The organism is Proteus genomosp. 6 (genome assembly GCF_040139785.1).
Taxonomy (GTDB): domain Bacteria; phylum Pseudomonadota; class Gammaproteobacteria; order Enterobacterales; family Enterobacteriaceae; genus Proteus.
In genome coordinates this window covers 173,015-403,700 of record NZ_JBEEVJ010000001.1, presented here as the reverse complement: position 1 = coordinate 403,700, position 230,686 = coordinate 173,015, and the positions used below count along the sequence as shown (strand labels likewise).

Here is a 230,686-nt window from a genome sequence, read left to right as displayed (position 1 = left end):
CCGTTCTCTCTCTATTTTCCTTGAGCGAGATATTTTTGCATTTCATCTGCTGGAACCATACCACCACCAGTAGCCCATACTAAATGCGTTGCATTTTGCATTTTTTGACTGTCTAGTGATAATCCTTGCAGATAATCTTTAGCTTGAGTGACATGTACAGCACCTGTCATTCCAGCTAAAGCCGAAGGTTCTAACTTAATCCCTTCTTCTTTATTTAATAAACTGAGTAAGTCATAAAGCTCTTGGTCATCAATAGTGTAATAACCATCAATTAAGCGCTCCATTGCTCGACCAACAAAGCCTGATGCACGACCGACAGCAAGACCATCAGCCGCAGTTACGTTATCGATACCAATCTCTTGTACAGAGATGCCTTCATGTAATTGGGTATAAACACCCAATAACATACAAGGTGAGTGCGTTGGTTCTGCAAATAAACAGTGTACTGCGTCACCAAATGCCAGTTTTAGCCCAAATGCAACACCACCAGGGCCACCACCGACACCACAAGGCAGATAAACAAACAGAGGATGCTCACTATCAACACGAACACCTTGCTCTTCAAATTGGCGTTTTAAACGTAATCCCGCTACCGCATAACCCAAAAATAATGTTTTTGAGTTTTCATCATCGATAAAGAAACAGTTAGGATCTTTCTCTGCTTCTTTGCGGCCTTCTTCTACCGCAATGCTGTAATCTTGTTCATATTCAACAACATTAACACCATGAGAACGTAATTTATCTTTCTTCCACTGACGTGCATCAGCAGACATATGAACACTCACACTAAAGCCTAATTTCGCACTCATGATCCCAATAGACATACCTAAGTTGCCTGTTGAGCCAACAGCAATGCTGTATTGGCTAAAGAATTCACGAAATTTATCAGAAAATAATTTTTCATAATTATCGTCTGTGCTCAACAATCCCGCGTTTATCGCTAATTTCTCAGCATGAGTCAGTACTTCATAAATCCCACCACGCGCTTTAATTGAGCCAGAAATAGGTAAATGACTGTCCTTTTTCAAACGCAATTGACCGCTAATGGACGTGTTATAACGCTTTTCAAGTGCGACTTTCATTTTAGGAATATCAACCACTTCTGATTCGATAATTCCTTGAGTGACAGCCGTTTCTGGAAATGCTTTTGCTAAATAAGGTGCAAAACGTTGTAATCTCGCTTGTGCGTCAATTACGTCATCTTGCGTTAAACCAACATATGGAAGTCCCTGGTCAGTGGTGGTCACTTTTGGGTTAAACCAAACCACTTCTTTTAAGTCCACTAAGTCACGAACTAGTGGAAAATTGCTTGTTAATTTATTTATATCTATATGGTTCATAGTCGTTCTCTTTTATATGACAAAAGAAAGCATAAATGTACCGCCTAATGCGACAAAGGAGGCAATAAAGGTCGCGACACTGTAAAAACGAAAAGTTTCACTTAAAGTTGCATTACAATACTGTTTCACTAACCAAAACAGTGAGTCTGTGACGATGGTACAACCAATAGCACCTGAACCAATTGCTAATGTAATAATTTCAGGGCTAATGTCTGGGTATAAAGGCATTAGTGGTGCAACAATTGCAGTCGCGCCCATCATTGCAACAGTTGCAGAACCAACAGCAGCATGAAGGATAATGGCGACTAACCAAGCCAATAAAATAGGATGCATATCTAAGTTAGAAAGAATTAACGCTAAAGATTCACTTAAACCACTACCTTTTAAAATGCCATTAAAAGCACCACCCGCACCAATAATTAATAAGATGTTGGCAATAGAGCTAAAGCTATCTTCTGTTTTCTTCAATAACGTATTCATGCCCATATTACGGCGAATACCTAGAATATAATAAGCAACAAAGGCAGCAATAAACATCGCAGTAATTGGGTTACCAATAAACTGTAATGCAGTATAAAGCGATGTTCCCTTTGTCATATTTAATTCTGCTGCTGTTTTTATCAACATCAGAACAATAGGCAGTAATACAGTAAAGAGAGTGGCACCTAATGAAGGTAAATCTTTTTCTTCACGAATTTCCATATCAGAAAATTCTTCAGGTACTGTTTTAAATGGTAAGCGTTCACCTAATATTTTTAAGAATAAAGGACCACCCACTAAAGATGCGACTAAACCAACTGCAAGACCCGCAACAATAACGGTTCCCATATCTGCCCCTAATTCATTAGTCACGAATAATGCAGCAGGATGAGGAGGAACAATACAGTGAACAGCCATTAACGCTGTACATAATGGAATAGCTAATTTTAATAATGAAGTATTTGTTTTTTTCGCAATAGAGAAAGCAAGAGGGATCAGTAATACCACACCCACTTCAACAAAGAGTGTAATACCACAAATAAGACCAACCAATACCATAATAACGTCTGGAGATAACCAACGGCATTTTTGTAATGTAATACCGATGCGTTCTGCGGCACCTGATATTTCCATCATCTTACCAAGAATAGTTCCTAAACCGATAATTGCTGCTAAAAATCCTAACGTACCACCAATACCGTTTTCAATCGCATTTACCATTTCTAAAGGATTCATCTTCATTGCAGTACCCACAAAGAAGCTTGCCAATAGTAAGGCTAAAAACGGATGAAACTTAAGTTTTATTATAGTAAAAACAATGAGCAAGATACTAATTATAAGAGTACCCAGCACCCATAACGTTGAATCCATATATCCATCCCAAATATTTTATTTATTGTTAATCATATTGAATATTAATCATTCGGTACTTACAAATGATGAAAATTTACACTAAGATGAACTCAATTAACTCAAATAAGTGACACAATGCACAAATAATCACATTATGATAAGTAGCAGCATGGTATTTCATCTTAACATTAGCTTGATTGTTAACCTACGTTACTATTAACAACAAAACGAGAATAAAAGAATGTTTGAATCTTCTAGCGTGATTTTAAGAAATAAACGATTATCTAGTTATCAATTAGCAAGACTTCACACTTTTGAAGCAACAGGTCGCCACCTTTCATTCGCTTTAGCAGCAGAAGAACTGTCCTTAACGCCAAGTGCTATTAGTCATCGTATTAATACGTTAGAAGAAGAATTAGGTATCAAGCTATTTGACCGCTTTCATCGCCGAATAGAGTTAACAGAAGAAGGTGAACGAATTTATTGGGCGCTTAAAAAAACGCTAGAAGATATTAACCAAGAAATTTTAGATATTCATAACCAAGAAGTCTCAGGCATTCTCACCGTTTATTCACGACCTTCTATTGCCCAATGTTGGCTAGTTCCTCTTATTTCAGATTTTACTGAACGTTATCCCTCTATTGAATTAAATCTACTCACAGGAAATGATGATATTAACTTTCGAGGTTATGGCATTGATCTGGCGATTTATTTTGATGATAAACAACTACAAAATCTTTATTGCGAAGATTTAATTTCAGAATCTATTATTCCCGTATGTAGCCCTGAATATGCTAAAAAACATGAGCTTATTGGTAATATTCATCATCTATCCAATTGCACCTTACTGCATGATAGGCAAGCTTGGAGTAATAACTCTGATTTCGACGAATGGCGAGCTTGGAGTGAATATATGGGGCTTTCACTTTTTCCTAATCGTAGCAATATCTGTTTTGACCGCTCTGATCTTGCTGTTATTGCTGCGGTTAACCACTCAGGAGTGGCGATGGGAAGAAAACGTTTAGTGCAAAAACAACTGGCTAATAAAGAATTAATTATTCCTTTTGATAATAGTGAGCTTTTTTGTGCTCAGCGTTATTACCTCGTCACTAGAAATGAAAAAAATAATGCTAAAGTACAGCTTTTCATTCAGTGGCTGAAAAAACAAATCAAGGAAAGAATGTAATTTTCTAAGGAAAATCCGATGAAAGAGATGACCTTTTCAACACAACAGATCGTCGCTATTGCAAAATATGCAGGTTTAATCGTCGCAAATAGAAAACATATCACTGAGAATATTATTTATTAAAATAAACCCGCCAATTAGGCGGGTCTATCGTTTATTAATTCTAAACGTCTATGATCTTATTTAGCTAGAAAGTGTTTATCTTCAATCACAATTAAAGGTTCAATATCACTCTCTTTTTTAATAACTAGAGTTGGGTCTGAACGTAAACAACAACCGCCATAATGCCCGCCCACTGTAAAGGTGCAAACTTGGATATAACGATTTGCCACTTTTGGTAAACACCATAATTCTTGGTAAATATTTTCTTGATGATCAAACTGACCACTGGTTTCATCTAACACATTATCTTTATGATCGACTAAACCAATGTTACTACCACAACGACCCGCAATCGGTTTAACCGCATAACCACTTTGTGCAAGACGAGGTGTCACTGTGAAATCAGTATCTAACAAATAAGGATTATCTGGGAACAATTGCCATAAAATAGGTAGAATCGCTTTATTACTAGGAATAAGTGTCCAAAGAGGTTCAAAAACGGTAATTTCAGGACGTAAAAGCACATCGACCAAGCGGACTTCGCCTTCAGGATGCCCTGTACGAATAGGGATCAGTGCTTGTTGTTCACTCTCTTCTCTTAGTTGGTCTAATGCTGTTTCCCAAGCCCATGTTTTCCAAACACATTCAACAACCCGCTTGTCTGCATCAATCAATTGACCACGACTATTCCAATGAAGTTCATCTAATCCACGTAGAATTTTACTGTTATAACCTGCTTGATTCAGTGATTGTTGCATAAAGAGAGCGTGATAATCTTCTTCACTATCATCATCTTGAAGAATATGCACAAAAGGTTTTGCATCACAGTGTTTCCAAGCATCCGCTAATGCATCAAGTAAGCGTTCACCAGGGTTAAAACCCTCTTTAATTCCACCTTTCTGTGCCCATTTCTCGATGATTAAGCCAGCTTCGGTATGGCAAGAGGCAGAGTCAGCATTATATTCATAAACTTTGACACCACGTTCATCCATACAAAAATCTAATCGTCCCGTGATCATTTGATGGCGTCTGTTTTGCCATGACAAACGAATACGAGGCCACAACACTTCAGGAATATCGAATAAACGCAGTAGATTATCGTCTTTCAACACTTTTTCAGTTGCATGCAAATACATCAAATGCATTTCATTACTTGCACGAATAAGTTCCTGCTCTGCACTTTCTGAAATGGTGAAATATTCATAGCTATCTTGATTGATGATATGACCGTGTTGTGCGACGACATACGCTTTTTCTAGCGGTGAACTTTCATCTAACCATTTGCCATCCAACTGGCCTTTATTCTCAAGTTTTTCCGCATGAATGGCTAACAGTTCAGGCGCAATTTTAGGTTGAGGAAGGCTATAAGCATTAGGCTCTGTTTGGATCATCCAACCTAATAGAGTTGTATTATCAAAAGTATCTTGAATAAAGTAACCGTTATCCGTCACTTTAAGCGGTAATTCTCGAGTCCACTGTTGCCCAGCAGGTAATCGAGTGTGGATAACATTTTGTTCCGCAATACGAATTTTATCTTCAAGCACTTCAGTAATAACCGCAACATGCCCTGTTACTTTAAACTCACCACCTTCTTGCCAAATCAGCAAAGCACCCACTGCTGGCGACTGTTTACTACCATTGGCAAAGGCTTGTAATGGCAATATATCGTCATTTATGGTTTTGCGTAAAAAACGCAGCGAGAATATCTCATAAGCCATTCCCACATCAGTAAATACAGTTCCATAATGTAAATAGAGAAAACGGCGAGCAAACTCAACACACTGCCACTTATGCCCCATATATTCATTACCAATATAACTACGGAATGAATCATTAGCGGCATAGTCTTCTTTATCAATACTGCTGTAATCTGAAGAGTAAATCGCGACACCACCAGGCGCATAGCCTAGCAATGTTCCAAATGGTTCATGACGAATGATATCTTTTACATTCATAATCTCGACCTTGACGATAAATAGATAATTACCCTGCAATACTTATAATTTGCCTAAGTATTATAGATAACAATCTTAACGCCGTAGACTATTAGATGTGAATGTAATTTTATAAATAACAATAAAATGAAAATTATTGTTTGGGTTTGACGCTATTTTAAGAAGGGAAATCGCAGCGAGATAAAAAAAAACTCAAAAATAACCCATTATAAAAAGCCTATAAAAGGTATTTTCGAGTATAAATACAGTCAAAGAGGGCTTTATCTTTTTTATTGTGATTGCATTATTTACTCTTTATTAATCATAAATGCGAGCATAAATAACAGAATAAATGGTGTTTAGGCAATATATAGCACTGCTTATCAAAAAATCCTCGATTATCCTGCTAGAAAAAAGAAAGATCTCAAAATAGTTTAATGAAAATTAATATCATCTTATAACGTAACGGGTATAAATAATTCATCCAATTAACCGATAACACAGTAGTATGGATTTGACTCATTCAAGCTGGAGTGCTTGTTTATTTTGAAGATCCATCACGGAAACTTAATATTCAATTTATTGGATATTATTGGTGGTTGATAGGAAGAATGAGGTCACTAATGTCAAAGATTTATCCCATTTCTCAAATTATTGGGCATAAAATTCGTAAACAACGCCAGCAACTTCGCTTGTCAGCAAAAGTTGTCGCGGAACGAGTCGGTATTAGCCAGCAACAATTTTCACGTTATGAGAATGGGCTATGTAAGATTGATGTTGATATGCTCTTTCATATTGCACAAGAGCTAAAAGTCACTCCTGCATTTTTCCTCCCACCAAATGAAGAGCAAGTTTCAGCTGTAGCGCTGACACAGTCCAAACAGTTTTGGAGTGCTCAAAGTCAAATTTAATATTCTTAATATGGAAGTCTTCTATTTTATCTTCTTATTATGATAAATAAGATTTCCATATATTATTCTTAATTAGATGATTTCATTGAGTATTATTACCTGGAATTATTAATCCCATTCATATATTTCTTTCAGAACAACAAATTTTTTTCTTTTATAAAAGAAAATGTTATCACTATTTTCACTGACTTCCCTGCCAACTTAAGCGATATTTTTCGTATAGATTATCTCCTATTTCTAATACAAATTATGTTAACCTTATTAAGAATAATAACAATTATCATTCAATAATAGGGGTTAAACATGAAATATCGCTATGCACTCTCTCTCACTGCACTCTCATTTCTTTCTGCGTCCGCTTTTGCTGTCGAGTATCCAGTTGGTCATCCTATTCTTAAAAATGGTATGGAAATTCAAGGGGTTTATCTCCAACCTATCACAATGGATACCGAAGAAGGTCATCATGCGATGAATCACTTGGCTGCTGATAAGGCAGATATCCATTTAGAAGCAGATATTCATGCTACGGAAGATAATCCGAATGGATTTGCTGAGGGTGATTGGATCCCTTACCTCACCATCGAATACACCGTAACAAAATCCGACGCGCCTGCGAAAAAACAACAAGGTACATTTATGGCGATGGTTGCCAACGATGGCCCTCACTATGGTGAAAACCTGAAACTAGACGGGAATGGTCAATATAACGTGACCTATAAAATTTACCCGCCTTCATACAACAAAGATATCGCTTTTGGTCGCCATATCGATAAAGAAACGGGTGTTTCACCTTGGTTTGAACCCTTTGAAGTGTCATGGGATTTCACCTATAGCGGTACGGGTCGTAAAGGCAGTTACTAATTAGCTTGATAACGGATAAATCCAACCCTTTGGATTTATCCTTTTTCTCTTTTTTTAAGTGAAACGCTGATGATCAAAACTCTCTCTAAATATACATTATTACTACTGTTAATGGTGACATCCTCTGTTTTTGCAGCAGAGAAATACACCGTTGAATTAGAAATGAAAGATGGCGAACTTATTCCCCAAGTACTTGAAGTCCCCGCTAAAACACCTATTAGAATAAAAATTCGTAATACAGGCACTAGCCCTGTTGAATTTGAAAGTACACAGCTACGTAAAGAAAAAGTATTAGCACCGGGCGCCAATTCTGTCGTTGTAATCGCACCACTAAAACCAGGCCGTTACACCTTCTTTGATGATTTTCACCTTTCTCATCCTCAAGGTGAAATTGTTGCAACTGAAAAGGCAGAGTAATTATGGGACAAGTTCTGTTTGTTGTTTGGCGAGAAAGTTTTGAAGCGCTATTAGTGGTAGGCATTATTTATGCGTGGATAAAACGTTCACCAACACCACAACAAGGTATGAAATATTTATGGGGTGGCGTGGTATTTGGGTTATTTCTTGCCATTATTCTAGCGCTAAGTATTTATGGCGTATTTAGCTCACTCGAAGATATGTGGCAATCTCTATTTATGATCGCAATGGAGATCCTCGCTTGTGTACTTATTGTGCAGATGGTTTATTGGATGAATGGGCAAGGAAAATCATTAAAAGCAAATATAGAAAATGAACTCACCCAAAAAACACAGCAACAAAGTGCATGGGGTATTTTATTGATTATTGCCATTGCGATTGCCAGAGAAGGCAGCGAAGTCGTGGTATTCCTCTCTAGCCATATTATGGCCCTAAATGCACAAACAGCACTACCTTTCTTTATTGAGGTCTTTATTGGCTTACTTGTCGCTGCATTCACACTATGGCTATTTTTGCTGACTTCAAAAGTTATTTCATGGCGCTATTTCTTTACCGTAACAGGATTTTTATTACTATTCCTTGCCGTTTCTCTGTTATTAAAAGCCGTAGAAGAAATTGCAAATCTATTGATTGAAATAGATTTTGAATTACCTGATTTCTTTATTTATCCGCTTTGGGATATTAGCCATATTCTTGATGATTCCAGTGTCTTTGGTAATTTTTTAGTCTCGTTTTTTGCTTATCGCTCTCAACCCATTGGTTTAAGCGTGGTGACATTTATTGTGTATTGGGTGGTTGTAGCACTGTTATTTAAGCGAGGCGCTCGCCATGCTAAATAATGTAAAGTTGCTAAGTAAAAAGATCACCATTTTTCTATTTATCTTGTTGTTTTCTTTTCCTATTTATGCCGAAAAAATTATTCAGGGTATTATTCAAGATAGCGACAATGTCGTTATTGCCAAAGGGGATATCCCCACTCCTAAAAAGTTTGAAACCGATATTTTAAATTATCGAGAAAAGGCTGTTGAAAAATTAACGCTAGTTGAAAAATCGCTCGATAAATTAATCGAAAATAGTGAAAAAAATCAGCTTATTAATGCACAAAATGCTTATCAACAAGCGCATTATCATTATGAAGTGATCCGCCCTATTATTGCCCTTTTTGGTACAAGCGAACGTTTATTGAATAATCGAGCCGATTTCTTTCTTGAAAGAGAAAATTCACCTCGTTTTTCAGGATTTCATTTAGTTGAATATCAACTGTTTAAATTAAAAGATCTTCAAAAAGCCACCGAATCAGCAAAAGCCCTTTTAAGAGGCATTAGTGACTTAAAAAAACGTGTCGCGATTGAAGATATTCCTATTCCTAAATTGGTTCAATCTGCGGGTGATAGCTTAGAGTTTATTTTAACTGACAAACTCGCTGGTATTGAAAATCAATATTCAAACAGCGATCTGGGTGATAGTTATGCCAATTTATCTGGATCGCGCTTAATCGTAGAGATCTTATCTAATCATATTCCAACGACAGAATATCAACTGCTTATCAAACAGTATGACGATATAGGTGCTCTGCTTTTAAAATATCAGCGCGATGAAGGTCTATTCCAGCCTTTAACCGCGCTTCCTGAAACAGAAAAAAGTTGGCTTTTTTCTCAAGTGACACAATTAGCAGAGCAAGTGGCAAACTTGCGTAGCACGCTCAATATTGATGTTTACTATCACTATAAAGAAGCAAGTGATGAAAAATAAAACTCTCTTTAAATCGCTATCAAAAAATCCTGTTAACCTAAATAAACGTACAACGTTAAAATGGTTAGGAGGGAGTCTATTACTCGCCAGTATAGGAGCGAAAGCAGTAGAAAAACAAAGCGCTTCTTCAATACCTCGTTATCAGCGCGCTATTGCCTATTTAGGTAAACATCAAGCGGGTGTTATTACGCCAGAACAAAAACATGCCTCATTGATTGCACTTAATCTGACAGTAACAAACGCCGATGATATAAAAAGAGTATTTACAACACTGACACAACGAATTGCATTTTTAACTCAACCCAGAGAACTTCAACAAAGGGCTAACCCGCATCTTCCCCCTGCTGAATCTGGTATTTTAGGAACACAATTACACCCTGATGAATTAACCGTCACCGTTGCTTTAGGTGATAGTTTTTTTGATAGCCGTTTTGGTTTTCAAGCTAAAAAACCTAAGCGCTTAGAGCCCATGAAACCCTTTCCTAATGACCGACTCGATCCTAAATGGTGTGGTGGCGATGTATTACTGCAACTTTGTGCGAATAGCCCAGAAAGTGTAATTTATGCGTTAAGAGATATTTTAAAACATCTGTCAGGGAAGGTTTATGCTGTATGGAAAATCGATGGCTTTCTTCCTTCTCGTGATATCGATAATCGACAAACACCTATTAATCTTTTTGGCTTTAAAGATGGCTCGGGCAACGCCCCTTCTTCAGATAATAGTTTGATGGATGATCTTGTTTGGATCACTGAGAAACAAAAAGAGCCACAGTGGTGTTTAGGTGGAAGTTATCAAGCTGTTCGCCTTATTCGTTTTGCTTTGGAATTTTGGGATAGAACACCGCTTGAAGATCAAGAAAATAACTTTGGGCGCCATCGCTCAACGGGTGCACCAATAGGTATGAAGCAAGAGATGGACGATCCTCAATTTGAAAAAGATCCCCACGGTGACAGAGTGCTATTTGATTCTCATATGCGACGAGCTGAACCAAGAAATCCAGAACGTTACAGTGCAAAATTACGCCGACGTAGTTATAGCTACTCATTAGGATTAACGCCTTCAGGTCAACTAGATATGGGGCTGATCTTTATCTCATTTCAAAATAACCTTAAAAAAGGGTTTATTGATACCCAAAAACGTTTAGATGGTGAACCCTTAGAGCGTTATATCAAACCTTTTGGCGGTGGATATTACTTTGTGTTACCCGGTGTTTCACAAGAAGGCGACATTCTGGCAAAAGGACTATTCGATTAATCAACACACGATTTTAGGCACTTTGCTTTTAATGCAAAAGTGCCTAAATACGTTCTTTAGCAAATTAATGGGAGAAATGCGCCATTTTTGCTTTTAATGCATTGCCTAGCTCCACTTGCCTTTCAGGTTCAATAAATCCCATCGTCAATACTGCCGCCACCATTTCCCCTTTTTTATTAAATACAGGACATGAAATAGATTGTGCGCCAGGAATACCATCAGCAGGCTCCTGACGAATAGCAAAACCTTGTTGGCGAATAGTATTTTGCTGCTTTTGTGATAAATCTGCTTCAATCATCAAATCACTAAAGGTGGCAAAAACAGCACCCGCGGCACTAATTTTATGAGGAACAGGAGTATCAGGCAAAAAATCGATATCAACATGTTTAAAGCTACGGTTGTAACGTGTTAAAAACAGTTGATTACCTTGAGATATCACCAATCCCGTAGACATATTATGTTCGTCTCTGAACTCACATAATAGCTGATTAATCTCATCCACAAAGGATTGTGGTTTTGGCGTTGCCTGCGCTAAAAAAAGAATTTTACTGCCCAAACAATACTGGCTTCCTTCACTTTCTTGATACAGCATTTCTGAGCGACAAAGTGAAACTAAATACTTATGTAAGCGACTTTTTGAAAGCGAACAGGCTTTTGCAATATCTGACGATCGGGCAATACCCCCATTCGACGCAATAAATTCGAGAATGGTAATAGCGATATCAACCGAGTTAACTCCTTGAGAATTCTGCATTTATTTTCTTCACACCTATTCGTTATTTACTTTGCTTTATGACGATATCCCATTATTCTTTTTTTGTCATTTTTACTAGTTTATTTCACTAAAACCTTATTTTAAATAGGGCTTTTTAATCATTTTCTATCGATTATTTTCTTTGTCTATTTTTAGATGATCTAACTCAAGGTTAACTATATATGAATTGAGTTTATATATAGTTAACTTTTCTTGTGCGTGAGAATGTCTATGTCTAAAAATCAAAAATGGGAATTAAATAGAAGAACGTTGTTAAAAGGAATGGGCGCTATTGGCGTGGCCGCTCTTTCTCCTAACGCGTTCAGTCTAGTTAATGAAAATAAACCCATATATAACCAAAAAGTACGGATCAAATTATCCGAATATAAAACCTTTCGTTCAACCTGTGCGATGGAATGTTTGCACTGTAACCTAACAGCTTTTACACATAATGGGCAACTTATCAAAGTTGAAGCCACTGAAGGCTTTAATGTGAAATGCTGTTTGCGTGGTATGAGCCGAACTAAGTGGGTATACCATAAAGATCGTTTAACCACACCTTTATTACGTGTTGGCGAAAAAGGGAAAGCCGGCTTTAAACCGATCAGTTGGAATGAAGCGCTTGATCTTATTGAAAAGAATATCAGAGAAACCATTGATAAGTTTGGCAATGAGGGGCTATTTATCTCCACTCATGCAGGCAATATGGACTCGATTAAAAACGATATGGGTAAAGCGTTTTTCGATTACTTAGGAGGCTCCACAAAACAAGCTGGCTCTTTATGCTGTTCTGCTGTAACCGCAGCGATGATCCCAATGGTGGGTCTACGCTATGCAGATACTCGAGATACGGTAAAAGATAGTCGCTATATTCTTTGTTGGGGTAATAACCCAGCAGTCACTATGCAAGCCTATTTTAAAAACTACAACCAAGCTCGCCGAAATGGCGCCAGAATGGTGGTTATTGATCCTCGCTTTAATGAAACTGCGGCTAAAGCCGATGAATGGATCCCTATTGTACCTGGTACAGATACCGCACTCGCTTTAGGAATGATCAAAATTATCATTGAAGAAAATCTCACTGATAAACCTTTTTTACGGGCGCATACCGGTGCCGTTTACCTTGTTGACTCACAACAAAAACTATTACGCCAATCTGATGATGATAAAGATAGCTATCTGGTTTTTGATACATTAAGTCAGCAACTTGTTCACCATGAAACAGCGAATATTGTTCCTGCGTTAACTCATGATGAACTGCCTGCTAATGCTGACTATGTGACAGTTTTTGAGCAAATTTATCAACAAGCACAACCTTGGACTATCGAAAAAACCAGCCAAGAAACGGATATTCCAAAAGAAACGATCATTCGTTTAGCTCGCGATTATGCCACCACCAAACCAGCGATGATTGTGCAAAATATGTCAGGCGCTCAACGAACAGAGTTTGGTGCTTATGTCGCAGCAAGCCAGTTTTATCTCGCCTTATTAACCGGCAATATCGGTAAAAAAGGTGCAGGAGTTTGTGATGCGGGCGGTGCTCGTCAAATGGCGAAATTTAGCCCGATTATTCCACCAGCACCTAATGCAAAACCCATTAAACCAATCCCTGTTGCAAAAGTCGGTGATTGGATTGTCAATGAAAGACCACACCCAATTAACTTTTGGTGGATCATGACAATGGGGGTGATGACGCAACTTCCTAACACAAATATGGTGCGTAATGCACTGAAAAAAGTACCTTTTGTTGTTGTCGCAGATAACTTGATGTCATCCACGGCACTTTATGCCGACCTTGTGCTTCCTGTTACCACTATTTTTGAAGATACCAGTTTAATGGCGGGTGTTCGTAGTCAGTATGTGCAATTAATGGAAAAAGCCGTTGAGCCACCAGGAGAAGCAAAACCTGATTATTGGATCTTTGCTCGCCTTGCTGAGCGTTTTGGCTTTGGTGAAGTCTTTAATCAGCCTATCGAACATTACATTGATGCTTGCCTAAAAGGCTCTGGTATTACTCGAGAAATGCTTGAAAAAGGCCCAGTACGCCCAGTTGAAGGCGATTGGATCCCATTTAAAGATGGTATTTTCCGTACTTCAACGAAAAAAGCGCACTTCTTTATTGAAGAGTGGCAGGGAAAAAATTACTCCCCTATTGTCACCTATTATCCAGTAAAAGAATCGATAAAAGGCTCACCTGAACTTGCCCAAAAGTATCCTCTTATGGCGGTACAACGCAAACTCGCCCGTAGTGTTCACTCCAGTCATGGTATGAATGAATGGATCTTAGAAGTACAGCGTAATCAGCCGAATATTCTTATCCATCCTAATGATGCCTTAGCTCGCGGTATTAAAAATGGTGAATGGGCTATCGCGTTTAATGATCGAGGTGAACACCGCGCGATTGCCGTTGTGACCACTCACATTAAGCAAGGTGTTATCTCATTAGACAATGGATGGTGGGAGCAACAAGGCGGAAGTAGTAGCCATGTCACCAATGATCACGTAGAGCCTTTAGGTAATGGTCATTGCTGTAATAGCACCTTAGTTAACGTAAGACGGGAGGCATGATCATGGCGAAGAAACAGTATGGTTTTCTGATAAATACCAAAGATTGCTACGGTTGCCGCACCTGCTCTATGGCATGTAAATCTGAAAACGTAACACCACCCGGTGTGCTATGGCGTCGTGTTCGTGAATTCAACGAAGATCAACCTAATGCACAAGCCTTTATTACTATGTCTTGTAACCATTGTGATGATCCACAATGCCTAAAAGTCTGTCCAGCTGACACTTATACCAAACGTGAGGATGGTATTGTCGTGCAAGATCATGACAAATGCATTGGTTGCCAGATGTGTATTATGGCCTGTCCTTATAATGCACCCGTTTATGATCCCGTTGAAGGCAAAACCAGTAAATGCAACATGTGCGCAGATAGACTGGATGAAGGCTTGAAACCACGTTGCGTCGAGTCTTGCCCTACGAGTGCCATCGAATTTGGTGACATTGAAGATTTACGTAAAAAACATACAACAAATTGGACTTTATTGGAAAAACGCTATGGCGTTCCTGATCACACCATCAGTAATCCTAATATTGTCATTATTGGTATGGAGGATTAATCATGCATGATTATCAACTGCCGTTAGTCCTGTTTACGGTGATGAGTCAGTGGGGCATTGGTGCCGTATTAGCACTTTCACTGTATCAATGGCAAAACCAGACACAAAACTCAGCGATATTAAATACCAAAGCGTTACGAACAACGATTGCACTAATTTGGCTAATTGAAGTTGTTGGCTCCTCAATGTCGATGGGGCATTTGGGTGATCCACTTAGCGCTTATCGTTCTGTATTAGGTATCGCTCACTCTTGGTTAAGTCGCGAAGCTATTGCCTTCGTGATGCTAAATGGATTGATTTCATTATGGGCATTAGCCAGTTGGGTACAACCTCATGCCATCCGCCGTAATAGCCTACTTGGCTTATTTTGTGGCGTTATTGGTTTGCCTGTTATTTTGGTTACGGCACAAATCTATTACCAAATGCAGGCACACCCGTTATGGCATACACCAGCAACACAAATTAGCTTTATTGGTACAGCCTTGTTGCTTGGCTTTGGCTCGATGATCCCTTGGTTACGTTTACAAGGTAAAACCATTAGCAATTCATTAAAAATAGGGACGTTAATCGGCGCATTATTAGTACTTGTGGGATTAGTTATGAGAGCACAAGTACTCGGTGCAGATGTAGCAAGCCTATTATTATGGTGGCAAGTCATTGCTAGTCTGATTATGGGTATTTGTATTATTACGTTGTCTCATAGTGCTTCATTTAGCAAAACATCGCTCTCTATTATCGCTATTTTGATGCTTTTTAGTGGCGAAATTACAGGAAGAATGTTGTTTTATGGCAATGTAATGGCGCAAGCACCTTGGTTTTAAGTATGTTATTTCTCTAGGTTAATAGCTGGGTTAAATAGCTTAGTTAGCTTGCTTATTTAACCTAGTTTTATCCCCGATGATTCACTTGATATTTTTTTATTTACCCTAGCATTATTTTTCATTTTACCCCGAATTTATTCGGGGTATTTTTTTATCTCGCCCATATTATTGATTTTACCTTATCAGTACTCTTTTTATCTTTGTTGAAATAATCATCTGGCTATCTTTATCAATAATAGGCAAAATTAACATTAATAATTTAGCACAATTCCCTGTTTACTATTAGAAAAGAGAGCGCTTCACATGACTGGATTAATTATTACCATCGCGTTATTAGGTCTTATTTTTTATTATTACAACCGTATTATCTCTATGCGTGAAGCGGTTATCTCAAGTGAGACTGAAATTTCAGTGCAATTAGATCGTCGTGGCAAAGTGTTTGATAGCTTATTAGCCACCGTTAAAAAATACCTTAGTCATGAGTCTGAAGTATTTACTAAAATAACTGAATTAAGAACACAATCTCAAAGCGCAAATACCAAAGAAGCCAAAGCGGCTGAAGATGAGTTATCAAAAATTGTCTCAAGTGGTGCCATTAATGTCGCGGTTGAAAATTACCCTGAATTAAAATCCGACACTATCATGGCGAATTTACAAGAAGAGATTGTTTCAACAGAAAATAAACTCTCTTTTGCAAAGCGCGGTTACAACCGTACTTTAGAGCAATACCGTGCTTTCATCGCCTCTATTCCTGCGGTATTTATCGTCAAAATTTTCCCAAGCCTTGTTATTGATAAAGAGTACTGGCGCCTTGATGAAGAAACCATTAAAGCAGAAGAAGCACGCCGCATTAATTTCGATTAATTTGATAGTGATAAAAGATACTTATTACTTCTAGATTGATAAAAACAGCACTTAACGGTGCTGTTTGGAGTCACTAATGGATTTCAGAAATGTTCTACGAAAAAATGCTATTCGAACTCGTTTTGTTATAGCAACATATTTACTCTTAATGCTTATGATCGGTTTGCTGGTGGATACTGCTATTGGAGCCAATCCTTATTTAGATCTTACTGATAATATGTTGGCATTTCTGACTTTCAAAACGCTCCCTATTGCAACATTAATTATTCTCGCCATCTCGATTTTATTGCTTATCTTTATTCATTTTAAAGGGCATAAAATTATGCTCACGGGAATGAATGCGCGATTAATTAGCCCTGATGACACTTTAAATGCACAAGAGCGCCAACTCCTTAATATTGTTGAAGAGCTTAGCTTAAGTGCAACTCTTGGCTACATTCCTAAACTCTATCTTCTTGATACACCAGAAGCGAATGCCTTCGCAGCGGGTTGGTCTGAGAAAAACGCCTTTATTGGTGTAACAACAGGCTTATTAAATCGCCTTAATCGCCAAGAAGTACAAGCAGTATTAGCGCATGAAACAGGGCATATTATTCATGGTGATTCACGACTAACGTTATATGTTGGTATATTAGCTAACGTTATTCTGACGGTAACAAATATCTTTGGTAGCCGCTTATATATTGCCTCTGGTAACCGTGGTGGTAAAAGTAATGATGCAGCAAGTAAAGCACGGCTCATTTTAATTATTCTAAACTTGGTGTTGCCGATCATTACACAGGTGCTCTATTTCTATTTGTCCCGTACTCGTGAATATATGGCAGATGCCGCTGCGGTTGATTTAACCCAAGATAATCAAGCGATGATTAATGCATTAAAGAAAATTTCAGCACAACATGACACTGAAAATTTTGAAGATGGTTCGACGGGACGTGCTTATCGTAAAGCAGCCTTTATTTTTAATAAAGGAGATTCGTTTTTCTCAACGCATCCCTCCATTGAAAATAGGATCGCAGTGCTAGAAGGTCGAAAGACGTTTTAATTCATGTTGATACAATGTAGTAAAAAGAAAAAAACGTTTTCACCATATTGATAAACAGGTGAAAACGCTTTTTAATTCTTATTTCTTAGCAACAATCCGACTAACGATGTTTTTCACCGTGATGGAAAATAGCCGTACGTAAACGCTCTTGTTGCTCATAACGCTGTGGAAACTCAATCGTTTTATCTTTACCTAATTCCACTAAAAGTTCATTCATGGTTTGAATACTGGTTGTGGCAATAGCATCATCAACCTGTTTAACCACTTCATCATAATGAGACATCGTTATTTCCTTTTTCTCATAAAAATCTTAACTGCTATCATATTACAAGAAAGAGAAATTCTATATTTTTAGTCGCACAAAGCATGACTAAATTGAGTTAAGTGGCTTATTTTTTGTCTCTTGCCCCAATAACATCACCGCTAATATTCCAATTACAATCGAAAAACTGAATATCAGAAATATTGAGCTTATTTCAAATTGATATTGAACCAAATATCCCACCATTAAAGGTCCTAATATTCCACCAATACGCCCTATTGCAGTTGCTGTTCCAGCACCCGTTGTTCGAATTCCATCGGGATATTGTTCTGGTGTATAAGCATATAAAGCCCCCCATGCCCCCAAATTAAAGAACGATAACAACATCCCGAAAATAAGCAATGTTGCAGTAGAGTCAGCCACACTGAAATAATAAGCACTAATGGCTGTTCCAGCTAAATAAGTCACTAAAACAAACTTTCGCCCATAGCGCTCAATTAACCAAGCTGCCGTAAAATAACCGGGTAACTGCGCTAATGTCATAATAAGCACATATTGAAAGCTCTTAATTAAACTAAAGCCTTTTAACATAGCGACACTAGGCAACCACAAGAAAATACCGTAATAAGAGAAGACCACACAAAACCATAATATCCACAACATTAATGTTGAACGACGATATTGAGGTGACCAAATCAATGCCATTGATTGGCGAATAGATAAGCGTGTTTTTTTCTGTGAAGTGTGAGGAGATACAGGCTCAGGTAATTTTGAACGTAGATAAAGGGCATATACCGCAGGTAATGCGCTTAATAGCATTGCCATACGCCAGCCATAATCAGGAATAATAAAATACGCAATCAGAGCCGCAATTAGCCAACCTACCGCCCAAAAACTTTCGAGTAAAACAACAATACGACCTCGTTCGTGGGTTTCAACACTTTCACTGACCAGTGTTGAAGCAACAGGTAATTCCCCACCTAATCCCATACCAATAAAAAAGCGTAAAACAAGCACGACCATTAAAGAGCTTGCTAATGCCGTTAATCCACAACCTAAGCTAAACAATAGCAATGTGAAGATGAAAACAGGCTTTCGCCCTTTTCTATCCGCCATAATGCCAAATACAAAAGCGCCTACGGCCATACCAATTGAGTTTACACTACCAATCCAACCCAATTGCGATGCGGTTAATCCCCAATCTTCTTTTAATGCTGTGAGTAAAAAAGCCAATAGTCCCACATCCATTGCATCAAAAGTCCATCCCATACCTGCAATACATAAAAGTTTATTACGAGAGATTGCCTCAGGCGCTTTGCCTGTTTGGCTTGCCGTTGTCATTACATTTTCTTTCCATCCCCATCAAAGTGTTTAGTATACTAAACAAGAAAAACCATTTTGTTAATAGCGAAGTCATTATTTAAATAAAAATTAACATTTATGCTGAAAAAATAGCTAAAAAAAATCGGTATCTCTAATTAAGATACCGATTTCAAACTTTATAACTATCGATCGTGTTTTTTTGATTAGCTTCTTAAACCACGACCTTTTTCAATTAAATACCATGCAATAACATAAAACACAGCAATGAAAAGACACAGTACGCTAATCGTCACTGTTAAAGAGACATCAGTAATGCCCAGAAAACCATAACGGAAACCACTGATCATGTAAACAATCGGGTTTAATTTAGATACACCTTGCCAGAATTCAGGCAAGAGTGACAGTGAGTAAAACACACCGCCTAAATAGGTTAATGGTGTTAAAACAAAAGTTGGAATAATACTAATATCATCAAAGGTTTTCGCAAAAATCGCATTTAATAACCCCGCGAGTGAAAACACAATTGAGGTCATCAGTAATGTCACGACGACCATTGTCCAAGAGTGTATTTCCAATGGTACAAAAAAGAGTGAAACTACCGTCACTAATACTCCAACACAAATACCACGAGCAACACCCCCACCGACAAAGCCCGCAATAACAACATGCGTTGGAACAGGTGAAACTAATAATTCTTCAATGCTACGTTGGAATTTAGCACCAAAAAAGGAAGAGGAAACATTGGCATAAGAGTTTGTTATTACTGCCATCATAATCAGGCCAGGAACAATAAACTGCATATAATCTACGCCCCCCATATCGCCAATTCGTTTACCAATTAGGTTCCCGAAAATAACAAAATAGAGAGACATTGTTATCACTGGTGGAATTAATGTTTGCACCCAAATACGACCAAAACGGGTGACTTCTTTAATCCAAATTGTTTTGAGGGCTACCCAATACAGCTGAATCATTCCCTCTCTCCTTCTACTGTATGATCTTCATTCACTAAATGAACAAATAATTCTTCAAGACGATTGGCTTTATTTCTCATACTTAACACTTGAATACCTTGTGCATTAAGTTGAGCAAAAACACTGTTTAATCCTTGTTCTCTTTTAACATCGACTTCTAAAGTAGATGTATCAACCAAGCGATATTGATAATTTTGTAATTCAGGTAATGGGCTTTTAGGTGCTAAGTCTAAAATAAATGTTTCAGACTCTAATTTACTTAATAAACCTTTCATACTGGTATTTTCAACCAGCTCACCACGTTGAATAATACCAATATTCCGACACAGCATTTCTGCTTCTTCTAAATAGTGAGTCGTTAAAATAATGGTGGTACCTTCAGCATTTAATTGTTTTAAAAACGTCCACATTGAGCGGCGTAATTCAATATCAACACCCGCGGTAGGTTCATCAAGAATAAGCAATTTCGGTTGATGCATTAATGCACGCGCAATCATTAAACGGCGCTTCATCCCCCCCGATAAAAAACGTGCTCTATCATCACGTTTTTCCCATAAATCTAGCTGAGTTAAGTAAATTTCGGCACGTTCTAATGCTAATTTACGAGGCACGCCATAATAACCCGCTTGGTTGAGAACAATTTGTAATACGGTTTCAAACGGGTTGAAATTGAATTCTTGTGGCACTAATCCTAACTGGCGTTTTGCATTTACCATATCGGTATCGGTGTCATAACCAAACACTTTTACTTTGCCGCTACTCTTATTGACTAAAGAGCTAATAATACCAATCGTGGTCGATTTACCCGCACCATTAGGACCTAATAAAGCATAGAAATCGCCAGCCTCAACGGTGAGATTAATACCTTTTAGCGCTTTTACGCCATTGTGATAAGTTTTCGTTAACTCCGTTAACTCCAATGCATACGTCATAAGTGGGAATTACCTTTTATCAACTGCATTATTCAGCATTGACTGAGCTGAAATCAGAAAATAGCTATTCAACTAAACCTTGCTAATGCTAAGCATTGCTCACACGCTTCAATTCAGAAAATAGGCTTAGTTCAATAAGATCAAAATGGAATAAGGATATTCTAGAGAAAATAAGGTCGTAAATAAACCGTTTTAGGGTTTATGACACAAACGAATAAATAAATATTTTTTAACTATTTTAATAACAAAGAATAAGACCTGAAGAGAATGTAAATTAGCAATCAAGGCTCAAGGTTCTTTTATTTCTTACTGATATTCTGATGTTTTAATAAATTTATCCCTTAGTGCAATCATTTAGCCTAATTGATACCAATAAAATTATTGCCTTTGTTTCTCAAGTTTACTGATGAATATTATCTCGCCATTCATTATCTCAATCAATGATGTTCTTTATTTTTTATCATTTATGCTTTCAGTATAAAAATAAAACCAATAATCATAATCATTAAATTTATTTATATAATATTTATAAGTGTCTATTTTTGAATAATACAACAGTAGGCTTAACAAACAGTTATCTTTTTATACATTTGATTTACATCAAAGAATGTATTGATAAATTCATTAAACAAATGCTATAAAAAGATCTATCTTATTTGAACGCGAAAAAATACAAGCAATTATCTGTCACTTGGCTTTAAAAAGCCCTCTGATTAATTCAAAAGTAATGGTATAAAAATACCCTTTCTTAACGGATCTCTCGCATCCAACAATAACACAAGAGCTATTTCGTGTTGGCGTACTGTCAGCGCAAATGGTGGGAAACCGAATTTACAGGCAGTCACGTCATGATGAGAAAAATTGAAGAGCTGTTAGCCAATAACAAGCAATGGTCAGAATCTGTTACTGAAGAAAACCCTCAGTTTTTTAAAGATCTCTGTAAAGGTCAAAAACCTCACTTTTTATGGATCGGTTGCTCTGACAGCCGCGTTCCAGCAGAAAAATTAATTAACGCAGCACCTGGTGACCTCTTTGTTCATCGTAATGTCGCAAACTTAGTGATCCACACTGATTTAAACTGTCTTTCTGTGATCCAATATGCAGTTGATGTATTGCAAGTTGAACACATTATTGTCTGTGGTCACTATGGTTGTGGTGGTATTGAAGCAGCGATTGAAGGCACTGAATTAGGTCTTATCAATAACTGGTTACTGCATATCCGCGATATTTGGTACAAGCACAGTTCCATGTTAGGTGAACTGGCACCACATGATAGATTAAACCTACTTTGTGAGCTAAACGTTATCGAACAAGTGTACAACCTTGGTCACTCGACGATCATGCAAGCAGCGTGGAAACGCGGACAAAAAGTAATGATCCACGGTTGGGTTTACGGTTTAAATAACGGTGAGCTACACGACCTTGATGTCACTTCTGATAGTCGTGAAAAACTTGAACTTTCGTATCGCCAAGCGATGGCAAAATTAAGCCATCCGCGTTAATTTACTCACCATAAAAAGTCATTAGAAGCCTTGATATTTAAAATAATATTAGGGCTTTTTCATATATTAAAAACATGAAGTTGCCTATTTGGCAACAACGAAAAAGAGTGCTATGCTGTTGTCAAATAGGAAACAAGGGACAGGGAATGCACGTAATATCACGAGAGCCTTTTGATTTAGCATCTACACGTTTCCCCAATTGTACTCAATCACTTACTGATACTTACAGAACGCTAAAGCAGAATACTTATCAAACACCTGAAGCATTAAAAAAAATCTTCCCAAGTTTAGATAGAATGAAATATAGAGAAAAATGGTGGGTTATCAATATTGGTGGAAATACGCTAAGGATCCTATTCTTTGCAGATTTTGAACGCGACAAAATATTTGTAAAACATATTTCTACTCATGCTGAATACGATAAACTCATTGATTACTATCGGAGAACAAAAGAATGATGATTATTGATGCAATTAAGGCTGCTAATAGCCTAGTCAATATAGTTCCTATTCTTGGTCGTAGCCAATCTCGTAAAGACTATGAAGAAGGTGTCAAATTAGTTGAATACTTAGTAGAACACGACCCAGATAATCCTTTAATTGATATGCTTTGTCATAAAATTGATGAATATGAGAATAGTGCTCCTGAATTTAGAGCATTCAATGCAAGACTAAATCAATGTGATGATGCCATTGCTGTTTTGCGTACATTAATGGAGCAATATCAATTAAACACCACTGATTTTAAAGAAGAATTAGGTTCGCGCTCTTATGTAAGCCGCATTTTAAATGGTGAACGTAATCTCACGCTAGAACATATTAAAAAACTAGCAGCTCGATTTAATTTACCTGTATCTATTTTTATTAAATAAGACCAACAAAAAACCCGCCTACAGCGGGTTTTTCACTTCTATTTTAAGTAAATTCATTACTCATCTAATAACGTTACATGCCCAATATAAGGCAGGTGGCGATAACGTTGTGCGTAATCGATGCCGTAACCGATAACAAATTTATCTTCAATGGAGTAGCCAATCCATTCAACAGGTACATCAACTTCACGGCGTGATGGTTTATCCAATAAAGTACAGATAGAAATAGAAGCTGGCTCACGTAAGCTTAAAATCTCTTTAACGCGATTTAAGGTATTACCTGAGTCAATAATATCTTCAACAATCAGAACATCTTTACCACGAATATCTTCATCGAGATCTTTAATGATTTTAACGTCACGCGTTGACGTCATACCATTACCGTAACTTGATACAGTCATAAAATCGACTTCGTGGTTCACATTAATTTCACGACATAAATCTGCCATAAAAATAAAAGAACCTTTTAACAAGCCGATTAAGACAAGATCGTGTTGTTCTTGACGTGGGCGGTAATGTTCTGTGATTTCACGACCTAGCTCAGCAATACGCTGTTTGATCTCTTCTTCAGAGATCATGACATCAACAATATGTTTCATGATTTATTTCGATTGGGTTAACGGGGAAAGCAAACGATTGTACCAGAACTTCCTTCATCATGCGATGATCTGATTTAATGAAAATAAAGACACAAAATATTAATCTTGTGCCTTCCATTAGTTTATCTTACTGATATTAATGGTTTTTACAGTGTTTGATTATTTACTAACGGTAAAACCCGCCATCATACCGGTATCTTCATGCTCTAATAAATGGCAGTGCGCCATAAATGGATGCGCTTTTGTGGCTAAATGATCGAATTTCACCAAAATTTCGCTAAATTGACCTTCAACTTTCACGATATCTTTCCAGCCTTGGCGATGTTTTTCTGGTGCTCGACCATTTTCAGATAAAATACGGAATTGCGTACCATGCACATGGAATGGATGTAACATCATGTCACCACGACCAGAAACAACCCAACGTTCATAAATACCCTGTTTCACATCGAATGCAGGCTCTGTCATTGAGAATGGAATACCATTGATACTATTAGCAGTATAAATATCTAGATCTCCATTACCATGACCACAATTCATTCCACCGCCCATCATGCCATTGCCATTACCTTGGCGCATATGACTCATTCCATGATGAATGCCCGCTAATGCTTTATCACCATAACGCTCTGTTAATGCCATCATACCTTGCATATCTAAACGCATATCCATACGTAAATGTAATGTACGAGTTGCAATGTTACTGAGGGTTGGTAATGCTGGAATTAATGCTAATTGATCGGGTAAAGTACCTTGTGCTTTTTCTGCTGACGGTAATAAACGTAATACAGGTAATACATTATCAAACGGTGCTAACACCATGCCCATTTGACGTACAGGTAAAGTGACAATATCAAAATCACGACCATCTGAGGTATCCACTAAAACCTCAAAACGCTCTCCCATTAAAATAGGGAGTTCTGTCACTTTTACAGGTTCTGCTAATAATCCACCATCACTGGCGATCACATACATGGGTCTGCCATCACTAGTGGCCAGATTTAAGCTACGTGCATTACATCCATTTAAGAATCGTAATCTTACCCAGCCTTTTGGCACAATATGCTGTGGTTGGATCGCCCCATTGGTCAACATCATATCGCCAAACCAGCCAATCGCCGCACTCATCACATCAAGCTGATAATCAATTTGTCCTTCACTATCTAAACGTTTGTCTTGCAAAATAACGGGTAAATCATCAATACCCCAGCGATTAGGTAATTTTCGGCTTGCAGTTTCATCATCTTCAATAATCACTAATCCGCCTAACCCCATAGCCACTTGTTGACCTGTTACACCATGCGTATGAGGATGGAACCAACACGTTGATTCAACTTGGTTTGGTGTAAAGGTCACTGTGCGAGATTTCCCAGGTGCAATCGTTGCTTGAGGGCCGCCATCTTCTTCGCCACTAATTTCAAGCCCATGCCAGTGAACGGTTGTCGTTTCGGGGAGCTGGTTATTGATATTGATAGTGACAGGTTGACCACGTTTCAATTTCAATGCAGGTCCTAATAAACTGCCGTTATAACCCCAAGTTGTTGTACTTGCCGTCGGAATAAATTGAGAAACACCTTGTTGAATATTAAGAACAATCTTTTGTTGAGCATCTGGGGTAATTTGAGGTGGAATAGCCAATGAAGGCGTGTTACTTTGGGCAAACGCAAAACGACTCCAGCTCGGTAATAATGTTACAGCACTTAATGTGGCGCCTAATTTTAAAAATTCGCGACGTTGCATAATATATTCCTTTGAATAAAAACAAGTTATTATGTATTTATCGAAATAAGATGAATAAAAAAGCTTTGTAAACTATTACTGATGCTAAAGTTTCCCCTTACTGGAAGGTCAATTTAAAACCCAACAAAATAGAAGGTCTTTGCAAAACTTTTAACTACATTAAGCCAAATAACAAAACTTGCTAAATCATCACACAAAGGAATAGCACGCCTAATGAAAAAAATGTTCGCCTTGTTCTGCACACTAACGCTTTCTTTTACTATGCTCTTTTCTTCGAGTACAAAAGCGTTAACTTACACGCAAGCAGAAGACTTGGCAGATTTAACCGCTATCTATCTTTTTCTAAATAAAGATTGTGGTTATGAGCAAATATCAAAACCTAAAATTGAAAGAGCATTAATGGTTTTTTCACGATCACAACAATGGGATGTCAGTAATTACTCAACGTTGCCAATGAGCCAATTAAATGAAGATAGCTATAAAGATTTAAAAGGTATTGAAGTAACACACAGTAAGAAATGTCAGCTATTAGCGAATAAATCGCTAAGTTTATTAAATTATTAATACTTGTGTTAATTCACTATTGGATAAATAAAGCGAGATAACCTCTTTAAATACAGTTGTGATATAAAATGACTCATAGAGGTTATCAAAAGATTTTTCTACCTTTCTTTATGCTAATTATTTTTCTTCTGTCTATATTCGTTCCAATACAAAGCCACAGATGGAATACTTTGAATAATCAGCATTCGAAAAATATGATTCGACATAACAAAGGCGGCATCGACATTCATGGTTATCGCAGCAAAAGTCATTGCTTCCATACTTCCCGGCGCCCAAGCTAATACTAACGTTGCCCAAGGCACACCTGTTAGATAAGCCGCCCCATACGCCACAATCACGGTTAAAATCACATTAATAATCACAACTTGCACAGAAGAAAATGCATTTTTAATCAGTGATGAAAGCGGGAAAACAACAAAATGTGCGCCAATATTCATACCAATTAATACCATGCTCAATTCATTAAGAAGCATTGGAAACGTAATAGGCTCACTCACAAAAGATTGAACCAATATCGCGCTGCCTAATGAGGTCAGCATAAAAGGCGCGGGAAATCGGATTTTCTGTAATAAAAGCCCAGAGCCCAACCCTAACGCAATAATCAACAATAACCACAACAGAGAAATTATCGTCATTTCGGGTATTGCAAATTCAGGCATATTGGCTTTATCGGCTCCCACAATAAAACCCGCCATAATAATCAGCACCATTAAACGAATGGTATGAGAAATAACGATTTTTTGTGGTGGTGTTTTAGTATGATCAGTAAGAGCCAAAATAGCCGCCATCGCACCGGGTACGGCACCTAACATCGACTCTTCTTTTGTCCAACCGATATGACGATGAAACCAAAAGAAACTCACAAAAAACTGAATGGCTAAACAAACAACTAATGTCAGTAATAGAATAATTAAGTTATCAGCACTGCCTAAATGAACTTGATTAAACATTAAGCCAACCGACGAACCTAAAGTCAGTTGAATAAATGTCAATGTATGCTTAGGCACTGACAATTCCCATTTAAAGCGATAAGCAATGATGACAACAATAATCGGCCCAAACATCAGTGCCATAGGTAAACCAGAAAGGGTTAGCACACCACCAATTAATGCACAAAACAAAATACCCGGTAGAGTTTTCAAAAACGACATGTTGTGTTATCCAGCTTTTTTAATTATTGTTTCCATCCTAGCATTTGTATAAATATTTAATAACCAAATAGTGATAATGTAATTATTATTTTTTTTAATGCATAGAGCCGATTATGTCGCTGAAAATAACCACAAATCCCACATCAAATGAGATCAATGAAATTTATGAAGGTTTATTAACACATAACCTCAACTATATTCATATGGATCAATACACACCACTTGCGGTCTTTAAGGAAGAAAATGGTAAAAAGATGGGTGGGATAACAGGTGATATTTTAGGAAATTGGTTACGTATTCGTTATTTGTGGGTAGATAAAGCCTATCGAGGAAAAAATATAGCAACAGAATTACTGCAAGCTATGGAATTTGCTGCAAAAGAAAAAGGTGCCAAATATGCTGAAGTGGATACCTTTAGTTTTCAAGCCCTGCCTTTTTATAAAAAGCAGGGATTTGAAATATTTGGCATGTTAGAGAACTATCCGATTAGTGATAAGAAGTATTATTTAAGGAAAAATTTATAGTTTTTTGTTAGTTTTGTCTTCTTCACTTATTTCACTCGTATTTTCTTCCGTATTAACATTCAATTGATAATTATCTGGTGAAAATTTTAATTTATCACTTAAATCTAAAGGAGTCTCTTCTTCTGTAAAACTATCATCTATATCGAGTATAATCGAGTCTAATTTATTATTTATTTCATTGAAATTCTTATCTGACTTTAGCTCTGAATTTAAATTCTTTATTTTTTTCATTAAAGCATCCAATTCTGATTTTTTATAATGAACATGATTTATATTAAAACCTTCATAATCCCATTGATGACCAAAATCATCATCTTCATTCATTTCTTTTAAATTATCTAATTCACCATCATCAATATCTTGAGTGTCATCCTCATCAATTTCACTTATATTATCTATTTTTATTTTTAATAACTCGTTATTTCCTTTAACATCAAAATCATCAATATTGATATATTTTCTACTCAAGTCTTCTTTAGGTCTATGTCTTGGTAATTCTATTTTTGTTTCTTTCTCTACATCATTAATTATAATTATATTTGCTTGTATATCCGTGTCTACAGTCGTATTTGTATCTATTTGTGTAGCTGTATCTACTGTTATATTTGTATCTACTTGTGTACCAGTATCTACAGTTATATTTGTATCTACTTGTGTACCAGTATCTACAGTTATATTTGTATCTACTTGCGTACCAGTATCTACTATCGTATTTCTTTTTATCGAATTATGGTTATCACTAATATATTTCCCTATCCATTCTTGCATTAAGTCATTAAAGGAATATTCACTGCCCATATTTTTATTAAGTGCTATCATCATAATAGTAGATAATTTATTTTCTATTTTATTTTTTATAGTATCATCAAACTTATTAAGCACTTGGGCTTCTTCAATACCAATAAGTAAAATGTTCATTGATTTTATAAAATTATCTCTTTCTTTACCTGTTGAAAAGTTACTCATAAAATCATATCTTTTATTTAAATGAATATTTTCAAAATTAAAAATTGAATTTATTAACTTGAAAATATTTTTCATACTTTTATCATTTATTGAAGTTATTCTATTTACAATAATTTCATTTAAATATTCTACAATTAATTTACTGTCAGAGCCTTCATTCTCTATATCATCTAGTCCTGAGAAAAAATCTTTAGCTCTTTTTACTTCAGTTATATAATCACAGAAACTGTAAAAATCAAATTTATCATTTGCATGAGAAATTATGTTATTTATAGAATTTAAATTTTTATTTTTTATTTCAATATTTTTTTCATCTATTTTATTAAAAATATTACTATGTTTGTTTATATTAACAGTATCAAATAGCTTATTATTTTTTATATCTTTTATAAGAAAACCAATCTCTAGTTTATGAAATAAAGAAGTCAACACATGAATAATTCTCTTACCAAAAGAAGGTGAAACTGGTGTATTTCTTATTTCAGTTATTTTTTTTGTAAAAATATAATCTTCCTTTTTTGGAAGATAATGCTTTTTATTTAAAAATAACACGTTGGATTTAAATAGATTTGTTTTGCTAATCATAAATCACCCACCTATAAATCAATAAATATAATTAACTCATTAAAAATACAAATAAAAATAATTTAATGAAATTATTAAACATGCTCAAAATAATTAGCAAAATACTTTCTTAGCACTTCATCTTTAGATTTATCTAAATCATCAATACTTAACCCTAGCCGGCTAAAAATACCTTTTAAGTTATTTTCCACTACTGTTTTTTGTGTACTACTAGTACCATTACCGCCATCTGTCACTTTACCGCGACTAACGTAATCAATTGTTACATTCTTTTTATTTTCAAAATAGCTATAATTAATTAATAAAACAACAGCATCTTGCGCCCATTTATAATTAATATTATTACTTGAGTTTTTAAATAGCCGAGTAAGAAAATCATGTCCATTATCATTTTTCTTTATATTTTCATAAAAACTATCATTAATTAATTTTATTTTTTTATCCGTTTGTTCTCCCATATTCTTATAAATATCTTTGCTCACCATCCTTATTAAGTTGTCTACTTTAGCAATAGAGTCTTTCTCGCCAATAAATTTTTCATCTTTTGATAACTGGTTAAATAATTCTTTTGTTAAACTTAAAGATGTTTCTTGTTTGATTTCTTCGAAATTACCATCAACAGTTTTTTCAATTTCTAATATATTCTCTTTATTAAAAATAGAACCAATAATTTTATCAATAAAATTCTCAATCTTTACATCCTTATCCTGACTATTGATTTTTTCTTTTATTAAATTTTTTAACTTATCGGTTGTCTTAGATGAGGATAATTCATCTATATTTGGATTTGAAATAGCGTTTAATTCATTCATTATTTTACCAGGTAGATCAGAATAATTATTCTGGAATTTATTTTTAGCTAAATCAGCTTTAAGTTCATCATTTATCAGTTTAATATCATTAACAAGCTTACACTCCAAAGCTTTTTCTAATGTATGATATTTGATCATAATATCTATTTTGTTATTACTATTTACTTTTTTAGATATTACCTTATTAACATTATCAGTAAATGTTTTATTAAGTTGTTCTAACTTAATTGAGAAATTGTTAAACGCATCATTATCATTTGATATATTATCAAATTTAAATGTATTTAACGATTTATTTATATTTTTATTCTCAAAGTTTATTTTTATAGGTAATAATGTTCTATTTATAAATTTAAATGGTGAAATTAAACTTACAATTAGATTTTTAAAGCTCCTTTTTTTCTCACTTCTAAAATAAAGTTTTTGTTCTGTATTTAATTCCTTCTTTCCTGAATTAGTAATAAATTCTGAAAGTTTATTTCTAGCTTCTTTTTTCAAATCACGCCCAGAATCTATTATATCCTCAGCACCACTGACTAAGTTAGTAATTGAATCCGCACTTTCTATTATTTTATTAAAATAATATTCTATTTTAAGTTCATCCGTATTTTTATTAAGTATATTTTTTTTATCAACTACATTTTCTGCTCTAAGATTTCCAGAATGGGGTTTATAAATATCAGGATTTGTTTTATTTAATATATTCTGACATTCTTTAATATACTTTGAATAATTTTCTTGTAATATTTCTTCTCTTTTTCCTTTATCAAAAGGAACAGTAGTATTACCGATGGAATTTATATTTTTTGTTAAACCAAATTTTTTATTTATTTTATTATCAATCGTATCTATAGATGAAGATAAATTTGGTTGTATTTCTGAAATTTTCATTTTAATACCTATCAATTAAAAATTATTATAGACAGTCTATTCCTTTTGTTTTTTTATGTTTATAAAAATCACACACAAGTAATTAGTTAACTAGTTTCAATAAAAAAACACTATATTATTAAAATTTAAAAATAGAAATAAAAAAAGATATCAACAAGTGATATCTTTTTTTATTTTACTGATTTATCTTCCGCTGGAATTTAAAAATAATTTATTTCTTAATCATTCTTTTAAATCGTTATATACCGTTGCTCTTGAAACACCAAGGTATTGGGCAGTAATTTCCATCGCCTTACGCAGCGAAAGATAACCTTCATCTTGTAAACAGAGTAACAACTCGCGCCGTTGATGCGGTTTTAATGCTCTTGGTGTGACTGAATAAGTCGCAGAAAACTCATCAATACGTTTTTTTAGCGAATCTTCCGTCACTGAACTAAAGGTTTCAATAATGTCATTACCTTCTTCAAGGGTTGCAAATTGGTTAAGTACCATTTGTAATCCTTTGATCATCGAAATATCAATATTTAAACATAACGCTGCAACATAATTGCCCTGTTTGTCTTTAATACCGATAGACGTACTTTTTGCCGTTCTTCCATCCGGAAATTGATTGGGGTAATTCGCCACAATCTGAGGGAAATCTGACGATTCAATACGTGCCATTCCTAGCTCAGTTGCTCTATCCCCTACTTTTCTACCTGATAGATTATTTTCAATGACCATAATGGTATTTTCACTATCGGTTAGATCATGAAGTACAACTTCACAAAAAGGCGATAATGTTTTACCAATGCCTTGTGCAATAAATTGTAGTTGTTCTACCAGCCACTCTTGGTCTTCTGTTTTATGTGACATAACGATCCCTGCAATAGCTAAAACGTAAATGATTTATACAATTTTAACTGATTTATTCAAATAATTAATCGTTATCTGCAGGATAATCAGATTTTGCCTGATTTAGAATAGCTTTTGCCATCCATTGAGTCATATCAATGACCTGCTGATCATCCATTTTCCAGATATCTTTCATTACCAAAAAGACTTCAGACCCATAAATTAAAGAGAAAGATTTAATCACCTTATCCCACATTTCTTCAGGATAGTGTGCTTTTAACGGTTCAATAACTTTGAGTAAAATCTCTTTACGATGACCGCGAATAAATCGTTTTTCTGCATATTCACTTGATTGCCTCTCTTTTGCCCACTGCTGTAATGAGACTTGTAATGCACCACGCAGTGCACCTTCATGTTTAAACATTTGAGGATAGGCAAGATTGAGCAATTCAGTAATGCGCTGTTGCGTATTATCTTCAGGAGTGGGGTTCCATGCAATGATCGGTGCTAAACTTGCATCAACAGTGGCACTAATTAAATCACTTTGTGTTGGAAAATAACGATATGCGGTTGCTCTCGAAACACCTGCATGTGCCGCTAATTCCGACACTGTCGGTAACATTCCTTGCTCAAAAAGTCCCAATGCTGTTGTCACCAATAATTGATGGGTTCTTTTTCGTGTACCGGACATAGCATCCGTTTCGTCATTGTCACTCATAGAAAATCCTTCGTTATTTCCACACTTTATGTGTCTAATTTATTTTAAGTCAAATACTCACAACACTTAACGTTTACTTTAGGTGATTAATCACACCTTATCGACCTCTAGAGTATAAAAATAAAAATAATGAGACAAGAGTCTCAAAACGATGTTATGATAAATGAAACTCGAGTCTCATTATGGTTATAATCTATTCGTCGATAATCATAAAAGGTAAGGGAAGGCTTATGAAACAGTATTCTGGCTCTATTTATATTGCCACAACGCTTGATACTAAAAGTGCTGAGATTTTTTATGTCAGTGATTTAATTAAAAAAGCAGGCCTTCCTGTTAAAACCGTCGATTTGACAACTAAACCCACGACACTCGCCAAAGAAGCTGATGTCACCGCAGCAGAAATCGCAAGTTTTCACCCTAATGGTAAAGACGCGGTTTTCTGTGGCGATAGAGGTAAAGCCATAGAAGCGATGTCTATCGCATTTGAACACTATTTAACTCACCAAGATGATGTCTTAGCCATTCTTGGACTAGGCGGATCGGGGGGAACGGCACTGATTACACCAGCAATGCAATCTTTGCCAATTGGTGTACCTAAATTGATGGTATCAACGATGGCGTCTGGCGATATTTCAGGCTATATCGGTGCAAGTGATATCTCAATGATGTACTCCGTCACAGATGTATCCGGCTTAAATCGCATTTCTCGCAAAGTCCTAAGAAATGCGGCGAACCAAATAGCTGGCGCTGTTTATTTTTACCAAGAAGAACATGTTGTTGATAAACCGGCTGTCGCATTAACGATGTTTGGTGTAACTACGCCTTGTGTACAACAACTTACACAAAAACTTGAAAATAATTATGACTGCCTTGTTTTTCACGCAACAGGAAGTGGCGGTAAAGCCATGGAAAAACTGGCAGACAGTCACCTACTTCATAGCGTGCTCGATCTTACAACAACAGAAGTGTGTGATTACTTGTTTGACGGTGTACTTGCTTGTGATGAAGACCGTTTTGGTGCAATCGCCCGAACCAAAACCCCTTATATAGGTTCTTGTGGCGCATTAGATATGGTGAACTTTGGTCGCCCATCGAGTGTTCCTGAGAAATATAAAGGGCGTCAATTTTATCATCACAATGCGCAAGTCACCTTGATGCGTACAACACCAGAGGAAAACCGTCAATTAGGTATCTGGATCGCTGAGAAACTCAATCAGTGTGAAGGTCCATTGCGGTTTGTATTACCACAGGGCGGTTTTTCAGCTCTGGATATTGAAGGAGCCCCTTTCTGGGATCCTCAAGCAAACCAAGCTTTTTTTGATGCATTTATAACAACATTTAAAGAGACAGAGGCTCGTCAGTTAGTCATCAGTCCTTATCACATAAACTCTGCTGAGTTTACTCAGCAAATTTATGATTTACACCAGGAACTTATTTGTTAACCACGGAGAAAGAAGAATGACTCATTCACGTGAAACGTTACTAAAAAAATTCAATGAAATGATTGCACGCCATGAGCCAATTATTGGCGGTGGTGCGGGTACAGGGCTTTCAGCTAAGTGTGAAGAAGCAGGTGGTATTGACCTTATCGTTATTTATAACTCTGGTCGTTATCGTATGGCTGGCCGTGGCTCTTTAGCGGGTTTATTAGCTTATGGTAACGCCAATGAAATCGTTATGGATATGGCAAAAGAAGTATTACCTGTTGTTAAACATACACCTGTACTTGCTGGCGTTAATGGTACAGATCCTTTCTGTAACTTTGATAAATTCTTAGATGAAGTTAAAGCAACAGGCTTTGCTGGCGTACAGAATTTCCCAACGGTAGGTCTGATTGATGGTAATTTCCGCGCTAATTTAGAAGAAACAGGTATGGGTTATGGTCTTGAAGTGGATATGATCCGCAAGGCTCATGAAAAAGGTTTATTAACCACACCTTATGTCTTTAGTCGTGAAGATGCGATTGCAATGGCTGAAGCTGGCGCAGATATTATTGTACCTCATATGGGATTAACAACTGGCGGTAATATTGGGGCTGAAACAGCATTAACCTTAGCGGATTGTGTTCCTTTAATTAATGACTGGGCAAAAGCGGCAAAAGCAGTGCGTGCTGATGTGATTGTGCTTTGTCATGGTGGTCCAATTGCAACACCAGAAGATGCACAATATATCCTCGATAACTGCCCTGATTGCCACGGCTTCTATGGTGCAAGTTCAATGGAACGCTTACCAACAGAAGTGGCATTAACCGCAACAACCAAAGAATTTAAAAGTATTAAACGCTAATTCAAAATCATCAAGTTTGCCTAAGCGTTAATCTATATTGCCCACGTTATGTGGGCAATATTTTATGCAGATACTCTTAATCGATTAGACGAGTTTTGCAATTAATGTATTTAAATCCCCAGCTAAGAAATCAACAGGTGGAATTTCAATAACCGTATAAGCACCTGCACGTTGTTTCATACTTGCTCTTGCAGCAGACACCATAAATTGAGACGTCAATGCAGGGTTGTTAATACGCATTGAATATTCAAATAATTGATTATGTGTTTTACCCGAAACCCCTTTATGAGACATTTGCACACCATGTCCCACATCTTTTAAGCTATCAACACAATCGACTTGCTTAATATGAGTTTCATCAGAAGAGAAATAGCTATCTGCTTTAATGGCTTGCTCTACTTGATTAAAATCTACTCCAGCTTCTAATTCCACGTAAACCATACGACGATGAACGCCAGTTCCTAATGGAATAGTCATTGAAAGTGCATCTTTTACACCATCAATTGCTTTAGCCGCTACGCTATGCCCCATGCTCATACCAGGCCCAAAATTAGTATAAGTGATCCCTTTTGGTGCCATAGCTAACATTAGCGTACGAATAATAGAATCAGAACCCGGATCCCAACCTGCTGAAATAACAGCGACACGGTCATGTTTTTTTGCAACTTCATCTAACTCTGTTTTTAATGCCACAATTTCACTGTGAACATCAAAACTATCTACTGTATTAATGCCTAAGCTTAAAATAGATTTAGCTAATTCTTTAATTGCACGAGTCGGTGAACATAAGAGAGCAACATCAACATTACCTAATGTTTTAATATCGTTAGTCACGGTAATATTTTGCAGTTCTTCTGGAACATTATTGATATCACGACGAACAACACCCATTAATTCAAAATCTTGAGCAGCTTGAACCGCTTCTAATGCAAATCGACCAATATTGCCATAACCGACAATCGCCACTTTTATTTTAGTATTCATTCATTCCCCTGACTTTAACGTTAATCATCTCTTAATGATAATAGTGATTAGTTATCAATGAATAAACCATATAAACATCTTTTTTGCCAGATAAACATTATTTGCACTATTACCTTATAAATAAACCTTGTAGAATCTCTTATCTTCCTACGCGTTATATTAATAATATCGATTTCACTCTGTTTTTAAGAAGGTTTTCAATGCATCAGTCTGATGTAGCGGATCGCTCGCTTTTTTCCCTTAGTTGGCCAATATTTATAGATATTTTCCTACATCTAGCCACACTATTAATTAATACTTACATGGTAAGCCACGTTTCTACGGCTTACTTAGCTGCTATGGGCGTCGGTAACCAAGTCTTTGATCTTTTTATCACTATTTTTAGCTTTATTAGTGTGGGATGTAGCGTTGTTATTGCCCAATACTTAGGCGCGGGTAAAAAAGAAAAAGCCAGCCAAGCAATTCATATTTCTATCGCGTTTAACTCTTTGTTAGGTATTAGTAGTGCTTTGATCATTCTTTTCTTTGGCTACAATATTCTTAACATAATGAATACGCCTGAGCACTTGGTGCAACATGGCTACAACTACCTGCATATTATTGGTATTTGCCTTATTCCTGAGGCCATTTCGATTATTCTTGCAGCTTGTCTGAGAGTTTATGGTAAATCTAAAGCAGCAATGTATGTCACACTGATCGCCAATATTGTTACTGTCATTGGTAATATGATTGTGCTTTATGGCTTTTTTGGTTTACCACAATACGGATTAGTGGGTGTTGCGTGGTCAACGGTTGTTGGTCGTATTATTGCAGTTATTTTATTATGTGGATTACTGTTCTACGGTTTGCGTATTAAATTCGAAGCCAAACAACTCGTCGTATGGTCTAAAAATATGTTAGGGAAAATCCTACATATCGGTTTACCTGCTGCGGGTGAAAACTTGGTTTGGATTTTACATTACATGACTGCATCGGCTTTTATTGGATTAATGGGCGAAGTTCCTCTTGCAGCACAAACTCTCTATTTCCAACTGTCACTGTTTTTAATGCTTTTTGGCATAGCGATTAGTATTGGTAATGAAATATTAGTGGGTCACTTAGTGGGTGCAAAACGCTTTGATGATGCTTTTAATCGTGGGTGGAAAAGTTTAAAAACGGGTGTGATATTTACCATCGGGGTGGTTATTGTTTATTGGTTTATGCGTGATCCTATTTTGTATTCGATCACAGAAGACCAACGCATCATAGACCAATTGATCCCGCTGTTTATTTTGTCCGTCTTTTTAGAACCAGGTCGTACTTTTAATATCGTGATGGTGAATGCCTTGCGTGCTGCTGGTGATGCTAAATTTCCGCTGATGACAGCTATCTGCTTTATGTGGGGTGTTGCTATTCCGGTGGGCTATTTCCTTGGTATAAAAATGGAAATGGGCCTAATTGGTATCTGGATTGGTTTTCTTTGTGATGAATGGCTACGTGGCTTAACTAACGCATGGCGTTGGCGCTCTCGTAAATGGCAAACTAAGCGCTTGGATATTTAAATTAATATTAATATTAATAATTAATTTTCTGATAAAAAAGCTCCCTCATATTTCAATATTTTTTGAGGGAGCAACTTAATGTAATATCTATTTATTCTTAAAATAAAGAAGTGTTAACTCTATATCAATCATATAATAAAACTGGATATCATTAGGTATTTTATTTATATTATAATCTTTGAGTTCTTCAATAAAAGAATTAATTACACCATTGGTAAATTTTCTATTTTCTTTACTTAAAAGCAATTCCACTGGTATATACTCTATTTTTTTTAAAAAATCACTCGTTATTTTCTTTTTTACTTCACTTTTATCAATAATTGAACTTGATAAATCATCCATTGATAAATCATCCATTGACAAAAATGATTTATTTACACTTGTTTTTATCATTTTTATTATCAGCATTTCTTTACTTTCTTCTGATAGTTTTATTTTATTTAATAAACCAGTTTTATTTAATTTTTCTACACTGGATTCAATTATTTTCTTTAACTGCTTAAAAGTATCTTCCTTATTTACAATAAACTTACCCTTATATTTAATTAATTCATTTAAGTAATCTAATTTTTCTTTTATCTTTTTTTTTCTATTATTCAAAATACGTACTAACGATTCAATTAACGTTTTTTTATCAATAATACAGTCTACTATTTTCTCTACAATATTTGCATATAAATTTATCTCTTGGAGTTCATGTAATTTATTAATCTTAGAAAAGTCTTCTGTAAAAAAACCAGTAACATCTTGTTTCACATTTTTATTAAAGATATAAGAATACACAAATAAATAGTTTTTAATGTCATTAATTAATTCTTCATCATTTTTAACTATCTTATAATCCAAGGGTAAACCACTATCAATATAGTAATATATCAAATCTTCAATATTTACATCATCTATATTTTTTAGTGAAAATATTTTCAAGGAAACTTCATTATTAAATCCTTCAATTAATTTATGTTTAGATATTTTAATTTTTTTATTAGTAAAAGCATTTTCTATATATCCTGCTAGTTCTGATTTTATCTTTGATGTAAGAATTTCTTTTTCTTCAGAGGTCAAATTTCTTTGGGGGAGTTTTGGTCTTGAATTTCTAATTTCTTGTAGTTCACACTCATTAAAATCGTTATTACCACGCTCTGCTTCAACATTCTGTTTATCTATACTATCACTCGTTTCAAGAACAACATGATGTGATGCTTCAGCATTCTGTTCATCTGTACTATCATTCTGTTCAAGAACAACATGATGTAATGCTCTAGTCATATCCATATAGATACTCTCAGTAGCTTCTGAGGACTGATCGCTATTGCTAACAATATCCGTTGAAACATTGCTATCATCTAACGGCATATATTTTACATAAATATCCTCTTCGACGTAGTTTGAATAGCATTCTTTATTTTCTTTTAAATCATGAGAGGTTAATTTTACGCTTGATTTATTAGCCATGTTTTTATTTTCGACTGATAAAATTTCCTCACTAACATAATTTATAGGTTTTTCTTTATTATCACTTACAAAATGGGATTCTAAATATATGTTAGGAGTAAAAACAATACATCCATTATCTAATGATGAAAATTTTTCAGCCATGATATTATCTGATTTTTTTTCGAAACTATTATTAAAAAAATGATTTAGAACTATATTAGATGAAGTAATATTAGAAGGCATAATTATATCCTTATTAATCTATTTGTCATTATTATAATATCCTTTACAACTTATCTAACTATCAATTAATAACCTAAAAAAAATATTTTATTTTAAAAAACTTTTTAATGGTTTTTCACAAGAAATATGGCTTAACATAAATTTAAAAATATTAACAATAAAAAATAACCATTAATCAATATTAAATATTTATTATAAAAAATAATTATTTTTCTATAATTCTAATCGTTTTTTATGGTACAAGTAAGTGTTGTTTTTTTCTTATCAAGAAGATGACTTAGATTAAATAAAGAGAAAATACAAAAATAAAATACAATGCAATCTTATAATAAATCTCGTTGATGGTTTATTTCTTATCCGAAAGTTAATACCACCACAAATAGGGAAAATGACTCTGCGGGAATTATGCCGTTATCAAAAGACCCGCGTGTGCTTGTATTATAATGAGTTAAAGAATTAAAGGCGTTGGATGTTAAGAATATTAAAATCCACGACACTATAATTGTAACAGCAATACTACCTTCAGATCTTAATTACGATATTCCTACCATTGCCTTCTTTGGCCATTTAGGTACCAGTGCAGAACAAGTTAATAAGAAAAAAGCGCAAGTTATTCCTTATAAAGGTGGTTATCTTTATTTAAACAAGTAACTTGATATCTATTACGTCATTTAGCATGGTAACAAAACCATTTTGTGTGTTTTTATTTTTAAACATTATCAATTTCATCATTGAAATTTAAAATACAGCCACAATAAAAACCATGGGCACCACCATCATAATTTTAGTTTTTTTTAACTTTCTCCAATAATTCTTTTAATGTAAGATGCTTATTTTCATTCGATATTTTAAGCTGTTCGTCTATTTCATCTAAAAAACCACCAATTAATTTATTATTATTTATTAAATTAAATCTAGCTTTATGTACTTTCTCTATCAATGCTAGATTTCTTTCATTTATCTTATCCTTTCCTGCTAGAATTTCTTTTTGTTCCTCTGTTTCTTTTAATTTCTCCTCTTCACTAGGCTGCTTAATAATTTCTTCTACAACACCATTTTCATGCTTGCTTTGCTCATTTTTTAAATATTGTAAGTAAATAATATCATTAACTTTTTTATTTAATTTGAAAAAAGAATCTGATTCAACCAATTTATTTAAATAATTTTCCTTATTAAAACCGTTTGATTTTTCTTTATTTTCAATTCCATTATCATCTTCTAAAAAATTAGAGACTTTAGCAAGAAAAGTATAGCCATAACTATTATCGCCATCTGATAATCTATCTAATAATGATATGTCTTTTGTTGTTTCAATCAAGAAAGATTTAAATTTGTCCTTTTCAATATCTAATTTGTTTTCATTAGAATGAAATTCAACTTTACTATCATTAGATTCTATCGGTGTATCATCGTTATTTAAATTAGATAGCGTTGATAATTCTTTTTCATCATGTTCACTTATTTCATAAGAATGAAAATTTACAGATTCATATCTTGCATCATCAAATTTACTTTCTTTTAAATAATTAGAATTGGATTTCTCTAGTAATTCAACATTATTATTCATTCGAGGTTTAAATTTCATATCTGTAATATAATCAATTAATAACATCTTACTCTTCAACAAACTATCTTGTTTACATGAATGAAGAGCGTTAATAGCTTCATCAATTGGAATCAATTCTCCATTCGGAAGCTCAATATCTTTCAGAATATTCAGTCTTTCTTTTAAAGTATTTTTTTCATTATCTATGTGAGTAGACTCTATCATCTCATTATCTATATTGTTTTGTTCTTCATTACTGATAATTAAAATTTTAGGTTTTAAAAATGTACTCTTTGTATTATATATAATTTTATTTTCATAACGATTAGGGTGAATAAATTCATTTATTGTATTCACCACCTTGATGGATAGATTAGAAATAGAGAGTTTTATTCTCCCGCCTATGGAGATTATTTTATTCGCAATAGAGGGTGACTTTCTACCAATTTCATTGATACCATTCATTATCATAATACTCATGTTATTTATATATAAATAATATTTTACTCTCAGTATTTCTCTCATCTATCACTTCTCTTTTCTATTTTTTTAAATAAATAGCATTTATTTTAAGAAAAAAACTTAATAACTTTCAAAAAAATATATTAATTATGATAAAGAAATAATAATGAATTAAATGAAGTTTAATGATTAACTTCACAAAAATAGAAGTCATAAAGTAAATAAAAATAACCTCACCTATACAAAACACGATTTTTTTTAATAAAGAAAAAACCAAAAATTAAACATTGATTAACATTAAAAAATTACTGTAAAAAAAATTATTTTCCTCTAATTCCCTGCTGGTTTTTTTATGATACAACAAGTAGGTGTTGCTCTTTCCAATAAATGAGACAACTAAGCTTTAATAGAGAGAATACAAAAAATCAAACACAATGGAGTCTTGTCATGAATCTCGTTGAACGTTTTATTTCTTATACAAAAGTTAACACCACCACTAATAGGGAAAATGGCGCTGCTGGCATTATGCCTTCATCAGAAGGTCAGCGAGTGCTTGCACTGCAATTAGTTGAAGAGTTAAAAGCGTTAGGTGTTGAGGATATCAAAATTCGTGATACTGCAATTGTTACCGCAACACTCCCTTCTAACCTTGATTATGAAGTGCCAACGGTTGCTTTCTTTGGCCATCTAGACACCAGCGCTGAACAAACGAACGATACCAAAGCTCAAATTTTACCTTATAAAGGTGGTGACCTTTGCTTAAATAAAGAGCTCGATATTTATCTACGTCAAAGCGAATTTCCTGAATTAGAAAACTATATTGGTGACGATATTATCGTGACCGATGGCACAAGCCTATTAGGTGCTGACGATAAAGCCGCTATCGCCTCTATTATGGATATGTTGCAGTACTTTAAACAGCATCCTGAAGTTAAACACGGTACAGTTAAAATTGGTTTTGTGCCAGATGAAGAACAAGGTTTACGTGGTGCAAAAGTTTTTGATACTAAAGAATTCGGTGCTGATTTTGCCTACACCTTAGATTGCTGTGGTATTGGTGAATTAGTGTACGAAAACTGGAATGCAGGCGATGTTGAAATCACCTTTACAGGCGCATCAGCGCACCCAATGTCCGCCAAAGGTAAATTAAAAAACTCACTGTTAATGGCACATAAATTTGTTGCTATGTTACCGGGCGGTGAAGCACCTGAATATACAGAAGGCCGTGAAGGTTATTATTGGGTAAAACAATTAGCAGGTAATAGCGCGCGTACTGTATTAAAAATGGATGTGCGTGATTTCACCGAAAAAGGTTATGCGCACCGCATGGCATTTTTAAAACAACTCTCAGATTATTGTGAAGGTTTATGGGGTGAAGGCTCTGTCACTTGTAAACTCGCAGATCGTTATGCCAACGTGTTTAATAGCCTGCAAGGCGATAAGCGCTATCCTATCGATATTGCAGTGGCTGCTTATGAAGCGAATGGTATTACACCTCGCCCAATCCCAATGCGCGGTGGTTATGATGGTGCAGCACTCTCTCAAAATGGCCTGCCTTGTCCTAATATTTTTACTGGTGCTCATAACTTCCACTCTATTTATGAATATCTGCCAGTTAAATCGCTTTATGCGGCAAGTGATGTCTTAAAATCTGTCGTTAAGATCACCGCTGAACGTTTTGCACCTGGAGCTAAAGCATGATCCAAATTCTTGCGGTCTTAGTTGTCGTTGTTATTGTCGCTAGAATGATCTTGAAAGGATATAAAGCAGAACCTGTTTTGTTAGTGGCGGGTTTAGCCTTAATGGCGCTAACGATGATGTTTGGTTGGGGAGATATTCTTCCTAAAAATGTCAAAACAACAGGTATTGGCTGGCTAGATCCTTTTGAAGTAATGCGTGATCTCTTTAGTAGCCGTGCGGCTGATCTTGGTTTAATGATCATGGCGCTGATGGGATTTGCACATTATATGGATCATATTGGTGCCAATGAGGCCGTTGTCCGTGTTGCAACTCGCCCATTGAAAAATATGCGCTCACCTTATGTGTTGCTATTTTTCTCTTTTTTACTCGCAAGTATTTTGCAACTTGCTATTCCTTCAGCAACAGGATTGGCCGTTCTATTAATGGGTACGATGTTCCCGATTATGATAGGACTTGGCTTATCCCCCGCTTCCGCGGCAGGCGTAATTGCAACATCATTGGGCGTTGCTTATACCCCAACAGCAATTGATGCCATTCGTGGTGCAAAAGCGGTTGATTTAGGCGTTGTTGAATATGTGCTTTATTACCAAGGACCTGCGGCGATTGCTACCGTATTAGCCGTTGGTATTACACATATCTTCTGGCAACGCCATTGTGATCGCAAAGCTGGGTTTGTGCCTCAATTAGGCAAAATGTCTGAAGAAGCAAAGAGTGATAAAAATGTACCCGGCTTTTATGCCTTACTGCCAATGTTACCTATCATTATGGCAGTAAGTTCATCAAGCCTATTTGTTGAAGGTATTCACCTTGATGTAGTCACTATTGTATTGATTTCAATGGCAATTTGCATGCTGATTGAAACATTACGCTTACGTGATTTTAAATCAGTGTGTGCGGGCTTCCAGCATTTCTTAAAGGGTATGGGTTCTGCATTTAGTAATGTTGTGGGATTATTAGTCGCAGCGGGTGTTTTTGCTCATGGTATTAAAGTCAGTGGTGCAATAGACAGTCTGATCGTTATGGCGGAATCTGTTGGCCTACCACCATTTGCAATGGCATTGGTCTTCGCTGTCGTAACATTAGCTGCCGCGATTATTATGGGGTCAGGTAATGCACCTTTCCTTGCCTTCGTTGAACTTATTCCACAAATTGCCCATAGCATGGGCGTAAACCCAATTGCGATGATTTTACCAATGCAACAAGCGTCACATATGGGACGAGGTATGTCTCCAGTGGCGGGTGTGATCATTGCCGTATCGAGTGGCGCAAAATTACAGCCGTTTGATGTTGTAAAGAGAACAGCAGTACCGCTTATGGTCGGTTTTGTATTCCATAGTGCTATTATTGCTATCTTCTATTATTAATAAATATACCTGAAGCAATAATTGTTGCTTCAGGTTATTTTCAAATAATAAACTTCTTAAAAATAAGTGAAGATAATTTATTGTTATTTTCATAAATAAAAAATTAGTTATATTTTATTTAAAATATATTTACTCAATCATTTTAAAACAAAGATAAAATCACTAAATTAATGAAAATATTAACAAAACAATAAGATGTTATTCTTATACAGCAGAAAATAAAACGCCTATTATTTATTTTGTTAAAATGATGACATGGTATTAAACGCACTCACTCATTGCCATTTATTTTAACTATTCTGAGTTAGCCCACATTAAGTATGATAATTATACTAGCAATAGAATGGTGTATTCGTTCTATTGCATTTTTATTTAATCTTATTATTAGATATTAAAACCATCTCATTCTTTTTTATTTCTCATCACTTCTTTTTAAGAAAAAAACACAAAATGCCTCTCTTTTTATCAATAAATACTGCAAGAGAGCCAAAACGGTTGCTTTATCTTTGATATAGAAAAAATTACCAGTTTTAAAGTTAATAAGGGTGATATTTTCTCAAAATTTGTGCAATCTTAGTAAATTCAGAAAAAACTTTCTCCCATAAATTCAGTATGATGTTTGTATTAAAAATAGAATAACCTATTGAATTTTCATACTGTTTATTGGATGCATGCAATGAAAGAACAATTATCTTCTCGTTGGAAAATATTGATAGCGGCAGTTAAGCAACAAGTAAAACCCGCTTTAGGTTGTACAGAGCCTATTTCGCTTGCATTAGCGGCTGCAACAGCAGCAAGTTACTTACAACACGCGATTACCCGCATTAGTGCTGAAGTCTCTCCTAATTTAATGAAAAACGGTATGGGCGTAACCGTACCAGGTACGGGCATGGTGGGATTATCCATTGCCGCAAGCTTAGGTGCCGTTGGTGGTGATTGTAAAGCAGGTCTTGAAGTATTAAAGAATGCAACACCAGAGCATGTTGAACAAAGCAAAGCACTATTAGCCGCGGGCATCGTGAATGTTTCAATTAAAAAAGAGTGCCAAGAAGTTCTATATAGCGAAGTGACTGTTGAAGATAGTGAAAACAGCGCAACTGTCATTATTGCAGGTAACCACACTAATATTGTTAAAATTATTCATAACGGTCATGTTGTTCTTGATAACACTTGTGCTGGCGCAGAACAATCTGCATCACCTTGCGAAATAAAAGAAACGTTAACCCAAACCAATACTCAAGAAATTTACCAGTTTGTTACCCAAACGCCAGTAGAAGAAATTTCTTTTATCCTTGAATCAGCACACTTAAATGATGCGCTATCAAAAGAAGGTTTGAACAATACTTATGGTTTACATATTGGGCAAACTTTACAGCGCCAACAACAGCGTGGCTTATTAGCAAAAGATTTATTATCAGAAATCATGATCCGTACTTCTGCGGCGTCTGATGCACGTATGGGGGGTGCCGTTTTACCCGCAATGAGTAATTCTGGCTCAGGCAACCAAGGTATTGCCGCAACGATGCCTGTTGTCGTGGTTGCTGAATATTTACAAGTTGGCGAAGAGAAAATGGCAAGAGCATTAATGCTTTCCCATTTACTGGCTATTTATATTCACCATAAATTCCCTGCACTATCTGCGTTATGTGCAGCAACAACCGCATCAATGGGCGCAGCTGGTGCAATTGCATGGCTAATGGATGAACGTTACGAATCTATGGCTATGGCAATTAGTAGCATGATTGGTGATATCAGCGGTGTGATTTGTGATGGTGCTTCAAATAGCTGTGCGATGAAAGTCTCAACTGGCGCGAGTGCAGCTTATAAAGCTGTGTTAATGGCTCTAGATAACACTTATGTGACAGGTAATGACGGTATTGTCGCTCATGATGTTGATTCTACAATTGAAAATCTATGTGCACTAGCAAGCCGTGCAATGCAACATACCGATGTTCAAATTATTGAGATCATGGAATATAAAGCCGTTGCTAATGGCTAATTTGAGCGTTTAAAAAAAGCACCCCATAATATTGGTTATTATGGGGTGAAACATAAGATCCTAGGAACAGGATCCTCCTCAAGTCAGGAGCTTATCAATATTCGTTACTGCTATTTACGGATACTACGGTTCAACGACTACGGTTACTTTACTGCTCTACTTCTTACTGCTTTTTAACACTCACTACAGGGTATTAGGTTAATAAGCCTTCTCTTCTGTGCTAGGCATCAATGCATCAAAATTGGCTCTTATCTCTTCTTCTGGTAATTGAATACCAATAAAGACCAATGTACTTTGACGAGTTTCATCTTCATTCCACGGTCTATCCCAATCAGCACTATAAAGGCGTTGTACACCTTGGAATAACAAGCGATTAGGTTGGTCTTTAATATTTAATATCCCTTTATAACGCAAAAGATTATCAGCAAAGCTTAATAATAATTTTTCCATTACGTCTGAAACTTCTTGTAACTCAACAGGGTAATCAAACTTTAGTACAATCGAATTAATGTCATCTTGCTTATCAGCCTGATAACGAAACAGAGGCTGTTTTACATCGAGGTTATCGTTCAACATAAAACCTTTTACGTTAAACAGTAATCCTAAATCAATTTGTCCATGAATAACGGTATGCACAGGCGCTCTAGCATTAATACGTCTTAGTCGTGCCATTAATTCAGGAGAGGCTGGAGTGACGTCTGTTTTCGTTAACAGAATGCGGTCGGCATAACCAATTTGTGATTGTGCAATCGTAAATTGATCCAGTTGTTGCTGAGCGTGAACATTATCAACAAGCGTGATAATGCCATCTAATAAGTAGCGCTGGCAGATGATCTCATGAGAAAAGAATGTTTGGCTAATAGGACCTGGATCAGCCATTCCTGTGCATTCAATAACTAATCTATCAAATTCGATTTCACCACGATCTAGGCTGTCACATAAGTCTAATAGCGTATCTTCTAATTCATTCGATTTACTGCAACAAATACAACCATTGGTCAGTGTTTTAATTTGAGTGGCTCTATCACCAATGATTTCATCATCAATAGGGACTTCACCAAATTCATTTTCAATAACGGCAATTTTATAGCCATGCTCTTCATTAAGCATATGACGTAAAAGTGTTGTTTTTCCCGATCCTAAAAAACCGGTCAGTATTGTCACTGCAATAGGTTCCATCATTTATCTCCTTTACGGATCATTAGCAACAGCGAAAACCGCCTTTACCATCACCACCGCCATAACGGGCTTCCTGACGCTCACGGAAAAACTCGTTATAGGTCATAACAGGCTTATCTGGATGGTTATCTTTCATGTGTTGCACATAATTATCGTAATCAGGAATACCTATTAGCATACGTGCTGCTTGTCCTAGATATTTTCCAGCTTGTCCTAAATTACCAAACATAAGTTTCTCCTAAGCCCCGTACTGGCAAGCCAGCACGGAGGTTTAACCTATCTACCTAAATTAGTGACCTGAGGACACTTTTACATCTTTTGGCATAGGAACATACGGTGTTTCTTGTGATGTATCTTCTGGGTTTTTACGCGCTTTCATTGCGGTACGGAAACCGTAGAAAATGATGCTGTAAACAACCACTAAGAACAGAATACTTAAGCCAGCATTGGTATAGTTGTTAATTACAATATGATTCATATTGGTAATTTCAGCCGCAGTTAAGTCAGCACCACCTGCTAAGATCTTCGCTTTGTATTCATTTGCTAAGTAGAAGAAACCTTCCATTTGTGGATCATCGCTGAGAAGTTTCAGACCTAATGCCCATGTTGTACAAATTAATAACCATACTGCTGGAACAACTGTCACCCAGATATATTTAGTACGTTTCATCTTAACTAAGATAACAGTACCTAATACCAGAGCAACTGCCGCTAACATTTGGTTTGAAATACCAAACAGTGGCCACAAGCTCTTAACACCACCTAATGGGTCAACAACACCTTGGTATAACAGATATCCCCATAATCCTACGCAACCCGCAGTACCAATCACACCCGGAATGAACGAGTTTGTTTTCTTCAGGTAAGGGATAAAGTTACCTAACAAGTCTTGGAACATAAAGCGACCAGAACGTGTACCCGCATCTAACGCCGTTAAAATAAAGAGCGCTTCGAACAAGATCCCAAAGTGATACCAGAAGCCCATATCCGCAGCAGGAATGATTTTATGGAATACCATCGCGATACCAACAGCTAAGGTAGGCGCACCACCAGCACGGTTTAATACAGAAGGCTCACCAATATCTTTCGCCGTTTGTAGAATTTCTTCTGGCGAAATAACAAAGCCCCATGAACTCACCGTTGCAGCAGTATGCACAGTAACTTCTCTTAACTGCTCCATAATAACTGCTGTATTTTCACCACCTAATTCATGAAGGTTCGGCATAGTAATACCTAAACCTGCTGGTGGTGTATTCATTGCAAAATACAGACCGGGTTCAATGATAGATGCAGCGACTAATGCCATGATCGCAACGAATGATTCCATTAACATTGCACCATAACCGATAAAACGCGCATCCATTTCATTGGCAATAAGTTTAGGTGTTGTACCTGAAGCAATTAGTGCGTGGAAACCAGAAACGGCACCACAAGCGATAGTGATAAATAAGAATGGGAATAAAGCCCCTTTCCATAATGGTCCTGTACCATCGACATATTGAGTAACCGCTGGCATTTTCAGTTCAGGGTTTAGGATAACAATACCAACGGCTAAACCAACGATAACCCCAATTTTCAGGAACGTCGCTAAGTAATCACGAGGAGCAAGGATCAACCAAACTGGCAGTAATGCAGAAACAAAAGCATAACCAATAAGACCAAAGGTGATTGTTGTATCTTTAAAGGTGAGTGCAGGTCCCCAGTATGGATCATGAGCAATAACGCCACCAAACCAAATCGCAGCAATCAGTAATACAATACCGATAACAGAGACTTCACCGACACGACCCGGACGGATATAGCGCATGTAGATACCCATAAACAGGGCAATTGGTACTGTTGAACAAACAGTGAACACACCCCATGGGCTTTCTGCTAATGCTTTAACAACGATAAGCGCAAGCACTGCAAGAATGATGATCATGATAAGGAAACAGCCGAATAAAGCGATAGTACCCGGAATAGGACCCATCTCTTTCTTTATCATCTCACCAAGTGAGTTACCATTACGGCGTGTTGAAATAAACAACACCATAAAGTCTTGTACTGCACCAGCAAGCACAACCCCAGCTAATAACCAAAGCGTACCCGGTAAATACCCCATTTGAGCAGCAAGAACAGGCCCTACTAAAGGACCAGCACCCGCGATAGCCGCAAAGTGGTGACCAAATAAAACATAACGGTTAGTTGGAACGTAGTTCAAACCGTCATTATTAACAACAGAAGGTGTTGCTCTAGTTGGATCAAGCTTCATCACTTTTTGAGCGATATAAAGACTGTAATAACGATAAGCAACTAAATAAACGGCAACAGAAGCAACAACTATCCATAGTGCACTGACGTGTTCACCACGGCGAAGCGCAACCACTGAAAGACAAAAAGCACCGATAATCCCTAGGATCACCCAAGGTACGTGCTTTAAAAATGCATTTTTGTTCATGAGACACCTTTTTTTCAGGCAAGACCGAACAGCCAAAGAGTAATGCGGGACAGCTGAGAATGATTTGAGCGAATATGAGAGACAACTGCCCGCTACTACATAATAAGAAGAATGAGATATAAACAGTGCGACAAAATCGCTTAGCGGTTGTATAACGAATTAAGCGGTCTGTTTTTTGAGTTGAGTGGTTCTGTCTTTTTGAAATGGCTATTTTTTTGTGATCTAGATAACAATTTTATTTCTTTCAATAAGTTAGAAAATCATTAAATAGAAAAAAACCTCCTTTTCACTAACAAAAAAGGAGGTTTTTTATAACATTATTTAATCAAGTAGTAATTATTGGCTAAATTGAACGGATATCAAAAGCACGTTACCTTTTCGAGCAGATGAACCATTAAAACGCCATTGATATGCAGCATCAATAACGGCATTATCTATGCTCATATCACCACTGCCAGATTTCAATAGCACCACAGTAGGAACACCTTGAGGGTCAACATCAAGTTGTAAGATCATATCCCCTGTTTTAGGTGCTGTATCAGGTGCATTCACTTTCGGTAATGCCTGATCACTGCCTTTGATATTCGCTGATGAGAAATCAATACTAAATGTCCGATTTGATTGCTCAACAACCTTGTTGTTTAGCGACTTACGTATCACTTTACTATTAGGATCTGATGCAGGTATTACACGTTGAGCTAATTGAATCTGAGTTAAGTCATCACTGAGATAATCATCTGAAGGTTTAACTTCAATACCTTCAGGTAAATAACGCATATCCATTCGCGCTCGTAAGGTTTGATAGCGTTCTAAGCGAGCGCCCTCAAGTGTATGTATCACCATTCTCATTTCTAACATTTGCATCAGCGAACCAACACTTTCTTTTGATTTTTGCTGTGACGCTTTAGCAAATGCCCCTGCTGCAATTTCAGGATCTTCATCGAGCCATGTTATACCCCATCCTAACCAGACATCTTCACGATCGGGTTCTAATGCGATGGCCTGTTCAAAATGAGTACGCGCATTGAGTAATAAAGTTTGCCAATATTTTTTCTCTTGAGGATAAATTTTAGGAGAACTGGTTAAATTGTTGGTTCCTACGTTGTAATATTGCAATTCAAAACGTGCCACTGTTCTCACGATATCGGCATTATCCTGATGAAGAGCGAGTTTTTCATTTAAAAAGCGAATACTGTTATCCCAACTTTCATGGTTATTTTTACCATTAGGCAATGTCTGCAACTCTTTTAAGATGGCTTGTAACGCAGCACGTTTTTCTTGCTGTTGTTGAGATAATCTAGGGTAATAAGATGAATAAGGATCATAGCTGGAGCGAGTTGCTTCTCTTCCATCATTTAATTCTGGCGCTTGCTTTTTCAGTTCTGTATAAGCATTTTCAGTCAGTGTTATCCCTTTTGCATCTTGTCTCGCATAAGCTTTAACCAGTTTTATCAATGTTGATTGTTGCTTAACCGCATACTCTTTCCAACCAAGACGGGTACTTTCAAAACGAACTGTCACACGTTGGCGATATCCGTCTTTGTTTGGCATAAAACGCCAATGACGAGCCGCTTTCACTGCTTGATCATCGAAAGCATCAACACCACTACTGTTTTGCACCCAAAGCCCTGAAATACGCCCTTGAGGATCGACATCAACGGATAAAATAACATCTGCACGAGGGATATATTTTCTGATTGTTGGATAACGGATCTCAGTTAAGTTTTTCACTTCATTAGGTGATTCAACAATCACTTCTCCGGGATACTCTTTTCCCATCATTGATTGCATTTCAAGATAAGTGGTTAAATCATTATTGATTGCATTACTCACTGGTAATCGCTGATTAGCAAGCTTAGTGACTTCTTCTGGTGGTGTACTGTTTTGTCGATAAAAACGATCTTCAATAACACGCGCTTGTAATATCTGATAAACCTGACGCTGATTTTCAGTAAGCTCTGAAATTGCTTTTTTCAACAATTGTTGCGCTGAAATATCATTATGACCTTGCTTAGCCTGTTTGAGCGTATCTGCCACCATTAAAGCTAACATCGCTTTTTCAATTTGTGCATCCAAAGAACGATGGGCGATATAAGTAAGTGATAAAACTTGCCATGCCTCAGGTGATAATGGCGCAACAGCAATAACATTAATACCTGATTGCGTTAATTGAGCATCATTACTATTTGAAAGGGAAGCTAATGCCTGAGCGACCATAATCTCAGGTTGATTTAATAGCCAGTCGCCATAAAAATTGAGTGTTTTTACAGCTTCCGCACGTTCTGATGTTCCCTTGGTATGAACTAAATAAGCTTCTTTCGCTTTTGTCGCCACAATCACATCATCACTAAAATAATCCAATCCTGGTAAAGCAATTCGCGCTTTCTCAATAGCACTAATAGATGCCAGCGCTTTCGGTTGATTAGACCGAATAATGTTACGGATCTCATTTTCACTATTAACAACAAAATAATGATAATTTTGCCATTCAGATTGTTCTATATTTTGTAAAACAAAGCGACGACGATCTTCTAATTCACTCTTTGGTATCACCGAGAATGACACCCCCAGCGCCATTAAAAGGACTAATCCACCACCACATAAATAGTAAATGTTTTTAGCTCGCCACGATTGCAATAACATAACAATCGTCATAATAAGAGAGCCTAACCATAATCCCAGTAAGAAATTACGTTCATCAAAGCGAACAGATGAGGGGAGAATTTTACTATTAAAACTATCAATCAAGCTAAAGGTTGAAACTAAGAAGGCTGGCAACCAGAAAGGGAACAGTAACGTTATAACGCCAATAATAATCAGGATCAGCTTTATTCTTTTTTTCATGTTATTTTCCCTAAATTATGGCTTTCTTTTCAAAATATGCATTGAAGGGAAAACAAAAAGAACTAACAAGATAATGGCTAAAACCATTAAAAACATCACACTCAACATCGTTATTAGTATTTGCTCAATATAATCCGCTTTGATTAAATCTGCGATCCAACTAGAACCTAAACCACCGCTGGCTCCTTGTGGAATAAAATTCATCAGTAATAACCCCAAAAATACAGGGACTATCATGGCAATAGCGGTATGTAATATGACTTTGGGTACTTGGTTTATTGCATTTTTAACCGCAATAAATATCGCTGGCGGTTGAATAGGTTTCGCTGGCGTAGTTTGAGTTGGCGCTTGTCGGATATTCGCATTTTGTACTCTTTTTTGACGAACTGGCTCACGTTGCGTTTGGTTTTGTTTCTGAGTAATTGCAACTTGCTGTAACTTCGCCTCTCTTGCACAAGCTGCGCAAGCTTTACCTGCAAAATGCTGGTGGTTTTTATCTTTTTGACAAATGACTAACTGTTGCTTTTCGGGTTGTGCATATTCATAAAGTGCTGTCGTCCATGTTTTTGCACTTGGTCTTTGCGAAGGTGTGCCTGAAAATGCTTTATCAAAGAGCGTTCTTAGCTTATCAGGTAATTGTTTATGTCCACTGGCGACATTTGGGGTGATCAAATTATGCGCCTTTATGCCATAACCATAAAAATGCCCCGCAATACGTCTTGGTATATCCGTAGGTACAGTGTCATTTTTAGGTCGGCCACTAAAAGGGTGGATACCAAAATTAAGCAACTGAAAAATAATAACGGCTAAGGCAAATCGGTCTTGCCACTCTTCTTGAGATTCTGGAACGGTTTGTTTTGCTTGAAATTCAGGGGCAAGATATTCAACAGTAAATTGCCCAGCAGGAAAACGCGTATTCTCACCTTGGATACTAAATCCATCACAATCGAGAAGAGACATATACAGACTTGATTTATAAAACCGCAAATTCAGCGGTTTCATATCAATAATACGGTGCCCTTGCTGATGTAAAGCATCAATCAATGAGCAAAGGTTATATGCGAGACTCACTTTCGCCCCCATTCCCGTGGGTAAGCCATGCGCTTTGGCTTGGCGTTCTTGAAGAATGTATTCCAACTCAATCGTATTTTTCACATCAAGTTCAGGCATCACAAAGCCAACAAATTGCTTTTGGCTATTGTATAAACGTGCTTGAGGCCATGCGAGTTGGATAATGGGCGTATCGTTAACAGAAACGGGCTTTAATGCAGGTTCTAACTTCTGCATTGCCGTGATCTTTTTCAGATAATAGGCTTTATCAATTTTGTCATGATAAACTTTTGAGACTTGGAAAGGTGCATTATTAATATGGCTAACGCTACCCGCACCACCACTTTTTATCAAATCACCTATTTGATAAATCTTACCGTTTTCATCTTGTAATTGCCTAGATACTGGTTGAACTATCCCTTTCTTTCTCGCTTTTACCACAACTCTTCATCCCTGATGCAAATAACTAAGGTTTTATCATCGCCTGTGATTGAGTGTGTTCGAGGATCAGCTAAAGTCCCTGCTAATGCCTCACTTCCACTATCTTCTGATACAGTTTTTAAATAACGGATCACAGGGGTGATAAACGGTTCATAAAGGGCATCACCCGCTTTATTCATGGCAAAAGGCTGTACACCATCAGACATCAAAATAACTTGTTTTACTGGTTTATTTAGGGGAATAACGCGTAAATGCGCTTCCCAATTTTCTGACGTTACAAACCAAGTTTGATTCGCATATTCTCCATTTTCAGGTTGTGATACATAACTTGTACCATCACAGTATTCCACCACAGCAATACCGTCACCCAAATGGAATAAATAGCCACTATCATCACCGACCCAACATGCAACCAGTGTTGATGCATATTCATTAAGCGCACACTGCTTTATTTCTGCATATTCAGCAAGTTGGAGGTGAATATCTTCAATAAGTTGTTTAGCTCCTTGTGTTATCTGTTTTTCGGTTAACAAATCAATGTTTGGCCACTCTGTAATACGTAGCGTAAATAACCGAGCAACAAGCTGAGCACCTTGTTCACTATAACGAGAAGAACCAGCACCATCACAAACAGCAGCGATAAGATATTCACCTTTACGACGAATAAAATAAGCATCCTGACAGGGAATTTGACGTTCTTGATGGGCAATGCCTGTCACAGATGCCCCATAAGCTAACCAATCATTCATCAAACAGGTACACTCGCCCAAGAATCAGTTGAAGGTAATTGTGCCGTACCGCCTGGTGTAGATTGTGAAACAACCTGCATACTGGCGCTTAGCCACAAGAACAGTTCTTTAAATTGCAACCCTTTAAGCATTTTCACGCCGTTAACGCCATTACGACTAAAACTCCCCATGACTTCTGCTGATGCGCCATCAACCATAATCGGAAACACCGCTGTTTTTTGGCTTTCTTCTGCTTGGCGACAAAGCTGTGCAGCCTGTTCCCATTGGTCTGTCGGAACACCATCAGACATTAAAAATAGCCAAGGACGTGTATAAGCAACACCCGCTTGTTTAAAGCGCTGTTTTTCTGCTTCAATTTCTTCAAGCGCTAAAGTAATGGCTTGTCCCATTGGGGTTGTGCCATTAGCTTCTAAAACAGGGGCTGTGAAATCCATAGCATCTTTCCAATCACCATGAACCGTACATTGGTCATATCCGCCGTATTCAATCACTAAAATACGTACACGTTTAGCCGCAATCACATCATTTTTGAGTTCTTGTTCGAGTAATTTAAGCCCTTCATTTAATTGTTGAATAGGTTGACCATACATACTGCCAGAGCTATCTAGCACTAAGATCAGAGGGGTACGTTGTTCACTGTTATCAACCAAGGCTACGTCAGGGATCATGGGATGCTCCATCATTCAGTTATTATTTTTCATGATAATGATTAATGTAACATAAAGACGCAAAATTCATCAGAAAGAAAAAAGCGATAAAAGGAAGATAAAGATATTTCTGAAAAAAAACAGGTTTTGAGGTTTTAAATAGAGTGTTTTAAATTAAATTTAAGAACATTTACGCGATTTTAGATGAAAAAAAGCACCTCATTACATTAAGTAAAAGGTGCTTTTTAAATAAAATATTTATGATGTTAATAGTGGATCTTTTGGCGTCCAGCAATAGAGTGTGAAAGCGTTGTACCGTCAACCATTTCAAGTTCGCCGCCCACTGGAACGCCGTGAGCTATCCGGCTTGCCGTAATATCATACTGAGCACAGATTTCAGCAATATAATTGGCTGTAGCTTCACCTTCAACAGTCGGATTGGTTGCCAAGATCACTTCAGAAATCGTCTCTTGGCTTAAGCGCTCTTCAAGTCTATCTAAACCAATGTCCATAGGACCGATACCATCTAAAGGGGATAAATGCCCCATTAAGACAAAGTATCGCCCTGCAAACTGCCCTGTCTGCTCGATAGCATGAATATCCGCAGGACTTTCGACAACACAAATTTGCCCATTTTGCTGACGACGAACATTCGCACAGATGGTGCAACGCTCTTCTTCAGTAAAAGTTCGGCAATCACAGCAATGACCGATTTCAGACATTGCACGCGTAAGTGCTTGTGCAAGTCGCATACCACCGCTTCTATCGCGTTGAAGTAGTTGGAAAGCCATTCGTTGCGCTGACTTAGGCCCGACACCGGGTAAACAACGCAACGCTTCCATTAATGATTCAAGAAGTGGGCTGGTTTGCATTAGAATGGCATCTTAAAGCCTGGTGGCAATTGCATACCGTTAGAAACAGAGGCCATTCTTTCTTTTTGTGTTTCATCAATACGACGCGCAGCATCATTAAAGGCAGCAGCAATCAGATCTTCCAGCATCTCTTTGTCATCTTCTAGCAGGCTAGGATCGATTTCAACACGACGGCAATTATGAGCACCATTGATAGTGATCTTAACTAAGCCAGCGCCAGATTCACCTGTCACTTCTAAGTTTGCGATCTCTTCTTGCATTTGTTGCATTTTTTCTTGCATTTGTTGGGCTTGCTTCATCAGATTACCCAAACCACCTTTTCCGAACATAATTGTCTCTCTTTGTAAAAGCCACACAGTATGAAGTCATACAACATGTTGCGATTAAACAGGTCGGATACTCTCTTCATCCAATTCAGCATCAAAATATTGCTGTAATGTTTGAATCGTTTTATCCGTAATAATCGATTGACGCGATAACGCCAATTTTTCATCATAAATGGCTTGTCGCCACTCCAACGGTGTTTTTACCGTTGGATCATCATCTTCTATAATTGTGAGTGAAATTGCTTTTCCATGCAATTCACTTAACGCATTAGTAAGCGTGCGTAACGCATTTGCAGAATTTAAATGTTTCTGTTTAGTTCGTAAATGCAAAATAACGTTTTCTTCGTTTACTGTCTCTTTATACGCATTTAATGCCAGTTGTTGCACCAATTTAGGGAGTGGCATTTTGTCAATTTCAGCCGCCCAAGCATCTCTTTCTTGCGACTCTTTAGCAATTTTTGCTGCTAATTCAGGTGTTTTTTCATATTCGAGAACTTCTTTGATCTCTTTTGGTGAAGAAACAACCTCTTGCGTTGACATTAACTCAGGGTTTTGCGGACGCCACTGATACTCTTCTTTTTTCTTTTTTTCAGGCGCATTAGTCTGACGCTTCGCTGCTTGCTGGCGTTTTTCACTCACGGCTGCTAGCCGCTCTAATGCACTAGCAGCCGGCTTGGCCCGATTAGGCGTCGCCGGTTCAGACTTTTTTGGCGGGGTTTGTTGTTCCGTCCCCTTTATTGCCTGCCTTGCCCTTAGAAGTTGTGCTGCGGGGCTATTGCCTAATGAAGCACTATTTTCTATTGGTGAAGAAGATGGGTGATCCACTTGAGGCGAATGAGTCTGCACAGTTTGCGGAGCATAATGTTCAGACATTCTATTTGTAGGCAATGATGCTGAAGGTAAAGTTTGTGCTAATGGCGCAGAAGGTATTTCATCAATCACTGTTTTAGGATGAAAAGCAAGCGCACGTAACAGAGTCATTTCAACCCCCATGCGTCTATCTGGCGCATAAGCCAGTTCTTTTCGCCCTACTAATAAGGTTTGATAATAGAGTTGTAAATCTTGTGGAGAAACAGATTTTGCCAATAAACGTAGGCGTTCTTGAGTAAATTGCTCTTGAGGATTTTCTTCACTAGGCAATAACTGCAACATCGCAATTTGATGCAGTAATGAGAGTGTTTCAACCAAGAAATTTTCCCAGTCAGTACCTCTTGAAGCGACTTCATTAACCAGCGACATGACCTGTTGACCATCCGCTTTTACTAGCGCTTCAATCAATGCTAATGGTTGAGCGTCATCAATCGTGCCAAGCATTTGGCTAACCACTTCTGCACTGACAACACCTTCGCCACTTGCGATAGCTTGATCTGTTAAGCTTAATGCATCTCGCATACTGCCATCGGCAGCGCGTGCAATAAGTTGACGCGCTCTTACATCATTTTCAATATGCTCTGCTGATAGCACTTTTTCGAGTTGTGTCGCAATTTGGTCAATATCTAATGCTCGCAGATGAAATTGCAAGCAACGTGATAAAATCGTGACAGGTAATTTTTGTGGATCAGTCGTCGCTAATAAGAATTTAACGTGCTCTGGCGGTTCTTCTAATGTTTTTAGTAGCGCATTAAAACTGTGACGAGAAAGCATGTGAACTTCATCAATCAAGTAGACTTTAAAGCGTCCTCGCGCTGGCGCGTACTGCACATTGTCCAGCAGTTCACGGGTATCTTCTACCTTAGTACGAGATGCAGCATCGATTTCAATTAAATCGACAAAACGCCCTTGTTCTATTTCAAGGCAATTTGCACATTGACCACAAGGTTCACTCGTAATACCTGTTTCACAATTGAGCCCTTTGGCAAATAATCGGGCAATAGTGGTTTTTCCGACACCTCGTGTGCCAGAAAAAAGATAGGCGTGATGAAGTCGCTGATGATCAAGACCATTAGCTAAAGCAGTCAACACATGACGTTGACCAACAACATCGTTAAAAGTTTGTGGGCGCCACTTACGGGCAAGTACCTGATAGCTCATTGATTCCGCTAAATTTGAACAAGATTTATCTCTATGCTAACACAGGGACGACCTATTGAGCGAGATCTGTAAGAAACAAATGAGATATTGGAGAAAGAACCAGCAGAAATTTAAGGTAAAGATAAGAGGTAACAATTGTGCGGGCAATATACATTTATAAAAATAGAAAAATTATAAATGATATATAAACACCCGCACTCTTACTTGTGTTTACGATAAGAACTTAATTAGTTCTTCTCTAAACAGTGAAGATATTAATGTCCTGGAAAATCAACCAGTGTAAAGCTATGAACACCTTGTTTTTCTAAGCGTTCGATACCGCCTAAATCAGGTAAGCAGATAATGAATGCAGCTTCTGTCACAGTACCACCTAAACGGCGGATCAGACGAGCAGTTGCTTCAATGGTGCCACCTGTTGCTAGTAAATCATCAACCATTAATACTTTGTCTTGATCCGTAATGCTATCTTTGTGGATCTCTAAAGTATCTGTGCCGTATTCCAGATCATAAGTTTCACTGAGCGTTTCGCGAGGCAATTTACCTTTTTTACGAACAGGAACAAAACCAACACCTAGGCGTAAAGCGACTGGAGCACCAAATAGGAAGCCACGCGCTTCGGTACCCACAACTTTAGTGATACCCTGACCTTGATAGTGTTCTACCAATAAATCAATGGTTGCCTGATATGCAGCAGGATTATCCAATAATGTAGTGATATCACGGAATAATATCCCTTCTTTTGGATAATCAGGAATGGTTTCAATACTGTCTTTAATAAATTGCAGTTGTTGCGCGTTAGCAGTCATAATCAGTGCCATAATAAAAAACGAAACGATAGAATCTATGCAATATGCCGTTAAAATGCAACAGAAAGCCAATTAACAACTCTTTTTTGTTGCTTTAAGTCAATTCATGTTTTTATCAAAACAGGGGCAAGAACCAGATGAATAAACCTGATCCTTTAAGCTTATTTAAAAAACAGATAGACAATCTAGCCGAAACAGTGGCGCCTATTGCAAACAAAAAAATTGCAGCACCTTGCTTCGACACGACACTATTCCACCGCCGAAGTGATTCCCTTGGTGGCTACATGCAACAGATCCGCGATAATTTTACCCAGTTAATCGCTTGTGTTGAGGCACAACGAAGCCAGCAAGTTAAATTTCTGGCCACACAAATCCTACAACAAATTGAAGCATTAACTCGTGAATTATCGACACAAACACTAAGAAAGCAAGAGAACCAGCTTACTCAACGAAAAAAAAGTGTCGATTTATACCAAAAGCTTGCCCAACATCAGGATTATGAGCGCCGATTACAAGCCATGATCCAAGATAGAGAGCTTTCATTAACGCAGGCACAGAGCTTTATGAAGCAACAAGAGTTACAAAAGGAGATTGCCGCTCTTGAAAATCGCCTTGCGCGCTGCAAAAATGCCCTGTTCTCTATCGAAAAGAGCATTGAGAAACAAGAAGATAAATTTTAAAGGGAGTGATAATGAGTTTAAAAGACGCACCAGAGTCTGTTCAATTGGCAGTCGATCTTATCTATTTACTTGAAAGCCACCATATTGATCCTAAAACAGCACTAGAAGCCCTCGAGATTGTGCGCCAAGATTATGAAAAAAAATTAGTGGCACAATCTACTCATTCATCCCTTTAATTAAGCAAAAGGCGTATTGGCTTCAGGTGTTGAGCCATCAAGAGGACGTTTTATCTCTTGTACTTCATCACCTTGTTTATTATGCAAATAGACATCAAGTTGGTTAAACGCAATATTGATATTATTTTCATTACACAGCTTATCAATAGCGCGGTTAACTTCATCTATTGCAATATTTCTGTCACCTAATGTTCTGACATAAAAACGCAAATCATGATTCAGGGTGCTTGCCCCAAATTCAGTAAATAGCACCACAGGTTCTGGTTCAGTCATCACTCTGGCATTCTCTTTAGCGGCCTTCATTAAGATCTCTTTGACCTTATCGAGGTCAGATCCATAAGCAACACCCACTTGAATAATAATACGTGTCACCGTATCAGATAATGTCCAGTTAATAAGCCGTTCAGTTACAAACGCTTTATTTGGAATAATCACTTCTTTGCGATCAAAGTCAGTCACTGTCGTTGCTCTAATACGAATTCGGCTAACCGTACCAGAATAAGTACCAATAGTAACCGTATCACCAATTCTGACGGGTCTTTCGAACAAAATAATTAAGCCAGACACAAAGTTTGCAAATATTTCTTGTAAACCGAACCCTAAACCAACCGTTAAAGCTGCGGCTAACCATTGCAGTTTTTCCCATGCTACACCTAATATTCCCAGTGATACGATGGTTCCGATAGCAATAATAATGTAGGTCAAAATGGTTGTGATCGCGTAAGAAGCGCCTTGTTGCAGTTTTATACGAGATAAAATTAATACCTCTAATAAACCCGGTAAATTTCGGGTCATAAACCAAGAAATTGCCATAATAGAAACAGACAATAATAGGTCGGCAACAGTAACCGCTTTAACGACATTACCAAGCTCTGTCGGCAAAGTGTAACTCCAGAGCGTTATTCCATCTAAATAGGTAAAGACCGTAATAAAATCAGACCAAATACCATAGAAACTAGACGCAAAGATGATAAATAAGATCATCGTTGTCAGTCTTAATGATTGTTGATTGATTTGATCCATATCCATTGGTGGTTCTTGAATAGGTTCAAGAGTGTTATCTTCGCCTTCTTTTTTCTCTTTAAGCATTGCTTGTCGACGCTCAAGTGCACGACGATAGGCAAGGCGTCGAGCCGCAACAGTTAAGCCGCGCAAACTGGCGTGATAAGCAATAAACCACAGCATGAGTAGATATAAGCTATCAATCCAACGATTTGCTAAACGCAATGCGGTGTAGTAATAACCAAAAATAACCAATCCCATTAAAATAAGGGGTGAAAACGTTAATAAGGTAATGACGACCGTTCTAACAACATGATTGCCCTTTTCTTGCCACATTTCACGGCAAAATGGCAACGCACATAAACTAATACCAAATAATGAAATAATCGCAACCAATTGCCCAATAACATCCCCCACCAACAGCAATGGATTATTAATGCCATAAGCTGAAAGCAGAATAATTGGCAACATTGGCAGTGATAATCGTAATAAACGTTTACGATTTTGCTGAACGCGTTCGAGAGGAATTTTAAAATGTTTTACTGCAACACCATTGTCAGACATTAAGCGATAAGACCATTCAAACATCAGCCAAAATACCGCAAATTGCCATGCAAAAGACCAAATAAATTCTTGCTGAACATTAAAGCTATTAATTAGCCAATACCCTATTGCTAATACAATACAAGAAAGGGGTAATGTTTTTATAAATACAATCCCTAATGCTAATGGCGTATGCAGTTGTGAGTCTTTATTAAGCTTATTAATATCCGCATTCAGTTTTTCAAATTGCATATCTAGCTTTTTACGTTGCCAAATAATCAACAAACTGAACGAAATAAGTGCAATAAGTACAGGAAGTGATTTCTTAGCCCCGATCAACAGATTTTCATTTGACCAGTTAAGTTTAAAACCTTGAAATTCGGCAACCGCTTGAGTCGGAAATACTGCAAACCAATTAAGGTTAATCGGCTTATTACTGCTTACCCAGAAAATTTGCTGAGCCAATGTGTTTTCGAGTGAACTTACCACACTGCGTAATTGTTGCTGATCCATTTGGAGATTAATCGAACCCGAAATTTGATTACCTAATTGGTTATTCAGTTTATCGAGCAGTTCTCTACGAGCATCAACTAATAGTTCCAAAGCATTGCGTAACTCTTTTTGCGCATTAGCATCAGCGGTTTCAGGATGTGTTGATTGATACTCTTTCATCAACTGATCAATATAAATATTAGGTTGAATGATTTGATCACGTTGCTTGTTTATTTCAAATTGTTCTAATCGCAGATCGGCAATTTTATCAGGCAGATTATTAATAAATATACCATCGGGTAAATCAACTTGCTCTTCAAACAGAATACGTGACAGTAATAAACTGCCTTTAAGCACATCAATTTGTTCTTTTAAATTACGTTCAGATTGAATAGCTCTATCTAAGCGATTCTTGACTAGTAAGCTATGGCGATTTAAATCATTATTATTTTGCGTGGTAACAATCAACTTATCGCTAAGCTGTTTATTGATTTCTGTTTGTGCCAAATAAAATGGATCATTATTAATGATCTGATTCTCAAGCCCTGTACTTTGAGCTTCTTTGGCAGTTTCCTCTGAGCTATCTAAGCGTTTATCATTGATAGCATCCTGAAGTAATTGAGCATGCTCTTGTGAAAGGTCGATATAAGCAGAACTATAATCTCGCTGTAGTTGCAATAAGCTTTGCAGTTGCACATTTGATTGGAGAGTTCGCTTTTGAAAATTATTTTGTTGTTGAAGATAATATTGTTCTAATTGCAACAGTTGCACTGCCGAAGTACGCATTTGTGCTTTATCAGCACTGCTTTTATTCAACAAGGTTCTTATTTGTTGCAGTCTTTCTGAATTGCTAAATAAAACAGATTGCGCCCTTTCAGGTTGTGTTTGTAATACAATAAGCTCATTACTGTAGTTGGCTAAATCATCTTGAGATTTTTGTAATGACTGTAATACCGTTTCAAGTTGAGATTCTAATGTTGCAAGCGGTAAAGCCTCTAATGATTTTTTATAATCGTCAGCTTCTTTATTAGCGACTTTTTGTTTTAATTGATCGAGTTGATATTGAGTACTACGCAATTTTTCTGGTAATTGATCGACTGTTTTATTGTAGCTTGTCGATTTTTTTTCTAATTGTTGAATATCATCAAGTAATAAAAGCGATTGCTCGAGATCAGCAATAGTTAATTTATCTTCTGCACTTAACTCACTGCGCTTATTTAATAAATTAAGCTGGTTTTGAATGCTTTCTTGAGTCGGTAAATTACTCGATACCGCGGCTAAAACAGCGGTAATGGAAAGGCTCCAAAGAATAAAGACAATAATCGAAGCTGTAATAACCGTCTTTATTTGACTATTAAATTGAGAAAAAAGAGTTTTTGTACACATGGTTAAGCAACTTGTTCAACTAATATTGAAAAACTGTCTCTTAGTATAATCCAATTGCTTTAAATTGGCAGTGTAAACAGAACAAGTTGCTTGGGATGTTTCTCGCCTGAGAAAACGAAATAGTGATCAGAAAGTCAGGATTTTATCGGCATCTAGTGTCCACTGCGCTAAATCAACTAAAGTTCCTAATTCTGCACCATCAACAAGTGGTAAATCACTGATACCACGGGTGTCTGTACAGGTTTTACATAACTTAACAGGCACATTTTGCGCTGTTAAAATTTCCAGCATTTGCTGTAAGTTGTAGCCTTCTTTAGGTTGTTGACGAGCTAAAGCCCCAGTCACAGCATCAGACATTAAAAAAATATTTAATTGAGTTTCTGGATGCTGTTCTTTTAATGTAATCGATAAACGCAGTGCGTTAAATAATGATTCATTGCCATAAGCTGCACCATTAGCAATAACTAACACCTTACTCATGAATGTCTTCCTTTTGTTTAAAAATAAATTAAGAGGTCGCAGATATTCTCATATTTGCACTGTGCTTTATCATATCAATAAAGCTATCAACCAAATATTGACTTTCATCTTTGATAGAAAAACTTTCTGGTGAAAATAACCAATTTTCGGCAAGATCTGTCATCATGGCTCTTAACATAATGGCGGCTCTTCTTAAATTAAGGTCCGTAGGAAGCTGTTTTTTTTCAATACAACGAGATAAAGACTGTTCTATTCTAGAGTGATCCGCTGCACACAATTCTCTGCGAATTTCAACAATTGGTGTCATTTCACCGACAAATTCGCATTTATGGAAATATATTTCTAAAAGTGCATTATGTTTGGGATCTTCGACAATTGATGTCAATATGTAAATAAGCAATTCTCTTAATACAAATAGTGGATCATCTGGGTATTTTGATTGATACTCTATTTCTAAAGATTCTATTTTTAAGTCGGTGAGTTCGCACGCTTCAGTAAATAAATCCACTTTATTTTTAAAGTGCCAATATATTGCGCCACGGGTAACACCTGCCGCGGCTGCAATATCTGAAAGTGATGTGGCAGAAACGCCTTGCACAGTAAACAGCCTAAGTGCAGCATCAATAATCTGCTGTTTTGTTTCTTGTGCCTGCCGTTTAGTTTTTCGTGCCATTAATCCTCGATTTTGACTGAAGTTAATTTACATACATTCATGTATGTTTGTACTATACATCGCAATCAATCATCAACTTAATTATTTTTATCCCGGGAAACAACGTTTGAATAGAGGTTTTCTTATGCGAAAAAACAGAGGGGTTTTGCCTCTGGCTCTGTTAGTGCTATCAGGCAGCTTGGTTCTTGCTGGATGTGACGACAAAGCTAAACAGTCTGCTGGAGGTCCACCTCCTGCACCCGCTGTAGGTGTTGTGACGTTAGGAGCGCAAGCTCTGACAATCACTACTGATTTACCAGGTCGTACATCAGCCTTCCGTATTGCTGAGGTTCGCCCTCAAGTTAGCGGCATTATTTTAAAGCGTAACTATACAGAAGGTAGCTATGTAGAAGCAGGTACATCACTGTATCAAATCGACCCAGCTCTTTTTGAAGCAACGTTAAATAGTGCGCAAGCTGAATTATCAAAAGCGAAAGCAAATGCTGAAATTGCTCGCCTCACTGTAGAGCGTTATAAACCGCTACTAGGTACAAATTACGTCAGTAAACAAGATTTTGATGCCGCAACATCACAATATGCACAAGCGGCTGCCGCAGTTAAAGCAGCAGAAGCAGCAGTGACAAGCGCAAAAATCAATCTTGAATACACCAAAGTAACATCACCAATTTCAGGTCGTTCAGGCAAATCAACCGTAACTGAAGGCGCTTTAGTCGCCCAAGGTCAACAAGTTGCACTGACAACAATTCAGCAAATCGATCCGATTTATGTCGATGTGACACAATCGAGCGAAGATTATCTGAAATTAAAAAATGAAATTGAAAGCGGCATTATTCGTCAAGAACAAGGTAAACCTGTTGTTCATTTAACACTGACGAATGGGCAAGCTTACGCACAGAAAGGGCATTTAGAATTTTCTGATGTGACTGTTGATGAAACAACAGGCTCAATTACAATGCGCGCTATCGTACCTAACCCGAATGGGGAATTACTACCAGGTATGTTTGTTCGTACTAAGTTAGAGAATGGTATTCGTCAAAATGCAGTTTTGATCCCACAACAAGCCGTTATTCGTACAGCGCGTGGTGAAGCGACAACAATGGTTGTAAATAAAGACAATGTTGTTGAAGTTCGTCCCATTGAAGTGTCACAAGCTGTTGGTAATAAATGGCTCGTTAATAGTGGTGTTCAGGCTGGTGAGCGCGTTATCGTTTCTGGATTGCAAAAAGCAAAACCAAAAATGACAGTAACGGCTCAAGAAGAGAATTTAGATGCGAAGCCATCACCTGAACAAACTGAGCCAGCTAAGAATCCTCAATAAGGAGTCGGTGATCCATGCCTAAGTTTTTTATAGATAGACCGATATTTGCGTGGGTAATTGCGATAATTACCATGCTCGCAGGTCTTCTGGCACTCATCAAACTGCCTGTTGCCCAGTATCCAACGATTGCACCGCCAGCGATTTCTATCTCTGCGGTTTATCCTGGTGCTGACGCCACCACTGTGCAGAATACTGTTACCCAAGTTATCGAACAGAATATGAATGGTATCGATAACATGGTGTATATGTCTGCGACCAGTGACTCAGCTGGTATGATGAATATCACTCTGACCTTTGAAGCAGGTACTGATCCTGATATCGCGCAAGTACAGGTGCAGAATAAACTGCAACTTGCCATGCCGTTATTACCTCAGGAAGTGCAACAACAAGGGATTAGTGTTGATAAATCCTCAAGTTCATTCTTGATGGTTGCGGGTTTCATCTCAAATGACGGCTCAATGTCACAAGATGATATCGCAGACTATGTGGGTGCAACGATTAAAGACCCATTAAGCCGTGTAACCGGCGTGGGTGAAACCCAGTTATTTGGTACTCAATACGCGATGCGTATTTGGTTAGACCCAGATAAACTGGTGAAATACAACATGACCACACTTGATGTTATCGGTGCGATTAGAGCACAGAATAACCAAGTGGCCGCAGGTCAATTAGGGGGTACACCTCCCGTTCCTGGCCAGCGTTTAAACGTATCTATTATTGCTCAAACTCGACTCAATACCGCAGAGCAATTTGGCGATATCCTGATGAAGGTTAACACCGACGGTTCACAGGTTAAGCTAAAAGATCTTGGTATAGTTGAAATGGGTGCTGAAAGCTACAGCACTATTGCTCGCTTTAATGGCCTACCCGCTTCTGGTATTGGTATTAAATTAGCAACAGGTGCTAACGCATTAGATACAGCAACCGCGGTACGTGCAGCATTGGCTGAAATGGAGCCATTCTTCCCTGCGGGATTAGAAGTTGTTTATCCTTACGATACAACGCCATTCGTTAAGATCTCTATTTTCGAAGTGGTAAAAACGCTGATTGAAGCAATTATGCTGGTATTCGTAGTAATGTATCTGTTCTTACAGAACTTCCGTGCTACGTTAATCCCAACAATTGCAGTACCCGTTGTATTGTTAGGAACCTTCGCCATACTTTCGGCGTTTGGTTATTCGATAAATACCTTAACGATGTTCGCGATGGTACTTGCCATCGGGCTTCTGGTGGATGATGCTATCGTTGTGGTAGAAAACGTCGAACGTGTTATGCAAGAAGAAGGCTTATCGCCTAAAGAAGCAACACGTAAATCCATGGGACAAATCCAAAGTGCGCTGGTCGGTATCGCCCTAGTACTTTCTGCGGTATTTATTCCAATGGCATTCTTTGGTGGTTCAACAGGTGCAATCTATCGCCAGTTCTCTATCACCATCGTATCAGCAATGGTTCTGTCTGTTTTCGTTGCGTTGATTTTAACACCAGCACTTTGTGCAACGATGTTAAAACCTGTACCGAAAGGCAGTCACGGTGTGCAAACAGGTTTCTTTGGTTGGTTTAACCGTACCTTTGAAAAGAGTAGCCACCACTATACTGACAGTGTATCCCGTACTCTTCGTGGTACAGGTCGTTACTTACTAATTTACGTTTTATTAGTCGCAGGTATGGCGTTAATGTTTATTCGCTTACCAGCATCGTTCTTACCTGAAGAAGACCAAGGTGTATTACTGACAATGGTTCAGTTGCCTGCGGGTTCAACACAAGAACAAACACAAGACGTACTAGAAAGAGTAAACGACTACTTCAATACTGATGAGAAAGAACTCGTTAAATCGGTCTTTACCGTAAGTGGCTTCGGCTTCGGTGGTCAAGGCCAAAATATGGGTCTGGTCTTCGTTGTATTGAATGATTGGGATGAACGAAAAGCAGATGAAGACAAAGTTCCCGCAATTGTAGGACGTGCCAATAAGGCATTATCCCAAATTAAGGAAGCCTTTGTTTACTCATTTAACATTCCAGCGATTGTTGAGTTAGGCTCTGCGGGTGGTTTCGAATTCGAGTTAGTGGATAAAGCTAACCTCGGTCACGAAAAACTCATGGAAGCTCGAAATCAATTACTAGGAATGGCAGCGCAACAGCCTCAAATGTTAACGGGTGTGCGTCCTAATGGTCAGGAAGATACTTCACAGTATCGTCTGTATATCGACCTAGAAAAAGCACAAGCTCAAGGTGTTGCAATCAGTGATATCTATTCAACATTAGGTACGATGTTTGGTGGTAGCTATGTAAACGACTTTATCGACCGTGGTCGTGTTAAGAAAGTTTACGTTCAAGCTGAATCACAATACCGTATGTTGCCACAAGATATCGGTAATCTTTATGTTCGTAACAATGTCGGTCAGATGGTTCCATTCTCATCGTTCATTGATACAAGTAAAGATCCTTGGTTATACGGCTCTCCTCGTTTAGAGCGTTATAACGGTTTACCAGCAGTTCAAATTCAAGGTAGTGCAACACCAGGCCAAAGTAGTGGTGATGCAATGCTTATGATGGAAGATCTCGCAAGTAAACTACCAAGCGGTATCGGTTATGAATGGACAGGAATGTCATATCAAGAACGTTTATCTGGTAACCAAGCGCCTGCGCTGTATACCATTTCCTTGATAGTTGTATTCCTTTGTCTTGCTGCTCTTTATGAGAGCTGGTCAGTACCATTCTCCGTTATGTTAGTCGTTCCACTGGGTGTTATTGGTGCTCTTGCATTAACATCAATAAGAGGCCTTGAAAACGACGTTTACTTTAAGGTTGGGCTCTTAACAACCATTGGGTTATCGGCGAAAAACGCAATCTTGATTGTTGAATTCGCCAAAGACTTGATGGAGAAAGAAGGTAAAGGACTCATAGAAGCAACGTTAGACTCTGTTAGAATGCGTCTACGTCCAATTCTAATGACTTCACTTGCCTTTATGTTAGGGGTTATTCCTCTAGTATTAAGTAACGGTGCAGGTTCTGGTGCTCAGAACTCAGTAGGTACAGGTGTATTCGGTGGTATGATTGCCGCAACCTCTCTTGCTATCTACTTTGTTCCTATTTTCTTCGTCGTGATCCGTAGACGATTTGCGAAGAAAAATGAAGATTTAGAGCATCCAAATCATTCACACTAATTTGAATGAATTTGAGTAGTAATGCCAAAAAGGTCGCGAAAGCGACCTTTTTCTTTATCTATTGATGCAATATCTATTGATACACTGTTTTAAATGAAAACTTATCTCATTATATTATTTTTAGAAAATATCTCTTTAATCAATAAATTCATTTTATTTTTTTTCTTATATATGACTTTTTGTCAAAATTAAGCAGTTCTGTTATTTATAAATAACAACGATAATTATGCCTCATTTACACGCTTAAACATTTAAAATATAATAAAAACAAATAAAATCACCAAGTTAAGAGAAATGCTCTTTAATCGGGGTTTCTTGATTTTTACGAAAATAGACAAAATTCTGTTGTTCAGATAGTGACTTATGCAATAATAGTGCTATATTAAGCAAAGAAATACTTATTGTATAAATTTTAAACTCATTCGTGTGCAATTGAGTGTTTAGTGTTGTCTTTCGATATGCTATTACTTTGTTAGAAATAATAAATATAATTATTAAACTCTTTTAGCATACGAGTAAATATAAACACTCATTTTCAAGTTTATGTTTTTTATTAATCCATTAATGAATTATGTGATGTATCCCGTTAATAAGTTCAACTTTAAGTATTTATCATTATTAATGAATATTTTCTATTAATTCAATTACGATATGTTATGGACGAATATTCACCAGAAAAAGTAGATTTAGCCGAATTGTCGTTTTTGTGCGAAGAGCTATTACAGCAAGCTTTAGGCTCATTAGATAAAGGAAGCACAATTTGGCACAACGATCTGAGTAGCACAAAAAGCGTTGACCTTAATGTTCTAATTGAACACATTATGGACTTTAGTTGGAAATTTAAGATTAAACACCCAGATAAACATGTAATTAATACGCTTATAGAAGAGTACCTTGAAGAGACTTATCGTTTATTTGGTAATACATCAATTTCTTACTCAGATATCAATAATTGGAAAGAGTTAAACCAGTCACTTTTAGCTCTCATTGCCAAAAACCCAAAAAGTTATATTAAGTAATTTTAATTATCTATAGTTTTATTTTAATAATAGAGAAAAGACAACATGACTAAGACAGACTATCTAATGCGTTTAAGAAAATGTACTTCAATCGAAACATTAGAACGTGTGATTGAAAAAAACAAATATGAACTCTCTGATGATGAACTGGAGCTGTTTTATTCAGCAGCAGACCACCGTTTAGCAGAACTCACAATGAATAAGCTATATGATAAAATTCCAGCGTCTGTTTGGAAATTTGTAAGATAATCTAATTCTATTTAATTGCCTTAGTTTTATTTTTGCTATTTTTATTTTTTATAGTAGTAGGGTTATTAGTTCTTAATTTAGATATCGTTTTATTCACGTTTTCTTATCAGTAGAATGATTACACACCATCATGCCGTTGACTTATTACGGCATGACTGCACTGCTTTACTCAAATATTCCTTTCATTTATAAATACGACCGTAAATTTTCCAATAATAAATTGATACATTAAGCATACTATTTTCTATTCAATAATATTGACTCTTAAACCCAAAGAAAACAGCGCTCAAAAAACACGTATGGAGAGTAAAAATATAAGGGGAAATAACAATCTTAGAAGATAATAATTATGAAAGATTAGATATTATGAAAGGCTAAAAATTGGGTGGGGCCTTGCCAGCGACATCCCGGCACACACGACACCTGCCATGGCTGCTTCCTTCCGGACCTGACCGAGTTAACAAGTTAGCGTTGCGGGAGAACCAACAAGACCCCATAGATTGTCTTATTGCTAAGACGTCACGCATTATGTTTTAAACTGATCCAAATAGCAAGGAAAGTGAGCCTAAGTGATGATTAATTACCCAAATCTACACTCGCTGATTATTCAATTGCCTTTAACGCTCTTTTTGCCTCCCATAAATTCATCAGAGAGTATTCAATAAGTGGGTAAACCATAATCTCATCAACTCTGTTTATTTATCATTAAATTGCTATCTAAGATAAAAAGGGAGATTATTTTTTATCTTCTTAGGATTGTATATAATCAACTTTATAAAAAATAACCAGATCTAATGATACAGGTACACTATGAGTCAAGCATTGAAAGATCTCATCAATTTGATGGCACTTGAAAAAATAGAAGAAGGTCTATTTAGAGGTCAAAGCGAAGATCTAGGATTACCTCAAGTTTTTGGTGGGCAAGTTGTAGGACAAGCACTATACGCTGCAAAACAGACTATTGCAGATAACCGCTATATCAACTCATTTCATAGCTACTTTTTACGTCCTGGTGATAGCCATAAGCCTATTGTTTATGATGTGGAATTTATCCGTGATGGCGGTTCATTTAGTACTCGTAGAGTCAGCGCTATTCAGCATGGCAAACCTATTTTTTATATGACCGTTTCTTTTCAAGAATTTGAAGAAGGTTTTGAACATCAAGATATAATGCCTGATGTTCCTTTTCCAAATGAACTTATCTCACAACATGAGATTTTAAAGAAATTAGCACCCAAATTACCCGAGCCGATTAAATCTTTAGCACTACGAGAAACACCTTTTGAAGCGCGTCCAGTGCAATATTTTAGCCCTTTTGGCTACTCTAAAGCGCCTGCTGAACGCTATGTTTGGTATCGTAGTCGTGGTGAAATGCCATCAGATCCTTTCTTGCATCAATACTTGCTTGGTTATGTTTCTGATTTTGATTTTTTACCAACCGCTCTCCAACCTTATGGCTTAGGTTTTATGGATACAAGTCTGCAGGTCGCTACGATTGACCATTCTATGTGGTTTCATCGCCCATTCCGTGTAGATGATTGGTTACTTTATGTAATTGAAAGCCCTTCAGCATCAGGCGGTAGAGGATTTGTGAGAGGTAAATTCTTTAATACAAATGGTCAACTAGTAGCCTCTTCTGTTCAAGAAGGGGTTATTCGCCAAAAACGTACTAAACATTCAAAATAATATCTTGGCATATTCCCCCCTCAAACGAGGGGGAATAGACAATTATTGTTGATAAGCTCTTTCACCATGAGTTGTTAAATCTAATCCATCATGCTCTTCCTCTTCTGAAACACGTAAACCCACCAGCTTATCAGCGATTTTAAAACTTATATAAGCGACAACACCAGACCAAATCACGGTGATCACAACACTCATTAATTGAATTAAAACTTGTTTACTGAGTGTCATACCATCGCTATATCCCACTCCACCTAAGAATGAAGCCGTAAACACCCCGGTTAATAAGCAACCTGCAATACCACAAGTACCGTGGATACCGAAAACATCACAAACATCATCCGCTTTTAGCCAGCGCTTTAAAACAACAACGCCCCAAAGCCCGATAATGCCCCCCATTACACCGATAAATAAAGCCCCCATCACTCCGACCGTGCCAGCAGCAGGTGTAATCGCCACTAATCCAGCAATACAACCAGAACAACTCCCTAGCATGGAAGGTTTTCCTCTGGTGATCCATTCTGATGCCGTCCAAGAAAGTACAGCGCCTGCGGTTGCAATTACTGTATTTAGAAATGCTAAAGCCGCAATCGCATTTGCACTACCAGCAGAGCCTGCATTAAAACCAAACCAACCAATATAGAGTACCGCGGTGCCTGTGAAGACCATTGGTAAATTATGAGGTTTAAGCGCTGTATGCTGACTATCACGTCGCTTACCAAGTAAGTAAGCACCAACAAGAGCCGCAATAGCCGCATTAATATGCACGACAGTTCCCCCTGCAAAATCTAATGCACCATCATCGATTAACCAACCACCTTCTCCCCATACCATATGCGCAATAGGGATATAAGAAAACGTAAACCAAATAACCGTGAAAATAAGCAGTGCGGAAAAACGGACTCGCTCGCCTAATGCACCAACAATCAATGCAACAGTGATAACAGCAAAAGATCCTTGAAAAGCAATATGTACATACTGATTAATTGAACCAGAGAATGAATCTAGTGATACGTTATTCAAAAAAGTAAGTGACCACCCACCCCAAATTTTATTACCTGCGGTAAATGCCAGACTGTAGCCAAATATAACCCAAAGAATAACTACAACACTGAAGATCATCATCACTTGCGTGATCAAAGAAAGTACGTTTTTCCCTCTTAATAAGCCGCCATAGAACAGAGCAATACCAGGTATAGTCATAAAAAAGACCAAAGCAGTACATATCAACATAAAACCGTTATCAGCTTTATCAACAATCACTGTTTCAGTCGCAAATACAGATGAAGAAAAGTGTGTAAGCACTAACATTAATAACAAAGAAAGTAAGCGTTTCATCGAATATCTCCTTTAAAGTGCTTCATCACCAGACTCGCCAGTACGAATACGGACTGCCTGCAATAATTCCAAAACAAAAATTTTTCCATCTCCTACCTTCCCTGTATCAGTCGCTTGCATAATCACTTGCATAACTGACTCAAGTTGCTCATCGCAAATAGCGAGTTCTATTTTTACTTTGGGGAGAAAATTAACTTCGTATTCTGCGCCTCTATAAAGCTCTGCATGCCCTTTTTGTCGTCCATAACCTTTGACTTCACTGATTGTCATTCCCTTTATACCTAACTCAGAAAGCGACTCTCTTACCTCTTCTAATTTAAATGGCTTAATAATGGCGATGATATATTTCATATAAACCTCGTCGATATTTGAAAGAACCAAGCAAATATAGAAAAGCAAAAGGCATGCCATTATTTAATCAATTGATATTTAAATAGAAATTTAATTATTGAAATAGTTAAAATGAAAAAACTCACCGAGTTGGTGCAAAAATACGGCTGCTATTTTGATAAAAGCGAGATAATGAGGAAATAAAAAAAGACACATACATAAAGATGATGTGCCCTCTAAAATTATATTTTTTATTTAAGGTTATTATTCTACTTCAACAGGTTCTTGTTCTTGTAAAGACTCTCTGACTTGCTGTAATTGATACATATTATAATATCGACCTTTTTGTGAAAGTAACTTAGCATGATCACCCTGTTCAACAATTGCACCACGATGAAGCACCACAATCTCATTGGCTTCAATAATAGTGGAAAGTCGATGAGCAATAACAATCAGTGTTGTTTTTTCCCTAACTACTTTTAACGCCTTCTGTATGGCTTGTTCTGTTCCTGAATCAATATTTGCTGTTGCCTCGTCCAAAATAAGAATACGAGGAGGTATTAATAATACACGCGCCAATGCAAGTAATTGTTTTTGTCCAGCGGATAAGCGGCTACCTTGCTCACCGAGTTCTGTTTGTAGTCCTTCAGGTAAGGCTTTAGCCCATTGATCAAGTTGAACTGTTTCTAATACCTGCCATAAATGTGACTCATCACATTCACGCCCTAACGTAATGTTGTCATGCAGTGAACCTGATAATAAAACGGGATCTTGCTGCACCATTGCAATACCACTGCGTAATGCAGTATGAGAATAGTCCTCTAAAGGTTGCCCATCTAAATGGATATTTCCTTTTTGCCAAGGGTAATTTCCCATTAATAAACTTGCTAGAGTGCTTTTGCCACTCCCTGTATGCCCAACGAATGCGACAAAATGACGAGCAGGAATAGTTAAATTGATATCTTTTAATACCCATTGCTCATCACGATACGCAAACCAAAGAGAGTTAACATCGATATTACCTTGAGTGATGGAATGTGATGATGAACCGTAGTGCTGTAAAGGCGCATCCATCAGTTCAAAAACACGCTCACCAGAGACTACCGCCTGTTGCAAAATCGATTGCTGAGATGTCAATGTGATCAAGGGTTCATTTAATCGACCTAAATAACTAATAAACGCATAAATAACCCCAACACCAATAACTGCACTGCCCTGATACCCAAACAACATTAATAAGCCACACAGAACCAACGCAGAGAGCATACTTAATAAAGGACGTAATAACAGACCATCCAGTTTTAACGCTTTCATACGTGCTTGGTAATGTTGCCAACTGTCATCTGACATTCTTTCACCAAATCGAGCTTGCTGCCTAAATTGCTGAATAACTGACATGCCATTGATAACTTCGTGGAAACCATCATTTATATTGGCTAAAAAGTGGCGCACATTGCGAACTATTGGCGTGCTTAGTCGCTGATAAAGCATCATCACACCTATCACCGCAGGAAATATCATCATTGCAACAAGCGCCATTTGCCATTCTAATAAAAACATAGCTATCAGCATTACAACCACTAAAGCAATTGCTCGGAATAATGTCGGCAAAACGTTCACGAACAAATCTTTAATCGTCTCTGTATCATTTGTTACACGAGAAATTAACTGCCCCACAGGCTGATTATCAAAAGCACTTAATGGCTGTTTTAGAGCCGCACTCATTACATCAGTACGTAATTGTTGTACAACCCCAACAGCGGCATGATTAAACACAATGGCCTGATAATAGTGAAGTGTAGCGGCGATCACCTGCAAAAGAATAAAAGCCAATGCTAGACCTAATGATGACATTAATTCCACATTATTCGTGGCAACTTTTGCATCAATAAAATAGCCAACAATTAATGGTCCCCCCACTTCTGCAACGGCGGCTACCCACAACATAATGACACCCCATGCCATTGATTTTCGGTAGGTTTTACCATAAGTCAAAAGACGCTTTAATGTAGGCAATAGCGCTTTAACGGATTTATTTTTATTCATCGTCATCCAGCGCGGCCTCTAATTGCTGATAATGGTACATATCTTGATACCAACCTGGTATTGAAATTAATTGCTGATGTGTACCTTGCTCTATAATCTCACCTTGTTTTAAGACTAAGATATTCGTAGCACCAACTAATGCAGATAAGCGATGAGCGCTGATAATTAATGTTCTATCTTTTCGCCATTGTGACAAATTTTGCAGAATTTGATATTCAGTTTGTCCATCAACAGCAGATAATGCGTCATCTAATAATAAAATTTCGGCATCCAATAATAGTGCTCGGGCAATAGAAATACGCTGTTTTTGTCCACCAGATAACATCACACCTTTTTCACCTACCTGTGTTTGATACCCTTCAGGTAAGCGTAAAATATCCTCGTGAATATTTGCCAATTTCGCAACAGACTCTATTTCTTCTTTTGTCGCATCAGGACGACCTAAGGCAATATTTCCCGCGATGGTGTCTGAAAATAAGAAGGGGGTTTGATTAACAACAGCCAATCGTGCTCGCCATTCATCTAGTTTCAATTGATAAATAGGAACTGATTGAAAACAAATTTCACCTTCAGTGACATCGTAAAGTCGTTGAATGGCACTAAGTAATGTACTTTTACCACTTCCTGTCACACCACAAATACCTAGCATTTCACCCGGTGATAATGTGAAATGAATGTTTTTCAGTGTTTGTGTCGTTTGTTCGGGATATTGGAAACGTTTGATATTAACAGATAAGACTCCTCGACCTTGCTTTGGTGATAATTCACCATCAACCATATCGAGTTTTTCATCCAATAAACTATTAATTCGACTATAAGCAGCACTGCCACGCTCAACAATATTGAACATCCATGCTAAAGCCAGCATTGGCCAGATCATTTGCCCCAAATACATCACAAAGCTGGTTAATTCACCCAATGTCATTCTGCCATTAATAACAAAATAGCTGCCACCAGCAACAGCGAGTAAATTAGCAAAACCAATAGCCATAAAAATAGTAGGATCAAATAGCGCATCAATTCTTGCAACGCGCATATTTTGTCGTCCAGTTTCTTTTGCCACATCATCAAAACGGGAGGCATGCTGTTGCTCTAGTCCGAATGATTTGATCATACGAATACTACTCAAGCTTTCTTGTGCTTGATTATTAAGTGAAGAGAAAAGTGCCTGTGCGGTTTTAAAGCGACTATGTAATTTATCGCCATATCGCTTAATCAAAATTGCCATGATTGGCATAGGTAATAATGAAATCAGCGTCAGTTCCCAACTTAACTGAATACTCATCATGACAAGAACAGCAAGCCCCATAACCATAGAGTCCACTAAGGTCAGTACACCTTCACCCGCAGCAAAAACCACTTTATCAACATCATTGGTGGTACGTGCAATTAAATCGCCTGTGCGATAACGATGATAAAATGAAGAAGATTGTTGATTAAGTTGTTGATAAATTTGCATCCGCAGTTTTATTGCTAATTGATAAGATGCACCAAATAACCAAAGACGCCAAAAATAACGTAAAAGATAAACCGCGAGGGCAATTAATACCATCACGCCAATCCAGTTGATCACTTGGCTAAACGTCAGACTATGGTTATCGACACCATCCACAATGATCCCAACAATCTTTGGAGGGATCACCTGTAATACTGCGATAACCATCAATAAGAAAATGGCACCTACATAACGACGCCATTCACTGAGAAAATACCAACTGAGCTGTGAAAATAGAGCCACGCCTTAAATCCTAAGGTTATACAAAAAATAAAAGTGCCAGTTGGTAAAGATGAACCTTATTCAGGTATCGGCATTGCCGTTGTGTATTTAATTTTTTCCATTGCGAAGTTAGAAGTCACATCAATAAGACCCGGTACGCCATTAACCATACGCTTATAAAATAGGTCGTAACTTTTCATGTCTACTACTTCAACATGCATTAGATAATCACACTCACCCGCCATTCGATAGAATGTCAGTACTTCTGGCATTTGCTTAACAAATGAAACAAACTGTTCGTACCATTCGCTATTATGTTGCTGTGTTCTAATCATAACAATAACTGTTAGACCTAGCCCGATTTTTTCACTATCAAGCAGCGCAACGCGCTTACGAATATACCCTTCATCCTCTAGTCTTTTCAATCGTTTCCAGCAAGGTGTTGAGGTTAGGTTAACAGCCTCAGCCAAAGTATTCAGTGAGAGGCTTGAATCTTCCTGTAACAGCGCTAATAGTTTACGGTCAATCTTATCTAACATAGATACTCCTTCAAAATATGCCCCTACAAAAAATAATGATAACCTGCCCCTTACTATAAGAGTAATCATCTAATGATAAATCGGTAATAAATTGCCATAATATATGTACTTTTATGCGTACTAATCCTTATAGAAATTCAATATTCAGGAGTATTCTGATGAAAAAAACGGTCGTTGTCTTTAGTGGTGGACAAGATTCGACAACCTGCCTTATTCAAGCGTTGGAAGAGTACGATGAAGTACATTGCATTACATTTAATTATGGGCAACGCCATAAAGAAGAAATTGAGGTAGCACAAAAAGTTAGTCAATTACTAGGTGCAACCGCTCATAAAGTTTTAGATGTAAGTTTACTCAACGAACTCGCCATCAGTAGCTTAACTCGAGACAATATTCCTGTTCCTGATTTCAAAGAAAGTGAAGAAAGTGATATTCCTAGTACCTTCGTACCAGGTAGAAATATCCTTTTCCTCACTTTGGCTGCAATTTACGCTTATCAAATTGGTGCAGAGAGTGTCATCACTGGTGTTTGTGAGACAGATTTTTCTGGTTACCCTGATTGTCGTGATGAATTTGTAAAAGCTCTGAATCATGCTGTCAGCTTAGGTATTGCTCGTGATATTCAATTTATCACGCCATTAATGTGGCTAGATAAAGCCGAAACGTGGGCTCTCGCTGATTACTATAAAAAGTTAGATTTCGTTCGTCATGAAACTTTAACTTGCTATAACGGTATTCAGGGGGATGGCTGTGGTGAATGCGCAGCTTGTCATTTAAGACAACGCGGATTAAACACCTACTTAGCCGATAAAACACCAATTATGCAGACAATGAAACAGAAAGTGGGTCTTAAATAATCATTGGAATTACCTTATTAATTATCATTGCTACCTGCCATTCTATTCACTTATGCAGTGATAATTCATCAAACATTATCACTGCATTAAATTATCTTAGATTAGCCTGAAAGCATTTAATAAGAGCTCTCTAATACTCTCTTTGTGTATTAGGAAGATTGGCGTACATATTCAAGCTTCTCTCTTAACTGTTCTGTTAATGTCAGTGCTTTTTTGGTATTGATATCAACAAGAACAAAAGTAATTAATGCATCAGAGATAAGCGCACCGTCTTTTTTTCTCACAATCTTTTGAGAAAGTACGCCACTTTTAATTCCCACTTCAGCAACATCACAATCAATAAGTAGCTCATCACCTAAACTTGCAGGTAAGCGATAATTGATATTGATATTAGCAACCACTAATGCCAAGCCATTGCGCTTAAACCAATCAAAATCTAAATGTTGCTCAATCCAATCCCATCGAGCTTGTTCTAAAAACTCAAGGTAACGCGCATTATTCACATGTTCAAAAACATCTAAATGAAAGCCATAAACTTTAATTAACGTACTCATATCAATTTATTACCTCTTGATTATTCTAATAAACTTTTTATAAAGTTTTTTTGCGATACCATAAATATAGCCAAGAAAATAAATTTAGTAATTTCTGATATAGGTTTATCTTGTTTTCTTTTAACAAAGAAAACGCTAAGAAAACGTGTTTCTCTCATCAAAATAAAAATCAAAGAGAAACACGGAGATTTTCAATCAGTATTCACGTTTCTGCTATCACTTATACTCAACATCGTATAAGAATGAATACCTTAATTAATAACGATAAAATCACGATTTTGATCAACTAACTTCATACCAATTCCAAAAACTTTTTCAAGTTCATCAATAGAGGTAAAACGCCCTAACTGTTCGCGGTAATCAATAATGGCTTGCGCTTTCGCTTTTCCGATCCCTTTTAATCCCATTAGTTCATCTACTGTTGCTGTATTTAAATTAACTTTACCTTCTGCACTGGCTTTGTTTTCTTTAGCATCACGAGTAACAGATGAGTGAGTTTCAATAGAAACTGTTGGTGTTGAAGCTGGTGTTTCTTCTGCATAAGAGAAAGGAGAAAGCCCTAATCCCAAGGCAAGACAGATAGAAGCCATAAAACCTGACAACATTTTTTTATCCATTTTCATAATCATAATTTCCTTTTATTCAATAATTTTAAATTCAATAGCAAACAGAGATTTCTGAATGCAGAAAAAGAATGCCAATATACTGATAAATCATCAATTGTATAAAAAGAGAACTACGAGAAGGCAGGAAAAATAAAAATGAATAAAAGAAACATTACAAGAAATTGTCGGGCTTGCTCTCAAATATGAATTTTTCGAAAAGCGAAGCATTTGCTTCAATGATCAAGAATAGTAACCATAAAAAAACCCAGCTTTATGCTGGGTTTTCAATGCAATAACTCAAATTCGATTATTGATAATCTTTATCAAAAATTTCAATTTTAGCGTTATCTTTTAGGTCACGTAATATGAGTTGTAACGCTTCTTCGCCCATCTGAGCACGATAGAGATTAGTCATAAACTCTAACTGTTCAGATGTTGGTTTGCCGTCTGTTACGCTATCTAATTGAATAAGGACAACTTTAGTACCTGGTACATTAGTCATACCATACTCTTTTTTGCCTTCAGCTGGCTTTGGCATAGAGAAAATCGCGGTTTGTACTACATCTGTTGCAGATGAGTGAACAATGCTTTCTTCACTACCAAACGAAATGTTAGCAGCTTTCAGTGCTTCTTCGCCTTTACCTTCTTTTAATGCAACTAAAAGTTTTTGGGCTTCTGCATTCATTGCTTGCGATGCTTTTTGCTGTTTAACCAGCATAACAACTTGATCACGTACTTTGTCTAATGGTTGGGTTGCTGAAGGCTTGTAACCTTCTACACGCACGATAAATGCACTGTCATTACCTAACGTCACCATGTCTGAATTCATGCCTGTTGGGCCATTTTCATCCACTAATGAACCACCAAAAATTAACTGGGTGAGTTTTTCATTATTTAATGGTGCAGGAACCGTATTTTCATCAAACCAATCAGTATTAACCACGGTCACGTTGCCCGCATTTGCAGCAGGAGCTAATGTGTCGTTGTCATTAGATGCAGCTTGGCTCACTTTTTGTTGTAATGCGAAGAAATCATCAATTGCTTTGTTTTCACGCATTTTTGCCAGTAAATCTGTTTTCACTTCATCAAATGGTTTTACAACAGATTGTTTGACATCATCAAGGCGGAAAATTGCGTAGCCATTGCTGATTTTAACAGGTTCAGAGATTTGACCTTTTTCTGTCAAACTTGCATTAGCAAGCTCTGGTAACTCTTGTCCAATAGTTATCCAACCTAAAGAACCATTTTGTTTCTTAGAGAAACTATCAATAGATTTTTCTTTCACTAACGAAACAAAATCAGCACCTTTTTTCAGCTCGTCTTCTGCCGCTTTAGCTGCTGCTTCATCAGCTAAGACTAAGATGCTGTACTGTTTCTGTCCTGCTGCCGTGAACTCATCAATATTACTATCGTAGTAAGCCTTTGCTTCTTCATCAGTAATGTTGATCTTATTAAAATCTTTTTGAGCATTTAATTGGATATAGCTAATTTTAAATTGCTCTGGCGCGATGAACATTTGGTTATTTTGCTCATAGAACGCTTTCACTTCTTCATCAGATGCCGTTTCTTTTTCAAGGAATGGCTGAATGTCTAATGATGCTAAACGTACATTACGGCTTTGTAGCATTAATCCCGCAAATTCTTTAACTTCGCTATCTAAGGCAAAATCCGTACCTTGGATAGAAAATTTTAATTGCTGATTAATAAGGTTTTGACGAATACCTTCTGCAAAAGCATCTGCATCAATATTATTGCCTTTCAATAAATCGACATATTTTTTATTGTCAAATTTGCCGTCAGTTTGAAAGTAAGGAAGTGCAAAAATGGCATCTCTAATTTGCTGATCACCGGCTGAAATACCCAGATTTTGTGCAAATTGATCAAGTAATGCTTGGTTGATCAGTAAATCAAGCGCTTGTTGGCGAATAAGTTTCTGACCTTCTTCTGATGAAGCAAGAGCAGCAAAATTTTCACCCATATCTTGTTGTAATTGAGCACGACGTTGCTGATAAGTTTGCTCTAATTGAGAACGGCTAATTTTATATCCGTTAACTTCAGCTGCATCATTAACGCCTGAACTAAAGAGATATCCGCCCACACCAGTTAGGACGAAGGAGAGGATGATCACAGCTAATAATATCTTTATAAATGGATTATTAGCAGTGGAACGAATGTTGTCCATCATAACGAGACGAGGCTCCGTTTGGTGAAATAAAAATTATTTTTTATGGGTGTTACACGACTATTTTGAGCACAGCGAAAAGATAATATGCCCATGCTGGCTTAATATCAAAATGTCACGACACGCGACAATCATTAAAAACAGCCAGTCCCGTATTAATGCGCAGTCTTAACACGCACTTTCTATAACTAAGAAAAAACTAAACAGCATTATTTGATTCATTGATTACGATAACCATTTAACTCACCACTGAATCATTCATTGTTGTCTATTTCAGTTATAGAACAACGCGTCATTCTATCAAATGACTACTTCAGTTTCACGTCTTATCGCCAGAGAATACAAGGTTTAATCGTGATTTATAACCTAAAAAAGAAAAGCGCATCTCAAAAAGATGCGCTTCATTTTTTAATTGAGTCGTTTTCTGTTTACCCATAACGTTAAGCTAATAACAAATTGGCAGAAAATAAGTTCAACTATTATTGATTAACTGCGTCTTTTAAGCCTTTACCTGCACGGAATGCAGGAACTTTTGCAGCTTCAATTTGAATTTCTTTACCTGTTTGTGGGTTACGGCCTGTACGAGCTGCACGATCACGTACAGTGAAAGTACCGAAACCTACTAATGCTACATCATCACCTTTTTGTAAAGATTCAGTGATAGAAGCAACCAGAGCATCTACAACACGACCTGCTGCCGCTTTTGAGATATCTGCATTTGCAGCAATTTTGTCGATCAGTTGAGTTTTATTCACGCTTTCATCCCCATAATTTTATGCGTTATTTTTCACCATTAATGGCAAATTTTGCAAACGTCGTTATATCAAGCCTTTTTAGATATAGCAAGACCGATAAAACAGCATTTTTAATTAAAATCCCCATTAAATTAGCGACACAAAAAAAGGCTGGCAAGCTTTTATTACTTATCCAGCCTTTTTTTTAGCTATTATTTATGACTAATATCACTCTTTAGTGTGATTTATCAGTCACAACTTCCATGCCAAACGGCGAGTTTTGCAGGGCTAGCGATAAAACTTCCTCAATTGTTTTCACCGGGTGAATATCCAGGTCAGCAACAATATTTTCAGGAATTTCTTCTAAATCACGTTTATTTTCATCAGGGATAAGAACTGTCTTAATTCCACCACGATGTGCAGCAAGTAACTTTTCTTTCAGTCCGCCAATTGGCAAGACATGTCCGCGTAACGTAATTTCGCCCGTCATTGCAACATCAGAACGCACAGGATTACCTGTTAGGCTTGATACCAATGCAGTGCACATTGCGATACCTGCACTTGGACCATCTTTTGGTGTTGCGCCTTCAGGAACGTGTACGTGAATATCACGTTTTTCATAGAAATCGCTATTAATACCAAGTTTATCCGCACGAGCACGAACTACCGTCATTGCCGCTTGAATAGACTCTTGCATTACTTCACCTAAAGAGCCGGTGAATGTCAGCTTGCCCTTACCTGGTACACTTGCTGTTTCAATAGTCAGTAAATCACCACCAACTTCTGTCCATGCAAGTCCTGTTACCATCCCTACTCGGTTTTCTGTGTCAGCACGACCGTAATCAACTTTACGAACACCTAAGTAGTCTTTGAGATTATCTTCGTTAATCTCAATATGTTTGATTGTGCTATCCATTAGCAGTTGTTTTACTGCTTTACGGCATAATTTAGAAATTTCACGCTCTAAACTACGTACACCCGCTTCACGCGTGTAATAACGAATAATGCCCATAATTGCGCTGTCATGGATTGTCAGCTCACTTGGTTTTAACGCATTACGTTCAATCTGTTTTGGTAACAAATGTTGCTTAGCAATATTCAGTTTTTCGTCTTCGGTATAACCTGATAAACGAATAACTTCCATACGATCTAACAACGGTGCCGGTATATTCATGGAGTTAGATGTCGCCACGAACATCACATCAGACAGATCGTAATCAACTTCCAGATAATGGTCGTTAAATGCGATGTTTTGTTCTGGATCTAACACCTCTAACAGTGCAGAAGCCGGATCGCCTCGCATGTCTGATGACATTTTATCAATTTCATCTAACAGGAAAAGAGGGTTTTTAACGCCAACTTTCGCCATTTTCTGAATTAATTTGCCTGGCATAGAACCGATGTAAGTACGACGGTGACCACGGATTTCAGCTTCATCACGCACACCACCTAACGCCATACGAACATATTTACGGCCAGTTGCTTTAGCAATAGATTGACCCAGCGAGGTTTTACCCACACCTGGAGGCCCTACTAAACACAGGATTGGCCCTTTAATTTTGCTAACACGAGACTGTACCGCGAGATATTCAAGGATACGCTCTTTAACACGTTCTAAACCGTAATGGTCAGTATCAAGAACTTCTTGTGCTTTCACTAAGTCTTTTTTAACTTTGCTACGGCTATTCCAAGGAACTTGAACCATCCAATCAATATAGCTACGCACAACCGTGGCTTCTGCTGACATTGGCGACATCATTTTTAATTTCTGAAGTTCCGCTTCTGTCTTTTCTTTTGCCTCTTTTGGCATTTTAGCAGCGTCGATTTTACGTTTCAGCGATTCCATTTCATCAGGTGCATCATCCATCTCACCTAATTCTTTTTGAATAGCTTTCATTTGTTCATTGAGATAATACTCACGCTGACTCTTTTCCATCTGCTTTTTAACGCGGTTACGAATGCGTTTTTCAACTTGTAGCAGATCGATTTCTGATTCCATCATTGCCATTAAATATTCAAGGCGTTCTGTGACATCAGACATTTCAAGTACAGCTTGCTTATCTTTTAATTTCAGCGGCATATGAGAAGCAATGGTGTCTGCTAATTTCGCTGATTCTTCGATAGCATGTAATGAGGTCAATACCTCTGGCGGAATTTTTTTATTCAGCTTGATATAACCTTCAAACTGATTAATCGTTGTACGATTTAAGACTTCCTGTTCGCGCTCATCAACGGCCGGCGTTTCAAGGTATTCTGCTTTCGCCTGAAAGTATTCACCATTGTCAGATAACGTCGTAATTTTGGCACGACGAATACCTTCAACAAGCACTTTCACTGTTCCATCAGGCAGTTTTAGCATCTGTAAAACAGACGCAACTGTACCAACAGAAAAAAGATCATTAACACCTGGTTCGTCAGTAGATGCATCTTTCTGCGCAACCAGCATAATTTGTTTGTTGTCGTTCATCGCAGCTTCTAAGCAATGAATAGATTTTTCACGACCAACGAACAACGGGATCACCATATGCGGATATACAACGACATCACGTAATGGCAATACAGGTATTTCAATACGTTCTGGACGCTCAGGATTCATAGAGCTCTCTCTTCGTTTTTAGCTTAACGCTTTTACAGGTAATTTTATTCGCATGTCACCAAATAAAATTAATTCCACGGATTGTCAAAATATATAAGGGCACTTTTCTGACATTCAATAGCCTTACCCATTAAAAAAACAAAATGAGGGAAAATTCCCTCATTTTTATTGCGTTGGCGCGCCTTATCTTAAATTTCCCTCTTATTTTGAGAGAAAACTAGATAATGTCAGACAAGAGACATTGCCAAATTACGATGTATTATTCACCAGACGCTTGGTTTTCTAGCTGACTATAAATAATCAGTGGCTCAGATTTTCCATTAATAACGCCTTCATCAATGACCACTTTTTCTGCATTTTCAAATGAAGGAAGGTCATACATCGTATCAAGTAATGCTGCTTCAACAATCGAACGTAAACCACGCGCACCTGTTTTACGTACCATGGCTTTTTTCGCAATCGCAGTCAGCGCTTCCTTACGAAATTCTAAATCTACACCTTCTAATTTAAATAATGCCTGATATTGCTTAGTCAGTGCATTCTTAGGTTCTTGTAAGATTTGGATTAATGCTTCTTCGTTTAATTCGCCGAGTGTTGCAACAACAGGTAAACGACCAATAAATTCAGGGATAAGACCAAATTTAATCAGATCCTCTGGCTCAACTTGAGCTAATAATTCACCTTCGCTAGCTTTCTCTTTTTGGCTTTTAACTTCTGCACCAAAACCGATACCTGAATGTGTATTTAAACGTTGTGCGACAACTTTATCGAGCCCAGCAAATGCACCACCACAAATAAAGAGGATTTTAGAAGTATCAACTTGTAAAAACTCTTGTTGTGGGTGCTTACGCCCGCCTTGAGGAGGCACAGAAGCCACAGTGCCTTCAACTAATTTCAATAATGCTTGCTGTACACCTTCACCAGACACATCACGAGTGATTGATGGGTTTTCAGATTTACGGGTGATCTTGTCAATTTCATCAATATAAACAATACCACGTTGTGCTTTTTGCACATCGTAATCGCATTTTTGTAGCAGTTTTTGAATGATGTTTTCAACATCTTCACCCACATAACCCGCTTCTGTCAGCGTTGTGGCATCTGCCATAGTAAAAGGAACATCAAGGTAGCGTGCTAATGTTTCTGCTAATAACGTTTTACCGCTACCAGTAGGACCAATCAGCAAAATATTACTTTTTCCCAGCTCAACACCATTGGCTTTATCGCCATTACGCAGACGTTTATAGTGGTTATAAACGGCAACAGCCAAAACTTTTTTAGCCAATTCCTGACCGATAACATAGTCATCAAGGTGCTTACGGATTTCATGTGGCGTTGGCAATTCACTGCGTTCATGATGAGGCGCCAGTTCTTTTATTTCCTCACGAATGATATCAACACAAAGATCGACACATTCATCACAGATATAAACCGACGGACCAGCGATCAATTTTTTTACTTCATGCTGGCTTTTACCGCAGAAAGAGCAATACAGAAGCTTCCCTGAGCTATCTTTGCGCTTATCTGTCATCAGTCAACCTCACTTAGTTATTCTTCTTATTCAATTAATAAGAAGAAGAAAGACTTTTTACATAGAGATATTAATAGCCGTTTCCTTTGCGCGATTCTATAACAAAGGAAACGTGTTAATTCAATTGCTATTACAACGTGTAATGATTAGCTACGTTGAGTATAGACTTTATCCACTAATCCGTATTCTAACGCTTCGTTAGCGGATAAGAAACGATCACGCTCAGTGTCTCTTTCTATTTCTTCAATAGATTTACCTGTATGTTGAGCCATTAGCTCATTCATACGGGATTTTACTTTCAAAATTTCTTGAGCATGAATTTGAATATCTGTTGCTTGACCTTGGAAACCACCTAATGGTTGGTGGATCATCACACGAGAGTTAGGTAAGCAAATACGTTTACCTTTCGCACCAGCAGATAATAAGAAAGCGCCCATTGAACACGCCTGTCCCATACAAATGGTGCTCACATCTGCTTTGATATACTGCATGGTGTCATAAATAGACATACCCGCGGTAATCACGCCACCTGGTGAGTTGATATACAGGTTGATGTCTTTCTCTGGGTTTTCTGCTTCTAAAAATAGCATTTGAGCAACGATAAGATTAGCCATGTGATCTTCAACTTGGCCAGTCAGGAAAATAATACGTTCTTTTAATAAACGTGAGTAAATGTCGTAAGAACGCTCTCCTCGCGAAGTTTGCTCTATAACCATCGGCACCAGAGCCATATTAGGTGCGAATTGTTCCTGTGTGTCGTTAAATGACATGTCTGTCTCCTATTGCATTCTTATTGGTGCCAATGACAACAATTTTACTTGAGATAATTGATCATGACCATTTCTAATGATCTAATCTCTCACAAGACATTCAAGGCGCCTCGCGAGGAGTGATAAAGAGAATATAGAATTATCTGGAGATAATCGCTCAAATTTCAAGGCAAAATTTGATAAATATATACAAACTGAAAAAAACCCGTGGTAAAAACCACGGGTTTTTGCTTAAAACCGATATTCGCGGTTAAGAATTAACCCATTTGAACTTCGTTCATCAGTTCAGTGAAGTTAGTTTCTTTTTCAGTTACTTTAGCATTTGCTAAGATTTTTTCTACCGCTTGCTCTTCTAACGCAAGATTACGGATGTTATTCATCAGTTGTTCGTTCTTGTTGTAGAACTCAACAACTTCTGATGGATCTTCATAAGCTGAAGCCATTTCGTCGATCAGTGCATTCACACGGTCGTCTTCTGCTTTCAGTTCATTACTATTGATCACTTCACCTAACAGTAATCCAACGATTACACGACGTTTAGCTTGTTCTTCGAACAGTTCACGAGGTAATTGCAGAGCTTGTTTCTCGTCGCCACCAAAACGTTGAGCTGCTTGACGTTGCAGAACTTCGATTTCACTGTCAACAGCGGCTGCTGGTACGTCAACTTCGTTTGCTTTAACTAAGCCATCGATAACTTGTGATTTAACACGAGTACGGATTGCATTTTTCAGTTCACGTTCCATGTTTTTACGTACTTCAGCACGTAAACCATCAACAGAACCATCAGCAATACCAAAACGCTTGATGAACTCTTCAGTTAATTCTGGCAGTTCACGCTCTTCAACTTTTTTCAGGTTGATAGCGAATTGTGCTTTTTTACCTTTCAGGTTTTCAGCGTGGTAATCTTCTGGGAAAGTCACATCAATTGTGAATTCTTCGCCAGCTTTATGACCGATAACGCCTTCTTCGAAACCTGGGATCATACGACCTTGACCCATTGCCAGTACGAAATCTTCAGCTTTTCCGCCTTCAAATTCTTCACCGTCAATAGAACCGTTGAAATCAACAGTTACGCGATCTTCTGCTGCAACTTCGCCGTCTTTGTCTTTCCACTCTGCTTGTTGCTTACGCAGTGTTTCTAACATGTTATCAACGTCTTCGTCTTTAACAGTAACAACAGGTTTTACAACTTCAATGCTTTCCAGATCTTTCAGTTCGATTTCTGGGAAAACTTCGAATTCTACAGAGTAAACAAAGTCTTCACCTTCTTTGTATTGCTCTGGTTTGTAGTCAGGCGCGCCAACTGGGTTTACTTTGTTTTCGATGATAGCGTTAATGAAATTACGCTGCATCAGATCACCCAGAACATCATTCAGCACTGACATACCGTAACGCTGTTTAACCATTGACATTGGAACGTGACCTTTACGGAAACCATCAATGCGAACAGTTTTAGCAGCTTTTTTCAGTTCACTGTCTACAGCAGTTTGGATATCAGCGGCTGGTACGGTGATTGTGACACGACGCCCTAGGCCTTGAGTCGTTTCAACAGAAACTTGCATCTTGTTACCTCAAAATAAGTTTTAGTGCTCGGTCTACTTTAAAGGAAACTAACATGATATTGACATGTTTAGGTTTATTTTCCTTTCAGAACCGGGGCCGCCACATTTAAAAAAACGAGGATCCCTGATATCAGAAGCATCCCGAAACCTTACTGAAAATTAGACGCGACATTATAACGATCTAGAGGGGTTGAGTCGAGAAAGAGCCGTTTTATTCCTCAATTTTTTCATAAAATCGAGCAACTCACCCCTTTTTCCCTCTATAAAGAACAAAAAATACGCATCTTAGGATCTATTTACTCACGATTAACGATAAGGTTGTTAATCTTCTTGGCTTCCGCCACGACACCCAGGAGAGCGCAATGCTTTATCCTGCTGTTCATTCCATTCGCTCAAAGTAAAAGTGTGTAATGCTAATGCATGAACACCATTTTCCATTTCATGAGCTAATGTTTGGTACACATCACGATGGCGCGAAACACTACGTTTCTCATTAAAATCATCACAAACGATAATGACTTTAAAGTGGCTTTCAGAGCCTTCGGGCACATTATGGCGATGGCTTTCGTTTATTACTTGTAAAAAATGCGGTGAAAAGCGTGAAATCAGCTTATTCTCAATATCATCACGGATCATCTCTGCCCCTAATACTCTAGCCTTTATACCACGGCAAACCAAAAACAAGTCAACCAGACTATATCGATTTAGTCGTTATCAATACAAAATGATGGGCTTATTCTTTTTAATTTTGCTGATGATAATCGCTTATTTTTCATCTTGAGTAAAACCATTGACCGAATATTGTCAAATACATGAGCAAAAATGAGAGTAATTTGAAATAAAATCAATTGATAAAATCAGATAATTTCGTTCGTTAAGGGGATATTAGCAACCTACCAGCAGTGGTATGATAGGCTAAAGTTTGAAGCCTATTCTACTTGTTAACACAACAGACATATTTAACCGAGATTACCTCATGATTAAAAATTTACTCTGTGCTGTTTTTGCATTAACACTGCTTTCAGGTTGTGCAACTCCTAGTAACAAATTATCTATTGAGCCCACGATGTCAGTTCCTGCGGCTGACCCTACGATGCGCCCTATTTCACTGAATATTTCAAGCCAAGACAAACGTGCATCAAAAAATCTAGCGGAAATCAACCGTAACGGTAAATTAGATATCCTTGTTCCATCTCGTGACATTGCATTTTTAATGCAAGAAGTTCTACAAAAGCAAATGGCAGCGCGTGGTTTTATGATGGGTTCTCCTGCTTCTGCTGATGTGATTATTGTTATCAATAAACTCAGTGCAGATGTGGGTGAAGGAAGTGTTCGTCATAATATCAGTGCAAAAGCGGATATTTCAGTTATCGTCACCTTACCGAATGGCAGTTCTAATACCAAAACATTCCGTACTAGCTACAATGTTCAAGGTCCATTTGGTGCAACTAATGAGAAAATTGCCGCCGCGATTAACAATGTCTTAAGTGAACTCGTTAGCGATATGGCAAAAGACGCTTCAGTCAGTCAATTTATCAAATCTAACGCCCGTTAATTTTATTAGAATAAACGACCTGTTATCTCAAACAGGTCGTTGAAAGGAATTTTTGCATGGTTCAGCCCACCTTCAAACAAACCACTTGGTATAAATCATTTATTCTTCTATTACTTGGCTTTACTTCTGGATTACCTCTGGCACTCACAGCGGGTACATTACAAGCTTGGATGACAGTAGAAGATATCGATTTAAAAACCATTGGTTTTTTCTCATTGGTGGGACAAGCCTATGTTTTTAAATTCCTCTGGTCACCCTTTATGGATCGCTATACCCCATCTTTTCTTGGTCGACGCCGAGGATGGATGTTGCTCACTCAAATAGGGTTAGTGCTTGGTATTGCAGGGATGGGCTTTTTAAATCCTAACGACCATTTATGGTGGCTTGCCTCTTTAGCTGTCATTGTTGCCTTTTGTTCCGCTTCACAAGACATTGTTTTTGATGCCTATAAAACCGATATTTTAAAAGCCGATGAACGTGGTACTGGTGCTGCAGTTTCTGTATTAGGCTATCGCATAGCAATGCTTGTTTCTGGAGGAATGGCACTTTGGTTAGCGGATAAATATATTGGCTGGCAAAACATGTACTGGTTAATGGCTGCCTTAATGGGTATTGGTATTATTGCCACATTACTTGCCCAAGAGCCCGAAACCGCCGTAAAGCCGCCACGTACACTCTATGAAGCTGTTATTGAACCTTTATATGAGTTCTTCTCTCGTAATAATGCTTGGCTAATTTTACTGCTTATTGTGCTGTATAAAATGGGTGATGCCTTTGCCCTTAGTTTAAGTACTACTTTTCTGATCCGCGGTGCTGGATTTGATGCTGGTGAAGTAGGATTAGTGAATAAAACACTTGGGCTTGCCGCCACGATTGTTGGGGCATTACTAGGTGGTTTATTAATGCGCCGTTGGAGTTTATTTAAAGCACTGATGATTTTTGGTATTTTGCAAGGCGGTTCAAATATCGGTTATTGGTATTTAGCTATTTCGGAGCAAAGTATTTATAGCATGGGTGCAGTAGTTGCATTTGAAAATATCTGTGGCGGTATGGGAACAGCAGCATTTGTTGCCCTCTTAATGACGCTTTGTCATCTCTCCTTTTCAGCAACACAATTTGCGTTGCTCTCGGCTCTCTCTGCGATTGGTCGTGTTTATGTTGGCCCAGTTGCAGGCTGGTATGTTGAAAGCCATGGTTGGGAAGCATTTTACCTTTTTTCTATTGTTGCTTCTGTACCCGGTCTTATCTTGCTGTTGATTTCGAAAAACACACTTATTTATACGCAAAAAACAGGTGAATTCCTTAGAAGAACTTTGTTTATTAAACAATACCGTTTTGCTATTTATGGTTTGATGCTGACTGTTCTTTTCTTTCTTTGTAGTTTAATTCTAGTGATCACAAATTCACTACCAACTTTAGAAATGTTCCAGTCTGTCGATTTTATTCAATCAATAGATACTGATAGATTAAGTTCTTGGGCTTCAACACTCTTTTTATATGGTGTTATTGTTGGTGCGGTAAGCCTTGTCTTTGGCACAATCCTAGATTATTTAGCACTTAAGAAAACAACACACTAATATTGTTGCTTTCTTCACTATATTCGTCAGAAAAAAGGACAGCTTAAGCTGTCCTTTTTGTATTCTTAATAGAGAAAACAGTAAGTGACTATTTAAATAATGTTGAACTATCTAAATAACCTAACTTTGACTGATTTACCTTTGATTTTACCTTGTTGCAGCTGTTTCCAGACTTGTTTTGCAATAGATTGTTTCACAGCAACATAAGCATGTGTTGGGTTGATCATAATTTTACCAATATCGGCACCATTGAAACCCATATCACCCGTTAATGCGCCTAAAATATCACCTGGGCGCATTTTGGCTTTTTTACCACCATCAATACATAATGTTGCCATTGTTGCTTCAAGAGGCGTAATTTGTAGCCCAGTAGGTACTGGTAACCAATTTATCTTCATATGAAGCATCTCTTCTAAAGCGTTAGCACGCTGAATTTCTTCTGGTGCACAAAAGCTAATCGCCAATCCACTTTCACCCGCTCTGGCTGTACGGCCAATTCGGTGAACATGCACTTCAGGATCCCACGACAATTCGTAGTTAATCACCATTTCTAACGCTTTAATATCAAGTCCACGAGCTGCAACATCTGTTGCTACTAATACACGACAACTCCCATTAGCAAAGCGAATCAGCGTTTGGTCACGCTCTCTTTGTTCCATATCGCCATGTAAAGCAAGCACACTTTGGTTGCTTTCTGTCAGTGTTTCATACACATCTTGGCAATCTCGCTTTGTGTTACAAAATACAACGCAAGAGGCAGGCTGCTCACGACTTAACAGCTTTTGCAGCAATCCTATTTTTCCATGACGAGATATTTCATAAAACTGCTGCTCAACAGCAGGAAGTTCATCAACAGAGTTTATTTCAATAGTTACTGGATTTTGCTGAATTTTACGGCTAATTGCTGCGATCTCATTTGGCCAAGTTGCAGAAAAGAGTAACGTTTGACGTTCCGTTGGCATACGAGAAATAATATCGTTGATATCATCAAAAAATCCCATATCCAACATTCTGTCTGCTTCATCTAATACCAATGTTTTCACATCATCTAAAGTGACAGTCTCTTTTTTTAGGTGATCAAGCAATCTACCTGGTGTTGCAACAATAATATGTGCAGCATGTATTAATGAATCACGCTGGATACTAAATGGAACGCCACCACACAGCGTTAATACTTTGATATTTGGAAGGTAACGAGCAAGGCGACGTAACTCATTTGCAACTTGATCAGCAAGTTCTCGCGTTGGACATAAAATAAGTGATTGAGTATTAAACTGTTTTGCATCAATGTGTTGCAAAAGCCCCAAACCAAAAGCAGCTGTTTTACCGCTGCCTGTTTTTGCTTGAGCGCGAACGTCTTTTCCTTCAAGAATAGCGGGCAAAGCGGCTTCTTGAACTGGAGTCATAGTGAGATAACCCAATTCATTAAGGTTAGCGAGTTGTTCAGTAGGAAGTGCGTTAAGTTCAGCAAATGAGGTCACAATGAAAATTCCAAGTAAGATAAAAACGAATATTGGTTAATGATACTATCCCTTTATTCCTGTGTCGTGAGGTATTTTTACGCGACTTTTACTACATATTTTTCTTTCTTCTTTTAATTTCTTTTTTCCTTGCCAAAAAAACCAGTTATTAAGCGCTCAATCCATTCAAAACAGATAAAATAATAAAAATAAACTAAACAATACTAAAATTCCTACTTTTAATTATCAATTTAATATTCTAGAAATAGATCTTAATTTCAAAATTATGATCTACAAATTTAAATTTAGTAGTTTATAGTTTCAAAATATATTAAAAAACAAATTCATCGCGAAATTATTTCATTAAATTTAATTGAGATTAATAATGATAAAAAAAACATTTTTATTAACCATCGCAAGTACACTTTCTTTATCAGCTCAAGCTAGCTATTTAGGTGGCTTCGCTAATACCAGTATCAATTATCTTGATTGGACTTCTCATACAACACACAAAACAGGGAAATCTTCTCATAAAGATGATTTTGCCTATTTAGAGCTTGAAGGTGGTACCAATTTTTCATGGGGCGAATTTTATGGCTTCTTTGATCTAGAAAACCCATTTAATCCTCGGAAAACACAACCGGGTGATAATCAACGTTATACCGTTAAAGCAACAAGCCGTATTTATTTAGGTGAAAGTCCTTTTAATTTATACGGGCATGTTTACGGCACATGGTCACTTCCAGGAAAAGAAAACGGTGGCAACTTCCATGAAGTTAATACGCTTTACGGTCTAGGCTATAACACACAAATTGATAATTTATGGTTTAAACCATTCGTTGCGCTTCATTATGTCGATCAAACTTATTATTCAGGAAATAATGGCTACGTCATTGGTTGGGTTGCTGGATATGATTTTTCCATTAGAGATCAGAAGGTTAGCATTAGCAATTGGCATGAAATGGAATTTAGCCGTCATAAGCGTTACGGCAATGGTGGGCAAAATGGGTTCAATGGCGCTTTAGCTTTTTGGTGGCATCCAACGACCTCTATTACTACGGGTATTCAATATCGTTATGCTTATAAAAAGCTAGGCGAAGATTTTCTGCAAGACGGCATTATATATAGCTTGAAATATAATTTTTGATCGTTAATTGTTAATTTTTATTACAGCGAAAGCATTTTTATTCGCTGTAACCTTTTTTTATCACTTAATGAAAAACTTTCTCATTGGATATAAATATTCATCAAATCACTAATTATCAATATAAAAAATCAAACAAGCATCAAATATAGATATTAAACATCAATATAAAAAGGATTTTACCCATCAACTCTCCTCCGACCTCTAATTTGTTATTTTTTAATCAGAATACGTTTTCTTACACTTTTTACTGCATTTTTATTTGTAAAAATATGTATTTATTTTAAAAATATGGTACTTTATGAAATTATAGTTAATACGCAATAATTAAATTAACATTTATTTAATAGTTTGATTACTTGTGATCACATTAACACAAAAGACTAACCAACCACTTACTTACCATTACAATTGTTTACACTGTCGCAACCTTACCGTAAAATGTCCTTACTGATACTGATGAAACAACAATAGAACCTTTGTCATTTGGGTCGTTGGATGAGACTTATGAAATACATAAAAAGTATTGGGACACTTTCGCTATTAGTTGCAGCTCTTCTATTAAGTGGCTGTGATATGGCGTTAATGAATCCCAAAGGCGCTATCGGCGCTGAGCAAAAAACATTAATCCTCATTGCGCTTGGTTTAATGTTAATTGTTGTGATACCGGTAATACTGATGGTGATTGTTTTCGCTTTTCGCTACCGTGAATCTAATACTAAAGCCACCTATCGCCCAAACTGGGCTCACTCAAATAAAATTGAACTTGTCGTTTGGACTGTGCCAATTATCATTATTGTGATTTTGGCAACGATTACATGGAAAACAACCCATGAGCTTGATCCTTACAAACCATTAGAGTCCACAGAAAAACCTGTCACCATTGAAGTTGTTTCAATGGATTGGAAATGGTTATTTATCTATCCAGAACAAGGTATTGCAACAGTTAATGAACTGGCTTTCCCTACTAATGTTCCTGTTAATTTCAAAATCACTTCTGACTCTGTCATGAACTCATTCTTTATCCCTCGCTTAGGTGGACAAATCTATGCGATGGCAGGAATGCAGACTAAATTACACTTAATTGCTAATGAACCTGGTGAATATCAAGGTATGTCAGCTAGTTATAGTGGACACGGTTTCTCTGATATGAAATTTACAGCGATTGCGACACCTGATCGTGCCGGTTTCGATGCGTGGGTTGAAAAAGTCAAACAATCGTCAGATACGTTAAATACGACCGCTGCATTTAATGAACTTGCTAAACCAAGCCAGAAAAATCCAGTGACCTACTATTCAAGCGTGAAGCCAATGTTATTCCAAGAGACCATTTCTAAATTTGGTCACACAGGTCATGGCGCTCACACCAGTGGCAATCAGACAGCACATGCTGATGCAACAATGAATATGAACATGAGCCATGCGGCGCATGCAGGAGCAGAGGAATAAAGGCATGTTCGGAAAATTAACTCTCGATGCAGTCCCGCTACATGAACCCATTATCGTAGTCACTTTACTCGGTATTGTTCTTGGTGGACTTGCTGTTGTTGGCGCTTTAACTTATTTCCGCAAATGGAAATGGTTATGGAGCGAATGGTTAACCAGCGTTGACCATAAAAAAATTGGTATTATGTATATCATTGTTGCAATGGTCATGATGTTCCGTGGCTTTGCCGATGCGATTATGATGAGAAGCCAACAAGCGCTTGCCTCCGCAGGTGAAGCTGGTTTCTTACCACCTCATCACTATGATCAGATTTTTACCGCACACGGCGTTATCATGATTTTCTTCATGGCAACACCTTTCGTTGTGGGTCTGATGAACCTTGTTGTACCTTTGCAAATTGGTGCTCGTGATGTGGCCTTCCCTTTCCTTAACTCACTGAGCTTCTGGTTCTTTGTAGTTGGTGTGGTACTAATCAACCTTTCTTTAGGTATTGGTGAATTCGCACAAACAGGTTGGTTAGCTTATCCACCACTTTCTGGCTTGGAGTATAACCCAGGAGTCGGGGTCGATTATTGGATATGGAGTTTACAGATATCCGGTATTGGTACGCTTCTAACGGGGGTTAACTTCTTCGCGACTATCCTGCGTATGCGTGCACCGGGTATGAGCATGATGAAAATGCCAGTATTCTCTTGGGCAGCTTTATGTACTAACGTCCTAATTATTGCTGCATTCCCAATTTTAACAGTCACTATTACGCTGTTAACTTTAGACCGCTATCTTGGTACGCACTTCTTTACCAATGATATGGGCGGTAACATGATGATGTACATCAACCTTGTATGGGCTTGGGGTCATCCAGAAGTTTATATCCTCGTTCTGCCAGTATTTGGTGTGTTCTCTGAAGTTACAGCAACATTCTCTAAAAAACGGTTATTCGGTTATACCTCTTTAGTTGGTGCAACTGTCGTTATTACCGTGTTGTCATTTATCGTTTGGTTACACCACTTCTTTACCATGGGCTCTGGCGCCAACGTCAATGCCTTCTTCGGTATCGCCACGATGATCATCGCTATACCAACAGGGGTTAAAATCTTTAACTGGCTGTTTACGATGTATCAAGGTCGTATCGAATATAAAAGCCCAATGCTGTGGACTATCGGTTTCCTTATCACCTTCTCTGTTGGAGGAATGACTGGGGTTCTGTTAGCCGTTCCGGGTGCAAACTTCGTTTTACATAACAGCTTATTCTTAATCGCTCACTTCCATAACGTTATTATTGGTGGTGTAGTATTTGGTTGTTTCGCTGGTATGACTTACTGGTTCCCTAAAGCATTTGGTTTCACTCTGAATGAAAAATGGGGTATCCGTGCATTCTGGTTCTGGTTTATCGGCTTCTTTATGGCCTTTATGCCACTGTACATTCTTGGCTTTATGGGTATGACTCGTCGTTTAAGCCAAAATATCAATCCAGAATTTAACCCAATGCTGCTTGTTGCTGCTGGTGGTGCTGCACTGATTGCTATCGGTATCGCTTGCCAAGTTGTTCAAATCTACGTGAGTATCCGTGACCGTGATCAAAACCGTGATTTAACGGGTGATCCATGGGGTGGACGTACTCTGGAATGGTCAATTTCTTCACCTGCTCCGTTCTATAACTTTGCCGTTGAACCTAATGTTCAAACTCGTGATGAGTGGTGGGATCAGAAAGAAAAAGGCACAGCTTATCAGCGCCCTGCTAAATACGAACCTATCCATATGCCTAAAAATACAGGCGCGGGTGTGATTATTTCAGCATTTAGCTTAGTCCTTGGTTTTGCCATGATCTGGCATATCTGGTGGTTAGCTATCGTTGGTTTCGCTGGCATGATTGTCACTTGGATCGTGAAAAGCTTTGATACAGATGTGGATTACTATGTCCAAGTACCTGAAATTGAAGCTCTCGAGAATAAGCATTATGAAGAACTGAAAAAAGCAGGTGTGAAATAATGTCTACTCAAACTGTAAATAACACAAACGCCCATGAGCATCATGGGCACCACGATGCAGGAGCAACGAAAGTTTTCGGCTTCTGGATCTACCTAATGAGCGACCTTATCCTGTTTGCCAGCTTATTCGCCACTTATGCGGTGCTTGTTAACGGGATTGCGGATGGTCCTTCAGGTAAAGAGATTTTTAGCTTACCGTTTGTTTTAGTTGAAACCTTCTTACTGCTATTTAGTAGTATCACTTTTGGTTTCGCTATGCTGAGCATGAATAAAGGTAGCGTTAGCCAAGTTAATCTATGGTTATTTGTGACTTTCTTATTCGGCTTAGGTTTCGTCATCATGGAAGTTTACGAATTCCATGAGCTAATAGCAGAAGGTTATGGCCCAGATCGCAGTGCATTCTTATCTGCATTCTTTGCATTAGTTTCAACGCACGGTCTTCACGTAACTGCGGGTTTAATTTGGATTGTTATTATGATGATCCAAGTATCACGCCGTGGTTTAACTGAAGTTAACCGCACTCGTTTAAGCTGTTTAAGTCTGTTCTGGCACTTCCTTGACGTTGTCTGGATCTGTGTGTTCACCGTAGTTTATCTGATGGGAGCGATGTAATGAGTCATCCAAATACTTCTCCTTCAGGCGCAAGCCACGGCAGCATGAAGTCTTATCTGATCGGCTTTATTCTGTCTGTTATCCTCACCGTTATTCCATTTTGGATGGTGATGGAAGGAACAGCGACACCAGCAACAATTCTATGGACTGTTGTCGGTATGGCAGTTGTGCAGATTGTGGTTCACTTAGTCTGCTTCTTGCATATGAATACGTCATCAGAAGAGCGCTGGAACGTCGTCGCATTCCTGTTCACACTGCTTATTATCGGCATTGTTGTCGTAGGCTCGTTGTGGATTATGTACAACCTGAACATCAATATGATGATGGATTAAGAGTTGTCGCTATGATTAAGCAATACCTACAAGTCACCAAACCAGGAATTATTTTCGGAAATTTAATTTCTGTAATAGGTGGTTTTCTTCTCGCTTCTAAGGGTGAGATTGATTACTCCCTATTTTTCGCGACTCTACTTGGGGTGTCTCTGGTCGTTGCTTCTGGTTGTGTTTTTAACAACTACATTGACCGTGATATTGACCGTATCATGGAAAGAACGAAGAATCGTCCATTAGTTAAAGGATTAATTGACCCTCAAATTAGCCTGATTTATGCCTCAGTTTTAGGTATTGCAGGTGTTGTGCTGCTCTATGTAGCAGCCAACCCACTTGCAATGTTTATCGCTGTATTCGGTTTTATTATTTATGTTGGGGTTTATAGCCTCTATATGAAGCGTAAATCTGTTTATGGCACACTGATTGGAAGCTTATCTGGCTCTGCACCGCCTGTTATCGGTTATTGTGCCGTTAGCGGTGAATTTGATGCAGGCGCGGCAATCCTATTACTTATCTTTAGTTTGTGGCAAATGCCTCACTCTTATGCCATTGCTATTTTCCGTTTTAAAGACTACCAAGCTGCAAATATCCCTGTATTACCTGTGATTAAAGGGATCTCAGTAGCTAAACGTCATATCATTCTCTATATTCTGGCGTTTATGGTTGCAACCTTAATGCTGACATTAGTCGGTTACGCGGGTTATAAATACCTGATTGTAGCTTCAGCCGTTAGTATTTGGTGGTTAGGCATGGCTTTATCTGGTTACAAAGCAACCAATGATATTGTGTGGGCACGAAAATTATTTATTTTCTCTATTGTCGCAATCACTTCATTAAGCGTAATGATGTCTGTTGATCCAACAAGCTCAACAGAAGCGGTTCTTGCGTATCTAAGATAATGTATTTACTAAAGTAACCCAAATACCAGTCAGCCTTCTGACTGGTATTTTTTTTATCTCTTTTATGACTTCACATAATATCAGTACAGTTTTGTCTTTTTTGTATCCCATTTATTGATTAACCTCACTAAGAAATGCCATTACAATGGGGATATCAGTAATACGAGGTAATCCATGAATGATAATAAAATGACCCCATTAGAGCGCAAAGCAACATGGGGACTAGGCACTGTTTTTTCTCTTCGCATGCTTGGCATGTTTATGGTACTCCCAGTTTTAACCACCTATGGGCTTCAACTACAACACGCAACAGAATCACTCATCGGATTAGCCATCGGTATTTATGGATTAACACAAGCGGTATTCCAAATTCCTTTTGGTATTTTCTCTGATAAATTCGGCCGAAAACCGATAATTGTTTTCGGCTTAATTATTTTTATTATTGGTAGTTTGATTGCAGCTCTCAGTGACAATATCTACGGCATTATTATTGGTAGGGCATTACAAGGAGCGGGAGCTATCTCAGCAGCAGTAATGGCTTTATTGTCTGATTTAACGCGGGAACAAAATAGAACAAAAGCAATGGCCTTTATTGGTATTAGCTTTGGGATAACGTTCGCTTTAGCCTTAGTTTTAGGACCTATTTTAACGCATATTTTCGGCTTACAAGGTCTTTTTTGGGGCATTGCCCTACTCGCCTTTGGTGGCATTATTATTACGCTTTTTACTGTACCGAACAGTGAACATCATATTCTTAATCGAGAATCTGGTTTTGTCCGTGGCAGTGTCAAAAAAGTCTTATTTGATGCACAACTTCTTAAGCTTAATACCGGTATTTTTTCTCTACATACTTTATTAATGGCAGCCTTTGTTGCGCTTCCTCTTGTCATGAGTGAAGCTGGCTTAGCAAAAGAGAAACATTGGATTGTTTATCTTGTCACTATGCTTATCGCCTTTATTACAGTATTGCCTTTTATTATCTATGCAGAAAAGAAACGAAAAATGAAACAAGTGTTCTTATTCTGTATTTTCTTACTGATTGTGGCTCAGGCAATTCTTATTATTTCAGGCTCTAGCTTGTGGTTAATTATTGCGGGTATTCAGGTCTTCTTTATTGGCTTTAATATTATGGAAGCCCTCCTTCCTTCATTAATCAGTAAAGAAGCGCCAGCAGGTTATAAAGGTACAGCTATGGGAATTTATTCCACCAGCCAATTTTTAGGTGTGGCATTGGGCGGAATTTTAGGCGGATGGCTTTACCAGCATTATAGTGCACAAATTGTATTTTTAGGCTGTTTAATGATTGGCATTATTTGGTTTTTCATTAGCCTAACATTACGCCAACCCTCTTATGTCAGTAGCTTACGCGTTGAATTACCTGAAAATCTATCTTCAAGCCAACAACAGCAACTACAACAATTATTTAAGCAACAACCAGGTGTTAATGAAGTTATGATTATGGCGGATGAACAGAGTGCTTATATCAAGGTTGATACTAAACAAACACCAAGAACAACATTAGAATCTTTAGTGTCTTCTGTTTAAATATCAATAAATCCAAATAAAAATGCGCTGTTTATTTCAGCGCATTTTTTTATGACTCAATGGATAAACAATTAGTCACGGAAGTTGTTAAATTGGAAAGGTTGCCCTAATTCACCTTCTCTTACTAATTTCATCACAGCTTGTAAGTCATCACGGGATTTACCTGTAACACGCACTTGCTCGCCTTGGATCTGGGCTTGTACTTTCAATTTACTATCTTTAATCAGCTTAACAATTTTCTTCGCTAATGCTGAATCAATACCTTGTTTTAAGGTGGCTTCTACGCTGTACATTTTTCCGCTGTGAGTCATCTCTTCAGGGATATTTAATACCGCACCATCAATCCCTCTTTTTGCCATTTTCTCACGCAGAATATCTAATAATTGTTGAACCTGAAATTCAGATACACTGGTCGTTTTCACTGACTCTGATTTTTCGTTTAATTCAAAGCTTGCTTCAACGTTACGAAAATCCCAACGAGTAGTCAGTTCACGTTGTGCGTTTTCCACCGCATTACGCACTTCATGTAAGTCAACTTCAGATACGATATCAAAAGATGGCATTCTTTCTTCCTCAATAAATAAATACAACCCGAATAATAGCTTCTTTTAGGGTTGCAAAAAAGCATTGCACATTCAATAACAAATTTATCCCTTTAATTTCCTCTTACAGTAAAGCGCAAACATACTTTAAACAGAGAAGTATAATCAATGTTATAATTTTAGCTAAATAGTCTAATGACCGTCAGTAGCCACCTTACGCTATTACGATTTGCAAAAAGAGGCACAATGAAAATTACCGTTTTAGGGTGTGGTTCGATTGGTAAACTTTGGGTTGCAGCTTTAACACGTCAATCTCATGAAGTACAAGGTTGGCTAAGAATACCTCAGCCTTTTTTAGACGTGAGTGTTGATAATATTAATGGCGAGCCTTTTTATCAGCGCATTATCGCTAATCAACTGGAATGGTTAAAACAGAGTGAATTATTAATTGTTTGCTTAAAATCTTGGCAAGTTTCAGATGCGGTTAATGCGCTATTGCCTTATCTTTCTGCACAATGTCCTATTTTATTAATTCATAATGGTATGGGTACTGCCGATGAATTAACAGCAACACAACACTCAGTCATCAGACCTATTTTACAAGGTATTATTACTCATGGTGCTTATCAACAAGGACAAGATGTTATTCATACCGCAACAGGAATAACACATATAGGTCCATTAAACCATGTAGCTCAACAATATAGCTATTTAGCAGAAACCTTGCATCATGCTTTACCCGATGTCGCTTGGCACAATGATATTCATACAATTAGTTGGCTAAAACTTGCTGTTAATTGTGTTATCAACCCTCTTACTGTTTATTATCAATGCCGTAATGGGGATTTATTGCGTTATCCTGAACATATTCAAAAAGTATGTGACGAAGTTTATCAAGTTATGGAACGTGAAGGCGTTATACCAACATCTCAAGCCCATCTTCATGGCTATATTATTGATACGATAGAACAAACGGCAAATAACTATTCCTCTATGTATCAAGATGTGAAATATCAACGCCATACAGAAATTGACTATATTACGGGTTATTTATTACGCCGAGCTTCAGAACAAGGGCTTGTATTGCCAGAAAATAACCACCTTTTTCAATTTATTAAACAACAGGAAGGCAATTATGACCATATCAGCGCTCATCTGCCTAGCTAATGGAAGTGAAGAAACTGAAGTCGTGACTACCGCAGATTTGCTGGTAAGGGCAGGTATTAATGTCGTGCTTGCAAGTGCAGAAGATGATGTTGATGAACTTATAATTACATGTTCACGAGGCATAAAACTTGTCGCAGATGCCCCCTTAGTTCGTGTTGTCGATCACCACTATGACGTTATTATTCTACCCGGTGGATTACAAGGTACTGAAACATTAAGAGACAGCCCTTTAGTCGTTGAGAAAGTACGCCGCATGCACAGTGAGAATAAGCTTGTTGCTGCGATTTGTGCAGCACCCGCAATGATCCTTGAATCTCATAATATTTTTCCCATCGGCAATATGACGGGTTTTCCTGCATTAAAAGATAAAATCTCATCGAAAAAATGGGTTGATTATCGCGTCTATTATGATGAAAGAGTTAACTTAATTACCAGCCAAGCTCCAGCAACATCTATCGATTTTGCACTAAAAATTATCGAACGCTTAAAAGGCAAAGAAGCTGCAGCAGATGTTGCCAAACAGCTTGTATTACCACCCGGTATTTATAATTATCAAGATGAATTTACAGGATTTGGGGATAAATAGATAAACTGTACACTCATAACAAAATATCCCCACCTAATTCATTTATCTTATTAATAGGTATATTATTTATTAGTTGGGGATTAATTTTTAAGACCTATTTCAGTCGTTATTTCTTCATATCAGATTTTAAAATAAGTGTTGAGAGGTTAAAATAGAACCAACTTCTAAAGGATGTGGCAAAATGAAAACTCTTCAATACCGCAAGAACTTACCTAAACTTGTTACTCTAATTTCTATGGGATTAGCCACTGTTCCTGCTGAAAGTTTTAGACATAAACAATCATCGTTGATCCCCAATATTCAATACTCTTTTGCATCTCCTGTATCTAATCAACTTGTTGCTATTCCGATTGATGATGCTACTGAAAAAATGAGCACTTTAGCTGAGTTACTCAATAGTGACTTAACTAGATTAAAAAAAGAATGGGAAAACCATGAAAATTTATTTATTAGCCAACACATTTATGAACAAATAAATAAAAATATAAAAGATATAGATACCTCTTTAGTTGATATAAAAAATGTCCTTGCATCGTTTTTAAATAACGATATCTCAAAAAAAGAAAGCATTCTTTTATTTGGTCGCTCTTTAGCAATGTATAGAAGTGTATTAACTGAGATTGTTTCATTTATAGAACAAACTCATCAGCCATTAAAAACAACAAATAAAAAACCCAATGTAACTAATGCTGAAATGCAGAGATTAATACAATCTGAGCATATAAAATTAGGGCTTGATATACCTAAATTTCATAGTAATTGATATTTTATGACTCAAATATCAATACATCCTGATATTGAACATAAAACTATCGCCAATGAATATGCTCACTTATTAAAACTTTGGAAAGAAGACAATATATTATCTAATTATTTAGGTGCCAATGGTCGCTGGGAAAATAATGCCAAGTTATGTCAATCTCTTATTTCTAAAATACATATTAGAATGCCACTTGAACCAGGATGGAATAAAAAGATACCTCAAATACAAAGAAAATCAAATCATTACTTAGTTTACTGTCAACATTGGCTTTACCCAAACAGATATCAAATTATTGCTATTATGTCGCCCAATGCTCATGAGATAGCAAAAACATCATTTCTGGCTGTATTAGAGAAAAGAGCAGAAGAATTTCAAAATAATTTCTAATAAGCTATTATCAGTAACCCCAAAAGCCACTTTTCAGTGGCTTTTTTATTCGTAAGATCAAATCGTTAGCGTATTATTTTTTACGATATACTTTAACGTTTTCAAAACCTTGCTCACGCAAATACAGCGCTTGTAAGCGGCTCATCATTCCGCGATCACAATAAAGCAAATAAGTTTTGGCTTTATCTAAATCACCAAACTGGGTGCTTAATTTATAGAAAGGTAACTCTTTAACATCAACACCGTCTATCTTTAATGGCGAAGTTTCTTGCTCTTCAGGTGAGCGGATATCCAAAATAACATCGTTAGCACCAAATTCAGATACCATTTCAACTTCAGTAACTTGCTGTACGGTTTCTTCTGCAATACGACGAATATCCATATTCTTGGCGTTTTCAACAACGTTATCAAGAATAGAAAAATCAAACTTCTCTTCTTCCGCTTCGATCTTCGCTTTTACTGCTTTCACTGTTGGGCTTTTTGAAATAACACCACAAAATTCTGGCATTGTACGAGCAAAATCTTCTGTACCAATTTGGCGGGCGATATTGATAATGTTCTCTTTATCATGCGTGATAAGAGGGCGTAAAATTAACGTATCAGTCGCATTATCAATTAAACGTAAGTTAGTTAAAGTTTGGCTAGAAACTTGGCCTAATGCTTCACCCGTTACAATCGCTTGGACACCATAGCGTTCTGCAACACGGGATGCGGCACGTACCATCATACGTTTTAATACAACACCCATTTGACCATCATCGACTTTTTCTAAGATTTCTGCGACAACAGGTTCAAAATCAACAGCAACGAAATGCACTTTATGTGAACGGCCAAAACGGTTCCATAAATAATGAGCAACTTGTTTAACGCCAATTTCGTGGGCAGAACCACCTAAGTTAAAGAAACAATAGTGAACTCGGCTACCACGACGCATTAACATATAGCTTGATACACCTGAATCATAACCACCAGAGATCAGTGATAAAACATCTTCCTGTGTACCAATTGGAAAACCTCCAATACCTTCATAGCGCGCATTCACTAAAATAAGTTTGTCATCTTCAATTTCTAAATTGATGGTGACATCTGGACGCGTTAATTTCACTTTTGCGCTTTCAACGTGTTGGTTAAAACCACCACCAACATAACGCTCAACTTCATTTGAAGTAAAACTGTGCTTACCACGACGTTTGGCACGAACACAAAATGTTTTGTTTTCAACTAAATGCTTAAATGCCGCAAAAGTTTGCTCAAAAATATTGTGTAAATCAGTATACGGATGCTCTTCTACTTGTAAAAAGTGATGAATACCAGGAATACGTGTTAATGCATCACATACCGCTTCACTTTTGCTTTCATCTTTACTCACAACAACAATGTTATCCCAATTGCGGACAACTGTGATTTCATCACCTAATGTATTAAGTACATTACGAATATTGCTAGTGAGAATTTTGATAAAACGTATACGAACAGATTGGCTTTTGATCGTAATTTCGGGGAATAATTTAATAATAAACTTCATAGTCAATGGTCATAGGTTATTAAGTAGAAACATAAACTACAGTGATGTTAATTGACTGGAGTTTATAAAAGTCACAAAGTATATCACCAATATTTAGGGCTCACCCGCAAAAATCATCGACTGAATAAGAAATTTTCTTCTCACTTGTAGTAAGATGATCGCTATTATTCAGCGCTAACATGCTTTATTATCAAAAATATTATGGCTAAGAAAACGACACCAATTAACGAAGACATCGCACAAGCACCAAGTTTCGAAGCATCTATGCAAGAACTTGAGCAAATCGTAAACCGTTTAGAATCCGGTGAACTCCCTTTAGAAGAAGCGCTTAATGAGTTTGAACATGGCGTTCGTCTAGCCCGTGTTGGACAAAAAACATTACAAGACGCTGAACAGCGTGTTCGTATTCTTCTAAAAGAAGACGATAATGCAACTCCTGATGATTTTATCCAAGAGGCAGAATAATTGAGTAACGCAACTTCAAGTACGGATGCGTTCCGTCAGAAATTAGATTCCGCCCACCAGCGTGTTGATCATGCATTAAACCAAGCGCTATCCGCTTTACCATTCACTGACATGCCTCTAGGTAAAGCCATGCATTATGGTGCTCTTTTAGGTGGAAAGCGCTTACGTCCTTTCCTTGTTTATGCAGTGGGTGAAATGTTTAAAGTCCCCGCACTTAACCTTGATGCACCAGCCGCCGCAGTGGAATGTATTCACGCTTATTCTCTCATTCATGATGATTTGCCTGCGATGGATGATGATGATTTACGTCGTGGTAAGCCTACATGTCATATTGAATTTGGCGAAGCCAACGCAATTTTAGCGGGTGATGCATTACAAACACTCGCCTTTGAGATCTTAGCAAAAAATCCAATGCCTGATGTTGCAATGGCTGATCGTGTTGCAATGATTTCTGAATTAGCAACAGCCAGCGGGCTTGCAGGTATGTGTGGCGGTCAGGCACTTGATCTTGAAGCCGAAGATAAATCGATTGACCTCGCATCTCTTGAAAAAATCCATTTACACAAAACAGGTGCATTAATTCGTGCAGCTGTTCGCTTAGGCGCATTTAGTGCTGGCTCAAAAGGCCATGATGTATTACCCGCACTAGATAAATATGCCCACTCTATTGGCCTTGCATTTCAAGTACAAGATGACATTTTAGATGTCATTGGCAGTACGGAAGAAACTGGGAAACGTCAAGGTAGCGACCAAGAGTCAGGAAAAAGCACGTATCCAGCCCTCCTTGGATTAGAGCAAGCTCAAAAGAAAGCACAGGAATTGTATAACGAAGCACTGGATGCCTTAGCGTTTCTTGAGCAATACGAGTACGATACGACCACGCTTAAACAATTAGCGAGTTTTATCGTCGAACGGAAAAACTAATAAAAAATAAAGAGAGCAGCTTACCTGTTCTTTCCCTATTACAAGTGATTAATTAATAGGCATCACATGAGCATTGATATCGAAAAATATCCCACATTGGCGTTGGTTGAAACACCAGAAGATTTGCGCCTATTACCAAAAGAGAGTTTACCTAAACTCTGTGATGAGCTAAGGCTATTTCTTCTTAACAGTGTCAGCCGCTCAAGTGGTCACTTCGCCTCAGGTTTAGGTGCTATTGAGTTAACGGTTGCTCTTCATTACGTCTATAAAACCCCTTTTGATAACCTGATTTGGGATGTTGGTCATCAGGCCTATCCTCATAAGATCTTAACGGGTCGCCGTGACCGCATTGATACTATCCGTCAAAAGAATGGGTTACACCCCTTCCCTTGGCGAGAAGAGAGTGAATACGACAAACTTTGTGTCGGTCACTCTTCAACCTCTATCAGTGCAGGTTTAGGTATGGCTGTCGCCGCTGAACAAGAAAAGCTGAACAGAAAAACAGTTTGTGTGATCGGTGATGGGGCAATTACTGCGGGTATGGCTTTTGAAGCAATGAATCACGCAGGAGATATTGAACCAGATATGCTCGTTGTACTTAATGACAATGAGATGTCGATTTCAGAAAACGTTGGTGCATTGAATAATCACCTTGCGCAATTGTTATCTGGCAAACTGTATACCACCTTGCGTGAAGGTGGAAAAAAAGTCTTTTCAGGTATTCCACCCATTAAAGAATTACTTAAAAAGACAGAGGAACATATCAAAGGCATGGTTGTCCCAGGCACCATGTTTGAAGAGTTGGGCTTCAACTATATCGGTCCTGTTGATGGCCACGATGTTATTGCATTAGTACAGACATTAACTAACATGCGTGATCTAAAAGGCCCTCAGCTTCTGCATATTATGACTAAAAAAGGTCGTGGATATGCGCCTGCTGAGCGTGATCCAATTAGCTGGCACGCAGTCCCTAAATTTGATCCTCAAACTGGGACATTACCTAAAAGCCCTAATGCACGACCTACATTTTCCAAAATTTTTGGTGACTGGTTATGTGAAGAAGCCTCAACCGATCCAAAACTCATGGCAATTACCCCAGCTATGCGTGAAGGCTCTGGTATGGTGCGTTTCTCAAAGGAATACCCTTCACAATACTTTGATGTTGCGATCGCAGAACAACATGCCGTTACCTTTGCAGCAGGTTTAGCAATTGGGGGTTATAAGCCGATTGTTGCTATCTACTCAACATTCTTACAACGCGCTTACGACCAAGTGATCCACGACATTGCCATTCAAAAACTGCCTGTTTTATTTGCTATTGATCGTGGTGGTATTGTGGGAGCAGATGGTCAAACTCACCAAGGTGCTTTTGACCTCTCATTCTTACGCTGCATTCCTAATATGGTCATTATGGCGCCAAGTGATGAAAATGAGTGTCGCCAAATGCTTCACACAGGTTATCACTATCAAGATGGTCCTGTTGCCGTACGCTATCCAAGAGGCTCTAGTGTTGGTGCACAATTGCAACCACTTAGTCCACTACCTATGGGTAAAGGTATTATTCGTCGCCAAGGCAAAGGTATTGCGATTTTAAACTTTGGTACATTACTACCAGAAGCGTTAGAAGTTGCTGAAAAACTTGATGCAACTGTGGCTGATATGCGTTTTATCAAGCCTCTTGATAAATCACTTATCCTTTCTCTGGCTGAACAGCATGATATGTTGGTAACGCTAGAAGAAAATGCCATTATGGGTGGTGCTGGCAGTGGCGTAAACGAGTTACTCATGCAAGAACGTTGCTTAATACCTGTCCTAAACTTAGGTATACCTGATCTGTTTGTACCACAAGGTGGACAAGAAGAGATCAGATCTGACTTAGGATTAGATGCAGAAGGTATTGAGAAATCAATTAAGGCTTATCAAGCTAACTAATTGAATTAAAATGATTAAAAAACCTCTCCTAATTAACCACAGGAGAGGTTAATGTATTTCTAGGCTGTGATTTATCTACTTTTATCATACTGGTTTACATTTCCACACCCCATATTGTCGCCCTTATTACAACCTTGTCCATCATCACATTTTTATGAAATTCACTGAAAATAACCTCTTTCCTTCTTGAATCCATTCAGCGTTAATTTATTCAATCAGTTAGATTTTTCTTTCTTTTTGTTTGCCAACGAAACGTTTCGATCACGCTCACAATATGAATAAATCAAACTTGTTTTCCCACCTTTCTTTTCTACTATGTAGACAGCGAAACGTTTCGCTGAGGAGGAAACATGAAAAAAGGTGTATTACTTAATAGTCCTATTTCGAGTGTAATTTCACGTTTAGGACACACTGACAAAATCACTATTGCAGATGCTGGATTACCAATTCCCTCCTCTGTTGAACGAATTGATCTTGCTCTCACTCAAGATATTCCTGACTTTATGTCAGTCTTACAAACCGTTACCCATGAAATGCAAATCGAAGCGGTGATGCTGGCGGAAGAAATTAAAACCATCAATCCCTCTCTGTTTAATGAAATCCTCTCTTATCTCAATTTATTAGAACAAGAGCAGAAGAAACCTATTCAAATAATGTATGTTTCACATGAAGCATTCAAAAAGCAACTTACTGAAAATAAAGCTGTTATTAGAACCGGTGAATGTACGCCTTATGCCAATATTGTGTTGTTTTCTGGTGTGACTTTTTGAGGGCAATATGGAACCTTTACTTGAACTTAAAGATATTGATAAGTCATTCCCTGGTGTAAAAGCACTATCAGGTGCCACACTTCGAATTTATCCCGGTAGAGTAATGGCACTCGTAGGTGAAAACGGGGCAGGCAAATCAACACTAATGAAAGTGCTGACTGGGATCTATAAAAAAGATGCGGGTGAAGTCATTTATCAAGGCAAAAGCTGTGCTTTCAATGGTCCCAAATCTTCCCAAGAAGCAGGAATAGGCATTATTCACCAAGAGCTTAACCTTATTCCAGAATTAACCATCGCAGAAAATATCTTCTTAGGTCGTGAGTTTACTCGTGCTTTTGGCGCTATCGATTGGAAGAAAACGTATGCAGAGGCTGATAAGTTATTAGCCCGATTAAACCTTGCTTACAGTAGTCACCGTTTAGTGTCTGAATTATCGATTGGTGATCAGCAAATGGTAGAAATCGCCAAGGTTCTTAGCTTTGGCTCAAAAGTCATCATCATGGATGAGCCAACAGATGCGTTAACCGATACTGAAACCGAATCTCTATTTAGCGTTATTCGTGAACTAAGAGATCAAGGTTGTGGCATTGTTTATATCTCACATCGTCTAAAAGAGATCTTTGAGATTTGTGATGACGTGACTGTACTGCGAGACGGCCAGTTTATTGGTGAAAAACCTGTCGCCTCATTAAAAGAAGACACTCTGATTGAAATGATGGTGGGTCGTAAGTTAGAAGACCAATACCCTCGTATTAATATCCCTCAAGGAAAAACCAAACTTAACGTCATTAACCTCAGTGGCGAAGATGTTCATGATGTCAGTTTCTCATTACATGAAAGCGAAATTCTGGGCATTTCTGGATTAATGGGCGCGGGTCGTACTGAGTTAATGAAAATTATCTACGGCGCATTACCTAAAACCAATGGCACTGTTGAATTAGATGGTAAACCCTGCCAAATCAAAAAGCCGGTTGAAGGATTGGAACAAGGCATTGTTTACATTTCTGAAGATAGAAAGCGTGATGGTTTAGTGCTTGGCATGTCGGTAAAAGAAAATATGTCTCTGACAGCCCTTCGCTATTTTAGCCGCGGTATGGGTGTGCTTAATCATAAAGAAGAGCAACTCACTGTCGGTGATTTTATTAAATTATTCAATATAAAAACCCCTTCAATGGATCAAACGATTGGCTTTTTATCTGGGGGAAATCAACAAAAAGTGGCTATCGCAAGAGGCCTAATGACTCGCCCTAAAGTGCTTATTCTTGATGAACCCACTCGTGGCGTTGATGTGGGCGCTAAAAAAGAAATTTATCAGTTAATTAATAAATTTAAACAAGAAGGATTAAGCATCATTTTAATTTCTTCTGAAATGCCTGAGGTAATGGGAATGAGTGACCGTATTCTGGTTATGCATGAAGGTCGTATTAGTGGTGAGTTTTCCGCTCACAATGTCACACAAGAAATGCTAATGGCAGCGGCTGTTGGTAAACAATATGACGCTAAAGTAGGAGTTTGATATGAGCACGAATTCAATTCCAGCGTCAAAACGTTGGTTCTCAAAAGCTTGGCTATTAGAGCAAAAATCGCTGATTGCATTGCTACTTCTGATTGTTGTGGTTTCCACACTCAGCCCTAATTTTTTTACCTTAAACAATATTTTCAACATTCTCCAACAAACATCGGTTAACGCCATTATGGCGGTTGGAATGACGCTAGTTATTTTAACATCTGGTATCGACTTATCTGTTGGTTCATTGCTTGCATTAACAGGTGCCGTTGCCGCTTCTATGGTTGGTGCGGATGTTAATGCGCTTGTTGCTGTTGTTGGCGCATTGGCATTAGGTGCCGCTATTGGTGGTGTAACAGGAATTATCGTTGCTAAAGGTAAAGTTCAAGCCTTTATTGCTACGTTAGTCATGATGTTATTACTGCGCGGTGTTACTCGCGTCTATACCGACGGTAGCCCTATTAATACCGGATTTAGTGATAATGCCGATCTGTTTAGTTGGTTTGGTATTGGTCGCCCATTTGGCATTCCAACGCCAATTTGGCTCATGATGATTGTCTTCTTAAGTGCATGGTATTTATTACATCATACCCGTTTAGGTCGCTATATCTATGCACTAGGGGGTAATGAATCTGCCACTCGCTTATCGGGTATTAGCGTCGATAAAATCAAAATCATCGTTTATTCATTATGTGGTTTATTAGCCGCCCTTGCGAGTGTCATTGAAGTTGCTCGACTTTCATCAGCACAACCAATGGCAGGTAATGGTTATGAGCTAGATGCGATTGCTGCCGTTGTTCTCGGTGGTACCAGCCTTGCAGGCGGTAAAGGTCGTATTATCGGTACATTAATTGGTGCACTTATTCTAGGATTCTTAAATAATGCACTGAATTTATTAGGAATATCATCAAACTATCAAATGATAGTAAAAGCGGTGGTCATCTTACTTGCTGTTTTAGTAGATAACAAAAAATAACTCTCTATTCTCTTAATCCGAACCCCGACAGGAACTTATATTATGAAACTTAAAAAAATGGCAACACTTCTTTCTGTTGTTGCATTAAGCGCCACAATCAGCGCTAACGCATTGGCAAAAGAATCAATCGCACTTGTTATCTCAACACTAAACAACCCTTTCTTTGTCACAATGAAAGACAGTGCACAGAAAGAGGCAAATAGATTAGGTTACGACCTTGTTGTTCTAGATTCTATGGACAACCCAGCGAAAGAGCTTGCTAACGTGCAAGATCTCACCGTAAAAGGCACACGTTTAATGCTTATTAATCCGACAGATTCAGATGCTGTGGGGAATGCAGTTATTTTAGCCAATAAAGCTAAAATCCCAGTTATCACCTTAGATCGTGTTGCAAACAAAGGTGAAGTCGTCAGCCACGTTGCTTCAGATAATCGCCTTGGCGGTAAAATGGCAGGTGATTATATTGCTGAAAAAGTCGCTAATGACGCCAAAGTCATTCAACTAGAAGGGATCACAGGAACATCTGCATCTCGTGAACGTGGTGAAGGTTTTAAACAAGCCGTTGATGCCCATAAACTGAATGTACTTGCAAGCCAACCCGCTGATTTTGACCGCACCAAAGGTCTTAACGTGATGCAAAATCTGTTAACTGCGTATCCTGCTGTTCAAGCTGTTTTTGCACAAAATGATGAAATGGCATTAGGTGCATTACGTGCATTACAAACTGCTGGTCGTACCGATGTATTAGTGATTGGTTTCGATGGTACAGATGATGGGATCAAAGCGGTAAACCGTGGCATGTTAGGTGCAACCATTGCTCAACGCCCAGATCAAATTGGTATTATCGGCATTCAAACTGCAGATAAAATTCTCAAAGGCGAGAAAGTGGATGCAACAATCCCTGTCGAGCTTGAGTTAGTTATAAAAAAATAACAACAACAAATACCACGGAGTGATATTGCTCCGTGGTGGCTTTAATCATTAAAACACGTTTTCACAAGGATAAAGGCTATGACGACACCTCGCCTTGCTGTTCTAGGTAGCATCAATGTTGACCACATTATGAATATTTCACAATTTCCAAAACCTGGTGAAACCATTATTGGTCATCAATACAAAATAGCCTTTGGTGGTAAAGGTGCAAATCAAGCTGTCGCTTGCGGTCGTAGTGGCGCCAATATTACCTTTATTGCTTGTGTCGGTGATGATGCAATTGGTAGTGAAATCATAGCTCAACTGAAAACAGATAATATTCATATTGATGCAATTAGTATTATTCCGCAGATACCAACAGGTGTCGCGATGATCCTTGTTAATGAACAAGGTGAAAACGTAATTAGCATCGTTGCAGGTGCGAATGGCGCACTAACGCCAACACATTTTCAGCAATATCATCATGTTGTTGAGCATGCTGATGCCTTACTGATGCAATTAGAATCACCATTAGAGACAGTCTTTGAAGCAGCAAAACTGGCAAAGTCACATCACACGAAAGTTATTTTAAATCCTGCTCCAGCAGTGCCTCTATCTGATGAATTTCTGAGTTTTATTGATGTTATCACTCCAAATGAGACGGAAGCCGAAATATTAACAGGCGTTTCTGTGCATGATGAAGCGGGTGCAGCAAAAGCTGCTGAAATCTTACATCGTAAAGGTATCAAACAAGTGCTTATCACTTTGGGTAGCCGTGGCGTATGGTTTAGTGAACAAGGAAAAGGCATGATAATTCCCGGTTTTCGTGTCGAAGCAGTTGATACCATTGCCGCAGGTGATACATTTAACGGTGCATTTGTCACTGCAATATTAGAAGGGAAACCTTCCGTTGAGGCTATCCGTTTTGCTCACGCAGCAGCTGCAATTGCAGTTACACGTCATGGTGCGCAATCTTCAGTTCCTTGGCGTCATGAAATCGAATCATTTTTAGCAGAGCGAGCATAGTACTTTGGCAACAATGAAAGATGTCGCCCGTTTGGCGGGCGTTTCGACATCAACTGTTTCTCACGTTATCAATAACAACCGTTATGTTAGCGAAGGTATTCGTAAAAAGGTTAACGACGCTATCGAAACCTTAAATTACGCGCCTTCTGCTTTAGCGCGTAGTTTAAAAATGAACTGTACTCACACTATCGGTATGTTAGTCACAGCCAGTAGTAACCCGTTCTATGCAGAAGTTGTGCGCGGAGTTGAACGCAGTTGTTATGAAAAAGGCTATAGCCTTATTTTGTGTAACACCGAAGGGGATTACGAGCGCATGGATAGCAGCCTTGAAACCTTGCTGCAAAAACGTGTTGATGGCTTATTATTGATGTCAACGGAAGCCAGAGCGCCCTCTCATGAAGTGCTAAACCGTTATCCTCGTTTACCGATGGTGATGATGGATTGGTCCCCGTTTGAATATGGGGGAGATATTATTCAAGATAACTCTCTGCTCGGGGGAGAAATCGCAACCAATTATCTGATTGAAAAAGGCTTTACTGAAATTGCATGTATCGCAGGCCCACAAGATAAGCTTCCAGCAAAACATCGTTTGCAAGGTTATTATAATGCGATGCAAAAAGCAGGATTAGCTATTCGAAACGAGTTTGTGTTAACCAGTGATTTTGAATTTGCAGGTGGATTTAGCGCAATGCAAAAATTACTCTCACTTTCTGTCTTACCACAAGCTGTTTTTACCTGTAATGACGCGATGGCTGTTGGCGCTTATCAAGCCATTTACCAAAAAGGTTTGCGTGTACCTGATGATATTTCCGTCATGGGTTATGACGATATCGACCTAGCCTCTTATATGATCCCACCGCTTTCGACTATTCACCAACCTAAAGATGAATTGGGAAAACTCGCTGTCAGCCAATTATTGCATCGTATGGAAAACATTGATGCCGATGATAATGTTCTGGTGCTTACCCCCAAACTTATAGAGCGTGGCTCGGTGATAGATTTCATAAAATAACAACAAGAAAGTTAGCACTATTATTACTGATGCTCTCTTTTAAGATGAGGGCATTTATTTCTAGTTATATTTATAAAATTAAAGATTTAAAATCAACCAGTTAAATAATTTTTAAAACTATGTCTATTTATCTTTATTTCCTATTGAACCCTCTATATTTTAGCTACTTTCCCTCGTTATTTACGCCATAGACCATGAAGGATGCAAATTTCCATCAAATCTATTATACTATTGCCCTTTCGCATTATCTGATGCAGCGCCATTTAGGGTATTGCTTTAGAATTTTCATGCTTCAATGATAATGTGTCCTTTAATTTATGGGGCAAGTGTTATCCTCATTTTGACGATTAATCACTTCCCATTTTGATAAAATTTGAGAGTATTATTATGTCATTACCTTCTTGTCCTAAGTGCAATTCAGAATACACCTATGAAGATGGTGCAATGTATGTGTGCCCTGAATGTGCTCATGAGTGGAACGATGCTGAGCCTGTTGCTGAAAGTGATGAATTGATTGTTAAAGACGCTAACGGTAACTTATTAGCTGATGGCGATTCAGTGACTGTGATTAAAGATCTCAAAGTCAAAGGTAGCTCAACCATGCTAAAAATTGGTACTAAAGTAAAAGGTATTCGTTTAGTGGAAGGCGACCATAATATTGATTGTAAAATTGATGGCTTTGGACCAATGAAGTTAAAATCTGAATTTGTGAAGAAAAACTAAGATAAATTAATAATACCTTTATTAATTCATTCAGATATTATCAGCATTCTCAAAGGCGCTTATTAAGCGCCTTTTTGTTTAAGTAAACCTTACTCGTTACTCTCACTAAAGTGATCAAAGCCTTTAAGATTAGGGTAAACATCTTCACCATTTCGTAAATAACGAATGCCTTCGCTAATCGGCATAATTTGACCAATACAATGAAAATCTGCACCTGTATGCGCTAATGCGATCTCTAAAGCGCCACGGTTGATTTCTGGTACTGTAAAGCAAAGCTCGTAATCTTCACCGCCACTTAATGCCCAAACCTCTGCTTGTTCTTCACTCACTTCTGCTTTCATTGCAGGCGAATAAGGTAATGCATCTAAATTTAAGCGCGCACCACAACCACTTGCAGTAAGAATATGATCCAAGTCTGAAATCAGCCCATCAGAAATATCAATCGCAGATGTCGCTAAATGGCGCAATGCTTGACCTTGCAGTAAACGAGGTTGAGGACGCAAATGCCTTGCAACAAAATAGTCACTATGCTCTTTTTCTGTCGGCTGTAATCTATTTTGTAATACAGCAAGCCCTGCCGCGCTATCACCTAAAAAACCCGTAACATAGATCCAATCGCCAATTTTAGCGCCAGAACGAAGTAATGCGGTTCCTTGTGGAACAAGCCCTTGTATTGTGATTGTTAAGCTCAAAGGACCACGAGTAGTATCACCTCCGATTAGCTGGATTGCATAATAATCAGCTAATGCAAAGAAGGAGCGGCTGAATGCCTCGAGCCATTCACTATTTGTATCAGGAAGTGTTAAAGCTAATGAAGCCCAAGAAGGATCTGCACCAACGGCAGCTAAGTCACTAATATTTACAGCCAGTGCTTTATACGCTAAATCTTCAGGTGAGATAGAAGGAAGGAAGTGAATACCACTCACTAAAGTATCGGTGCTAATAGCAACTTGTTGCTTTTCAGGTACCGTTAATATTGCGCAGTCATCTCCAATTCCTGTACTCACATCTTTTCGTTTTACAGGCTGTGAAGTGAAATATTGCTTAATAAGGGAGAATTCACCACAAGGCATTATCTATTTCCTATTTAGCTGTGCATACTAAATGAGTTTTATTAAACAAAAGGCCGGAAATACCGGCCTTGAATTATTTACCATAGAGGAAACGTGAAAAACGTTATTTTTTACGTACAGTTGGTGCAGCTTTATCAAGCACGCCATTAACAAATTTATGGCTATCGTCAGCACCAAATACCTTAGCCAGTTCAATCGCTTCGTTAATCGCAACTTTGTAAGGAACATCTTCACGGAAGCTAAGTTCAAACATTGCTAAACGTAAAATTGCTTTTTCAACTTGACCTAATTCTTCAAGTTGACGGGATAAATAAGGTTCCATCGCCTTATCTAAACGTGTTGCATTAATGGCAACACCCACTAAAAGCTCACGAAAATAAGCAATATCTACACCTTGGGTATCCTGCTCGGATAAAAACTCCAATTCCACATCCGCGATGTCATTTCCGGATAATTGCCATGAGTAGATAGCTTGAACAGCACACTCACGAGCACGACGACGAGCAGCAGGTTTCACAAAATTCCCCTTAAGTTAAAACAGATGATTAGCCTTTTATGGCTTTAAGTACATTGATCATTTCAAGTGCTGTCATTGCCGCTTCAGCACCTTTGTTGCCCGCTTTAGTTCCAGCGCGTTCAATAGCCTGTTCAATATTTTCAGTGGTTAAAACACCAAAAGTCACAGGGATCTCACTTTGCATCGCAACTTGAGATAAACCAGAACTACATTCGCCAGCAACGTATTCAAAATGTGCGGTTCCACCACGGATAACAGTACCTAATGCGATAACTGCATCGTATTTGTCGCTTTCGGCTAATGCTTTAACCGTTAATGGCAACTCATAAGCGCCTGGAACCCAAACGACGGTAATATTTTCAGAGGAAACTTGTCCAATGCGTTCTAATGCATCAACCGCACCTTCTAATAGGCTGTCATTGATGAAGTTATTAAAACGGGCAATTGCAATTGCTACGCGTGCGTTTGGCGCCGCGACAACACCTTTGATTACGTTCATAGGTTACTTTTTTCTCCTATCCGCGGGGGCGCGGATTTTATCATATTCTTTCCCTTACTGCGCTCTGTTTTATTATTACACAGTAAAGGAGCCAAAAACCCTTGATAAATCAAGGTATTTAGTTGGCTGATAACGATGTCGTAACGACAGGAAATAACACACACGGCGCCATTTTACTACAAATAGCGCCGTAGACACACTTATTTGCGTCTATTAATAACGAGGTTTTAAACAAACTCTGATATCAGAGCCAATTTGTTGAAGAGAATCTACTGTAAATTCAGGTGCTTCTGATAATGACGATAGTGGAGAAAGTGTAAATAATCCACGCGCATCATTGCCTAAAATTTTAGGTGCAATATAAATAATAAGCTCATCAACAAGCCCAGCCTCTAATAATGCGCCAGCAAAATGAGCCCCACTTTCAACCCATACAGTATTGATATTGCGTTTATCCAATTGCATCATTAATAAAACTAAATCCACACCGCTGTTTTTGCCATTCGTTGGTAATAGGATTTCTGATACATTCCCCTGCCAGTCACTTGGGTGTGATTTTGTACGCGCCAACCAGCATTCGCCTTCAATTTGAGTGATTTTATGATCTTCAGTCACTCTATTTTGGCTATCAGCCACAATACGAATAGGTTGGCGTAATGTTTCTTCCGGATAAATGGCTTTTATCTCATCTGAAAGCTCATCCCAACGTACATTCATAGAAGGGTTATCAGCAAGCACGGTTGCACTTGTCGTTAAAATAGCGCTAGCTTGAGCTCGGAAATTTTGTACATCCCGACGAGATGCTTTAGAGGTTATCCATTGGCTTTCACCTGATGCTAATGCCGTTTTACCATCTAAAGATGCGCCCATTTTGAGCTGAATATAAGGAAAACCCGTTCTCATGCGTTTAAAAAAGCCAACGTTAAGTTTTTCAGCTTCTTGCATTAAAACACCATGAGAAACATCGACTCCTGCTGTTAATAACTTATGTAAGCCTCGTCCAGCAACTTGAGGATTCGGATCTTGCATCGCAGCAACAACGCGTTTTATACCTGCATTAATCAAAGCATCAGCACAAGGCGGTGTTTTACCAAAATGGCTACAAGGCTCAAGAGTGACATAAGCTGTTGCCCCTTTTGCTTTATCTCCTGCCATTTTTAATGCATTGACTTCAGCATGAGGGCCACCTGCGTGATGGTGATAACCTTCACCAATAATCTCACCCTCTTTTACAATCACACACCCCACATTAGGATTAGGCGATGTTGTAAAACGACCTAATGCTGCAAGCTCAATAGCTCGACGCATGTAGTGTTCATCCTGCAGGCTTTCATTTTCACTTGGATTGTTGCTGTTGTTATTTATCATAATAATTACATGTAATTTTATTATTTATCGTTATTTTTCAAATCATTAAATAAAGCACAGTATTAATGTATTAATCCTGTAATTTTGCAATTTCTTCACCAAAATCACGGATATCTTCAAAACTACGATAAACAGAAGCAAAGCGAATATAAGCCACTTTATCGAGTTTCTTTAGTTGTTCCATAACAAAATTGCCAATTTCTTTTGAAGGGATTTCTCTTTCACCCGTCGCTCTTAATTGTGATTTGATATGACTTATCGCAGCTTCAACATCGTCTGAACTCACTGGACGCTTTTCTAGCGCTTTAAGCATGCCTCGACGAAGTTTCTCTTCATCAAAAGGCTCACGTATTTCATCACTTTTCACAACACGAGGCATCACTAACTCTGCTACTTCAAAGGTAGTAAAACGTTCATGACAAACAAGACATTGGCGACGACGGCGCACTTGTGAACCATCACCAACAAGTCTGGAATCAATTACCTTGGTATCTACGGCTCCACAAAATGGGCAATGCATAGTTATTCCTACTTTTGACAATACTCATAAACAGTGTACCTGTTCAGTGAACAAAAAACACCCTGTCAGTATACACTGGCAGGGTGTTTGCGATGTTTTATCAGAAAAACGCTCTATTATGGTAAGAGTGTTGTCTGATCTGCACCCTCTTTTTCCACTTTTTGTACAATCAAGTGTTCACGTTTCATTCCCATTTTCAGTGCTAATGCAGAAGCCACATAAATAGAAGAAATAGTACCGATTGAAACACCGATTAACATAACTAAAGAGAAGCCTTGAAGCATTGAACCACCAAAGATGTACAGCATTAATACAACTAATAATGTTGTTGCTGATGTCATGATGGTACGGCTTAATGTCTGTGTAAGAGAAACGTTCATAATTTCATATGATGTTCCTCGACGAATTTTACGGAAGTTCTCACGAATACGGTCTGATACAACGATACTATCGTTTAGTGAGTAACCGATAACAGACATCAATGACGCTACAATGGTTAAGTCAACTTCTATGTGGAACAGTGAAAGAACACCCAGTGTTATCACTACGTCATGCGCAAGTGCAATAACTGCACCTAACGCCAAACGCCACTCAAAACGGAATCCAACATAGATAAGAATACAGATAAGTGCAGATAACAACGCCATTGCACCGGTTTGAGCCAATTCACTACCCACACTTGGCCCCACAAATTCAATACGTTTTACCACAGCATCGTTATCAACTTTAGCATTGATGACATCGATGACTTGCTTACCTAATTCTTGACCAGCCTGTCCTTCAACAGGAGGCATACGCACCATAATATCGCGGCTGCTACCAAAGTTTTGTAATAGAGGATCTTTAAAGCCTGCTGCATCTAGGCTATCACGCATTTTATCAAGGTCGGCTGGTTGACTGAGATTGATCTCAATTACTGTACCACCTGTAAAATCCAGTCCCCAGTTAAATCCTTTCACGGAAATGATAGCAATTGACGCTATCAAAAGCAGAAACGAAATACTAAAGGCGACGTTGTCCCAACGCATAAAGTCAATGACTCTACGACCATGGTTTAATTGTTCAACAGTATAATCCTGTGCCACAACGTGCTCCTTAAATAGACAGTTTCTTAACGCGTTTACCACCATACAACAGGTTTACAATCGCACGAGTACCGACGATAGCGGTAAACATGGATGTTGCAACCCCGATTGCAGTTGTGATAGCAAAGCCTTTAATTGAGCCGGTGCCGACTGCATAAAGGATCACAGCTGTAATTAATGTGGTTAAGTTCGCATCAATAATACTGGAGAAGGCACCTTTATAACCTTCATGGATTGCTTGTTGTACTGATCGACCATTACGTAACTCTTCTTTGATACGTTCGTTTATCAGTACGTTGGCATCGACGGCGACGGCAAGTGTTAATACGATACCTGCAATACCCGGCATAGTCAGTGTTGCGCCTGGTAATAGTGACATTACCCCAACGATTAACACTAAGTTTGCCATTAATGCAGTACTCGCAATCACACCAAATTTACGATAATAAATTATCATAAAGGCAACAGACGCAATCAGACCCCATAAACACGCTTCTAAACCTTGGGTAATATTTTGCAGCCCCAAAGTTGGACCAATCGTTCTTTCTTCAACGATTTGAATAGGTGCAATCAACGCACCAGCACGTAATAACAGAGACAATTGACGTGCTTCATTCGCATTTGAAATACCCGTAATACGGAAGCTATTTCCTAAACGACTTTGAATATTCGCAACGTTGATCACTTCTTCACTTTTAACTAATACAGCTCGGTCATTCTCATCACGTTTACCACTGTCTTTATACTCTACGAACAATGTTGCCATCGGTTTACCGACGTTGTCTTTCGTAAAGTTAGACATGATAGAACCACCCGCGCTATCAAGTGAAATATTCACTTGAGGTTGACCATATTCATCAGCTTGAGAAGTTGAGTCAGTAATGTGGTCACCCGTTAAAATAACGCGTTTATAAAGAATGGTTGGCATACCTTCACGGGTATATTTCACTTCTGAGTCACCCGGAATACGACCCGTTTCTAAAGCAGAAGGATCAACAGTGGTATTGACTAAGCGGAATTCTAATGTTGCTGTCGCACCTAAGATTTCTTTAGCGCGAGCGGTATCTTGGATACCTGGTAATTCAACAACAATTCGGTCAGCGCCTTGACGTTGAACTAATGGCTCTGCAACACCTAACTGGTTAACACGATTACGTAAGATAGTGATGTTTTGCTGTACTGCATAAGTACGCGCATCACGTAAACGTTCGTCAGTAAAAATAGCTCTTAACGAGTTATTTGCGCCATCTCTAAAAATGAGATCTTGATTACGACGAGTTAGGTAATCTGAAGCTTTAGCGCGATCATCCGAATTACGGAAACGGATTTCAACGCCATAGTTATCCGTTTTACGGATAGATGAATACGGAATGCCTTCATCACGTAATAATGTACGTAGACTTTCAACATTTTGTTCCTGAAGTTTACCTAACGCGGTTTCCATATCGACTTCCATCAAGAAGTGAACACCACCACGTAAGTCTAACCCCAGTTTCATCGGCTCACCGCCAATGGCTTCTAACCATTTTGGTGTTGCCGGTGCAAGGTTAAGTGCAACAATGAACTGGTCACCTAATGCAGGCAACAACACTTCGCGGGCACGTAACTGAATATCAGGGTTACCGAAACGAGCCAAAATCGCACCATTTTCAAGTGCAATAGATTTCGCTTCAATTTTTTCTTTATCTAATAAAGATCGAACTTGATCCAGTGTTTGCTCATTGGCGGCGGTTCCCCGCGCGCCAGTGATTTGAACAGCCGGATCCTCACCATATAGGTTAGGAAGTGCGTAAAGCAGACCGATGAGGATAGCGGCTATCAACATCAGGTACTTCCACAAAGGATAACGGTTTAGCACGGCAGTTCCCTTTTCCCTTTGGGGAAATGTTATTAAATAGCTTTCATTGTGCCTTTAGGTAATACAGCGGCAACAAAGTCACGTTTGATAGTTACTTCAGTTGTTTCATTCAGAGCAACAACGATATAGCCGTTATCTGAAACCTTAACAACACGACCAATTAAACCACCAGTCGTTAAAACTTCATCACCTTTACCAATAGAATCCATCAGTTTACGATGTTCTTTAGTACGTTTTTGCTGTGGACGTAGGATCATAAAATAGAAAATCAGAATAAAGATCACTAACATCGGTAAAATAGACATAAAGCTAGCTTCAGGTGCTGCTTGTCCAGCAGAAGCAACAGCATCAGAAATGAAAAAACTCATTCACTTTTCCTCATTGTTGTCGATATCGACGATATTCAAGTTATAAGCCCAATATCATACACAGAATTGGGCTTTCTCGTATACATTATTCACACTTAGTCGCACTGCCATTTAGCGGTGGGACGGGTTTTCCAATACGTTCGTAGAATTCGTGTACAAACTCTTCAAAACGCGAGTCTTCAATAGACTGACGAATTTCAGCCATCAAACGCTGATAATAACGCAAGTTGTGGATAGTGTTCAGCCTTGCACCTAAAATTTCGTTACAACGATCAAGATGATGTAAATAAGCACGGCTATAATTTTTACAGGTATAGCAGTCACAATGTTCATCAAGCGTTGATGTGTCAGAGCGATGTTTCGCATTACGAATTTTAATCACACCATCAGTTACAAACAGATGACCATTTCGTGCATTTCGTGTTGGCATAACACAGTCAAACATATCAATACCACGACGAACACCTTCAACTAAATCTTCTGGTTTACCGACACCCATTAAATAACGCGGTTTATTCGCAGGAATTTGAGGGCAGACATGCTCTAAAATACGATGCATATCTTCTTTAGGTTCACCGACCGCAAGGCCGCCGACAGCGTAACCGTCAAAACCAATTTCGACTAGTCCTTTTACGGAGATATCGCGTAAATCTTCGTAAACACCGCCTTGAATAATACCGAATAATGAATTTTTGTTATTAAGTTCATCAAAGCGCGCACGACTACGTTTAGCCCAACGTAATGACATCTCCATTGAGTTTTTCGCATAATCCCAATCGGAAGGATATGGCGTACACTCATCAAAAATCATCACAATGTCAGAACCCAAATCATATTGGATTTCCATTGATTTTTCTGGGCTTAAGAAAATCTTTTCACCATTAATAGGGTTACGGAAATGCACACCCTCTTCTTTAATTTTACGCATTGCGCCTAAACTAAAGACTTGGAAGCCGCCTGAGTCCGTTAAAATAGGGCCTTGCCATTGCATAAAATCATGTAAATCACCATGTAACTTCATGATTTCTTGACCCGGGCGTAACCATAGGTGGAAAGTGTTGCCTAAAAGAATTTGTGCACCTGTTGCTTTTACTTCTTCAGGAGTCATTCCTTTTACTGTGCCGTAAGTACCCACTGGCATAAATGCAGGTGTTTCAACAACACCTCGTTCAAAAATAAGGCGACCGCGGCGAGCATTACCGTCGGTTTTGTCTAATTCGTATTTCACTAATCCTCCAAGCATCAGAAAAACAGTCCAATGCGCAATAAAAAACAGCACATTCTAATCATTTGTTAGACGGCTGTATATGTTACTTCAACAAAAACCCGTGCTTAGTCAAAGGGATTAAGCAATAAAATTGAAATAACAATTCATAAAATGAAGAAAAACGTTAAAAAGAATAATAAATCTTTATTCTTGTCCTACTTTTTCATTGATAGCTAAAGGATTACAAGTAATAAACATCGCATCACCATAACTGAAAAAACGATACTCTTGCTCAACCGCTTCTTTATAGGCATTCATGGTATTTTTATACCCAGCAAAAGCAGAAACCAGCATGATTAAAGTCGATTCAGGCAAATGGAAATTCGTAATCAATGCATCAATAATTTGATATTGATAACCCGGATAAATAAAGATTTGGGTATCATCGAAGAAAGGTGCTATTAACGCATCTTTTGTTGCCTTAGCCGCACTTTCTAACGAACGAACAGAGGTTGTCCCCACAGCGATCACTCGATTACCACGCGCTTTACACGCTAATACAGCATCAACCACTTCTTGTGGTACTTCTGCGTATTCAGAATGCATTGTGTGTTCTTCGATATTATCAACACGCACTGGTTGGAAAGTTCCCGCCCCTACATGCAGTGTGACAAACGCCATCTCAACACCTTTTTCTTTTAAGGCTTGAAGTAATGGTTCATCAAAGTGTAATCCCGCAGTAGGTGCTGCAACAGCGCCTGGACGCTCATTATAAACCGTTTGATAAAGCTCTTTGTCGGATTCTTCATCCGGACGATCAATATAAGGAGGCAAAGGCATATGCCCAATACTATTAAGAATAGTTAGAACATCTCTTTCATCATCAAAGCGAATTTCAAAAAGTGTATCATGACGTGCAACCATAGTTGCTTGTACACTTTCATCTTCACCTAGCACAAGCGCAGCGCCTTCTTTCGGTGATTTGGAGGCTCTAACATGAGCAAGGACGCGATGTTCATCAAGCATACGCTCAACTAGTACTTCGATTTTACCACCTGACGCTTTACGTCCATAAATACGCGCAGGGATCACCCGCGTATTATTAAAAACCAGTAGATCACCGGCATTTATTTTATCTAACACATCGGTAAAAATACCGTGTGATAAAGCACCAGTCTCACCTTCTAAAGAGAGCAAACGACAACCACTGCGTTGAGGTTGTGGATAGTGAGCAATCAAGGCTTCTGGCAATTCAAATGTAAAGTCTGATACACGCATAATTAAACGACTACTTTCATAAAAAACAGGCGGACTAGTCTAGTGCTGCCAGCTTATCAGTGCAAGAAAGAAGCCCTTTTTTATTCAAAAAGCGCTATGATGATGTGATGAATTATCTTGCTCACTTACATCTGGCCTTTAGGGCAAAAAGCTCTCTATTAGGCAATATGATGGCAGATTACGTTAAAGGCGCACCTAGCTCTGATTACAGCCAAGCTGTTATTGAGGGCATTCGCATGCATAGACGCATTGATGTGCTTACAGACACTCACCCATTAGTCAAGCAAGCTCGCCTTTTATTTCCTGATGAATATCGCCGAGTTTCACCAATTACCTTAGATGTTTTTTGGGATCATTTTCTTTCTTTAAATTGGTTGAAATTTGAACCAGATTTACCGTTGATTGAATTTGTTACCAAGACCCGAAATATTATTGAACCTGATTTATGGCAAACACCAGAAAAATTCCAAGAGCTTAATGAGTATCTATGGTCACAATCTTGGTTAATTCGTTATGCTGACAAGGCATATATTGCTCAAACATTGAAAGGAATGGCAAGAAGAAGACCACGATTAAGTGCACTAGCTGGCTCTTATATTGTTCTTGAAACCCACTATGACGAACTAAGTGAAATTTTTTGGCAGTTTTATCCACAATTGCTAGAAAGAGCACAACATCACCAACTTGATGACTGATACATTTAACTACCATATTGAGTTTCATCTTTTTGTCATATTGTAGAATTACATTTGATATATCAAAGAGATGCTAAGTCAATTTATCATGTTATTCGTAACGATTTGTTAACAAGCATAGTATTCATTTCCAAAGTTGATTAGAATGAATCGTTATACAAGGAGTCATAAATAATCCTACTTTATTGTATTAAGTTGATAGTTATAATCTATCAAATAGATTGTTCTGTTTAACTTTATCAATAGCGATTGATTATTTATGCTGTATGCATCATTTAAAAACAGGGTATACCCCTTGAATTTACTCTAAATAGTTCGAGGTGTAGCTAGGCGACAAGTGAATGAGTCTCTAGGAGCATACAATAGTATGTGACTAGTGCGAATGAACGCAGTCAACAACGCTACAACTTGAAATATGACGAATAAAAACAGGGTACACATCCTGAATTTACTCTAAATAGTTCGAGGTGTAGCTAGGCGACAAGTGAATAAGTCGCTAGGAGCATACAATAGTATGTGACTAGTGCGAATGAACGCAGTCAACAACGCTACAACTTGAAATATGACGAGTACAAACTCTTTCAATCTACAGGAGTACATTATGGTTCTGGTTACTCGCAAAGCCCCTGATTTCACAGCTGCTGCCGTTTTAGGTAATGGCGAAATCGTTAATGATTTCAACCTGCATTCATTTATCAAAGGCAAACCTGCCGTTATTTTCTTCTGGCCAATGGATTTCACTTTTGTTTGCCCTTCAGAGCTGATTGCATTTGATCACCGTTTTGAAGAATTCAAAAAACGTGGCGTTGAAATCATCGGTGTTTCTATGGACTCTGAATTCGTTCATAACGCATGGCGTAAAACCCCAATTGATGATGGCGGTATTGGTGAAGTTAAATACCCAATGGTTGCTGATATCAAACATGACATCATCAAAGCTTACGGCATCGAACACCCAGAAGCAGGCGTTGCTCTGCGCGGTTCATTCCTGATTGACAAAGAAGGTGTTGTTCGTCACCAAGTCGTTAACGATCTACCACTTGGTCGTAATATCGATGAAATGATCCGTATGGTTGACGCACTGCAATTCCACGAAGAACACGGCGAAGTTTGCCCTGCACAGTGGGAAAAAGGTCAAGAAGGTATGGGCGCATCTCCAGACGGCGTTGCTAAATACCTGAAAGCAAACTCTGGCAAACTGTAATATTCCAGTAAGCTACTATTTTTCTAAAAGCCTGTGAAAACAGGCTTTTTTTATTTATTCAGCACTTATCTATTTATTTCTTATCAACTCTATTTATTACTGCAATTAGTTATACTCAAGCTTATTGTTTACCTGCTTAAAGATAGTTTTGTGATCATCACATCAAAAAAAATTCTCATCACCAATAACCTCTCTCTATACTTATTGTTACGCAATTGTTAATTCGTATTAATAACAGCGTAAAACTCTATATTTGTATTTATTAAATATAACTCCCTGTTATAAATGGAGATAATAATGATTACTATAAAAAAGACTCACCTGCTGTTACTCACCGCCCTTTTTTCACATTCACTTTATGCTGCCTATGAACCCGCGGTTGAAGCACAACATGGTATGGTTGTCTCTTCTCAACATTTAGCATCACAAGTCGGGAATGATATTTTACAAAAAGGGGGGAATGCGATTGATGCCGCCGTTGCAGTTGGTTATGCGCAAGCTGTCGTAAATGCCTGCTGCGGTAATATTGGTGGCGGTGGTTTTATGACAATACACCTTGCTGATGGCACAAATACCTTTATTAATTTCAGGGAAACCGCGCCTGCCGCAGCGTCTAAAAATATGTATTTAGATAAAGAAGGTAACTTAATTAAAGGTGCCAGTTTATATGGCTATCTCGCTTCAGGTGTACCTGGTACGGTAAAAGGGCTTGATGCTGCATTAGAAAAATACGGCACCCTTTCACGCCAAGAAGTGATGGCACCTGCGATTAAACTTGCAAGAGAAGGCTATATTTTAACGCGTGCTGATACCGATGTATTAGAAACAACAACAGAGCGCTTTAAACAAGATCCTGAATCGGCAAAAATTTTCTTAAAACCAGATAGAACACCATGGCAACCTGGTGATCGCTTAATTCAGACTGACTTAGCCAATACGCTTGAGCTTATTGCAGAGCAAGGTGCAGAGGCTTTTTATCAAGGTGAAATTCCTAAAAAAGTAGAAGAAGCCTCAAAACAGCATAAGGGAATGCTAACTAAAGATGATTTCGCAAACTTCACTATCACCGAGACCAAACCTATCACCTGTACTTATCGGGGTTATGAATTTATTTCTGCACCACCACCCAGCTCAGGCGGAGTCACTATCTGCCAAACATTGAATATTTTGGAAGGCTATGATCTTAAATCGATGGGCTTTAATTCAGCTGAATATGTTCATACACTAACGGAAGCAATGCGTCATGCTTATATGGACAGAAACACTTTTCTTGGCGATCCTCAATTTATTAATAATCCAACAGAAAAGTTACTCAGTAAAACTTATGCCACTGAAATTCGCCAACAAATAAAACCCAATAAAGCTACTCCATCAGTAAATGTACAACCTGGTATTGCACCTCATGAAAGCCCTGAAACAACACACTACTCAGTTATAGATAAAAATGGTAACGCAGTTTCAACCACTTATACTATAAATGGTCGTTTCGGTGCCGTTGTTATTGCGCCTGGAACAGGTTTTTTCCTCAATAATGAAATGGATGATTTTACAACCAAAGTTGGCGAGAAAAATCTCTATGGCTTAGTACAAGGTGAACGTAATAGCATTGCCCCATTAAAACGCCCATTATCATCAATGAGCCCAACCATTGTAACGAAAGAAGGCAAACCCTTCTTAATATTAGGATCACCGGGAGGCTCACGAATTATCTCAATCACCTTACAAACAGCACTTAATATCATTGAGTTTGGTATGCCACCGCAAGAAGCCGTTAATAGCCCTCGCATTCATCATCAATGGCTACCTGATGAGGTTTATTATGAACAACGAGGGTTATCAAAAGACACGTTAGAAAAACTTTCTACCATGGGATATAAAATGGTAGAACAAACCCCGTGGGGAGCTGCTGAATTGATTATGGTTGGACTCCCCGGAGAAGAAGGCGTGATCCCAACTTCATCAGGCAATGATTCTGCTGTTTCTGGAGCAGTGCGTGAAGGTTATATTTATGGATCAAATGATGTGCGCCGCCCTGCTGGTAAAGCTGTGGGTTACTAACCATAAAACCAAATGATAAAACAAACAAAAGAAACCTTCTCTTAATTAGTGAACTGCACCCCAAAAGTTGGACACCAACTTTGGGGTGTTTTTCTATTATAAAAATGATCTAGTCATGGTTTTACAATTTATTCATATTTACAGCTATTAATAATAATCAAAACTCATATTTCATTTAATCGATAATTAATATCGAATATCAATTTGATATTAAAATAATAACATCAAATAAAATACAAGAACAAATCACCTTTAATTTAGTTTCAATAATAGAATATATATAAATAGTAGTTATTCTCTTTCGTAATTACAGATAAAAATAATAATCATTTAATTAAATAAATTAAATAACACGAATTGTTTTTATTTCTATGATAGTAATCACAGAATAAATTTTTTAATAACCACACTATCAGAAAGGATAATAAAAATACGTAAAAAAAATGATATAACACATTGTAAATACAAATATTTAACATTTTCTTACAACGTGTTTTTTAATCATAAAAAGAGTTGAAATCTATAATCTATCTGCTAACGATATCGTTATTATATTTTTTATATAACGATAAGACAAGCGGGTAAATAAAGAATTTATCATCACAACTTATTTCTTAATAAAATTAGTTAAGCGGAGATAAATATTAATGTCTGATACACATCATCGTCCAATATTAGATATTGGGCTATCAAGACTAGAGTTTCTGCGAATATCCGGTAAAGGGCTTGCAGGGATCACGATAGCACCCGCATTGCTTTCTCTTTTAGGTTGTAAGCAAGAAGAAATAGACAGCGGAATAATTCAATTAACCACAACACCTAAAGGCGTTTTAGTCACAAATAGAGCGCGTTGCACAGGATGCCACCGCTGCGAAACAGCATGTACAACATGGAATGATGGAAGCGTTGGATCATTCTTCTCACGTACCAAAATCCATCGTCACTTTTATTTTGGTGATAAAGGTATTGGCTCCGGTGGTGGACTTTATGGCGATTTAAACTTTACAACGGATACATGCCGCCAATGTAAAGATCCTGAATGTATGAAGGTCTGCCCAGTCAAAGCTATCCGTTATCAAGAAGAGTTCGGCTGTATTGTCGTTGATACACGTCGTTGTATTGGTTGTGCCGCCTGTACAACAGCTTGTCCGTGGATGATGGCAACCGTCAACCCACAAACTAAAAAATCCGGCAAATGCAATTTATGTGGTGAGTGTGCATCAGCGTGCCCAACAGGTGCTCTGCAAATCATTGAATGGAAAGAAATTACTGTTTAATAAATCCAGACAATCACATCACTGAACCACATTTAGATTAGGAAGCAATATTATGACTAACGGCTGGACTGGAAATATTCTAAGAATCAATTTAACTACCGGTGCCATCACTCGTGAAAGCTCAAGCAAGTATAAATTCTTGATTGGTGGTATGGGCTTTGGCTACAAAATCATGTACGAAGAGGTTGCTCCCGGCGTTAAACCTTTTGATGAAGAAAACAAAGTTGTTTTTGCAGTAGGTCCTTTAACTGGATCTGGCGCACCTTGTAGCTCTCGCGTCAATATCACCTCTCTTTCCACCTTTACTCGTGGCAACCTCGTTGTTGACGCTCATATGGGTGGGTTTTTCGCAGCATGGATGAAGTTTGCAGGCTATGACTCTCTGATTATTGAAGGTAAATCAGATAAACCTGTTTGGATCCATATCGATGATGACCAAGTTTCTATTGAAGATGCCTCTTTCTTATGGGGTAAAGGCGTTCGTCAAACCACAGAAGAGCTGTGCGCACAAACTAGCCCTGAAGCCTGTGTTGCCGCAATTGGTCCTGCGGGTGAAAACTTAGTCCCGTTATCTGGCATTATTAATAGCCGTAATCACAGTGGTGGTGCGGGTGTTGGTGCAGTGTTAGGCGCAAAAAAATTAAAAGCGATTGTTGTCGAAGGTAGCCGAGGCGTTAACGTTGCAGATCGTAAAGCGTTAAAAGAACTTAACGACTACATGATGACGCAATTAATTGGTTCTAATAATAACCACGTTGTACCAAGCACACCACAATCATGGGCTGAATATTCTCATCCAGGTTCTCGCTGGACTGCACGCAAAGGACTTTTCTGGGGTGCGGCTGAAGGCGGACCTATCGAAACGGGTGAAATTCCTCCTGGTGATATCAATACCGTTGGTTTTAGAACCATGAAATCCACCTTTGACCTTGGTCCTGAAGCTGAAGAATACACGGTCAAAATGGGAGGTTGCCACTCTTGCCCTATTCGTTGTATGGCGCAGCTTAATGTTCCACAAGCGAAAAAATTTGGTGTACCGCAAACTGGGGGTAATACCTGCGTTGCAAACTTTGTTCACACCACCATTTTCCCTAATGGCCCTAAAGATGTTGAGAAAAAAGGGGATGGCAACGTTGTTGGTAATCTTGTTGGTCTGAATATTTTTGATGATATGGGATTATGGTGTAACTACGGTCAACTCCATCGTGACTTCACTTATTGTTATACCCACGGCGTCTTTAAACGTGTGCTTTCTGAAGAAGAATATAACGATATTCCTTGGGATAAACTGGAAGAAGGTAACCCAGAATTTATCAAAGATTTCTATTACCGTTTAGCGCATCGTAAAGGTGAATTTAGCCACCTTGCCGATGGATCTTACCTGATGGCTCAGCGTTGGAATTTAGGTGAAGAGTATTGGGGTAACAAGAAAAATAAACTTTGGTCACCAATGGGCTTCCCAATTCACCACGCCAATGAAGCCTCTGCACAAGTTGGTTCTATCGTTAACTGTATGTTTAACCGCGACGCGATGACACATACCCATATCAACTATATCGGTAGTGGTTTACCGCTGAAATTGCAAAAAGAGATTGCAGGTGAGCTATTTGGCTCTGGTGATGCTTTTGATGAAACCAAAAACTACACACCAATTAATAAAGCAAAAATTGCTTATACCAAATGGACTCTCTTACGTAGTTGCTTACACGATGCCGTCACTTTATGTAACTGGGTGTGGCCGATGACGGTTTCCCCTCATAAGAGCCGTAACTATCGTGGTGATCTTGAAATGGAAGCCAAATTCTTCACGGCGATCACAGGTGAACCAACCACATCTAAAGATTTGGATTTAGCCTCAGAGCGTATCTTCACCTTACACCGTGCTTATACCGTTAAATTAATGAACACTATGGATATGCGCAATGAGCATGACCAAATCTGTTCATGGGTATTTGATAAAGATCCTGATATTCCTGTCTTTACTGAAGGTACAGACAAAATGGACAGAGAAGATATGCAGCTTTCTCTCACCATGTTCTATGAAGAAATGGGCTGGGACCCTAAATTAGGTTGCCCAACAAAAGAAACTTTAGTTCGCCTTGGATTACAAGATGTTGCAGATGATTTAGCGTCTCGTGGTTTATTACCAAGTTAATAGGTAAAAGAAGGAGATCATGATGATAGAACAAAGTGCATCGGCTTCTATACCACAAGATATCGCTGATGATGCAGATATTGCTTTAGAGCAACCTGATATTTCTCGTCGCCGTTGGTTACTGCCACTATCAGAAACCGGTGTTGGACGTAGTGCTAACACCTCAACGGATATCGTAGAAGAACCCGTTGCAGAGATAGCAGAATTATCTGCCGAACAACATCTAGCGAATGCGATACGTCAATGTTCAAAAGAAGGTGAACTATTAGCAATTTCAACGCTGTATGATGCGCCCTATTCTCTAACAGAAGAAGATATTGCGCAGTTAGAAACCGCGTTAAAGAGCGACGAGTTTATTGATATCGCCCATTTAAGTCTCAATGGCGAGGATTATTTCTACTCAGATGAATTTATGTCAGATAACTTCGCACAACTGCAATTACTAAACCGCTATGCGGATATTTGTACAGCAATTGCAGGTGTGGTTCGTTTTGAATGTGAAACCTATCCTCGACCATTGAAACAAAGCATGTTGATGTCTGAACCTTTTCAGTACACGGCTTCAGAGATTGAAGATGCACTGACACTGATGAAAACTCACCCTGATTTTCAGGATATTCAGCAAGTTTTAGCGTCCAACGATGCCCCTTATCTCTTTAGCAATACGTTAATGAGTTACGGCAAAGCACGAGGCTTAACTGAATGGATTGAGGTAGAACAACATGAAAATCCTTAACGTTCTGCCTTATCAACGAAATTCGATGTGGGTATTACAACATCATCAGACTGAGGAGCAAAAATAATGCGTGTTTCTCGCCGTAAATTTGTAGCAGGTATGGGATCGGTCATTTTTTTCAGTGCGCCACTAGGAAGTGCGCTTGCAGCAACTGCAGAAAAAAAACCTATCCGCTATGCCATGATCCACGATGAGACGCTCTGTAATGGCTGTAATATCTGTGCCACTGCATGTCGTCGATTAAATAAAGTACCCAATGGAATGGCTCGAATGGATATTGCTCATATTCCATTAAGCCTCAAAGAAGATAACGATAAATACCATTTTTTTAGACACTCTTGCCAGCAATGTGAAGACGCCCCTTGTATCCCAGTTTGTCCTACGGGTGCATCTTGGCGTGATGAAACCAATGGCATTGTTCGTGTTAATAAAGAGAAATGTATTGGTTGTAGCTATTGTATATCAGCATGCCCATACCAAGTCCGTTATCTTAACCCTGTGACACATGTTGCTGATAAATGTGATTTTTGTCTTGAGTCTCGATTACAAAAAGGTTTCCCACCGATTTGTGTGAGCGCTTGTCCACAAAATGCCTTGTTATTTGGTAGAGAAGACAGCCCTCAAATTCAAGAATGGCTCAAAACACATGATTACTATATCTATCAACTCGATGGCGTAGGAAAACCACATCTCTATCGTCGTGTAGGGCCTCATTCTCAAGAGGAGGGTAAAGTATGAGTGCAGTTAATATCATGCCAAATGCCGAGCAATTTCAAGCCTCACTAAAAGAGTATGTCTTAATCTATACGCCTGACTATTTACCACTTTGGTTAATTGTTGCAGGGGTGCTCTTAGTGGGGATGTTGCTTGTTCTCGCACTGCATGGCTTCTTGCGTTATCGCTTTGCCACACCACACGGTGAGTCTCATAAAGAAGAGAAGCTCTATCTTTACTCTAAAGCAGTGCGTTTGTGGCACTGGAGTAATGCCTCTTTATTTATTCTGTTGCTTCTCAGTGGTGGCATTAACCATTTCGCCCTACTTTCTGCACACGATACGGCATTATTAGTTAGCGTGCATGAAATCTGTGGTTATCTACTATTAGTTTGCTGGTTATCCTTCGTACTGATTAACCTTGTTGGTGGTAATGGCAAGTTTTACCGCATTGATGGCAAAAATTGGTTACAACGCACCTTAATGCAAGTTCGTTTTTACCTCTACGGCATTATCAAAGGCGAAGATCACCCCTTCCCAGCAACACCGAATGTTAAATTTAATCCACTGCAACAAATGGCTTATTTAGGTGTGATGTACGCATTAGTCCCACTCCTTTTGATAACGGGCGTTTTACTGCAAAATCCAGCATTTATTCCTGCTGATGCAGTGATGTTTAAAGCATGGCTATTGATCGCACACCAAGTATTAGCCGTATGTAGTGTCTTTTTTATTCTTGGTCACCTGTATCTGTGTACAACAGGCAGAACCCCGTTCCAAACATTTCGCAGTATGGTTGACGGTTACCACAGACACTAATTGATACATGGATTAAGGAGCTTATATGTCAGTCCCTTCAAAGGAAAATATCACATTAACAAAAGAAGACTTACGACAACTGCATGTTTCAACTTCACTTTATCGTTGGTTTTTACGTTATTTTCCTGATGGAGGCACTTACAGTGCTATCCATAGTGAGTTAATAAAACAGCGCCGTACACAGTGGATAGAGAGTTTTATTCAATATATTTATTTACGTCATTTTAGTGAAGCATCCTTTGCCAAACAGGAACAAGAAGTCATGGAAAACATCTTGTTCCTGCTCGGCAATGAACAACAACAAGGCGTGTCATTACAACGCCTGCCATATCACAATACTTTGCCAACATCTGAAAATATTCAATTTTCTACCGAATGGCATCAATTGATCTTAAAAAGTCAGCAATTAAGTACCGATCTTGCTTTGTGTGGGAGTAATAATATTGTGGCTTTTTCTGGCGATGAAAACAGCATTGCCAACACAGGTTATAGTAATCAATTGATGAATACGGGTTTTGCAGGAAAAGTATGTAATACGGGTAATCAATGTCGTATTGGCAGCTTAGGTGGACGCTCTCGCATTTGTAATAGCGGCAATGATGTCAAAATTTATGCCTCTGGTAATGGTGTTCATATCGCAAACAGTGGCATGCGTAATTTTATTACTGCCTCGCAAGATCGCGCGAAAGTCACTAACACAGGTGATTTAGCACAAATCAACGTAACCGGACAAAACTCTGTCGCGATTAATACTGGTGATAATTGTAAAGTCACGGTATCTGGCGACGACAGTATTTGTATCTCAACAGGTAATCTACATCAATTCTGCTTAGGAAAAGGCGGTAGTGCAGTTATTGCTTATCATGATGGCAATCGCACTCGTTTTAAAATTTTCTATGAAGGTGAAGATGATATTGTTGCTGGAGTTCATTATTATTTAGATGAAAACCAACAGCCTGTGGCAGAAAAACAGTATTCTACAGATAAAAATTAATGAGCAATCTAAGCTAAACTGTTTGCTCTACTCTTAAATCAAATAGATACTATAATGTCCAAAATAGCTATTTTTTGCTATAATTAGACATTATAGTATCTATTTGAGGCTAACAAATGAAACTCACATTACTTACTGATCTCGATGTTAGTCGAGCCTTTGCCTCTCATTTACGAAAGTTGCGTGAAAAAGAAAAATGGTCACGCGAACAACTTGCCGAGCGTAGTACAGTTCCTGCTTCAACTATCAAAAAGTTTGAATTACAAGGTAAAATTTCACTACGCCAGTTACTGTTACTTTGGCAATGCCTTGATGATTTAAATAATCTTTATGCGGTTGTTGATCCTAAGAAAGTGAATAAACCACGTATGCCAAGGACTATTGAAGAGGTATTACAAGATGAGTTTTAAGCCAATCCAAAAGCTAAATGTGACACGGACGTTATCTACAGGTGACTCTGTTTTAATGGGAACATTGGTACAAAACCATAGTGGTGTATTTTTTCAATATGATGCGCATTACCTAACACAATTTGGTAATAGTTCACCTTTTAATCTACAGAATAATACGGATTTACAAATAGCACCTAAAAAACCTCATGGCAATTTGCAAGGGCTTTTCTCAGATAGTTTACCTGATGGATGGGGACGCTTATTGCAAGATAGAATATTCCGCCAACATGGTATACAACCGCATGAAATTACAACGATGGATAGGTTAGCCTTTGTTGGTAATAAAGGTATGGGAGGATTATCTTATTTACCAGTCTCTGACTATCAAATAGATGAACAGTTTGAAGTTGATTTAATTAATTTAGGTTTAGAAGCACAAGCTGTATTTGATGGTCAAACGGAAATTGTTTTATCTGAACTTGCTATTGTTGGTAGCTCCGGCGGAGCTAGACCTAAAGCGTTGCTTTATTTTAAGCAAGGGGATTTTAATCAATGTAAAACGTATGAAGAAGAAGGTGATGAATCATGGCTGATCAAATTTACGTCTAAGAACTTACCTCTTGGCCACGATGAAGGGCTATGTGAAGCGATCTATCTCATCCTAGCAAAAGAGCTAGAGCTCAATCCCCCACAATGGCAACTTATTGATGTTCCTAAAAACAGTGATGGAAAATCTTGGTTAGCGCTAAAACGCTTTGATCGTGTCACAAATAGCTCAGGTAAATCAGGGCGTTTAATCATGCACAGTGCATGCGGATTATTAGATGCTGATTTTAGGCTACCTTCTTTGGATTACGAAGATTTAATCAAAGTAAACCGCGTACTATGCAAATCAGTTTCAGCCGGACAACTCCAGTTTAGACGAGCTATTTTTAATCTATTCGCTTCTAATCAAGATGATCACAGTAAAAACTGGTCATTTCTACAATATGATGATGGGCACTGGGAGCCGGCACCTTTTTATGATGTGACCTATAACCCCAATCCAAGAAATGAGCATATCACTTCATTTGGCGGGTATGGTAAAAAGCCACCATTAAATACAATAAAGCAGCTTGCTGAAATAGCTGGTTTTGAAAGTTGGCAACAAGCACAAGCGTATATTCATCATACCGTTGATGTTATTGCTCGATTCTCATCACTTGCCAAAGAATATGATGTATCAAAATTAGTACAAACAGATATAGAAAAAACACTGGCTGACCGTTTAAAAGAGAACCAGCACTTACTTTAATTCCAACAAAAAGGGAAACTTTCGTTTCCCTTTTTATGTTTAAATCAATGTACTTTATCGCTTATTTAGTCACTTCAGTCTGGATCACTTTTTTACTCGGTGAGCCTGCAACCTTATCGTAAATACCACACACAACAATTGTCACCAATACAGGAATGAGCCATGCTAATCCCTGCTCACTTAATGGCAATTTAGTTGCCCACTCTGGTAATAAATGTTTCAGATAATCAGAGGCTTTTATTGCATCAAAAATACCGAAAAATAAGCTAACAGCCATCGCTGGCGCGATAATACGGCTTGGATTATTCCACAGACGTAAAGTGAAACTCATCAAAATAATCACAATACAAGGTGGATAAATCATAATCAGCACAGGAATCGAAAACGCAATCAGTTTACTTAATCCTAAGTTTGAAACAACCGCTGAGAATATCGCTAAAATCAACACTAATGTACGGTAAGAGATGGGCAAATAACGGCTAAAAAATTCAGCACATGCACAAGTTAAACCAACTGCCGTCACCATACAGGCTAAGAAAATCAGTAGAGCAAGGAAGAAGCTACCGAAGTCACCAAAAGTGTACTGAACATAGGCGTGTAAAATATCAGCACCATCTTGCGCCCCTGGAATAATGCTCCCACTGCTAGAGCCTAATTTAAACAAGCTTAAGTAAATAGCTGTTAATAATACGCCCGCAATAATACCCGCCCACATAGTGTAACGTGTTAATAATGAAGAGTTATCTATTCCACGAGAGCGGGCAGCATTAACAATCACGATACCAAAAACCATCGCCCCCAAGGTATCCATGGTGAGATAACCATTGATAAACCCTTGAGTGAAAGCCATTTCACGATAAGCATCTGTGGCAGGGATCACGCCACCAGCAGGCCAAAACACCGCAGCCACACCTAATACTGCTAATGCCAGAATTTTAATAGGCGCAAGAATATGACCAACACTATCTAATAACTTACCGGGATAAAGTGAAATACCAATCACAATTAAGAAATAGGCAATGCTATAAATCAGCAATGACATTTCTGTATCACCCACTAAAGGGGCAATACCCACTTTAAAAGAAACCGTTGCAGTACGAGGAGTTGCGAAAAGAGGTCCAACAGCAAGATAGGCAACAATAGCTAATAATAATCCCATTGATTTACCAATAGGTGTGCTTAATGCCTCGATACCACCACCGACTTTTGCTAATGCGACAACCGTTAAAACAGGTAAACCTACCCCTGTGATCAAAAAGCCAATTGCTGCTGTCCAAACAAATTCGCCTGATTGTAACCCCACCATTGGAGGAAAAATAATGTTGCCAGCGCCAACAAAGAGGGCGAATGTCATAAACCCTAATGCCAGAATATCTCTGGAAGTTAATCTATGTGCCATAAGTTTTGTTAATATATAGTTACAATAATGGTTAAATTACGCCAATATAGCGCAACATAAAATCAACAATATCTATTTAGGCTCATACCATCATTATTCAGGATAATATCCATATATAATCATTTCATGTAGAGCAATTAGGTGCTAAATAGAAAAAATTGCCGATAACTGGTCACAAGTAAAACTTTTATAATGAAAAAAGGCAATAGCCAATCTAAAAACCAGAAGAATCATCTAAACTATTTTTCAGAGCTAGTTATAACTGTCATATATCATCGAATATGCATGATATGATTTGTGCATTTTATCACCAATAATGTTGAATATTAGCGTCATTTAAAGTTACCATTAATTAATAATATTAAAATTTAACGCTACGATATTAGTTTTTATTGATATTAAAAAGATTAAAAAAGGACAAAAAAACCTTTATCACTGATTGAATAGAAGTGATAAAGGCTTTAAAAAAGACATTCTGCTAGTGTGTTTTTTTAGCAGTAAGCAATGTTTGAGGAAGGATAAAAGAGAACGTACTCCCAACACCTACTTTACTTTCAATATTCAATTGAGAGTGATGATGAAGCAACGATTTTTTCACAATCGCCAAACCTAAACCAGTACCGCCAGAATGACGAGAGCGAGCTTTATCTACGCGATAAAAACGCTCTGTTAAACGTGTTAAGTGTTCAGCGCTGATCCCCGCCCCATTATCTGAAACACTAAATAGCATACCTTGGGGTATTTTCTTCCAACTCACTTTGATTGTTGTACCCTCTTCAGTGTGATTAATGGCGTTATACACTAAATTAGAAACAGCACTACGCAATTGCTCTTCATTACCACGAACAGCCCACTCTTCATCAACATCAAAAACAATCTGATGTTGACCTTGGCTTAGTGAGTTCGCTTCTTGTTGTAATAAAGCCAAAATGGCAGGAATATCAACAATTTTGTTTAAATCAATATGAGGAGCAGATTCGATACGAGAAAGCTGTAAGAGTTGCTGAACAAGCGTATCCATACGTTTAGCCTGCTCTTGCATCGTAACTATCGCCTTATGCTCTGCGGGTTTTGCTACACTATTTTCTTCCATCATCTCAAGATAACCTTGAATAACGGTTAGTGGTGTTCTTAGCTCATGACTGACATTAGCAAAAAAATCACGTCGTGAGTTTTCTAGTTTATTTTTTTCTGTTACATCGCGCGCCACCATCAAGCGCTGATCTTCGCTATATGGCATCACACGAAACTCAACAATAGAGCCATTATTTAGTGAAATAGTTAAGGGGCGACTAAAATCACCTGCGGTAAAATAGTGCAAAAAATCAGGATAACGTAATAAGTTAAAAATATTTTGCCCATTATCATCAGGCCAACGAAAGCCTAATAGATGTTGAGCTAGACTATTACACCAAAAAATATTCCCTTCATTTGTCATCATCACAACAGCATCGGGTAAACTTTCAGCCCCACTTCTAAAACGTTTAATTAAGTCGCCTAATTCTCTGCGTCGTTTACGATTACGTTGTTGGGTCTGTCGAATACCATAAAAAATAGGCTCCCATCCCCCTCTCCCTTCCGGAGGCAATACAGAGCGATCTAACCATAACCATTTAGATAATTTCAGCAAATTATAGGCATGCCACACAAGGGCACTGAGAAGCGATGCCACCAGCAACCAAGGAAGATGCCCAATAAAAAGCGATAATATAAAGGCAGGCAAGCAAAATAGACATAGCCCCCAAACGAGGGCTTTCCACGATAGTCGTTCTAACACCTGACGATTACTCCCATATTGACTTAGAAACGGGCAGAAAAACGATATCCCGTTCCACGTACTGTCTGTATCATTCTGTCATGGCCATCTTCTTCAATAGCCTTACGTAAACGACGAATATGCACATCAACAGTACGGTCTTCGACATAAACATTGGTTCCCCAAACGTAGTTTAGCAGTTGTTCTCTGCTATATACGCGTTCAGGATGTGTCATAAAAAAGTGTAGGAGTTTAAATTCGGTGGGGCCCATATCAATCGGCTTATCTTGACTTGTCACTCGATGAGAAACAGGATCAAGACCGAGTCCATTGAATTCAATAATATCTTCCGCTGACATCGGTGATAAACGCCGTAAAATCGCCTTCACTCGAGCAACAAGCTCTTTAGGTGAAAACGGTTTGATAACATAATCATCAGCGCCCGTCTCTAGGCCTTGGACTTTATCTTCTTCTTCCCCTTTTGCCGTTAGCATAATAATGGGAATATCACGGGTATTACTTTCCCGCTTCATCTGTTTTATTACCTGCAAGCCTGATCCACCAGGGATCATCCAATCTAATAAAACCAGATCAGGGTAAGGGTCGATAAGAAAACTCAATGCAGAATCATAGTCTTCTGCTTCAATAGGTTGAAAACCATTTTGTTCCAAAACAAAACAGATCATCTCTCGAATTGCGGTCTCATCTTCAACAACAAGAATACGCCTTGCCATACTCTATCCTGTGTAATGTATATAGAGGGTCAAAATGATTATGATGCACTTTTATGACAGATTTATGACTAGCCTTAACATTACTGAAATAGATCCCCGTTGTTAAGGTAAATAAATCATTTTTTGGTGAAATATCACTCAAAAAAGGGAGTTATTGTTGAGTTTTCACTAAAAAAGCAAGGTGCGCTATACTCTTCACCAGATAAAAAAGAGGGATAGCAATGCGGATTATTCACACATCAGACTGGCATTTAGGGCAATATTTTTTTACTAAGACTCGAGCTAAAGAACACCAACAGTTTCTTGATTGGTTATTAGCACAAATTAAACATTACCAAGTCGATGCTCTGATTGTTGCGGGTGATATTTTTGATACTGGCTCCCCTCCAAGCTATGCCCGAGAGCTTTATAACCGTTTTGTTGTTGCTATTAGAGATACACAATGTCAGCTCGTTATTCTAGGTGGTAATCACGATTCGGTGGCAACACTAAATGAATCAAAATCACTGTTGGCGTGTTTAAATACGACCGTTATTGCCAATGTTCATGCTGAAACACCACAAGCTCCGTTAATTCTTCCTCAAAAAGATAACATTCCAGGAGCATTACTTTGTGCAATCCCTTATCTACGCCCTAGAGACATGATCAGCAGTAAAAGTGGGCAATCAGGTGCTGAAAAACAAACAGCCTTAAAAGAAGCGATTGCTGAATATTATCAAGCTCAATATCAAGCAGCTCTCGAATTACGTCAGCAATTAAATGTCGATATTCCCATTATTGCAACGGGTCACCTCACCACAATTGGAGCGAGTGTGACCGATTCCGTCCGTGAAATTTATATCGGCACCTTAGAAGCCTTTTCAGCAACCCTATTTCCTGAATTTGACTATATTGCTCTTGGTCATATTCATCGCCCTCAAGTGGTGAATAAATCAGGTCATATTCGTTATAGTGGCTCCCCTATTCCGTTAAGTTTTGATGAATGCGGACAACAGAAAAGTGTCTGTCTTATCGACTTTGAGCAAGAAAAATTAACTAACCTCACACTATTACCTATTCCTGAATTTCAGTTACTACGCACTATCAGTGGTTCATTAAAAGAGATAGCGATACAACTTGAGGATTTAAAAAAACAATACGGTGAAATAGATACCACTATTTGGTTGGATATCGAAGTTTCAACACAAGATTATCTCAGTGATATACAAACCCGTATTCAAGAGCTAACTAACGATCCGCTTTTTGATGTGATCTTATTAAGAAGAGCGAGAAAACAACGCCAAGCGTTCACTCAAAATGAGAACGAAACACTGACCGAATTAACCGTTTATGATGTTTTTGAAAGACGTTTAGAACAGCATGAGTTTGATTCAGAAGAAACTAAAACTCGTTTAACAACATTATTTAAACAAGCAGTTGAAATGGCAGAGAAAGAGGATAACGAAGCATAATGAAAATCTTAAGTCTGCGATTTAAAAATATTAACTCCTTAAAAGGCGAGTGGAAGATTAACTTTAACCAAGAGCCTTTTATCAGCAATGGATTATTTGCCATTACAGGCCCCACGGGTGCAGGAAAAACCACGCTGTTAGATGCGATTAGTTTGGCGCTTTATCATAGAACTCCACGATTAGATAAAGTCACGCAATCACAAAATGAATTAATGACACGTCATACCGCAGAGTGTTTGACCGAAGTCGAATTTGAAGTCAAAGGTGTGGCTTATCGAGCATTTTGGGAACAACGCCGAGCTAATTATAAAGAAGATGGCAATCTTCAAGCGCCACAGGCTGAACTTGTTAAAATAAATACAACAGGAGGCGAAGACAAAATATTAGCAAGCAAAATAAGCCAAGTGAAAGAGATGATCATTAATATTACGGGCCTTGATTTTGATCGTTTCACTAAATCTATGTTGCTTTCTCAAGGACAATTTGCGGCTTTTTTAAATGCAGATGATAAATCTCGTGCTGAATTACTTGAAGAACTCACTGGCACAGATATTTATCGCCATATCTCCCAATCTATCTTTAAACATTGGCGTGAAGAAGAACAAGCATTAAAAACACTAAAACAGCAAGCCGAAATGATGGCGTTATTAGATGAAAATGCTCGCCAAGCATTATTAACTGAACAAACCGATCTTTTTGCCAAAGAGAGCCGATTACAAAAAGAACAGCAGGAATATCAAGCAGCAAAACAGTGGCAAGAAAAAGAAACTGAACTTAATAAAAACAAAGTATTAGCACAAACCGAAGTTAACTTAGCACAAGAAGCGTTAATTGCTGCCAAACCCGATATTCAACGTCTTGAAAATAGCGAACCAGCAGAAAAAATCCGCCCAATTTATGATGAAAAGGATCGTCTATTAAAAGAACAAACCTATATTGAGTCACAACTCTCAACACTAACAGCAGAAAAACAGCTTATTGAACAACAGAGCCAACCTATTAATCAGCATTTAATCGAGGCTCGTAACACATTTAAACAGCACGATGAAAAAAAACAGCAAATATTGCAGCTTATACGTGAAAAAGTAGCACCATTAGATAATCAGTTAATCTTGCTACAACAAGATATTTCAGTAAAAACACAGCAAAAAAATACGCTAGAAAAAACGCAATCAGAATATCTGGAAAAAATACAGTTAACAGAAGCCAAATTAGCTGGCTCACAAAAACAATTTAATGAATTAGACGAATATTTAAATCAGCATATAGCTCATGCTCAACTGGCTGAAAATTTACCGTTATGGCAACGTTATTTTGAGCAATATGATGAAATTACAGAGAAATATCTAATTAGCCAGAAAAGTGAAAAAGCAGAACAAGAAAAAGAATGCTTACTTAAACTCGAATTAGAAAAAGCGACCAAAGCGCTAGAAGTGCAACAGTACAATCTTAACTTACAGCAACAACAATTAAGCGAATTACAAACACAACTTGAGCAACAAAATAAAGCTGATGCTATTGCGGATATCCCTCATCGTTTGCAACAAATTTCACAACAACGAAATGCACTCGCTAAACTAATGGGATTACAAACCCAATTACAACGCAATATCAAAACTGAATATCAATACCAAAAAAGCTATTCAGAAAATCAGCAAAAAATAGCAATGCTGACTGAAAGCATCCATAAAAATGACATTGCTTTAAAAGAGAAAGAACAACATCTTAAAGACTTAAACGATAATTATCTGCTAATACGAAAGTTAGCAGAATATGAAGAAGAGAGACAACGTTTAGTTAAAGATACCCCATGTCCTGTTTGTGGTTCAACCGAGCATCCTTATGTTGAAAAATATAAAGAAATTCAAACTGATGAAACAAAATTACGGTTAGATACCTTAACACAGCAAGTACATGCATTAACTATAGAGTCAGTGGAACAAAAAACACAGTGTGCTGGCTATCAAGCTCAAAACGAAAAGCTTAATGAAGATCTTGAGCAACTCACCCAAGATATAGCGACATTAAAACAACAATGGCGAACCTTAGCACAAACGCACACATTACCTGATGTTGATTGCGAAGAAGATGCTTTGGCTAAATTGGATGCAGAGCTTGAGAAAAAAGACAATTTACTCACACAAAAACAATCCAGCTATAAAGCGTTAGAAACCAAAATTCAGCAAGAATACAAACTGCTATCTGATACCAAAGAGCAATTTAATCAACAACAGCAAGCGATCCTTCATCAGCAAAATGAATTTGCGCAACAACAAAAAGAAGTCATCAATAAACAACAACAAACAACGCAATATCTTCAACAACAAACCCAGTTAACTCAGGAGCTTCAATCTCTTGTCAAACAGCAAGGTTATGAATTACAGGAATGTGAAGATAAAATTCAATGGCTTATTGCGCGTAAAAAAGAGAGCCAACAATATCAATCAACCTTAAAAACACATCACGAATTACAACAAACAATCCGCGAATTGTTATCAACACTGCAAGAAAGAAAACGCTATTTATCTGAAATTCAAAAAGAACTTGATGCTGTTTTAATCCATTTACAACAACTACATCAGCAACAAGAACAGCTCAAAGCACAACGCCAAGCGTTATTCGGGACACAAACCACTGAAGATGCGCGTAATGAATTAGATAAACAGAGTCAATTGTTACAAAAACAAATTGAGCAATATAGCGAAGAAAAAAACCGACTCGAAATCCGTTTAAATCAGCTTATTGGTCAATATCAGGAAAATGAAAAATCACTACAACGGTTACAAACGCGTTCACAAAACATTATTGAACAATATCAACATGCGTTAAAAAACAGTCCGTTTGCTGATGAAAATGCATTTTTAGCCTCTCTGTTATCAGTCGAAGAAAGAAACTGTTTACAAGAACAGCAAAAACAACGACTTGATAGATTATTGCAAGAAAAAACTCGCTTAGACACTCAAGAAAAGGCATATCAGCTGCACTTGTTACAACAACCGTTGTTATCGACTGAGCAAAATATTGAACAAATCACTACACATTTATTAGCACTAGAAACACAGCTGGCTCATATACAAGAAACCAAATTCCGCATTCAAGAGCAGCTGCGTACTGATGAAGAAAAACGCAAAGAACAACAAGCCTTACTCGACAAAATAACGAAACAGCAATCTCACTTTGATGATTGGAGTTACTTAAACGAATTGGTGGGATCTGCATCAGGAGATAAGTTCAGCCGTTTTGCTCAAGGCTTAACGCTTGATCATCTAATTTATTTGGCTAATCGTCGTTTAGAAAAGCTTCATGGTCGTTATTTCTTGCAACGTAAAACACCGGCAAGCCTTGAATTACAAATTGCCGATACATGGCAAGCTGATGCGCTACGGGATACTCGCACGCTCTCTGGTGGCGAAAGTTTTTTAGTCAGCTTATCGCTCGCCTTAGCGCTTTCAGATTTGGTCAGTAACAAAACTCAAATCGAATCACTCTTTCTAGATGAAGGCTTTGGCACATTAGATCCTGATACCTTAGATATTGCATTAGACGCTCTTGATAGCCTTAACGCATCTGGAAAAATTATTGGCGTAATTAGTCACGTAGAAGCCATGAAAGAGCGCATTCCAGTGCAAATTAAAGTGAAGAAAGCGGGAGGATTAGGTATTAGCCAGCTTGCTCCTGAGTTTAGATATGTAGATAAATAGAATCTAAATCAAGTCGTTAAAAACTAGGTCGAATATTTTGACGTAACTGATTAAATTTTTTATATATCAATAAATCACTACTAAGCCCTATAGTATGTCCATAGATTAGCTCAAGCTAAGACACGCTTTAAGCGCTTAAATTTATCAAGGAGACAATCATGTCTAACGCATTTACTGATTTAATGAAAAAACGTAGAACAATTTATCATTTAGGTAATCAACTTCCAATTAGCGAAGACAGAGTCACTGAAGTTATCAAAGAAGCGGTTAAAGAGAGCCCAACTGCATTTAACTCACAAACATCTCGTGTTGTTGTTCTGTTTGGTGAACAACATCAAAAACTGTGGGATATCGTTAAAAATACCCTGAAAAAATTAGTACCCGCAGAAGCATTTAGTGCAACTGAAGCGAAAATTAATAGCTTTGCAGCAGGCGCAGGTTCAATTCTTTATTTTGAAGACACTGATATCGTAAAAGGTCTTCAAGAACAATTCCCATTGTATGCGGATAACTTCCCTGTATGGTCAGAACAAGCAAGTGGTATGGCGCAACTCTCTGTTTGGACTGCATTAGCAGCAGAGAACGTAGGTGCTTCATTACAACACTACAACCCAATTATTGATGACGAAGTTCATGCAACTTGGGATCTGCCAAAAACATGGAAACTAAGAGCTCAAATGGTCTTTGGTTCAATTGAACAAGAGGCTGGTGAAAAGAATTATATGGAAGATGATGCACGCTTTAAAATCTTCAAATAAGTGTTAGAACAGACATCTGACAAAAGACCCTAGCAATAAGTAATACCCTCTTTTTTTTACTTTCATTCCTTGCCCACAGCCACTGTGGGCTTTTTTTTGCCCATATACAACATAAAAGAAAGGTGGCATTAGGCCACCTTTCTTTTATGTTTTAATCAGTTTTAGATCAGTCTTTCGCTGTTTTTTCTGAGCATCATAGAAATTCTCATGAGAACCTATATGCAATAAATACAGTTCAAGCTTGTTTGCAACCCATGAGTAGCCTAACAATACCGTTAAATCATTAAGCCTAAATTTATGTACTCTAAGATGAGTAAGATCGCCTTTTTTCTGTTCACCAATCAATGGATTATCAATTATTTGATCAATTTCATCTTCAATAATTTTCACATCTGATTCAGGCAACTTTTTCATTGCCTTTTCAAATCGTACAGACTGATAGACATCAATCTCTTTTTGTAGTTCGGACATATCGAGAAACCTTTTTGTTTTCGACTTCCGCCTGTGCCAGTAACAATTCTTGGATAAAGCTATATGGCAGATCAGGGTTATCTTCAGCTATACGCCCTATTTTAGCCCAGTGTTCAATTTGTTTAGGAACACTTCTGCTTTTCGCTTCCGCATGAATTTTAGCATCAGAGACAAAGTCTTCATCTAATCTTACGGAAATAGCCATGATTTACACTCCTAATACCTATCGGGTGTTACAACTTTATAGAATTAAAACGCTATAAATTTTTATGTTAATAACTCACGACAAAAAATGAAATCTTTTGTCGCTAAACGCAACAATACACCACAGATGATATGTTGTAAAGATTCCAACTTTGTTGCTTATGCCTTCATGCTCACTAAAAAAATACTTATTCTCCAATAAAAAGCATAAAAAAGAGCAAAGTGCGTAATGAATACAAAGGTAGGGATGGACCCTTTGTGTTCAACACTTTGCTCTCTTTATTTATTTACGCACCTCCCGTAAGAGGTGCGATTTTCACAAGGCGTATGAAAATACGTTATTTACGTGTGATGTTATTCGCTTTTGGTTGAGCAATTGGAGACTGCTCAGCAAAGTATTTCACGACTGCATCAACATCTGGCACGCTGTAAACTGGATCTTTACCTTCTTTCAGTACAGAGAAGTCACTACCACCTGTTGCTAAGTATTCGTTAGCCACAACACGGTAGTTCGCTTTCATATCTACTGGTTTACCGTCAATTTTCATTGATTCAACGATAACACGGTTGCCATTAGATGCTTTGCTATCCCATGTGTACTGGAAGTTACCTGAAATTGCTAACACTTGTGGACGTGAACGATCCCATTGTTGTTCTAACAGGCGTTTGATTTGCTCACCTGTTAAGGTTTGAGTTAACAGTACGTTAGAGAATGGCTGTACTGTGTAGATTGCGTTATAAGAAACGTCACCACCAGTCATATCAGCACGAATACCACCACTGTTCATAAATGCGATTTGTGCGCCACCCGCATCTTTTGGTTTTGCAGTGTATAAATGCGCATCAGCGATCACTTGACCCAGTGCAGATTCACCCGCGTCGTTAGTTTGCTTCGTTAAATTACCTTCTAACTTACCAATGATACGGTTAGCTAATGGGGTTGCGATTTTTTCGTAAGCTTCTAACAGTTTGGTAACGGCTGGATCTTTTTCATATTTGCGGTTATCAACCCAAATATTACGTGCTTCAACGTCAACAACGTCTTTTGTTGTTTTGTCTAGTTTCAGATCGATACGCGTTAACATTGCACCATTTGATTGCGCAGATGTCACTGATTTACCGTTGATAGTACAGTTATAAGCTTGGTGAGTATGACCAGTCACAACAAAGTCAATCGCAGGATCTAATTGATCAACAACACCTAATACTTTACCCGTAATACCATTACATGCGTTGATATTCACAGGACCACCGTCACGACGTTGTGCAGCACCTTCGTGAATTAACACACCAATCGCTTGAACACCTTGTGCTTTTAACTGAGGCACTAATGCGTTGATTGTTTTCGCTTCGTTATGGAAGCTTAAACCTTCAGTACCTTTAGGTGTTACGATTGCCGCAGTACCTTCCAGTGTGACACCGATAAATGCAACAGGGATACCGTTAAATTCTTTGATAACATATTCAGGGAATAACGTTTTGCCTGTTTCATTAACAGTTACGTTTGCTGATAAGTATTGGAAATCAGCCCCTTTAAATTCAGTTGGACCTTGGCAACCCGTCACAGGGTGGCAGCCACCGTTCTGTTTACGCAGTAACTCACCCATGCCTTTATCAAATTCGTGGTTACCCACAGACGTTGCTTCTAAGCCTGCTAATGATAATGCTTCGATAGAAGGCTCATCATGGAACATTGAAGATAACAGTGGGCTTGCACCAACCATATCACCCGCGGCAACAACGATGTTGTTCGGGTTATCTTTCTTCATTTCTTTGATTAATGTTGCCATGTGCTCGATGCCACCAGGTTTGTTTGGACCTGGCGCTTTTAGTGCACCGTGGAAGTCGTTCATTGCGATAACACGCACATCAACAACATTAGCTTCGTCGTAGTTCTTTGCACAACCAGCTAATAAGACTGAGCTTACTGCCAGTGCAACGAGTTTATATTTATGGTTCATTTAAAATTTATCCCTAAGATCAAAATTCACGTTTCGGACAATCAATGACTTCGAAATCTTTGCTATAACAGATATAGAATTCATCTCGATTAATTTGAATTTCCTTATCCTTCAATGATGGATTGTGTTCTTTTAAGAACTTAATCAATGCACTGTTTGAAGGACGGCCTTCTGGTAATACTAACGCTTCATACAACTCTTTTTGTTTACCAAAGAATGCATCTGGTGTATCAAACGCACATACACCGTGTTTTTCCCACTCACCTTGTAGTAAGTCGATACCCGGAGAATCACACAGATAAGGTTTGATAGCAGAGTATTCTAAAGGTGGTAAATCGCCTTTACATAAACGAGGATGCTTGCGTATGTCTTTCCAATCACGGCACTCTTCCCATGATTTACCATCACAGGTTTCAGCCCACAGCCCATGAACAATCCAACCAAATTTATTATCTGAGAAGCATTGGATTTCAAATTTATCATACTCACGTTTTGCACGATCTTTTTCATTGTCGTTATTTAACCGCTTAATGTTATTACTTTTATAATCACAAAAAGCGGGTGAGTAGTTAATCGCTAACTTAAAGTAATCTGTTGATGCTGTACTGTTTTGACCATAGCGATCATTAGAAGCAATGTAGTCGTAAGGTGCTGTTGGTGCATCAGGTAAAATACAAGATACGCCTTCAACTAATTTAGCTTGAGGTTTTAATGGTTCTGTAATTTCAGGTGCTTGCGTTGCACATCCTGCTAACACTAAAGCAAAAGCAGCAGGTAATAGCTTCATAAAGCGCATAAAATCCCCTTAAAGAGCAATAAGTTTTACTCTTTTGGTTCAAAAAGGTAAGAGAAGCCTGCCCAGAATGGACAGGCTTTAATGGCTTATTTCTTCTCTGTTAAATCAATTTTGTAAATTGCAAAACCGATTTCATCATTTTCCACAAAGGTCATTGGATATTGAGAGAAATCTTTAATAAATGCAGCCGCTTTCTCACTTGGTGACGTTTCAAAACGTACATCTAACGCTTTGTCAGTCTTAATAGGTAAGAATGACCAGTTGTTAGCAGCTTTAGTTGCAACTTCGCCTTTTTCTTTCGTTTGTTTAGCAATGTAAGACGCTAAGATTGCACGGTTTTCATCTGGAGATGCGAACGCAATATTTGCTTCACCAGTACCGGCAAACTTACCACCGTATCCACGGTAGTTATTTGTTGCGATCAGGAATGTTGCTTTAGGATCGATTGGCTTGCCTTCATAAGTCACGTCTTTGATACGATTCGCATCTTTATTAACGACTTGGCAATCAACGTCATATTTAGCTGGTTGAGTTAGGTCAACTTTATAGTTCACGCCACTAATGGTATCGAAGTTATAAGTACGGAAACCATCCCAGTTGATTAGTTCTTGTGGTTTAGTTGAATTTGGATCAACTTGGTTCCACATACCCGCAGAACATTCTAACCACTCAACAACATCAGCACCGGTCGCTTTAACGACCACTAATGTGTTTGGATACAGATATAAGTCTGCAGCGTTACGGAATGTTAAGTCACCTTTTTCAACTTCTACGAAGTCTGCTGGTGCGTTTTTACGACCACCCGCTTTAAATGGCGCAGCTGCACCTAATACTGGTAAACCGTCTAAGTTCGGATCACCTTGAATAAAGTGTTTGGTGTAATCAACTTGTGCATCATTCACGATTTGTACAGTTGGATCGCTTTGTACTAATGCTAAGAAGCTGTACATGTTGGCAGAAGCTTTACCAATGTGTTTACCTACAAAATCACGAGTACCTTGGTGTGCTTTTTCGATGATTTGCGCTAATTCAGCATCACGTTCAACTAATGCTTTTTTGTTTGCTTTATCAAAGATAGGACGCGCTTCACCTGTTGCTTGTGTCATCACCCATTTACCGCTGTCGTTGTTGATAACCATATCAACGACACCTAAGTGATCACCCCATTGGCCAGGCATAACAGCAGGAACGCCATTTACAGTACCTTTAGCAACATCAACACCTTTAATGCCTTCAAATTCTTTGCTTGGGAATACGCCATGAGCGTGACCAAACATGATTGCATTGATGCCTTCAACTTCGCTTAAATAATAAACAGAGTTTTCAGCCATTGCTTTGTACGGCTCTGACGCAAAACCAGAGTGAGGAATAGCCACAATCAGGTCAGCACCCTCTTTTTTCATTTGAGGGACGAATTTTTTCGCTGTTTCTGTAATATCGTTTACAACGACCTTACCATCCAGATTGGCTTTATCCCAGATTAAGATCTGTGGTGGAACGAAGCCGATATAACCAATCTTGATAGTGTGTTCTTTACCATCACGATCTTTTACTGGTGTATCAACAATGATATAAGGTGTGAAATAGTTTTTGCCTGTTTTCGCATCCATCACGTTGGCGTTGATGTAAGGGAATTTAGCACCGGCAATGGCTTTTTTCAGGTAATCTAAACCATAGTTAAATTCATGGTTACCAAAGTTACCTACTGTGTAACCCATGGTGTTCATCAGCTGGTGAGCTGGATGAGATTCGCCTTTTTCTAAGCCTTTAGCTGCTTGATAGTCAGCCAGCGGGCTACCTTGGATCAAGTCGCCGTTATCAACTAAAATCGCATTGGTTGCTTCAGCTTTTGCTGCTTTAATTAAATTAGCAGTACGGACATAACCAAACTGTTCTGTTGGTTTGTCTTTGAAGTAGTCAAAGTCGATTAAGTTACTGTGAACATCAGACGTCTCCATAATACGAAGATCGACTGTCGCAGCATTCACGTTGAATGCGACAAACATTGCTAATGTTGAAATTTTCAACACATTCTTAACCATTACACACCCCTTATATATTGGTTAACAGGAGAGCGAAATCGCTCTCCTTTGGTTACTTCTATCAAACGGTAATGCTTTTGTCAGGACTAGAAGTACAGACGCATACCCGTTTCGAAGATATATTGTTTAGTGTCTTTATATGCTTCGTTGTCACTGCGTGCATCATCATATGCCATTTCAGCAAATAAACGTAAGTTGTTGTATTTAGATACCGCAAAACGTTTATCTACACCCACAGTATAGGTTTCTTTTTTGTAGTTGAAAGTGTTGGCATCACCATCACGCAGGTAGTAACCCGCATACATACCACTTTCAATACGATCCCAGTGCCATTTCACACCAACACCATATAAATCTGCTTTCCAGTCACCTTTAACAGAGTTCCATTTATAATCTTTTGAAACTGCATTACTTGCTAAAGTTAAACCTGAATTTTTACCACGAGATTGACCATAGTCTAAACCGATAGAAAATTCACGGCCTGGGAAGAAGTATTCGGCACCAAATGCTAAGATACTGTTTTCAGGAGTTTTCCCTTGAACTGTACTCTTACTACTATGAGTCGCTTCACCTTTAGCGGCAGAGTAACCACCATCAAGCTCTAAACCGAAAGTTGATTTATAGAAACCCACTACTGAATATGCACGAGTAATATCACCAGTGGTACGAGTATTATCATCACCTGTTTTACCTGTTACAGTACCGGCTAATTTAAAGCCTTCATAACGGTTAGTTTCAATAAAGATAGTTTGTGGTAAACGGGTCATAAAGTTGTTTTTACCAACACCTTTACCATCAGCATAACCATTGCTATAACCTACGGCACGACCTAATACATCACTAAAGTAGAACACACCCGTGTTACCATAGCCGTAGCTTGATTTTTTCACCCAGTCGATTGGAATATAAGTACGACCAAACTGGATTTGACCATAATCACGATGAGAGAAACCGACATAACCCACACGGTTGTACATTTCAAAGTTTGATTTAGGGTTGTCACTGTTTGTTTTTTGAGTGTCTGAACCCCACTCTAATTTACCAAAGACTTTGATATCGTTAGTCAGTTCGTGTGAACCGAAGAAACCGATACGGCTACCATCATCCGTCATTTTCATTTCGTGATTTTGGCTGGTCACTTGTGTTTTTAAACGGAACTGACCATTTACATCAAAACGTGTACCTTTATCGTTATACACGTTTACCGCGTTTGCCGATCCAGAAAGAACCAACAAACCAACCAGTGCTGCTAGAGGCTTCAAGCTTTTCATGATTAAAATACCCATCTATCTATTTTCTATAGTTTTATGACTTTCTTTAAGGTCAAAAATAATACCGCCGTATATAGTTGACCTGAGATTCAGGCAAAAGATCTCTGCCACGAATTTCGAAAAAGAAAATCGCTCTCACAATTGATAATTTTTATAGCTACTAATTATGACTCTACAAAATTTTCTTAAAGGCTTTAATTTCCTTGACACAGACGTAATCACCAATAAGACACAAAAATAATATCCTCATTATATTTAAATAAGGGCATTGCTTTTATTTCTGTCAGGAAAAGAAATAGGTCGTTGAGTTTTCGATGGCATGTTACTCAAAAAAAAGCCCAACTTTCGTGATACAGTCCACAATTACACCAATGTGTATTTTCATGGTTACATACTCAAGTGATAGGTATCACAATTAAAGGTAAAGATACGTGTTTTTTGAACTTAATCAACTTTTTAAAAATAGCACTTTTAGATTTTTCTTTTATATTTCATTTCTTTATAAGACTCTTTTTTTTGCTAATAAAAAATTTATCCCCCTATTTAATATATTTAAAAGGAAGTATTAATTTTAACCACTAAATAAATAACACTAAAGATTTAAATATTGTTATTCCTAATTAATAATTTTTTATCTTTATATTTATTTCTTATTTAAATAAAGGCAAAGTCGAATTTAAATACAATTTAACTAGTGGTAACGAGTAACATCCCATCATAAAAAGAATAATTATCTGTAAATATTCAAAAGAGAAGCACAAGAATGCTATTCAATTACAATATCTAATCAATACGTACAAGTAACAACAAAACCCAATGAAACATTACAAAATCTAAACTATAACACTGGTTAATATAAAAAGCCCAATCGTGCTCTTTTAACGATATTTGAAAAAAAAATATCAATATTTGTGATCTTAATCACTTTGTTGATTGTGAAAAATCTCCTCATACATTTTCCTTATTTTGTGATAATAATCACACAAGAGCGTCAAGAATATTTTTGTTTTGTAAATTAATGCAGAGATAAATCTGAAAGTGATTTCAGTTTGTAAACAAAAAAGAGTGTAAAAATAAAATCTTGTGATTATTGTCACATAATGGTTTGTACTAAAAATCATGCTATTTCATTATTAATATTCTTAATCAATCTAATTCAGATAAGAATAAAACTCATTATCATAGAGTAGATTTACTAATTATTCGTTTCAGCTTTTTTTATCTTTTTATTAAATAACACGGTATAGATTTTCTTTTAAGGGATATTACCTTTTAGATACCCTAAACATTCAGTATCATATTGTGGTAAATAATGATTAAGGGGAATGTCAGATGCTGTGGTTTAAAAATATTTTAGTCTATCGCTTAAATAAAGGGATAGCACTGTCAATGGATGAGTTAGAACAACAGCTTGCCTCATTGGCATTCACACCTTGTAGTAGCCAAGATATGACTCGGACAGGTTGGGTTTCGCCGATGGGTGATCGCGGTGAAGCGCTTATCCATGTTGCTGGCAAACAAGTCATGATGTGTGCACGGAAAGAAGACAAAATTTTACCTGCGACAGTTATTAAACAAGCACTGCAAGACAAAGTTGAAAAACTTGAAGGTGAGCAAGGACGTAAACTGAAAAAAACAGAGAAAGCCACCTTAAAAGATGAAGTGGTGCACACTCTGCTTCCTCGTGCTTTTAGTAAATTCTCACAAACATTTATTTGGCTCGATTTAGAAAAACAACTCGTTATTGTTGATTCGGGCAGTGCAAAACGCGCTGAAGATAACTTAGCCTTGCTGCGTAAGACCTTAGGTTCATTACCTGTTGTTCCTTTGAACTTCAATGAATCCGTTGAATTAAAAATGACAGAGTGGGTACGCTCTGGAGAACTCCCAGCTGGCTTTACCTTGATGGATGAAGCAGAACTAAAAGCGGTCTTAGATGAAGGTGGCGTTATTCGTTGTAAGAAACAGGAATTAGTCTCTGATGAAATTGCGACGCATATTGAAGCGGGTAAATTTGTCACCAAACTCTCTGTAGATTGGGAAGATCGCCTGCAATTTATGCTTTGTGATGATGGTTCTATCAAACGCATTAAATTCAGTGAAACTTTACGTGAGCAAAATGATGATATTGATAAAGCCGATTTTGCCCAACGTTTTGATGCCGACTTTATTTTAATGACCGGTGAACTCAGCGCTTTAATTGAACGAGTCACCGAAGTCCTAGGCGGCGAAGCAGAGTAATAATATTATTCAAGAAAACAGCCTATCATTCTCTATGTATAGGCTGTTTTTTATTTAATGAAAAATAAAGATTATTTTTGAATTAAATAACGAATAGTTGGACCATCTTGTTGAATATCTAACACGGTATAACCGTAGTTTTTCGCATCAAGTGGAATATTGTTGATTGATTGAGGGCAATCACTGACCACTTCTAAAATCTCGCCTTTTTTCAGTGATGGCATAGCTTCAAGCGTTGCCACCGCAGGGTAAGGACAAGGTTCACCGACCATATCTAGACGATAATCAGGAACAATGGTGTCTTTCTGGCTCATGCGATTTCCTTATTAATCTGGGTTGAAATAGAGTGTGCTTGTTGTGCTTTTTTACGAAAGAAATGTTTCTCCCACCAAAGTAGCAACACAAATGACAGACCCAACATCAGATATGTCACGCCTAATCCGCCTACAGGCCCAAAAGTATCAAGTAAATTAATTTTGTCGTAGTCAGTCGCTAAGATGGCTGAAAAATCATCCCAATAATAAGCGAGTAACGTCGAACCAATCACATTGCCTAATCCAACCCACCAAAAGTGAATTTGACCTTCAACAGCGCGATACATCCAGCCAGTTTCACACCCACCAGCAAGCACAATACCGAAACCGAAGAGTAAGCCGCCAACTACGGCATTAGGACCCGCCCACATAATTTTAGGTGATGCACCTAATTGGACATAGCTAAAGATCCCAATGGCACTCACCGCCATACCGATGATAATCGCTTTTGCCATATGGGTTCTGCCTGTTATCCATAAGTCACGGAAAGCAGAAGTAAAACAGATTTGTGCACGTTCAATTAAAATACCAAAACCAATACCGCCTAGCATGGCGAAACCCAGTTTTGGTGAATCAAAGAGAATAATTAAAGACCACGCAATCATGGCAAAAAAGATAACCATTCCCAATCTAAAGCGACGTTTCGCACGTTGTTTATCTTGAGTGATAGGTGACGCTTGGCTGACTTTTTGCAGTTTTACTGGAATACGGAACAGTGGCATCAATGACAGCTTAGCACCGAAGTAGGAACCGACTGCCGTTGCAACCGCAAAGAACCAAGCATGTAAAGAGAACTGAGGAATACCCGTAAAGAAGGCAGCAAGGTTACAACCCATTGCTAAACGAGCACCAAAACCTGCGATGATCCCACCTAGAACAGCTTGAAGAATACGAATTTTATGTTGAGGATGACGAAGTTTGACGTTATTGGCCCAAAGAGCCGCCATAATGCAACCTCCAAACATCCCGATAATCATCACGCCATCAATACGCGTTAATGGCGTACCTTCAAGACCGATGATTTTAAAATAACCCCATTCTTCAGGATGAGCACCGAACCATTGCATAACGTGCCCCCCCCAGCGGGTAAACTCACCAGTGACAGCCCAGAAAGTGCCGGTTAAACCAAAGTAATAAGTTGATAAGATACCTGCCGCGATAACTGCTGGAAGAGGCTTCCAAAAACGGATCAGGTATTGAGATTTAAATTCTGACCAAGACATGTTTTTTCCTAGAACTAACCTCTACGAGAGACACTCTCCACGCAGTAGGATGAGGCGAACATGTTACTCCAATAATTTTTTTATCAAAGAGTCAGTATTCAGATAAATGAGAGAAATTTGCGTTATAACAATTTTTTGTAACAAGTGGGTAACTTATCCCACTTATAAATTCAGTGAACATTTCCATTTATAAGTGGGGAATAAGTGTTTAGCAGATACGAGGTAAAGGCTCGTTATAAGGTAGGTCGAGGATACGACTAGTACCGAAAATGCCTGTTAAACGAATATAATTATCCGTTGTGACTTCGCCAATCGTGCAAGCGTCTTTGCCTAAAGCATGTTGATGCAGTGCTTCAAGTACTTGTGCTTCCGCTTCAGGTGAAACCACTAAAACAATTTTTCCTTCGTTAGCGAAATTAAGCGCTTCAAGTCCTAATAATTCGCATACACCACGAACGGATTGTTTCATAGGTAATTTGCTTTCATGCACGTTCATGCCACAACCGCTGGCTTGAGCAAACTCATGCAAAATCGCTGTCACACCGCCTCGAGTTGCATCACGTAATGCTTTAATTCCTTCGATTTGGCGTAAAGGGGCAATCATTGGCTCAAGAACCGCGCAGTCACTTTGCAGATCCGCTTCAAGCCCTAAATTTTCACGAAGATTCAGGATTGTTGCACCATGATCGCCAATAGTGCCACTCACTAAGATCTTATCGCCTGCTTTAATGTTTGATGCAGCCCAATGAATTTTGGTTGGGATCACACCAATACCCGCGGTGTTAATAAAAATCTTATCCGCAGCACCACGAGGAACCACTTTCGTATCACCCGTAACAATTTGAATGCCCGCTTGTTGCGCGGCTTTTGCCATTGCCATCACAAGGGTTTCTAGGGTTTCAAAAGGAAGTCCTTCTTCCAAAATAAAACCACATGAAAGGTAACGAGGAACTGCACCACCAACAGAAAGATCGTTAGCCGTCCCGCAGACCGATAATTTACCAATGTTTCCACCAGGGAAAATAATGGGATCGATGACATAGCTATCTGTACTAAAAGCAAGACGATCGCCCAGTGTGGTTAACTCATTTAAGGCGATCCGCGCTTGATCTTCTTTTTCATTTAATAATGGATTATCGAACGCTTTTAAAAATAGTCCTTCGATAAGTTGCTGCATACCTTGCCCGCCGTTTCCTTGGGCTAAGGTGATTTCATCAGGTTGTTTCATATATTACCTTCACGGCGATACTGATAATAAGCCGCACATGCACCTTCAGATGATACCATCAAGGCACCCAATGCCGTTTCTGGTGTACAACTTTTACCAAAGAGTGGGCAATCGGAAGGTTTGCATCGTCCTGTTAATACATCGCCACAGCGAGATTGCGGATTATCAGCCACTTTCTGCGGGGCGGGAGTAAAACGTAATTCAGCATCAAACTCAGAATAAGCAGGTGTTAATTGAATACCTGACATTGGGATTTCACCCAATCCACGCCATTCACTGGTTTCTTTTAACATAAACACTTCGCTAAGTGCTTTTTGAGCCAACTTATTACCTTCATTCGGTACAATGCGACTATATTGGTTTTCAATACTTAAAACATAATCTGTATTTTCTGCTTTTGCTTTAAGTTGTTTAATGACCATCAGTATAGCTTGTAATAAGTCTAATGGTTCAAATCCTGTCACGACAAAAGGCTTTTCAAATTCGTCACATAGCGGTTGATATGGCGTACAGCCAATCACCATACTCACATGCCCTGGAGCAATAAAGCCGTCAATGCGAACATCATCTTGTTCTAGTAGACAACGTAAAGTAGGCACGATAGTAATATGCTGACAAAACAGAGAGAAATTTTTGAGTCCACGCAATTTCGCTTGTTGTAGCGTCATTGCAGTACTTGGCATCGTAGTTTCAAAACCTAAACCAAAAAAGACGACTTGTTTATCTGGGTTATCTTGTGCAATTTTGAGGGAATCGAGCGGTGAGTAGACAATACGAATATCACTGCCACGACGACGCGCATCCAGCATTGAGCCATTACGTCCCGGTACTCGCATTGCATCACCAAAAGTACAGAATATGACATCAGGACGGGCTGCAATTTCTAAACAAGCATCAATTCGCCCCATCGGTAATACACAAACAGGACAACCCGGTCCATGAACAAATTCAATTTCTTCTGGTAATAAGCGATCTAGACCAAATTTAAAAATGGCATGTGTATGCCCACCACACACTTCCATAATTTGTAATGGCCGTTTAATAGGATGAGGCCATTGTGAAATAGTTTCACGGATTTGGGCTAGTAAGGCTTTCGCAAGTTCGGGATCACGAAATTCATCAACGTACTGCATCATCAGCCTCTTCGAGGGTCACACCATAGACATGCTGTAATGCATCAAGGGTATCTTGTGCTTCTTGCTCATCAAGAATACTCATGGCAAATCCCACATGAATAAGTACCCATTTGCCTAATAATTCACTAGGTTCGCCTTCACATACCATCGAAATATTAACAGCACGTTTGACGCCACTGACTTCGGCATAAGCGAGTTGGTGGACGTCTTCGCCCACCTCAACAATCTTAGCTGGAACACCTAAGCACATAAACGACTCTCCAACCAAGCTAACCACTCTTCCATGCCTTCACCCGTTGTTGCTGATAACGCAATGATTTCGATATTTGGGTTAACACGGCGAGCGGATTCAATACAGGCTTGAACATCAATATTCAGATGTGGCACTAAATCAATTTTGTTGATAATCATTAAATCAGCCGCAGCAAACATATGCGGGTATTTCAGTGGTTTATCTTCACCTTCAGTGACAGAAAGAATCGCAACTTTATGCTTTTCACCCAGATCAAAACTGGCAGGACAAACTAAGTTACCCACGTTTTCAATAAAGAGAACGCTGTTATCTTGTAAACCTAATTGATGTGTCGCATCATGCACCATTTGTGCATCAAGGTGACAACCTTTTCCTGTATTCACTTGGATCGCTGGCACACCAGTTTCACGGATGCGATCCGCATCATTAGTGGTTTGCTGATCGCCTTCGATCACCGCGCAAGGCACCCGTTGAGCTAACTGTTTTAATGTTTGTGTTAATAGCGTTGTTTTACCGGAGCCTGGGCTTGAAACTAAGTTTAATGCCAATACATTTTGTTGTTCAAAATGTTCACGGTTATGAACAGCAATGCGGTTATTTTTATCCAGCACATCCATTTCAATTTTCAGCATACGCTTTTGGCTAATACCGGGAGCATGTGTTCCCGCTTCACCTTGGCCATAATGCATATTCTGATTTTCAATCACAGGGCTAAATTGCTCTTCGTGCTCATGTTCGTGATCGTGGTCATGATCATGTGCATGATCGTGGCTGTGAGAATGATGATGTGAATGCTCATGGTTATAATCATGAGAATGATCGTGACTGTGAGCATGGTCATGATTGTGTGAATGATCATGCTCATGATGATCGTCATGTCCATGATGATGTTCATGGAAAACAGGCGCTTCGTTTAGCTGTGCATCGTTATGAAAATGGAGATGAACATCACCACTGTTATGGTAATAGTGGTGATGAACGATGATAGGCTGACCATGTGTTTCGTAGTTATGTTTATGCTTTTGTTCAGACTTATCAATATATTTATGAACAGTATTCGCTGGAGTAGCATTGTGTTCATGATGATGATCATGCCCGTGATGGCCGTGATCATGATGATGACCGTGGTCGTGATGATCATGGTCATGAGAGTGATGATGGTGGTGCTCATGTGAATGAGGCTCTACGCCTTCAATTCTGACATTGCCTTCGCCACAACCGCAAGTGCTACACATATTCTGACTCCTGTACTATTCAATAAGAAGAATGTGACTCTGTGTCGCGTAAAATTTCTACACTATGATCTTAACTGACCACGGAAGAGAGAACGACGACTTAAATCAACTTCTGCTACGGATTGTGTCTGAACAGGAAGAGAAAGTGCCATTTTTACACTATTTTCCACCAACTCAACAGCATGTTCCCCTGAAAGGTGTCTATCAAGTGGCGACATTAATGAACACGCGAGATATTGCATATCACCAGCAAGCTCACCCACAACGAATTTAATCTGACCACAAGGCAATTCTAACCCAATGCGATCGCCTACTTTTCGATGTGGCCATTCTTGTGAAGGCCCTGGGAAAACGACAAGCTCTAGCATCCAAGGAGTAAGAACAGCTCCAATCCACTGGTTTTCAAATAAGGTAAAGCCCCCTGCTTTTACAGGAATACCTTCTCGATAAAAAGGAAGCCCTTTCATCTCTTTTTCAGCAATTTCACTAAAACGCGCTTCAAGTTGCTCAACAGGCGGTTCATCGTATCCTACGATATCCCAGCTTATTTCACTCATGCTGTTACCTCTTTGGGTGTGACAGGAATACCATATTCACGCAAAATATTGACGACATGTTCCAACGCAATTTCCATTGATTTTTGACCAATGTCAGACAGTGACATGCTTGGCTCTAATGACGCAGGTTCAATACCCACTAAAATAAGCTTGCGTGGAAATTCATCTGTCATACGCAATGCCATAAGCACATCAGATAAGCCTAACTGATGAGGCGAGATCTTCTGCGTAAAAAGTGCGGGAACATCATCATCATGTAACACAAAAATACTGCCAGGTTCATGATTGCTTCTTACCGCATCGGCAACAATCAGGAGATCTCTTGCAGCGATATCTTGCAAAATTTCCATACCTGATGTGCCACCATCAATAACATCGACGTTCTCTGGTAAAGAGAAGCGCTCTTCGAGCGCTTCTACTATACGAACACCAATGCCTTCATCGCTTAGTAATAAATTACCAATACCTAAGACGAGAGTTCGCATTATAATACCTTCACCTTACTTAGTTCTTTACCTGTTAAATCAACCATATGCACAGCACACGCCATACATGGGTCAAAGGAGTGGATCGTTCTTACCACTTCTAATGGTTTTTTCGGATCAGCAACAGGTGTACCAACAAGTGATAACTCATAAGGACCTGGCTCATCATTAAAGTTACGAGGACCCGCATTCCATGTTGATGGAACAACCGCCTGATAGTTAGTGATTTTACCGTCTTTAAACACGATCCAGTGAGATAACATACCGCGAGAGGCTTCTTCAAACCCCACACCTCGGTACTCTTTACCTGGTTCAAACTCTGGTTTAATAAAGGCAGCAGTATCGCCACGACCAATATTATCAACCAGTGATTGCCACAAGAAGTTTAGAGAATCTTGTAACACACACGCATGAACAGTACGTCCAATAATGCGTCCCCAAGTTGACTCTAACTGCTCATTAACCAGCGTTTCACCCGTTAATTTAGTGTATATCCCATTGATTTCATTATAGTGTTTAACAGTTCCTTCATGCTTACCTGCTAAACCACATACTAACCATGCTAACGTACCCACTTCGACAGGTTTGCCATAGAATGTAGGTGATTTAACCCATGAGTATTTTTCGTTCTCATCCCAACCTGTATATTTAGGACGAGTCAAACCTTCCCACGGTTTTAATGGTTCATCATCTTCATACCATGCGTGTTTACCACTTTCTTCGATACCGTCTTTCAGGTTTTCATCTTTCCAGTCTTTAATTGGACGATACGTTGAGAAATCAACGCCTTCCATATAACCACCAGACAATAAAAACTCAGTGTTATTACCGTTAATAGGTAATTCAGGTACAGATAAATAGTAGTTCGCGCCTTTACCAATTTTTAGCCACTCTGGGTAATAAGCAGCAAAAATCGCAGTATCGACTTTATAAACTTGTTCAATAAAATCGCCAAGATTATCGATAAAGTGCTTCACATACATCAGACGTTCTAAGTTAAGAACACTTGGTGCATCAAGGTTAATTGGGTTAGCAACCCCCCCTACTGCCAAGTTTTGAATGTGTGGTGTTTTACCACCCAGAACCGCTACGATACGGTTAGCATCACGCTGACATTCAAGTGCTTGCAGGTAGTGAGCAACAGCAATCAAGTTAACTTCTGGTGGTAATTTCATGGCTGAGTGACCCCAGTAGCCATTAGCGAAAATACCTAACTGACCGCTGTCAACCAGACCTTGAATTTTCTTCTGAACCTTTCTGAATTCTTCAGCAGAGTTCAATTGCCACTGAGAAACACCTTTTAGCATCGCTGACGCTTTTTCAGGATCGGCTTGTAACGCTGAAGTAATATCAACCCAGTCCATCGCAGAAAGTTGATAGAAGTGGACGATATGGTCATGAAGAATATGCGAAGCCAAAATAATGTTACGGATATACTGCGCATTGACAGGAATATCCATACCTAAGGCATCTTCAACAGCACGTACTGAGGCAATTGCGTGAACTGTCGTACAAACCCCACAAATACGTTGCACGATAATCCATGCATCACGAGGATCGCTTCCTTTTAGGATCTCCTCCATTCCGCGCCACATGGTACCGGAAGACCAAGCCTTAACAACTTTTCCGTTATCAATTTCACAATCGACGCGTAAATGCCCTTCAATACGGGTAATAGGATCAATAGTAATGCGTTGGCTCATGATTTAACCTCAGCCTTTTTTAATTGTATATTTGAGTCTGTTTGTGCAGGTAAAACCGGCAGTAAACGGATAATAAGAATGTAAGCTGTTACTTCAAATGCAACGAAACCAATAGAAATCAGCAATTCACTTGCTGTTGGGAAATAGTGGTAACCATTGCCTGGATTGTAAGCAACTAAAGAGTAGTTCATACGCCACATTGCTGCGCCAATTAAGATAAATACAGCGCAGACAAACAACATTTTTGGACTACGGCGGTTATTATTTAAATGCATCAAAATAAGAGGAAGTAACAATAATGCACTTTCAGCAATGAATAACCACGAGAACATATCCCCATTTCCGATATAACTCAGTTTACCGTTCCAAATAATTTCGCCCCAGCGACAGACCAAGAAAGCAATCAGTAATACTTCAATCACTTTGGTTAACTTGGTAAATAGCGGTGTTTCATCATCGTTCATGGTGCGGCTTGCCTTTAACAGCGAACCTTCAAAAATAACGATAGTGAAACCAAGGAGAAAGGCTGTTAACAGAGAAAACAGCGGTAACATCTCATAAGATTGCCACAGTGGATGTACTTTCCAACCCGCTGAAATCATTAATGATCCCATTGAAGATTGGTGCATGGTTGGCAGTAAAGCACCAAGACCAATAATAAAGAACATCGCTTTATTAAGGCGTTTCAACGACACTTTCCAACCTAAACGTTCTAATAACGCAGGTAAGAATTCTAATGCCATCACCATAATATAGATGGTCATACAGGTCGCTGTTTCAAACAACACTGAGTTAACGTTGAAGTATTGCGGCATAAAGAAGTGAGGCATGTTCCAATAACGACCGATATCAATGGCGATAGATAAACCACCTAATGAATAGCCGAACAAGCTCGCTAACAATGCAGGTCGCACTAATGGGTGAAATTCCCCTTTATTAAAGACATAAACAGCCCATGCAAGTGCCCAACCACCACATGCAAAGCCCGTCCCTATCAATAAGTCAAAAGCAATCCAAATACCCCAAGGATATCCCCCATTCAGATCAGAGACATCGCCCAGACCTAATACCAAACGCTTACCAATAAGAATAAAACCGAGCACAGCAAGCGGTAAAAATACTCTTACTGCTAGAGTAAATAACTTACCGCCAAGTGGACGAGGATCATGACTCGACATCGTTATCCTCCTTGTGGTGTTCCTGCTCTTGTTTTTTACTATTACGGTTAACCAAATAGGTGATCCCTGCAAGGGCTGCTATTGGTAATACCATGCCTTTGTAAAGCGTATGTTGAATATGTTCAGAACGCGCACCCGTTGATAATGGTGCCACTTCTGGCATTCCTAAATTTTCGAAAGGAACAGCAGAAAGTACCATGACTTGCGTACCGCCACCTTCAAACTCACCATAGATATGATCTTGATATTCAGGAATTTTATGTAAATAAGTATCGCCACCACTAATGGTTTGACGTGGGTAATGATACTCTTCACCCGCTTTTTTCGCTAAACGACGTTTTGCTTCTTCCAACAACTCTTCGCGTGTACCGAAAATAACCGCGCCAGTAGGACAAACTTCAACACAGCCTGGTAATAAGCCTTTATCTAAGCGCTCAACCCCTTTTTGGTTACAAAGCTCACATTTATAGAGCTTACCAAATGGATCATCATAATCGTATTTTGGAATGTTATAAGGGCATCCCACCATACAATAACGACAACCTGTACAGATATCCGCGTGATAATGGACAATACCGGTTTTTGGATCTTTGGTTAACGCAGAAACAGGACAAACAGAAACGCAGTTTGCATCAACACAATGCATACATTGTTTCTTAATAAAGGCATAACCGTTTTCCAGTTGATCTTTATTTTCACCAGTACCATCACGCCAAATTTGAATGATGTTATTTGTGTAAGGACTTAATTTGTCATTGTTTGACCAAATCGGATCACCATTAGCGTAAGTATCACCACGCTCCATTGGCTCCGGGTGATTAATTTCCTGACATTTTGTGACACATGCTTGACAGCCTACACACAGTGTAGAGTCGTAGAGCATACCGAGAGACCCAGGAATTGGGGGACGGTTCTGCGCCGCAGCATGACTCGCAGTGGGTGCCATTCCCGCAAGGAGAACCCCACCTGATGCCAGCTTAAAGAAATGACGCCTATTCACCGTTTATCCTCCTGTGAGGCTCCTGTGGCATTCTTGTCACGGCCTAATTGACGCACAGCCATCACACTGACACCTGCAACTGCACCCACGACAGCACCCAGTAAGCCAGCAGCACCATAAGAGACACCACCACCTTCTTTTGCATTAACATCAGGCACTTGTGCTTTTGGTGTTGGCTGATAAACGTTCGCTAATTGGAAAATACCTTTAGTAAAGCCGATACCTTCTTCGTTACAGCCATAGCAAGGGTGACCGATACCGACAGGCCAGATCCCACCACCGACATCGCAGAATTCTAATGTTGGGCAGTTACCATAAGTTTCAGGGCCTTTACAGCCTAAATGGTATAAACACCAGCCTTGACGATGACCTTCATCACCAAATTCTTTAGCAAAACGACCCGCATCAAAATGAGGGCGACGTTCACAGTTTTCGTGAATTAAACGCTCATAAGCAAAAAGCGGTCTGTTTTTGCTATCTAACTTAGGCAATTTGTTGAAAGTAATAATATGTGCAACAGTTGCTAAGAAGTTATGTGGGTTTGGTGGACACCCTGGAATATTGATAACGGTTTTACCCGGTAAAATTGCTTCCAGTGATTTAGCGCCTGTTGGGTTACCCCCAGTAGCAGGTACACCACCCCATGCAGAACATGAACCAATAGCAATAATCGCAGCAGCCCCTTCAGCGGCTTCTTTGATATGCTCAAGAATTGGTTTTCCTGCAACCATACAGTAAACACCGCCATCTTTGTCTGGGATTGAACCGTCAACAACGAGGACGTACTTACCTTTGTATTTCTCCATCGCATTGTGTTTATTTTCTTCAGCCTGTTCACCAAAGGCCGAAGAAAGCACTTCGTGATATTCGAGTGCGATAACATCAAGAACGAGGTTTTCCAGAGTCGGGTGAGTTGCACGTAATAAAGACTCCGTACACCCTGTACACTCCTGAGCGCCAATCCAGATAACGGGTGGACGTTCAGATGATGCCATTGCATCTGACATTTCTGCGGCAGCTTTGCCGCTTAATCCCATGGTAGCTGACAACGCAGCACACAATTTCATAAAATCGCGTCGGTTAATACCATGATGGGAAAAAACATTATTCCCCAAGGCCATATATCTCTCCTGATATGATGATTTTTAATTGGAATAATTTTAAAACACCGCCTTTTTAACACTACGACACAATAATGACTTGATCATTATCAAGCGATAATTCATTAAAAAATAAATTACGCTTTTATGTGAGTAAAAACGTTTCAGCAATATAAGGTTTAATGTCTATTTTTTATATATTTCGTCATTTTAAATTTATTTAAACTCTATTTAATAATGATAATTTAAATAGAAATAATTCTCATTATCTCAACAAATAAGATGAAGATATTTTTAAAATCAATATTAATCAATGAGATACAAAAAAGACAAAAAACATTCAAATTATAAGACAATATATTTAAAATAATACAAAATTAATAATCCATTATTCCTATATTCCAATAAGAATTATTAAAAATAAGTTTCAATATATTATTTAATTATAATGATGACTCTTGTTTTCATAATATCAACCTTTATATTACATCATAAGTAATGTTAAAAATTGCATTTCATAAACAAGAAATGATTACATTAATATATTTAATTTCAGCTTATTTTCATTACCTATTTAGCTAATCTTCTTTCGTTATTAATTTTTAATCACCATAATTACGTTTATTTAATAGACAAAAGTTAACCTGTTTTTCTTATCGTTTTTCATATAGTTATAAGTATATACATTTTTGGAATAAGAATTTCCTTTAGTATAAAATCGCTATAAAATTAAATACATATCAATATGGACATCATCAAAAAGATAAGATCATTAATAATTACTAATTAGTACACAGCAGCAATAGTTTCATTAAGTTATTTTATAACATATCGAATTTATAACGAAATTAACGTAAATAAAATTTCATGTTAAATCCCTGTTATTTTTGTGGATAAAAAAAATACAATTTATCGATAAATAATCCCTAAATAGAGCTGATTTCTTTTTTTTGTGAGAATAGATAAAAGAAGTGGTCATAAATCTAAAAAATTGAAATATGCTTTGTTAACTGTTTGTAGTATTCAGAGTACGACAAGTGCTTGTGAAAATCAGCAGGTAATGAGGTGTATGCCCTCTAAAGTGATGAGAAAGACAGGACAGGTAAAATAATGATAAAACCAAAACCCCAGTTGATAAAAATAAAAAGCCATAACACCGAAATGTTATGGCTTCTAAATTTATTAAAATAATAAAATGCTATGTGTAGTTCTCTGCCTTTCACGTTTTATTTTACTCACTGCTTATCAAAGATAAGTAGTGGTTTGAATAAGTAAATAAAATCTACTTACCAGAAATTGGAATGACTGAAAACAACGGTCTACCTGGTGCAATAAAAAATAAGTACCCAAATACGGATAACTTAGATAATAAATAAATTAGGCGTTATAACACGTTACAAAATATTTCAATTTGTAACGTGAGTGCATTATATCCAATAAGATTTTTTGCGCAAGTTTTTTTACACTTAAATCAAATTTGCATAAAGACATTATAAATCACAAGGTTATAGATATATTTAACTTTAAAATGTCGAGCTAAACAAATCTAAAAATGAAAAAAAATGAAGAGTTAATGAATATTAATGTTATAGGAGTTCAAATAATGATATCTACTTAGCATTAATTGATTCAGCCCGCTATTACTCAATAAACTTAATTAATCGTTTACTCATAAACTTAATCTACTTATTATTAATCTTATTTAACACTAAAGTTAAATTTTATTCTAACTCAATTTTATTAATAATATCGATAACCATTAAAAGTGGTAAAAATATAAACGCGATTTCTTCTATACAATAAAAAAGCACTTTATTCATCATTTCACAACGACAAATAAAGTGCTTTTAAAATAGCGTAATAATACTTAAATAAATAGCTTATTTGCTAAAATTTAACCACCCGTAGAGACGGTTTCCATTCCCACTAGTCCAACTTTGAGATAACCAGCTTTTCTTAGCGAATCCATTGCAGACATTAACGTTTCATAATCAACCGTTTTATCAGCTTGGAAAAAGATTGTTGTCTCTTTGTTGGCTTGTGTCATGGTATCTAACACACTCGCCATCGTTTCATGTGTGACCATCTCTTCACCAATGAAAATTTGTTTATCCGACTTAATCGTTAAATAAACCGGTTTTTCAGGGCGAGGCTGTGGTTTAGCACTTGAAGCGGGTAAATTTACTTTTATATCAACAGTAGCTAAAGGTGCAGCCACCATAAAGATAATGAGTAGAACCAACATGACATCAATAAAAGGCGTCACATTGATATCATGCAATTCATTATCATCACCTGAATCATCACCAAGACGCATTGCCATAATTTATTACCTTGCTTTGCTGTTTTCGATATCTAAATCACGGCTGACTAATGTCACCACACCTGTTGCGATATCACCAATTTCACCACGATAACCTGCGATCATTCGAGCAAAAATGTTATAGATAATAACCGCTGGAATCGCCGCAATCAGACCAATCGCGGTTGCTAATAGCGCTTCTGCAATACCTGGTGCAACAACAGCAAGATTTGTCGTTTGAGAATGTGCAATACCGATGAAGCTATTCATGATCCCCCAAACCGTACCGAAAAGGCCGATAAAAGGAGAAATTGCACCGATTGTGGCTAAGTAACCATTACCGCGGCCTAATTCACGAATAATTGCTGCAACGCGACGTTCCATACGCATTTCAACACGCTCTTTAATGCCTGATGCCACTTTACTTTCTTGAGAGTAAGTACGCTCTAATTCTGCATCATTAAAGAAATCAGCGGTTGCGCTCTTATTGCCAAATTTTTTGCTAATCGCTAACGCATCGTTAAGTGATTTAGCTTCAACTAACTGAGCCGTCTCATTTCTTAAGCGACGACGCAGTGAGATCAAGTAACTTCCTTTCGCGAAAAACAGTGCCCAAGTAACAATAGAGGCTAACAATAAGCCAATCATGACACTTTTAACGACTAAGTCTGCATTACGGTACATGCCCATTACAGATAAATCTTCAGCGAATCCACCACCAGCAACCATTTCAGGTTGTACTTCTGATGGTGTATTTTCTGTCGCTGAAGGTACATTTTCTGAATTCTCAGCCGTTGTTACAGGTGTATTTTCACCTTCAGGCTTAGTGGTTTCAGTACCTACTGCTTTCACTTCATTACCCGTTGTAGAGGTCGTTGAAGCAGTAGCAGTTGTTGGTGTAGCGGTTCCCGGTGTAGAAGCTGTTGAAGAAACGGCAGCAGTAGTTGGCTGTTCAGTTGGTGTGGCAGGAGTCGTATCCGCAAAAGCAGAGCCTGTCAGACCGATTGCCAATAGAATAGAAGCTGTCAAATTACGCATCAGTTGGCCTTTTACTCTCTTTTTTATCTATTTATTTATTCAGTAATGAAGCTTTTTCTTCACTACTTACCCAAAATCGTTCGCTTACAATCATCCTGTTTGCCATCAGGAAAGAGAAAACGCTCAAATGATATCAAACATGAAGCATTTTGATAGTAATTATCATTACTATTTGGCTATTTTTTTTTCATTTGTCGATTTTTAAGACAAATTATCGTTCTTTCACGTAACGTGAAATTTTATCAACTACCCTGCAAGCCTTTTGTACTTATCCAAAAAATGAATTAACTTGAGGTAAACACACCATCAATTAAAAGAAGGTATTAAGGATGACGCTAAAAAAACAAGAAACCTCACTCCTCCTTTCTGGTCGAGCTAAAAAATATTCCCAAGGCGCAGTAAATCCAATTATACAACGAACATCATCCGTTATTTTTGATTCCGTTGCACAAAAACGTGAAGCAACGAAAAAACGAGCGGAAGGTACCCTTTTTTATGGACGTCGAGGTACAACCACACATTTTGCCTTACAAGAAGCTTTAACTGAATTAGAGCAAGGTGCAGGCTGCGCATTATTTCCTTCAGGTGCAGCTGCGATTACGCAATCTATACTCGCATTTATTGAGCAAGGTGCTCATATTCTTGTTACAGGCTCTGCCTACGATCCAACTCAAAATTTTTGTGATCAGATCTTACGTAAATTCTCAGTGACAACGACTTATTTTGATCCTTTAATCGGCAAAGAGATCAGCCAATTGCTACTTCCTGAAACAAAAATCGTTTTTCTTGAATCTCCAGGATCAATCACGATGGAAATTCAAGATCTACAAGGAATAGTCAATTCAGTGCGCCAATATAACCCTGAAATCATTATTATGATTGATAACACTTGGGCGGCGGGATTACTGCTTAAACCACTAACATTGGGTGCTGATATTTCAATCCAATCTGCCACAAAATATATTAATGGTCACTCTGATGGCATGTTAGGTTTTGCTGTAGCTAATGAACGTTGCTGGGCGCAGTTACGTGAAAATACCTATTTATTAGGTCAATGTGTTGATCCTGATACTGCTTATATGACAGCAAGAGGATTAAGAACATTACCCGTCAGGATGAAACAACACGAACAAAGTGCATTAGAAGTCGCTCGCTGGTTAAAACAACATCCTTTAGTTGATAATGTTTATCACCCTGCTTTAGTTTCTTGCCCAGGACATGAATATTTCCAACGTGATTTCTCCGGTAGCAATGGGTTATTCTCTTTTAGTTTAAAGAAAATCCTAACCACTGAAGAATTTGCACTTTTCTTGGATAACTTCTCATTATTTAAGATGGCATTTTCATGGGGAGGATTTGAATCTTTAATTTTGGGTTATCAACCTAATGATATTAAAGCGATGCGCCAATATGAAACTCAGCCAACATTTACAGGAACACTATTTCGCATTCATATTGGATTAGAAAATGTAGATGACCTTATTGAAGATCTAGAACAAGCCTTTTTACGTATTTCTTAATAAAGAATGAATTTTTTATTAAAAAAAATCTATCCCTGTGGTTCCACAGGGATTAAATCAAACTGTTCTCTTTATTTTGCGTTAGAATAGCGAACATAAAGTCCTTTTTTAATGCGAGTTCGCTAATGGGTACATTAAAAGAGATCATTCACGCACTAATGCAACACGATTATATGGTGTTAGCTAATCCAAATGTGCTGTGGGTTATCTATATTGTTCTTTTTGTTATTATTATGCTGGAAAACGGGGTATTACCCGCCGCATTTTTACCAGGAGATACACTGCTTATTCTTTGCGGTGCCTTAATTGCAAAAGATGTTTTACACTTTTTCCCAACTATCATTATATTAGGCGCTGCCGCGAGTATTGGGAGTTGGCTCGGCTTTTTGCAAGGCCGTTGGCTAAGCGATACAAAAGTGGTTAAACGTTGGATGGCTCAATTACCAGAGCAATATCATCATAAGGCAAATGATCTCTTCCATCGCCAAGGCTTATATGCACTATTACTGGGTCGTTTTATTGGATTCGTGCGTACATTATTACCTACTCTGGCTGGCTTATCAGAATTACAACAACGTCGTTTTCAAATATTTAACTGGTTAAGTGGCTTCTTATGGGTGGGGATTATTGTTTCTTTAGGCTATGTGCTAAATCTTATTCCCTTTATTCAAAAGCATGAAACCTTAGTCATGAATATTTTGATGACATTACCTGTATTACTCTTAAGTGCAGGTTTAATTGGTTCGATTGTGATGTATATTCGCCATCGTAAAAATAGTACGGGTAATAAGTAATTAAAAAAAACGCCATTATATTAATCATCATAATGGCGTTTTTTAATCATCTAATACCTCAAAAGTTCAGTTGTTCATTTTCTTATCTCCTATCTTATTAATATCTTAGTAAAAATCCGTTGATATTTATCACCGTCATCTTTTACCTTAATCTATTTGTCGTTAAAGCTTAATGGCTTTTGACGCAAGAAACGTTGGAATATAACTATCAACGAGAAAGCGAGCATGAGGAGCAAAATCCTCAACAAAATCTTGTAATAAGAAACCCGCTTTTAGCTGCCCACCAATAAGGTCAGTTAAAGAATGACCAAATACAAGTCCATCACCTCTTGCGACTTTTTCTTGCAGAATATCCGAAGGTAGTGAACCTTGATCGCTATAGGGTAATCGGTAAGTCGGTCTTATTAATCCCTGTGAGCGCAATTGCGGATCTCTATCATCAATAAAAACAACAGGATTATAAAAACTCGCCATAAGTACACCGCCTTTTTTCAAAACACGGTAGCACTCTTGCCAAACGGGATTAACATCCGCTACATATAAGTTTGAGATAGGGTGAAAAATAATATCAAAACTTTCATCAGCAAATGCAGTTAAATCCGCCATATCACCTTGTACTGTAACCAAATCTAACTGATGCTTTTGTGCCAATTGATGGTCTTTGCTTAATTGGCCTTCTGATAAATCAAATACCGTCACAATGCCACCAGCAGCAGCTAAAATAGGCGCTTGTTGCCCACCAGCAGAAGCTAAGCAGAGTATTTTTTTACCTTTAATATCTGCTAACCACTCTTTTTTAACCGGATTAGGTGTTAAATGGACTTTCCAGTTGCCTTGTTTTGCAGTGATAATTTCTTCGTCGCTAACAGGTTTAGACCACTGATTTTCCATTGCGGCTTGTTTATCCCAATGTTCTTGGTTTAATGTTAAATAATGACTTTCCATATCACTCCTTATAAATTAGCTACAATTTGAATTGTTGTAGTCATTAAGAAAATAATTCATCTCTTATTTCTACAACCTTACAGTTATAGTTATGTCATGCTATTTCGTCTAGACACAGTGAAAAACTTTTTCCTGATTAATTGTCATATTGCAGAACATCAAATCAAGGTGGATACAAAATGCAAAACTTTACTTATTACTCCCCCACTCGCCTTCATTTTGGTCAAGGGCAAATAGAAAAACTACGTTCTGAAATCGGAAAAAATGAAAGAATTTTGCTGACTTATGGCGGTGGCAGTATTAAACGCAACGGCGTTTTAGATCAAATCTATACGGCTCTTCCTGGTTATCAAATTCATGAATTTAGTGGTATTGAACCCAATCCCTCTTATGAAACACTGATGAAAGCCGTTTCTTACGCCCGATATCATGGTATTACACACCTATTGGCTGTCGGCGGTGGATCGGTTATTGATGGCACCAAATTTATTGCAGCCGCGATACCTTATCAAGGTGAACCTTGGGAAATCGTAACCAGTCGCGGTAAAGTGGTCGAAAAAGCCATTCCTCTAAGTTGTGTATTAACACTTCCAGCAACAGGAACAGAAACCAACAGTTTTTCCGTGATCAGTAAAAAACAGACAATGGATAAACAAAGCTTCGCCTCTCCTTATGTTTATCCTCATTGCGCGATTTTAGATCCAACAACCACTTATTCTTTACCACCAAGACAAACAGCAAACGGCGTTGTTGACGCTTTTATTCATATATTAGAGCAATATCTCACTTATCCTGTGAATGCTCGTGTACAAGATGAGTATGCAGAAGGTCTTTTACGGATTTTGATTGATCAAGGACCAAAAGCGCTGGCATCACCTACAGACTATGATATCCGTGCTAATATAATGTGGACAGCATCACAAGCCCTTAATGGTATCCTTGGTGTTGGTGTTCCTCAAGATTGGGCTACACATGCATTAGGCCACGAACTCACGGCATTACACGGGCTTGATCATGCACAAACTCTCGCCATCGTTTTACCTGCCCTATTAAATGAAAAACGGCAGGCTAAATATGAGAAGTTAATCCAATATGCACAAAAAGTTTGGGGTATAAACCAAGGTTCTGACGCTTTTAAAATTGAAACTGCGATTAATGAAACTCGAAAATTCTTTGAATTAATGGGACTTAGAACTCGACTGGCTGATTTCAAAATTACTGAAGAAGATATTCCAGCTTTAGTGCGAAAATTGGAAGAGCATGGACAAACCGCACTAGGCGAGCATCAAGATATCACATTAGAAGTCAGTCAACGCATTTATACAGCAGCACTCTAAGTACCTTAATGCGACTTTGGAGACAGAAATGGATAAACCTAAACTGATCAAATTATCTGATGGAAATGCCATCCCACAACTGGGGCTGGGTGTTTGGCAAGCAGATAATCATCAAGTTGTTAACGCTATTCATCACGCACTTGATACAGGCTATCGCCTTTTTGATACTGCGGCAATTTATCATAATGAAGAAGGTGTGGGTAAAGCGCTAAAACAGATTACGGTTCCTCGTGATGAACTCTTTATCACAACAAAATTATGGAACAACGATCAAACGCATGCTCGTGGTGCTGTCTTAGAAAGTCTCCAGCGTTTGCAACTTGATTATATTGATCTCTATTTAATGCATTGGCCTGCCCCCTCACGCGAACTTTATGTTGAAGCGTGGAAACAGATGATTATTTTGCAAAAAGAAGGCTTGGTAAAAAGTATTGGTGTCTGTAATTTTAAAGAAGAACATCTTGAACGTATCATTACTGAAACAGGTGTAACCCCTGTTATTAATCAGATTGAAATTCACCCTTTAATGCAACAAGCACCATTAAGAGCATGGAACACAACGCATAATATTGTGACCGAATCTTGGAGCCCTTTAGCACAGGGGGGTGAAGGTGTTTTTAACCAACCCATCATTCAAAAACTTGCCGAAAAATATCATAAAACCCCAGCACAAATCGTCTTACGTTGGCATCTAGATAGTGGGCTTGTGGTGATCCCTAAATCTGTCACACCTTCTCGCATAGAAGAAAACTTCCATATTTTTGATTTTAAATTGGAGAAAGAGGAAGTTGCAGAAATGGCAGCACTTGATCAGAAAAAACGTTTAGGTCCTGATCCTGATATTTTTGTTGATATCTAATTTTTTGTCCTGAATAAAAAAGCCAATAGTATTTATTTCTATTGGCTTTTTTATACCTAAAATTCCTTTTCAATTTTTATTTCTAAACTTATTTTATTTTTTTGATCATTTATTTTTATATATTGAATAATTAATTAATTCAAGTTCACTTTCTGATATCTAAAACATCTATAAATACGAGAATCTCATCATTATTTGTTACGGTGAGTTTAAAAATGACAAAATTTAAAAGTGGACTAACGCCTCAACTCTCTTCTATTACAAAGAAAGTTGCTTGGTTTAATATCTTTATTCAACTGGCATTTCCTATCTCAGCAACCCTTCCAGCCAATGTATTTGCTAATGGAAACAGCCAAGAAAAACAGGCTATTAATTTATTAAAAAAACAGAAAACTTATCAGGTTAAAGTAGGAGATACACCTGAATCTATCGCTAAGCAATTTAATATAAAATTATTTAAACTTATAGAAGCTAATCCTGATTATGTCTCTTTAGTGGGTAAATTAAAAATAAAGGTGGGCATAACACTTAATATCCCCGATGAGCCTTTATTAACAAAAAAATGGCTAAATAATAACAGTCAAGATATTCCGATCCCTTCGACTAATGGGCAAGAACTGGCACAGATTATTGTCGATAATTCATCTTTATTAAATAGAGATACTGATGCAACTCAATACGCAATAAGCCGAGTTTCAAGTAAAGCCAATCAACAAATAGAACAGTGGCTTAATCAATTTGGTCATGCTCGTGTGTCACTTTCTACTGATAAAAATTTCACATTAGAAAATAGCTCAGCAGATCTCTTGATCCCATTATACGATCAAGAAAAAAACTTAGTTTTCTCTCAAACCAGTTATCACCGTAAAGATTCTCGTAGCCAATTAAACCAAGGGATTGGTTACCGGCATTTTACTGATAAATTTATGGTGGGTCTTAATGCCTTTTATGACTATGACTTAAGTCGCTATCACAGTCGCTTTGGTGTGGGTGCCGAAGTGTGGCGAGATTACTTTAAACTGAGTGCAAACCACTATCATCGCTTATCCAACTGGCGCACTTCCGATGATGTCATGGATTATAATGAACGCCCTGCAAATGGTTGGGATATTAGAACCGAGGGCTATCTACCTGCTTATCCGCAATTAGGTGCAAAGCTTATTTTTGAGCAATATTATGGTAAAGAAGTTGGTTTATTTGGCAAAGATAATCGCCAAGAAAATCCCCACGCTTATACTGCGGGATTAACTTATACACCAGTGCCTTTAATTACCTTTGGCGCTGAACGTCGTTTTGGTTTAAATGACAATAGTGATAATAAATTTGACGTAAATATCCAGTATCGCCTTGGTGAATCAATCGCTTCACAGCTCAATTCAGATAATGTGCGAGCAATGCGTTTAATGTCGGGAAATCGCTATGATTTTGTTGATAGAAATAATGACATTGTTTTGGAATATAAAAAGAAAACCTTAGTCTTCCTTTCAATGAATCCAACCCTTAACGGTTACGCAAAAGAAGAAAAAGATTTAGGTGTACAAGTTCGTTCAAAATATCCCGTTAAACAGATTGAGTGGTCAGCAAGTCGCTTAATCGCCAATGGGGGTAAAATTAATCATAATAATAATCTTAACTACTCGATAATCCTTCCTCGTCATATTTCAGGTTCAGCTGAAAAAAACAGCTACATAATAAGTGCTGTTGCTATTGATGAACAAGGTAATCGTTCTGATCCCGTACAAAGTCAAATTATAGTTGATCAATCCGCTATCAATACACAAAATAGCCAATTTACGCCGAAAGCCACACAACTGCCCGCAGACAATTACTCTGCACAAAATCTGACTTTATCAATTTTAGATAATGATAATCTTCCTGTTGATATCAATCTCAAAGAACTCTCACTACAGGTTCAATCTGATAACCCTACCAGTAGTAGCAAAGTTTCCAATTTCAACCGAATAGATACAGGGAAATATCAAATCACTGTCACCGCGGGAAGTTCTCCTGAAATTGTGACATTAACACCTAAATTTAGGGATAACACATTTAATAAAGCACAAGTCACTTTTGTCGCTGATACACATTCCGCCATTATTGCAAAAGGGGGATTAACCGTAATCAAAAATAATGCCCCTGCTGATGGTAAAAGCCAAAATAAAATACAAGTTATTGTGACTGATATTAATGCGAATAGAATTCCTAACTATCCAGTCTCATTTACTGCCGATAATGGCGCAACGATAATCAAGCAAACCAATACAGACTCAGACGGTAAAATCATTGTTCCTATTACCAATACCCATATTGGTAAAAGTATGATTGGTGTTAGCGTTAAAAAAATCACCTATTCAACCAATGTTGATTTTATTGCCGATATTAACTCAGCAAAAATAAATACCTTTACCATCAATCCAAACAGTTCATTCGCTAATGGAAAAGATGAAAAACATATTGCTTTCAATGTTATTGATAAAAACAATAATCCTGTTCCCAACGCTAAAATACAATTATCTGCTGATAACCAAGCCCTGCTCAAAGAAACTGAATTATTGACTGATAATCAAGGTAATGCATCAACAACGATGACCAGCCAAATATCAGGCACAACCACTGTAAGTGCATTAGTTAATAAAATAGTCACCAAAAAGACAACGCAATTTATTGCCGATCTATCCAACGGTAAAATTATTTCATTAACGCCATCGGCAAAACCTTATATTGCTGATGGTAAAACAGCAGTAACCTTTACCGCGGTCGTTGAAGATAACAATCACAACATCTTGCCAAATGCAAAAGTCATTTGGTCGACTAATCGTGACCAACAGATTGTTTCTATTAATGAAGTTTCAACCACCAATAACCAAGGTATCGCTCAAACTACAGTGACCAGTACTCAAGCCTTTGATGTTATTGTTACTGCCAGTATCAGTAATGGGTCACTGGATGCATCACCTATTACTTTTATTGCTGATAACCAGAAAGGTTTAATTACCTTAACCGCTAATAAAACCCAATTGATTGCGGATAATAAAGAGCAAGCCATATTAACCGCAGTTGTAAAAGATAAATTCGGCAATAAATTACCTAACGTTACCGTCAATTGGGATATTAACGGTGGAACAGCAAATCAAAAAGAGACAAAAACTAACCAACAAGGTGAAACAGCTATTTCGATTAATACCGCTCAAGCGGGAACTATTACCGCCATTGCTTCACTTAAAAATGGGAATAAAGCACAGACCACAATAAACGCCATTTCTGATCCAAAGAGTGCAACAATTTCTTTATCGGCTAATAATAAAACAGAAGCCATTGCTGATGATAATGACACTATTACCGTCACAGCACATGTCGTTGATGCTAATAATAATCCGTTAATCCAACAATCTGTTTTTTGGAATGCATCACCCAATCATCCAAATAGAGAAATGGTAAAAACAGATATTCATGGTAATGCACAAGTCGAAATAAAAGGAAAAATAGCACAGGCAGTAACATTAACTGGCCGTCTAAATAACAATCAAAGCGCATCAATTAATCTTTTATTTAAACCTGGGGAAGTAGATAAAAACCATAGCCACTTTAAATTGGATCCGCAAACTATCGTGGCTAATGGACAAAGTATCTCTACTGGTACAGTCGAATTAAAAGACCAATTTGATAACCCAGTTCCTAAACAAGAAAAATATATCAGTCTTAGTGGCAATAATCCCACTATTACATTCAGTAATGTTATTGATAAAAATAACGGACTTTATCAATTTGAGGTTAAAGGAAAAAAAGAAGGTATTAGTGAGATAACAGCAAAATATGGTGCAGCGAATCCATTTGTATTAACACAACCTCTTGGTTTTGTTGCTGATACACAAAATGCCATGATTCAATCAGTTAATGTCATTGCGCCTTATACTGTCACTGCAAATGGGAAAGATAGTGTCGTTATTAAAGCCCATATTGTAGATAAGCAAGGCAACCCAAGCATGGAAGGCATTACGGTAGGTTGGCAAACATCATTAGGTCAACTTTCACCATTACCAATTAGTAAAACAGATAAAAATGGGGTTGCAGAGATTGCGCTGGCAAGCACACAAGCAGGTGTAGCAAAAGTCACTGCTATGCTAGATGCGCAAGAGTTTCTTGAAGCTGATCATGACATTGTCTTTACAACGGATGTCATATCCCCAACGCACTCAACACTTGCTCTTTCCCCTTCCATTATTACAGCGGGGGATGGTACTCGGACTTATGATCAATCCGAAATTACGGTCATTGCAAAAGACAATCAAGGGAATTTACTCCCTGGATTGAAAGATGATATTAAACTTCAATATTCTACTCAGCTTAATATTAAAGAGAGTAAATTTACCGAGAGCAGCACAGGTGTTTATAAAGCCACAATCAGTGCACAAAAAATGGGTACAACGCAAATTCATGCCATCATTAGCGGTGTCACCTTAACTCAATCGGTTTCATTGACCGTTATTCCAGATAATATCAGTGCCAAAGTGCGTGATATTGTTATCAGTGATCTAACGCCTAAAGCCGGAGACACTATCACCTATACCGCTTATTTAATTGATAAATATGATAATCCAGTCAGTAAAGATACGCCTGTCACATGGACATCTGACAATGTCAGTGTCTTAAGCTCCGCATTGACTTTTACAGATGATAAAGGCGTTACCCAAACAAAATTAACACGAGGGCCAGCTGGGTTAGCTAAAGTTAATGTGGTTTTAAAATCAGGTATTTATCACGCTAAAGATGTTAACTTTGTCGCGGATGATGTTGATGAAAACCGTTCAGAAATCACATTAATCCCAGCGAATATCGTAGCTAATGGTAAAGAAAAAGCCTTATTGAGTTTAATCATTAAAGATAAAGGCGGTAATATTCTGCCAGATCAACAAGTGAAAGGAATATCGGATAACCCAACCATTGTATTTAGCCCAGCGAAACAAGTCTCTCCTGGCCATTATGAAATTGAAGCAACGGGAAAAAAATCAGGCTCAGCGCAGTTAAGTGTCAATATCAATGGCGTTGATTTTAAAAAGCAAAAAACCTTACAACTTCGTGCCGATGCAACAACATGGCAAGTAAAATCTGTTGATGTGGATAGAACGAGCATAATTGCAGGTGATAAAGGCGTTAATTATCAAGCAACTATTGTTGATGCTAATGATAATATTTTGCCAAACGTTATTGTGTCATGGAAATTACAAGGTTTAGCTGATGATTATGATTTTAGTACCTATACAGATGCTAAAGGTGTCGCAAGAACCAAAGTAACTAGCCATGTTGCGGGTATCATCAAGATGAGTGCTTATCTTGATTTAAGCAACTATAAGCCAATTCAAGATGTGACTGTGCTCCCTGCGGATATTGATGCTAATAAGTCAACACTGACAACAAGTCGCCAGTCTATTGGCGGCGATGATAAAGACGAAGCTATTTTAACAGTAAAATTAGTTGATAAATATGACAACACGATTGATGGCAAAACGGTTAGCTTAACAGCCACAACGGGTACTGCGCATTTTAGTGATAATCCATTAAAACCATTAGGAAATGGTCAATATCAAACCAAACTAACTTCTAATGTTAAAACAGATATTACATTAGCCGCAGAAGCTGAAGGGATCGCTGTTGCTAAACCCGTTATTATTAAAGTCACTATTCCTAAACCTGATATTATTTTTGACAAACAAATCCAACAAGAAACCTACGCTTCAGCACCAATCAGCGCACTAGGTTATACAGGATTACCTAATAATATTAATATGATGTGGTCTAGTTCCGATCCGACTATTGCCTCTATTGATACAACTAGCGGTCGTATTTCGATGAAAAAAGCGGGTACTGCAGTTATCACATTACAAACATCAGGTAATGATCAATATCAACCAGCGCAAAGTAGTTATCCTTTAGTCATTGAAAAAGCGAAACCTATTTTGCAATTAGCGTCATCGGGTACGATTAAATCGGTATGGAATGATGGAGTAGTGCATAACGTTAACGCCACTTTTGGCAATACAGACGTAAAAAATATTCCTTTGTATTATATCAGTGATGATCAACGTGTAGCCACCGTTGATACACAAGGCACTATTACAGAAGTAAAACCAGGCAAAACGAAAATACACATCAAAAGTGATGCGACTGATCAATTTCTAGCAGATGCAGTGGCAGTGGATTACGAGCAAGGTAAAGGAACACTCCAAATCACTTTTGCACAAAAAGACATTATTTTATCTGAAATGGATACTAATATTGATGTACAACAACCAACAATTCCATTGCCTAAAGAAGCTCTAGGTACCTGGTCAGCAAAAGATCCTAATATTGTAGCAATAAAAGAAAGTGGGGTTATTGTTAAAGTCAATCCAGGTAAAACAGATATCATTTTGACATCAAAAGAAAATGATTACTTTTATCAATCTCAAGGTTCTTATTCTGTCGATGTCAGAAAAGTACCTCATATCACTATTAACTCAGTAACACGAAGGGTTGATAACAATAAAAAGGCACAAATCATACCTCATGATAATATATCGATAAATTGGACTCCTGTTTATGAAGATGATTCGTTAACTTTTTCTTGGTTACCGCCAGATACAGCAGCAAGTGATTATGCAGTTAATCTTGAATTATGGGATGGAAATCAAAAAACCAGTCAAATCCTTGCTTATGACCAAAATCAGCTTCTTGGTAGACCCAACATCACTAGCTCATTTAAGCTTGATAAAAATTTATTTAAAAGTACTCAACTTAAAATCAAAGTCATTGTGTTTGACATTCACGATCATGATCCAAGTACAAATATAGGTAGACAATATGCGGTTTATTATCCACTAGATGTAAAACCGATCCATCCTAGGTATATGGATTTAGAATTAAACGGCTCTATTTCATTTATTAATACTAATAATGCTAGTGTGCCGAGAAATTCATGTAGAATGAGTAAATTGGATGATATAGTTCATGTTATTGCAAGGCCGATGTTTACATTAGGAAACCACGCAAGTGATTTCTTTGAGCCAGTCACGGTATCTCACAAACTTATTGATATACAAGGCGATTCTACTCGAGATTCAGTCGATTACAACGATGAAGATACTTATACATCTATAATTGAGAACCAACGTTTCCCATCTAATAGTCATTCACTGGCAATAGAAGAAGAATGTTGGGGGAGTGGTGCCGGTGCTTCTGCCCATCATGGTAATGCAACGTTAATTACCTCTGTCACTATCGCAGGTAAAACATATGAGTTTAAACAACATGTTAATTGGGATGGAGATGGTAATCCATCACAAAATAATATAACGAAAATTAGCCAACTTTAGTTAAAATCATTCGATTAACCATAAAGAGCCTCTCGAGGCTCTTTATTAATTTAAAGCTGTTTTTCTAATGTATCGCTTAATATCATCATTCCTGCGCCTCCTAAGAAAAATCCCCCCATTACCCCCACAATTTGGATCGCATTGATTTCAGATAATAGGGTGCTTGTACCAAAACTCTGACAACTTGAAGAAAAAATTGGGAGGGAGAAAACCTCCCCCCAACCAAGCCATTTATTACACATCAAAATAGCTTGAACGACTGTGTTTCCATTACTAATGTTAAGTGAACATAATCGTTCGCCTACAATTATTGTAAAACATAGAACAGTCACACAGATAACCGTAATGCCAAATAAGGTTATTTTCGTCAATTTCATTGACTCCTTTCGGAAAAGGAGACAGAATCAAGTTGTTGATGTTTGAGTCTGTCCTCGGATTTTATGAAAATAGAATTCGGGGCTTTTCTCTTTTTGGCTCTTGCAAAATGCTTGAACCAAAATGATCCAAGCACCCGCCAATATAGTAACAGAAATTTCTCTATTCCCTATACCTTATCCGTAGTAAATAACAAATTTAAATCAATTAAAACAATATGTTACTCAGCATCGTAAAATAATTTCCTCTTGACTCAAGCGACAAAAAAAGACAAAATCAACCCGCTAAAACAAAGAAATTAACTTGTTTTATTTTCTTGACTCCTTACTTGAAAAAAAGATCCGCACCCACCTCTTTGTTTTGCACTCGCCCCAAATAAATTTATTTGGGGCTATCTTTTTTATATCAAATAGAAAAATAAAAAATCCCGAATACAAGTCTCCTCATATTCGGGATCATTATTACAACAATAAGTAAATCTTAAGATTTACTTATCTTTTTATGCATTTCTTGAACTGAGATAACACTTTCTGTAGGGTCCGCTGTTAATGACAGCGTTGTCGCAAATCCGCCATTTAATGTCGTGTCATAATGGACTTTATATCTTAATGCACTACGACGAATAATTTTAGAATCTTCAATGGCTTGGCGACCTGAAGTGGTATTGACAATATAGTCATACTCACCATTTTTAATTCTATCTTCAATATGCGGTCGTCCTTCATGAACTTTATTCACTAAACGTGGATTTATTCCCGCCTCACCTAATACAATGGCTGTACCATGTGTAGCATCTAATTCAAATCCACTTTTTAGTAATTTCGTTGCTAAATCAACAACTCGCTTTTTATCACCAGCACGCACAGAAAGAAGCGCTCTGCCTTTTTTCTTCATGGTAGAACTGCTGCCTAACATCGCTTTAGCAAAGGCTTGAGCAAAGGTTGCACCGACGCCCATCACTTCACCTGTTGAACGCATTTCAGGCCCTAAAATCGGATCAACACCTGCAAACTTATTGAAAGGTAAAACCACCTCTTTTACAGAGTAATAAGGTGGAATAACTTCCTTTGTAACTCCCTGCTCTTCAAGGCTTTGACCAATCATGACACGCGCAGCGACTTTCGCTAATGGCACACCTGTGGCTTTTGAGACAAAAGGAACAGTACGAGCAGCACGAGGATTGACTTCGATAAGATAAACATCGTTACCTTTCACCGCAAATTGTACGTTCATTAGCCCTTTGACTCCAAGCTCAAACGCAAGCTCACGGACTTGTTTACGCATCACATCTTGAATTTCTTGGCTTAGGGTATAAGCAGGCAATGAGCAAGCGGAGTCACCAGAGTGAACACCCGCTTGTTCGATATGCTCCATAATGCCACCAATCACGACTTGTTGACCGTCACAAACCGCATCAACATCGACTTCAATCGCATCATCAAGAAAACGGTCTAACAACACGGGAGCATCGTTTGACACACTAACCGCAGTTTGGAAATAGCGACGTAAATCAACTTCGTCATAAACAATTTCCATTGCGCGTCCACCAAGTACATAAGAAGGACGAACCACCAGCGGATAACCAATCAATTGTGCTTTTTCTACAGCCTCTTCTAACGCTGTTACAGTGGCATTTTCAGGCTGTTTAAGCTCTAATTTATCCACTGCTTTTTGGAAACGTTCACGATCTTCTGCTTTATCGATAGCATCAGGGCTTGTACCAATAACTGGCACGCCTTCAGCTTCTAGCGCTCTGGCTAGTTTTAGCGGAGTTTGTCCGCCGTATTGCACAATCACCCCTTTCGGTTTTTCAATACGCACAATTTCAAGTACATCTTCTAATGTGACGGGTTCAAAATAGAGTCTATCAGAGGTGTCGTAATCCGTTGAAACCGTTTCTGGGTTACAGTTCACCATAATGGTTTCGTAACCGTCTTCACGCAGTGCTAGTGCCGCATGAACACAACAATAATCAAATTCAATTCCTTGACCAATACGGTTTGGCCCTCCACCTAAAATCATCACTTTTGGCTTATCTTGATGAGGGTTCGCCTCACACTCTTCTTCATAAGTCGAGTACATATAAGCGGTATCGGTGGCAAATTCTGCGGCACAAGTATCAACACGTTTATAGACAGGATGGAGTTGATATTGCTCACGTAATTGGCGAATAGCCTGTTCTTTTACATTGAGTACCTTAGCTAAACGCGCATCAGCAAAGCCTTTACGTTTTAACTGGCGTAAAAAATCTGCGGTTAAGCCTTTTAAGCCCACTTTTGCCACTTTTTCTTCAAGACGTACAATTTCTTCAATTTGCACTAAGAACCAGCGGTCAATATTAGTCAGATTAAACACGCCATCGACCGATAACCCTGCGCGGAAAGCATCTGCGATATACCAAATTCGGTCAGAACCCGCTTCTTTTAGTTCACGACGAATTTTCGTTAATGCTTCAGGATCATCTAAGTCAACTTTAGGATCAAAACCTGTTGCGCCAACTTCAAGACCACGTAACGCTTTTTGCATCGACTCTTGCTGTGTTCTACCTATCGCCATGACTTCCCCGACAGATTTCATTTGTGTTGTTAATCTGTCATTGGTTCCCGCAAACTTTTCAAAGTTAAAGCGAGGAATTTTTGTCACAACATAATCAATAGAAGGTTCGAAAGAAGCTGGCGTTCTCCCTCCAGTGATATCATTCATTAGCTCATCAAGGGTATAACCCACGGCTAATTTAGCGGCGATCTTTGCAATTGGGAAACCTGTTGCTTTAGATGCAAGCGCTGATGAACGAGAAACTCGAGGGTTCATTTCGATAACAATCAAGCGCCCGGTTTTAGGATCAACGGCAAACTGAACATTCGAACCGCCAGTTTCAACACCTATCTCACGTAATACTGCCATCGAGGCATTACGCATAATTTGATATTCTTTGTCGGTCAGTGTTTGTGCAGGTGCAACAGTGATGGAATCACCCGTATGAATGCCCATGGCATCAAAGTTTTCAATGGAGCAGACGATAATACAGTTATCATTTTTATCGCGTACCACTTCCATTTCATACTCTTTCCAACCAATTAATGATTCATCAATTAACAGTTCATTAGTGGGTGATAAATCTAAGCCTCGCGTACAGATTTCTTCAAATTCTTCACGATTATAGGCGATCCCGCCCCCAGTCCCGCCCATTGTGAATGAAGGGCGAATAATACAAGGGAAACCGACTTGTTCAGCAACGGCAAAAGCTTCTTCAAGATTATGAGCGATACCAGAACGTGCTGTATCTAAACCAATTTTTTTCATCGCTTTATCAAAGCGTTGTCTATCTTCTGCTTTATCAATTGCATCGGCTGTTGCACCAATCATGGTAACGCCAAATTCAGCCAAAACACCTTGGCGCTCTAACTCTAGCGCACAGTTCAGGGCTGTTTGCCCACCCATTGTCGGTAACACTGCATCAGGACGCTCTTTTTCAATAATTTTTCTCACAACTTGCCAGTGAATAGGCTCGATGTACGTTGCATCGGCCATTTCAGGATCGGTCATAATGGTTGCAGGATTTGAATTTACCAAAACAACTCGATATCCCTCTTCACGTAGGGCTTTACATGCTTGAGCGCCTGAATAGTCAAATTCACACGCTTGTCCGATAACAATAGGCCCAGCACCTAAAATCAGGATTGTTTTGATATCTGTTCTTTTAGCCATTTTCTTTCGCTCCTGATTTATTTTGTTGTCACTGATTGCAGGTTTTGACGATATTGCGCGATAAGCTCGATAAAGTGATCAAAAAGAGGTGCCGCATCATGAGGGCCAGGACTGGCTTCTGGGTGGCCTTGGAAGCTGAATGCAGGTTTATCTGTGCGATGAATACCTTGTAAAGAACCATCAAATAGAGATTTATGTGTCACACGTAAACTGGCAGGCAGAGAGGTTTCATCAACGGCAAATCCATGATTTTGCGCTGTGATCATCACCGTATTTTTATCTAAATCTTTAACAGGATGATTACCACCGTGGTGACCAAATTTCATTTTGATGGTTTTTGCACCGCTAGCTAATGCTAATAGCTGATGTCCTAAACAGATACCAAATACCGGAATATCAGTGGTTAAAAAGGTTTGAATGGCGTTAATGGCATAATCACAGGGCTCTGGATCTCCGGGGCCATTCGAAAGGAAAATACCATCTGGCGAAAGGGCTAAAACATCTTGAGCTGACGTTTGAGCAGGTACAACAGTAACGCGACATCCTCTATCCACCAGCATACGTAAAATATTACGTTTTACACCGAAATCATACGCCACAATATGCAATGGCAACTCAGTCGCTAATTTAGCTTCTGGTAATTCATTCTCTAGCGTCCAACTTCCTTGAGTCCACTGGTAAGGCTGTTTCACTGTCACCGTTTTTGCTAAGTCCATTCCTTTTAAACCAGGAAATGATCTGGCCTTTTCGAGAGCTTGTTGAGCATCAAGATGATTGCCTGCGATAATGCAACCGTTTTGCGCGCCTTTTTCTCTCAGCAAACGCGTTAACTTACGTGTATCAATATCCGCAATCGCAACAATGTTATGACGTTTAAGATAATCAGATAACGTTTCTTCAGCACGATAGTTGCTCATCACTAATGGCAAGTCGCGAATAATTAAGCCTTGAGCATGGATTGTTTCTGATTCTTCGTCTGAACGATTAACGCCGGTATTGCCAATGTGGGGATAAGTGAGAGTAACAATTTGTTGGGAGTAAGAAGGGTCGGTTAATATTTCTTGGTAACCGGTCATTGAAGTATTAAAAACGACTTCACCGATGGCGGCGCCTTCTGCGCCAATCGACTTGCCGTGGAATTCGGTCCCATCTTCTAGAACCAGTATAGCTGATTTAATCAAAACGCCCTCCAGAGAATAATAAATCACATTTCATGCATATTAATTCAGATTTAAGACTCTAAATCAATGCCAAAAACATAAAATTGGGCAAATTTTTGGCAAATTGGGCGCATTCTAAAGATCGAACGAGCAGATGTCTAGAAAAAACACCTTTTTAATTAAAAAAATATCAATCATTAGCAATTTAGTTAACCAAGTGACAATTTATATAATCAATCTTACAAATTTAACCGTTTGCTTACCAAGATAATTTAAAATTAGAGTTTAAATAGGAAAAATAGATGATTTATTCTTTTTAGAGAGAAAAAAACAGAGAAAAAATAGAGATAAGATATAAAAATAAACCTTATAAAATAATTTATAAAACAAACATAAAAAAACTCATAATTATAAAAATAGTTATGAGTTTTCAATAAATTACATTTTTTAAAAACTACAAATCTTCCAATGAAAGAACATCCTTCATATTATAAAGACCCGTTTTTTTGGATTTTAACCAAATGGCAGCCTTAACTGCGCCATTTGCAAATGTCATTCGGCTAGAAGCCTTGTGGCTTATCTCTACACGCTCACCAATATCGGCAAAAATTGCAGTATGTTCTCCCACAATATCACCTGCACGAATAGTGGCAAAACCAATGCTTTGAGGATCTCGCTCTCCAGTATGTCCTACACGTTCATAAACTGCGCACTCTTTAAGATCACGGCCTAACGCATCTGCAATAGATTCTCCCATTGCTAATGCTGTGCCTGATGGTGCATCAACTTTATGACGATGGTGCGCTTCTACAATTTCAATATCACTGTAAGAACCCATCACTTTCGCCGCTTTTTCAAGTAATTTAAGCACCAAGTTAACACCAACACTAAAGTTAGCAGCAAACACTATTGGGATCATTTTGGCGGCATTTTCAATGGCTTTTTTACCTTCATCATCAAAGCCTGTCGTACCAATAATCATGCCTTTTTTCTGTTCTACGCAAAATGCAATATGAGAAAGCGTGCCTTCAGGGCGTGTAAAATCAATTAACACATCAAATTCACTCGCTTGAGACAGCAAGTTATCGGTGATTGTGACACCAATATGCCCAATACCCGCTAATTCTCCAGCATCAGCACCAATCAATGAAGAATTAGTACGCTCAAAAGCAGCACCTAAAACGGTTCCTTCTTGTTGAGAAATTGCCTGAATTAATTGGCGCCCCATACGACCACCCGCACCAACAACGGCAAGACGAAGTTCTTTTGCAGACATAACTCAATTTCTCCTTAACAATACTTATTGTCTCTATTTATTGTTTACAGATTAACGATGTCATCCACTTGATGCCAGCATTTAACGTTCGAGATAAGAAAAACACACAAAACCGTAGTCATTATCAGTAAAAGAGATGAACAGCATGATTATTCATTTAACTTTACTTTATACATAAAAAAAGCAGAGTCATTCACTCTGCTTTTTAAATTCACTATCACATTTAAGTGAGATTATTCGATAACTTTATAATCTAGGCGAAGCTCTTTAGGCACTTCAAAAACAATATTTTCTTCACGCCCTGATAATTCAATCACGTCATCAGCACCAAAGGTTTTTAAACGTTCTAATACTTGTTGAACCAAAATATCTGGTGCTGAAGCCCCTGCTGTAACGCCAACAATATTTGCATTAGCCACCCATGACTCATCAATATCTTCAAAGCTATCGATCAGATAAGAAGGCTTACCTGCACGCTGTGCAAGCTCCGCTAAGCGATTAGAGTTTGATGAGTTCTTAGAGCCAACGACAAATACAACATCCGCTTTTTCAGCAAGCTCTCTTGCGGCTTCTTGGCGATTGGTTGTTGCGTAGCAGATATCATCTTTGCGAGGCCCAATAATTTTGGGGAAGCGTGCATTTAAAGCATCAATCACTTCAGATGTATCATCAACAGAAAGCGTTGTTTGGGTCATAAAGCAAAGATTATCTTCATCTTTGACTTCTAATTTCCACACATCAGCAGGCGACTCAACTAAATACATTCCCCCCTCAGGGTTGTTGTATTGCCCCATAGTGCCTTCAACTTCAGGGTGTCCTGCATGACCTATTAAGATAGCTTCTTTGCCTTTACGGCTCGCTCTTGCCACTTCCATATGCACTTTGGTTACGAGTGGACAAGTTGCATCATAAAGCATTGTTAAATTACGTGAGCGAGCTTCTTGACGAATAGCTTGAGAAACACCATGAGCTGAAAAAATTAAAATCGCGTTATCGGGTACTTCTGAAATTTCTTCAATAAAGATAGCACCTCGTTCACGTAAGTCGTTAACGACATAGCGGTTATGAACGACCTCGTGACGAACATAAATAGGTGCGCCATAGATTTCCAGAGCGCGGTCAACAATGCTGATAGCTCGGTCAACACCCGCACAAAAGCCTCGTGGGTTAGCCAGCAGTATTTGCATGTGTTGTTTCCTCCTCAGGATTGATGCTGACAACTTCAATATCAAATGTCACTTCTTCTGACGCTAACGGATGATTAAAATCAACAGTTACAGAATCTTCAGTGACATCTCTTACAATGCCTGGCATTTCACTGCCATTCATTGCTGTAAATAGCATGATAGTGCCAGCCTCAGGCACACCAGACTCAGCGAAGTCAGAAGGCATAAAGTATTGGATCAAGTCAGGATTGTATTTACCAAAAAGATGTTCACCTGCAAGCGTAAAAGTTTTTTTATCTCCCGTTGATAATCCCAATAATTCAGCTTCTAAGGCTGGCGATAAACTTTCATCACCTAAATGAAAAAGAGCGGGTTTACCATGCGCTTGTGTAGATTCAGCAACAGAGCCATCTGCTAACTTTAAAGTGAAATTCAGCAACACTGCGCTGTCGTTGAGTACCTGCATAACCATACTAATACCTTCTATTAAGCGTAACCCCCGCCATAAGGCAGGGGTTATTTTAGTTAACTTCTTGTCTGATTACTTTTGCTTTTTTGTATCTTGAGGACTGACATTTTTATCAGGGAAAAAGCTCTCAATAATGATAAGCCCTGCACCGATACAAATCCCCATATCAGCAATATTAAAGGTAGGCCAATGCCAATCTCCAATATAAACATCAAGAAAATCGATGACAAACCCGTGGATCAGACGATCAGAGAGATTACCCAATGCTCCGCCAATAATTAGCGCATAAGCAACGTTACTTAGCTTAGCGCTCGCTTTGTTTTTATACATCATTACCAATAAAGTAATGCAGATTGCCAATGCAATCAGTGCAAAAAACCAACGTTGCCATCCTCCTTTATCTGCTAAAAAGCTAAAGGCAGCACCATAGTTATGGGCGTAAGTGAAGTTGAAAAAAGGCATCACGGCAACAGATTCATACAGACGAAATGTCTGCATGAAATACTGTTTCGTTCCTAAATCCAACACCACTACGGCGACGGCTAGCCATAGCCAGCGTAAACCTGTAGAGCAAAGTGTTTTCTTCATTAATTAAGCAAACTTACGTTCTTCACCGTTACCGGCTACGTTAGTAACACAGCGTCCGCATAATTCAGCGTGTTCCGCTACTTGACCGATATCTGTCGCATAATGCCAGCAACGAGGGCATTTTTCGCCGTCTGCTTTGTTAAAGGCGATTTTTAAACCCGCCATATCAGAAGCTAATGCTGTTTCTGGCGCTTCATTAATATCTGCCACTTTCGCTTGAGAAGTTAATAAAACAAAACGCAATTCGTTACCTAACGCATTTAACTTATCTGCTAAAGCTTTATCTGCATACAGAGTTACTGATGCTTCTAAAGAGCCACGCAGTTGTTTATCTGTGCGTGCTTGCTCTAATACTTTGTTGACTTCACCACGAACGGCAAGTAATTCAGCCCAGTAGTCATCATTTAAGGTTTCTGACGCATCTAAGCCAAATAAATCGGTATACCATTCTTCAGTTAAGACATATTTTGCACGTTCGCCTGGTAACTCATTCCAGATCTCATCTGCTGTGAATGACATAACTGGCGCCATCCAACGAACTAATGCTTCACAGATATGGAATAACGCTGTTTGGCAACTACGACGAGCAACGCTATCGCTTTTCGCAGTGTACTGTCTGTCTTTGATGATATCTAAGTAGAAAGAACCCATTTCTACTGAACAGAACTGCATTAGGCGCTGAATAACATTATGGAAATCGTAATTTTCATAGTGTTTTAAGATATCAGCTTGTGCTGCTTTCGCACGACCTACTGCCCAGCGATCTAACGTAACCATCTCTTCTGGCTTAACTTGGTGTTTTGCAGGATCAAAACCGTTTAAGTTCGCTAAGAAGAAACGTGCAGTATTACGAATACGGCGATAAGTATCAGCCGAGCGTTTTAAGATTTCATCAGATACGGCGATTTCACCAGTGTAATCTGTTGATGCAACCCATAAACGTAGGATATCAGCACCCAGCTTATCCATTACATCTTGTGGACTTACTGTGTTACCGATAGATTTAGACATTTTACGGCCTTGTCCATCTACGGTAAAACCGTGTGTTAAAACTTCACGGTAAGGCGCTTTGCCTTTGATTGCAGTCGAGATCATCAGTGAAGACATAAACCAACCACGATGTTGGTCAGAGCCTTCTAAGTACATATCTGCTGAATTGCCGTGGAATTCAGGACGCGCATCAACCACTGTTGAGTGTGTTGATCCTGAATCGAACCAAACATCCAGTGTATCTGGCGTTTTCATGTAATCGTCAGCTTCATCACCCAACACTTCACGGATATCTAAATCCCACCATGCTTGAATACCGCTGACTTCAACACGTTTTGCGACTTCTTCCATCAACTCTAAAGTACGTGGATGTGGCTCTTGAGTCTCTTTGTGAACAAACAGAGACATTGGCGTGCCCCAAGTACGTTGACGAGAGATACACCAGTCAGGGCGGTTTTCAACCATTGATTCAATACGTGCTTGACCCCAATCAGGGATCCATTTAACACCTTTGATCTCTTTTAATGATTGCTGACGTAAACCGTTTTTATCCATGCCAATAAACCATTGTGGTGTAGCACGGAAAATAACTGGCGTTTTATGTCTCCAGCAACATGGGTAACTGTGTTGCATGGCTTCGTGATGTAACAGAGCACCTTTTTCTTTTAACAGCTCAACAATGACATCATTTGCTTTGAAAACAAAAACGCCATCTAATGCTGGATAAGTGCCCGGCAAGTAACAACCATTAGGCCCAACAGGATTTGCCACTTCTAAACCGTATTTTTGACCGACAACAAAGTCATCAGGGCCGTGGCCTGGTGCAGTATGCACAGCACCTGTACCCGCTTCTAAAGTAACGTGATCACCTAAAATTGCAGGTACATCAAAGCCCATAAATGGATGATTAAAGCGCAATAACTCTAAATCAGCACCTTTGCATTCGCCTAAAACAGCCCAGCTTGTTACGCCAATTCGCTTCATTACGCCTTCAACAAGATCAGCGGCTAAAATCACGCATTCATCGTTAAAAGAGACTAATGCGTAATTAAATTCAGCATTTAATGCGATAGCGCGGTTAGCAGGTAATGTCCACGGTGTTGTTGTCCAGATAACCAAAGAAATAGGCTTATCTGTTACTGCATGGAATTTTGCGGCAACTGCGCTTGGCTCAACGGCGGTGAAACGCACATCAATCGACGGTGAAGTTTTATCGTAATATTCAACTTCAGCTTCTGCCAGCGATGAACCACACGCAGTACACCAGTGAACAGGTTTAGCCCCTTTTAACAGGTGACCATTTGCGATGATACGCGCTAACGCACGAATAGTGTTCGCTTCGGTTTTGTAATCCATAGTGAGATAAGGTTTTTCCCAATCTCCTAGAACACCTAAACGAATAAAATCTTTTTTCTGTGCTTCAATTTGCTCGTAAGCATACTTACGGCATTCCTCGCGGAATTGCGCTGCAGATATTTTCTCTCCTGGTTTACCTACGATTTGTTCAACTTTTAGTTCGATAGGTAATCCGTGACAATCCCATCCTGGAATGTACGGAGAATCAAAGCCTGACAGCCCTTTGGATTTAATAATAATATCTTTGAGAATTTTGTTTACTGAGTGACCAATATGAATATTGCCGTTGGCGTATGGAGGGCCATCGTGCAAAATAAATGTTTTCTTACCACTTTTAGCCTGACGAATTGCTTGATACAAACCTTCTTTGTACCAACGTGATAACATCTCTGGCTCGCGCTTTGCTAAATCCCCGCGCATAGGGAACCCTGTTTCTGGTAAGTTCAGGGTATTTTTATAGTCACTCATTCGATTCTCAGTTCCAATTTTCCGCTAGTTTATGACTCCGACCGCTGCGATAAAAAATCCCTAGCAGTAGCCACATCATCTGCGATTTGCTGCTTCAATGCATCCAATGATGCAAATCGCTGTTCATTACGTAATTTCTTTCGTAACACAACATCAATACGACGTCCATATAAATCCATATTAACGTCGATTAAATGCACTTCTAATTGTACGCCCTTCCCTTGTACAGTAGGACGACTTCCGATATTTGCCACACCGGGTAAAGGTGATTGATTATCTGATAAATAGACATCAACGGCATAAACGCCTTTAACTGGTGCAACTAAGCGTTTCATAGGAATATTGGCTGTCGGAAAACCAATGGTTCTACCCAATTCATTACCATGAACAACACGCCCACAAACGCTGTAAGGGTGTCCTAATAGTGATTCAGCAAGAACTAAATCATCATTGAGCAACGCTTCTCGTACCGCAGTGCTACTGATACGCAATCCTTTATCGCAATAACTTTCAGTATTAGCGACTTCAAATCCATATCTAACACCGGCTTGTTGTAAAAAATGGAAATCACCTTCACGATTTTTGCCAAAGCGAAAATCATCACCAATAGCAAGAAACTTCACCCCTAATTTATTCACCAACAGTGATGAAACAAATTCTTCCGGTGTTTGTGCCGCAAATTGTTTATCAAATTTGACACACAAAAGGTAATCAATACCACATTCAGCTAAATACTTAATCTTGTCTCGTAAACGAGTCAGACGTGCTGGTGCCTTTTCTGGTAAAAAGAACTCAAGTGGCTGAGGCTCAAATGTCATCACAACCGTGGGTAATCCTCGCTGCGATGCCTCTTGCTTCAAGTGTTTCAATAATGCCTGATGGCCTCTATGGACACCATCAAAATTCCCAATTGTCAGAACGCAACCGTGGTGTAGCGCTCTAATATTTTGTATACCGCGAATTAGCTCCATAACTGGCTCAATACCGTGGAAATTATTGGATTATACCTTGTCAAAGGCTTGAGAGTAACCCAATATATCAATGTTTATTGATGAGTAATATCTCGACAAGTCGATTCACTGTTATTCTTAAATTTGATTGCTCACATCAAACAAAAAATGGACTATCACTCACTTCTTGGTTATAAAATCGCATAAAATCAAGCATAGATCCTATTAGAATCTATTATTTATTACTCATATACACGATTTTGATGATTTTTTCACTCAAAAGACTGTATTCTACCCGTCTTAACTGATAAAATCTTGCGCCATCACAACGAAACAAGTGTCGCGTACAACGACGCTAATTTTGTATAAATCCATTGACAAACTTAGGTTGAAAAGGCATATTCCTTCACCTTTGTATTTGTCCTCGCTAGAATATATTTGGGAGTTGGAACTTGGCTAATATCAAATCAGCTAAGAAACGTGCGGTTCAGTCTGAAAAGCGTCGTCAGCACAACGCAAGCCGTCGTTCTATGATGCGTACTTACATCAAAAAAGTATACGCAGCAGTTGCTTCAGGTGATAAAGAAGCAGCACAAAAAGCATTTAATGACATGCAACCAATTGTTGACCGTCAGGCAACTAAAGGCTTAATTCACAAGAATAAAGCTGCACGTCATAAAGCTAATCTGCAAGCACAAATCAAAGCAATGTAATATTGCTTTCTTGTGTTATAAAAAACCGGCTTATGCCGGTTTTTTATTTTCTACTTTTTAACCGCAACCACTTTATGGGTTTACAACGCTCTTTTTATCTCCATTAAAGAGTTCTGAAAAATCAGTATTACAAACACGTTGAACCGCTGGATGTTGGATCATTCTCTCTGCAAAAATCGCGTAGTACTCTTCTTTTACCGTATCAAGCTTCCCAATCTCTTCGATATTACTATGAGCAAAAGTTTCGTCGGTATACAGTGAAGGCGCGACAAAGATAGCATTATAATTTAAGCCGAATGCTTTCATTAATGCCGCATCATCAAACTCACCCAATATTTCTACTTGTAGGTTTTTATTACGTATCCACGTTAATAAATGGCGACCTAACATATATCTACGCCCTGGAATGAGGAGCTTTCGCTCTTCTAAACATTCAGGAAACGGCTTTTCAGGAAGCGGATGACTGCAAAAAAAGCTCATATTACATTCGCCAAGTTTTACAGAGAACAGACCTTCTTGTTGTGACGAATCCACGGGGCAATCTGATAAGATCATATCCAGCTTATGCTGACTTAATTGTTCTAGTAATAGTTCATGAGTAGATTCAAAACAACGCAAATGGATTTGCTCATTATCAATGACAGCCGTTTCTAATACGCGACTGACTAATTGTTTTGATAACGCATCAGCAACACCGACATCAAACAGTAAATTCGACTCACGACTGTAGTTGACGATATCCAGCATTTCTTGGCTGAGCATAAACATTTTATCGGCATAACGAAAAATGAGCTGACCCAATTCTGAAGGAACTAATCCTCTTCCTTGGCGTTTAAATAACTTGCCACCCAATCTTTCTTCTAATGCTTTAATTTGCCCTGTAATTGTCTGAGGTGTCAGATACAGCGCTTGCGCTGCACCCACAACAGAGCCTTCTTTACACACATGCCAAAAATAATAAAGATGGTTAAAATTGAGATGTGACACCCGCATAGTTATCTTCCTTTCAACTTCTGTGCTTCATACACAGACTATGTAATAACGCATTAGTTTGCGATTGGCTTTCCTTGCACCCAATCCTCATAAAAACACCTACGGCACAATACACTGTATTGCACCGTAGGTTTAAATATATAGCTCGGTATTTATTGTGTTGAGAAACTCAAATCCGTAATAAATTTCCCTATATTGACTTTGTCTTTAACTTCGGTAAAACAGAATGAAGTAACAAATATCCCACAACAGCGGCTACTGTTGAACCGACTAAAATACCAAGTTTAGCGTAGGTATTATAAGCTTCATCCGCGCCATCAAATGCTAACCCTGCGATAAAGATAGACATAGTAAAACCGATACCACATAGCACAGATACTGCAAATATTTGCTTAAGATTAATCGCATCTGGTAATTTTGCAATGCCTAGTTTTACCGAAACCCAACTAAAGAGGAAAATTCCAATCGGCTTACCTAAAAATAGACCTAACGCGATACCTAACGGTAAGGCAGATAACATGCCATCAAGCGTTACGCCATTTAAAGAAACCCCTGCGTTACTAAATGCAAACAGCGGTAAAATAAAATAGGCAACCCAAGGGTGTAGCACATGCTCTAATTCTTCAGAAGGAGAATCACCTTCTTTATTTCTTAATGGGATAAGGAATCCAACAATCACACCTGCAATCGTTGCATGAATACCTGATTTTAAAATACACACCCACAAGATGAACCCTAGAATTAAATAAGCAGCCGTATTACCCACTTTACGCCAGTTCATTATGCCCAGAGCAATCACGATTAAACCTGCCAAAGCGAGAGGCATTAATGCAATACTCTTTGAATAAAAGAGCGCAATAATGACTATCACACCTAAGTCATCAATGATAGCTAACGCTAACAAAAAGACTTTTAACTCGACAGGAACACGCTTACCCAGTAACGCCATAACCCCCAGTGCAAAAGCAATATCAGTTGCCGCTGGAATTGCCCAACCTTGCTGTCCAATTGCGTCCGCATGATTAAACATCAAATAAATCAATGCGGGTGCTAACATACCACCTACTGCGGCTATCGCAGGGAAAATGGCTCTATCACGCTGAGCCAAAGAGCCTTCTTTTAATTCACGTTTAACTTCCAATCCGACTACTAAGAAAAAGATCGCCATTAAGGCATCATTTACCCAAAGTAATAATGGTTTATCAAGTTCGAATGCACCGAATTTGATCATAATTGGAATAGATAAAAACTCATTATACAAAGCACTTAGAGGTGTATTCGCCATAATCAATGCGATAATAGCAGCAATAATCAGAAGAATACCGCCTGATGCCTCTAATCTCAAAAATTGTCTAATAATTGCCGTCATAATATTAACCTCAAAATTACTAATTTTGTTAATAATATGCTAATTATGAATTCGTAAAAAACAGATTATTTATGGATAATAAATCGATATTTCCGAAATAAAGAGAAAATATCAAGAAAAACAAAGCAAATAATCGTCGTCACTCAACAAAATATCGAAAAAAATAGAATAAAAGTAGATTTATAAAAGTTATTTTTATCATATTGATTTAATAATACTTTATTTAAAAAACAACAAAAATAAGCATCTAATTTAATAATTAACACCAATCAACAAAATAGATCAAAAGTATCAATTTTTCTCATCTACATAAATAATGCTAATGTTATTCTTCATATTAAAATATACCCCGCAATTATAAATAAAAAGAAAATGTTGCATGTTTCACTATTTAACCATTGTGTTATTGTCCTATAGATAGTGAATACTCTCGTTACATTAAGGTTTCTATCAATATGTCGATTACTGTTTTTATTGCCGTTTTATTTGCTGCTATCTTTCATGCATGTTGGAATGCATTAGTTAAAGTAGGTAGTGATCGATTTTTAGGGATCTCGTTACTGACTTTTTTTTCGGGTGCTGTAACTCTACCTGCCCTGTTTTGGGTTGGGCTCCCTGATGTCGGTGCTTGGAAATGGCTTATTCTTTCTGTTTTATTTCATATTGGTTACACACTCTCTTTAAGTCGCTGTTATACCCTAGCTGACTTTAATCAGGTCTACCCTATCTCTCGTGGCAGTGCGCCATTAATGACTGCTTTTCTTGGTTTTTTTCTCTTCCATGAAACACTACCTATTGCTGGGCTCATTGGCATTTTATTTATCATTTTGGGTATTATCCTTATCTCACGTAGTAGAAAAATAGCAGAGTTTAATTTACGTAAAGATGCACTCTTTTTTGCGCTACTTACCGCATTATTTACCGCAAGTTATACCCTATCTGATGGTAATGGCTCTCGTGTAGGTGAAACACCGTTTGCTTATATTTTATGGCTCTTCTTTTTAAATGGCATCGCAATGTATTTACTTGCTTGGCTTCGTTATCGCCAACATTTAAAAACCAAGATAAAGGATTATTGGAAGCCAGCTTTCTTTGGTGGCGTGATGCAATTGGTAAGTTATGGCATAGTGATATGGGCGATGAGTCATGCCTCTATTGTGCTTGTCGCTGCACTAAGGGAAACCAGCGTGTTATTTGCCATGATCTTATCTGTTTATCTGTTAAAAGAGCAATTTAACCGTAAACAGCTATTGGCGTGTTTAGTGATTTTAGCCGGTATTGTTGCTATCAAGATGGGATAGAACAAAACATAATTCAAATAAAAAAGCCTGATGACAGAATTTATCATCAGGCCTTTTTGAAGGTGATAAGAAAAATTATTTGGTTAAATCATCAAAGAATTTTTTCACACCATCTAAGAAGCTTTTAGAACGAGGGGTATTTTTCTCACCACTCTTGCCACCGAATGATTCACCCAGTTGTTGCATTAACTCTTTTTGTTTCTCATTCAGTTTGACGGGTGTTTCAACCACAACGCGACACATTAAGTCACCAATACTACTACTGCGTACTGATTTAACGCCCTTGCCTTTCATGCGGAACATTTTTCCAGTTTGTGTTTCTGCTGGAATTTTAAGTTTCACACGGCCATCAAGTGTTGGGACTTCAATCTCGCCACCTAAAGCAGCAATGGCGAAGTTGATAGGAACTTCACAGTAAAGATTATTGCCATCACGTTCAAAAATATGATGTTGGCGAACATGAACCTGTACGTATAAATCGCCTGCTGGCGCGCCGTTTTCACCTGCTTCACCTTCACCACTTAAGCGAATACGGTCACCAGTATCAACACCGGCTGGAATTTTGACAGACAGCGTTTTAGAGCGTTCAACACGACCATCACCATGACATTTAGAACAAGGCTCTTTGATCACTTTACCGCGACCATGACAAGTTGGACATGCTTGCTGTACAGTGAAGAAACCTTGACGTAAATGAACCTGACCAGCGCCATGACAAGTAGAACAGGTTTCTGCTGATGTGCCTTCTTTAGCACCGCTACCATGGCATTTGTCACATGTTTCCAGTGTTGGTATACGAATTTCTTTAGTGACGCCACGAACCGCTTCTTCAAGCGTTAGATCCATGTTGTATTGTAAGTCAGAACCACGTGCTGCACGTTGTTGACGACGACCACCGCCAAAAATATCGCCAAATACATCACCAAAGATATCACCAAAGTCAGCACCACCGCCGAAGCCGCCGCCACCTTGACCACCAAATCCACCCTGTTCAAACGCAGCATGACCATATTGATCATAAGCAGCACGTTTTTGAGCATCACTTAAGATCTCATAGGCTTCTTTGATTTCTTTGAATTTTGCTTCTGACTCTTTATCACCTTGATTACGGTCTGGGTGATATTTCATTGCTAAACGCTTATATGCGCGTTTAATTTCTTTTTCGTCGGCAGTTTTACTTAAACCGAGTACTTCGTAAAAATCTCTTTTCGCCATTCTAGATTACCCTTGACATAAGCACACGGGCGTTGAGTTTCCTCGACGCCCGTGTTCGGTATCAGTAACTATTCACAGGTGAGTTACCGCGGCCCGTTAAGGGCATTATTTCTTGTCTTTGCCGTCAACTTCTTCAAATTCTGCATCGACAACATCGTCATCTTTCTTCGCACTTGCATCAGCACCCGTCGCATTACCTGCTGCGCCTGCTTGAGCTTGTTGTTGTGCGATTTCTAGCAGTTTTTCAGAAGCTTCAACTAATGCTTTAATTTTTGCTTCAATAGTGTCTTTATCTTCGCCTTTAGAAGCGATTTCTAACTCGCTTACCGCTTTTTCGATAGCTTCTTTATCGTTCGCTGGTAATTTATCACCCGCTTCTTCAATTTGTTTACGTGTACCGTGAACTAATTGGTCAGCTTGGTTACGAGTTTGTACTAATTCTTCAAACTTACGGTCAGCTTCTGCGTTTGCTTCTGCATCACGAACCATTTTTTGGATTTCATCTTCATTTAAACCTGAAGAAGCTTTGATTGTGATGTTTTGCTCACGACCACTGTTTTTATCTTTCGCTGATACATGCAAGATACCATCAGCATCGATGTCAAAAGTAACTTCGATTTGTGGCATACCGCGTGGCGCAGCTTGAATACCATCTAAGTTAAACTGACCCAGTGATTTGTTATCACTTGCACGTTTACGTTCACCTTGTAATACGTGAATAGTTACAGCAGATTGGTTATCTTCTGCGGTAGAGAACACTTGGCTATGTTTAGTTGGAATTGTGGTATTTTTCGCAATCAGGGAAGTCATTACACCACCCATTGTTTCGATACCTAAAGACAGTGGTGTTACGTCAAGTAACAGAACGTCTTTAACATCACCCGCTAACACACCACCTTGAACAGCCGCACCCATTGCAACAGCTTCATCTGGGTTAACGTCTTTACGTGGCTCTTTACCGAAGAAATCAGCAACGGTTTTTTGAACCATTGGCATACGAGTTTGACCACCAACCAGAATAACGTCGCTAACTTCGCTAACTTTCAGGCCTGCATCTTCTAATGCAACACGTACTGGTTCCATTGAACGTTTAACTAAATCTTCAACTAAAGATTCCAGTTTTGCACGAGTGACTTTGATATTTAAGTGTTTAGGACCAGTCGCATCAGCTGTAACGTATGGCAAGTTAACATCTGTTTGTTGTGCAGAAGATAATTCGATTTTCGCTTTTTCTGCTGCTTCTTTCAGACGTTGCATTGCTAATGGATCGTTACGTAGATCAATGCCTTGTTCTTTCTTAAATTCATCAACTAAATAGTTAATTAAACGGCTATCGAAGTCTTCACCACCTAAGTGAGTATCACCATTGGTTGACAGAACTTCATAGGTTTTTTCGCCATCAACTTCATCGATTTCGATGATAGAGATATCGAATGTACCACCACCTAAGTCGTAAACTGCGATAGTACGGTTACCCACTTCACGATCTAAGCCGTAAGCCAGAGCAGCCGCTGTTGGTTCGTTAATAATACGTTTAACTTCAAGACCTGCGATACGACCAGCATCTTTAGTTGCTTGACGTTGAGCATCGTTAAAGTAAGCAGGAACAGTAATAACAGCTTCAGTAACTGCTTCACCTAAATAATCTTCTGCTGTTTTCTTCATTTTTTTCAGGACTTCAGCAGAAACTTGTGGTGGAGCCATTTTTTCGTTACGTGCTTCAACCCAAGCATCACCGTTATCTGCTTTTACAATTTTGTAAGGCATGATAGCAACGTCACGTTGAACTTCGGCATCCTCAAAACGACGACCAATTAAACGTTTGATGGCAAACAAAGTATTTTGTGGGTTAGTCACAGCCTGACGTTTTGCAGGTTGACCAACTAAGATTTCACCATCTTGTGCATAAGCAACGATTGAAGGAGTAGTACGATCGCCTTCTGCGTTTTCAATAACCCGGGCAGCTTTGCCATCCATTACAGCAACACAAGAGTTAGTTGTACCCAGGTCAATACCAATAATTTTACCCATTTAAACGCCTCCAAAGAGAATTCTTTATCAATTTGATTACCAATCTATATGAGGATGAATATTCATTTTTCAAGTCATAAATTAATAGACTAAACAACATCATCTCCAAGCGGATACAAAATCAACGCAACTCAATAGTGGTAATTGCAGTTGAAAAAGAAGATGGGGTCATAAATACATTCATCAAGGGGAATAATGAAAAAAAATGCAAAAAATGCGAAAATTTTGTGTCTGAGAATAAAACGAGAATTAAAACTTGTTATTTTTCATTACGTTACATCATTCACAAATAACATTATGACTTATCTAAAGTGTATTTTTAAGACCATGCTTAGAATAAGAGAATAACTATTTGAAAAATAATGTTTTTTAACTTTTATAATAAAAATATCAAATAAATATAGGGTTACTTTTGCGTTATCCAAACTTAGTCAAAGCTTTTCCTAGCCAGAAGTTTGGTGACAAAAATAACCTCTTACATTATTTATGCTGAAGTGGAACGGCGGGCTGATTTAGGTCTAAAAGTAGCAACAATAGCTTCATTAGTTTCGACATAAGGACCATCAAGCAGTTGAATGCAGTACGGTACACTAGCGAAAATACCACTAACAATCACATTACCGTCGTTATCTTTTAACCCTTCTAATGTTTCTGCAATAGCCTTAGGTTGTCCTGGTAAATTTAGAATTAACGCTTGGTTACGAATAACACCAACTTGGCGAGATAAAATAGCTGTGGGTACAAACTGCAGACTAATTTGACGCATCTGCTCGCCAAAACCTGGCATTTCTCTGTCTGCGATAGCCAACGTAGCATCAGGAGTAACGTCACGACGAGCAGGGCCAGTTCCCCCTGTTGTTAACACTAAATGACAGCCGACTTCATCAACTAGCTCACACAGTGTTTGCTCAATCATGAGTTGTTCGTCAGGTATTAAACGTGATTCGATATGAAAAGGCGTTGTTAATGCAGCCTTTAGCCAAGCTTCTAAAGCGGGTAAGCCTTTATCTTCATAAATCCCACTTGATGCGCGATCAGAAACAGAAACTAACCCTATGCGTAATTCGTTCATATCAAACCTCTATTAATCAATCACCGTCTAACTTGCGCGCAGATATTACCATGAGAACACAAGAGAATTAAAAAGAATCTCAATATATTATTGATATTTAAAATTTGATTATTGAGAATAGATAATAAAGAAATGATAATAATCTATTTTTATTTGGCTTTAGCTAAAAATAAAAAAGGGAGCATAAGCTCCCCCTCTTTAATCTTGAATAATATTAATTAATATTACTCATCAATATATTTAGTAATATAAGATGCTGCTAATTTTTTCGCTTCGGCTAATTGTGCTGCATTTAATGCGCGAGCAGTACGTTTTAGCATAGCTTCATCACCATCACCATTTTCAACAGCAACAGAGAACCATGCATAAGCTTCTTTCAGATCGCGTTTAACGCCTTTACCGTAATAATAGTTTAAAGCTAAGTTATTTTGTGCCAAACCATTACCTTGTATAGCTGATTTTCTATACCATTCAACGGCTTTACGTGCATCTTTAGCGACACCGTCGCCTTCATCGTACATTACGCCTAAGTTATTTTGCGCATCACGATTACCTTGGTTGGCTGCTTTTGTATACCAGAAAACCGCTTTAGTGCCGTTACGCTCTACACCTTCACCATCATCATAAGAGACAGCAAGGTTATATTGTGCGTCTGCATGACCTTGCTCTGCTGCTTTTGTATACCAAACAACCGCTGCTTCATGGTCTTGTGCTACACCGATACCTTCATCATAAGAGATCCCAAGGTTGTATTGAGCATCACTATCACCTTGCTCACCCGCTTTAGTATACCAATACACTGCTTTCTCATGATCTTGCGCTACGCCATCACCATCATCGTAAGAAACCGCAAGATTGTATTGGGCTAAAGAGACACCTTGAACAGCCGCTTTGTTATACCAATAAACCGCTTTTTCTGCATCACGGTCAATATCATCACTCATGTCATACATAAGTGCTAAATTTAACTGTGCTTCAGCATGGCCTTGTTCTGCCGCTTTGGTATACCACTCTAGTGCTTTTTGTGAGTCTTGCTCAACACCTTCACCATTCTCATATTTCACACCCAATTGATACTGAGATGCTGCATTTCCACTTTCAGCACTTTTTTCAATTGCAGGTAAAGAGAAAGCCGTTTTACTTTCTGCCATTGCAGCGCCACTAAAAAATAACGATGCAAGTACCGTTGCCAAGACAATCTTTTTCATAATTCACCAATAATAAATAGAGTATTTTAATAATATATTTTTATAATTATTACTGGATAAATAATATATTCCAATCAATTTAATCTTAAAATTTACTTAAATGTTATTTTGAGAAGCAAAAAATGAAAATACCCACCTGTATAAGATGGGTATTTAAGATTTTTATAAGAATTTAACGACGAATTATAATAAATCCGCAATCATTTTCTCTAATTTTTCCTGATCGACAGCAAATTTGCGAATACCGTCAGATAATTTATCTACTGCCATTGGGTCAGCGTTGTGCTCCCAATAGAATTGAGCTTCAGTGATAGCTTCTGGACGCGCTTTCACTTCACCTTTGTAAGATAATTTATGTTCAACTTCACCTTCAGCTTCTGATAATTCTTTTAACAGTGCTGGTGCAATAGTTAAACGGTCACAACCTGCTAATTCTAAAATCTCACCCATATTACGGAAGCTTGCGCCCATAACAACAGTGTTATAACCGTGTTGTTTGTAATAGTTATAGATTTCAGTAACAGAAATCACACCTGGATCTTCAGCTGGAGCAAATTCTTTTTTATCTGTATTGGCTTTATACCAATCCATGATACGACCAACAAATGGAGAAATCAGGTAAACACCTGCTTCAGCACATGCACGCGCTTGAGCGAAAGAGAACAGTAAAGTCAGGTTACAGTTGATACCTTCTTTTTCTAATTGCTCTGCGGCACGGATACCCTGCCAAGTAGATGCTAATTTGATAAGAATACGGTCGTTACTGATACCTGCATCATTATAAAGTTTTATTAAATGACGTGCTTTTTCGATACATGCTTGTGTGTCGTAAGAAAGACGTGCATCAACTTCTGTTGAAATACGACCTGGGATCAGTTTTAAAATTTCTAAACCGATATTCACTGCCAGTTTGTCGCAAGCATCAACGATTTGTTGTTCACGAGAATCGCTTTGTGAACGAGCCCATTCAATCGCTTCATCAATTAATTTACGATATTCAGGAATTTGAGCTGCATTTAAAATTAAAGATGGGTTGGTAGTTGCATCTTGTGGCTGATACAGTTTCATTGCTGCAATGTCACCAGTGTCAGCAACAACAGTTGTCAGCTTACGCAAAGAAGTCAATTTGTTGGTCATTTTGTTTATCTCATCTACTAGGTAAATCTGTTTGCAGTCACCTGCGGATATCTATTGATAATAACATGGACTGCTCACACTACAAGACGCTTAAATTCATACAAAGCAATTATTTGAATGCCAAACGTTTTCGCAAAACAAAAGCGGAAAAAAACAGAAGAAAATCACAGGCTGAATCGTTTAAATCGTCGAGTTTTACGACAAATAAGAGAAACCATTGTTTTTTCCTATTACTATAATTTAGTCTTTAATCGAAAGAATTTGCTATATTTGGTCAACATTAAAATAACGTATCGAGGGAATTATGCTAATCACCATTTCACCAGCTAAAACACTGGATTTCGAATCGCCTTTAGCAACAACGCACTTCACCCAACCTGAATTGCTAAAATATTCCCAACAACTTATCGAAGAATGTCGAAAATTGTCATCAAGCGATATCGCAAGCTTAATGAAAATAAGTGATAAACTCGCGGGATTAAATGCCGCTCGTTTTGGTGAATGGCAACCTAATTTCACACCAGAAAATGCACGCCAAGCTATTTTGGCATTTAAAGGTGATGTTTATACCGGAATGCAAGCAGAGCTTTTTTCTGAAGATGATTTTCAATTTGCACAACAACATTTACGTATGCTTTCTGGCTTATATGGCGTACTGCGCCCTCTTGATTTAATGCAACCTTATCGTCTTGAAATGGGAATAAAGCTAAAAAATAAAAAAGGAAGCGATTTATACCAATTTTGGGGAAATACCATTACAGAAGCGCTAAACAAAGCACTTGAAGAACAAGGTGATAATGTTTTAATCAATTTAGCGTCTGATGAATATTTTAAATCGGTCAACCCGAAAAAACTCAATGCTGATATTATTAAACCTGTTTTCCTTGATGAAAAAAATGGCAAATATAAAGTTATCAGCTTCTACGCTAAAAAAGCCCGTGGATTAATGAGTCGCTTTATTATTCAAGAAAAACTAACTAATAAAGCACAACTGAAAGAATTTAATCTTGAAGGTTATCAATTTAACTCAGCAGAATCAGAGGGTAACACTCTCGTATTTAAACGTGCAGAATCACTGGCGAAATAAAAATATTAACTATTAGCTATCAATAAAAACAGCACTAAAATCAGTGCTGTTTTTTTATATTGAGGCTCACAAATGTTTTACCACTAATGATAGAGGTGACCATGTTGGAGATGGAATAAATTCACTACCTTGCATTGTTGTCAATTGTTGTTCATTAAATTGCGCCATTTCTTGAATAATCGAAGCGAGGGATTGCATTGAAAGTGTGTTTTCTGTTTTGATAATTGTAACCGAGCTATTCATCTGATTTTCTTTTGTTTTTAGGGTTAAAATAAATTGACCATCTTCTGTTCTATACTGCCAATCGTCACCCACTTGAGAAGAAATGAATTCATCATGTTCAGATAATCCTGAAATAAAAAGTTGGCTATTTTCGCCTTCATCATAAATAGTGACTTCACCATAACGCTTGTTCACGATATAAATATTACTACCACTCCCACCACTTAAATAATCAAGACCTGATTCAGAGATCAAAAGATCATTTCCACTTCCTGCACTGAGATTATCGTTCCCCTCTCCCGCAATTAAAATATGATGTCCGTGATTAACCACAATATGATCATCGCCCTCTCCGCCATCAATCACCGAGCTACATTTATTATGATTAACGACGATATCATCACCTGCCATTAACTCGAGAATAGGCAAGTGTTCAATTGATTGATTGTGTGGTTTCTGTTGAGTCATTAAAATAGATCTTAACAAAGAGTAAGGTGAATCAAGTGAATAAGTCGATATGCCTCTTTATTTAAGGTCAGTGATTCAGGGATCATAAGCACATCATTTCCTGCACTAATAGTAAAATTTAGATCCGTCATTGGTGTTAATAAATGTTGTTGGCTCTCTTTTGTAGGAAGTGTAAAAACAACATTGTCTTTATCTATTAATCGAATAGTCACATTTGTATTGACAATTTTATTTAATAGCGTTGGATCGAAAGATAGCGTTAAATAATCATCTGGAAGATAGCGATGAGATAAAAGACCATCTTTAAATGTCAAATCAAAACCACTTATATCTGTTAAAAAGAAATGGCTCACATTATCATCAGTTAGTTTATCAATATAGTCAGACAGTGAAATACTCACTCTTTTATTCTTATTTTTTGTTAAAAATGTTTTTATTTGATAGCTGTCATTCCCCTGACTCAATTTAATGTATGAGTTAGAATCAATACCAAAATAATTATTATTTTGGTTATTCCCGTGAATACCAAGTCGTAAATTTGTTCCAGATAAGAAACCACTGTATTCAAATTCAGGCAATAATTTTATATTTCTACTCTTACTTTTAAAAGCCGTAATAATTAATTTTTCAATCTCATTAATATAAAAGTCTTTAATAATGAGTTTTGATTTATTATATTGTTCTAAATAACTAAATTTGTATAATATTTTATCTTTAGTATTTTCATCCAACGTGAGTAAAAAACCATCTTGAGTTATTAACGTATAACAATGTGAAAGCGTATTATTTACAGAATCATCATAAACATTTTTTAATTTTATAAAGTGATAAATTAATTCATTATTTTCATTTCCATCATTTACTTTTATATCAAAAATAATATCTTTTTCTTGACGAGAAATAGCAGCAATTTCATCAAAATGATAGTTTAATTGCACAATACTAGACTCGATATGACTCACTTCATTAATAATTGTTTGAAATTGAATATTATAATTTTTTTCTAAAGAAGATCTTAAAATAACATAGTTATCATTTCCCTCCCCTCCTTCAGCATAACCTTCTCGTAAAACCAGAGTATCATTTCCTCCTAACCCATATAATAAATCGGTACCGCCAGCACCATCTAAATAATTATTCTCTTGGTTACCATAAATAATATCATCACCAGCCTCGCTACCAATTACGTTCTCAATACTGTCTAAATAGGCAATCACATTTTGATCTTGTAAGACAATATTAGGCATAGAATCAACTAATTGCTTTGAATAAAAACGCCCATTCTCTTGATAAAGAAATAGCTTTGAATGAAAATTTTGACTGTTTGTTTGTTCTTCTGATTGTCTGAATTTAACATAGTTATTAGATAAACTAACCTCATATCCCATATATTTGTTTGTTATTTTTATAATACGAAGTGTGTCATTTCCCTCTCTGCCATAAAAACGACTCGCATAAAGTGGCGATTCAGAGGAAAACAAATTGAACATATCATTTTTTTCGCCTCCACTTAATCGTTTAGTACCATTATAAATATCAAAGGTATTTTGAGTAATTAAAGGTGCTGCAATAACATCATTACCATGATAGGTATTAAAATAGAATTTTTCATTCTCATTCCAATCTGAGAAATAATATTTTTCATACTGATTAGCTTTTATTAAACTTTCCGATAAATTTTCCACACCTAATACATTAATTATATTTTCTCTATTTGTTCTTATATTTTTTAAAAAATCGCTATCTACCATATTATCAAAAATGGGAGAATCATTATCGGAAATAATATCCATTGTATAGCGATTCAATTCATTAACATAAAAATCAACATCAAAAATTAGTGTCTCATGGGTTGCTATTGCTTCTTTAGGAAGATAATACTTATATTCTGTTTTTTCTGAGCGAAGATGATAAGAAAGTGCAGCTATTTTTTCAGCTACTTCTTGACTGATATTTTGAGATATCCGTTGAGCAACATATTCTCCTAATGGATTTAAAATTGAATCTAATGTTTTTCCCATTAAGTTTGGTATGACTTTATAATAATAATATTCTTGGTAAACCTGTTTTTCATTTGTATAAAAATAACGGCTCTGATGATTTTGTTTTTTTATCTCATCAAGATAATTGACTGCATTTTTGTCAATCATCTCTTCTAATTGTGTTTCTGTTTCTAAATAGATGATTTCATTCTTTTTATTTGGCAGTAAATCCCCCATTAAAAAGGCATAAAAACCATTATTAAGTTCTTCTAATGGCGTAAAATTTACCTTTGTCTTTGCTTCTTCAATAAGCCTTGCTGCATTATAAATCGATGTTGCAAGTGCAATAACTGCACCCGCCACAATACCAATAGGGCCTGCAATCGTTGAACCTGCAAGCATTGCAATAGAAACCCCTAGCGTAACCAACCCAGATACAACAGCAAAGGAACCATTAACAATATAATCAATTTTCCTTTTTTCATTATTTTCACCAGAAATTCGGCTAAAATTATCATAGGCATTATAAATATCAAATCCGATAGAAAGAACATTAAGTCCAATCCCTACTTTCGTACTTATCTTACTTACATATTCAAGTGGATTATGACGATATTTTAGCAATCCTTTAGCTAATGTAATTTCAATCAATTCAGAAAGACCATTGTAAGCCATCTCAGACCACATAATAGCTAAGTTATTAATTATCTCTTTTCGCTCTTTAGGCGATAACAATGGGTTATTTAGTTGTTCAGCAAGCATAAACGTGGAATTAATTGACTGCCACATACCATAAGTAATATTAGCGTAACCAATTTTACTAATTATTTTCATATGTCGAGGAAGTGTTAATGATGCATTTCTTAATAAATTCCAATCTTTATCACTGTAGCCTTTATTTCCTAGCTTAATCATTTTAGTTAATCGTTCAGATGCAGCAAGATAGTCGATTCTATTTACATCATTAGAAAGGAGATATTTAATTTTCTCTTCTTTATTATTTAATAAATAACGAAACAAAGAGATGACTTTTTTATCCTTTTCACTACCCGATATTGATAGAAAATAATCATTAAGGTGATAAGGATCAAATGTTAATTTTAAGTCCCATTTTTCTATCTTACTGAGATCAATGTCATCGATATTTTTTCCACTTACCTTAGCACCTAAACTGACTAATAAACTTTTATCAAAAAAGAAATCATTTATTTTTATTATCTCTTTATTTTTATAATCAAAGATCTTATCTTTCACATCTAAAATATCTGACGAATTTAAATCACTTGCTTTCTTTAATGCTATTTCTGGTGATGATGATTCAAGTATCATTTTATTGCGAGTCATAAAAATGATATTTTGAAGTTTGTTTATTATTTTTTTATAGTTTTCAAATGTTGATATATTGTCTAGCAATACTCGATATAAAATGCCTTTTTTGTTTTTATCAAAAAATGTAGTCAGAAGATTTTTTGAAAGTAAGCTTAATTTTTTAATTAATGTTGGATTGTCATAAACTGCATGAATAATTTCTATTGCTTGATTTGTTTTTTTTGTTAATGTCAATTTTTCTTCTGACAATGAGTCCAATGATAGCCATTGTTGATATGTCATTTCGCTCATCAAATATTGATTGAATTTTTTATTAACTAATGGATCATGTATTACTTGTGTTAATTTTTTTTCTATATTATTTTCATCTGAAGTTTTAAAAAAAGAAGATAGCTCATATAGATATTTTCTGCATGCGGTACTTATTGAAATATCATTACTGATAATTTTTTGACTAAGTTCCTTTAATATTTCCCTATGCTGTTCAACACTAAGGTGATCGACTTTATTAATAATAGTTCCAATTTGATAAATATTAAGATTGTAATGATTTAGTTTAATATAATCTAGAACATCAGATATTGTTATATTATCTGAATAATCAAAAATAACCGTTTTAATATCTTTATTATAACCTAATTTAAATTCTTCATTATCTCGATAGTTAGGATACAGGTTAGAAAGTAATTGATAGATCTCTTTAGTGTGATTTTTATTTTCAATACTGATTTTTTCTTCTATTGAAATAGATATAAAATCATCAAACTCCGCCTCAGATATAATTACATTGTTTGATACCACACTGGCAAGTAAAGGTTTATCGATATATTGTCTCTCAATAAGTGGCTTAACAATAATGTTGTCTATTAAAAGCGAAACCTTATTATCAATAATCTGGTAGATCGGCATATTTAATCGTTGAGCAATACCCTCAATAAAAAAATCACCCGATTGATAACTCAATAATTTTTCTTTTTTAGCAAAAACAATCGTTTTTTCATTAAAAAATTGATTTTCTAAAATAATATTATGTAATTTTTCAACATCATTTTTTTGTCTAATAAAATCTTGCTGAAAAAAACTATCCTCTTCATTTCCTGTTGCAATAATTCTTATTTTATTTTTTAAACAATAATCAAGAAAATCGCTTATTTCTGGTTTATCATTTAAGTAAATACTTAAACTCTCACTTTTAACACCATTATAAAAATAAATTATTATATCATCTTGATAGTAAGCATCTATACTATCTATAATAATGTTATCAATATTCCCCCCATTAAATAAATTCTTATCATCAAATAAGAAATTAAAGTTATCTTTATTATCGTCAAATAATAAATAACTACAATCTATTTTATTTCTATTTTGATTTAATGATTTATCAAAAAGAATATGAATATTTTCTTCATTAACATAAAAATTGTTTGGATGATAACCATAATTTCTTTCACAATAATTATTATTAAAGTAAGTTTCTAACTGATTTATTTCATGGACGATCATTCTATTTGAAAATTGGTTATTTCTAAAGTAATCAAAGTATAATTCATGATAAGAACTTAAATTATTACCTTTTTTAACATCTATTTCAATTTCAATTAAATTGAGTAGTTTATTTATATCTTCATTATCTCTATTTTTTGATAGTTTTTGATAGTTCTCTTTTAAATGTAGTTTATTATTATCCTCTATCAGAAATGTGTTTTTTAATTCAGGGATATCAATGTGTTCAATTATCTCAATTAAATATTGGTAGTTATTTTTAAATTCAATAGTGTAATCGTACCCCTCAACGCCAGCATTTCTATTTTTATCCAATAATAAATAGGGACTCTCTATAATTTGATTATAAATAAAATTACTAACACCATGAGAACCATCATTAATTTCATTCACCATTAATTGATAAAGCTTTGCAGCCACTAAACTATTTTTTTCAGCAAGTGAAATTAATTTTTCTTTTCCATAAATCAATCTATCGTAAAACAATTTATCTTCTAACTTATTTTTAACCTTATTTAAAATTCCAATAAGTGAAACATTCTTATTATAATTAAATAAATTTATTTTATTAATTAGAGAAAAACTAGCCGTTAATTTATCAAAATAGATATTTCCATTTAATATATCTATTAAAGAAACGATTTCTTTTAATTCTTTTGATTTATTTCCTTTAACTAAATAGCTATTTATTTCAATTAAATTCCTGTAATAAATATCATTAAATTCAACATATCCATTTCTTTTTTTGATCTCTTGGAAATTATTGAATTCGACCACATCAATATCAATACTATTATCATCATTTTTATTCAAAATAATCTTACTTGCCTGATTATTTCCAAGAATATCATTAATATGATGCTTAACTAAGTAAATACCCTCATCAACATATGAATTTTTTACAACAACTTCTATTAAAACATTCTCTTTTTTAAGCTGGAGAATAAGATCTCGCTGTTCACTATAATGAATAACACGTCCTGTAACACCCTCGCTAAAAGGTAATGAAAAACCTATTTTCTTTATACTTTCAGCAATGCCTTTATTGATATCAACATCATCATTATTCCACACACTTCTATAATTTAATGAATCCGTTTTTTTATACTCATCAAAAGTAATATATTTTTTACCTTCTATTTCATGAGCTCCATAGAAATCCATTTTGCTTGCCAATACTTCTTTTATAGCTAAAGGATCAGAAAACTCGAGTAACTCACTATTTGAATCAAATAATGTAAACTTGTAATTGTTTTCAGAATATTTTTTATATGCAATGGCTATAACATGATCTTTGAATGCAATAATGGCATAATAATCATTATATCCCTGTATAATTCGATCTATATGATGACTGACTTCTTCTTGACTAAAACCAATATGATGAATATTTGATTTCCCCAACCCTTTTTTATTTAATACTTCATTATATTGAACCGACTTTAACGAATCAAAAACAAAGTATTGAACTTTATTACATAACCTTTCCATTTGAAAATATTGAGCAAAAATAATATTTTTTACTTCTTTCATTAAATTTAATACTTCATACTCTTGTATATTATTAAATAAAATAGAGTCTAATTTATTTAGTATAATTTCCTTTTCATTTTGATAAGAAGAAATATTTTCTTTTAGCCAAAATAAATATTTATGCCCTCCTTCTAATCCACTATTTCTAATCTCTAATAAATAACTCAAACTCAAACCATAGCATAATCCAGTAAGTGATTGGACATGACTAAAATCATAATTAGTTTCTTTTGAAGCAATAAGATTAATTCGACTCATTATTTTTTCAAGTGGCTTAAGTAGATCCTCAGATTGTGAAAACCGCTTTACTATATTATTTTTTATTTTGGCCGTAAACCAGCCAGTACCCACTTTGTAAATTAGATGCTCTCCATTTTCGGGTATCTGGCTATATTTATATTTCGCAATCGTAAACGCCTCTTCTATATCATCAGTATAGATATGTAATACTTTCTCGGTTTTTTCTATCTTATCCCGTATAATAAAAATATTTTTATAGGAGAAGCTTTCATTAAGCTCAATAGAAAAACGTGAGTCAATATCTATCTGTTTTTTTATTTTTATATCAATAATAATTTCATTTATTATATCGTTATTACTTACATTCCAATATTCATTTAAATTAAAATAATTAGAATACTCTTTTTTATTATAATTACGATAATATAAAAAATCGTTATTATTATTTTTTTTAATTGTATTTTCTATACTATTAATCAAATCACCTTTACTATAAAAAAAAACGGATTCACCTTCAAAATCAATTATTTTAAATATATCATTTTCATTATCTATTTCTAAAATAAGTTTTTTGTTCTCCAATTCCACATAATAAGTTCCCGAAGAATGCTGAAAAAGAAGAGTGTTCATACGTTCTTTTTTTATTTTAATCGGCTCTCTAGCTGTTAATTTAGCACTATTTAAAAATAGATTCTCTATACTTAAATTGATTTTTACTCTGACAAAATCAATACTTTTAGTAAATTCATTTTTATTATAGAGTGAAAAATTATTTTCTATTCTTCTAAGAAATTCATTTGCTTCATATTCATTTTTAGAAATAAAGATCGAAGTGTAATTTTCAGTTAATACCCTTTTTACTGATTCAAATTTACAGAATAATTCTGCGCTATGCTCTTTTATATGATTTTCTATTATTAATGCAATTCTATTTATATCATCTTTAAAAATTAACTTTCTGAATCCATTCATATTTCATTCCTTTTTGTTGAATAGATATATTCTTCTAAAAAGAAAATATATAATTCAAATCCACTCTTTTAAATCCTTATTTTCCTATTTTTAAAATTTAGCTCATAAAAAAAGCCCAACATTATGTTGGGCTTTTTTCAGGATAAATAGTTAATTAAATTAGAAATTAATTATTTCAAAATTATTAATTTTTATTTAGGCGCACGTTCTAATAAAAAATCACGTAACTGCGCAAAATCAGCAGGTAAGAAGTGCGAAAGTAATTCTTTATCTGCACGCTCGGCTAGCTCTTTAGGTAATGGCAACTCCCCCCCTAAAATACGCTCTACACTCTCCTTAAATTTCGCGGGATGGGCTGTCCCCAAGAACAGACCATATTCGCCCTCTTTCAGCTCATCACGCAGTAAACGGTAAGCAACCGCGGCATGAGGCTCTGAAATATAGCCTTTCTTCGCGAGTTCACGCACCGTTTCTTCTGTTGTTTCGTCACTCACTGAACCATGAGCAAGATCAGAAAGATCCCAACCTTTACGACGATACAATTCTTCAATACGTGGCCAGTTATTAGGTTGGCTAACATCCATCGCATTAGAAAGCGTCGCCACAGTGCGATGAGGTTCCCATTTACCATTATCTAAATAGCGAGGAACGGTATCATTTACGTTTGTTGCCGCAATAAAGCGTTTTACAGGTAATCCCAGAGATTTAGCGAGTAAACCCGCCGTTAGATCACCAAAGTTACCACTTGGTACTGAAATCACTAGCTGCTCATGTTTTTCCGCAGGGATTTGAGCAACGGCCTCAAAATAATAACAAATTTGAGCAAGCAAACGACTGATATTAATGGAGTTCGCTGAGTTCAAATACATTGTTTTCTTTAAGAACTCATCATCAAAAGCCTGTTTCACTAATGACTGGCAAGCATCAAAATCATCTTTAATTGCAACAGTGTGAATGTTTTCACCTAATGTACAGAACAGTTTTTCCTGTAACGGGCTAATTTTGCCTTCAGGATAAAGAATAACAACTTGTACATTTTCTAATTTGTAGAAAGCATGAGCTACAGCAGCGCCTGTATCACCTGATGTTGCTGTTAAAATAGTAACAGGTTGGTTGCCAGCAACTTCTGACAACATTTGCGCCATAAAACGACCACCAAAGTCTTTAAATGCCAGTGTCGGGCCGTGGAAAAGCTCTAAACAACTTACATCATCTTCAACTTGGGTTACCGGTGCAGGAAATGCAAATGCGGTGCTAATACGTTTTTCTAATACATCAGCAGGAATTTCATCACCAATAAAGGCTGTTAAAATACGGCTACTACGTGTTGCAAAATCAAGTGCTAATAATTCATCAATTTCAGCTTTAGAAAACGAAGGTAAGTCTTGTGGAAAAAAGAGCCCTTGTTGTTTACCCAAACCTTGTTTTACTGCTTGAGCAAAACTGACTTGCTCTTGATTATCTTTCAAATTATATAATTTCATGACTTATCCTATCTGTCTTGCGCCACGCGTATCTATACGGCAGATATGTACAAAGCCTTCACTGTTTTGTACATAGTTTTGTTTCAGCCATTCGGCCATCTCTTGTGCGATTTCTAATGAATCACTAATCGTAAAAATGGTAGGGCCTGAGCCGGAAATACCACAAGCTAATGCACCTTTCTTCTGCGAAGCCTCTCTGGCTTTTTCAAACCCCGGAAGAAGTTGGGTACGATAAGGCTCTGCAATCACATCTTGCATCAAATTAGCGGCTAGTCCTGATTGCTGAGTATGGCAAGCATGAATAAAACCCGATAAATAACGACCGTGGTTAATGATGTCTGCTTTAGAGTATTGTTTTGGTAAAATCGCTCTAGCTTCTGCCGTAGAAACTTTAATTCCCGGATATGCCATAACCCAATACCAATCATCAAATGTTGGTACAGACTGACAAATAGTGCCATTTTGTTCCAAAATAAGTTGTAACCCACCTAAATAACAAGGTGCAACATTATCATAGTGCACACTACCTGAAATACGACCTTCAAGCTCCCCCATCATCAGCAGCAATTGTCTCTCACCAAAAGGCTTTTGGGCAAATTCATTAAGTGCAACCAATGCCGCAACAACAGAACAAGCACTTGATCCTAAACCAGAACCAATTGGCATATTTTTCTCAAGCGTCATTGCAACAGAAAGTTCTTTGCCTAATTTTTCACAAAATAACTGCCAACATTGATACACAATGTTTTGCTTAGGATCTGAAGGTAATTTGCTAACAAAGTGCCCTTTACTTTCAAGTGTAAATGCCGAAGCCGCTTCAACGGTGACACAATCACCCAATAATTGCCCATCAATAGGTGAAACTGCCGCGCCAAGGACATCAAATCCGACACTCACGTTGCCGATTGATGCCGGTGCATAAACTTTAACCACGCTTAAACTCCCAATTTCCATGATAAGGTACGTAATACATCTGCAAACACCCCAGCAGCAGTAACATCATTACCAGCACCATATCCACGTAATACCAATGGAATAGGTTGATAGTAGCGAGTGTAAAAGGCTAAAGCATTTTCACCATTTTTCACTTTAAACAGAGGATCATTTGCATCAACGGCCATTATTTTAACTTGGCATTTTCCTTCATTGATGATGCCAACATAACGTAATACCTTACCTACTTTTTGTGCTTCTTCGACTTTTGCATCAAATTCAACATCAACTTGAGGTAAACGGTTTAAGAAGCTGGCTACATCACCTGAGCTATCAAATGAAACAGGCAGCACAGGCTCTACATCGATATCACTGAGTTCTAATTTATAACCCGCTTCACGCGCTAAAATAAGCAGTTTACGCGCAACATCCATACCAGAAAGATCATCACGAGGATCAGGCTCTGTAAAACCTTTATCTTTTGCTGAAAGAGTCGCTTCAGATAAGCTTTTACCTTCATCTAGTTGACCAAAAATGTATGACAAGGAGCCTGAAAGAATACCATTAAATTGAACTAACTCATCGCCCGCATTGAGCAAGTTTTGTAAGTTTTCAATAACCGGTAAACCTGCGCCAACGTTAGTGTCATACAAGAACTTACGGCGTGAAGCTTCCGCTGCTTGTCGAATTTGGTAGTAATAGTCCATCGACAGCGTATTCGCTTTTTTGTTTGGTGTAACCACGTTAAAGCCATTTTGTAAGAAATTTGCGTATTGTCGCGCAATTTCTTCGTTTGATGTGCAATCAACGATCACTGGATTTAAGAAGTGGTACTCTTTTTCTAAACGAATAAGTTGACTAAAGCTAAAAGGCTCTTTGGCTTCTTTAAGTTCTTGTTGCCAATTATCTAAATCAATACCTTGCATATCTGTCAGCATGGCTCTTGAGTTAGCAATACCACATACACGAAGATCAATATGCTTATTTTTCAACCATGCTTGCTGGCGATGGATTTGTTCAATTAATGCGTTGCCAACACCACCAACACCGACAATAAAGACTTCAACAATTTGATTAGTGTTGAAAAGCATTTGATGGCATAAACGCACCGCGTTAGTTGCAGAATCATTCGCAATAACGGCAGAAATAGAGCGCTCTGAAGAGCCTTGAGCAATCGCAACGATATTGATATTGCCACGGGTTAAAGCAGAGAAGAAACGCGCTGAGATCCCTTTTAAAGTACGCATACCATCACCTACAACGGAGATGATAGCGACGTTTTCCATGATATCTAATGGATCAAGTACACCGTCTTTTAATTCTAAATAAAATTCATCTGATAAGGCTTTTTGCGCTCTAATAAGTTCTTTTTGCGGTACACAAAAGCTGATGCTGTATTCAGAAGAAGATTGTGTAATCAGAACAACAGAAATACCTGCTCTTGACATAACAGAGAACACTCGAGCGGCCATCCCCACCATACCTTTCATACCAGGGCCTGATACGTTGATCATCGCCATATTATTAAGGTTGGTGATCCCTTTAACTGGTGTACTATCATCTTTTTGACCATCACCAATTAATGTACCTGGCGCATCTGGGTTGCCTGTGTTTTTTATTAAACAAGGAATTTGGAATTGGGCGATTGGAGCAATAGTGCGAGGATGAAGTACTTTAGCGCCGAAGTAAGAGAGTTCCATCGCTTCTTGATAAGACATGCCTTTTAACAGACGTGCATCAGGAACTAAACGAGGATCACAAGTATAAACACCGTCAACATCAGTCCAAATTTCACAACACTCTGCACGTAAGCAAGCGGCTAACACAGCAGCAGAGTAGTCTGAACCATTACGACCTAATACCACGAGTTCATTCTTTTCATTACCCGCAGTAAAACCTGCCATTAAAATCATATCGTCTTTTGCGATATTGAGTTCTAAGATGCGGCGAGTAGACTCAGGAATATCAACTGTTGATTCTAAATAATGACCTTGTGCGAGTAAATTTTTGACCGGATCGATCACAGTGACATTATAGCCACGAGCCTGCAAAACGGATCCCATTATAGCGATAGAGAGCTTTTCACCACGACAAATCATCGCTGCATTGATGCTATCAGGACATTGGCCTAATAAAGAGATCCCATGAAGAATATGTTTGATCTCTGCAAATTCACGCTCAACTTTATCTTTTAAGCGCTCATAGTCAAAACCAGGTTGTTTTTCTCTTAAACCTTGTAATAAGTTGGCAAAAATTTGCTCGGCTTCTCGTACTTGAGTGAGAGGATCTTCGCCTTCTGCCGTTTTTTCAATCATTGCAACCAAGTAGTTAGTTATCTTGGCTGGTGCTGATAATACAAGAGCGACTTGTCCTTGCTCTCTTTTTTTCTCAGCGATATCAGCAACATTCAGCACACGCTCTGCGTTGGCAACTGAAGTTCCCCCAAATTTTAACACTCGCATACAGCTCTCCTGATTTTTCACCCAAAAAAAAACCCGCATTTCTCAATGCGGGCTTTTTCGATTTTCGTTTTTTATATGCGACAGCCCGCCCCGCAATATAAGATTCCGGTGGTGGTGGTAATAATTGTCATTTTAGCTGGGCTGTAAATACGCATAACTATCCTGTCTGTCTCAAATTTAGTTTGACTATATACTGGTTAAAGCAAAGCGAGAGAGATGTCAAATTTTTTCTTTTTTTGCACCAAAAAATAAACTCAACTTAAATAAAATTTATTCGATCCTTACTCCTATTGTAGTATAGATATTGCTATCACAAAGGGATAAACAAAGAAAATAAAGCTACTATTTTAGAGTTATTTGGGGATTTGTACTTTTATTAGGAATAAGGTATTTTATGCTACTTTAAATTGTGTAACAAAACTGGAAAAAAAATAAACCCCCACTATATTTAACATATATTTTTCTTTTACATTACATAAATCAAATTATATAGTTAACTATTGAAATCAAGGTTAAGCTGTTATCTTGATTTTGATATGTGTCAACAAAAGTTAGCTTTTTAGATGGTATTTAATACAACTGGTGTTATATTGCTGTTAATAGACTATGGGCGTTTTGCATTCTGATTTTAGCGTTCATTGTCGATTAAAATTGCAAGTTTTGTAATAACGTGATGGTTATTTATCGAATTTCAATCTGGGTCTAGTTTTTACGTGCTAATAACAAAAATGAATAACCACACAAGCGCACACAGAAGTTAAACACAGATTTCCTTTTTCTATTTTTGGTAATTTTAGGTAGCAAATATGCAAACCCCGCACATTCTGATTGTTGAAGACGAAGTTGTTACTCGTAATACCCTGAAAAGCATATTCGAAGCTGAAGGGTATATCGTACACGAAGCCACTGATGGCAACGAAATGCACAATGTTCTATCTGATCATGATATTAATCTGGTCATTATGGACATTAACCTTCCTGGTAAAAACGGGCTGTTACTTGCTCGTGAATTACGTGAACAGGCAAGTGTTGCATTAATGTTCCTGACCGGTCGTGATAATGAAGTTGATAAAATCTTAGGCCTAGAAATTGGTGCCGATGATTACATTACTAAACCATTTAACCCTCGTGAATTAACGATTCGTGCACGTAACTTACTGTCACGTACCATGAATTTAGTTAATGGCACAGAAGAACGCCGTTTAGTGGAAAGCTATAAATTCAATGGTTGGGAGCTTGATATTAACAGTCGCTCACTAATCAGCCCTGCTGGTGAACAATATAAATTACCACGCAGTGAATTTCGTGCGATGCTACATTTCTGCGAGAATCCAGGAAAAATCCAAACTCGTGCAGAATTACTGAAGAAAATGACAGGCCGTGAACTGAAACCTCATGATCGTACGGTTGACGTAACTATCCGTCGTATTCGTAAGCATTTTGAGTCAACACCAGATACACCAGAAATCATTGCAACAATTCATGGTGAAGGTTATCGCTTCTGTGGTGATTTAGACGAGTGATTTTGATTCTATCTCAAACACTTTCTTAACAAAAACCCCCGAATTACCATTCGGGGGTTTCTTTTATCTAAAGAAGGATTAATAAAATCACAAATAGTGAAAATTGATCTCAGCAACTATTTTGATAAAAAATATAACTTCTTTTTTAAAAAAATTTTAAACCTTATTCGTATTAATTTTATTAACCATTAATTTCTCTAGTAAATAAAAATCACTCTTTCCACGGCATAATAGGTACTGCACTAATCGCATTTTTTGGCGAACCATCAATGACTTTATCTGAGTAAGTCAGATAAACTAAAGCATGGCGCTGTTTATCGTAAAAACGTACAACTTGAAGCTTTTTAAATACTAATGATGTTCTTTTCTGGAAAACAACATCACCATTATTTTTCCCTTTAATAACCTTTTCGCTTAGTTCAATAGGCCCTACTTGCTGGCAAGAGATAGCCGCATCAGCAGTATCTTCAGCAAGACCTAAACTCCCTGAAATGCCCCCAGTTTTTGCTCGGCTTAAATAACATGTGACATTTTTAACTTCAGGATCATCAAATGCTTCAATCACAATTTTATGGTTAGCGCCAAAAAACTTAAATACCGTATCCACGTAGCCAATTTCTTCTGCTTTTGCCATCAAAGAAAAAGGGAGTAATATAGATATTGCTAGCATCTTTTTGAAATTTAACATATTTACCTAGTTCCATTGAAAAGATGAGAAAATAGTTTTGTCTAGAATAAAACAATCTATTACTAACTGATAGAAGAATTTGTGTACATTAGTCGATGAAAAAGACTATATTTTACGATTGTCTAACAATATAACTTGTTATAGATGTTCAGGCTCTTTACCATCTACTTCTACTGCAATAAACAAACGAATATGACTAAGGGAGATGTATGGATCAAACCAACATCATACGTGATTTGCTCGCTTGGCTTGATAATAACCTAGACAAGCCATTATCCCTCGATAATGTCGCAACCAAAGCGGGTTACTCCAAGTGGCATCTACAACGCATGTTTAAAGAAGTTACAGGACAAGCGATTGGTTCTTATATTCGTTCAAGGCGTCTATCTCGTGCAGCCGTTGCATTACGTTTAACGAGCCGCCCTATTTTAGACATTGCTTTGCAATATCGTTTTGATTCTCAACAGACTTTTACCCGCGCTTTTAAAAAGCAATTTGATAGAACACCCGCACTTTATCGTCGTACTGATGAATGGTGTGCGGTAGGAATTTGTCCACCAATTACCTTAGATCCTCAAAATTTACCTAAATGGGAATTTGTAACGCTATCTGAGAAGAAATTAATTGGTATTGAGCAAACTTGTAGCCACACCCTTGAGCAATGGGCTGAAGCCTGCTCTAACATGCGCCAAACCTTCTGGCGTTACTACATGAGCAAGATAAGCGCTGTCCCTCATCAAGTTTATGGGCTTCACCACGCACAACATAGCGATGAGCATGAAGACGAACAACGTGTGCTTTACACAACTGCCGTTGAGCCAGATTATGCAACGTTTATCGATGATGATGCAGCAAATGAAGTCTCTCTTGCTGGCGGTGATTACATTCGCTTTGATTTTGAAGGTGAGGCAAAACGTGGTGCAATGCAGGAATTTTTATTCCTAATTTATGGTGTCTGCTTACCTAATATGGGATTAACGCGCCGTAAAGGCTATGACGTTGAAAAATACTATCTTAAAAATGTGAGTTACAGCAATGAGATGGTGACTGAGCCACAAGATCATATCGAACGTTTTGAATATTACATTCCAATTAAACGCGAAGATGTAACCGCATAAGAAAAAGCTCTCTTTGTAATATGAGAAAGAGAGCTTTTATTTTTTAGCGCTGAACTTCATCTAATGCAGTATCAGTAAGATGACTCACATCACCCGCTGTTTCAATCACCCAACCATTAGCAAGCCAAGGGCTATTTTGATAATCAACGCGTGAAATTGAGCAATTACGCAGTCTTAAACGGCGTTCTGCATATGCAGGTAATCCTAATACAGTACTCAGTAAGCACCCTAAAGCAATACCATGACTGACTAAGAGTGGGCGGCTATTTGCGGGTAAATCAAGACATTGATTTAGCGCAGCCTGCATACGACTTGCTAATTCTGCCATTGATTCTCCTTGGGGAATTCGTCCATCAGGTGTACCATCAATCAAACTCTTGCGCCAAGCCTCTTCTTGTGTCTTTAATGTTGCGATCTCTCGCTGTTCAAGAACGCCCATATTGAGTTCACGTAAACGTGGGTCAGTTATCACTTCACAGCCACAAGCTTGTGCAATGATTTCTGCCGTTTGACGAGTACGGCCAAGATCGCTTGAGATAATGTGGGTAATGCCTGCTGATTTTACTTTTTCAGCAACTTGCTGTGCTTGACGCACACCATTCGCTGTTAGTGGGCTATCAGATTGCCCTTGAATACGTCTCGCCACGTTCCATTCAGTTTCACCGTGGCGAACAAGATAGACCTGTAACATACATTTTTTCCGTTATACTGCTCTAATTTTTCAAAGGATGATTAATTCATTATGTATCATGTCATTGCAGCCACTACGAATCCAGCAAAAATCAACGCGATAAAACTCGCCTTTGAGCAAGTATTCGGTAAAGATACCTTTGATATTGAAGATATTAATGTCGATAGTCGTGTTCCACAGCAACCTATCGGAAATACAGAAACGAGAACTGGCGCACGTCAACGTGTGATGGCGGCTCGTCAAGTTCGCCCTGAAGCTGATTTTTGGGTTGGCGTCGAAGCCGGTATAGAAGATGATATGACCTTTGCTTGGATTGTTGTCGAACATGGTCAAATTCGTGGAGAATCACGCTCAGCAAGCCTTATGCTACCAGAACAGATCTTAAAAGGGATCCGTGAAGGTCGTGAGCTTGGCGATGAAATGGCTTTCTTAACAAAAATTGACAACATTAAACAGCGTGGCGGTGCGATTGGTTATTTTACTGATGGCCTACTCAGTCGTACTTCTGTGTATCAACAAGCATTAGTGCTGGCATTAGTACCAGTCACTCATGATATCTATAAAGAACTCAATCAAAAAGAAGATTAATAATTAATCTAATGCGTTTTTTTAGATAACCCAGCTTCTAGATAAGTTTGCTGTTAGATAAAAAAGAAACAAAAAAAGCCATTTAATCAAATAATTAAATGGCTTTTTATTATTCTAGTCTAGAGAGTAACAACGCGACTATTTTTTCGTCATTAGCTCTTTTTCAAGCCATAATTTCACATCATGTGGCGCTGTTTTTAAACTATTAGAGCCTCTAGTGATGGTGGCAATGCCAACGCCTAACTCTTCTTTTAACTCACGCTGACTTAAATCCCCTCGCATTAACTCTTGCACAATGCGAACTCGAGTTGCCAAAGCACTACGTTCATCAGGTGTCATTAAAAGTTGTAAAATAGGAAATTGCACATCTTGCTCAAAAGCATGTTGTAATAACTCTACAAATCTTAGCCAGTGCTCATTCTCTTCAGGTGATAATGCAGGATCTTGCATCGTGGGAACCTCTTTTTGCCACACTCATTAACTAGTACAAACTATATCATACTTTGCTAATGTACAAAGAGGCTCCAACAATAAATCCTTTTTTTATCCTTTAATATCGGCTATTCCACTCATTTTCAGTCAGTACTGGCTGCTGTTCACCCGCAAAATAGCTATAGAAAACAGCAAAAGAGAGTACGTTTTTCACATAACCACGAGTTTCAGCAAAAGGAATACTTTCAACAAAAGCAATTGCATCTAATTGACCATTTGCATCAGATAACCAACGATCAACACGCGCAGGCCCCGCATTGTACGCAGCACTTGCTAAAATACGGTTTTGGTTAAAACGCTGATAGACAGAATCAAGATAAGCGGTACCAATCTCAATATTCTTCACAGGATTTGTCAATTGCGCACTACTTGTATATCCCGTAATCCCCGCTTGTTTTACCGTAAACTCTGCTGTTTTTGGCATAACCTGCATTAAACCTGTTGCACCCGCTGAAGAACGGGCTTGAGGATTCCACGCACTTTCTTGGCGAGCAATCGCCATCGCATAATTGCGGTCGATCGATTTATCTTTCGTATATTGCTCAAACTCATTTTTCCAAGCAAGAGGGAAGCGTTCTTCTAGATGATCCCACATTTTCCCTGTGATCGTGGCTTGCACCGCTAAATCAGCCCATTTTTGCTCATACGCATAACGCGCTAATTCAGACTGTATTTGCGCTGGCTGTGAAGCAACATAGTTTGCCCACTCTGATCGCGCTAAGTTATCCATCTGCCAATACATCAATTCACGAACACGCTGTATTTCTGGCTGATTAGGGATGTTTGATGAAACACTTGGGGCTTTATCTATCACCATCACATAAGGCTTACCTAATTTGGCAGCTGCAACCATTGGGTAAAAACCACGATTTTGTGTTAGCGCTTCTAAAATAGCTTGTGCTTCACTGTTTTTACCTTGTGATTGCAACACCATTGCTCGCCAATAACGCCACTCTTCCTTATTTTTACTTTCCGGAGAGAGCCTTTCTAACCACAATGCCAATTCAGCAGGTTGGTTTTGGCTTAATGCTAGGCGTACACGGCGCTCACGCAATGTATCTGATGCTGTATCTTGAATAATGCTATCACGCCATTTTACCTGCTCTGGTGTCGCATAAGGCATATATTGCCACGCCACAGTATCACGCATTAACTGGCGCTCACTGGCTGTCATTTTTTGTGCATGCGCGATATTGTCCAGTTGTGCTCTTGCTGCATCTGCGTCTTTTCTTGCCCAACGTGAAAATGCAGATTGTATGATTGAACGTGTGAAATCTGTCGGTGAAAGAGTGGTTGCATAGCGTCCAACTAAATTGGGATAGTCTTGTAATTCAACCAAGGCATCACTAATGGTTTGATAATTTTCAGGGAGACGTCGAGCCAAGTAAGCAGCAAGCGCCGTATTACCATTTTTAACCGCTAAATTAATGCGTTCTAACACCAACTCGGGTGTTAATTGATTAGCTTTTTGCCATTCATCAAAA

Annotated in this window: 189 protein-coding genes, 1 other RNA gene and 1 other annotated feature (1 of these 191 only partly in view); of the genes, 81 read left to right on the top strand and 109 right to left on the bottom strand. The window is 37.8% G+C overall.

Features of this window, described 5'->3' with window-relative positions; translation table 11 throughout:
• Window positions 1–11: 11 nt before the first annotated feature.
• Together ABN212_RS01755 and dsdX are read right to left on the bottom strand one after the other, a co-directional pair.
• Window positions 12–1,340: a D-serine ammonia-lyase gene (locus tag ABN212_RS01755; protein ID WP_198619398.1), complete on the bottom strand. Its 1,329-nt coding sequence runs from the start codon at window positions 1,338–1,340 to the stop codon at window positions 12–14.
• A gap of 12 nt (window positions 1,341–1,352) precedes the next feature.
• Window positions 1,353–2,690, bottom strand: a complete 1,338-nt coding sequence (gene dsdX / locus ABN212_RS01750) for a D-serine transporter DsdX (protein ID WP_160230020.1) — start codon at window positions 2,688–2,690, stop codon at window positions 1,353–1,355.
• A gap of 223 nt (window positions 2,691–2,913) precedes the next feature.
• Between dsdX and dsdC the strand changes: the two genes are divergently transcribed.
• On the top strand, window positions 2,914–3,858 hold the full coding sequence (dsdC, locus tag ABN212_RS01745; protein ID WP_109371592.1) for a DNA-binding transcriptional regulator DsdC: 945 nt from the start codon (window positions 2,914–2,916) through the stop codon (window positions 3,856–3,858).
• Window positions 3,859–4,037: 179 nt separating this feature from the next.
• Here dsdC and gss read toward each other — a convergent pair whose 3' ends face one another.
• A complete protein-coding gene (gene gss / locus ABN212_RS01740; protein ID WP_311748429.1) occupies window positions 4,038–5,915 on the bottom strand; it encodes a bifunctional glutathionylspermidine amidase/synthase in 1,878 nt (625 codons plus the stop codon).
• A 602-nt stretch (window positions 5,916–6,517) separates the two neighbouring features.
• On the opposite strand from gss, the gene ABN212_RS01735 reads away from it, so the two are divergent.
• The 6 genes from ABN212_RS01735 (at window position 6,518) to efeB (ending at window position 11,090) form a co-directional block, all read left to right on the top strand.
• Window positions 6,518–6,805: a helix-turn-helix domain-containing protein gene (locus ABN212_RS01735; protein WP_072063612.1), complete on the top strand. Its 288-nt coding sequence runs from the start codon at window positions 6,518–6,520 to the stop codon at window positions 6,803–6,805.
• A 303-nt stretch (window positions 6,806–7,108) separates the two neighbouring features.
• A complete protein-coding gene (locus tag ABN212_RS01730; RefSeq protein ID WP_349442772.1) occupies window positions 7,109–7,666 on the top strand; it encodes an iron transporter in 558 nt (185 codons plus the stop codon).
• A gap of 69 nt (window positions 7,667–7,735) precedes the next feature.
• The gene (locus tag ABN212_RS01725; RefSeq protein WP_088493623.1) at window positions 7,736–8,083 is read left to right on the top strand and encodes a cupredoxin domain-containing protein; all 348 of its coding nucleotides are present in this window, start codon (window positions 7,736–7,738) and stop codon (window positions 8,081–8,083) included.
• A 2-nt stretch (window positions 8,084–8,085) separates the two neighbouring features.
• Complete coding sequence (locus ABN212_RS01720; protein WP_349442771.1) at window positions 8,086–8,922, top strand: FTR1 family iron permease; 837 nt, start codon at window positions 8,086–8,088, stop codon at window positions 8,920–8,922.
• Entirely contained in the window at window positions 8,912–9,835 is a 924-nt protein-coding gene (locus tag ABN212_RS01715; protein ID WP_349442770.1) for an EfeM/EfeO family lipoprotein, read from the top strand. The genes ABN212_RS01720 and ABN212_RS01715 overlap by 11 nt, the downstream gene beginning before the upstream one ends.
• The gene (gene efeB, locus ABN212_RS01710; protein WP_198630223.1) at window positions 9,825–11,090 is read left to right on the top strand and encodes an iron uptake transporter deferrochelatase/peroxidase subunit; all 1,266 of its coding nucleotides are present in this window, start codon (window positions 9,825–9,827) and stop codon (window positions 11,088–11,090) included. The genes ABN212_RS01715 and efeB overlap by 11 nt, the downstream gene beginning before the upstream one ends.
• Window positions 11,091–11,154: 64 nt before the next feature.
• Here the strand turns inward: efeB and ABN212_RS01705 are convergent, their stop codons facing one another.
• A complete protein-coding gene (locus ABN212_RS01705; protein ID WP_198619393.1) occupies window positions 11,155–11,844 on the bottom strand; it encodes a helix-turn-helix domain-containing protein in 690 nt (229 codons plus the stop codon).
• A gap of 231 nt (window positions 11,845–12,075) precedes the next feature.
• Between ABN212_RS01705 and ABN212_RS01700 the strand changes: the two genes are divergently transcribed.
• The 5 genes from ABN212_RS01700 to htpX all read left to right on the top strand — a co-directional run bounded on the left by ABN212_RS01700 (window position 12,076) and on the right by htpX (window position 17,693).
• Complete coding sequence (locus tag ABN212_RS01700; RefSeq protein ID WP_349442769.1) at window positions 12,076–14,412, top strand: molybdopterin-containing oxidoreductase family protein; 2,337 nt, start codon at window positions 12,076–12,078, stop codon at window positions 14,410–14,412.
• A gap of 2 nt (window positions 14,413–14,414) precedes the next feature.
• Window positions 14,415–14,966, top strand: coding sequence for a 4Fe-4S dicluster domain-containing protein (locus ABN212_RS01695; RefSeq protein ID WP_198619391.1), 552 nt, complete (start codon window positions 14,415–14,417; stop codon window positions 14,964–14,966).
• A 2-nt stretch (window positions 14,967–14,968) separates the two neighbouring features.
• On the top strand, window positions 14,969–15,787 hold the full coding sequence (locus ABN212_RS01690) for a dimethyl sulfoxide reductase anchor subunit family protein (RefSeq protein ID WP_349442768.1): 819 nt from the start codon (window positions 14,969–14,971) through the stop codon (window positions 15,785–15,787).
• A 303-nt stretch (window positions 15,788–16,090) separates the two neighbouring features.
• Entirely contained in the window at window positions 16,091–16,651 is a 561-nt protein-coding gene (locus ABN212_RS01685) for a LemA family protein (protein ID WP_196532269.1), read from the top strand.
• Between the two features lie 76 nt (window positions 16,652–16,727).
• Window positions 16,728–17,693: a zinc metalloprotease HtpX gene (gene htpX / locus ABN212_RS01680; protein WP_196532270.1), complete on the top strand. Its 966-nt coding sequence runs from the start codon at window positions 16,728–16,730 to the stop codon at window positions 17,691–17,693.
• A 100-nt stretch (window positions 17,694–17,793) separates the two neighbouring features.
• Here htpX and ABN212_RS01675 read toward each other — a convergent pair whose 3' ends face one another.
• From ABN212_RS01675 to ABN212_RS01660, 4 genes are all read right to left on the bottom strand, one after another.
• Window positions 17,794–17,976, bottom strand: coding sequence for a DUF2526 family protein (locus tag ABN212_RS01675; protein WP_109371615.1), 183 nt, complete (start codon window positions 17,974–17,976; stop codon window positions 17,794–17,796).
• Between the two features lie 87 nt (window positions 17,977–18,063).
• On the bottom strand, window positions 18,064–19,296 hold the full coding sequence (locus ABN212_RS01670; RefSeq protein WP_198619388.1) for an MFS transporter: 1,233 nt from the start codon (window positions 19,294–19,296) through the stop codon (window positions 18,064–18,066).
• A gap of 185 nt (window positions 19,297–19,481) precedes the next feature.
• Window positions 19,482–20,252 (bottom strand): ABC transporter permease, encoded by a 771-nt coding sequence (locus ABN212_RS01665; RefSeq protein ID WP_109371619.1) that lies wholly within the window; start codon window positions 20,250–20,252, stop codon window positions 19,482–19,484.
• On the bottom strand, window positions 20,249–21,184 hold the full coding sequence (locus tag ABN212_RS01660) for an ABC transporter ATP-binding protein (protein ID WP_109371621.1): 936 nt from the start codon (window positions 21,182–21,184) through the stop codon (window positions 20,249–20,251). The genes ABN212_RS01665 and ABN212_RS01660 overlap by 4 nt, the downstream gene beginning before the upstream one ends.
• 848 nt (window positions 21,185–22,032) lie before the next feature.
• Between ABN212_RS01660 and can the strand changes: the two genes are divergently transcribed.
• The 3 genes from can to ABN212_RS01645 all read left to right on the top strand — a co-directional run bounded on the left by can (window position 22,033) and on the right by ABN212_RS01645 (window position 23,557).
• Complete coding sequence (gene can, locus ABN212_RS01655) at window positions 22,033–22,686, top strand: carbonate dehydratase (protein WP_072070989.1); 654 nt, start codon at window positions 22,033–22,035, stop codon at window positions 22,684–22,686.
• Window positions 22,687–22,832: 146 nt separating this feature from the next.
• Window positions 22,833–23,144, top strand: coding sequence for a type II toxin-antitoxin system HigB family toxin (locus tag ABN212_RS01650; RefSeq protein WP_198630227.1), 312 nt, complete (start codon window positions 22,833–22,835; stop codon window positions 23,142–23,144).
• A complete protein-coding gene (locus tag ABN212_RS01645; RefSeq protein ID WP_198619387.1) occupies window positions 23,141–23,557 on the top strand; it encodes a helix-turn-helix domain-containing protein in 417 nt (138 codons plus the stop codon). The genes ABN212_RS01650 and ABN212_RS01645 overlap by 4 nt, the downstream gene beginning before the upstream one ends.
• A gap of 56 nt (window positions 23,558–23,613) precedes the next feature.
• On the opposite strand, the gene hpt is transcribed toward ABN212_RS01645, so the two are convergent.
• Window positions 23,614–24,156: a hypoxanthine phosphoribosyltransferase gene (hpt, locus tag ABN212_RS01640; RefSeq protein WP_151434361.1), complete on the bottom strand. Its 543-nt coding sequence runs from the start codon at window positions 24,154–24,156 to the stop codon at window positions 23,614–23,616.
• Window positions 24,157–24,315: 159 nt separating this feature from the next.
• Window positions 24,316–25,896, bottom strand: a complete 1,581-nt coding sequence (cueO, locus tag ABN212_RS01635; protein ID WP_198619386.1) for a multicopper oxidase CueO — start codon at window positions 25,894–25,896, stop codon at window positions 24,316–24,318.
• Between the two features lie 213 nt (window positions 25,897–26,109).
• On the opposite strand from cueO, the gene ABN212_RS01630 reads away from it, so the two are divergent.
• A complete protein-coding gene (locus ABN212_RS01630) occupies window positions 26,110–26,460 on the top strand; it encodes a YacC family pilotin-like protein (RefSeq protein WP_160230012.1) in 351 nt (116 codons plus the stop codon).
• 113 nt (window positions 26,461–26,573) lie between these two features.
• Here the strand turns inward: ABN212_RS01630 and ABN212_RS01625 are convergent, their stop codons facing one another.
• Window positions 26,574–27,611, bottom strand: a complete 1,038-nt coding sequence (locus ABN212_RS01625; protein ID WP_196532273.1) for an AbrB family transcriptional regulator — start codon at window positions 27,609–27,611, stop codon at window positions 26,574–26,576.
• Between the two features lie 113 nt (window positions 27,612–27,724).
• Here ABN212_RS01625 and ABN212_RS01620 point away from each other — a divergent pair, with 113 nt between their 5' ends.
• Window positions 27,725–28,135 carry a GNAT family N-acetyltransferase gene (locus tag ABN212_RS01620; protein ID WP_349442766.1) on the top strand — a complete coding sequence of 137 codons (411 nt, stop codon included), beginning with the start codon at window positions 27,725–27,727 and terminating at the stop codon, window positions 28,133–28,135.
• On the opposite strand, the gene ABN212_RS01615 is transcribed toward ABN212_RS01620, so the two are convergent.
• The 4 genes from ABN212_RS01615 to ABN212_RS01600 all read right to left on the bottom strand — a co-directional run bounded on the left by ABN212_RS01615 (window position 28,130) and on the right by ABN212_RS01600 (window position 32,941).
• Window positions 28,130–29,686 (bottom strand): hypothetical protein, encoded by a 1,557-nt coding sequence (locus tag ABN212_RS01615; protein WP_349442764.1) that lies wholly within the window; start codon window positions 29,684–29,686, stop codon window positions 28,130–28,132. The genes ABN212_RS01620 and ABN212_RS01615 overlap by 6 nt on opposite strands.
• Before the next feature lie 74 nt (window positions 29,687–29,760).
• Complete coding sequence (locus ABN212_RS01610; protein WP_349442763.1) at window positions 29,761–31,389, bottom strand: hypothetical protein; 1,629 nt, start codon at window positions 31,387–31,389, stop codon at window positions 29,761–29,763.
• 222 nt (window positions 31,390–31,611) lie between these two features.
• Window positions 31,612–32,244, bottom strand: a complete 633-nt coding sequence (locus ABN212_RS01605) for a helix-turn-helix transcriptional regulator (protein WP_006535016.1) — start codon at window positions 32,242–32,244, stop codon at window positions 31,612–31,614.
• A gap of 64 nt (window positions 32,245–32,308) precedes the next feature.
• Window positions 32,309–32,941 carry a TetR/AcrR family transcriptional regulator gene (locus tag ABN212_RS01600; protein WP_109371635.1) on the bottom strand — a complete coding sequence of 211 codons (633 nt, stop codon included), beginning with the start codon at window positions 32,939–32,941 and terminating at the stop codon, window positions 32,309–32,311.
• A gap of 230 nt (window positions 32,942–33,171) precedes the next feature.
• On the opposite strand from ABN212_RS01600, the gene ABN212_RS01595 reads away from it, so the two are divergent.
• Window positions 33,172–34,383 (top strand): Tm-1-like ATP-binding domain-containing protein, encoded by a 1,212-nt coding sequence (locus ABN212_RS01595; protein ID WP_349442762.1) that lies wholly within the window; start codon window positions 33,172–33,174, stop codon window positions 34,381–34,383.
• 16 nt (window positions 34,384–34,399) lie between these two features.
• Window positions 34,400–35,227, top strand: coding sequence for a phosphoenolpyruvate hydrolase family protein (locus ABN212_RS01590; RefSeq protein ID WP_198619381.1), 828 nt, complete (start codon window positions 34,400–34,402; stop codon window positions 35,225–35,227).
• A gap of 84 nt (window positions 35,228–35,311) precedes the next feature.
• Here the strand turns inward: ABN212_RS01590 and ABN212_RS01585 are convergent, their stop codons facing one another.
• Window positions 35,312–36,211, bottom strand: coding sequence for a diaminopimelate dehydrogenase (locus tag ABN212_RS01585; RefSeq protein WP_198619380.1), 900 nt, complete (start codon window positions 36,209–36,211; stop codon window positions 35,312–35,314).
• 200 nt (window positions 36,212–36,411) lie between these two features.
• Here ABN212_RS01585 and ABN212_RS01580 point away from each other — a divergent pair, with 200 nt between their 5' ends.
• Window positions 36,412–37,752 carry an MATE family efflux transporter gene (locus tag ABN212_RS01580; protein WP_349442761.1) on the top strand — a complete coding sequence of 447 codons (1,341 nt, stop codon included), beginning with the start codon at window positions 36,412–36,414 and terminating at the stop codon, window positions 37,750–37,752.
• 87 nt (window positions 37,753–37,839) lie between these two features.
• Here the strand turns inward: ABN212_RS01580 and ABN212_RS01575 are convergent, their stop codons facing one another.
• Complete coding sequence (locus ABN212_RS01575; protein ID WP_349442760.1) at window positions 37,840–39,432, bottom strand: hypothetical protein; 1,593 nt, start codon at window positions 39,430–39,432, stop codon at window positions 37,840–37,842.
• 465 nt (window positions 39,433–39,897) lie between these two features.
• On the opposite strand from ABN212_RS01575, the gene ABN212_RS01570 reads away from it, so the two are divergent.
• Entirely contained in the window at window positions 39,898–40,083 is a 186-nt protein-coding gene (locus ABN212_RS01570) for a hypothetical protein (RefSeq protein WP_349442759.1), read from the top strand.
• A 133-nt stretch (window positions 40,084–40,216) separates the two neighbouring features.
• Here the strand turns inward: ABN212_RS01570 and ABN212_RS01565 are convergent, their stop codons facing one another.
• Window positions 40,217–41,443, bottom strand: coding sequence for a hypothetical protein (locus ABN212_RS01565; RefSeq protein WP_349442758.1), 1,227 nt, complete (start codon window positions 41,441–41,443; stop codon window positions 40,217–40,219).
• 444 nt (window positions 41,444–41,887) lie between these two features.
• On the opposite strand from ABN212_RS01565, the gene pepT reads away from it, so the two are divergent.
• The 3 genes from pepT to ABN212_RS01550 all read left to right on the top strand — a co-directional run bounded on the left by pepT (window position 41,888) and on the right by ABN212_RS01550 (window position 46,504).
• A complete protein-coding gene (gene pepT / locus ABN212_RS01560; protein WP_198619375.1) occupies window positions 41,888–43,141 on the top strand; it encodes a peptidase T in 1,254 nt (417 codons plus the stop codon).
• Window positions 43,138–44,505: a C4-dicarboxylate transporter DcuC gene (gene dcuC, locus ABN212_RS01555; RefSeq protein ID WP_198619374.1), complete on the top strand. Its 1,368-nt coding sequence runs from the start codon at window positions 43,138–43,140 to the stop codon at window positions 44,503–44,505. Before pepT ends, dcuC begins: the two co-directional genes overlap by 4 nt.
• A 676-nt stretch (window positions 44,506–45,181) precedes the next feature.
• Window positions 45,182–46,504, top strand: coding sequence for a serine dehydratase subunit alpha family protein (locus ABN212_RS01550; RefSeq protein ID WP_349442756.1), 1,323 nt, complete (start codon window positions 45,182–45,184; stop codon window positions 46,502–46,504).
• 198 nt (window positions 46,505–46,702) lie between these two features.
• On the opposite strand, the gene yjiA is transcribed toward ABN212_RS01550, so the two are convergent.
• From yjiA to apt, 11 genes are all read right to left on the bottom strand, one after another.
• Complete coding sequence (gene yjiA / locus ABN212_RS01545; RefSeq protein WP_109371655.1) at window positions 46,703–47,683, bottom strand: GTPase; 981 nt, start codon at window positions 47,681–47,683, stop codon at window positions 46,703–46,705.
• Between the two features lie 22 nt (window positions 47,684–47,705).
• On the bottom strand, window positions 47,706–47,912 hold the full coding sequence (locus ABN212_RS01540; RefSeq protein ID WP_004245057.1) for a YbdD/YjiX family protein: 207 nt from the start codon (window positions 47,910–47,912) through the stop codon (window positions 47,706–47,708).
• A gap of 60 nt (window positions 47,913–47,972) precedes the next feature.
• Window positions 47,973–50,123: a carbon starvation CstA family protein gene (locus ABN212_RS01535; protein ID WP_109371657.1), complete on the bottom strand. Its 2,151-nt coding sequence runs from the start codon at window positions 50,121–50,123 to the stop codon at window positions 47,973–47,975.
• A 336-nt stretch (window positions 50,124–50,459) separates the two neighbouring features.
• On the bottom strand, window positions 50,460–52,967 hold the full coding sequence (locus ABN212_RS01530; RefSeq protein WP_349442755.1) for a TonB family protein: 2,508 nt from the start codon (window positions 52,965–52,967) through the stop codon (window positions 50,460–50,462).
• 15 nt (window positions 52,968–52,982) lie between these two features.
• Window positions 52,983–54,458: a DNA-binding protein gene (locus ABN212_RS01525; RefSeq protein ID WP_198619371.1), complete on the bottom strand. Its 1,476-nt coding sequence runs from the start codon at window positions 54,456–54,458 to the stop codon at window positions 52,983–52,985.
• Complete coding sequence (locus tag ABN212_RS01520) at window positions 54,452–55,207, bottom strand: PP2C family serine/threonine-protein phosphatase (RefSeq protein WP_349442754.1); 756 nt, start codon at window positions 55,205–55,207, stop codon at window positions 54,452–54,454. The genes ABN212_RS01525 and ABN212_RS01520 overlap by 7 nt, the downstream gene beginning before the upstream one ends.
• Entirely contained in the window at window positions 55,207–55,875 is a 669-nt protein-coding gene (locus ABN212_RS01515; RefSeq protein ID WP_227336451.1) for a vWA domain-containing protein, read from the bottom strand. Before ABN212_RS01515 ends, ABN212_RS01520 begins: the two co-directional genes overlap by 1 nt.
• A 245-nt stretch (window positions 55,876–56,120) precedes the next feature.
• Complete coding sequence (gene recR, locus ABN212_RS01510; RefSeq protein WP_088493661.1) at window positions 56,121–56,726, bottom strand: recombination mediator RecR; 606 nt, start codon at window positions 56,724–56,726, stop codon at window positions 56,121–56,123.
• A complete protein-coding gene (locus tag ABN212_RS01505; protein ID WP_023580840.1) occupies window positions 56,726–57,055 on the bottom strand; it encodes a YbaB/EbfC family nucleoid-associated protein in 330 nt (109 codons plus the stop codon). The genes recR and ABN212_RS01505 overlap by 1 nt, the downstream gene beginning before the upstream one ends.
• A gap of 54 nt (window positions 57,056–57,109) precedes the next feature.
• Window positions 57,110–59,083: a DNA polymerase III subunit gamma/tau gene (gene dnaX / locus ABN212_RS01500; RefSeq protein WP_349442753.1), complete on the bottom strand. Its 1,974-nt coding sequence runs from the start codon at window positions 59,081–59,083 to the stop codon at window positions 57,110–57,112.
• A gap of 254 nt (window positions 59,084–59,337) precedes the next feature.
• Complete coding sequence (gene apt, locus ABN212_RS01495; RefSeq protein WP_036911661.1) at window positions 59,338–59,889, bottom strand: adenine phosphoribosyltransferase; 552 nt, start codon at window positions 59,887–59,889, stop codon at window positions 59,338–59,340.
• Window positions 59,890–60,026: 137 nt separating this feature from the next.
• Between apt and priC the strand changes: the two genes are divergently transcribed.
• Both priC and rsmS read left to right on the top strand, forming a co-directional pair.
• Window positions 60,027–60,569 carry a primosomal replication protein PriC gene (gene priC, locus ABN212_RS01490; protein ID WP_109371671.1) on the top strand — a complete coding sequence of 181 codons (543 nt, stop codon included), beginning with the start codon at window positions 60,027–60,029 and terminating at the stop codon, window positions 60,567–60,569.
• A gap of 11 nt (window positions 60,570–60,580) precedes the next feature.
• Window positions 60,581–60,745 (top strand): pleiotropic regulatory protein RsmS, encoded by a 165-nt coding sequence (gene rsmS / locus ABN212_RS01485; RefSeq protein ID WP_349442752.1) that lies wholly within the window; start codon window positions 60,581–60,583, stop codon window positions 60,743–60,745.
• Here the strand turns inward: rsmS and mscK are convergent, their stop codons facing one another.
• From mscK to acrR, 3 genes are all read right to left on the bottom strand, one after another.
• On the bottom strand, window positions 60,746–64,168 hold the full coding sequence (mscK, locus tag ABN212_RS01480; RefSeq protein ID WP_198629913.1) for a mechanosensitive channel MscK: 3,423 nt from the start codon (window positions 64,166–64,168) through the stop codon (window positions 60,746–60,748).
• 126 nt (window positions 64,169–64,294) lie between these two features.
• Window positions 64,295–64,648 (bottom strand): DsrE/DsrF/TusD sulfur relay family protein, encoded by a 354-nt coding sequence (locus ABN212_RS01475; RefSeq protein WP_072069368.1) that lies wholly within the window; start codon window positions 64,646–64,648, stop codon window positions 64,295–64,297.
• Between the two features lie 28 nt (window positions 64,649–64,676).
• Window positions 64,677–65,321 (bottom strand): multidrug efflux transporter transcriptional repressor AcrR, encoded by a 645-nt coding sequence (gene acrR / locus ABN212_RS01470; protein WP_349442751.1) that lies wholly within the window; start codon window positions 65,319–65,321, stop codon window positions 64,677–64,679.
• A 124-nt stretch (window positions 65,322–65,445) separates the two neighbouring features.
• On the opposite strand from acrR, the gene ABN212_RS01465 reads away from it, so the two are divergent.
• The 4 genes from ABN212_RS01465 (at window position 65,446) to ABN212_RS01450 (ending at window position 71,071) form a co-directional block, all read left to right on the top strand.
• Window positions 65,446–66,639, top strand: coding sequence for an efflux RND transporter periplasmic adaptor subunit (locus ABN212_RS01465; RefSeq protein WP_349442750.1), 1,194 nt, complete (start codon window positions 65,446–65,448; stop codon window positions 66,637–66,639).
• A gap of 14 nt (window positions 66,640–66,653) precedes the next feature.
• A complete protein-coding gene (locus ABN212_RS01460) occupies window positions 66,654–69,803 on the top strand; it encodes an efflux RND transporter permease subunit (protein ID WP_198619366.1) in 3,150 nt (1,049 codons plus the stop codon).
• Between the two features lie 656 nt (window positions 69,804–70,459).
• The gene (gene tomB, locus ABN212_RS01455; protein ID WP_198619365.1) at window positions 70,460–70,822 is read left to right on the top strand and encodes an Hha toxicity modulator TomB; all 363 of its coding nucleotides are present in this window, start codon (window positions 70,460–70,462) and stop codon (window positions 70,820–70,822) included.
• A gap of 45 nt (window positions 70,823–70,867) precedes the next feature.
• Window positions 70,868–71,071: an HHA domain-containing protein gene (locus ABN212_RS01450; protein WP_006535062.1), complete on the top strand. Its 204-nt coding sequence runs from the start codon at window positions 70,868–70,870 to the stop codon at window positions 71,069–71,071.
• A 391-nt stretch (window positions 71,072–71,462) separates the two neighbouring features.
• Here the strand turns inward: ABN212_RS01450 and ffs are convergent.
• An RNA gene (gene ffs, locus ABN212_RS01445) (signal recognition particle sRNA small type) lies at window positions 71,463–71,559 on the bottom strand.
• Between the two features lie 322 nt (window positions 71,560–71,881).
• Between ffs and tesB the strand changes: the two genes are divergently transcribed.
• On the top strand, window positions 71,882–72,757 hold the full coding sequence (gene tesB / locus ABN212_RS01440; RefSeq protein WP_100159258.1) for an acyl-CoA thioesterase II: 876 nt from the start codon (window positions 71,882–71,884) through the stop codon (window positions 72,755–72,757).
• Window positions 72,758–72,799: 42 nt separating this feature from the next.
• On the opposite strand, the gene amtB is transcribed toward tesB, so the two are convergent.
• From amtB to ABN212_RS01415, 5 genes are all read right to left on the bottom strand, one after another.
• The gene (gene amtB / locus ABN212_RS01435; protein ID WP_349442749.1) at window positions 72,800–74,092 is read right to left on the bottom strand and encodes an ammonium transporter AmtB; all 1,293 of its coding nucleotides are present in this window, start codon (window positions 74,090–74,092) and stop codon (window positions 72,800–72,802) included.
• A gap of 12 nt (window positions 74,093–74,104) precedes the next feature.
• Window positions 74,105–74,443: a P-II family nitrogen regulator gene (glnK, locus tag ABN212_RS01430; protein ID WP_198626021.1), complete on the bottom strand. Its 339-nt coding sequence runs from the start codon at window positions 74,441–74,443 to the stop codon at window positions 74,105–74,107.
• 243 nt (window positions 74,444–74,686) lie between these two features.
• On the bottom strand, window positions 74,687–76,474 hold the full coding sequence (locus ABN212_RS01425; protein WP_269812633.1) for a SmdB family multidrug efflux ABC transporter permease/ATP-binding protein: 1,788 nt from the start codon (window positions 76,472–76,474) through the stop codon (window positions 74,687–74,689).
• Window positions 76,461–78,206 (bottom strand): SmdA family multidrug ABC transporter permease/ATP-binding protein, encoded by a 1,746-nt coding sequence (locus tag ABN212_RS01420; protein ID WP_198629914.1) that lies wholly within the window; start codon window positions 78,204–78,206, stop codon window positions 76,461–76,463. Before ABN212_RS01420 ends, ABN212_RS01425 begins: the two co-directional genes overlap by 14 nt.
• A gap of 56 nt (window positions 78,207–78,262) precedes the next feature.
• Window positions 78,263–78,724 carry an Lrp/AsnC family transcriptional regulator gene (locus tag ABN212_RS01415; protein ID WP_036911686.1) on the bottom strand — a complete coding sequence of 154 codons (462 nt, stop codon included), beginning with the start codon at window positions 78,722–78,724 and terminating at the stop codon, window positions 78,263–78,265.
• 158 nt (window positions 78,725–78,882) lie between these two features.
• On the opposite strand from ABN212_RS01415, the gene queC reads away from it, so the two are divergent.
• On the top strand, window positions 78,883–79,581 hold the full coding sequence (gene queC / locus ABN212_RS01410; protein WP_198619360.1) for a 7-cyano-7-deazaguanine synthase QueC: 699 nt from the start codon (window positions 78,883–78,885) through the stop codon (window positions 79,579–79,581).
• A gap of 149 nt (window positions 79,582–79,730) precedes the next feature.
• Here the strand turns inward: queC and ABN212_RS01405 are convergent, their stop codons facing one another.
• From ABN212_RS01405 to bolA, 9 genes are all read right to left on the bottom strand, one after another.
• Entirely contained in the window at window positions 79,731–80,135 is a 405-nt protein-coding gene (locus ABN212_RS01405; RefSeq protein WP_099074223.1) for an acyl-CoA thioesterase, read from the bottom strand.
• 251 nt (window positions 80,136–80,386) lie between these two features.
• On the bottom strand, window positions 80,387–80,758 hold the full coding sequence (locus ABN212_RS01400) for a ComEA family DNA-binding protein (RefSeq protein ID WP_349442748.1): 372 nt from the start codon (window positions 80,756–80,758) through the stop codon (window positions 80,387–80,389).
• Window positions 80,759–81,047: 289 nt separating this feature from the next.
• On the bottom strand, window positions 81,048–82,925 hold the full coding sequence (gene ppiD / locus ABN212_RS01395) for a peptidylprolyl isomerase (RefSeq protein ID WP_349442746.1): 1,878 nt from the start codon (window positions 82,923–82,925) through the stop codon (window positions 81,048–81,050).
• A gap of 476 nt (window positions 82,926–83,401) precedes the next feature.
• Window positions 83,402–83,677, bottom strand: a complete 276-nt coding sequence (gene hupB / locus ABN212_RS01390) for a nucleoid-associated protein HU-beta (protein WP_036911695.1) — start codon at window positions 83,675–83,677, stop codon at window positions 83,402–83,404.
• Between the two features lie 214 nt (window positions 83,678–83,891).
• Window positions 83,892–86,252, bottom strand: a complete 2,361-nt coding sequence (gene lon / locus ABN212_RS01385) for an endopeptidase La (RefSeq protein WP_198619358.1) — start codon at window positions 86,250–86,252, stop codon at window positions 83,892–83,894.
• Between the two features lie 259 nt (window positions 86,253–86,511).
• Complete coding sequence (gene clpX / locus ABN212_RS01380; protein ID WP_023580862.1) at window positions 86,512–87,783, bottom strand: ATP-dependent protease ATP-binding subunit ClpX; 1,272 nt, start codon at window positions 87,781–87,783, stop codon at window positions 86,512–86,514.
• 146 nt (window positions 87,784–87,929) lie between these two features.
• Entirely contained in the window at window positions 87,930–88,553 is a 624-nt protein-coding gene (clpP, locus tag ABN212_RS01375; RefSeq protein WP_100159251.1) for an ATP-dependent Clp endopeptidase proteolytic subunit ClpP, read from the bottom strand.
• A gap of 257 nt (window positions 88,554–88,810) precedes the next feature.
• Window positions 88,811–90,115 (bottom strand): trigger factor, encoded by a 1,305-nt coding sequence (gene tig, locus ABN212_RS01370; protein WP_023580863.1) that lies wholly within the window; start codon window positions 90,113–90,115, stop codon window positions 88,811–88,813.
• Between the two features lie 321 nt (window positions 90,116–90,436).
• Window positions 90,437–90,751 carry a transcriptional regulator BolA gene (gene bolA, locus ABN212_RS01365; RefSeq protein ID WP_109371700.1) on the bottom strand — a complete coding sequence of 105 codons (315 nt, stop codon included), beginning with the start codon at window positions 90,749–90,751 and terminating at the stop codon, window positions 90,437–90,439.
• A 340-nt stretch (window positions 90,752–91,091) separates the two neighbouring features.
• On the opposite strand from bolA, the gene ABN212_RS01360 reads away from it, so the two are divergent.
• Together ABN212_RS01360 and ampG are read left to right on the top strand one after the other, a co-directional pair.
• Window positions 91,092–91,670 carry a YajG family lipoprotein gene (locus ABN212_RS01360; RefSeq protein ID WP_198619357.1) on the top strand — a complete coding sequence of 193 codons (579 nt, stop codon included), beginning with the start codon at window positions 91,092–91,094 and terminating at the stop codon, window positions 91,668–91,670.
• A 56-nt stretch (window positions 91,671–91,726) separates the two neighbouring features.
• Window positions 91,727–93,247 carry a muropeptide MFS transporter AmpG gene (gene ampG / locus ABN212_RS01355; RefSeq protein ID WP_198626013.1) on the top strand — a complete coding sequence of 507 codons (1,521 nt, stop codon included), beginning with the start codon at window positions 91,727–91,729 and terminating at the stop codon, window positions 93,245–93,247.
• Between the two features lie 107 nt (window positions 93,248–93,354).
• Here ampG and dbpA read toward each other — a convergent pair whose 3' ends face one another.
• Entirely contained in the window at window positions 93,355–94,728 is a 1,374-nt protein-coding gene (gene dbpA, locus ABN212_RS01350; RefSeq protein ID WP_198619355.1) for an ATP-dependent RNA helicase DbpA, read from the bottom strand.
• A 352-nt stretch (window positions 94,729–95,080) separates the two neighbouring features.
• Here dbpA and ABN212_RS01345 point away from each other — a divergent pair, with 352 nt between their 5' ends.
• From ABN212_RS01345 to ABN212_RS01315, 7 genes are all read left to right on the top strand, one after another.
• A complete protein-coding gene (locus tag ABN212_RS01345; protein ID WP_432807460.1) occupies window positions 95,081–95,854 on the top strand; it encodes an outer membrane protein OmpK in 774 nt (257 codons plus the stop codon).
• Between the two features lie 495 nt (window positions 95,855–96,349).
• A complete protein-coding gene (gene cyoA / locus ABN212_RS01340; RefSeq protein WP_109371710.1) occupies window positions 96,350–97,300 on the top strand; it encodes a cytochrome o ubiquinol oxidase subunit II in 951 nt (316 codons plus the stop codon).
• A gap of 4 nt (window positions 97,301–97,304) precedes the next feature.
• On the top strand, window positions 97,305–99,287 hold the full coding sequence (gene cyoB, locus ABN212_RS01335; protein ID WP_109371712.1) for a cytochrome o ubiquinol oxidase subunit I: 1,983 nt from the start codon (window positions 97,305–97,307) through the stop codon (window positions 99,285–99,287).
• Window positions 99,287–99,898, top strand: a complete 612-nt coding sequence (locus tag ABN212_RS01330) for a cytochrome o ubiquinol oxidase subunit III (protein ID WP_036932890.1) — start codon at window positions 99,287–99,289, stop codon at window positions 99,896–99,898. The genes cyoB and ABN212_RS01330 overlap by 1 nt, the downstream gene beginning before the upstream one ends.
• The gene (locus tag ABN212_RS01325; protein ID WP_006535101.1) at window positions 99,898–100,230 is read left to right on the top strand and encodes a cytochrome o ubiquinol oxidase subunit IV; all 333 of its coding nucleotides are present in this window, start codon (window positions 99,898–99,900) and stop codon (window positions 100,228–100,230) included. Before ABN212_RS01330 ends, ABN212_RS01325 begins: the two co-directional genes overlap by 1 nt.
• An 11-nt stretch (window positions 100,231–100,241) precedes the next feature.
• Window positions 100,242–101,126 carry a heme o synthase gene (gene cyoE, locus ABN212_RS01320; protein WP_349442826.1) on the top strand — a complete coding sequence of 295 codons (885 nt, stop codon included), beginning with the start codon at window positions 100,242–100,244 and terminating at the stop codon, window positions 101,124–101,126.
• Between the two features lie 174 nt (window positions 101,127–101,300).
• Complete coding sequence (locus tag ABN212_RS01315) at window positions 101,301–102,671, top strand: MFS transporter (RefSeq protein WP_198632092.1); 1,371 nt, start codon at window positions 101,301–101,303, stop codon at window positions 102,669–102,671.
• A gap of 71 nt (window positions 102,672–102,742) precedes the next feature.
• Here ABN212_RS01315 and ABN212_RS01310 read toward each other — a convergent pair whose 3' ends face one another.
• Window positions 102,743–103,234, bottom strand: a complete 492-nt coding sequence (locus ABN212_RS01310; RefSeq protein ID WP_109371718.1) for a YajQ family cyclic di-GMP-binding protein — start codon at window positions 103,232–103,234, stop codon at window positions 102,743–102,745.
• A 225-nt stretch (window positions 103,235–103,459) separates the two neighbouring features.
• Between ABN212_RS01310 and panE the strand changes: the two genes are divergently transcribed.
• From panE to ABN212_RS01290, 4 genes are all read left to right on the top strand, one after another.
• On the top strand, window positions 103,460–104,380 hold the full coding sequence (panE, locus tag ABN212_RS01305; RefSeq protein ID WP_198619351.1) for a 2-dehydropantoate 2-reductase: 921 nt from the start codon (window positions 103,460–103,462) through the stop codon (window positions 104,378–104,380).
• Window positions 104,349–104,966 (top strand): protein deglycase YajL, encoded by a 618-nt coding sequence (gene yajL / locus ABN212_RS01300; protein WP_160229993.1) that lies wholly within the window; start codon window positions 104,349–104,351, stop codon window positions 104,964–104,966. Before panE ends, yajL begins: the two co-directional genes overlap by 32 nt.
• Before the next feature lie 181 nt (window positions 104,967–105,147).
• Entirely contained in the window at window positions 105,148–105,729 is a 582-nt protein-coding gene (locus ABN212_RS01295) for a hypothetical protein (protein ID WP_198626005.1), read from the top strand.
• Window positions 105,730–105,735: 6 nt separating this feature from the next.
• Window positions 105,736–106,116, top strand: coding sequence for a type II toxin-antitoxin system YafO family toxin (locus ABN212_RS01290; RefSeq protein ID WP_349442744.1), 381 nt, complete (start codon window positions 105,736–105,738; stop codon window positions 106,114–106,116).
• A gap of 73 nt (window positions 106,117–106,189) precedes the next feature.
• Here ABN212_RS01290 and thiI read toward each other — a convergent pair whose 3' ends face one another.
• The gene (thiI, locus tag ABN212_RS01285) at window positions 106,190–107,641 is read right to left on the bottom strand and encodes a tRNA uracil 4-sulfurtransferase ThiI (RefSeq protein WP_109371728.1); all 1,452 of its coding nucleotides are present in this window, start codon (window positions 107,639–107,641) and stop codon (window positions 106,190–106,192) included.
• Window positions 107,642–107,842: 201 nt separating this feature from the next.
• Between thiI and xseB the strand changes: the two genes are divergently transcribed.
• From xseB to ABN212_RS01235, 10 genes are all read left to right on the top strand, one after another.
• The gene (xseB, locus tag ABN212_RS01280; RefSeq protein ID WP_023580876.1) at window positions 107,843–108,106 is read left to right on the top strand and encodes an exodeoxyribonuclease VII small subunit; all 264 of its coding nucleotides are present in this window, start codon (window positions 107,843–107,845) and stop codon (window positions 108,104–108,106) included.
• The gene (ispA, locus tag ABN212_RS01275) at window positions 108,107–109,030 is read left to right on the top strand and encodes a (2E,6E)-farnesyl diphosphate synthase (protein WP_198619350.1); all 924 of its coding nucleotides are present in this window, start codon (window positions 108,107–108,109) and stop codon (window positions 109,028–109,030) included. It begins immediately after the preceding gene.
• 66 nt (window positions 109,031–109,096) lie between these two features.
• On the top strand, window positions 109,097–110,962 hold the full coding sequence (dxs, locus tag ABN212_RS01270) for a 1-deoxy-D-xylulose-5-phosphate synthase (RefSeq protein WP_198619349.1): 1,866 nt from the start codon (window positions 109,097–109,099) through the stop codon (window positions 110,960–110,962).
• Window positions 110,963–111,312: 350 nt separating this feature from the next.
• Window positions 111,313–111,732, top strand: coding sequence for a D-ribose pyranase (gene rbsD / locus ABN212_RS01265; RefSeq protein WP_198619348.1), 420 nt, complete (start codon window positions 111,313–111,315; stop codon window positions 111,730–111,732).
• A gap of 7 nt (window positions 111,733–111,739) precedes the next feature.
• Complete coding sequence (gene rbsA / locus ABN212_RS01260) at window positions 111,740–113,248, top strand: ribose ABC transporter ATP-binding protein RbsA (RefSeq protein ID WP_349442743.1); 1,509 nt, start codon at window positions 111,740–111,742, stop codon at window positions 113,246–113,248.
• Between the two features lies 1 nt (window position 113,249).
• Window positions 113,250–114,215, top strand: coding sequence for a ribose ABC transporter permease (gene rbsC, locus ABN212_RS01255; RefSeq protein ID WP_069368591.1), 966 nt, complete (start codon window positions 113,250–113,252; stop codon window positions 114,213–114,215).
• A 42-nt stretch (window positions 114,216–114,257) separates the two neighbouring features.
• On the top strand, window positions 114,258–115,148 hold the full coding sequence (gene rbsB, locus ABN212_RS01250; protein ID WP_109371738.1) for a ribose ABC transporter substrate-binding protein RbsB: 891 nt from the start codon (window positions 114,258–114,260) through the stop codon (window positions 115,146–115,148).
• A gap of 78 nt (window positions 115,149–115,226) precedes the next feature.
• On the top strand, window positions 115,227–116,153 hold the full coding sequence (rbsK, locus tag ABN212_RS01245) for a ribokinase (RefSeq protein ID WP_349442742.1): 927 nt from the start codon (window positions 115,227–115,229) through the stop codon (window positions 116,151–116,153).
• A 4-nt stretch (window positions 116,154–116,157) separates the two neighbouring features.
• Complete coding sequence (gene rbsR / locus ABN212_RS01240) at window positions 116,158–117,165, top strand: ribose operon transcriptional repressor RbsR (RefSeq protein ID WP_196573924.1); 1,008 nt, start codon at window positions 116,158–116,160, stop codon at window positions 117,163–117,165.
• 387 nt (window positions 117,166–117,552) lie between these two features.
• Window positions 117,553–117,888 carry a zinc ribbon domain-containing protein YjdM gene (locus tag ABN212_RS01235; protein WP_109371746.1) on the top strand — a complete coding sequence of 112 codons (336 nt, stop codon included), beginning with the start codon at window positions 117,553–117,555 and terminating at the stop codon, window positions 117,886–117,888.
• Between the two features lie 89 nt (window positions 117,889–117,977).
• On the opposite strand, the gene thiL is transcribed toward ABN212_RS01235, so the two are convergent.
• The 10 genes from thiL to queA all read right to left on the bottom strand — a co-directional run bounded on the left by thiL (window position 117,978) and on the right by queA (window position 127,661).
• On the bottom strand, window positions 117,978–118,961 hold the full coding sequence (gene thiL / locus ABN212_RS01230; protein ID WP_198629920.1) for a thiamine-phosphate kinase: 984 nt from the start codon (window positions 118,959–118,961) through the stop codon (window positions 117,978–117,980).
• A 103-nt stretch (window positions 118,962–119,064) separates the two neighbouring features.
• On the bottom strand, window positions 119,065–119,478 hold the full coding sequence (gene nusB, locus ABN212_RS01225) for a transcription antitermination factor NusB (protein WP_006535124.1): 414 nt from the start codon (window positions 119,476–119,478) through the stop codon (window positions 119,065–119,067).
• Window positions 119,479–119,506: 28 nt separating this feature from the next.
• The gene (gene ribH / locus ABN212_RS01220) at window positions 119,507–119,977 is read right to left on the bottom strand and encodes a 6,7-dimethyl-8-ribityllumazine synthase (RefSeq protein WP_036932916.1); all 471 of its coding nucleotides are present in this window, start codon (window positions 119,975–119,977) and stop codon (window positions 119,507–119,509) included.
• A 213-nt stretch (window positions 119,978–120,190) separates the two neighbouring features.
• A complete protein-coding gene (gene ribD / locus ABN212_RS01215; protein WP_349442741.1) occupies window positions 120,191–121,345 on the bottom strand; it encodes a bifunctional diaminohydroxyphosphoribosylaminopyrimidine deaminase/5-amino-6-(5-phosphoribosylamino)uracil reductase RibD in 1,155 nt (384 codons plus the stop codon).
• Between the two features lie 70 nt (window positions 121,346–121,415).
• The gene (gene nrdR / locus ABN212_RS01210) at window positions 121,416–121,865 is read right to left on the bottom strand and encodes a transcriptional regulator NrdR (RefSeq protein WP_006535128.1); all 450 of its coding nucleotides are present in this window, start codon (window positions 121,863–121,865) and stop codon (window positions 121,416–121,418) included.
• A 116-nt stretch (window positions 121,866–121,981) separates the two neighbouring features.
• A complete protein-coding gene (gene secF / locus ABN212_RS01205) occupies window positions 121,982–122,950 on the bottom strand; it encodes a protein translocase subunit SecF (RefSeq protein ID WP_198619343.1) in 969 nt (322 codons plus the stop codon).
• Between the two features lie 10 nt (window positions 122,951–122,960).
• The gene (gene secD, locus ABN212_RS01200) at window positions 122,961–124,808 is read right to left on the bottom strand and encodes a protein translocase subunit SecD (RefSeq protein WP_109371754.1); all 1,848 of its coding nucleotides are present in this window, start codon (window positions 124,806–124,808) and stop codon (window positions 122,961–122,963) included.
• Window positions 124,809–124,840: 32 nt separating this feature from the next.
• Window positions 124,841–125,176 carry a preprotein translocase subunit YajC gene (gene yajC / locus ABN212_RS01195; protein ID WP_006535133.1) on the bottom strand — a complete coding sequence of 112 codons (336 nt, stop codon included), beginning with the start codon at window positions 125,174–125,176 and terminating at the stop codon, window positions 124,841–124,843.
• Between the two features lie 85 nt (window positions 125,177–125,261).
• Window positions 125,262–126,404: a tRNA guanosine(34) transglycosylase Tgt gene (tgt, locus tag ABN212_RS01190; protein WP_036911729.1), complete on the bottom strand. Its 1,143-nt coding sequence runs from the start codon at window positions 126,402–126,404 to the stop codon at window positions 125,262–125,264.
• A gap of 183 nt (window positions 126,405–126,587) precedes the next feature.
• A complete protein-coding gene (queA, locus tag ABN212_RS01185; RefSeq protein WP_099074190.1) occupies window positions 126,588–127,661 on the bottom strand; it encodes a tRNA preQ1(34) S-adenosylmethionine ribosyltransferase-isomerase QueA in 1,074 nt (357 codons plus the stop codon).
• Between the two features lie 107 nt (window positions 127,662–127,768).
• Between queA and ABN212_RS01180 the strand changes: the two genes are divergently transcribed.
• The 11 genes from ABN212_RS01180 to ABN212_RS01130 all read left to right on the top strand — a co-directional run bounded on the left by ABN212_RS01180 (window position 127,769) and on the right by ABN212_RS01130 (window position 139,998).
• The gene (locus tag ABN212_RS01180) at window positions 127,769–128,356 is read left to right on the top strand and encodes an ACP phosphodiesterase (protein WP_109372071.1); all 588 of its coding nucleotides are present in this window, start codon (window positions 127,769–127,771) and stop codon (window positions 128,354–128,356) included.
• 601 nt (window positions 128,357–128,957) lie between these two features.
• The gene (locus tag ABN212_RS01175; protein WP_072069413.1) at window positions 128,958–129,560 is read left to right on the top strand and encodes a peroxiredoxin C; all 603 of its coding nucleotides are present in this window, start codon (window positions 128,958–128,960) and stop codon (window positions 129,558–129,560) included.
• A 297-nt stretch (window positions 129,561–129,857) separates the two neighbouring features.
• Complete coding sequence (gene ggt / locus ABN212_RS01170) at window positions 129,858–131,618, top strand: gamma-glutamyltransferase (protein ID WP_198629922.1); 1,761 nt, start codon at window positions 129,858–129,860, stop codon at window positions 131,616–131,618.
• 647 nt (window positions 131,619–132,265) lie between these two features.
• Window positions 132,266–132,895 carry a ferredoxin-like protein gene (locus tag ABN212_RS01165; RefSeq protein ID WP_006535141.1) on the top strand — a complete coding sequence of 210 codons (630 nt, stop codon included), beginning with the start codon at window positions 132,266–132,268 and terminating at the stop codon, window positions 132,893–132,895.
• A gap of 52 nt (window positions 132,896–132,947) precedes the next feature.
• Window positions 132,948–135,050, top strand: coding sequence for an aldehyde ferredoxin oxidoreductase (locus ABN212_RS01160; protein ID WP_109371762.1), 2,103 nt, complete (start codon window positions 132,948–132,950; stop codon window positions 135,048–135,050).
• A gap of 22 nt (window positions 135,051–135,072) precedes the next feature.
• A complete protein-coding gene (locus ABN212_RS01155) occupies window positions 135,073–135,786 on the top strand; it encodes a YdhW family putative oxidoreductase system protein (protein WP_232799373.1) in 714 nt (237 codons plus the stop codon).
• A gap of 66 nt (window positions 135,787–135,852) precedes the next feature.
• Window positions 135,853–136,524 (top strand): 4Fe-4S dicluster domain-containing protein, encoded by a 672-nt coding sequence (locus ABN212_RS01150; RefSeq protein WP_109371766.1) that lies wholly within the window; start codon window positions 135,853–135,855, stop codon window positions 136,522–136,524.
• Window positions 136,521–137,318 carry a thiosulfate reductase cytochrome B subunit gene (gene phsC / locus ABN212_RS01145; protein ID WP_109371768.1) on the top strand — a complete coding sequence of 266 codons (798 nt, stop codon included), beginning with the start codon at window positions 136,521–136,523 and terminating at the stop codon, window positions 137,316–137,318. Before ABN212_RS01150 ends, phsC begins: the two co-directional genes overlap by 4 nt.
• 25 nt (window positions 137,319–137,343) lie before the next feature.
• On the top strand, window positions 137,344–138,312 hold the full coding sequence (gene ydhT / locus ABN212_RS01140) for a protein YdhT (protein WP_198619336.1): 969 nt from the start codon (window positions 137,344–137,346) through the stop codon (window positions 138,310–138,312).
• Window positions 138,313–138,428: 116 nt separating this feature from the next.
• Window positions 138,429–138,722 (top strand): helix-turn-helix domain-containing protein, encoded by a 294-nt coding sequence (locus ABN212_RS01135; RefSeq protein ID WP_198619335.1) that lies wholly within the window; start codon window positions 138,429–138,431, stop codon window positions 138,720–138,722.
• Window positions 138,712–139,998, top strand: coding sequence for a type II toxin-antitoxin system HipA family toxin (locus tag ABN212_RS01130; RefSeq protein WP_198619334.1), 1,287 nt, complete (start codon window positions 138,712–138,714; stop codon window positions 139,996–139,998). The genes ABN212_RS01135 and ABN212_RS01130 overlap by 11 nt, the downstream gene beginning before the upstream one ends.
• 61 nt (window positions 139,999–140,059) lie before the next feature.
• On the opposite strand, the gene brnQ is transcribed toward ABN212_RS01130, so the two are convergent.
• The 3 genes from brnQ to phoB all read right to left on the bottom strand — a co-directional run bounded on the left by brnQ (window position 140,060) and on the right by phoB (window position 143,887).
• Window positions 140,060–141,397, bottom strand: coding sequence for a branched-chain amino acid transport system II carrier protein (brnQ, locus tag ABN212_RS01125; RefSeq protein ID WP_198619333.1), 1,338 nt, complete (start codon window positions 141,395–141,397; stop codon window positions 140,060–140,062).
• A 478-nt stretch (window positions 141,398–141,875) separates the two neighbouring features.
• The gene (phoR, locus tag ABN212_RS01120) at window positions 141,876–143,174 is read right to left on the bottom strand and encodes a phosphate regulon sensor histidine kinase PhoR (RefSeq protein ID WP_109371774.1); all 1,299 of its coding nucleotides are present in this window, start codon (window positions 143,172–143,174) and stop codon (window positions 141,876–141,878) included.
• A gap of 23 nt (window positions 143,175–143,197) precedes the next feature.
• Window positions 143,198–143,887: a phosphate regulon transcriptional regulator PhoB gene (gene phoB / locus ABN212_RS01115; RefSeq protein ID WP_023580900.1), complete on the bottom strand. Its 690-nt coding sequence runs from the start codon at window positions 143,885–143,887 to the stop codon at window positions 143,198–143,200.
• A gap of 221 nt (window positions 143,888–144,108) precedes the next feature.
• On the opposite strand from phoB, the gene sbcD reads away from it, so the two are divergent.
• From sbcD to ABN212_RS01100, 3 genes are all read left to right on the top strand, one after another.
• Window positions 144,109–145,338, top strand: coding sequence for an exonuclease subunit SbcD (sbcD, locus tag ABN212_RS01110; RefSeq protein ID WP_349442738.1), 1,230 nt, complete (start codon window positions 144,109–144,111; stop codon window positions 145,336–145,338).
• Window positions 145,338–149,039 carry an AAA family ATPase gene (locus ABN212_RS01105; RefSeq protein WP_349442737.1) on the top strand — a complete coding sequence of 1,234 codons (3,702 nt, stop codon included), beginning with the start codon at window positions 145,338–145,340 and terminating at the stop codon, window positions 149,037–149,039. The genes sbcD and ABN212_RS01105 overlap by 1 nt, the downstream gene beginning before the upstream one ends.
• Before the next feature lie 158 nt (window positions 149,040–149,197).
• The gene (locus tag ABN212_RS01100; RefSeq protein WP_109371780.1) at window positions 149,198–149,797 is read left to right on the top strand and encodes a nitroreductase family protein; all 600 of its coding nucleotides are present in this window, start codon (window positions 149,198–149,200) and stop codon (window positions 149,795–149,797) included.
• 144 nt (window positions 149,798–149,941) lie between these two features.
• Here ABN212_RS01100 and ABN212_RS01095 read toward each other — a convergent pair whose 3' ends face one another.
• The 6 genes from ABN212_RS01095 to ABN212_RS01070 form a co-directional block, all read right to left on the bottom strand.
• Window positions 149,942–150,268, bottom strand: coding sequence for a type II toxin-antitoxin system RelE/ParE family toxin (locus ABN212_RS01095; protein WP_198625983.1), 327 nt, complete (start codon window positions 150,266–150,268; stop codon window positions 149,942–149,944).
• Entirely contained in the window at window positions 150,243–150,473 is a 231-nt protein-coding gene (locus ABN212_RS01090; protein ID WP_198625981.1) for a ParD-like family protein, read from the bottom strand. The genes ABN212_RS01095 and ABN212_RS01090 overlap by 26 nt, the downstream gene beginning before the upstream one ends.
• 337 nt (window positions 150,474–150,810) lie before the next feature.
• The gene (locus tag ABN212_RS01085) at window positions 150,811–152,433 is read right to left on the bottom strand and encodes a bifunctional metallophosphatase/5'-nucleotidase (RefSeq protein ID WP_349442735.1); all 1,623 of its coding nucleotides are present in this window, start codon (window positions 152,431–152,433) and stop codon (window positions 150,811–150,813) included.
• Between the two features lie 19 nt (window positions 152,434–152,452).
• Entirely contained in the window at window positions 152,453–153,229 is a 777-nt protein-coding gene (locus ABN212_RS01080; RefSeq protein ID WP_069368615.1) for a ribonuclease T2 family protein, read from the bottom strand.
• Between the two features lie 86 nt (window positions 153,230–153,315).
• Window positions 153,316–155,271, bottom strand: coding sequence for a bifunctional 2',3'-cyclic-nucleotide 2'-phosphodiesterase/3'-nucleotidase (locus ABN212_RS01075; RefSeq protein WP_109371787.1), 1,956 nt, complete (start codon window positions 155,269–155,271; stop codon window positions 153,316–153,318).
• An 86-nt stretch (window positions 155,272–155,357) separates the two neighbouring features.
• Window positions 155,358–156,542 carry a porin gene (locus ABN212_RS01070; RefSeq protein ID WP_232797549.1) on the bottom strand — a complete coding sequence of 395 codons (1,185 nt, stop codon included), beginning with the start codon at window positions 156,540–156,542 and terminating at the stop codon, window positions 155,358–155,360.
• A gap of 1,332 nt (window positions 156,543–157,874) precedes the next feature.
• On the opposite strand from ABN212_RS01070, the gene rdgC reads away from it, so the two are divergent.
• Window positions 157,875–158,783 carry a recombination-associated protein RdgC gene (gene rdgC / locus ABN212_RS01065; protein ID WP_198619327.1) on the top strand — a complete coding sequence of 303 codons (909 nt, stop codon included), beginning with the start codon at window positions 157,875–157,877 and terminating at the stop codon, window positions 158,781–158,783.
• A gap of 71 nt (window positions 158,784–158,854) precedes the next feature.
• Here the strand turns inward: rdgC and yedF are convergent, their stop codons facing one another.
• The 14 genes from yedF to exbB form a co-directional block, all read right to left on the bottom strand.
• Window positions 158,855–159,097 (bottom strand): sulfurtransferase-like selenium metabolism protein YedF, encoded by a 243-nt coding sequence (gene yedF, locus ABN212_RS01060; RefSeq protein WP_069368619.1) that lies wholly within the window; start codon window positions 159,095–159,097, stop codon window positions 158,855–158,857.
• Window positions 159,094–160,320 (bottom strand): selenium metabolism membrane protein YedE/FdhT, encoded by a 1,227-nt coding sequence (gene yedE, locus ABN212_RS01055; RefSeq protein ID WP_198629928.1) that lies wholly within the window; start codon window positions 160,318–160,320, stop codon window positions 159,094–159,096. The genes yedF and yedE overlap by 4 nt, the downstream gene beginning before the upstream one ends.
• A 208-nt stretch (window positions 160,321–160,528) precedes the next feature.
• Window positions 160,529–161,548 (bottom strand): hydrogenase expression/formation protein HypE, encoded by a 1,020-nt coding sequence (gene hypE, locus ABN212_RS01050; protein WP_109371795.1) that lies wholly within the window; start codon window positions 161,546–161,548, stop codon window positions 160,529–160,531.
• A complete protein-coding gene (gene hypD / locus ABN212_RS01045) occupies window positions 161,545–162,681 on the bottom strand; it encodes a hydrogenase formation protein HypD (protein ID WP_075674243.1) in 1,137 nt (378 codons plus the stop codon). The genes hypE and hypD overlap by 4 nt, the downstream gene beginning before the upstream one ends.
• Window positions 162,668–162,934, bottom strand: a complete 267-nt coding sequence (gene hybG / locus ABN212_RS01040; RefSeq protein WP_006535180.1) for a hydrogenase maturation factor HybG — start codon at window positions 162,932–162,934, stop codon at window positions 162,668–162,670. Before hybG ends, hypD begins: the two co-directional genes overlap by 14 nt.
• Window positions 162,925–164,172 (bottom strand): hydrogenase nickel incorporation protein HypB, encoded by a 1,248-nt coding sequence (gene hypB, locus ABN212_RS01035; RefSeq protein ID WP_198625976.1) that lies wholly within the window; start codon window positions 164,170–164,172, stop codon window positions 162,925–162,927. The genes hybG and hypB overlap by 10 nt, the downstream gene beginning before the upstream one ends.
• 62 nt (window positions 164,173–164,234) lie before the next feature.
• On the bottom strand, window positions 164,235–164,729 hold the full coding sequence (gene hybE, locus ABN212_RS01030) for a hydrogenase-2 assembly chaperone (protein ID WP_196532329.1): 495 nt from the start codon (window positions 164,727–164,729) through the stop codon (window positions 164,235–164,237).
• The gene (locus tag ABN212_RS01025; RefSeq protein WP_023580916.1) at window positions 164,726–165,214 is read right to left on the bottom strand and encodes a HyaD/HybD family hydrogenase maturation endopeptidase; all 489 of its coding nucleotides are present in this window, start codon (window positions 165,212–165,214) and stop codon (window positions 164,726–164,728) included. Before ABN212_RS01025 ends, hybE begins: the two co-directional genes overlap by 4 nt.
• Window positions 165,214–166,917, bottom strand: coding sequence for a hydrogenase 2 large subunit (gene hybC / locus ABN212_RS01020; RefSeq protein ID WP_064718974.1), 1,704 nt, complete (start codon window positions 166,915–166,917; stop codon window positions 165,214–165,216). The genes ABN212_RS01025 and hybC overlap by 1 nt, the downstream gene beginning before the upstream one ends.
• Entirely contained in the window at window positions 166,914–168,095 is a 1,182-nt protein-coding gene (hybB, locus tag ABN212_RS01015; protein WP_023580918.1) for a Ni/Fe-hydrogenase cytochrome b subunit, read from the bottom strand. The genes hybC and hybB overlap by 4 nt, the downstream gene beginning before the upstream one ends.
• Complete coding sequence (gene hybA / locus ABN212_RS01010; protein WP_109371803.1) at window positions 168,082–169,095, bottom strand: hydrogenase 2 operon protein HybA; 1,014 nt, start codon at window positions 169,093–169,095, stop codon at window positions 168,082–168,084. Before hybA ends, hybB begins: the two co-directional genes overlap by 14 nt.
• Window positions 169,092–170,216 carry a hydrogenase 2 small subunit gene (hybO, locus tag ABN212_RS01005; protein ID WP_109371805.1) on the bottom strand — a complete coding sequence of 375 codons (1,125 nt, stop codon included), beginning with the start codon at window positions 170,214–170,216 and terminating at the stop codon, window positions 169,092–169,094. Before hybO ends, hybA begins: the two co-directional genes overlap by 4 nt.
• A gap of 1,873 nt (window positions 170,217–172,089) precedes the next feature.
• Window positions 172,090–172,518 carry a TonB system transport protein ExbD gene (gene exbD, locus ABN212_RS01000; protein WP_099074169.1) on the bottom strand — a complete coding sequence of 143 codons (429 nt, stop codon included), beginning with the start codon at window positions 172,516–172,518 and terminating at the stop codon, window positions 172,090–172,092.
• 6 nt (window positions 172,519–172,524) lie between these two features.
• Window positions 172,525–173,535 carry a tonB-system energizer ExbB gene (gene exbB, locus ABN212_RS00995; protein ID WP_198625972.1) on the bottom strand — a complete coding sequence of 337 codons (1,011 nt, stop codon included), beginning with the start codon at window positions 173,533–173,535 and terminating at the stop codon, window positions 172,525–172,527.
• Window positions 173,536–173,864: 329 nt separating this feature from the next.
• Here exbB and metC point away from each other — a divergent pair, with 329 nt between their 5' ends.
• Together metC and ABN212_RS00985 are read left to right on the top strand one after the other, a co-directional pair.
• On the top strand, window positions 173,865–175,055 hold the full coding sequence (gene metC, locus ABN212_RS00990; protein ID WP_198619322.1) for a cystathionine beta-lyase: 1,191 nt from the start codon (window positions 173,865–173,867) through the stop codon (window positions 175,053–175,055).
• 125 nt (window positions 175,056–175,180) lie between these two features.
• Window positions 175,181–175,849: a DedA family protein gene (locus ABN212_RS00985; protein ID WP_349442732.1), complete on the top strand. Its 669-nt coding sequence runs from the start codon at window positions 175,181–175,183 to the stop codon at window positions 175,847–175,849.
• A 162-nt stretch (window positions 175,850–176,011) separates the two neighbouring features.
• Here ABN212_RS00985 and ABN212_RS00980 read toward each other — a convergent pair whose 3' ends face one another.
• Complete coding sequence (locus ABN212_RS00980; protein WP_198632080.1) at window positions 176,012–176,794, bottom strand: class I SAM-dependent methyltransferase; 783 nt, start codon at window positions 176,792–176,794, stop codon at window positions 176,012–176,014.
• 179 nt (window positions 176,795–176,973) lie between these two features.
• On the opposite strand from ABN212_RS00980, the gene ABN212_RS00975 reads away from it, so the two are divergent.
• The 3 genes from ABN212_RS00975 (at window position 176,974) to ABN212_RS00965 (ending at window position 186,339) form a co-directional block, all read left to right on the top strand.
• Entirely contained in the window at window positions 176,974–178,131 is a 1,158-nt protein-coding gene (locus ABN212_RS00975) for an iron-containing alcohol dehydrogenase (protein WP_198625968.1), read from the top strand.
• A 28-nt stretch (window positions 178,132–178,159) separates the two neighbouring features.
• Window positions 178,160–178,990, top strand: coding sequence for a 2,5-didehydrogluconate reductase DkgA (dkgA, locus tag ABN212_RS00970; RefSeq protein WP_198619318.1), 831 nt, complete (start codon window positions 178,160–178,162; stop codon window positions 178,988–178,990).
• A gap of 215 nt (window positions 178,991–179,205) precedes the next feature.
• Window positions 179,206–186,339 carry an Ig-like domain-containing protein gene (locus ABN212_RS00965; protein ID WP_349442731.1) on the top strand — a complete coding sequence of 2,378 codons (7,134 nt, stop codon included), beginning with the start codon at window positions 179,206–179,208 and terminating at the stop codon, window positions 186,337–186,339.
• Between the two features lie 50 nt (window positions 186,340–186,389).
• Here ABN212_RS00965 and ABN212_RS18825 read toward each other — a convergent pair whose 3' ends face one another.
• The 9 genes from ABN212_RS18825 to ribF all read right to left on the bottom strand — a co-directional run bounded on the left by ABN212_RS18825 (window position 186,390) and on the right by ribF (window position 198,866).
• Window positions 186,390–186,716 (bottom strand): Hok/Gef family protein, encoded by a 327-nt coding sequence (locus tag ABN212_RS18825; protein ID WP_409281765.1) that lies wholly within the window; start codon window positions 186,714–186,716, stop codon window positions 186,390–186,392.
• A gap of 478 nt (window positions 186,717–187,194) precedes the next feature.
• On the bottom strand, window positions 187,195–190,422 hold the full coding sequence (gene carB / locus ABN212_RS00955; protein WP_198625966.1) for a carbamoyl-phosphate synthase large subunit: 3,228 nt from the start codon (window positions 190,420–190,422) through the stop codon (window positions 187,195–187,197).
• Window positions 190,423–190,439: 17 nt separating this feature from the next.
• Entirely contained in the window at window positions 190,440–191,603 is a 1,164-nt protein-coding gene (gene carA, locus ABN212_RS00950) for a glutamine-hydrolyzing carbamoyl-phosphate synthase small subunit (protein WP_198619315.1), read from the bottom strand.
• Between the two features lie 433 nt (window positions 191,604–192,036).
• Window positions 192,037–192,858 (bottom strand): 4-hydroxy-tetrahydrodipicolinate reductase, encoded by an 822-nt coding sequence (gene dapB / locus ABN212_RS00945; RefSeq protein ID WP_349442729.1) that lies wholly within the window; start codon window positions 192,856–192,858, stop codon window positions 192,037–192,039.
• A 233-nt stretch (window positions 192,859–193,091) separates the two neighbouring features.
• Window positions 193,092–194,045 (bottom strand): 4-hydroxy-3-methylbut-2-enyl diphosphate reductase, encoded by a 954-nt coding sequence (gene ispH / locus ABN212_RS00940; RefSeq protein ID WP_109371829.1) that lies wholly within the window; start codon window positions 194,043–194,045, stop codon window positions 193,092–193,094.
• Complete coding sequence (gene fkpB / locus ABN212_RS00935) at window positions 194,026–194,496, bottom strand: FKBP-type peptidyl-prolyl cis-trans isomerase (RefSeq protein ID WP_349442727.1); 471 nt, start codon at window positions 194,494–194,496, stop codon at window positions 194,026–194,028. The genes ispH and fkpB overlap by 20 nt, the downstream gene beginning before the upstream one ends.
• 69 nt (window positions 194,497–194,565) lie before the next feature.
• The gene (lspA, locus tag ABN212_RS00930; protein ID WP_109371833.1) at window positions 194,566–195,081 is read right to left on the bottom strand and encodes a signal peptidase II; all 516 of its coding nucleotides are present in this window, start codon (window positions 195,079–195,081) and stop codon (window positions 194,566–194,568) included.
• A 3-nt stretch (window positions 195,082–195,084) separates the two neighbouring features.
• Window positions 195,085–197,895 carry an isoleucine--tRNA ligase gene (gene ileS, locus ABN212_RS00925; protein WP_198632075.1) on the bottom strand — a complete coding sequence of 937 codons (2,811 nt, stop codon included), beginning with the start codon at window positions 197,893–197,895 and terminating at the stop codon, window positions 195,085–195,087.
• A 29-nt stretch (window positions 197,896–197,924) separates the two neighbouring features.
• Window positions 197,925–198,866: a bifunctional riboflavin kinase/FAD synthetase gene (gene ribF, locus ABN212_RS00920; RefSeq protein ID WP_151434253.1), complete on the bottom strand. Its 942-nt coding sequence runs from the start codon at window positions 198,864–198,866 to the stop codon at window positions 197,925–197,927.
• A 431-nt stretch (window positions 198,867–199,297) separates the two neighbouring features.
• On the opposite strand from ribF, the gene rpsT reads away from it, so the two are divergent.
• On the top strand, window positions 199,298–199,558 hold the full coding sequence (gene rpsT / locus ABN212_RS00915; RefSeq protein ID WP_004248964.1) for a 30S ribosomal protein S20: 261 nt from the start codon (window positions 199,298–199,300) through the stop codon (window positions 199,556–199,558).
• Window positions 199,559–199,630: 72 nt separating this feature from the next.
• On the opposite strand, the gene nhaR is transcribed toward rpsT, so the two are convergent.
• Window positions 199,631–200,551 carry a transcriptional activator NhaR gene (gene nhaR / locus ABN212_RS00910; protein WP_196532344.1) on the bottom strand — a complete coding sequence of 307 codons (921 nt, stop codon included), beginning with the start codon at window positions 200,549–200,551 and terminating at the stop codon, window positions 199,631–199,633.
• A gap of 190 nt (window positions 200,552–200,741) precedes the next feature.
• Complete coding sequence (gene nhaA, locus ABN212_RS00905) at window positions 200,742–201,920, bottom strand: Na+/H+ antiporter NhaA (protein ID WP_196532345.1); 1,179 nt, start codon at window positions 201,918–201,920, stop codon at window positions 200,742–200,744.
• Window positions 201,921–202,375: 455 nt separating this feature from the next.
• Here nhaA and ABN212_RS00900 point away from each other — a divergent pair, with 455 nt between their 5' ends.
• Window positions 202,376–203,221, top strand: coding sequence for a DMT family transporter (locus tag ABN212_RS00900; protein WP_196532346.1), 846 nt, complete (start codon window positions 202,376–202,378; stop codon window positions 203,219–203,221).
• 75 nt (window positions 203,222–203,296) lie between these two features.
• Here the strand turns inward: ABN212_RS00900 and dnaJ are convergent, their stop codons facing one another.
• From dnaJ to tal, 5 genes are all read right to left on the bottom strand, one after another.
• Window positions 203,297–204,436, bottom strand: coding sequence for a molecular chaperone DnaJ (dnaJ, locus tag ABN212_RS00895; protein ID WP_196532347.1), 1,140 nt, complete (start codon window positions 204,434–204,436; stop codon window positions 203,297–203,299).
• Window positions 204,437–204,541: 105 nt separating this feature from the next.
• On the bottom strand, window positions 204,542–206,467 hold the full coding sequence (dnaK, locus tag ABN212_RS00890; RefSeq protein WP_198619310.1) for a molecular chaperone DnaK: 1,926 nt from the start codon (window positions 206,465–206,467) through the stop codon (window positions 204,542–204,544).
• 484 nt (window positions 206,468–206,951) lie between these two features.
• Window positions 206,952–207,539: a molybdopterin adenylyltransferase gene (gene mog, locus ABN212_RS00885; protein WP_349442724.1), complete on the bottom strand. Its 588-nt coding sequence runs from the start codon at window positions 207,537–207,539 to the stop codon at window positions 206,952–206,954.
• A gap of 224 nt (window positions 207,540–207,763) precedes the next feature.
• Window positions 207,764–208,747 (bottom strand): tetratricopeptide repeat protein, encoded by a 984-nt coding sequence (locus tag ABN212_RS00880; RefSeq protein ID WP_109371853.1) that lies wholly within the window; start codon window positions 208,745–208,747, stop codon window positions 207,764–207,766.
• 183 nt (window positions 208,748–208,930) lie between these two features.
• On the bottom strand, window positions 208,931–209,884 hold the full coding sequence (gene tal, locus ABN212_RS00875; protein WP_198619308.1) for a transaldolase: 954 nt from the start codon (window positions 209,882–209,884) through the stop codon (window positions 208,931–208,933).
• 304 nt (window positions 209,885–210,188) lie between these two features.
• Here tal and yaaA point away from each other — a divergent pair, with 304 nt between their 5' ends.
• Window positions 210,189–210,971, top strand: a complete 783-nt coding sequence (gene yaaA / locus ABN212_RS00870) for a peroxide stress protein YaaA (protein WP_198619307.1) — start codon at window positions 210,189–210,191, stop codon at window positions 210,969–210,971.
• A 66-nt stretch (window positions 210,972–211,037) separates the two neighbouring features.
• Here yaaA and ABN212_RS00865 read toward each other — a convergent pair whose 3' ends face one another.
• The 5 genes from ABN212_RS00865 to thrA all read right to left on the bottom strand — a co-directional run bounded on the left by ABN212_RS00865 (window position 211,038) and on the right by thrA (window position 224,102).
• On the bottom strand, window positions 211,038–211,661 hold the full coding sequence (locus ABN212_RS00865) for a calcium-binding protein (protein ID WP_349442722.1): 624 nt from the start codon (window positions 211,659–211,661) through the stop codon (window positions 211,038–211,040).
• 11 nt (window positions 211,662–211,672) lie between these two features.
• On the bottom strand, window positions 211,673–219,223 hold the full coding sequence (locus ABN212_RS00860) for a calcium-binding protein (RefSeq protein WP_349442720.1): 7,551 nt from the start codon (window positions 219,221–219,223) through the stop codon (window positions 211,673–211,675).
• Between the two features lie 191 nt (window positions 219,224–219,414).
• Entirely contained in the window at window positions 219,415–220,707 is a 1,293-nt protein-coding gene (thrC, locus tag ABN212_RS00855) for a threonine synthase (RefSeq protein WP_198632072.1), read from the bottom strand.
• Window positions 220,708–220,710: 3 nt separating this feature from the next.
• Window positions 220,711–221,661: a homoserine kinase gene (thrB, locus tag ABN212_RS00850; protein WP_198619304.1), complete on the bottom strand. Its 951-nt coding sequence runs from the start codon at window positions 221,659–221,661 to the stop codon at window positions 220,711–220,713.
• A complete protein-coding gene (gene thrA, locus ABN212_RS00845) occupies window positions 221,643–224,102 on the bottom strand; it encodes a bifunctional aspartate kinase/homoserine dehydrogenase I (protein ID WP_198632071.1) in 2,460 nt (819 codons plus the stop codon). Before thrA ends, thrB begins: the two co-directional genes overlap by 19 nt.
• Before the next feature lie 22 nt (window positions 224,103–224,124).
• Window positions 224,125–224,245, bottom strand: a sequence feature (Thr leader region).
• Between the two features lie 663 nt (window positions 224,246–224,908).
• On the opposite strand from thrA, the gene arcA reads away from it, so the two are divergent.
• Window positions 224,909–225,625 carry a two-component system response regulator ArcA gene (gene arcA / locus ABN212_RS00840; protein WP_006535263.1) on the top strand — a complete coding sequence of 239 codons (717 nt, stop codon included), beginning with the start codon at window positions 224,909–224,911 and terminating at the stop codon, window positions 225,623–225,625.
• A 211-nt stretch (window positions 225,626–225,836) separates the two neighbouring features.
• Here arcA and creA read toward each other — a convergent pair whose 3' ends face one another.
• A complete protein-coding gene (gene creA / locus ABN212_RS00835; RefSeq protein ID WP_198619446.1) occupies window positions 225,837–226,295 on the bottom strand; it encodes a protein CreA in 459 nt (152 codons plus the stop codon).
• Between the two features lie 227 nt (window positions 226,296–226,522).
• On the opposite strand from creA, the gene robA reads away from it, so the two are divergent.
• On the top strand, window positions 226,523–227,431 hold the full coding sequence (gene robA / locus ABN212_RS00830; RefSeq protein WP_198619302.1) for an MDR efflux pump AcrAB transcriptional activator RobA: 909 nt from the start codon (window positions 226,523–226,525) through the stop codon (window positions 227,429–227,431).
• A 43-nt stretch (window positions 227,432–227,474) separates the two neighbouring features.
• On the opposite strand, the gene gpmB is transcribed toward robA, so the two are convergent.
• On the bottom strand, window positions 227,475–228,122 hold the full coding sequence (gpmB, locus tag ABN212_RS00825; RefSeq protein WP_109371869.1) for a 2,3-diphosphoglycerate-dependent phosphoglycerate mutase GpmB: 648 nt from the start codon (window positions 228,120–228,122) through the stop codon (window positions 227,475–227,477).
• A gap of 51 nt (window positions 228,123–228,173) precedes the next feature.
• Between gpmB and yjjX the strand changes: the two genes are divergently transcribed.
• A complete protein-coding gene (gene yjjX / locus ABN212_RS00820; protein WP_023580954.1) occupies window positions 228,174–228,710 on the top strand; it encodes an inosine/xanthosine triphosphatase in 537 nt (178 codons plus the stop codon).
• Window positions 228,711–228,848: 138 nt separating this feature from the next.
• On the opposite strand, the gene trpR is transcribed toward yjjX, so the two are convergent.
• Window positions 228,849–229,160 (bottom strand): trp operon repressor, encoded by a 312-nt coding sequence (gene trpR / locus ABN212_RS00815; RefSeq protein WP_036911763.1) that lies wholly within the window; start codon window positions 229,158–229,160, stop codon window positions 228,849–228,851.
• Between the two features lie 100 nt (window positions 229,161–229,260).
• On the bottom strand, window positions 229,261–230,686 hold the 3' portion of the coding sequence (gene sltY, locus ABN212_RS00810) for a murein transglycosylase (protein ID WP_349442718.1). Its footprint extends 494 nt past the window's final position; only the last 1,426 of its 1,920 coding nucleotides appear in the window; its start codon lies beyond the right edge, outside the window; its stop codon occupies window positions 229,261–229,263.

Excerpts from the sequence above, each read along its gene's own strand:
- ABN212_RS01755 (WP_198619398.1), bottom strand. The coding sequence starts at position 1,340 with ATGAACCATATAGATATAAATAAATTAACAAGCAATTTTCCACTAGTT.
- dsdX (WP_160230020.1), bottom strand. The coding sequence starts at position 2,690 with ATGGATTCAACGTTATGGGTGCTGGGTACTCTTATAATTAGTATCTTG.
- dsdC (WP_109371592.1), top strand. The coding sequence starts at position 2,914 with ATGTTTGAATCTTCTAGCGTGATTTTAAGAAATAAACGATTATCTAGT.
- gss (WP_311748429.1), bottom strand. The coding sequence starts at position 5,915 with ATGAATGTAAAAGATATCATTCGTCATGAACCATTTGGAACATTGCTA.
- ABN212_RS01735 (WP_072063612.1), top strand. The coding sequence starts at position 6,518 with ATGTCAAAGATTTATCCCATTTCTCAAATTATTGGGCATAAAATTCGT.
- ABN212_RS01730 (WP_349442772.1), top strand. The coding sequence starts at position 7,109 with ATGAAATATCGCTATGCACTCTCTCTCACTGCACTCTCATTTCTTTCT.
- ABN212_RS01725 (WP_088493623.1), top strand. The coding sequence starts at position 7,736 with ATGATCAAAACTCTCTCTAAATATACATTATTACTACTGTTAATGGTG.
- ABN212_RS01720 (WP_349442771.1), top strand. The coding sequence starts at position 8,086 with ATGGGACAAGTTCTGTTTGTTGTTTGGCGAGAAAGTTTTGAAGCGCTA.
- ABN212_RS01715 (WP_349442770.1), top strand. The coding sequence starts at position 8,912 with ATGCTAAATAATGTAAAGTTGCTAAGTAAAAAGATCACCATTTTTCTA.
- efeB (WP_198630223.1), top strand. The coding sequence starts at position 9,825 with ATGAAAAATAAAACTCTCTTTAAATCGCTATCAAAAAATCCTGTTAAC.
- ABN212_RS01705 (WP_198619393.1), bottom strand. The coding sequence starts at position 11,844 with ATGCAGAATTCTCAAGGAGTTAACTCGGTTGATATCGCTATTACCATT.
- ABN212_RS01700 (WP_349442769.1), top strand. The coding sequence starts at position 12,076 with ATGTCTAAAAATCAAAAATGGGAATTAAATAGAAGAACGTTGTTAAAA.
- ABN212_RS01695 (WP_198619391.1), top strand. The coding sequence starts at position 14,415 with ATGGCGAAGAAACAGTATGGTTTTCTGATAAATACCAAAGATTGCTAC.
- ABN212_RS01690 (WP_349442768.1), top strand. The coding sequence starts at position 14,969 with ATGCATGATTATCAACTGCCGTTAGTCCTGTTTACGGTGATGAGTCAG.
- ABN212_RS01685 (WP_196532269.1), top strand. The coding sequence starts at position 16,091 with ATGACTGGATTAATTATTACCATCGCGTTATTAGGTCTTATTTTTTAT.
- htpX (WP_196532270.1), top strand. The coding sequence starts at position 16,728 with ATGGATTTCAGAAATGTTCTACGAAAAAATGCTATTCGAACTCGTTTT.
- ABN212_RS01675 (WP_109371615.1), bottom strand. The coding sequence starts at position 17,976 with ATGTCTCATTATGATGAAGTGGTTAAACAGGTTGATGATGCTATTGCC.
- ABN212_RS01670 (WP_198619388.1), bottom strand. The coding sequence starts at position 19,296 with ATGACAACGGCAAGCCAAACAGGCAAAGCGCCTGAGGCAATCTCTCGT.
- ABN212_RS01665 (WP_109371619.1), bottom strand. The coding sequence starts at position 20,252 with ATGATTCAGCTGTATTGGGTAGCCCTCAAAACAATTTGGATTAAAGAA.
- ABN212_RS01660 (WP_109371621.1), bottom strand. The coding sequence starts at position 21,184 with ATGACGTATGCATTGGAGTTAACGGAGTTAACGAAAACTTATCACAAT.
- can (WP_072070989.1), top strand. The coding sequence starts at position 22,033 with ATGATGAGAAAAATTGAAGAGCTGTTAGCCAATAACAAGCAATGGTCA.
- ABN212_RS01650 (WP_198630227.1), top strand. The coding sequence starts at position 22,833 with ATGCACGTAATATCACGAGAGCCTTTTGATTTAGCATCTACACGTTTC.
- ABN212_RS01645 (WP_198619387.1), top strand. The coding sequence starts at position 23,141 with ATGATGATTATTGATGCAATTAAGGCTGCTAATAGCCTAGTCAATATA.
- hpt (WP_151434361.1), bottom strand. The coding sequence starts at position 24,156 with ATGAAACATATTGTTGATGTCATGATCTCTGAAGAAGAGATCAAACAG.
- cueO (WP_198619386.1), bottom strand. The coding sequence starts at position 25,896 with ATGCAACGTCGCGAATTTTTAAAATTAGGCGCCACATTAAGTGCTGTA.
- ABN212_RS01630 (WP_160230012.1), top strand. The coding sequence starts at position 26,110 with ATGAAAAAAATGTTCGCCTTGTTCTGCACACTAACGCTTTCTTTTACT.
- ABN212_RS01625 (WP_196532273.1), bottom strand. The coding sequence starts at position 27,611 with ATGTCGTTTTTGAAAACTCTACCGGGTATTTTGTTTTGTGCATTAATT.
- ABN212_RS01620 (WP_349442766.1), top strand. The coding sequence starts at position 27,725 with ATGTCGCTGAAAATAACCACAAATCCCACATCAAATGAGATCAATGAA.
- ABN212_RS01615 (WP_349442764.1), bottom strand. The coding sequence starts at position 29,686 with ATGATTAGCAAAACAAATCTATTTAAATCCAACGTGTTATTTTTAAAT.
- ABN212_RS01610 (WP_349442763.1), bottom strand. The coding sequence starts at position 31,389 with ATGAAAATTTCAGAAATACAACCAAATTTATCTTCATCTATAGATACG.
- ABN212_RS01605 (WP_006535016.1), bottom strand. The coding sequence starts at position 32,244 with ATGTCACATAAAACAGAAGACCAAGAGTGGCTGGTAGAACAACTACAA.
- ABN212_RS01600 (WP_109371635.1), bottom strand. The coding sequence starts at position 32,941 with ATGAGTGACAATGACGAAACGGATGCTATGTCCGGTACACGAAAAAGA.
- ABN212_RS01595 (WP_349442762.1), top strand. The coding sequence starts at position 33,172 with ATGAAACAGTATTCTGGCTCTATTTATATTGCCACAACGCTTGATACT.
- ABN212_RS01590 (WP_198619381.1), top strand. The coding sequence starts at position 34,400 with ATGACTCATTCACGTGAAACGTTACTAAAAAAATTCAATGAAATGATT.
- ABN212_RS01585 (WP_198619380.1), bottom strand. The coding sequence starts at position 36,211 with ATGAATACTAAAATAAAAGTGGCGATTGTCGGTTATGGCAATATTGGT.
- ABN212_RS01580 (WP_349442761.1), top strand. The coding sequence starts at position 36,412 with ATGCATCAGTCTGATGTAGCGGATCGCTCGCTTTTTTCCCTTAGTTGG.
- ABN212_RS01575 (WP_349442760.1), bottom strand. The coding sequence starts at position 39,432 with ATGCCTTCTAATATTACTTCATCTAATATAGTTCTAAATCATTTTTTT.
- ABN212_RS01565 (WP_349442758.1), bottom strand. The coding sequence starts at position 41,443 with ATGAATGGTATCAATGAAATTGGTAGAAAGTCACCCTCTATTGCGAAT.
- pepT (WP_198619375.1), top strand. The coding sequence starts at position 41,888 with ATGAATCTCGTTGAACGTTTTATTTCTTATACAAAAGTTAACACCACC.
- dcuC (WP_198619374.1), top strand. The coding sequence starts at position 43,138 with ATGATCCAAATTCTTGCGGTCTTAGTTGTCGTTGTTATTGTCGCTAGA.
- ABN212_RS01550 (WP_349442756.1), top strand. The coding sequence starts at position 45,182 with ATGAAAGAACAATTATCTTCTCGTTGGAAAATATTGATAGCGGCAGTT.
- yjiA (WP_109371655.1), bottom strand. The coding sequence starts at position 47,683 with ATGGAACCTATTGCAGTGACAATACTGACCGGTTTTTTAGGATCGGGA.
- ABN212_RS01540 (WP_004245057.1), bottom strand. The coding sequence starts at position 47,912 with ATGTTTGGTAATTTAGGACAAGCTGGAAAATATCTAGGACAAGCAGCA.
- ABN212_RS01535 (WP_109371657.1), bottom strand. The coding sequence starts at position 50,123 with ATGAACAAAAATGCATTTTTAAAGCACGTACCTTGGGTGATCCTAGGG.
- ABN212_RS01530 (WP_349442755.1), bottom strand. The coding sequence starts at position 52,967 with ATGAAAAAAAGAATAAAGCTGATCCTGATTATTATTGGCGTTATAACG.
- ABN212_RS01520 (WP_349442754.1), bottom strand. The coding sequence starts at position 55,207 with ATGAATGATTGGTTAGCTTATGGGGCATCTGTGACAGGCATTGCCCAT.
- ABN212_RS01515 (WP_227336451.1), bottom strand. The coding sequence starts at position 55,875 with ATGATCCCTGACGTAGCCTTGGTTGATAACAGTGAACAACGTACCCCT.
- recR (WP_088493661.1), bottom strand. The coding sequence starts at position 56,726 with ATGCAAACCAGCCCACTTCTTGAATCATTAATGGAAGCGTTGCGTTGT.
- ABN212_RS01505 (WP_023580840.1), bottom strand. The coding sequence starts at position 57,055 with ATGTTCGGAAAAGGTGGTTTGGGTAATCTGATGAAGCAAGCCCAACAA.
- dnaX (WP_349442753.1), bottom strand. The coding sequence starts at position 59,083 with ATGAGCTATCAGGTACTTGCCCGTAAGTGGCGCCCACAAACTTTTAAC.
- apt (WP_036911661.1), bottom strand. The coding sequence starts at position 59,889 with ATGACTGCTAACGCGCAACAACTGCAATTTATTAAAGACAGTATTGAA.
- priC (WP_109371671.1), top strand. The coding sequence starts at position 60,027 with ATGAATAAACCTGATCCTTTAAGCTTATTTAAAAAACAGATAGACAAT.
- rsmS (WP_349442752.1), top strand. The coding sequence starts at position 60,581 with ATGAGTTTAAAAGACGCACCAGAGTCTGTTCAATTGGCAGTCGATCTT.
- mscK (WP_198629913.1), bottom strand. The coding sequence starts at position 64,168 with ATGTGTACAAAAACTCTTTTTTCTCAATTTAATAGTCAAATAAAGACG.
- ABN212_RS01475 (WP_072069368.1), bottom strand. The coding sequence starts at position 64,648 with ATGAGTAAGGTGTTAGTTATTGCTAATGGTGCAGCTTATGGCAATGAA.
- acrR (WP_349442751.1), bottom strand. The coding sequence starts at position 65,321 with ATGGCACGAAAAACTAAACGGCAGGCACAAGAAACAAAACAGCAGATT.
- ABN212_RS01465 (WP_349442750.1), top strand. The coding sequence starts at position 65,446 with ATGCGAAAAAACAGAGGGGTTTTGCCTCTGGCTCTGTTAGTGCTATCA.
- ABN212_RS01460 (WP_198619366.1), top strand. The coding sequence starts at position 66,654 with ATGCCTAAGTTTTTTATAGATAGACCGATATTTGCGTGGGTAATTGCG.
- tomB (WP_198619365.1), top strand. The coding sequence starts at position 70,460 with ATGGACGAATATTCACCAGAAAAAGTAGATTTAGCCGAATTGTCGTTT.
- ABN212_RS01450 (WP_006535062.1), top strand. The coding sequence starts at position 70,868 with ATGACTAAGACAGACTATCTAATGCGTTTAAGAAAATGTACTTCAATC.
- tesB (WP_100159258.1), top strand. The coding sequence starts at position 71,882 with ATGAGTCAAGCATTGAAAGATCTCATCAATTTGATGGCACTTGAAAAA.
- amtB (WP_349442749.1), bottom strand. The coding sequence starts at position 74,092 with ATGAAACGCTTACTTTCTTTGTTATTAATGTTAGTGCTTACACACTTT.
- glnK (WP_198626021.1), bottom strand. The coding sequence starts at position 74,443 with ATGAAATATATCATCGCCATTATTAAGCCATTTAAATTAGAAGAGGTA.
- ABN212_RS01425 (WP_269812633.1), bottom strand. The coding sequence starts at position 76,474 with ATGACGATGAATAAAAATAAATCCGTTAAAGCGCTATTGCCTACATTA.
- ABN212_RS01415 (WP_036911686.1), bottom strand. The coding sequence starts at position 78,724 with ATGTTAGATAAGATTGACCGTAAACTATTAGCGCTGTTACAGGAAGAT.
- queC (WP_198619360.1), top strand. The coding sequence starts at position 78,883 with ATGAAAAAAACGGTCGTTGTCTTTAGTGGTGGACAAGATTCGACAACC.
- ABN212_RS01405 (WP_099074223.1), bottom strand. The coding sequence starts at position 80,135 with ATGAGTACGTTAATTAAAGTTTATGGCTTTCATTTAGATGTTTTTGAA.
- ABN212_RS01400 (WP_349442748.1), bottom strand. The coding sequence starts at position 80,758 with ATGAAAATGGATAAAAAAATGTTGTCAGGTTTTATGGCTTCTATCTGT.
- ppiD (WP_349442746.1), bottom strand. The coding sequence starts at position 82,925 with ATGATGGACAACATTCGTTCCACTGCTAATAATCCATTTATAAAGATA.
- lon (WP_198619358.1), bottom strand. The coding sequence starts at position 86,252 with ATGAATCCTGAGCGTCCAGAACGTATTGAAATACCTGTATTGCCATTA.
- clpX (WP_023580862.1), bottom strand. The coding sequence starts at position 87,783 with ATGACAGATAAGCGCAAAGATAGCTCAGGGAAGCTTCTGTATTGCTCT.
- clpP (WP_100159251.1), bottom strand. The coding sequence starts at position 88,553 with ATGTCATTTAACGACACACAGGAACAATTCGCACCTAATATGGCTCTG.
- tig (WP_023580863.1), bottom strand. The coding sequence starts at position 90,115 with ATGCAAGTTTCTGTTGAAACGACTCAAGGCCTAGGGCGTCGTGTCACA.
- bolA (WP_109371700.1), bottom strand. The coding sequence starts at position 90,751 with ATGATCCGTGATGATATTGAGAATAAGCTGATTTCACGCTTTTCACCG.
- ABN212_RS01360 (WP_198619357.1), top strand. The coding sequence starts at position 91,092 with ATGATTAAAAATTTACTCTGTGCTGTTTTTGCATTAACACTGCTTTCA.
- ampG (WP_198626013.1), top strand. The coding sequence starts at position 91,727 with ATGGTTCAGCCCACCTTCAAACAAACCACTTGGTATAAATCATTTATT.
- cyoA (WP_109371710.1), top strand. The coding sequence starts at position 96,350 with ATGAGACTTATGAAATACATAAAAAGTATTGGGACACTTTCGCTATTA.
- cyoB (WP_109371712.1), top strand. The coding sequence starts at position 97,305 with ATGTTCGGAAAATTAACTCTCGATGCAGTCCCGCTACATGAACCCATT.
- ABN212_RS01330 (WP_036932890.1), top strand. The coding sequence starts at position 99,287 with ATGTCTACTCAAACTGTAAATAACACAAACGCCCATGAGCATCATGGG.
- ABN212_RS01325 (WP_006535101.1), top strand. The coding sequence starts at position 99,898 with ATGAGTCATCCAAATACTTCTCCTTCAGGCGCAAGCCACGGCAGCATG.
- cyoE (WP_349442826.1), top strand. The coding sequence starts at position 100,242 with ATGATTAAGCAATACCTACAAGTCACCAAACCAGGAATTATTTTCGGA.
- ABN212_RS01315 (WP_198632092.1), top strand. The coding sequence starts at position 101,301 with ATGAATGATAATAAAATGACCCCATTAGAGCGCAAAGCAACATGGGGA.
- ABN212_RS01310 (WP_109371718.1), bottom strand. The coding sequence starts at position 103,234 with ATGCCATCTTTTGATATCGTATCTGAAGTTGACTTACATGAAGTGCGT.
- panE (WP_198619351.1), top strand. The coding sequence starts at position 103,460 with ATGAAAATTACCGTTTTAGGGTGTGGTTCGATTGGTAAACTTTGGGTT.
- yajL (WP_160229993.1), top strand. The coding sequence starts at position 104,349 with ATGACCATATCAGCGCTCATCTGCCTAGCTAATGGAAGTGAAGAAACT.
- ABN212_RS01295 (WP_198626005.1), top strand. The coding sequence starts at position 105,148 with ATGAAAACTCTTCAATACCGCAAGAACTTACCTAAACTTGTTACTCTA.
- ABN212_RS01290 (WP_349442744.1), top strand. The coding sequence starts at position 105,736 with ATGACTCAAATATCAATACATCCTGATATTGAACATAAAACTATCGCC.
- thiI (WP_109371728.1), bottom strand. The coding sequence starts at position 107,641 with ATGAAGTTTATTATTAAATTATTCCCCGAAATTACGATCAAAAGCCAA.
- xseB (WP_023580876.1), top strand. The coding sequence starts at position 107,843 with ATGGCTAAGAAAACGACACCAATTAACGAAGACATCGCACAAGCACCA.
- dxs (WP_198619349.1), top strand. The coding sequence starts at position 109,097 with ATGAGCATTGATATCGAAAAATATCCCACATTGGCGTTGGTTGAAACA.
- rbsD (WP_198619348.1), top strand. The coding sequence starts at position 111,313 with ATGAAAAAAGGTGTATTACTTAATAGTCCTATTTCGAGTGTAATTTCA.
- rbsA (WP_349442743.1), top strand. The coding sequence starts at position 111,740 with ATGGAACCTTTACTTGAACTTAAAGATATTGATAAGTCATTCCCTGGT.
- rbsC (WP_069368591.1), top strand. The coding sequence starts at position 113,250 with ATGAGCACGAATTCAATTCCAGCGTCAAAACGTTGGTTCTCAAAAGCT.
- rbsB (WP_109371738.1), top strand. The coding sequence starts at position 114,258 with ATGAAACTTAAAAAAATGGCAACACTTCTTTCTGTTGTTGCATTAAGC.
- rbsK (WP_349442742.1), top strand. The coding sequence starts at position 115,227 with ATGACGACACCTCGCCTTGCTGTTCTAGGTAGCATCAATGTTGACCAC.
- ABN212_RS01235 (WP_109371746.1), top strand. The coding sequence starts at position 117,553 with ATGTCATTACCTTCTTGTCCTAAGTGCAATTCAGAATACACCTATGAA.
- thiL (WP_198629920.1), bottom strand. The coding sequence starts at position 118,961 with ATGCCTTGTGGTGAATTCTCCCTTATTAAGCAATATTTCACTTCACAG.
- ribH (WP_036932916.1), bottom strand. The coding sequence starts at position 119,977 with ATGAACGTAATCAAAGGTGTTGTCGCGGCGCCAAACGCACGCGTAGCA.
- ribD (WP_349442741.1), bottom strand. The coding sequence starts at position 121,345 with ATGATAAATAACAACAGCAACAATCCAAGTGAAAATGAAAGCCTGCAG.
- nrdR (WP_006535128.1), bottom strand. The coding sequence starts at position 121,865 with ATGCATTGCCCATTTTGTGGAGCCGTAGATACCAAGGTAATTGATTCC.
- yajC (WP_006535133.1), bottom strand. The coding sequence starts at position 125,176 with ATGAGTTTTTTCATTTCTGATGCTGTTGCTTCTGCTGGACAAGCAGCA.
- queA (WP_099074190.1), bottom strand. The coding sequence starts at position 127,661 with ATGCGTGTATCAGACTTTACATTTGAATTGCCAGAAGCCTTGATTGCT.
- ABN212_RS01180 (WP_109372071.1), top strand. The coding sequence starts at position 127,769 with ATGAATTATCTTGCTCACTTACATCTGGCCTTTAGGGCAAAAAGCTCT.
- ABN212_RS01175 (WP_072069413.1), top strand. The coding sequence starts at position 128,958 with ATGGTTCTGGTTACTCGCAAAGCCCCTGATTTCACAGCTGCTGCCGTT.
- ggt (WP_198629922.1), top strand. The coding sequence starts at position 129,858 with ATGATTACTATAAAAAAGACTCACCTGCTGTTACTCACCGCCCTTTTT.
- ABN212_RS01165 (WP_006535141.1), top strand. The coding sequence starts at position 132,266 with ATGTCTGATACACATCATCGTCCAATATTAGATATTGGGCTATCAAGA.
- ABN212_RS01160 (WP_109371762.1), top strand. The coding sequence starts at position 132,948 with ATGACTAACGGCTGGACTGGAAATATTCTAAGAATCAATTTAACTACC.
- ABN212_RS01155 (WP_232799373.1), top strand. The coding sequence starts at position 135,073 with ATGATAGAACAAAGTGCATCGGCTTCTATACCACAAGATATCGCTGAT.
- ABN212_RS01150 (WP_109371766.1), top strand. The coding sequence starts at position 135,853 with ATGCGTGTTTCTCGCCGTAAATTTGTAGCAGGTATGGGATCGGTCATT.
- phsC (WP_109371768.1), top strand. The coding sequence starts at position 136,521 with ATGAGTGCAGTTAATATCATGCCAAATGCCGAGCAATTTCAAGCCTCA.
- ydhT (WP_198619336.1), top strand. The coding sequence starts at position 137,344 with ATGTCAGTCCCTTCAAAGGAAAATATCACATTAACAAAAGAAGACTTA.
- ABN212_RS01135 (WP_198619335.1), top strand. The coding sequence starts at position 138,429 with ATGAAACTCACATTACTTACTGATCTCGATGTTAGTCGAGCCTTTGCC.
- ABN212_RS01130 (WP_198619334.1), top strand. The coding sequence starts at position 138,712 with ATGAGTTTTAAGCCAATCCAAAAGCTAAATGTGACACGGACGTTATCT.
- brnQ (WP_198619333.1), bottom strand. The coding sequence starts at position 141,397 with ATGGCACATAGATTAACTTCCAGAGATATTCTGGCATTAGGGTTTATG.
- phoB (WP_023580900.1), bottom strand. The coding sequence starts at position 143,887 with ATGGCAAGGCGTATTCTTGTTGTTGAAGATGAGACCGCAATTCGAGAG.
- sbcD (WP_349442738.1), top strand. The coding sequence starts at position 144,109 with ATGCGGATTATTCACACATCAGACTGGCATTTAGGGCAATATTTTTTT.
- ABN212_RS01105 (WP_349442737.1), top strand. The coding sequence starts at position 145,338 with ATGAAAATCTTAAGTCTGCGATTTAAAAATATTAACTCCTTAAAAGGC.
- ABN212_RS01100 (WP_109371780.1), top strand. The coding sequence starts at position 149,198 with ATGTCTAACGCATTTACTGATTTAATGAAAAAACGTAGAACAATTTAT.
- ABN212_RS01095 (WP_198625983.1), bottom strand. The coding sequence starts at position 150,268 with ATGTCCGAACTACAAAAAGAGATTGATGTCTATCAGTCTGTACGATTT.
- ABN212_RS01090 (WP_198625981.1), bottom strand. The coding sequence starts at position 150,473 with ATGGCTATTTCCGTAAGATTAGATGAAGACTTTGTCTCTGATGCTAAA.
- ABN212_RS01085 (WP_349442735.1), bottom strand. The coding sequence starts at position 152,433 with ATGAACCATAAATATAAACTCGTTGCACTGGCAGTAAGCTCAGTCTTA.
- ABN212_RS01080 (WP_069368615.1), bottom strand. The coding sequence starts at position 153,229 with ATGCGCTTTATGAAGCTATTACCTGCTGCTTTTGCTTTAGTGTTAGCA.
- ABN212_RS01075 (WP_109371787.1), bottom strand. The coding sequence starts at position 155,271 with ATGGTTAAGAATGTGTTGAAAATTTCAACATTAGCAATGTTTGTCGCA.
- ABN212_RS01070 (WP_232797549.1), bottom strand. The coding sequence starts at position 156,542 with ATGAAAAGCTTGAAGCCTCTAGCAGCACTGGTTGGTTTGTTGGTTCTT.
- rdgC (WP_198619327.1), top strand. The coding sequence starts at position 157,875 with ATGCTGTGGTTTAAAAATATTTTAGTCTATCGCTTAAATAAAGGGATA.
- yedF (WP_069368619.1), bottom strand. The coding sequence starts at position 159,097 with ATGAGCCAGAAAGACACCATTGTTCCTGATTATCGTCTAGATATGGTC.
- yedE (WP_198629928.1), bottom strand. The coding sequence starts at position 160,320 with ATGTCTTGGTCAGAATTTAAATCTCAATACCTGATCCGTTTTTGGAAG.
- hypE (WP_109371795.1), bottom strand. The coding sequence starts at position 161,548 with ATGAAACAACCTGATGAAATCACCTTAGCCCAAGGAAACGGCGGGCAA.
- hypD (WP_075674243.1), bottom strand. The coding sequence starts at position 162,681 with ATGCAGTACGTTGATGAATTTCGTGATCCCGAACTTGCGAAAGCCTTA.
- hybG (WP_006535180.1), bottom strand. The coding sequence starts at position 162,934 with ATGTGCTTAGGTGTTCCAGCTAAGATTGTTGAGGTGGGCGAAGACGTC.
- hypB (WP_198625976.1), bottom strand. The coding sequence starts at position 164,172 with ATGTGTAGCACTTGCGGTTGTGGCGAAGGCAATGTCAGAATTGAAGGC.
- hybE (WP_196532329.1), bottom strand. The coding sequence starts at position 164,729 with ATGAGTGAAATAAGCTGGGATATCGTAGGATACGATGAACCGCCTGTT.
- ABN212_RS01025 (WP_023580916.1), bottom strand. The coding sequence starts at position 165,214 with ATGCGAACTCTCGTCTTAGGTATTGGTAATTTATTACTAAGCGATGAA.
- hybC (WP_064718974.1), bottom strand. The coding sequence starts at position 166,917 with ATGAGCCAACGCATTACTATTGATCCTATTACCCGTATTGAAGGGCAT.
- hybB (WP_023580918.1), bottom strand. The coding sequence starts at position 168,095 with ATGTCGAGTCATGATCCTCGTCCACTTGGCGGTAAGTTATTTACTCTA.
- hybO (WP_109371805.1), bottom strand. The coding sequence starts at position 170,216 with ATGGCCTTGGGGAATAATGTTTTTTCCCATCATGGTATTAACCGACGC.
- exbD (WP_099074169.1), bottom strand. The coding sequence starts at position 172,518 with ATGGCAATGCGTCTTGGTGATGATTCAGGTGATGATAATGAATTGCAT.
- exbB (WP_198625972.1), bottom strand. The coding sequence starts at position 173,535 with ATGCGTAATTTGACAGCTTCTATTCTATTGGCAATCGGTCTGACAGGC.
- metC (WP_198619322.1), top strand. The coding sequence starts at position 173,865 with ATGACGCTAAAAAAACAAGAAACCTCACTCCTCCTTTCTGGTCGAGCT.
- ABN212_RS00985 (WP_349442732.1), top strand. The coding sequence starts at position 175,181 with ATGGGTACATTAAAAGAGATCATTCACGCACTAATGCAACACGATTAT.
- ABN212_RS00980 (WP_198632080.1), bottom strand. The coding sequence starts at position 176,794 with ATGGAAAGTCATTATTTAACATTAAACCAAGAACATTGGGATAAACAA.
- ABN212_RS00975 (WP_198625968.1), top strand. The coding sequence starts at position 176,974 with ATGCAAAACTTTACTTATTACTCCCCCACTCGCCTTCATTTTGGTCAA.
- dkgA (WP_198619318.1), top strand. The coding sequence starts at position 178,160 with ATGGATAAACCTAAACTGATCAAATTATCTGATGGAAATGCCATCCCA.
- ABN212_RS00965 (WP_349442731.1), top strand. The coding sequence starts at position 179,206 with ATGACAAAATTTAAAAGTGGACTAACGCCTCAACTCTCTTCTATTACA.
- ABN212_RS18825 (WP_409281765.1), bottom strand. The coding sequence starts at position 186,716 with ATGAAATTGACGAAAATAACCTTATTTGGCATTACGGTTATCTGTGTG.
- carB (WP_198625966.1), bottom strand. The coding sequence starts at position 190,422 with ATGGCTAAAAGAACAGATATCAAAACAATCCTGATTTTAGGTGCTGGG.
- dapB (WP_349442729.1), bottom strand. The coding sequence starts at position 192,858 with ATGTCTGCAAAAGAACTTCGTCTTGCCGTTGTTGGTGCGGGTGGTCGT.
- ispH (WP_109371829.1), bottom strand. The coding sequence starts at position 194,045 with ATGCAAATACTGCTGGCTAACCCACGAGGCTTTTGTGCGGGTGTTGAC.
- fkpB (WP_349442727.1), bottom strand. The coding sequence starts at position 194,496 with ATGGTTATGCAGGTACTCAACGACAGCGCAGTGTTGCTGAATTTCACT.
- lspA (WP_109371833.1), bottom strand. The coding sequence starts at position 195,081 with ATGAAGAAAACACTTTGCTCTACAGGTTTACGCTGGCTATGGCTAGCC.
- ileS (WP_198632075.1), bottom strand. The coding sequence starts at position 197,895 with ATGAGTGACTATAAAAATACCCTGAACTTACCAGAAACAGGGTTCCCT.
- ribF (WP_151434253.1), bottom strand. The coding sequence starts at position 198,866 with ATGGAGCTAATTCGCGGTATACAAAATATTAGAGCGCTACACCACGGT.
- nhaR (WP_196532344.1), bottom strand. The coding sequence starts at position 200,551 with ATGCGGGTGTCACATCTCAATTTTAACCATCTTTATTATTTTTGGCAT.
- nhaA (WP_196532345.1), bottom strand. The coding sequence starts at position 201,920 with ATGACGGCAATTATTAGACAATTTTTGAGATTAGAGGCATCAGGCGGT.
- ABN212_RS00900 (WP_196532346.1), top strand. The coding sequence starts at position 202,376 with ATGTCGATTACTGTTTTTATTGCCGTTTTATTTGCTGCTATCTTTCAT.
- dnaJ (WP_196532347.1), bottom strand. The coding sequence starts at position 204,436 with ATGGCGAAAAGAGATTTTTACGAAGTACTCGGTTTAAGTAAAACTGCC.
- dnaK (WP_198619310.1), bottom strand. The coding sequence starts at position 206,467 with ATGGGTAAAATTATTGGTATTGACCTGGGTACAACTAACTCTTGTGTT.
- mog (WP_349442724.1), bottom strand. The coding sequence starts at position 207,539 with ATGAACGAATTACGCATAGGGTTAGTTTCTGTTTCTGATCGCGCATCA.
- ABN212_RS00880 (WP_109371853.1), bottom strand. The coding sequence starts at position 208,747 with ATGAAAAAGATTGTCTTGGCAACGGTACTTGCATCGTTATTTTTTAGT.
- tal (WP_198619308.1), bottom strand. The coding sequence starts at position 209,884 with ATGACCAACAAATTGACTTCTTTGCGTAAGCTGACAACTGTTGTTGCT.
- yaaA (WP_198619307.1), top strand. The coding sequence starts at position 210,189 with ATGCTAATCACCATTTCACCAGCTAAAACACTGGATTTCGAATCGCCT.
- ABN212_RS00865 (WP_349442722.1), bottom strand. The coding sequence starts at position 211,661 with ATGACTCAACAGAAACCACACAATCAATCAATTGAACACTTGCCTATT.
- ABN212_RS00860 (WP_349442720.1), bottom strand. The coding sequence starts at position 219,223 with ATGAATGGATTCAGAAAGTTAATTTTTAAAGATGATATAAATAGAATT.
- thrC (WP_198632072.1), bottom strand. The coding sequence starts at position 220,707 with ATGAAATTATATAATTTGAAAGATAATCAAGAGCAAGTCAGTTTTGCT.
- thrB (WP_198619304.1), bottom strand. The coding sequence starts at position 221,661 with ATGGAAATTGGGAGTTTAAGCGTGGTTAAAGTTTATGCACCGGCATCA.
- thrA (WP_198632071.1), bottom strand. The coding sequence starts at position 224,102 with ATGCGAGTGTTAAAATTTGGGGGAACTTCAGTTGCCAACGCAGAGCGT.
- arcA (WP_006535263.1), top strand. The coding sequence starts at position 224,909 with ATGCAAACCCCGCACATTCTGATTGTTGAAGACGAAGTTGTTACTCGT.
- creA (WP_198619446.1), bottom strand. The coding sequence starts at position 226,295 with ATGCTAGCAATATCTATATTACTCCCTTTTTCTTTGATGGCAAAAGCA.
- robA (WP_198619302.1), top strand. The coding sequence starts at position 226,523 with ATGGATCAAACCAACATCATACGTGATTTGCTCGCTTGGCTTGATAAT.
- gpmB (WP_109371869.1), bottom strand. The coding sequence starts at position 228,122 with ATGTTACAGGTCTATCTTGTTCGCCACGGTGAAACTGAATGGAACGTG.
- yjjX (WP_023580954.1), top strand. The coding sequence starts at position 228,174 with ATGTATCATGTCATTGCAGCCACTACGAATCCAGCAAAAATCAACGCG.
- trpR (WP_036911763.1), bottom strand. The coding sequence starts at position 229,160 with ATGCAAGATCCTGCATTATCACCTGAAGAGAATGAGCACTGGCTAAGA.